General features: G+C 70.7%; 164 protein-coding genes, 1 tRNA gene and 4 pseudogenes (1 of these 169 cut by a window edge). 99 read left to right on the top strand and 70 right to left on the bottom strand.

Annotation, left to right across the window (positions count from 1 at the left end; all coding sequences use genetic code 11):
• Window positions 1-146 precede the first annotated feature (146 nt).
• On the bottom strand, window positions 147-548 hold the full coding sequence (locus tag ABKA17_RS40860) for a transposase (protein WP_353697469.1): 402 nt from the start codon (window positions 546-548) through the stop codon (window positions 147-149).
• Here ABKA17_RS40860 and ABKA17_RS40855 point away from each other — a divergent pair.
• Complete coding sequence (locus tag ABKA17_RS40855) at window positions 453-857, top strand: TerD family protein (protein ID WP_353697482.1); 405 nt, start codon at window positions 453-455, stop codon at window positions 855-857. The two genes, ABKA17_RS40860 and ABKA17_RS40855, sit on opposite strands and share 96 nt — an antisense overlap.
• 9 nt (window positions 858-866) lie before the next feature.
• Here the strand turns inward: ABKA17_RS40855 and ABKA17_RS40850 are convergent.
• Both ABKA17_RS40850 and ABKA17_RS40845 read right to left on the bottom strand, forming a co-directional pair.
• Window positions 867-999 (bottom strand): annotated as a pseudogene (locus ABKA17_RS40850) (IS110 family transposase); the annotation flags it as partial.
• Window positions 1,000-1,009: 10 nt separating this feature from the next.
• On the bottom strand, window positions 1,010-2,197 hold the full coding sequence (locus tag ABKA17_RS40845; protein ID WP_353697468.1) for a hypothetical protein: 1,188 nt from the start codon (window positions 2,195-2,197) through the stop codon (window positions 1,010-1,012).
• 1,747 nt (window positions 2,198-3,944) lie between these two features.
• Here ABKA17_RS40845 and ABKA17_RS40840 point away from each other — a divergent pair.
• Together ABKA17_RS40840 and ABKA17_RS40835 are read left to right on the top strand one after the other, a co-directional pair.
• Window positions 3,945-4,090 (top strand) — tRNA-Ile (locus tag ABKA17_RS40840).
• Between the two features lie 595 nt (window positions 4,091-4,685).
• Window positions 4,686-5,027 (top strand): transposase, encoded by a 342-nt coding sequence (locus ABKA17_RS40835; protein WP_353697467.1) that lies wholly within the window; start codon window positions 4,686-4,688, stop codon window positions 5,025-5,027.
• 132 nt (window positions 5,028-5,159) lie between these two features.
• Here ABKA17_RS40835 and ABKA17_RS40830 read toward each other — a convergent pair whose 3' ends face one another.
• Entirely contained in the window at window positions 5,160-6,920 is a 1,761-nt protein-coding gene (locus ABKA17_RS40830) for a PucR family transcriptional regulator (RefSeq protein ID WP_449348259.1), read from the bottom strand.
• 253 nt (window positions 6,921-7,173) lie between these two features.
• Between ABKA17_RS40830 and ABKA17_RS40825 the strand changes: the two genes are divergently transcribed.
• The 11 genes from ABKA17_RS40825 (at window position 7,174) to ABKA17_RS40775 (ending at window position 17,856) form a co-directional block, all read left to right on the top strand.
• The gene (locus ABKA17_RS40825) at window positions 7,174-7,701 is read left to right on the top strand and encodes a YflT domain-containing protein (RefSeq protein WP_353697465.1); all 528 of its coding nucleotides are present in this window, start codon (window positions 7,174-7,176) and stop codon (window positions 7,699-7,701) included.
• Between the two features lie 66 nt (window positions 7,702-7,767).
• Complete coding sequence (gene dnaK, locus ABKA17_RS40820; RefSeq protein ID WP_353697464.1) at window positions 7,768-9,684, top strand: molecular chaperone DnaK; 1,917 nt, start codon at window positions 7,768-7,770, stop codon at window positions 9,682-9,684.
• Between the two features lie 10 nt (window positions 9,685-9,694).
• Window positions 9,695-10,282 carry a nucleotide exchange factor GrpE gene (locus ABKA17_RS40815; protein ID WP_353697463.1) on the top strand — a complete coding sequence of 196 codons (588 nt, stop codon included), beginning with the start codon at window positions 9,695-9,697 and terminating at the stop codon, window positions 10,280-10,282.
• 6 nt (window positions 10,283-10,288) lie between these two features.
• Entirely contained in the window at window positions 10,289-11,218 is a 930-nt protein-coding gene (locus ABKA17_RS40810) for a DnaJ C-terminal domain-containing protein (protein WP_353697462.1), read from the top strand.
• Window positions 11,218-11,586, top strand: a complete 369-nt coding sequence (locus tag ABKA17_RS40805) for a chaperone modulator CbpM (protein ID WP_030323709.1) — start codon at window positions 11,218-11,220, stop codon at window positions 11,584-11,586. The genes ABKA17_RS40810 and ABKA17_RS40805 overlap by 1 nt, the downstream gene beginning before the upstream one ends.
• Entirely contained in the window at window positions 11,577-14,216 is a 2,640-nt protein-coding gene (gene clpB, locus ABKA17_RS40800; RefSeq protein WP_353697461.1) for an ATP-dependent chaperone ClpB, read from the top strand. Before ABKA17_RS40805 ends, clpB begins: the two co-directional genes overlap by 10 nt.
• Window positions 14,213-14,671, top strand: coding sequence for a thioredoxin (gene trxA / locus ABKA17_RS40795; protein ID WP_353697460.1), 459 nt, complete (start codon window positions 14,213-14,215; stop codon window positions 14,669-14,671). The genes clpB and trxA overlap by 4 nt, the downstream gene beginning before the upstream one ends.
• Window positions 14,672-14,677: 6 nt before the next feature.
• Complete coding sequence (locus ABKA17_RS40790) at window positions 14,678-14,941, top strand: UBP-type zinc finger domain-containing protein (protein ID WP_031036564.1); 264 nt, start codon at window positions 14,678-14,680, stop codon at window positions 14,939-14,941.
• Window positions 14,941-16,722 carry an FAD-dependent oxidoreductase gene (locus ABKA17_RS40785; protein WP_030323700.1) on the top strand — a complete coding sequence of 594 codons (1,782 nt, stop codon included), beginning with the start codon at window positions 14,941-14,943 and terminating at the stop codon, window positions 16,720-16,722. Before ABKA17_RS40790 ends, ABKA17_RS40785 begins: the two co-directional genes overlap by 1 nt.
• A gap of 46 nt (window positions 16,723-16,768) precedes the next feature.
• A complete protein-coding gene (locus tag ABKA17_RS40780) occupies window positions 16,769-17,266 on the top strand; it encodes an Hsp20/alpha crystallin family protein (protein WP_030323698.1) in 498 nt (165 codons plus the stop codon).
• A 197-nt stretch (window positions 17,267-17,463) separates the two neighbouring features.
• Window positions 17,464-17,856, top strand: a complete 393-nt coding sequence (locus tag ABKA17_RS40775; RefSeq protein WP_037722255.1) for a DUF2267 domain-containing protein — start codon at window positions 17,464-17,466, stop codon at window positions 17,854-17,856.
• Between the two features lie 40 nt (window positions 17,857-17,896).
• On the opposite strand, the gene ABKA17_RS40770 is transcribed toward ABKA17_RS40775, so the two are convergent.
• The gene (locus ABKA17_RS40770; RefSeq protein WP_353697459.1) at window positions 17,897-18,346 is read right to left on the bottom strand and encodes a DUF1931 family protein; all 450 of its coding nucleotides are present in this window, start codon (window positions 18,344-18,346) and stop codon (window positions 17,897-17,899) included.
• 491 nt (window positions 18,347-18,837) lie between these two features.
• Here ABKA17_RS40770 and ABKA17_RS40765 point away from each other — a divergent pair, with 491 nt between their 5' ends.
• The 3 genes from ABKA17_RS40765 to ABKA17_RS40755 all read left to right on the top strand — a co-directional run bounded on the left by ABKA17_RS40765 (window position 18,838) and on the right by ABKA17_RS40755 (window position 23,825).
• Window positions 18,838-19,968 (top strand): hypothetical protein, encoded by a 1,131-nt coding sequence (locus ABKA17_RS40765; RefSeq protein ID WP_353697458.1) that lies wholly within the window; start codon window positions 18,838-18,840, stop codon window positions 19,966-19,968.
• Between the two features lie 107 nt (window positions 19,969-20,075).
• Window positions 20,076-22,250: an FUSC family protein gene (locus ABKA17_RS40760; protein ID WP_353697457.1), complete on the top strand. Its 2,175-nt coding sequence runs from the start codon at window positions 20,076-20,078 to the stop codon at window positions 22,248-22,250.
• Between the two features lie 432 nt (window positions 22,251-22,682).
• On the top strand, window positions 22,683-23,825 hold the full coding sequence (locus ABKA17_RS40755) for an acetate/propionate family kinase (RefSeq protein WP_353697456.1): 1,143 nt from the start codon (window positions 22,683-22,685) through the stop codon (window positions 23,823-23,825).
• A 2,761-nt stretch (window positions 23,826-26,586) separates the two neighbouring features.
• Here the strand turns inward: ABKA17_RS40755 and cas3 are convergent.
• A complete protein-coding gene (gene cas3 / locus ABKA17_RS40750) occupies window positions 26,587-29,559 on the bottom strand; it encodes a CRISPR-associated helicase Cas3' (RefSeq protein ID WP_353697455.1) in 2,973 nt (990 codons plus the stop codon).
• A 102-nt stretch (window positions 29,560-29,661) separates the two neighbouring features.
• Between cas3 and ABKA17_RS40745 the strand changes: the two genes are divergently transcribed.
• The 5 genes from ABKA17_RS40745 to cas6e are packed head-to-tail and all read left to right on the top strand — an operon-like array spanning window position 29,662 to window position 34,741.
• Window positions 29,662-31,221 (top strand): type I-E CRISPR-associated protein Cse1/CasA, encoded by a 1,560-nt coding sequence (locus ABKA17_RS40745; RefSeq protein WP_353697454.1) that lies wholly within the window; start codon window positions 29,662-29,664, stop codon window positions 31,219-31,221.
• Window positions 31,214-31,771 carry a type I-E CRISPR-associated protein Cse2/CasB gene (gene casB, locus ABKA17_RS40740; protein ID WP_353697453.1) on the top strand — a complete coding sequence of 186 codons (558 nt, stop codon included), beginning with the start codon at window positions 31,214-31,216 and terminating at the stop codon, window positions 31,769-31,771. The genes ABKA17_RS40745 and casB overlap by 8 nt, the downstream gene beginning before the upstream one ends.
• Window positions 31,768-33,153: a type I-E CRISPR-associated protein Cas7/Cse4/CasC gene (locus ABKA17_RS40735; RefSeq protein ID WP_353697452.1), complete on the top strand. Its 1,386-nt coding sequence runs from the start codon at window positions 31,768-31,770 to the stop codon at window positions 33,151-33,153. Before casB ends, ABKA17_RS40735 begins: the two co-directional genes overlap by 4 nt.
• Window positions 33,150-33,986: a type I-E CRISPR-associated protein Cas5/CasD gene (gene cas5e / locus ABKA17_RS40730; protein WP_353697451.1), complete on the top strand. Its 837-nt coding sequence runs from the start codon at window positions 33,150-33,152 to the stop codon at window positions 33,984-33,986. The genes ABKA17_RS40735 and cas5e overlap by 4 nt, the downstream gene beginning before the upstream one ends.
• Window positions 33,983-34,741: a type I-E CRISPR-associated protein Cas6/Cse3/CasE gene (gene cas6e / locus ABKA17_RS40725; protein ID WP_353697450.1), complete on the top strand. Its 759-nt coding sequence runs from the start codon at window positions 33,983-33,985 to the stop codon at window positions 34,739-34,741. The genes cas5e and cas6e overlap by 4 nt, the downstream gene beginning before the upstream one ends.
• 3,098 nt (window positions 34,742-37,839) lie before the next feature.
• Here the strand turns inward: cas6e and ABKA17_RS40720 are convergent.
• The 5 genes from ABKA17_RS40720 to ABKA17_RS40700 all read right to left on the bottom strand — a co-directional run bounded on the left by ABKA17_RS40720 (window position 37,840) and on the right by ABKA17_RS40700 (window position 41,941).
• On the bottom strand, window positions 37,840-38,076 hold the full coding sequence (locus ABKA17_RS40720) for a hypothetical protein (protein WP_353697449.1): 237 nt from the start codon (window positions 38,074-38,076) through the stop codon (window positions 37,840-37,842).
• Window positions 38,077-38,114: 38 nt separating this feature from the next.
• Complete coding sequence (locus ABKA17_RS40715) at window positions 38,115-39,269, bottom strand: acyl-CoA dehydrogenase family protein (protein WP_353697448.1); 1,155 nt, start codon at window positions 39,267-39,269, stop codon at window positions 38,115-38,117.
• Between the two features lie 4 nt (window positions 39,270-39,273).
• The gene (locus ABKA17_RS40710) at window positions 39,274-40,428 is read right to left on the bottom strand and encodes an acetyl-CoA C-acetyltransferase (RefSeq protein WP_353697447.1); all 1,155 of its coding nucleotides are present in this window, start codon (window positions 40,426-40,428) and stop codon (window positions 39,274-39,276) included.
• Between the two features lie 61 nt (window positions 40,429-40,489).
• On the bottom strand, window positions 40,490-41,128 hold the full coding sequence (locus ABKA17_RS40705) for a TetR/AcrR family transcriptional regulator (RefSeq protein WP_353697446.1): 639 nt from the start codon (window positions 41,126-41,128) through the stop codon (window positions 40,490-40,492).
• A gap of 12 nt (window positions 41,129-41,140) precedes the next feature.
• The gene (locus ABKA17_RS40700; RefSeq protein ID WP_353697445.1) at window positions 41,141-41,941 is read right to left on the bottom strand and encodes an SDR family NAD(P)-dependent oxidoreductase; all 801 of its coding nucleotides are present in this window, start codon (window positions 41,939-41,941) and stop codon (window positions 41,141-41,143) included.
• Between the two features lie 122 nt (window positions 41,942-42,063).
• Here ABKA17_RS40700 and ABKA17_RS40695 point away from each other — a divergent pair, with 122 nt between their 5' ends.
• The 21 genes from ABKA17_RS40695 to ABKA17_RS40595 all read left to right on the top strand — a co-directional run bounded on the left by ABKA17_RS40695 (window position 42,064) and on the right by ABKA17_RS40595 (window position 63,496).
• Window positions 42,064-42,516, top strand: a complete 453-nt coding sequence (locus ABKA17_RS40695; protein ID WP_353697444.1) for a MaoC family dehydratase — start codon at window positions 42,064-42,066, stop codon at window positions 42,514-42,516.
• Entirely contained in the window at window positions 42,516-43,265 is a 750-nt protein-coding gene (gene fabG / locus ABKA17_RS40690; RefSeq protein ID WP_353697443.1) for a 3-oxoacyl-ACP reductase FabG, read from the top strand. Before ABKA17_RS40695 ends, fabG begins: the two co-directional genes overlap by 1 nt.
• Window positions 43,262-44,035: an enoyl-CoA hydratase/isomerase family protein gene (locus ABKA17_RS40685; RefSeq protein WP_353697442.1), complete on the top strand. Its 774-nt coding sequence runs from the start codon at window positions 43,262-43,264 to the stop codon at window positions 44,033-44,035. The genes fabG and ABKA17_RS40685 overlap by 4 nt, the downstream gene beginning before the upstream one ends.
• A gap of 1 nt (window position 44,036) precedes the next feature.
• Window positions 44,037-44,846 (top strand): enoyl-CoA hydratase/isomerase family protein, encoded by an 810-nt coding sequence (locus ABKA17_RS40680; RefSeq protein WP_353697441.1) that lies wholly within the window; start codon window positions 44,037-44,039, stop codon window positions 44,844-44,846.
• 15 nt (window positions 44,847-44,861) lie between these two features.
• On the top strand, window positions 44,862-45,653 hold the full coding sequence (locus tag ABKA17_RS40675) for an enoyl-CoA hydratase/isomerase family protein (RefSeq protein WP_353697440.1): 792 nt from the start codon (window positions 44,862-44,864) through the stop codon (window positions 45,651-45,653).
• Between the two features lie 2 nt (window positions 45,654-45,655).
• Complete coding sequence (locus ABKA17_RS40670; protein WP_353697439.1) at window positions 45,656-47,272, top strand: class I adenylate-forming enzyme family protein; 1,617 nt, start codon at window positions 45,656-45,658, stop codon at window positions 47,270-47,272.
• A gap of 75 nt (window positions 47,273-47,347) precedes the next feature.
• Complete coding sequence (locus ABKA17_RS40665) at window positions 47,348-49,051, top strand: class I adenylate-forming enzyme family protein (RefSeq protein WP_353697438.1); 1,704 nt, start codon at window positions 47,348-47,350, stop codon at window positions 49,049-49,051.
• Window positions 49,048-50,340 carry an aromatic ring-hydroxylating oxygenase subunit alpha gene (locus ABKA17_RS40660; protein WP_353697437.1) on the top strand — a complete coding sequence of 431 codons (1,293 nt, stop codon included), beginning with the start codon at window positions 49,048-49,050 and terminating at the stop codon, window positions 50,338-50,340. The genes ABKA17_RS40665 and ABKA17_RS40660 overlap by 4 nt, the downstream gene beginning before the upstream one ends.
• Window positions 50,337-50,864 (top strand): aromatic-ring-hydroxylating dioxygenase subunit beta, encoded by a 528-nt coding sequence (locus tag ABKA17_RS40655; RefSeq protein ID WP_353697436.1) that lies wholly within the window; start codon window positions 50,337-50,339, stop codon window positions 50,862-50,864. Before ABKA17_RS40660 ends, ABKA17_RS40655 begins: the two co-directional genes overlap by 4 nt.
• A gap of 11 nt (window positions 50,865-50,875) precedes the next feature.
• Window positions 50,876-51,097, top strand: coding sequence for a hypothetical protein (locus ABKA17_RS40650; RefSeq protein ID WP_177262142.1), 222 nt, complete (start codon window positions 50,876-50,878; stop codon window positions 51,095-51,097).
• Window positions 51,098-51,108: 11 nt separating this feature from the next.
• The gene (locus tag ABKA17_RS40645; RefSeq protein WP_353697435.1) at window positions 51,109-52,371 is read left to right on the top strand and encodes an acetyl-CoA hydrolase/transferase family protein; all 1,263 of its coding nucleotides are present in this window, start codon (window positions 51,109-51,111) and stop codon (window positions 52,369-52,371) included.
• Entirely contained in the window at window positions 52,368-53,585 is a 1,218-nt protein-coding gene (locus ABKA17_RS40640; protein WP_353697434.1) for an acetyl-CoA C-acetyltransferase, read from the top strand. Before ABKA17_RS40645 ends, ABKA17_RS40640 begins: the two co-directional genes overlap by 4 nt.
• 5 nt (window positions 53,586-53,590) lie before the next feature.
• Entirely contained in the window at window positions 53,591-55,033 is a 1,443-nt protein-coding gene (locus tag ABKA17_RS40635) for an OB-fold domain-containing protein (protein WP_353697481.1), read from the top strand.
• On the top strand, window positions 55,030-56,223 hold the full coding sequence (locus ABKA17_RS40630) for an acetyl-CoA acetyltransferase (protein WP_353697433.1): 1,194 nt from the start codon (window positions 55,030-55,032) through the stop codon (window positions 56,221-56,223). The genes ABKA17_RS40635 and ABKA17_RS40630 overlap by 4 nt, the downstream gene beginning before the upstream one ends.
• 79 nt (window positions 56,224-56,302) lie before the next feature.
• The gene (locus ABKA17_RS40625) at window positions 56,303-57,499 is read left to right on the top strand and encodes an enoyl-CoA hydratase-related protein (RefSeq protein WP_353697432.1); all 1,197 of its coding nucleotides are present in this window, start codon (window positions 56,303-56,305) and stop codon (window positions 57,497-57,499) included.
• A gap of 2 nt (window positions 57,500-57,501) precedes the next feature.
• Window positions 57,502-58,668, top strand: a complete 1,167-nt coding sequence (locus ABKA17_RS40620; protein WP_353697431.1) for an acyl-CoA dehydrogenase family protein — start codon at window positions 57,502-57,504, stop codon at window positions 58,666-58,668.
• A gap of 30 nt (window positions 58,669-58,698) precedes the next feature.
• A complete protein-coding gene (locus ABKA17_RS40615; protein ID WP_353697430.1) occupies window positions 58,699-59,562 on the top strand; it encodes an SDR family NAD(P)-dependent oxidoreductase in 864 nt (287 codons plus the stop codon).
• 22 nt (window positions 59,563-59,584) lie between these two features.
• Window positions 59,585-60,916 (top strand): phytoene desaturase family protein, encoded by a 1,332-nt coding sequence (locus ABKA17_RS40610; RefSeq protein WP_353697429.1) that lies wholly within the window; start codon window positions 59,585-59,587, stop codon window positions 60,914-60,916.
• Window positions 60,916-61,107, top strand: coding sequence for a ferredoxin (locus tag ABKA17_RS40605; protein ID WP_045557817.1), 192 nt, complete (start codon window positions 60,916-60,918; stop codon window positions 61,105-61,107). The genes ABKA17_RS40610 and ABKA17_RS40605 overlap by 1 nt, the downstream gene beginning before the upstream one ends.
• On the top strand, window positions 61,107-62,342 hold the full coding sequence (locus tag ABKA17_RS40600) for an NAD(P)/FAD-dependent oxidoreductase (RefSeq protein ID WP_353697428.1): 1,236 nt from the start codon (window positions 61,107-61,109) through the stop codon (window positions 62,340-62,342). Before ABKA17_RS40605 ends, ABKA17_RS40600 begins: the two co-directional genes overlap by 1 nt.
• 11 nt (window positions 62,343-62,353) lie before the next feature.
• Window positions 62,354-63,496 (top strand): CaiB/BaiF CoA transferase family protein, encoded by a 1,143-nt coding sequence (locus ABKA17_RS40595; protein ID WP_353697427.1) that lies wholly within the window; start codon window positions 62,354-62,356, stop codon window positions 63,494-63,496.
• Between the two features lie 81 nt (window positions 63,497-63,577).
• Here ABKA17_RS40595 and ABKA17_RS40590 read toward each other — a convergent pair whose 3' ends face one another.
• From ABKA17_RS40590 to ABKA17_RS40580, 3 genes are read right to left on the bottom strand one after another with little or no spacing between them, the layout of a single operon-like run.
• Window positions 63,578-64,288 carry a TetR/AcrR family transcriptional regulator gene (locus ABKA17_RS40590; protein WP_353697426.1) on the bottom strand — a complete coding sequence of 237 codons (711 nt, stop codon included), beginning with the start codon at window positions 64,286-64,288 and terminating at the stop codon, window positions 63,578-63,580.
• Between the two features lie 7 nt (window positions 64,289-64,295).
• The gene (locus ABKA17_RS40585; RefSeq protein ID WP_045557814.1) at window positions 64,296-65,345 is read right to left on the bottom strand and encodes an LLM class F420-dependent oxidoreductase; all 1,050 of its coding nucleotides are present in this window, start codon (window positions 65,343-65,345) and stop codon (window positions 64,296-64,298) included.
• Window positions 65,346-65,382: 37 nt separating this feature from the next.
• The gene (locus tag ABKA17_RS40580) at window positions 65,383-66,540 is read right to left on the bottom strand and encodes an acyl-CoA dehydrogenase family protein (protein WP_353697425.1); all 1,158 of its coding nucleotides are present in this window, start codon (window positions 66,538-66,540) and stop codon (window positions 65,383-65,385) included.
• 81 nt (window positions 66,541-66,621) lie between these two features.
• On the opposite strand from ABKA17_RS40580, the gene ABKA17_RS40575 reads away from it, so the two are divergent.
• The gene (locus ABKA17_RS40575; RefSeq protein ID WP_353697424.1) at window positions 66,622-67,509 is read left to right on the top strand and encodes an HpcH/HpaI aldolase/citrate lyase family protein; all 888 of its coding nucleotides are present in this window, start codon (window positions 66,622-66,624) and stop codon (window positions 67,507-67,509) included.
• A 53-nt stretch (window positions 67,510-67,562) separates the two neighbouring features.
• Window positions 67,563-68,585, top strand: coding sequence for a MaoC family dehydratase (locus ABKA17_RS40570; RefSeq protein ID WP_353697423.1), 1,023 nt, complete (start codon window positions 67,563-67,565; stop codon window positions 68,583-68,585).
• Between the two features lie 9 nt (window positions 68,586-68,594).
• Here ABKA17_RS40570 and ABKA17_RS40565 read toward each other — a convergent pair whose 3' ends face one another.
• Both ABKA17_RS40565 and ABKA17_RS40560 read right to left on the bottom strand, forming a co-directional pair.
• Window positions 68,595-69,632 (bottom strand): MBL fold metallo-hydrolase, encoded by a 1,038-nt coding sequence (locus ABKA17_RS40565; protein ID WP_353697422.1) that lies wholly within the window; start codon window positions 69,630-69,632, stop codon window positions 68,595-68,597.
• Between the two features lie 125 nt (window positions 69,633-69,757).
• Entirely contained in the window at window positions 69,758-70,318 is a 561-nt protein-coding gene (locus ABKA17_RS40560) for a TetR/AcrR family transcriptional regulator (RefSeq protein ID WP_353697421.1), read from the bottom strand.
• 243 nt (window positions 70,319-70,561) lie between these two features.
• Here ABKA17_RS40560 and ABKA17_RS40555 point away from each other — a divergent pair, with 243 nt between their 5' ends.
• The 7 genes from ABKA17_RS40555 (at window position 70,562) to ABKA17_RS40525 (ending at window position 79,657) form a co-directional block, all read left to right on the top strand.
• Window positions 70,562-70,963: an SCP2 sterol-binding domain-containing protein gene (locus ABKA17_RS40555; protein ID WP_353697420.1), complete on the top strand. Its 402-nt coding sequence runs from the start codon at window positions 70,562-70,564 to the stop codon at window positions 70,961-70,963.
• Between the two features lie 37 nt (window positions 70,964-71,000).
• Entirely contained in the window at window positions 71,001-72,260 is a 1,260-nt protein-coding gene (locus ABKA17_RS40550) for a cytochrome P450 (RefSeq protein WP_353697419.1), read from the top strand.
• 20 nt (window positions 72,261-72,280) lie between these two features.
• Window positions 72,281-73,072: a coniferyl-alcohol dehydrogenase gene (locus ABKA17_RS40545; RefSeq protein WP_353697418.1), complete on the top strand. Its 792-nt coding sequence runs from the start codon at window positions 72,281-72,283 to the stop codon at window positions 73,070-73,072.
• Window positions 73,073-73,085: 13 nt separating this feature from the next.
• Entirely contained in the window at window positions 73,086-74,486 is a 1,401-nt protein-coding gene (locus ABKA17_RS40540; RefSeq protein ID WP_353697417.1) for an aldehyde dehydrogenase family protein, read from the top strand.
• 61 nt (window positions 74,487-74,547) lie between these two features.
• A complete protein-coding gene (locus ABKA17_RS40535) occupies window positions 74,548-76,095 on the top strand; it encodes an acyl-CoA synthetase (RefSeq protein ID WP_353697416.1) in 1,548 nt (515 codons plus the stop codon).
• Between the two features lie 143 nt (window positions 76,096-76,238).
• Window positions 76,239-77,453, top strand: coding sequence for an acetyl-CoA C-acetyltransferase (locus tag ABKA17_RS40530; protein WP_353697415.1), 1,215 nt, complete (start codon window positions 76,239-76,241; stop codon window positions 77,451-77,453).
• 38 nt (window positions 77,454-77,491) lie between these two features.
• Window positions 77,492-79,657, top strand: coding sequence for a 3-hydroxyacyl-CoA dehydrogenase NAD-binding domain-containing protein (locus ABKA17_RS40525; protein ID WP_353697414.1), 2,166 nt, complete (start codon window positions 77,492-77,494; stop codon window positions 79,655-79,657).
• 124 nt (window positions 79,658-79,781) lie between these two features.
• Here the strand turns inward: ABKA17_RS40525 and ABKA17_RS40520 are convergent, their stop codons facing one another.
• On the bottom strand, window positions 79,782-80,027 hold the full coding sequence (locus ABKA17_RS40520; protein ID WP_353697413.1) for a hypothetical protein: 246 nt from the start codon (window positions 80,025-80,027) through the stop codon (window positions 79,782-79,784).
• A gap of 211 nt (window positions 80,028-80,238) precedes the next feature.
• On the opposite strand from ABKA17_RS40520, the pseudogene ABKA17_RS40515 reads away from it, so the two are divergent.
• Window positions 80,239-80,428, top strand: a pseudogene (locus tag ABKA17_RS40515) (IS5-like element IS4811 family transposase); the annotation flags it as partial.
• An 87-nt stretch (window positions 80,429-80,515) separates the two neighbouring features.
• Here the strand turns inward: ABKA17_RS40515 and ABKA17_RS40510 are convergent.
• Window positions 80,516-81,238 (bottom strand): methyltransferase domain-containing protein, encoded by a 723-nt coding sequence (locus tag ABKA17_RS40510; protein WP_353697480.1) that lies wholly within the window; start codon window positions 81,236-81,238, stop codon window positions 80,516-80,518.
• Between the two features lie 921 nt (window positions 81,239-82,159).
• Window positions 82,160-82,783: a TetR/AcrR family transcriptional regulator gene (locus tag ABKA17_RS40505; protein WP_353697412.1), complete on the bottom strand. Its 624-nt coding sequence runs from the start codon at window positions 82,781-82,783 to the stop codon at window positions 82,160-82,162.
• 205 nt (window positions 82,784-82,988) lie between these two features.
• On the opposite strand from ABKA17_RS40505, the gene ABKA17_RS40500 reads away from it, so the two are divergent.
• Window positions 82,989-83,804 (top strand): oxidoreductase, encoded by an 816-nt coding sequence (locus tag ABKA17_RS40500; protein ID WP_353697411.1) that lies wholly within the window; start codon window positions 82,989-82,991, stop codon window positions 83,802-83,804.
• Between the two features lie 162 nt (window positions 83,805-83,966).
• On the opposite strand, the pseudogene ABKA17_RS48000 reads toward ABKA17_RS40500, so the two are convergent.
• Window positions 83,967-84,286: pseudogene (locus ABKA17_RS48000) on the bottom strand (IS3-like element ISPfr13 family transposase); the annotation flags it as partial.
• A 324-nt stretch (window positions 84,287-84,610) separates the two neighbouring features.
• On the opposite strand from ABKA17_RS48000, the gene ABKA17_RS40495 reads away from it, so the two are divergent.
• The 6 genes from ABKA17_RS40495 to ABKA17_RS40470 all read left to right on the top strand — a co-directional run bounded on the left by ABKA17_RS40495 (window position 84,611) and on the right by ABKA17_RS40470 (window position 91,030).
• Window positions 84,611-85,627 (top strand): NAD(P)/FAD-dependent oxidoreductase, encoded by a 1,017-nt coding sequence (locus ABKA17_RS40495; protein WP_353697479.1) that lies wholly within the window; start codon window positions 84,611-84,613, stop codon window positions 85,625-85,627.
• A 247-nt stretch (window positions 85,628-85,874) separates the two neighbouring features.
• Window positions 85,875-87,113, top strand: a complete 1,239-nt coding sequence (locus ABKA17_RS40490; protein WP_353697410.1) for an FAD-dependent monooxygenase — start codon at window positions 85,875-85,877, stop codon at window positions 87,111-87,113.
• Between the two features lie 121 nt (window positions 87,114-87,234).
• Window positions 87,235-87,825 carry a Tn3 family transposase gene (locus ABKA17_RS40485; protein ID WP_502994526.1) on the top strand — a complete coding sequence of 197 codons (591 nt, stop codon included), beginning with the start codon at window positions 87,235-87,237 and terminating at the stop codon, window positions 87,823-87,825.
• Window positions 87,826-87,965: 140 nt separating this feature from the next.
• Window positions 87,966-88,910, top strand: coding sequence for an alpha/beta fold hydrolase (locus ABKA17_RS40480; protein ID WP_353697408.1), 945 nt, complete (start codon window positions 87,966-87,968; stop codon window positions 88,908-88,910).
• A gap of 320 nt (window positions 88,911-89,230) precedes the next feature.
• Complete coding sequence (locus ABKA17_RS40475) at window positions 89,231-90,238, top strand: NAD(P)H-binding protein (RefSeq protein WP_353697407.1); 1,008 nt, start codon at window positions 89,231-89,233, stop codon at window positions 90,236-90,238.
• A 141-nt stretch (window positions 90,239-90,379) separates the two neighbouring features.
• Window positions 90,380-91,030 (top strand): TetR/AcrR family transcriptional regulator, encoded by a 651-nt coding sequence (locus ABKA17_RS40470; protein WP_353697406.1) that lies wholly within the window; start codon window positions 90,380-90,382, stop codon window positions 91,028-91,030.
• Window positions 91,031-91,113: 83 nt separating this feature from the next.
• On the opposite strand, the gene ABKA17_RS40465 is transcribed toward ABKA17_RS40470, so the two are convergent.
• Together ABKA17_RS40465 and ABKA17_RS40460 are read right to left on the bottom strand one after the other, a co-directional pair.
• Window positions 91,114-91,323, bottom strand: a complete 210-nt coding sequence (locus ABKA17_RS40465; protein WP_353697405.1) for a hypothetical protein — start codon at window positions 91,321-91,323, stop codon at window positions 91,114-91,116.
• A gap of 149 nt (window positions 91,324-91,472) precedes the next feature.
• Window positions 91,473-92,210 (bottom strand): TetR/AcrR family transcriptional regulator, encoded by a 738-nt coding sequence (locus ABKA17_RS40460; protein WP_353697404.1) that lies wholly within the window; start codon window positions 92,208-92,210, stop codon window positions 91,473-91,475.
• Window positions 92,211-92,347: 137 nt separating this feature from the next.
• On the opposite strand from ABKA17_RS40460, the gene ABKA17_RS40455 reads away from it, so the two are divergent.
• The 3 genes from ABKA17_RS40455 to ABKA17_RS40445 all read left to right on the top strand — a co-directional run bounded on the left by ABKA17_RS40455 (window position 92,348) and on the right by ABKA17_RS40445 (window position 96,486).
• On the top strand, window positions 92,348-93,979 hold the full coding sequence (locus tag ABKA17_RS40455; RefSeq protein WP_353697403.1) for an MFS transporter: 1,632 nt from the start codon (window positions 92,348-92,350) through the stop codon (window positions 93,977-93,979).
• 452 nt (window positions 93,980-94,431) lie between these two features.
• A complete protein-coding gene (locus tag ABKA17_RS40450) occupies window positions 94,432-94,722 on the top strand; it encodes a hypothetical protein (protein ID WP_353697402.1) in 291 nt (96 codons plus the stop codon).
• Between the two features lie 228 nt (window positions 94,723-94,950).
• Window positions 94,951-96,486 carry an ISL3 family transposase gene (locus ABKA17_RS40445; protein ID WP_502994525.1) on the top strand — a complete coding sequence of 512 codons (1,536 nt, stop codon included), beginning with the start codon at window positions 94,951-94,953 and terminating at the stop codon, window positions 96,484-96,486.
• A 421-nt stretch (window positions 96,487-96,907) separates the two neighbouring features.
• Here ABKA17_RS40445 and exaC read toward each other — a convergent pair whose 3' ends face one another.
• The 6 genes from exaC to xylB all read right to left on the bottom strand — a co-directional run bounded on the left by exaC (window position 96,908) and on the right by xylB (window position 104,923).
• Entirely contained in the window at window positions 96,908-98,431 is a 1,524-nt protein-coding gene (gene exaC, locus ABKA17_RS40440) for an acetaldehyde dehydrogenase ExaC (protein ID WP_353697400.1), read from the bottom strand.
• A gap of 210 nt (window positions 98,432-98,641) precedes the next feature.
• Window positions 98,642-99,961, bottom strand: coding sequence for a GAF domain-containing protein (locus ABKA17_RS40435; RefSeq protein ID WP_353697399.1), 1,320 nt, complete (start codon window positions 99,959-99,961; stop codon window positions 98,642-98,644).
• Between the two features lie 83 nt (window positions 99,962-100,044).
• Window positions 100,045-100,650 carry an N-acetylmuramoyl-L-alanine amidase gene (locus tag ABKA17_RS40430; protein WP_353697398.1) on the bottom strand — a complete coding sequence of 202 codons (606 nt, stop codon included), beginning with the start codon at window positions 100,648-100,650 and terminating at the stop codon, window positions 100,045-100,047.
• Between the two features lie 43 nt (window positions 100,651-100,693).
• Entirely contained in the window at window positions 100,694-101,707 is a 1,014-nt protein-coding gene (locus ABKA17_RS40425) for an acetamidase/formamidase family protein (RefSeq protein ID WP_353697397.1), read from the bottom strand.
• A gap of 371 nt (window positions 101,708-102,078) precedes the next feature.
• Entirely contained in the window at window positions 102,079-103,287 is a 1,209-nt protein-coding gene (locus ABKA17_RS40420; protein ID WP_353697396.1) for an ROK family protein, read from the bottom strand.
• 187 nt (window positions 103,288-103,474) lie between these two features.
• Window positions 103,475-104,923, bottom strand: coding sequence for a xylulokinase (gene xylB / locus ABKA17_RS40415; RefSeq protein ID WP_353697395.1), 1,449 nt, complete (start codon window positions 104,921-104,923; stop codon window positions 103,475-103,477).
• A gap of 158 nt (window positions 104,924-105,081) precedes the next feature.
• On the opposite strand from xylB, the gene xylA reads away from it, so the two are divergent.
• Complete coding sequence (gene xylA / locus ABKA17_RS40410; protein ID WP_353697394.1) at window positions 105,082-106,248, top strand: xylose isomerase; 1,167 nt, start codon at window positions 105,082-105,084, stop codon at window positions 106,246-106,248.
• Between the two features lie 448 nt (window positions 106,249-106,696).
• Window positions 106,697-107,287 (top strand): hypothetical protein, encoded by a 591-nt coding sequence (locus ABKA17_RS40405; protein ID WP_353697393.1) that lies wholly within the window; start codon window positions 106,697-106,699, stop codon window positions 107,285-107,287.
• A 36-nt stretch (window positions 107,288-107,323) separates the two neighbouring features.
• Here ABKA17_RS40405 and ABKA17_RS40400 read toward each other — a convergent pair.
• A pseudogene (locus tag ABKA17_RS40400) lies at window positions 107,324-108,660 on the bottom strand (esterase-like activity of phytase family protein).
• A 125-nt stretch (window positions 108,661-108,785) separates the two neighbouring features.
• Here ABKA17_RS40400 and ABKA17_RS40395 point away from each other — a divergent pair.
• Window positions 108,786-109,187, top strand: coding sequence for an NUDIX hydrolase (locus ABKA17_RS40395; protein ID WP_353697392.1), 402 nt, complete (start codon window positions 108,786-108,788; stop codon window positions 109,185-109,187).
• Here the strand turns inward: ABKA17_RS40395 and ABKA17_RS40390 are convergent.
• The 3 genes from ABKA17_RS40390 to ABKA17_RS40380 are packed head-to-tail and all read right to left on the bottom strand — an operon-like array spanning window position 109,177 to window position 113,831.
• Complete coding sequence (locus ABKA17_RS40390; RefSeq protein WP_353697391.1) at window positions 109,177-109,737, bottom strand: GNAT family N-acetyltransferase; 561 nt, start codon at window positions 109,735-109,737, stop codon at window positions 109,177-109,179. The genes ABKA17_RS40395 and ABKA17_RS40390 overlap by 11 nt on opposite strands.
• A 6-nt stretch (window positions 109,738-109,743) precedes the next feature.
• On the bottom strand, window positions 109,744-110,979 hold the full coding sequence (locus ABKA17_RS40385) for an SWIM zinc finger family protein (RefSeq protein WP_353697390.1): 1,236 nt from the start codon (window positions 110,977-110,979) through the stop codon (window positions 109,744-109,746).
• Window positions 110,976-113,831 carry an SCO1167/SCO6262 family helicase gene (locus ABKA17_RS40380; RefSeq protein ID WP_353697389.1) on the bottom strand — a complete coding sequence of 952 codons (2,856 nt, stop codon included), beginning with the start codon at window positions 113,829-113,831 and terminating at the stop codon, window positions 110,976-110,978. Before ABKA17_RS40380 ends, ABKA17_RS40385 begins: the two co-directional genes overlap by 4 nt.
• Before the next feature lie 245 nt (window positions 113,832-114,076).
• Here ABKA17_RS40380 and ABKA17_RS40375 point away from each other — a divergent pair, with 245 nt between their 5' ends.
• Window positions 114,077-114,259 carry a tail-anchor membrane protein gene (locus ABKA17_RS40375; protein ID WP_353697388.1) on the top strand — a complete coding sequence of 61 codons (183 nt, stop codon included), beginning with the start codon at window positions 114,077-114,079 and terminating at the stop codon, window positions 114,257-114,259.
• Window positions 114,260-114,269: 10 nt separating this feature from the next.
• On the opposite strand, the gene ABKA17_RS40370 is transcribed toward ABKA17_RS40375, so the two are convergent.
• The gene (locus tag ABKA17_RS40370; RefSeq protein ID WP_353697387.1) at window positions 114,270-115,655 is read right to left on the bottom strand and encodes a tannase/feruloyl esterase family alpha/beta hydrolase; all 1,386 of its coding nucleotides are present in this window, start codon (window positions 115,653-115,655) and stop codon (window positions 114,270-114,272) included.
• Between the two features lie 269 nt (window positions 115,656-115,924).
• Between ABKA17_RS40370 and ABKA17_RS40365 the strand changes: the two genes are divergently transcribed.
• Both ABKA17_RS40365 and ABKA17_RS40360 read left to right on the top strand, forming a co-directional pair.
• Window positions 115,925-118,615 carry a thioesterase domain-containing protein gene (locus ABKA17_RS40365; RefSeq protein ID WP_353697386.1) on the top strand — a complete coding sequence of 897 codons (2,691 nt, stop codon included), beginning with the start codon at window positions 115,925-115,927 and terminating at the stop codon, window positions 118,613-118,615.
• Window positions 118,540-119,292: a hypothetical protein gene (locus tag ABKA17_RS40360; RefSeq protein ID WP_353697385.1), complete on the top strand. Its 753-nt coding sequence runs from the start codon at window positions 118,540-118,542 to the stop codon at window positions 119,290-119,292. The genes ABKA17_RS40365 and ABKA17_RS40360 overlap by 76 nt, the downstream gene beginning before the upstream one ends.
• A gap of 145 nt (window positions 119,293-119,437) precedes the next feature.
• Here the strand turns inward: ABKA17_RS40360 and ABKA17_RS40355 are convergent, their stop codons facing one another.
• Window positions 119,438-120,265 (bottom strand): hypothetical protein, encoded by an 828-nt coding sequence (locus ABKA17_RS40355; RefSeq protein ID WP_353697384.1) that lies wholly within the window; start codon window positions 120,263-120,265, stop codon window positions 119,438-119,440.
• 135 nt (window positions 120,266-120,400) lie between these two features.
• A complete protein-coding gene (locus ABKA17_RS40350) occupies window positions 120,401-120,697 on the bottom strand; it encodes a hypothetical protein (RefSeq protein ID WP_353697383.1) in 297 nt (98 codons plus the stop codon).
• Between the two features lie 98 nt (window positions 120,698-120,795).
• Between ABKA17_RS40350 and ABKA17_RS40345 the strand changes: the two genes are divergently transcribed.
• Window positions 120,796-121,692 (top strand): oxygenase MpaB family protein, encoded by an 897-nt coding sequence (locus tag ABKA17_RS40345; RefSeq protein WP_353697382.1) that lies wholly within the window; start codon window positions 120,796-120,798, stop codon window positions 121,690-121,692.
• Here ABKA17_RS40345 and ABKA17_RS40340 read toward each other — a convergent pair.
• The gene (locus tag ABKA17_RS40340; RefSeq protein ID WP_353697381.1) at window positions 121,678-122,202 is read right to left on the bottom strand and encodes a PadR family transcriptional regulator; all 525 of its coding nucleotides are present in this window, start codon (window positions 122,200-122,202) and stop codon (window positions 121,678-121,680) included. The genes ABKA17_RS40345 and ABKA17_RS40340 overlap by 15 nt on opposite strands.
• Window positions 122,203-122,324: 122 nt before the next feature.
• Between ABKA17_RS40340 and ABKA17_RS40335 the strand changes: the two genes are divergently transcribed.
• On the top strand, window positions 122,325-123,080 hold the full coding sequence (locus ABKA17_RS40335; protein ID WP_353697380.1) for an alpha/beta fold hydrolase: 756 nt from the start codon (window positions 122,325-122,327) through the stop codon (window positions 123,078-123,080).
• A 4-nt stretch (window positions 123,081-123,084) separates the two neighbouring features.
• On the opposite strand, the gene ABKA17_RS40330 is transcribed toward ABKA17_RS40335, so the two are convergent.
• Complete coding sequence (locus ABKA17_RS40330) at window positions 123,085-123,684, bottom strand: class I SAM-dependent methyltransferase (RefSeq protein WP_353697379.1); 600 nt, start codon at window positions 123,682-123,684, stop codon at window positions 123,085-123,087.
• A gap of 152 nt (window positions 123,685-123,836) precedes the next feature.
• Between ABKA17_RS40330 and ABKA17_RS40325 the strand changes: the two genes are divergently transcribed.
• From ABKA17_RS40325 to ABKA17_RS40295, 7 genes are all read left to right on the top strand, one after another.
• Window positions 123,837-124,610, top strand: coding sequence for an MHYT domain-containing protein (locus ABKA17_RS40325; RefSeq protein WP_353697378.1), 774 nt, complete (start codon window positions 123,837-123,839; stop codon window positions 124,608-124,610).
• A gap of 54 nt (window positions 124,611-124,664) precedes the next feature.
• A complete protein-coding gene (locus ABKA17_RS40320; protein ID WP_353697377.1) occupies window positions 124,665-127,199 on the top strand; it encodes a sensor histidine kinase in 2,535 nt (844 codons plus the stop codon).
• On the top strand, window positions 127,196-127,666 hold the full coding sequence (locus tag ABKA17_RS40315) for a roadblock/LC7 domain-containing protein (RefSeq protein WP_502994524.1): 471 nt from the start codon (window positions 127,196-127,198) through the stop codon (window positions 127,664-127,666). The genes ABKA17_RS40320 and ABKA17_RS40315 overlap by 4 nt, the downstream gene beginning before the upstream one ends.
• Before the next feature lie 22 nt (window positions 127,667-127,688).
• Window positions 127,689-128,102 carry a DUF742 domain-containing protein gene (locus ABKA17_RS40310; protein WP_353697376.1) on the top strand — a complete coding sequence of 138 codons (414 nt, stop codon included), beginning with the start codon at window positions 127,689-127,691 and terminating at the stop codon, window positions 128,100-128,102.
• A gap of 147 nt (window positions 128,103-128,249) precedes the next feature.
• Window positions 128,250-128,855 (top strand): GTP-binding protein, encoded by a 606-nt coding sequence (locus ABKA17_RS40305; protein ID WP_353697375.1) that lies wholly within the window; start codon window positions 128,250-128,252, stop codon window positions 128,853-128,855.
• 133 nt (window positions 128,856-128,988) lie between these two features.
• Window positions 128,989-129,402 carry a roadblock/LC7 domain-containing protein gene (locus ABKA17_RS40300; RefSeq protein ID WP_353697374.1) on the top strand — a complete coding sequence of 138 codons (414 nt, stop codon included), beginning with the start codon at window positions 128,989-128,991 and terminating at the stop codon, window positions 129,400-129,402.
• A gap of 156 nt (window positions 129,403-129,558) precedes the next feature.
• Window positions 129,559-130,446: a DUF6397 family protein gene (locus ABKA17_RS40295; protein WP_353697373.1), complete on the top strand. Its 888-nt coding sequence runs from the start codon at window positions 129,559-129,561 to the stop codon at window positions 130,444-130,446.
• Window positions 130,447-130,467: 21 nt separating this feature from the next.
• Here ABKA17_RS40295 and ABKA17_RS40290 read toward each other — a convergent pair whose 3' ends face one another.
• On the bottom strand, window positions 130,468-131,334 hold the full coding sequence (locus tag ABKA17_RS40290) for an acyl-CoA thioesterase (RefSeq protein ID WP_353697372.1): 867 nt from the start codon (window positions 131,332-131,334) through the stop codon (window positions 130,468-130,470).
• Window positions 131,335-131,353: 19 nt separating this feature from the next.
• Window positions 131,354-133,867 (bottom strand): DEAD/DEAH box helicase, encoded by a 2,514-nt coding sequence (locus ABKA17_RS40285; protein ID WP_353697371.1) that lies wholly within the window; start codon window positions 133,865-133,867, stop codon window positions 131,354-131,356.
• A 145-nt stretch (window positions 133,868-134,012) separates the two neighbouring features.
• Between ABKA17_RS40285 and ABKA17_RS40280 the strand changes: the two genes are divergently transcribed.
• A complete protein-coding gene (locus ABKA17_RS40280) occupies window positions 134,013-134,807 on the top strand; it encodes a metal-dependent hydrolase (protein WP_353697370.1) in 795 nt (264 codons plus the stop codon).
• A 56-nt stretch (window positions 134,808-134,863) separates the two neighbouring features.
• Here the strand turns inward: ABKA17_RS40280 and ABKA17_RS40275 are convergent, their stop codons facing one another.
• From ABKA17_RS40275 to ABKA17_RS40260, 4 genes are all read right to left on the bottom strand, one after another.
• On the bottom strand, window positions 134,864-135,130 hold the full coding sequence (locus ABKA17_RS40275) for a type B 50S ribosomal protein L31 (protein ID WP_353697369.1): 267 nt from the start codon (window positions 135,128-135,130) through the stop codon (window positions 134,864-134,866).
• Between the two features lie 54 nt (window positions 135,131-135,184).
• On the bottom strand, window positions 135,185-135,646 hold the full coding sequence (locus ABKA17_RS40270; protein WP_353697368.1) for a DUF5709 domain-containing protein: 462 nt from the start codon (window positions 135,644-135,646) through the stop codon (window positions 135,185-135,187).
• A 553-nt stretch (window positions 135,647-136,199) separates the two neighbouring features.
• On the bottom strand, window positions 136,200-137,981 hold the full coding sequence (locus ABKA17_RS40265; RefSeq protein WP_353697367.1) for an ABC transporter ATP-binding protein: 1,782 nt from the start codon (window positions 137,979-137,981) through the stop codon (window positions 136,200-136,202).
• The gene (locus ABKA17_RS40260; RefSeq protein WP_353697366.1) at window positions 137,978-139,909 is read right to left on the bottom strand and encodes an ABC transporter ATP-binding protein; all 1,932 of its coding nucleotides are present in this window, start codon (window positions 139,907-139,909) and stop codon (window positions 137,978-137,980) included. Before ABKA17_RS40260 ends, ABKA17_RS40265 begins: the two co-directional genes overlap by 4 nt.
• 135 nt (window positions 139,910-140,044) lie before the next feature.
• On the opposite strand from ABKA17_RS40260, the gene ABKA17_RS40255 reads away from it, so the two are divergent.
• The 3 genes from ABKA17_RS40255 to ABKA17_RS40245 all read left to right on the top strand — a co-directional run bounded on the left by ABKA17_RS40255 (window position 140,045) and on the right by ABKA17_RS40245 (window position 144,019).
• The gene (locus tag ABKA17_RS40255; protein ID WP_353697365.1) at window positions 140,045-140,806 is read left to right on the top strand and encodes a L,D-transpeptidase family protein; all 762 of its coding nucleotides are present in this window, start codon (window positions 140,045-140,047) and stop codon (window positions 140,804-140,806) included.
• 57 nt (window positions 140,807-140,863) lie between these two features.
• The gene (locus ABKA17_RS40250) at window positions 140,864-142,459 is read left to right on the top strand and encodes a peptide-N4-asparagine amidase (protein WP_353697364.1); all 1,596 of its coding nucleotides are present in this window, start codon (window positions 140,864-140,866) and stop codon (window positions 142,457-142,459) included.
• Window positions 142,460-142,636: 177 nt separating this feature from the next.
• Window positions 142,637-144,019, top strand: a complete 1,383-nt coding sequence (locus ABKA17_RS40245) for a cation:dicarboxylate symporter family transporter (RefSeq protein ID WP_353697363.1) — start codon at window positions 142,637-142,639, stop codon at window positions 144,017-144,019.
• Window positions 144,020-144,078: 59 nt separating this feature from the next.
• On the opposite strand, the gene ABKA17_RS40240 is transcribed toward ABKA17_RS40245, so the two are convergent.
• Window positions 144,079-144,537 carry a MarR family winged helix-turn-helix transcriptional regulator gene (locus ABKA17_RS40240; RefSeq protein ID WP_353697362.1) on the bottom strand — a complete coding sequence of 153 codons (459 nt, stop codon included), beginning with the start codon at window positions 144,535-144,537 and terminating at the stop codon, window positions 144,079-144,081.
• A 94-nt stretch (window positions 144,538-144,631) separates the two neighbouring features.
• On the opposite strand from ABKA17_RS40240, the gene ABKA17_RS40235 reads away from it, so the two are divergent.
• Complete coding sequence (locus ABKA17_RS40235) at window positions 144,632-146,443, top strand: ABC transporter ATP-binding protein (RefSeq protein ID WP_353697361.1); 1,812 nt, start codon at window positions 144,632-144,634, stop codon at window positions 146,441-146,443.
• 43 nt (window positions 146,444-146,486) lie between these two features.
• Complete coding sequence (mltG, locus tag ABKA17_RS40230) at window positions 146,487-147,359, top strand: endolytic transglycosylase MltG (protein WP_353697360.1); 873 nt, start codon at window positions 146,487-146,489, stop codon at window positions 147,357-147,359.
• A 12-nt stretch (window positions 147,360-147,371) separates the two neighbouring features.
• On the opposite strand, the gene ABKA17_RS40225 is transcribed toward mltG, so the two are convergent.
• From ABKA17_RS40225 to ABKA17_RS40205, 5 genes are all read right to left on the bottom strand, one after another.
• Window positions 147,372-148,427, bottom strand: a complete 1,056-nt coding sequence (locus tag ABKA17_RS40225) for an NAD(P)-binding domain-containing protein (protein ID WP_353697359.1) — start codon at window positions 148,425-148,427, stop codon at window positions 147,372-147,374.
• A 46-nt stretch (window positions 148,428-148,473) separates the two neighbouring features.
• Entirely contained in the window at window positions 148,474-149,496 is a 1,023-nt protein-coding gene (locus ABKA17_RS40220; RefSeq protein WP_353697358.1) for an ABC transporter substrate-binding protein, read from the bottom strand.
• Window positions 149,497-149,557: 61 nt separating this feature from the next.
• Window positions 149,558-150,331 carry an ABC transporter ATP-binding protein gene (locus ABKA17_RS40215; RefSeq protein ID WP_353697357.1) on the bottom strand — a complete coding sequence of 258 codons (774 nt, stop codon included), beginning with the start codon at window positions 150,329-150,331 and terminating at the stop codon, window positions 149,558-149,560.
• Entirely contained in the window at window positions 150,304-151,182 is an 879-nt protein-coding gene (locus ABKA17_RS40210) for an ABC transporter permease (protein WP_353697356.1), read from the bottom strand. Before ABKA17_RS40210 ends, ABKA17_RS40215 begins: the two co-directional genes overlap by 28 nt.
• Before the next feature lie 135 nt (window positions 151,183-151,317).
• On the bottom strand, window positions 151,318-151,401 hold the full coding sequence (locus tag ABKA17_RS40205; protein ID WP_349817350.1) for a putative leader peptide: 84 nt from the start codon (window positions 151,399-151,401) through the stop codon (window positions 151,318-151,320).
• Window positions 151,402-151,523: 122 nt separating this feature from the next.
• Between ABKA17_RS40205 and ABKA17_RS40200 the strand changes: the two genes are divergently transcribed.
• Complete coding sequence (locus ABKA17_RS40200) at window positions 151,524-151,952, top strand: YjbQ family protein (RefSeq protein ID WP_353697355.1); 429 nt, start codon at window positions 151,524-151,526, stop codon at window positions 151,950-151,952.
• Window positions 151,953-151,981: 29 nt separating this feature from the next.
• Here the strand turns inward: ABKA17_RS40200 and ABKA17_RS40195 are convergent, their stop codons facing one another.
• The 7 genes from ABKA17_RS40195 to ABKA17_RS40165 form a co-directional block, all read right to left on the bottom strand.
• Entirely contained in the window at window positions 151,982-152,884 is a 903-nt protein-coding gene (locus tag ABKA17_RS40195) for a S1 family peptidase (RefSeq protein WP_502994523.1), read from the bottom strand.
• Between the two features lie 244 nt (window positions 152,885-153,128).
• Entirely contained in the window at window positions 153,129-154,946 is a 1,818-nt protein-coding gene (locus ABKA17_RS40190; RefSeq protein ID WP_353697354.1) for an RICIN domain-containing protein, read from the bottom strand.
• On the bottom strand, window positions 154,946-157,078 hold the full coding sequence (locus ABKA17_RS40185) for a beta-galactosidase (protein WP_353697353.1): 2,133 nt from the start codon (window positions 157,076-157,078) through the stop codon (window positions 154,946-154,948). Before ABKA17_RS40185 ends, ABKA17_RS40190 begins: the two co-directional genes overlap by 1 nt.
• A 42-nt stretch (window positions 157,079-157,120) precedes the next feature.
• A complete protein-coding gene (locus ABKA17_RS40180) occupies window positions 157,121-158,047 on the bottom strand; it encodes a carbohydrate ABC transporter permease (protein ID WP_353697352.1) in 927 nt (308 codons plus the stop codon).
• Window positions 158,044-158,922: a carbohydrate ABC transporter permease gene (locus ABKA17_RS40175; RefSeq protein WP_353697351.1), complete on the bottom strand. Its 879-nt coding sequence runs from the start codon at window positions 158,920-158,922 to the stop codon at window positions 158,044-158,046. Before ABKA17_RS40175 ends, ABKA17_RS40180 begins: the two co-directional genes overlap by 4 nt.
• Window positions 158,923-158,925: 3 nt before the next feature.
• Window positions 158,926-160,296: an ABC transporter substrate-binding protein gene (locus ABKA17_RS40170; protein WP_353697350.1), complete on the bottom strand. Its 1,371-nt coding sequence runs from the start codon at window positions 160,294-160,296 to the stop codon at window positions 158,926-158,928.
• Between the two features lie 270 nt (window positions 160,297-160,566).
• On the bottom strand, window positions 160,567-161,640 hold the full coding sequence (locus tag ABKA17_RS40165; protein WP_353697349.1) for a LacI family DNA-binding transcriptional regulator: 1,074 nt from the start codon (window positions 161,638-161,640) through the stop codon (window positions 160,567-160,569).
• Between the two features lie 335 nt (window positions 161,641-161,975).
• Here ABKA17_RS40165 and ABKA17_RS40160 point away from each other — a divergent pair, with 335 nt between their 5' ends.
• The 5 genes from ABKA17_RS40160 to ABKA17_RS40140 all read left to right on the top strand — a co-directional run bounded on the left by ABKA17_RS40160 (window position 161,976) and on the right by ABKA17_RS40140 (window position 167,516).
• Window positions 161,976-164,243: an MMPL family transporter gene (locus tag ABKA17_RS40160; RefSeq protein WP_353697348.1), complete on the top strand. Its 2,268-nt coding sequence runs from the start codon at window positions 161,976-161,978 to the stop codon at window positions 164,241-164,243.
• A 118-nt stretch (window positions 164,244-164,361) separates the two neighbouring features.
• Entirely contained in the window at window positions 164,362-165,570 is a 1,209-nt protein-coding gene (locus ABKA17_RS40155; protein ID WP_353697347.1) for a sensor histidine kinase, read from the top strand.
• Window positions 165,567-166,256, top strand: a complete 690-nt coding sequence (locus ABKA17_RS40150; protein ID WP_353697346.1) for a response regulator transcription factor — start codon at window positions 165,567-165,569, stop codon at window positions 166,254-166,256. Before ABKA17_RS40155 ends, ABKA17_RS40150 begins: the two co-directional genes overlap by 4 nt.
• Before the next feature lie 117 nt (window positions 166,257-166,373).
• Complete coding sequence (locus tag ABKA17_RS40145; protein ID WP_353697345.1) at window positions 166,374-166,559, top strand: SRPBCC family protein; 186 nt, start codon at window positions 166,374-166,376, stop codon at window positions 166,557-166,559.
• A 72-nt stretch (window positions 166,560-166,631) separates the two neighbouring features.
• Window positions 166,632-167,516, top strand: coding sequence for an NAD(P)-dependent oxidoreductase (locus tag ABKA17_RS40140; protein WP_353697344.1), 885 nt, complete (start codon window positions 166,632-166,634; stop codon window positions 167,514-167,516).
• Window positions 167,517-167,565: 49 nt separating this feature from the next.
• Here ABKA17_RS40140 and ABKA17_RS40135 read toward each other — a convergent pair whose 3' ends face one another.
• Window positions 167,566-168,477: a glycoside hydrolase family 16 protein gene (locus ABKA17_RS40135; RefSeq protein ID WP_353697343.1), complete on the bottom strand. Its 912-nt coding sequence runs from the start codon at window positions 168,475-168,477 to the stop codon at window positions 167,566-167,568.
• Window positions 168,478-168,674: 197 nt separating this feature from the next.
• Here ABKA17_RS40135 and ABKA17_RS40130 point away from each other — a divergent pair, with 197 nt between their 5' ends.
• Window positions 168,675-170,090 carry a condensation domain-containing protein gene (locus ABKA17_RS40130; protein WP_353697342.1) on the top strand — a complete coding sequence of 472 codons (1,416 nt, stop codon included), beginning with the start codon at window positions 168,675-168,677 and terminating at the stop codon, window positions 170,088-170,090.
• Here ABKA17_RS40130 and ABKA17_RS40125 read toward each other — a convergent pair.
• Window positions 170,068-171,639 (bottom strand): FAD-dependent monooxygenase, encoded by a 1,572-nt coding sequence (locus ABKA17_RS40125; RefSeq protein WP_353697341.1) that lies wholly within the window; start codon window positions 171,637-171,639, stop codon window positions 170,068-170,070. The two genes, ABKA17_RS40130 and ABKA17_RS40125, sit on opposite strands and share 23 nt — an antisense overlap.
• A 111-nt stretch (window positions 171,640-171,750) precedes the next feature.
• On the opposite strand from ABKA17_RS40125, the gene ABKA17_RS40120 reads away from it, so the two are divergent.
• Window positions 171,751-172,602: an isocitrate lyase/PEP mutase family protein gene (locus ABKA17_RS40120; RefSeq protein WP_353697340.1), complete on the top strand. Its 852-nt coding sequence runs from the start codon at window positions 171,751-171,753 to the stop codon at window positions 172,600-172,602.
• Window positions 172,603-172,605: 3 nt separating this feature from the next.
• Here the strand turns inward: ABKA17_RS40120 and ABKA17_RS40115 are convergent, their stop codons facing one another.
• The 3 genes from ABKA17_RS40115 to ABKA17_RS40105 all read right to left on the bottom strand — a co-directional run bounded on the left by ABKA17_RS40115 (window position 172,606) and on the right by ABKA17_RS40105 (window position 176,361).
• Window positions 172,606-173,982 carry an alpha/beta hydrolase family protein gene (locus tag ABKA17_RS40115; RefSeq protein WP_353697339.1) on the bottom strand — a complete coding sequence of 459 codons (1,377 nt, stop codon included), beginning with the start codon at window positions 173,980-173,982 and terminating at the stop codon, window positions 172,606-172,608.
• On the bottom strand, window positions 173,979-175,331 hold the full coding sequence (locus ABKA17_RS40110) for an MFS transporter (RefSeq protein WP_353697338.1): 1,353 nt from the start codon (window positions 175,329-175,331) through the stop codon (window positions 173,979-173,981). Before ABKA17_RS40110 ends, ABKA17_RS40115 begins: the two co-directional genes overlap by 4 nt.
• A 127-nt stretch (window positions 175,332-175,458) precedes the next feature.
• The gene (locus ABKA17_RS40105) at window positions 175,459-176,361 is read right to left on the bottom strand and encodes an amidohydrolase family protein (protein ID WP_353697337.1); all 903 of its coding nucleotides are present in this window, start codon (window positions 176,359-176,361) and stop codon (window positions 175,459-175,461) included.
• 97 nt (window positions 176,362-176,458) lie between these two features.
• Here ABKA17_RS40105 and ABKA17_RS40100 point away from each other — a divergent pair, with 97 nt between their 5' ends.
• Window positions 176,459-176,881 carry a hypothetical protein gene (locus ABKA17_RS40100; RefSeq protein ID WP_353697336.1) on the top strand — a complete coding sequence of 141 codons (423 nt, stop codon included), beginning with the start codon at window positions 176,459-176,461 and terminating at the stop codon, window positions 176,879-176,881.
• 9 nt (window positions 176,882-176,890) lie between these two features.
• On the opposite strand, the gene ABKA17_RS40095 is transcribed toward ABKA17_RS40100, so the two are convergent.
• Together ABKA17_RS40095 and ABKA17_RS40090 are read right to left on the bottom strand one after the other, a co-directional pair.
• Window positions 176,891-177,334: a DUF6174 domain-containing protein gene (locus tag ABKA17_RS40095; protein WP_353697335.1), complete on the bottom strand. Its 444-nt coding sequence runs from the start codon at window positions 177,332-177,334 to the stop codon at window positions 176,891-176,893.
• An 89-nt stretch (window positions 177,335-177,423) separates the two neighbouring features.
• On the bottom strand, window positions 177,424-178,383 hold the full coding sequence (locus tag ABKA17_RS40090; protein WP_353697334.1) for a trypsin-like serine peptidase: 960 nt from the start codon (window positions 178,381-178,383) through the stop codon (window positions 177,424-177,426).
• 213 nt (window positions 178,384-178,596) lie between these two features.
• Here ABKA17_RS40090 and ABKA17_RS40085 point away from each other — a divergent pair, with 213 nt between their 5' ends.
• Window positions 178,597-179,796, top strand: a complete 1,200-nt coding sequence (locus tag ABKA17_RS40085; protein ID WP_353697333.1) for a cysteine desulfurase-like protein — start codon at window positions 178,597-178,599, stop codon at window positions 179,794-179,796.
• A 116-nt stretch (window positions 179,797-179,912) separates the two neighbouring features.
• A complete protein-coding gene (locus ABKA17_RS40080; protein WP_353697332.1) occupies window positions 179,913-183,287 on the top strand; it encodes a pyruvate carboxylase in 3,375 nt (1,124 codons plus the stop codon).
• Window positions 183,288-183,296: 9 nt separating this feature from the next.
• Here ABKA17_RS40080 and ABKA17_RS40075 read toward each other — a convergent pair whose 3' ends face one another.
• Entirely contained in the window at window positions 183,297-184,628 is a 1,332-nt protein-coding gene (locus ABKA17_RS40075; protein WP_353697331.1) for a HEAT repeat domain-containing protein, read from the bottom strand.
• Between the two features lie 110 nt (window positions 184,629-184,738).
• Between ABKA17_RS40075 and ABKA17_RS40070 the strand changes: the two genes are divergently transcribed.
• Both ABKA17_RS40070 and ABKA17_RS40065 read left to right on the top strand, forming a co-directional pair.
• Window positions 184,739-185,656 carry a TIGR01777 family oxidoreductase gene (locus ABKA17_RS40070; RefSeq protein WP_353697330.1) on the top strand — a complete coding sequence of 306 codons (918 nt, stop codon included), beginning with the start codon at window positions 184,739-184,741 and terminating at the stop codon, window positions 185,654-185,656.
• A gap of 73 nt (window positions 185,657-185,729) precedes the next feature.
• On the top strand, window positions 185,730-187,283 hold the full coding sequence (locus ABKA17_RS40065; protein WP_353697329.1) for an MFS transporter: 1,554 nt from the start codon (window positions 185,730-185,732) through the stop codon (window positions 187,281-187,283).
• An 11-nt stretch (window positions 187,284-187,294) separates the two neighbouring features.
• On the opposite strand, the gene ABKA17_RS40060 is transcribed toward ABKA17_RS40065, so the two are convergent.
• From ABKA17_RS40060 to ABKA17_RS40040, 5 genes are all read right to left on the bottom strand, one after another.
• A complete protein-coding gene (locus tag ABKA17_RS40060) occupies window positions 187,295-188,104 on the bottom strand; it encodes a helix-turn-helix transcriptional regulator (RefSeq protein ID WP_353697328.1) in 810 nt (269 codons plus the stop codon).
• 186 nt (window positions 188,105-188,290) lie between these two features.
• Window positions 188,291-189,043, bottom strand: a complete 753-nt coding sequence (locus ABKA17_RS40055) for an SDR family NAD(P)-dependent oxidoreductase (RefSeq protein WP_353697327.1) — start codon at window positions 189,041-189,043, stop codon at window positions 188,291-188,293.
• 10 nt (window positions 189,044-189,053) lie between these two features.
• Window positions 189,054-191,972: a glycosyl hydrolase 115 family protein gene (locus ABKA17_RS40050; protein ID WP_353697476.1), complete on the bottom strand. Its 2,919-nt coding sequence runs from the start codon at window positions 191,970-191,972 to the stop codon at window positions 189,054-189,056.
• Between the two features lie 351 nt (window positions 191,973-192,323).
• On the bottom strand, window positions 192,324-194,057 hold the full coding sequence (locus ABKA17_RS40045; protein ID WP_353697326.1) for an Ig-like domain repeat protein: 1,734 nt from the start codon (window positions 194,055-194,057) through the stop codon (window positions 192,324-192,326).
• A gap of 234 nt (window positions 194,058-194,291) precedes the next feature.
• Window positions 194,292-194,690, bottom strand: coding sequence for a DUF5997 family protein (locus ABKA17_RS40040; RefSeq protein ID WP_353697325.1), 399 nt, complete (start codon window positions 194,688-194,690; stop codon window positions 194,292-194,294).
• A 58-nt stretch (window positions 194,691-194,748) separates the two neighbouring features.
• Between ABKA17_RS40040 and ABKA17_RS40035 the strand changes: the two genes are divergently transcribed.
• On the top strand, window positions 194,749-195,501 hold the full coding sequence (locus ABKA17_RS40035; RefSeq protein WP_353697324.1) for a LysR substrate-binding domain-containing protein: 753 nt from the start codon (window positions 194,749-194,751) through the stop codon (window positions 195,499-195,501).
• A gap of 7 nt (window positions 195,502-195,508) precedes the next feature.
• Here the strand turns inward: ABKA17_RS40035 and ABKA17_RS40030 are convergent, their stop codons facing one another.
• Window positions 195,509-198,325, bottom strand: a complete 2,817-nt coding sequence (locus ABKA17_RS40030; RefSeq protein ID WP_353697323.1) for a beta-L-arabinofuranosidase domain-containing protein — start codon at window positions 198,323-198,325, stop codon at window positions 195,509-195,511.
• A 168-nt stretch (window positions 198,326-198,493) separates the two neighbouring features.
• Between ABKA17_RS40030 and ABKA17_RS40025 the strand changes: the two genes are divergently transcribed.
• Window positions 198,494-200,330 carry the 5' portion of an ATP-binding protein gene (locus ABKA17_RS40025; protein ID WP_353697322.1) on the top strand. It continues 791 nt past the right edge of the window, so the window shows 1,837 of its 2,628 coding nt (coding positions 1-1,837); the start codon lies at window positions 198,494-198,496; its stop codon lies beyond the right edge, outside the window.

Raw genomic sequence — 200,330 nt, 5'->3', positions numbered from 1 at the left:
GAGCCGGTCCTCGCGCTGCCGGGCCGCCCTCGCCTGTCGTCCGGCGTGCCACTTGTAGTAGCTGGACCGGTTCACGTCCAGGACCTGGCAGAGCCGCTTCACCTCGTAGGTGTCCCGGTGGTCATCGACGAACTGGAAGCGGCTCCTCACCAGTTCGTCTCTCCGGCGAAATACTTGGCCGCCTTGCGCAGGATGTCCCGCTCGGTGGCGAGCTTGCGCTCGCTCGCCTCAAGCTCGGCCACCCTCGCCTCGAGCTGCCTGATCCGCTCGTCCGGATCATCCGACGGCACCGCCGGCCCCGGTTGCACGGCCGGCTTCGCAGCCGCGGCGGTGACACCGCGGCGTTCGCGGTCCCGCAGCACCCACTCCCGCAGGGTGGCCCGGTTGATGCCCAGGTCGGCGGCGATGCTCTTGTAGGTCGCCCCGGGCGTGGACTCGTACAGGGCCACGGCATCGGCCTTGAACTCGTCCGAGTAGTCCTTCATCGCCATCGGCGGTCTTCTCGCTTCCTCCGGATCAAGCAGATCCAGTATCAGCGTGTCCACCACTCAGGGGGAGGCCCCCTGCCCGAGATTCCCGACGACATCCACACCGTGGCAGTCATCGCCAGCATCGACCTCGAATCCCAGCCCATGGCTGTCTTCGACCAGCACTCCACATGGCGCGCGGACATCACCCAACCCTCGGGTGAAAGATCGTCCTTCGGGCCAGCTCCCTTCGTTTCGCGCGAGACCGTCGCCATCGCTGTGGAGGTCTATCGACATGGTTCGGGCTGGAAGGTACGTGCTGTCGGCCAGGGCTACGACACCGGGCTGGCGGGCTTGGCCGCGGACTACGGCATCAACGTCGATTCCTAGTGCCGTTTGTCAAGCGGCTCGGGCCATCGGCGGTGTGAGTTCATAGCATCGTCTGTCGCGCAGGAGAGCCCAGAGAACGTTGCCCCTGGCGGCGGAAGAGCGCCATGACGGCCTGGGTGTGGCGTTTGCCTTCGGCACGTTGTGACCGATGGTTACCGAGTCGAGCCTTGGGAGCACGTGCCGCACGCGGTACGGCCTCTTCTGATGCTGGTCAGGGTGAGCGTGATATCCGTGTTGCATCCGCAGCGGCAGCGCCACCGGTCGGTGGTTTTCCCCGGATAGGGTTCCAACGGCTCGAACCCGGCGGAGCGCGCCTCCGCGGCGGCTGTCGCAGGATCGGTTCGACCACCGGATCGGGGGCACTTCTTGCAGCCGGTGGTTCCCGACCGGACGGAGGATAGGCGCGTCGCCACTTCGTTTCCACAGGAACAGCGGCAGCGCCAATGGTCCGTGGTGCGGCCGGGGTACGGCTCCAGCGGCTCGAAGCCGGCAGCTCGCACCTCTGCGGACGCCCGCTCATCGGTGGCCGAGCCGAGGGCACAGAACCGGCACCCCCTCGAACCGCTGTTGACGTTGGAGTAGGTGGGGCTGGTTTCCCGACCGCATGTGGTGCAGCGGCATCGCCACGGTGTATGGCCGCCTGGGTAGGGTTCCAGCGGTTCGAGTCCGGCCGCGCGCATGGTTTCGCCAGCCTTGGGCGCGTTCGTGGCGGCGCGTTTCGCCTGGGTCTCCCTCGCCCGGCAGATGCGACAGCGCTGGCCCGCGTTACGGACGGCGCTGAACGTCGGACGCCCCTCGTGCCCGCAGGTCATGCAGCGCGAGGGCCAAGTCGCGTTGGTGCGGCCGGGATACGGAACGAGTGGTTCGTATCCGCAGGCCCGCATTTCTGCGGCTGCGGCCTCCGCGTCGATGAGGACCGCGGCACGGGGTCGGTCGCCGACTCGGGGTGCATAGGGTTCCGTGGCGTTTCGGGTTTCCTCGTCGACCATGGCCCAGACCTCGGCCGCCGTGACGCGGGCTGCGGAGCAGGTCTCAGTCCAGCCGTTTGGCATGACGTCCCTCGTGAGGAAGGGAATGAGCCCGGCCTGGCGCAGGCGGCCCAGCACGGCCTGCTCGATGTTGTAGGCAGCCGCGCCGGTGGTGTATTCACGGGCCTGATGCAGCTGCCAGCCCTGGCGTTCGTGTTGGATGAGGCGAGAGGTGTAGCCGGTGCAGGCACCGATACCGACCTTGACGGCTTGCCACTCCCGGTGGGTGATCACGTAGACCTTCGACGGCCCTGCCAGATCGATGCCGTGGGTGGCACAGAACTTGCATCCTCCACCAGTACGGATCTTCATCAGGCTCGGGGAGACCTCGTTCCCGCATGTTGTGCAACGGCACCGCCACGCCGTCGTCGAGGAGGCATAGGACTCCAGCGGCTCCAGCCCGGCTGCGCGCATGGCAGCCACCGCGATGTCCGGGTCGATCCTTCTGCCCGTTGCCGACCTCACGTCGGCGCAGTGCCGACAGCCTCCCTGGCCCGCCAGAATGCCGCCCAGACTCGGTGACGTCTCACGCCCGCAGCCGTTGCATCGACACCGCCACGCCATGTCACGACGCCCTGCGTACGGTTCGAGCGGTTTCAGGCCGGCGGCACGCATGAGAGCCTCGGCTTTGTCCGCAGGCCAGCGGCGTCGGCCACCTGGTGAGGGAGGACAGTACGGGCAGGCCCGAAGGCCGCGCCTGAGGTTGCTCAACCTGATCTGGACGTCTCGGCCGCACGCGAGGTGGCGGCAGTGCCACAGGCCGCTCGGTCCCGGGTAGGACTCCAGAGGCTTCAGGCCGAAGTCCTTCGCCTCGACTGCGGCCAGGTCGCCGTCCGTGCGGGGCAGTTCGCGGCGACGCGACCATGCCTGGCTGATGCCCCGCCCGGCATTCTTGCGCCCGCATGGGCCGCAGCCTCCTTGTCCGCCCTTGACCGACCCATGAGTGGGCGTCCCGATCGTTCCGCAGGTTGTGCAGCGGCAACGCCAGGGGATGTCGGTGCCGGGATAGGGCTCCAATGGCTCCAGACCCGCCGACCTCATGAGCGCGGCGGCCTGGTCGGGGTCGACCGGAGCGTTCGGCGCGCACCATCGGCACGGTCCCCCTCCGCGCTTGATGTACGAGTAGCGGGGCTTGACCTCCCGACCGCAGGGCACGTGCCGGCAGCGCCAAGGCGGTGTCGCACCGGGATACGGCTCCAGTGGTTCCAAGCCTGCCGAACGCATCAACGCCACAGCTTCCTCTGGAGGAACCGGCGCCGTGCCTGAGCAGTATCGGCAGCCGCCCTGTCTGCCCGAAGCGATGTTGCCCAGCCGCGGTGTCACTTCTCTCCCGCACGCTTCATGGCGGCAATGCCAGGGCTTATCACTGCCTGGATAAGGCTCCAGCGGCTCGAGCCCGACTTCCCGCATGATCAACACCGGATCGCGCGGATCCTTCCGAGGACGTCCCGCCGCCACCCGGCCTCCCTTTGCATTGTTCACTTCCGAAGGAGGATCGCATGCGGCACTGACAACGGCCTTGTTCACGCCGGAAGCTGGGGGGCGGGCCGACTTCGCGGCGGCCTTCCTGCCCGGCCATTTCTGCTGTCCTCTCTCGGCGGTTCGGGTGCTGCCTCCGGGCATTGGACGGGTCGCTGCGCCTGAGGGCGGGCGGCTCGCGGGGGTAACGTGCTTCGGCATAAATTGGTCCGCGACTGGTCCGAGTAGAACTTCACTGGGCGCCAGAGAGTGACTGGAAGAAACCGACTGATTGCATTGGGTAGCTGTCGTGTCGGGCTGCCTGGAGCGCATCGGCACCTCCAGGCAACCGACTTGAGCCTCTAGAAGAACCCAAGTTTCTTCGGGCTGTATGAAACCAAAACGTTCTTCGTCTTTTGGTGGTACACGAGCCGCACCCTCGCTGACCTGCGGTGACGGTGCTGTGCTGGTGGACGGGTGAGAACGTGGTCCGCGGATGGTCAGGATCTTGGTCTCGGACGAGTGACCCGGGCCTACCCTTCGGCCTTCTCCATAGGCGTCGTTCACCGATGCACCTGCCGCTGGCCGTCAGGCTTCGACGGGGGCGTAGCAAAGGCATCGTTCGTTCCAGTAGTGGGCCTCCGGACATCGCCAGCGGCCGAAGAGCGTTGAGGAAGCGAACCCCGCCGTTAGACGAGCAGCGGACTCATAATCCGTCGGCCGTGGGTTCGAGTCCCACCCGCCCCACCGTGCAGGTCACTGACCTGCGGAAACGTTCGTTTTCGGGTGTCGGGGCGTCAACTTTGCCTGAACGGACTGAATCCGCTGCTCGTGAGTTTGACGCCTGAGGGGCGCTGCTTTGCATGATGGCCTTCTGACCTGCATGGACGCGTACCGATGTGTTGCCACGGAGGCGTGTTCCGCTCGGCTCCGTTGCGACAGGGTCATGTATTGAGGCCATCCTGAGGCCGGAGGTACGGGGGAGTGCCGCGGAGGCGTTGTTCGACGAGTCGTCTGCGTGTTGCGCGGGGCGTTTCACGTGGCGATCGTCCGGTGTTCTTAGCTCTGCGAGGAGTGCGTCCGGCTGAGGCCTCAAGGAGCCAAGGCCCCAACAGAAGACGGCCCCTGAAGGGCACTCGACCTCCGGTGTACCGCCGTGAGGCTGGTCTGGGACGTCATCGGACCTACTCATGGCTCGAGATCGCGAGGCGGCGAGGTCGAGCCAGGCCAGCCAGACCATCCGTCGTACAGTTCGGGGAGCCTCCGAGAACGACACCATCCCAGCTGCCGGTTGGCCACCGATCCTGGAGCCCAAATGGTGGGGCAGGTCAACTGAACTGGCTTGCCCTGTGGGGAGGGCGGGAAGGATGTCGCTGTACCCAAGCCTTATCCGGAAAAGTTCCGCGAGGATGTTGTACGGGTAGCGAGGAACCGCGGTCCGGGCGTGACGGTCGAGCAGGTGGCTGCCGACTTCGGAGTGCACGCGATGACGCTGTGGAAGTGGATGCGCCGGGCGGACATCGACGACGGAACCAAGCCCGGAACGTCCAGCCAGGAAAGTGCGGAACTACGCGAAGCACGTCGGCAGATCAAGCTGTTGGAGCAGGAGAACGAGGTCCTGCGTCGGGCCGCCGCCTACCTGTCGCAGGCGAATCTCCCGGGAAAAAGATCTACCCGCTCGTGAAAGAGCTGGCAGTTGTCGCAGCTCGGAGGGGCTGTGCCACAGGCGATCAGGTCGCAACATCGACTTTGCCTCACCGGCGACTTGTTCGAGTGCCGGGCTGACCCGCAGCGCCGGCTCTCCAGGCGCCCGCGGTCAGCGTCGTCCGCCCAGGATGATCTTCCAGACACGCGTTGCCACCTGCAGATTGAGCCGGGTGTCCACGTCCGCCAGGTCGCGGTCGCTGATCTCACGGATACGCTGCAGCCGGTAGCGCAGGGTGCTGCGGTGGACCGTCAGCGCGGCGGCCGCATCGTCGTAGTTGCCTCCGCAGTCGAAGTAGCGCGAGAGCGTCTCCACCAACTCGGTGTCGTGCTCCGCGTCGTAGTCGATCAGCTCGCCGAGCCACTCGCGCACGAAGTCTTCGAGCTCCCGGAGATCGTTTCCGGGCCCCAGGATCCGGTACAGCCCGAGGTCGTCGAAGAACGTCGTCCCACTGCGCTGGCGGGAGTTCTGCCGCACATCCAGGGCCCGCGATGCCTCCTGGTAACAGCGGGGAATGTCGTCCAGGGAGTCGCAGCGGGCGCTCACCCCGATCGCTCCGCCGGGCGTTCCCAGCTCATGGGCCAGCGCCGTGTACACGGCATCGTCGTCGGGCCTCACCTCGGTCAGCAGGACCATCCGGTCGCCGCGACGGGTGATCAGCGGACGGGTCGCCGTGACGGCTGTCGCCTGCTCGACTGCTCGGGTGAAGGAGTCGTCAGGGGCGTTGCCCGGCCAGTGCACCACGACCACGTAATGGGTGCGTTGCAGGTCGTGGCCGACGGCTTCGGCCCGGGCGTAGGCGCTCGTCTCGTCAGTGCCCTCCAACAGGTCGTCGATCAGCTGGCGGCGCAGTCGCAGTTCGACCTCGGCGAGTTCGCGTGTGTGCATGAGCTCCTGGGCGAGCGACCGCTGTGCGTGATCCAGGGCGAACCGGGTGTGCTCGTCGGCCGTCGCCTCGGGGTCCTCGAGGGCGAGTACGCCGAGGACGTCGCCGCGCGGGCGGACCAGGGCGATCAGCCGGTCCTTGACCCTGACCGGGCCCGGCTCGCGCGCGACCTGCCGCAGCATCCCTTCCTGGTGGGTCGAGGAGCGCACCGGATAGGGATCGGGGCGGTCGGGACCCGCCCAGGACCTCAGGTTGCCGAACCGGTCCTCGACGAGCGCCGACAGCCCGGTGAGTTCGTACAGCGCCTGGGTGATGGCGTCCTCGCCGCCGCCCCGGGCAGCGACACGGGCGAGGGTCTCGTGCACGGTCTTCTGCAGGTGCAGTTCGGAGCGCATGGCAGCCAGCTGCACGAGCGCGGTGTCCCGTTCGGTGCGGACTTGGCTGAGTTCACCGGCCTTGTCGTGCTGCGCGGCACGCGTGACCGTCAGTGACAGGGCCGCCGATGCGAGCCCCACGAGGGTCGAGAGGAGGAAGCGCCCCTGTTCGTCGGGCCCGGAGCGGGAGGAGACCAGGATGTAGCCGAGCAGACCGCCGGCCCCGCGCAGGCCGAACGCCCAGGTCCAGGACCGTTCCGGAAGGGATACGGAGCCGTCGGCCTCGCCCAGGTCCGTCATCCGTGCGTCGTCGGCCTTCGGCGCTCCCGCGTCGTGGCCTGGGACGCGGGCCAGACCGTCGCTCGTCACGAGATATCCGGCCTCGGCGTGGTAGGGACCAAGGGCACTGACGTGCCCCATGGCCAACCGCACGATCTCACTCTGCTCGGCGCAGGCGAACAGGGTGTGGGACAGCACCAGCAGCCCGTGCGGGTCCAGCGCCGCGAGCGGGCTCGGGTCGTGCCGTCCGGTGCCCGCGGTGTCGCTCGGTTGGCGGTTCCCTTGCTGGTCGGACACGTCAGGGGGCAGCCTCCGTGACGGATGGCAGGCCATAGATCACTCCCGTTCCCCTCCGGTCATCGGAGGCGATCGAGGGAGTCGTGGGATCCACGACTGGGCGAGCCCTGCGCGCCCAGCCTAGGCAACGTCATCCGACTTGTCTGGATTTTGGCCTTGCTCTCCTGGACCGACCGACTGCGTCGATTTCTGACCTGTCGGGTGCAGGCGGAGCGCGCTGCTCTCTTGCCACTCTGGACTTGTCGGGGAACGCCGGGCGCACCGGTGGCCTGGCAGGGAGGACTGGCTGATGAACGAGCAGGCCCGCAGGACCATCGCCTCGTACACGACCTACCAGGAGGCGGAACGCGCCGTCGATCACCTTTCCGATCGGGGTTTTCCCGTGGAGAGGGTGGCCATCATCGGGCAGGACGTGCGCCTGGTCGAGCAGGTGACGGGCCGCATGGGACCTGGCGGGGCCGCGCTGCACGGCGCGGCGAGCGGCGCCCTGGCCGGAGCACTGATCGGGTGGATCTTCGGCCTGCTGAACTGGCTGGACCCGGTCGTGTCGGGACTGCTGCTCGCCCTGTACGGGCTGGTTTTCGGAGCCCTCGTCGGTGCTCTGCTCGGCCTGGTGGTGCACGCGGCCCAGCGTGGCCGCCGGGACTTCGCCTCGGTGAGTTACATGCAGCCCAGCCAGTACGACGTCGTCGCCGACGAAGCGGTCGCCGAGGAGGCGGTGCGGCTGCTGGCCGAACTGCCCACCGGGACCGGCACCAGCACCGGCAGCGGGGCCTGGAAGAGCGGCCGCCCGCGGAGCGGCCCCGCCGTCACCTGAGCGAGTGCGGAAAGCCGGGCGCGTCTCCGAGGACGAGCGGGCCGCCCGTCGCGAAAGGAGTTCCTCATGGCCAAGGCAGTAGGCATCGACCTGGGCACCACGAACTCGGTGATCGCCGTCTGGGAGGGCGGCGAGTCGTCGGTCGTACCCAACAGCGAGGGCAACCGCACGACACCGTCCGTGGTGGCCTTCACCGACACCGGCGAGCGCCTGGTGGGCCAGCTGGCCCGCCGCCAGGCGATCCTCAACCCCAAGGGCACCATCTATTCGGCCAAACGGTTCATCGGCCGGCACTTCGACGAGATCTCCGAAGAGGCCAAGGCCGTCACGTACGACGTGGTCGAGGGAGACGGCGGCGCCGCCCGCTTCAAGGTGCGCGACAAGCTCTACGCTCCCGAGGAGATCAGCGCACAGGTGTTGCGCAAACTCGCCGACGACGCCTCCAAACAGCTGGGCGAGAAGGTCACCGAGGCGGTCATCACGGTGCCCGCCTACTTCAACGACGCCCAGCGCACCGCCACCAAGGACGCCGGACGGATCGCCGGCCTGGAAGTACTGCGGATCATCAACGAGCCGACCGCGGCCGCCCTCGCCTACGGCATGGACAAGAAGCAGCACGAGACGGTGCTCGTCTTCGACCTGGGCGGCGGCACCTTCGACGTCAGCATCCTCGACGTCGGCGACGGCGTGGTGGAGGTACGGTCCACGGCGGGCGACAGCCATCTGGGCGGCGACGACTTCGACCGCCGGCTGGTCGACCAGCTCGCCGACGGGTTCCAGAAGGAGAACGGCATCGACCTGCGCAAGGACCCGCAGGCGCTGCAACGGCTGTTCGAGGCCGCGGAGAAGGCCAAGACCGAGCTCAGCTCGGTGACCCAGACGCAGGTCAGCCTGCCGTTCATCACGGCCGACGCCTCCGGGCCCAAGCATCTGACCGAGACGATCATGCGATCCACGTTCGAACAGATCACCGGTGACCTGGTGGAGCGCTGTCTCGGCCCGGTGCGGCAGGCAATGGACGACGCCAAGGTCAGTGACAACGACATCGACGAGGTCATCCTCGTCGGCGGCTCCACCCGCATCCCCGCCGTCCAGACCCTGGTGCGCAGGCTGACCGGCGGCAAGGACCCCAACATGAGCGTCAACCCCGACGAGGTCGTGGCGAAGGGCGCCGCGATCCAGGCCGGGGTCCTCAAGGGCGAGGTCAAGGACGTCCTGCTGCTCGACGTCACCCCGCTGTCGCTGGGCGTCGAGACACGCGGCGGAGTGATGACGAAGATCATCGAACGGAACACCACCATCCCGGTGCGCCGCACCGAGACCTTCTCCACCGCCGAGGACAACCAGCCCGCCGTCGACGTCGTCGTCCTGCAGGGCGAGCGTGAGCTGGCTGCCGACAACCGGGTCCTGGGCCGCTTCCAGCTCACCGACATCCGCCCCGCGCCGCGCGGCGAGCCGCAGATCGAGGTCATCTTCGACGTCGACGCCAACGGCATCCTCAACGTCACCGCGCGGGACAAGGACACCGGAAAGGAACAGAGCATCACCATCAGCGAGAGCTCCAACCTCGACGGCAGCGAAGTCGAGCGGATGGTCCAGGAAGCCGAACGCAACCGGGGACAGGACCAGGCCCTGCGCGAGGCAGTCGACGCGCGCAACGAACTGGACGCCATCGCCTACCAGGTCGAAAAGCGCCTCGGTGAGCTCGGCGACGCCGCGCCCGCGCACGAGAAGGCCCGCGCCGAGATGCTGGTGGCCGAGGCCCGCGACGCGGTCAAGAACGAGGCCGGGGTGGACAAGGTCCGGCCGCTGGCCTCCGAACTCCAGCAGGTCTTCGCGGGCCTCGCGGCCCACCAGGCAGGAGCCGCCGCGGACGGTCCCGTGGGCACCGGCTCACCGGACGGAGCCGGCCCCGGCGGGGCCACGCCGGACGGAGCCGGGGGCGACGACGATGTGATCGACGCCGAGTTCGACAAGGGCTGAGGTGCCCGCCATGCCCATCCCACCCCGGGGCCAAGTGCCCGACCCGCCGCCGGAAGGCGCCGTACAGCCGCCGCGCGGGGACCTCCAGCAGCCTGGACCGCGGACCGAGGAGGCCGAGCCAGGGCCCGAGGCCGCAACCGGCACCGCCGCACCCGACGACGAGTACGCGGCAGCGTTGCGCGAGGCCGAGGACAACTGGCGGCGCGCCCTGGCCGACCTCGACAACCTGCGCAAACGCCATGCCAGGGAGCTGGAGCGGGTGGCCGCGGCCGAACGTGCCCGTACGGCTGCGGCCTTCCTGCCCGTCATCGACAACCTGGAACTCGCCCTCAGCCACGCGGGGGCCGCCGACCCCGGTGCGATCGTCGAGGGTGTCCGGGCCGTGCGTGACCAGGCCGTGAACGTCCTGGAGCGGCTGGGCTACCCGCGCCACGCGGAGAAAGGTGTGCAGTTCGACCCGGCCCGGCACGAGGTGGTCGGAGTGGTCCAGGATCCCGACGCCGATCCGAACACCGTGGTCCAAGTGCTGCGACCCGGTTACGGGGAGGCCGAGCGGCAGCTGCGGCCTGCCGCCGTGACCGTCGCCAAGCGGGAGTGACCGTCCATGGCACGCGACTTCTACGAGGTGCTCGGCGTTCCGCGCACCGCCGACCGGGACGAGATCCAGCGGGCCTACCGCACCCTGGCCCGCAGGTACCACCCCGACGTCAACAAGGACCCTCAGGCGGAGGAGCGGTTCAAGGAGATCAACGAGGCCTTCAGCGTCCTGTCCGATCCGGAGCAGCGAGCCCGCTACGACCGCTTCGGCGAGGACTTCCGGAAGGTCCCGGAGGACTGGGAGGAGCAGGTCGCCGCCGGCGCCGGCGGTGGTTCCCGGTGGAGCACCGGCGGCGGTCCCCGGGTGCGGTACTCCACGTCGGGCTTCGGGGGCGAGGGGGTCGACGTCGAGGATCTGTTCGGCTCGCTGTTCGGCGGTGCCGGACGGATGCGCGTGCCCGGCGCCGACCAGGAGGCCGAACTGCCGCTCACCGTCGAGGAGGCCTACCGGGGCGGCCGCCGTACGGTCACCCTCGCCGGACCGGCCGGGCAGCGGCGCTACCAGGTCGACGTACCGCCCGGCACCACCGACGGGCAGCGCATCCGGCTGGCCGGGGAGGGCGGGCGCGGGAGCGGCGACGACGCTCCCGCCGGGGACCTGTACCTGAGGGTGCGGATCCTGCCGCACCCCGAGTTCCGCCTCGACGGCCGGGACGTCCACGTGAAGCTTCCGGTCACCCCGTGGGAGGCCGCGCTGGGCGCGACCGTGCCGGTGCGCACGCCGGGCGGTGCCACGGCGAAGGTGACCGTGCCCGCTGGGTCCTCCAGCGGACGGCGCCTGCGGCTGCGCGGCGAGGGCATGCCGAGCCCGCGCGGCGCTGACGGAGACCTGTACGCGGAGCTGCGGATCATGGTGCCGCCCCGGCTGAGCGACCGGGAGCGCGAGCTGCTGGAGGAACTTGCCGCTGTCTCCTCGTTCGACCCCAGGAGGACCTGATGACCGACCGACCGGCCAAGGCCCGCCCACCCCACGCACGAACGGCCGAGGCGGGCGTGCAGTACGCGATCGTGCCCGTGCCCATGCTCTCCCTGGAGACCGTGGCCCGCCGCTCAGGCCTCCATCCCGACCTGATCCGTCGGTTCGTCGCCCTCGGACTGGTGGACGCCGGTCCTGACGCCTCCGGACGGCTGATGTTCGCCCCCACGGCCCCGGCGGCCCTGGCCCGCGTTCAGCGGCTGCGCACCGGGCTGTGCCTGAACTACGCATCCCTCGGTCTGGTGCTCGACCTGCTCGACCGCATCAGCCTGCTCGAAGCCGCGCTGCGGCGTGCAGGCATGAGGAGTGATCTACCACCATGGACATGAACCGACTGACCCAGAAGTCACAGGAAGCCCTGCAGGAGGCCCAGAGCGCCGCCGGCCGCCTGGGCCACACCGAGGTCGACGGCGAACATCTGCTGCTCGCCCTCCTGGACCAGGAGGAGGGGCTGATCCCGCGGCTGCTGCAGCAGTCGGGCACCGATCCGGAGGGGTTGCGCGCGGCCGTACGCGAGGAGCTCTCGCGCCGGCCCAAGGTGACCGGCCCGGGCGCGGCGCCGGGCCAGGTCTTCGTCACCCAGCGCCTGGCCCGGCTGCTGGACGAGGCGGAGCGGGAGGCCAAACGCCTCAAGGACGAGTACGTGTCCGTGGAGCACCTGCTGCTGGCGCTGACCGAGGAGGGCTCGGCGACAGGCGCCGGGCGCCTGCTGAAGGAGCACGGCGTGACCCGGGACTCCTTCCTCGGCGCGCTCACCCAGATCCGCGGCAACCAGCGCGTGACCTCCGCCAACCCCGAGGTGGCCTACGAGGCCCTGGAGAAGTACGGCCGTGACCTGGTTTCCGAGGCCAGGGCCGGGCGGCTCGACCCCGTCATCGGACGGGACGCCGAGATCCGCCGCGTCACCCAGATCCTCAGCCGCAAGAGCAAGAACAACCCCGTCCTGATCGGCGATCCCGGCGTCGGCAAGACCGCCATCGTGGAGGGTCTGGCCCAGCGCATCGTGCGCGGTGACGTGCCCGAAGGACTGCGCGACAGGACGGTGTTCGCCCTCGACATGGGCTCGCTCGTGGCGGGCGCCAAGTACCGCGGCGAGTTCGAGGAGCGCCTCAAGGCCGTGCTGAGCGAGGTCAAGGCCGCCGCCGGGCGGATCCTGCTCTTCGTCGACGAGTTGCACACGGTCGTCGGCGCGGGGGCCGCCGAAGGAGCCATGGACGCGGGCAACATGCTCAAGCCCATGCTGGCACGCGGCGAACTCCACATGATCGGCGCGACCACTCTGGACGAGTACCGCAAGCACATCGAGAAGGACGCCGCCCTCGAACGCCGCTTCCAGCAGGTCCTGGTCGAAGAACCCAGCGTGGAGGACACCATCTCCATCCTGCGCGGCCTGCGCGAACGCCTCGAGGTCTTCCACGGCGTCAAGATCCAGGACACCTCACTGGTCGCGGCCGCCACCCTCAGCCACCGCTACATCACCGACCGTTTCCTGCCCGACAAGGCCATCGACCTCGTCGACGAGGCATGCGCCCGCCTGCGCACCGAGATCGACTCCATGCCCGCCGAACTCGACGAGATCACCCGCCGGGTGACCCGCCTGGAGATCGAGGACGCCGCCCTCTCCAAGGAGACCGACCCCGCGAGCAAAGCCCGCCTGGAGGAACTGCGCAGGGAACTGGCCGACCTGCGCGGCGAGGCCGACGCCAAACACGCCCAGTGGGAGGCCGAACGGCAGGCGATCCGCCGCGTGCAGGAACTGCGCCAGGAACTGGAGCAGGTCCGCCACGAGGCGGAGGAGGCCGAACGCACCTACGACCTCAACCGCGCCGCCGAACTCCGCTACGGCCGCCTCCAGGAGCTGGAGCGCCGGCTCGCCGCGGAGGAGGAACAACTGGCCTCCAAGCAAGGGCAGAACCGGCTGCTGCGCGAGGTCGTCACCGAGGAGGAGATCGCCGAGATCGTCGCCGCCTGGACCGGCATCCCCGTCTCCCGTCTCCAGGAGGGCGAACGCGAGAAACTGCTGCGCCTCGACGACATCCTGCGCGAGCGCGTCATCGGCCAGGACGAGGCCGTCAAGCTCGTCGCGGACGCCATCATCCGTGCCCGCTCCGGCATCCGTGACCCCCGCCGCCCCATCGGCTCGTTCATCTTCCTCGGCCCCACCGGCGTCGGGAAGACAGAGCTGGCCAAGACCCTCGCCCGGGCCCTGTTCGACTCCGAGGAGAACATGGTCCGCCTCGACATGAGTGAGTACCAGGAGCGGCACACCGTCAGCCGGCTCGTGGGCGCACCGCCCGGATACGTCGGCTACGAGGAAGGCGGCCAGCTCACCGAGGCGGTACGCCGCAAGCCGTACTCGGTCGTGCTGTTCGACGAGGTCGAGAAGGCGCACACCGATGTCTTCAACACCCTGCTGCAGGTCCTCGACGACGGACGCATCACCGATGCTCAGGGCCGCACGGTCGACTTCCGCAACACCGTGATCATCATGACGTCCAACATCGGCTCCGAGCACCTTCTCGACGGCGCCACCGCCGAGGGTGAGATCAAGCCGGACGCCCGCGCCCTGGTGATGGGCGAACTGCGCGGGCACTTCCGCCCGGAGTTCCTCAACCGTGTCGACGACATCGTGCTGTTCAAGCCGCTCGGTGAGCGCCAGATCGAGCGGATCGTGGAGCTGCAGTTCGACGAACTGCGCCGCCGCCTCGCCGAACGCCGCATCGCCGTCGAACTCACCGACGTGGCACGGGAGTTGATCGCCCACCAGGGCTACGACCCGGTCTACGGGGCCCGGCCGCTGCGGCGCTACATCTCCCACGAGGTCGAGACGCTGGTCGGGCGCGCCCTGCTGCGCGGCGACGTACAGGACGGCGCGAAGGTCCGCGTCGACGCCCAGCACGGAGAGCTGGTGGTCACCTACGACCAGCCCGAGGACGTGAAGGGAGCGAGGGCGGCATGAGTACCGTGCAAGCCACCAACGTCACCTGCCCGCACTGCGGGCGCACCAACCGGGTACCCGTGGCCGCCGAGGGCCGCCCCACGTGCGGCAACTGCAAGCAGCCTCTGCCGTGGATGGCCGACGCGGGCGACGACGACTTCACCGAGGTCGTCGAGCAGGCCACCGTGCCCGTCGTCGTCGACCTGTGGGCCACCTGGTGCGGCCCCTGCCGCATGGTCAGCCCCGCACTGGAGAAGGTCGCCACCGACCTGGCAGGAACGATCAAGCTCGTCAAGGTCGACATCGACAAGAACCCGCGCCTGGCGCAGCGGTTCGAGGTCCAGGCGGTACCGACGCTGCTGGTCCTCGACAAGGGACAGACCATCGCCCGGCAGGCGGGTGCCGCACCTGCCCCTGTCCTGCGGCGGTGGGTGGAGCAGTCGATCGCGGGCCGCGAACCGGCCGGGAAAGGGTGATCAGCCATGACCCTACGAACCGACCCCCACCTCGCGCTCGTCCGGCCGGTCCGACCACTGACCCCCGAAGGGTGTCAGGAGTGTCTGCAGCTCGGCTCCCCGTGGGTCCACCTCAGGCTCTGCCTGACCTGCGGCCACGTCGGCTGCTGCGATTCCTCGCCGAACCGGCACGCCCGCCGCCACGCCGCCGCCGACGGCCACCCGATCGCGGCGTCGCTGGAGCCCGGCGAGGACTGGCGGTGGTGCTTCGTCCACGAGGCGTTCGTGTGATGTCCGGCGACGAGACGCGGCCGGGCGCGGCGCCGGTGCCGGACGAGGCGGAGGAGAGCGTCCCCTTCGAGACTCCCGACATCCACGGCGCCTATCCCCGCCTGTCGGACGACCAGACGGCGCGCCTGGCGCAGCATGGCCGGCGGCGCGCCGCCGAGGCAGGTGACGTGCTGATCCGGGAGGGCGAGCGGTGCGAGATGTTCTACGTCGTCCTCAGTGGCTCGATCGCCATCGTCGAGGGCTACGGCACACCCGGCGAACGTCTGCTGCGTGTGCACGGTCCTGGCCGCTTCATCGGCGAACTCGGCCTCCTGAACGGCCAGATGGCCTTCTACACCGCCGTGGTCAGGGACCCCGGCGAGATCCTCGCCCTGTCCATGGATCAGCTGCGTGACCTGGTGACCCGGGACTCCACGCTCGGTGACGTGGTGCTGCGCGCCTGCCTGGGCCGCCGCGCTCTGCTCGTCGGGCAGGGAGCCGGTTTCCGCATCATCGGTTCGCGCTATTCGCCCGACACCCGTCGGCTGCGCGAGTTCGCCGCCCGCAACCGGCTGCCGCACCGCTGGATCGATCTGGAGACGGACCAGGAGGCCGAGGCTCTGCTGCGCCGCTTCGGGGTCGGTCCGGATCAGACGCCGCTGGTGATCTGGCGGGACACCACCCTGCTGCGCAATCCGAGCAACGCCGAACTGGCCCGGCTGATCGGCCTGCCGTCCCTGGGATCGGGCAACGGCCGCGGCGATGTCCTGATCGTCGGCTCCGGTCCGGCCGGTCTCGCCGCCGCGGTGAACGCCGCCTCGGAGGGCCTCGGCACGACCGTGGTCGAGGCGATGGCCACCGGCGGCCAGGCCGGCACGTCGTCCCGCATCGAGAATCTGCTCGGCTTCCCCTCCGGCATCTCCGGCGCCGAACTCACCGAACGCGCCGTGCTCCAGGCGGACAAGTTCGGCGCCCGGATCAGCCTCCCTGCGGAGGCGGCCCGGCTCGAACGGCGGGACGGCCACTACGCCGTCGGGTTCGCAGACGGCAGCGAGATCACCGCCCGTACCGTCGTCCTGGCCACCGGCGCCCGCTACCGCCGCCTCCAAGTGCCCGGCATCGAGCCGTTGGAGGGCGCGAGCGTCCACTACTCGGCGACCGTCTACGAGGCCCAGCAGTGCCGTACCGACCCGGTGGCGGTGGTCGGCGGCGGCAACTCCGCGGGCCAGGCCGTGTTGTTCCTGGCCGGGTACACACCACAGGTGTATCTGCTCGTCCGTGGGCCGAGCCTCGAGGCTCACATGTCCCGGTACCTGATCGATCAGATCGAGCGCCACCCGCGGGTGCGCGTCCTGCTGCGCACCGAGGTGACCGAGGCACTCGGCGACAAGGAGCTGGAGGCGGTCACCGTGGTCGACCACCGTACGGGCGAGCACCGCCACCTCGAAGTGCGGGCCCTGTTCGTCTTCACCGGCGCGGACCCTCACACCGATTGGCTGTCCGGCGCGCTCGCCCTCGACGCGCGGGGCTACGTTCTCACCGGCGCGGAGGCGCAGGCCTGCTCCGTTCCCGAGCTGTGGCAGAGCCAGGGCCGCGACTGCCTGACGTTGGAGACCAGCCTGCCCGGCGTGTTCGCGGCCGGCGACGTCCGCAGCGGCTCGGTGAAGCGCGTGGCCTCCGCGGTCGGCGAAGGCGCGATGAGCATCCACTTCGTGCACCGCTACCTGGGCCAGACGGCCGCACCCGGCGGCACCGACAGCTCCCCGAACACCCGTCCCAAGGAGTCCGCTTGGCTCGCATGACACCCAGCGGGCGACGACATCACGAGAAGGAGAAGGAGGCAGGGGAATGGCCACACCCGTCCGACGCCACCGCGGTGGCGCCTTGCAGGACAGGCCCCTTGGCTGGGCACGCAATCCGCTGACAGAGTTCGACCAACTGCTCAGCGAGATGAGCGGACTGATCGAGTCCACGGTGGGAGGTGCCGCTCCCGCAGTCGTGTGGACACCCCTGGCGGATGTCACGGAGACGGACGACGCCTTCCACGTCGGGATCGAACTGCCCGGCGTCAAGAGCAAGGACATCAACGTCGAAGCGAACGGCCAGGAGCTGGTGGTCACCGGAGAGATCAAGGAGAAGGAACGCAAAGGCGTCCTGCGCCGGAGCACCCGCCGCACCGGAGCGTTCGAGTTCCGGCTGCGGCTGCCCGGAGAGGTCGACACCGAGAAGATCAATGCGCAGATCTCGGACGGGGTGCTCACCGTCACCGTCCCCAAGGCCGAGGTCGCGAAGCCCCGGCACATCGAGATCAGCGAGACGGGTGAAAGCACCGGGAGCAGCGGCTGAGAGGCGAGCGCCGCGGTTCCGGACGCCCGTCCGGCACCGCGGCCGGGCCGGCGAGGCTCGCCGTACGGCGGCGCGACGTCATCCCGTAGGGAGGGATTCCGGCTGCCCCGGCCGCTTCCGCCGTGGGCTCAGTGAGTTCGAGCGGTAGTCCCGGGTGACCCCCATGACAGCGGCGACCGGCACAGAAGGAGGCAGCGATGAAATACGACGGATTCCTCGCCCATGTACGCGAGCGAGGCGAATACAACGACCAGGACGAAGCCGCGAACGTCACCAACGCCGTACTGGAGGTGCTGGCCCAACGGATCAGCCCGGGAGAGGTCAAGGACCTCGCATCCCAGCTGCCCGGCCCGCTGGGACAGGTTCTGAACCAGGCAACGCCCCAGCAGGCGCAGAGCTTCGGGATCGAGGAGTTCTACCGCCGGGTCGCCGAGCGCACCCCTGCCCGGCCGCGCACGGCGCAGTGGGACGCCAGCGCGGTCCTGACCACCGTTGCCGACGCGGTGACCGGCGGTGAGCTGAACCAGGTCATCAGCCAACTCCCCTCCAGTTACGCGGCCCTGTTCGGCAAGGCCGACCTCGCGGACTGAGCCCCTGCCAAGGCCTTCGACGACAACAAACGCACGCCCCTCACAGCAGGAGGTCGAAGACGGCTCGAGCCTCGTCCCAGTGCTGGGTCTGAGGATTCTTCAGGTCGGGATGGAGGATCTTGAAGCTCTGGGCAAGGGCCAGGCTGAGTCCGCCGATGATGTCCGGATAGGCCGCCTCGGTCTCCTCATCGGGAGTGCGGTCCAGAGCGGGATGGGTGGCGAGCTGTTCCAGGATCGGCTTGAGTTCCACTTCCTGGTCGATCTTCCTGAAGTGGTGAATGCTCTCCTGCAGGCCTTTCGTGATCGGCAGGTCACAGGTCTGGACGATGTCGCGCCCGTTGGCCTTGGCGGTGGCCTGGGCGACGGTCAGCAGATCGTAGAGCTTGGCGTCGACGAAGTCGCTGTAGCGCTTGAGATCGTTCTTGTCGACGTTCAGACCTGCGGCCGCGCGAAAGAACTTCTCGAATCTGGCGATGGACATCACGGTCATGACGGCAACCTCCGGCTGCGGGAGCCGGGTGGCTCCCGGCCCCTGGGCTTCCCAGCCAGCCTGGCCGACGGGGGCGCGTGAACGCATGCGCATGTGGGGCCCAATTAGCCTCCCTGCATTGCCCTGCCAGGCCCATGCGTTCGACTGTCCGGGTGGTCGGACGGGCGTGCGGCCGACAGCGGGGCCGAGAGCGCTCTGGAGAGGCCGGTGAACGGCAGCCAGGGCCGGTTGACGCGGCCCATCCCACCCATTGGCGTCGCCGGTCTTTGCCGGACTCCGGCTCCCGGGCGGACACGGTGCCGGGGTGCTGCCCGATCGGGTTTTCGCCGTGGGGACGCGATCGTAGCCCGGTGGTGGGAGCAGGCCCTGTGATCTGGCCGTACGGCCTGCCCCTGCCGGCGGGGCCCGGCGTGTCACACGGCGTCGACGTTACCTGGGCGACGTCTGTGGGCACTTGGGATCGCGGGACAGCCGACGAGGAGGGTCCAGCCATGCGGGAGTCGTCGCAGGACGTTACGGTTGTGGCTCTCCTGGCGGATCCGGACGCGCCGACGGACATCGCGCAGCGCATGGCCCGGACTCTTGCTGCACGGCTCGCCGAGAAATCGGGCCAGAGCCGACGGTTCGACGTCGAGGTGGTCAGTGAGCCCTTCACCTCGGGGACGGAGGACCCGCCCGCCTTGATGCGCCGGATCATGGACCGTGGGAGTGCGGAGAACTGGGACATCGTCGTGGCCCTCACCGATCTTCCGCTGCACTCGCACGGGCGCAGGCTCGCTGTGAACCTGAATCACGAGCACGGCTTGGCGTTGCTCTCTCTTCCTTCGCTGGGAGGCCTGCGGCTGCAGGTGAGGGCCCGTCGGGCCGTCGAAGAAGCTGTGCTCCGCCTGGCGGGTCCGCGGACCACCGGGGCGGAAGGACCTCCGCGAAGTCAGCCGCGTCCGGGGCCCTTCGTCCATCGTTTCGCGCCTGTTCATCCGGGCCCACCCGGTGAGAAGGAGACCGACGATCTCCGGTACGTCGTCAGCGGGCCGCGCGGTTACCTGCGGGTGCTCGTCGGTATGGTCCGCGCCAACCGGCCGTGGCGGTTGGTGCCGGGCTTGTCGAAGGCCCTGGCGGCCGCACTCGCCACGGGAGCAGTGGCCACCGTGAACTCCACCGTCTGGAGCCTGGCCGCGTCCCTCAGCACGCCACGCCTCGTGATCGCCATGGTCGGATCTGTCGCGCTCATGATCGGCTGGCTGATCGTGGACGCGGAGCTGTGGCATCGATCACCGGAGAGCTCGCCGGAGGCGAGGCAGAGGGCGCGGCTGTACAACGCCTCGACGGTCGTGACCGTGGGGATCGGTGTGCTTGTCTGCTACGTGGGTCTGATGGTCATCAACTGGCTGTGGGCGCTGTTCATCCTCAACGACCAACTGTTCGCTTCCGTGACACGAACCCCCCTTCACGCCGACGAGTACGTGACGCTGTCCTGGTTCGTCGCTTCGGTCGCCACCGTGGGCGGCGCGCTGGGATCAGGCCTGGAGAGCGACGATGCGATCCGGGCAGCCGCCTACTCGAAGCGCGAACAGGAACGTCGTCGCATGCTCCAAGATCACGATGATCAGCCCTCGAAGTGAACCGACTACCGGCACCACGAGCAGCGAGGCGTCGGAGCGCGGTGCCGTCAGGAGGCGGCGGAGCGGCCGACGGGCCCCGTCAGGGCGTTCCGGCTAGGCTCACAGGGGTGAGGTGGCCGCGGACCTTCAGGGAGGTCGTGCGATCCGGGCTCACGATCGAGGAGACGCGGCTGGAGCCCCTGCTCGCGCTCCGCACGGCTGCGGGGGTGGCGATCGTCATCGGGGCGGCGCTGTGGCTGGTTTCCCCTGCGTACGCCGCGTCCGCCGCCCTCGGTGCCTACTCCGCGGGTGGGGCCACGTTCCAGCGCACCTGGCGTCCGCGCAAGGTGATCGCGCTCGGCGCGGGCGCGGGTCTGGCACTCAGCACCTTCGTGGGCTACCTGGCGGCGGGGCGCCTCGTGACGTTCCTCCCGCTGCTGGCCGTATGGGCCTTTGCCGCGGGGATGGCATGGGCCCTCGGGTCGACCGCCGGCATCGTCGCAGCGACGACGGTCGGCAGCATGCTGGTGACCATCACCCTGCCGACGAGCGTCGGACGAGCCCTGGAACACGCCGGGGTCATCGCGCTCGGAGGCGTGGTGCAGGCCGTGCTGATCCTGCTGTTCCCGATCCGCCGTTGGGGGGCGCATCGTGACGCGCTCGCCGACGCCCTGGCCGCCGTGGCGGACTACGCCCGCCGGCTGCGGCAGGACCCGTCCGCCCAGTTTGACCCCGTGCCTTTGATGACGGCCCGGGACGCGGCCGCCGTGACGCCGTCACAGGCCCGCACCCGTCCCCCGGTCCTCCACGGCCCCCGGGGCCTCGCCGAGCGCATTCTGCCGGTCGTCGCCGCGCTCGCCGACCCGGACGTCGGCGCCCCGGCGGAGGGACCCGAGCGGGACCGCGCGCGAGAGCTGCTCGGCACGGCCGCAGACGTACTGGACGCGGCAGCCCGTTCGATCCGCCGCGGCACTCCCGCCGAGGTGCCGCCCGGGAGCGCGGACGTCCTGCGCGTCGACGAGGAGCACGAAGTGCTGGAGGGGCCCGCCCGGCAGGCCGCCGAACGGCTCGTGGAACTGCTCGCCGAGGCGTTGGAGATCGCCGGGAGCGGCGGCGCGCGCGACAGGGCGCCTACGCCGTCCGGCACCGCGAGCGCCCACTTCCGGGTGCGCCCGACGATGTTCCGGTTGCTCCCGGTCGTCGTCCGGGCCGTCCGCCGTGAGCTCCGCCGGGACTCGCCCGTGTTCCGGCACGCCGTCCGCCTGGCGGCGGTGGCCACGCTCGGCTATCTCATCGCTTCCCGGCTGCCCGTGGGCCACGGCTACTGGGCGCCCATCGCCTCGGTGATGGTGATGCGGCCCGACTTCCACCGGACGTATGCGCGCGCGGTGGGCCGTTTCGCCGGGACCCTGGTGGGGGTGGCGCTCGCCACCGCGATGGTGCGGGCTCTGGGCCCGGACGCCCATGTGTTCGGCGCGCTGGCGGTCGTCTCGGTAGGCCTGTCGTACACGCTGAACCGTACCGGCTACGCCTACTCCCAGTGCTTCACTGCCGCGTACGTCGTCTTCCTGCTCGGCATGGGCGGCCAGGCATGGGAGCAGACGGTCCCGGAGCGGGTCGTGCTCACCCTGCTCGGCGGGGCCTTGGCCATGCTGGCGTACCTGGTGTTCCCCGCATGGGAGACCCCCCGGCTGCCGGGCCGGCTCGCGGACTGGCTCGCCGCCGACGGCCGCTACGCGGCCGCAGTGCTCCGCAGCCACGCCGAACCGACCCGGGAGCATCTCGCCGACATGCGCAGGGCCCTGCTGGCCAGCAGGGAGGCACGTGCCGCCTGGCAGGAGGCGTACGACCAGGCAAAGCAGGAACCGGTCCGCCCCAGAGGTCTGACATCGCGCGAGGCGGAGCAGGCGCAGGACGCACTCGAGGAACTCGACCGGGCGGCGATGCTCATGGAGAGCCATGTCCCACAGGCCGACAGCCGTTCCACCCCCGAGGCGGAGCGGGTCGCAGAGGCCTTGGAGGCGGACACAGCGCAGGCGGCAGTCGACGTGCGGGAGCACAGGAATCCGGACTGGGGGCGAGTGGAGGAAGCGCTCGATGCGTGGGACGGAGCCGCATCCGGGGAGCGGAACCCGGTGCTACGGCGCGGGGCGGAACTACAGAAGCGGGCCCTGGAGGACCTCACGACAGCCGTGAGCCGCACACCCCTGGAACGGGACATCGGCTCCGCTCGCGAGGAGCAACGGGTGCGGGCGGCCGTGGCTGAAGGTGACGGATCGGGACCCGCGCACCGCTGTGGGTGACGGTTCAGGCCACGGGGAGCGCCGCACCTCCTGGAGCGGCTAGTGGTCTCCCGACGGCGTCGAGCACCGCCATACGTACCGTGAGATGGGTTGCACTGGGGCGTCGAACTGCTCGGGCCTGGCAGGGCTGCTCTCCGGTTGGTGTGTGTCGGCATGCCAGGGGTGCCCCTGCCTGTCGCGCGGCGTGTGCGGGCGAACGGGGTGGACGAGCGGACCCCTCTTCGGGGTGGCAGCCTGAGGAAGCGGCGATGCGCGACATCACCGAGGCCTACCGGCGGCAGGACAGGCGTTATGAGGCAGCCCGACGCGATACGAACCGCAGGAACCTGCGGCCTTGCCGCAGCGGCGTGAAGGGATGGCGGGGCCCGTGCCGGGCCCGTTGCTGAGTGGCGGGCGCAGCGGGCCGGAGGACGTGAGCACTGGAGGTGTGCGATGAGTGCCGACCGCTCCCACGAGAGCTCTGGTGGTCATGTACTGGTCCTCGCAGCCGGCTCTTCGAGCCTGCACATCGCTCTGTTCGCGGCGGACGGTGAAATGGTGGCGGCTCGAGACGCCTCGGAGTCCCCGGGGCCTGCTTCGGTGGTTGAACTGCGGAACTTCCTCAGGGAAGCGCCCGCTCCTGCGTCGGTCGGTCACCGAATCGTCCACAGCGGCCCGCACCTGCCCCGACATACGCTGATCGACGCACGCGTACGGGCTCTGCTGGCGGATGTCGCCGACCTCGCACCGCTGCACGTGACCCCTGCCCTGCCTGTCGTTGATGCCGCACGAGAACTCCTGCCTGACGTTCCTCATGTCGCCTGCTTCGACACTGTCTTTCACAAGGACCTGCCAGCAGAGGCGCGCACGTACGCCGTGCCGGAGAGATGGCGAGCCGAATACGGGCTGCGCCGGTACGGCTTCCACGGGCTTTCCTACGCGTGGGCACTGCAGAGGACGGCGCAGGCCCTGGACCGACCCGTCGGCAACTTGCAGGTCGTGCTGGTGCACCTGGGCGGCGGCTGCTCGGCCTGCGCCGTCCGGAACGGACGCAGCGTGGACACCACCATGGGCCTTACGCCGCTGGAAGGCCTGGTGATGAGCCGGCGCAGCGGCAGCCTCGACCCCGGCGCCCTGCTGTGGCTGCAGCGGCGGCACGGTCTGAGCGCGGACGAATTGGATGCCGCACTCCACCGGCATTCCGGTCTGCTCGGCCTCTCCGGTACATCGGGAGACACCCGGGACCTGGTGCGTGCCCGCGCGGAGGGTGATGCCGCGGCCGCGTTGGCGCTGGCGACGTTCACACTCAGCTGCCGCAGGGGCATCGCCTCGATGGCCGCTTCGCTGGACCGGCTGGACGCGCTGGTCTTCACCGGGGAGATCGGCGAAGACCAACCCGAGGTACGCGAAGAGATCTGCTCGGGCATGACTGTTCTCGGTATACGAGGCGGGCTACTCGTCCCCGAACTGGAAGATTTGATGCGGGAAGGCCTCCGACGCATCGATCAGGTGGGGAGCGGTGTCCCGGTCCTCGTGGTCGCAACCGGCGAGACACAGCAGATCGCCGCCGAGACGCGACGTGTGCTCGGCATGTGACTGGCCAAGACAACTGCCGGCACATCTGCCTGGCCCGCGCAAAGAACCGGCCTCCTGTGCCAGGACAACACGCGGGGAAGTGGAGACGTCTGGTCCTGTATGTCATCCCCCGTCCGGTCACGGGGCTTTAGGGCCACTGGCCCGTCAGCAGAGCTCCGTACCTCCCCTTCGAACGCCCTTGGGGCGCCCTGCGCCACCGACTGGCTCGCCGCCCTCGGCATCCCGGTGCTGGTCACACGAGGCTTCAGTTCGCAGTCGACATCGTTCGGGCGCGTACCGCCCGTGATCCGCGCCCCGCAGTCCTGCTGAAGGTCCCGATGTCATCGCCAGCCACATGCGCACTCAGCAACGCCTTGAGGTGATCGGCGCACGCCTTCCTCTGTCTGGCCTTCAAGGACTGAAGCGGGCGGCCTAACGGTTGGCCGCAATGGAACTCGGCTAGGCTCGGCGTTGCCGTTTGACCTATGGTCACTGCCATAGAGGCTCCGCCCCGGCGCCCGGGGCGGAGCCTCTGCGCGTTGGAAGCGGAATCCGCTGCGCGCGGGTTCGATTCCCGTTTTTGAGCTGGCGCGATCGTCCTCTATGCCTTCGGCGCGACCCTGTCGGGCCTCATTGAGGCCAAGTTGAGGCCGCAAGGACAGGAACAGACTGACAAGGGCTGACTAGCCCAAACACGGATAACCGCATCTGAGCTGTGAAAACGTCAAGAATGAGCGTTGATCGGCAAGGACCGCCAAGATCCCCAAAGGACTCATAATCCGTCGGCCGTGGGGTCGAGTCCCACCCGCCCCACCTGTGCCCTCCTGTGATCTGCGGAAACGTCTCATCTGGGGTGTGGATTCAGGGCGTTGGTCCACGGGGCTGAATCCGCTGCTCGTGAGTTCGACTCCGTTGCCATCAGCGTTAGTTGAGGTCACGGTTGACCTGCGCAGACGTATCCGCCCACGACTGGAGAATGGCGTCGTCGGTGGGCTGTGCGAGGGTCTGGACGTCGAATTCTGGACGCTGGCTGGACGCGAGATCCGGAAGTGGTGTCGCCTGGTGACCCCTGGGTGTCGGGAGACGGTGGCGCACGATGATCAGGGTGCTGGGCGCCCCATACATCACGGCGTAGCCGCCGACCTCGGGGCGGCGAGAAACGGCCCGTACAGGACACGGTACGAAGGGACACTCGGGGTGCGCGGAGACGACTGTGGACGTTCACCCCGTTCCGTACGAGGTGCTCGTCCTTTGGCGCGGAGGGACGGGGACAAGCCCAGCCCGCGCGGAGCCGATGCGACGTCCGTGCCGTCCCAGATGTGGATGCCGGAGCTATCGCTGTGTGCCCCGAGCCGATCCGTCGCCCTCGGTCGACCTGTTGTCGTTCGTGGAGCTATTCCCGCGTGCGGGGGGCCGACGTTTGGATCCGGGATCCAAAGCCCGCCGACCAGGAGCTATCCTCGCTCGTGCGGGGCCGACCACCGCGTCGAGTCCTTCTGGAAGGGCTGGGTGGAGCTATCTCCGAAAGCGCAGAGCCGACCGCTGCGTCGACGCGATGGTACACAGCGCGTAGGAGCTATCCCCGCCTGCGCGGGGCCGGCAGCTCAGCGGCCTGCAGGTTGACCGTGGCTGGGGAGCTTTCTCCGCGTGCGCGGGACCGACGGCGCGTACCCAACGAGGGTGATCGCGAAGTAGGAGCCATCCCTGCGTGTTCAGGGCCGACTCTCAAGCGCCCACGGCCCTGAACACGGTGCAGGAGCTATCCCCGGTACGCGGGGCCCACGGTAGCCCGACGGCGGCACGTTCACACTGACGGAGCTATCCCCGCCGCCGCAGGGCCAATGTCGTGAATACCGGCTCGGGCCGCCCCGTCCCGGATCTATCCCTGCATGCGCGGGGGCGACCTCGCCATGGCGGCCCAGCCTGTCTCGCACCTTGAGCGATCCCCGCGTGCGCGGGGCCGACAACCCGGGCCTGGAGTACGTCCAGGCGACCATCGAGCTATCCCCGCTTGCGCGGGGCCAACAGCAGGGCGGCGAACGGGTTCAGCGTGCCGTAGGAGCTATCCCCGCATACTCGGGGCCAACTGGATCACCGTCGACTTCGGGTACACCAACCCCGAGCTATCTTCGCGTACGCAGGGCCAACTCGAGTTCGTCGTCGATCAGTCACTCGGTCTGGGAGATATCCCCGCATGCGCAGGGCCAACGTGCCGACCTTCAGGACCATAGTGTGTTCGATGGAGCTTTCCCCGTGGGCGGGGCCAACTCGTACAGTCACTCGAACAGGTCGACGGTCCCGGAGCTATCCCGCGTACGCGGGGCCGACCGGAAAAGCAACGCTGCGAGGAGGCCAGCGATAGAGCTATCCCCGCCTGCGCAGGGCCGACAGTCCGAAGGTTACGCCGCCGTAGGTCACGTAGGAGCTATCCCCACATGCGCGGGGCCGACGCCGAGTCGGGCTGCACCCACGTTTCCAGGTAGGAGCTATCCCCGCGTGCCAGGGACCGACTGCTCCCTCCACCCCGCCCATACACAATCGTGGAGCTATCCCCGAGCGAGGAGCCGACGCAACCGTCTTCCTGATGTGCGGCCAGAGATGGGGGCTATCCCCGCGTGCGCGGGGTCGGCATGAATCCGCTGCAGTCCCAGCTGGGATTGCCGGAGCTATCCCCGCTTGCGCGGGGCCAAAGGTCAGAATGGACGCGCTCTTGACCTATGCCCGAATGGGGCTAGGCAGCACCTTAGCTGTTGTGGTCGGCTGGCTGAATGCGTTGCCTAGTTCACCTGGTCAAGCCGGTGACGGGATCACAAGTGATACCGGTGGGGCCACTGATGCAAGCCCCGGTGCTGGGGTTCAGCAGGCCGACGTAGCGGTTTCGCAGGGCCGGGCGGGGGACGATCGGCCAGGTTTCGGGCAGAGGGAGGGCATTGATTCCGGTGAACCAGTGTGCGGGCAGGGACGCGGTATTGAGGAGGAGGTCTTTTTGTTGTCGGTGGCGGGCCGGGGAGCCGGTGCCATGACGGGAGAGGTCAGCGAGTCGCTGCCCGGACGGGTCGTAACTGAGGATGCCGTTTGGCTGCTTGTACAGGAGGATGGCGTCGATTGAAGGCTCACTAAGGCGGGAGATGGCGCGGATGCCGGCGATGCCGTCGCTGTCGCCGGAACCGTGGCTTTTGCCGGATGCGAGGTCGGTCACGGGAATTGATCTGCCGCGGCGGGTGAAGGGGCGGAACGCACGACTCAGGGACTGGCCTTCCTCGTTGCCGTGGTCGCTTTCCAGGCGGCGTGACGTGCGGTCGAGAAGCTCGCCGAGGGCGCCGACGGCGGTGGGTTTTGGGCCGTAGACCTCTTCGATCAATGGGGTGGTGTCTGCGGGCGTGATGAGATGCACGGTGCTGTCTTTGCGGGCGCGTTGGATGAGGGCGTACCAGGTGGCGGCCAAGAGGTAAGGGGGATACACGTGGCCGTCAGGGTTGCCCTGAGACTGTGCTTCGCCTGGGTTCGGGGGTTCGACCATGGGGAGTTCGTCGGCGCCGGGCCGGGTGAGGATCGTCATGCGGGGCCTGCGGAATGCTTCGGGCCGTGAGGAGTCGTTGACTTGGTGCCGGTGGACGCGGCCGCGACGTTGGATGAGGACGTCAATTGGCGCGAGGTCGGTGTAGATCCGGTCGAAGTCGATGTCGAGGGACTGCTCAGCAACTTGCGTGGCGATGACCAGAAGGCGGTGTGGCCGCTCGGGGTTGCGGTGGGTGTTGTCCCTGCCCGGGCCGAGGCGTCTGGTCAGTAGGTCTTCACCGGGTAGTCGGTAGCGGGGCAGGTTCTGGCCATGCAGGAGCACGATCTTTCTCGGTGACCATCCGCGCGTCTGGGCGCAGTGTGTGGCGGCTCTGTACAAGTCGACTGCTGTGGCCACGCGGTTGCGGATGACGAGGCTGACTCCGCCCTTTGCGGCCTCATCCATGAGTTGTGCGGCGAGGGCGGCGCTGCCGGGATCGGGCTGGAAATCGATGAGAGTGTGCAGCTCCGCGGGGGCGGTCCGGTTGCTTTGGCTGCTTCGGTCGGCGTTGTTAGTTCGGCCGGTGCGGGTGATGGTGCCGTGTTGGTCAACGACGGTGATGGGCCCGGTCTGGTCCGTGTGCGTCACGGGGACGCGGTGGCCATCGCACCACGCCCGGACGAGGGCGTTGCGTACGGTGGCGGGGAGGGTCGCGGAGAGGACGACGACGGAGGCGCCGGCGTCGGCGAGCCAGGCGATGGCGGCTTCGAGGAGTCCTTGCTGGAAGAGCTCGTATGCGTGGGCCTCGTCGATGATGAGTGTCTTGGCGGCGAGGCCGAACATGCGCAGCATCCAGTGATGGCTGGGCTGGGCCGCGAGGGCCACTTGGTCGACGGTGCCGATCGCGAAGGGGGCGATCAGGCCCATGCAGCGGCGCAGGTACCAGGGGCTGAGGACGGCCCGGCGCTGTAGGGGGTCGTCGGGCAAGGGAGTGGAGATGAAGTCTTCGAGTCCTTCGAGTGCCGCCTGCGTTCGGGTGCGCCCGGCATCGAGGAGTTGGTGGACGAAGTCGGTGGCTTCCGCCGTGGCGTGGACGACGGCGAGGTTGGCCGTGTTCTGCTCGCCGAGGGCCCGGTCCATGAAGGTGGCGATCTCGCGGGCCGTTTGGTTGGCGGCGGCCCGGGTCGGCATGGCCATGTACAGGCCCTGGTATCCGCAGGTGACGGCGAGGTGGTGGGCGCACCACAGAGCGAGACGGGTCTTTCCCGATCCGGTGTCGGATTCGACGATGACGAGCGCGGAACCGGTGGCGGGCAGGGCGGCCATGGCGGCGGACTGGAAGGGGCGCGGTGTGGTGTCGGGGAACAGGTCGGTCCAGTCGGCGGCGGGCTCGGGTTGCCAGGCGTCCAGCCGTAGTCGCGTGACCGCGGGGCGGGCCTGCATACCGGAGGCGTGCCACCACTGGGGCGGGCTGGTGGTGAGGGTGCGGTAGGTGAAGTGGGATTCGTCGGAGGCGATCCAGTCGGCGAGGATCACCAGCCCGGCGAACAGCACCAGTGTGCTGGGGCGTTCGGGCGTCACCAGCTGGGGGAGGGTGGTGAGATCGACTCCGATCAGGTCGGCCGCGTCCTGGATGAGTTCTGAGTAGATCGGTAGCCAGTCGGTGATGTCGGCCGCCATGGCCGCGCGGCCGATGGTGTCGGGGCTGGGGATGTCTCCGTGGTGTCCGCCGAGGAGGGCAGCGGCGGTGTGGAGTCCGGTTGACGGCGAGCCGGTCCCGCCGCAGTCCTGGCAGGTGCAACCGAGGAGACGCGGCAGGTGTACGGCGGTGATGTGCTCATGTCGCGCGCCGGGCTGGGTGTCGAGATCCTTTCCGAGGGGAAGACCGGCGGCGCGGGCCTGACGCTCCCATTCGGTACGGGCCTGCCGCAGATAGGGGCCGTCCCAGCGGCTGGTGCCGAACATATGTAGGAAGCACCCGGAGCCCTTGCCGAGGTCGTGCAGGGCGGCCAGGAACATCACCACTCGGCGCGCCGTGTCCTCACGGCCGCCGCCGAAGGCGTCGGCGAGCCGGGCCCATGCGGTGAGGGGGAGATAGCGGTCCCACAGCTGAGCGACGCAGGCGGCTGTGTCGAGAGCGTGAGCGAGCAGCGGATTCCATGCCGGGCCGCCCCCGCGACGACTGATTTTGTACCGGTCCGTCTTGGCCCAGATGTAGAAGTGCCGTCGTACTGACCAATTATGACTAGTCGTCATATCCCTCTCCGTATGGTGCTATCGTCCCCATCCTCAACGGTTCTGCTAACAGAGCACGTTCTTTTTGAAGTTCAACTCCGCCTGGAAGGAGGTGGAAGCACGATGCAGTGGGAACCGCGAGGCCAAGCATGCATCCCGGTACTGACAACCGGCCCTGACCTGCGGCGAGTCAAGGTGAACCTGGTCGATGTGTTCCGCCGGGCCGACGAACTGGCCGCTGTCTGCGGTGACACCCCGGGTGAAACGGCCGCGCTGATCGACTGGCTGATCGGCCTGATCTACGCGGCGGATCAGCATCCCGAGACCTCCGACGAGTGGCTGTCGTGGGTCACCGGTCGCACGCCCTTGGACGAGGTGGCCGACTGGATCGCAAGTCACTCCGGGTGCTGGGACCTCTTCGATCCCGAGTGGCCCCTCGGCCAGAACCCTGTCCTCCGCCCTCACCTCGACGCCTACGGTGTCGGGCCCGCTCAGCTCTTCCTGGAACGGGTCGGGGATTACAACCAGTTCTTCAACCTTCACCATCTCCACCACCCGGAGCCCGTACCGGCGGATGCCGCATGGCGTGCGCTGCTCACCCAGCACGTGTACGGGATCGGGATGCGCGGCAGGATCAAGGCCAAGGACATGGGGCTGCCGGGGACCTTCACCAATCTCGGCACCAACCGGCTGGCCACCCGCCTGAAGGTCATCGCCCGCCCGGCCTGGCCAGGAGCCACCCTCGGTGATCTACTGCGCGTCAACACCGCCCCGTGGCCGGACGAACCCGGGCCGCTGAACCTGACGTGGAACCAGGACGAGTCCTCGCGACGAGACTTCACACGGCCGGGACCACAGCAAACCCGCACCCCACAAGGCCCGGCCGATCTCCATACCGTGCTCGGCCGCTCGATCGCGCTGCGCCCAACTGTCCTTCCCGACGGGAGCGTCGGCGTCGACCGGGTCCTCATCGGTGCCGGTGAAACCCTTGCCGAGCTGCCCGCCACGTACCTGCAGGACGCCGTCACCTTCGATACCCCTGGCGAGAAGAAGAACCTGCTCAAGCCGTCCCCCACGCGGGAGCTATGGCGGGAATCCCACGCTCTGTACGCGGCCGTTGCCGAGCGAGACAAGGGCACCGATCTGTACGGCCGGATCGCAATGCTGCACGGTCGCCGGGTCCACCTGTGGGCCATCGGTCTGCTCGCCACCCAGGGCAAGCTGATTACGTGGGTGTGTGATGAGTTCCCGTACGTGCCCGGCCGGGAGACCCAGCTGCGTCACGCCGCCGAGCAGGGCTCGGCGATCTGCGAGTACACCGCGCGCGTCCTCTATCTGGTGGCCGCTGCCACACGCGAGATCGCCTACCCCAACCCCAAGCCGGACGACAAGGCTGCCCAACTCACCCGCTTCAACGGCGAACCTGAGATGTGGGCCGGTGCCGCCGACCTGTTCCACCACCTGCTGGACCAGGTTGCCGAAACCGGCGCCGCTATCGAGGCCCTGGCCACTTTCGGCTGCGACATCCGCGCCCTGGCCATCACGTCCCTCGACGGACGCCTGACCAGCCTGCCCCCAGGAGGCACCGGACTGCAGGCCCGCGTCACCGCGCGCGCCCGGCTCCGCGCCCTCCTCGGCCACAGCAAAGCGCCTGTCCAGTTGAAGGAACCCGCAGATGCCTGACCTCGCCCCGACCGCCGGCACAAAGCCACCCGGCACCCAGCTCTCGGATTGGCTGTGTGGCCTGGTCCGCACACACAATCTCGGAGCTCTCGCCGCCCTGCGCAGACCCAACCCGCCCCGCCGCACCGAGGCCCACCACCTTGCCGCGGCGTTTGCCCTGTCCGAAGAACAGCAGCAGGTCTACCAATTCACCGCGTTCCTCTTCGCCCGCTACCACGCCGGTGCCCTCCGCCCGCACTACGGATACGGCGACTTGGGCACAGCCATGCGGAAGATCGGCAGTGGCGCCGGCCGCGGCCCCGCCGACCCCGGGGCCAAACGGCTGCTGGACCGGATCACCGCATCCCGCGAGATCCCCTGGCGGCACCTGCAGCACGCCATCGAACGGGCCCGCGCCTGCGATACCGCCCCGCCGTCCTGGGCCCAGCTCCCCGAGGACCTGGCCCGCTGGAAGAGCCGCGAGCGGTTGAAGAGTCGAGACAGGTCCGTCGCCGATACCTGGGGTGCCTCCTTCTACACCCCCACCTACACGAAGAGGACAACCACGTGACCGCCCTGACCTCCCCGGCTGCGGAGCTTCTCATCGGTGATCAGTACCTCTCCCTGCACCTGCTGGAGACATTCACCGCGGCGCTTCCCGTACGCGACGAGAACGGCATGCCCAAGCAGTTCGTCTTCGGCGGCGACCCTCGCACGATGATCACTGCCCAAGCACGGCGACGTGCCGAGCGCACCCACAGCCGCGAGCGCGCCAATGCAGGCCAGGGCCCACTCGCCGGGTACACCATGGGCATCCGCACGCGCGAATGGGCCAAACTCACCGCCAAGGCGCTCGTCGACCGGTATGGATGGGAGCGGGCCGACGCGCTGGCCACCGCCAAGGCCCTCCTTGGAGGCGTCGGTCTTAAGTTCGGTTCCAGATCCACCACTCGCGACCTGACCCAGGTGCTCCTGTTCGCACCCGAGGACGCCGGGCAGGCCATCGCCGACTGGGTCCAGGAGCACCGTGCCGAAGTGACTCCTTGGACCAGCGACTACCTCAGGGCCAAGGAAGCAGCGGCCGCCACCGAGGCCGCGAAGAAAGCCGCGGCCGCAGCCGCCAGAAAGGCGAAGAAGAACGGTACAGACGTCCCCGCCCCAGCAGTCGACGACGACCCGTCCGCAAACGACGAGCAGCTTCCGGTCGTACCCCGCAAGATCCGCGAGGCGATCCTGTCGGCGCTCGCTCCCCGCGACGCCATCGACATTGCGCTGTACGGCCGGTTCCTCGCCGAGATCGCCGACTCGCCCAACGTGGACGGCGCCATCCAGACAGCCCACGCTTTCACCGTCCATGCCGCCGAACACATCGATGACTTCTACGCCGCCGCCGACGACGCCAAGCTCCACCGCAAAGCCCACGCCCTGGACTACATCGATGCCGCCGACGACTCCGGCGCAGGCATGACCGGCTACCAGTCGCTCATTTCCGGCACCTTTTACCGCCATGCGGTCCTCGACCGCTACAAGCTGCGGATCAACCTGCTCGCCTCCGGCATGAAGCCTGACCAGGTACAGGCCGCCGCCGACGGCGCCGAACTCGAATTCGTCGAGGCGTTCACCAACGCCATCCCCCAGGCCAAGAAAAACACCACGGCTGCGACCGGCATCCTGCCCAAGCTAGTCGTGGCCTTCACCGGGGCCCGGCCCTTCAACTACGCCGGGATTTTCGAGAAGCCGATCGCCGAAGAGACCGATGGCGTGGCATCCCTTGCAGCTGCCGACCGCCTCCTCAACCAGCATGCCCTCGTTCTGCGAAAGCGCACGGACATCTCACCTGCCCGAGTGCTCACCTACGACCTCGACGTACAGGAACTCATCGACTCCCGTACGGCCGCCGGCACCCTGCCCGGAGTGGAAGCCAACAGTATCGAGGAGCTGACCAGCAGGTGACCTCCGTGCTTCTGCTACGCCTAGCCGGCCCTCTCCAGTCGTGGGGAGCCCTGGCCCGGTTCGACCGTCGCGACACCCTCAACCGGCCGACGAAGTCCGGCGTGACCGGACTCATCGCCGCCGCCCTCGGCCTGGACCGAGCGGACGACCTCGGCGCGCTAACCGACCTGCGCTTCGCTGTAAGGGCCGACCGGCCCGGCACCGCCGTCCGAGACTTCCACATCGTCGGGAGCGGCACTTACCCGCTACGCCCCCGCGACTTGATCACCGACCACCGCCGGGCCGAGAAGGCCGCGGCCGCTCTCGAAACCAGCACCGGTCCCGTGTTCGGACAACTCGCCGCCCGCTCCGTCACCAAGTGGTACGGCGCCCCGAAAGAAATCGCCCCGGACTCGAAGACAGGCGTTCTCCTGGCAGGCAACACCACGCGCGACGCCATGATGACGACCCGCTGGTACCTGGCAGACGCCGCATTCGTCGCAGCTGTCGAACACCCGGACCAGGACCTCCTGCACCGCATCGGCCACGCCGTGGAGCACCCCCAACGCCTCCTCTGGCTCGGCCGCAAGTCCTGCCCCCCGAGCGGCACCATCTCCCGCGGAGTACATCCAGGAACCGCCGAGACGATTCTCACCACGACCGCGCTCCTGCCCAACGCCTCCAGCCCACGGCCATGGGCCTGGATCGAAGCCACCCCCGGCACCCCCGGCGCCGCACAGAGAACAGACCAGCCCGTCACCTACCACCCCGAACACCGCACCCACACGGCACGGTGGGAGACTCGCACCCGCATCAGCCCCGAGCCGACCATCGGATGGGACATCATCCCGTGAGCACCTCCCGACTGATCACCTGCCAGAGCATCATCCAACTCGACCTCAACCACACCTATGCCGCGCCCGCCCTCATGGACGCCCACCATATGCATCGCATCGTGATGGGCGGCTTCACCGGCTGGGTCCCGGACGGCGCCAACGCCCCCCGCGCCCAGGTCGGTGTTCTGTCCACCTGGTCCTCCAACTTGGCGACGCAAACCCTGCTGATCATCGTTCAGTCACGCGTACGCCCCGACTGGACTGCCATCCCGCGCACCGCCCTCTGCGCCCCAATCGACATCCGTACCGTCGACGAGCACATCAGCACCGGGGACCGATTCACGTTCCGCACCGTGGTCTCCCCGACCAAGACTCGGAAGGACCTCAAACAGAAGGGCCAAACGGTCATCAAGCGGCTCCCGCACTCCCTACCCGCACACGTGCGCACCTGGTTCGAGGACCGCCTCCAACCCGCCGGAGCACCCGAGACCGCACCAAACGGCATCCCCCGCATCGGTGCCGATGCTGACGGGACCACCCTCGCCATCCGGATGCTGCCACCGGTCAGCACCGACCACCACAAAGGACTGAAAATCACCCGTGCCGAAATCCGCGGCACCCTCACCGTCACCGACCCGGCCACGTTCACCAAGACCATCACTACCGGCTTCGGCCGCGCCCGCGCCTACTCCTGTGGCCTCATCCTGACCAGACCCGCCCAGGAACAATCCGAAGTTCACGCAGGCACACTACGGCTCGACGCAAGTGCATGAAATCGCACATGATCGCCGCGAACGTGCCACCTCAGGAAGGGGTCAGCCCCGCGCACGCGGGGATAGCTCCATGACTCGGTCGACAGCGAACTTCTTGAGGTCGTCAGCCCCCTGCCCGCGGGGATGGCTCCGACTACTTCGTCATGCGAAACGGCCGGTCGAAGTCAGCCCCGCACATGCGGGGATAGCTCCACCGGCAGCAGCTCGCGCGCGATGTTCACCTCGTCAGCCCCGCGCACGCGGGTATAGCTCCAAGACCCTGACGTCCCCGACCATCAACGGCGGGTCGGCCCACCCACGCCGTGGATAGCGCCATGGCCGCTTCGTCGAGGTAGCCGGTGGCGCAATCGGCCCCGTGTGTGGGGATAGCTCCACGGACGCGAACACCGGCTGCGCCGTACGGGGTCGGCCCCTTCTACATCGGGATAGCTCCGCGCTCGTGTGTCGGCGGGATGGGGCGCCGGAGTCAGCCCCGCGCGGGAATGGCGCCGACCTCGGCCTCGACGAGCTGTCGGCGCCAGGCACGCAAGAAGAGTTCCTGGACGTAGAACGGCGTCAGCGTCTTGGCAATCTCGGCCCCGCGCACGCGGGGATAGCTCGGGCGTGCCGCTCACGACCGGAACGGTGACAGAGTCGGCTCCGTGCACGGGGGGATAGCTCTGCAGGTGTGCGCTACACGGCTGGCACCCTCGCGTGGGCCACGCGCATGCGGGGATAGCACGGTGGCCTCGAACGGGACGAGTTTGACCCGCCTGTCGGCCCCGCATGCGGGGATGGCTCCATCGCCGAGGAGACACAGTCCGGGATCTACTAGTCGGCCCCGCGCACGTGGGGATAGCTCATACAACGGGTACGCGGGCGGCGGCACCCCAGTATCGGTCCCGCGCGCGGGGATAGCTCCACGGTGCGGATCTGCCGCGACGGTTACACCGGGTCGGCCCCACGCACGCGAGGATGGCTCCGACCCTCCTGTCTGGACGAGGCGGCGCAGGCGGTCAGCCCCGCGCACGCGGGGATAGCTCCGTGCAAAACGTCGTCCTCGACAACGTCACGATGTCGGCCCTGCGCACACTGGGATAGACCCGAGTCCGACCTGACGGCCTACTTTCTGGACCGGTCAGCCCCGCTGACGAGGGGATGGCTCCACCAACCTCACGCTGGAGGGCGTCTAAGCTATGTCGGTCCCGCGCGTGCGGGGATTGCTCCAGCTCGTTTGGGACCTCGCTGTAGGCGGTGAGGTTGGCCCCGTGTACGCGGGGATAGCTCCTGCACGGATACGTGCAGAATGAACTTGAAGAAGTCGGCCCAGCACACGTGGGTATAGCCCCACCTACGTGAACACTGCGTACACGGAAACGTAGTCAGCCCCGTGCAAGCGGGGGATAGCTCCTACGGCGAGCAGTACGAGTGCCGGTGCCCGCCGTCGGCCCCGCGCTGGGGATACCTCCGTGTTGAACTGGGCAGCGGTGAACACGCTGTCGTCGGCCCCGCGGACGCGGGGATAGCTCCGTCAGCGTGTAAGTACCGCCGGTCGGGCTGCCGTTGGCCCGGCGCGCGGGGACAGCTCTAACTCGGTCTACCACTTGGACCGAGTTCCGGAGTTGGCCCGGCGTGCACGGGGATAACTCCTACGAGAAGGGCCTGATCACCTTCCGTGCCGAGTCGGCCCCGCGCACGTGGGGATAGCTCAGGCGCTCGCATGTAGAGGAAGACCAGCCCGCCGTCGGCCCTGTGCACGCGGGGATAGCCCCGGCAAGGCCTACCGGCGGGGCGGCAACGGCAAGTTGGCCCCGCCTATTTGGGGATAGCTCCTACGTGCCGGGGTGTCCGGATGGCACCTGGAATCGACCCCACGCACGCGGGGATAGCTCCGTCGCCACACCCTGGTGTCTCGCGGAGTTCGGGTCGGCCTCGTGTATGCGGGGATACCCCCTGGCACGGGATCATGTTCTGCGTCCTCCAGGTCAGCCCCCGCGCACGCGGATAGCTCCCTGGGCGTCATCCACGACTCCACGAGGTTCTCGTCGGCCCCGCGCATGCGGGGATGCTCCCAGGCCGAGCGAATCCTTGTAGCCGTCGCCGGTGGACGACGAATCACGATCCTCGGGAGGACATGCCACGGGGGTGCCGTATGGCCCGTGACTGATCCGGGGCCAGTTCAGTCGGAGCTCGAACTGTGACGCGAAGTGACTTGTTGATCGCGTAAGGTGGTCACCGTATTGGGTTGCCTGGAGCGCAACGACGCTTCCAGGCAACCGACTTCAGACTCTAGAAGAACCCAAGTTTCTTTGGACTGTATGAAACTAGAACGTTCTTCGTCTGCTGGTGGTACATCGTTCCTATGGTGCTGACCTGCGCGAATGCGGAGTTTCTTGAGCGCTGGCGGGAGTTGGTCCGTGTATGGTCCGGATCTTGGCGCAGAGAGAGCGAAGATGTGCCAGGGCCTGATGGTGACGGCTGGTGGCTGTCTCGTCCGCCGGGCCGAGCCTGGTTCGCGGCCTCCGCGGCGCGCAGTAAAGGGGCCAGTCTCGGACTGAACCCGGCGTATAGCCTGACTCGTCTGCCACTCTCTATTTCCGCAGGTCAGAGGCTATATTCTATCGATAAACAAACTGTCTGGGTCGAATCCGGGGCGAATTCGGACTGCAAGTACTGCCGTCCTTGTCCACCGCGCATGCGACGTATTCGGCACTCCGGGCGGCAAGTGCGGTTCGATGCCGATCTGTGGCGGACATCTCGGCACCGGATGTGCTCGGAGGTGCATGTATGGGGTGCCTCCTCACTGACCCGCTCTGGTTGAACTCGATCGCCGAGATGGTGCGTCCGGTAGCGGAGCCTGTTAGTGGGCGTTCGCATAGCATTTTTGCGGTATATGAATTTTACCGATGCCCCGCTTTGGGCGTCTTCACCGGGTAGGAGCTATTCGTACCCTGCAGGGCCGAGCACTCGACTGTCCGTCTCGTTCGGATTCCCCTCCGCTGGGCCAGCGTCCCGAAGAGATCATCAAAGCGGACGGCGTACGCTTCCAGCGGACCGGGCGCGGGTGGACACGGCAGCCGTTTCGTCATCTCGGGCTCTCCAGACCGTAGTTGACGCCTTCACCTCACGGCCTGCTCCCCGACGAATCCGCCGTCAACAAACCACCGATAGCCGACTAAAACTGCGCGCTGGCGTACTTCGACGACCCTGACGTAGGGTCCGTGATCACCTTCCCGTCGGACTACGCCTGAGATGTCCGCGCCGTCCTGGCGGACACCGACCGACTGGACCGACTCCTCCGGGCGGATAACGACGAGCTGGCTCAACCCCGTCACCGTGAAGAGCCAGCCGTTCACCGCCGCAGAGGATGCCTGTTGCTCCCAGGGCCCCCACGTCACCCGCTGGATGCCAGATCGCGTCCGATGAGCTCCTTCATGATCTCGGTGGTGCCGCCGTAGATCGTCTGGACTCTTGTGTCGACGAACGCACGGGCGACCGGATACTCCGTCATGTAGCCGTAGCCGCCGTGCAGTTGCAGGCAACGGTCGATGACCCGCTTCTGCAGTTCGCTTACGTACCACTTGCCTTTCGCCGCGTCCACGGCGGTCAGTTCACCGGCGTTGTAGGCGTGTACCGAGCGGTCGACGTAGGCCTCGGCGACGTCGATCTCGGTGGCCATCTCGGCGAGTTCGAAGCGGATGTGCTGGAGGTTGCCGATGGGGTGGCCGAAAGCCCGGCGCTCGAAGCAGTAGGCACGGGTCAGATCGAAGACCGCCCGGCTGGTCGCGATGGCCGTGGCCGTCACACCGAGACGCTCCCGGGGCAGGTGGCTCATGAGCTCCTGGAGGCCCGATCCCACTGGGCCGAGGATGTTGGCGGCCGGTACCCGCACGTCCTCGAAGAACAGTTCGGCCGTGTCCTGGCCGGGCAGTCCGATCTTGTCCAGTTTGCGGCCGCGGGTGAAGCCGGGCATGTCCCGCTCGACCACCAGGAGAGTGAAGCCCCGCGAGCCGCCTTCGGGATCCGTACGCGCGGCGACGATCACCAGATCGGCCATGATGCCACTGGTGATGAAGGTCTTCTGTCCGTTCAGGACCCAGTCGTCGCCGTCGCGGCGGGCCGAGGTGCGGATGCCCCGCAGGTCGCTGCCGGTCCCGGGTTCGGTCATCGCCAGCGCGCCGATGATCTCGCCGGAGGCGAAGCCCGGCAGCCAGCGCCGCTTCTGGTCGTCCGTGGTCAGGTCCAGCAGATAGTGCAGCACCAGGTCGTCCTGGAGGGAGACGGTGAGTCCGAAGGAGAGCGCGTGGACGCGGGCGATCTCCTCGCAGACGACCATGCGATAGCGGTAGTCCCGCTCGCCGGAGCCGCCGTGTTCCTCGCCGATCTGCAGGCCGTAGACACCCTGTTGGGCAGCCGCGGCGAACACCTTGCGGTCGATCCACCGGTCGGCCTCCCACCGCTGGTGGTGGGGGACGACCTCACGCGCGAGGAACTCGCGGACGGTTTCCCGGTATTGCTCGTGATCGTCTGTGTACAGGTTCCGTCGCATCAGGTCAGCCGAGCCTCTCGATGATGGTGACGTTGGCCTGACCGCCGCCTTCGCACATGGTCTGGAGACCGTAGCGGCCGCCGGTGCGCTCCAGTTCGTGGAGCAGGGTGGTCATCAGCCGTGTCCCGGTGGCCCCGAGCGGGTGACCGAGGGCGATGGCACCGCCGTTGACGTTGACCCGGGCCGGATCGGCGCCGATGTCGGCCTGCCAGGCGAGCACCACGGAGGCGAACGCCTCGTTGATCTCGACGAGATCGATGTCGTCGATGGTGAGTCCGGACTTCTTGAGAGCGTGCTCCGTGGCAGGGATGGGAGCGGTGAGCATCATGACCGGGTCGGAGCCACGCACCGACATGTGGTGGATGCGGGCCCGGGGTGTGAGGGAGTGCGTGCGTACGGCGGCCTCCGAGGCGATCAGCATCGCCGAGGAGGCGTCGGAGATCTGGCTGGCCACCGCGGCGGTCAGCCGCCCGCCGGGCGTCAGTGTCGCGAGTTCGGCCATCTTCTCCAGTGTGGTGTCCGGCCGCGGACCCTCGTCCGCCATGACCCCTTCGAACGGAATGATCTCGGCGTCGAACCGGCCCTCTCGCTGGGCTGTCAGGGCCCGGCGGTGACTCTCCAGCGCGAACTCCTCCATGGTCGAGCGTTCCACGCCCCACTTCTCCGCGATCATCTCCGCGCCGCGGAACTGGGAGATCTCCTGGTCGCCGTAGCGGGCGTGCCAGCCCTTGCAGTCGGTCCACGGATCGGTCGACCCGTAGGGCTCGCCGGCGGTGAACCCGGACAGGATGGGGAACTGGCTCATCTTCTGCACACCGCCGGCCACGATGAGGTCGGCCGTGCCGGACATGACGGCCTGCGCGGCGAAGTGGACCGCCTGCTGGGACGAGCCGCACTGCCGGTCGATAGTCGTACCGGGCACCGACTCGGGCAGCCCGGCGGCCAGCGCACTGGTCCGCGCGATGTCGCCGGCCTGCGAGCCGATCTGGTCGAGGCAGCCGAGAATGACGTCGTCGACGGCGGCGGGGTCGAAGTCGTGGCGTGCGACCAGTGAGCGGATGACGTGGGCGGCGAGATCGGCCGGGTGCGTTCCGGCGAAGCCGCCGCCGCGTTTGCCGACCGGGGTGCGTACCGCGTCGACGATGTAGGCCTCGGGCATGACGGTCCTCCAGTGTGCTGTGCGAAGGGGTGATGGAAGGGGCATGAGGGCGGGCCCAGGGTCAGGGCACACCCAGGCCGTGGCGCACCAGGCTCTGCGCGGTGCGGATGACGCCGGTCAGCGAACCCTGCCGCGGGTTCCACCACTCCGGCGTCCAGTTGAGGGCTCCCATGACGAGCATGCGCGCCGCTCGCAGGTCGATGTCGTTCCTGATGGCTCCCGCGGCCCTGGCTCTCGCCAGCAGGTCCCGCCACAGGTCGAAGTAGGCGCCGCTGTCCGCCCGCAGGCGGGCGCGGATGTCCTCGGGCAGCTGTCCGCTGTTGCGGCTGACCGCGGTCGCGAAGTCCGACAGGTGCAGCTCGACCTGCAGATGCGCCTCGACGGCGGCACAGATCCGGTCCATCGGGGGAGTGCCGTCGGGCAGTGCGGCCAGCGCGGTCTCGACGTGCTCCCGAAGCCGCAGCTGGCCGACCGCCATCACCTCGGCGATCAGCTCCTCGCGGGAGGGGAAGTAGTAGTAGACGGCGGGCGGACGCACACCGGCCCGTTCGGCGATGTCGGCCAGCCTGGTCGCGGAGTAGCCCTTGAGACTCAGCGTCCGAGCGGCCGCGGCGAGAATGCGGTTCCGGGTCGCCGCCGCCTTGACGGCCGGGGTTCTCGTGCCGTGTGCGCTGGTGCCGTTTCTGTCGGTGGTGTTCACTGAGCGCGCCTCCTACGGCATCGAGTAGCCGCCGCTGACCGAGAAGACCTGTCCCGTCACCTGCCGGGCGCGGCGTGCCGAGGAGACCCAGACCACGGCGTCCGCGATGTCCTCCGGCGTGGTGAGCCGGCGCAGTGGGATGTTCTTGCGGACTGCCTCGATCTGCCGGTCGTCGAAGACGGCGGACTGGTCGCCCCGGGTCCACAGGCTGCCCGCCCCGATCGCGTCCGGGCTCTGCGGGACGACGAGTCCCGGGCAGACGACGTTCGACCGGATGCCGTCCCGGCCGTGCTCCCGGGCGACCGTGCGGGCGAAGGCGATCACCGCGGCCTTGGTCGCCCCGTACACCCCCTGCCGTATCTCCCCGAAGGCGGCGTCGCTGGAGATGAACACGATGGATCCGTGGCCCTCGCGCCGCATCGCGTCGAGGGCCGCACGGGTGCACTCGACGGAACCGAACAGATTGAGGTCCACCATCCGCCGCCAGCCGTCGCGGTCCGCGTCCTGGGCGACGAACCCCGGCAGGCTCAACCCCGCGTTGTTCACGAGCACGTCGATTCCGCCCCAGGCGGCGACGATTTGTTCTACGGCCTCGGCGCCCGCACCCCCGGCCGTCAGATCGATGACGGCGACCTCCGCCCCGGCCGCTCCCCGCTCCAGCGCTTCGGCACGTGTCTTGGCGGCCTGCTCCGCGTCGATGTCGCAGATCAGTACACGGGCGCCTTCCGCGGCGAAGCCGTGCACGATGCCCCGCCCGATGTTCGAGGCACCACCGGTGACCAACACCCGTGCCCCGCCGAGTTCCAGATCCATCCGCTCGCTCCCTCGTGGTGCGCGGCCCGCTGCCAACCGTCGACCCGTTGCACGACCGTTGACCCGTTGCGATTTATGAATCTAGATTAGATTCAAAATTCTGACCAGCCCCGGAGCGCGACATGAAGATCTTCAACGGACTAGCCGGACTCGCCGCCGCGGCAGGCGTGTCGCTCGGCACCACCGACTGGGTCGAGGTGGACCAGGAGCGCATCGACCGGTTCGCCGACGCCACGGGGGACCACCAGTGGATCCATGTGGACGCCGGGCGCGCGGCCCAGGGGCCCTTCGGTTCCACCATCGCGCACGGCCTGCTCACGCTGTCCCTGCTGCCGGTGTTCCTGCAGCGGCTCTACCAGGTCGAGGGGGTGAGCATGGCCGTGAACTACGGGCTCGACAAGGTGCGCTTCCCCGCCCCGGTGCCCGTCGGTGCCAAACTGCGGGCCACCTCGACGATCACCGAGGTCACACCGCTCGACGGCGCGGTCCAGCTGAAGCTGTCGACGGTCATCGAGATCGAGGGCGGCGCGAAGCCGGCCTGCGTCGTGGACTCCGTCGTACGGTATCTCGGCTGATGGGCGGGCTGGTGGCGGGCCGGTCCGTGATCGTCACGGGCGCCGGCCAGGGGATCGGCCTGGCAATCGCCCGGCTGCTGCACGAGCACGGCGCACGGGTGACCGTGGCGGACGTGGACGCCGGACGCGCGGAGCGGGCCGCAGCCGACATCGGCGGTGACGACCCGGCTTCCGTACTGGCTCTCGGCTGTGACGTCACGGACGAGACGGCGGTCGAGAACATGGTGGGGCGGGCCGTCGAGCGGTTCGGCGCGTTGGACGTACTGGTGAACAACGCGGGGATCACCCGTGACGCCTCGCTGAGGAAGATGACCGCGGAGGACTTCGACGCCGTGATCGGCGTGCACCTCAGGGGGACCTGGCTCGGCGTCCGGGCGGCTGCGGCGGTGATGCGCGAGGCCAGAAGCGGCTCGATCGTGAACATCTCCTCGCTGTCCGGGAAGTCCGGCAACCCCGGCCAGACCAACTACAGCGCGGCCAAGGCGGGGATCGTCGGCATGACGAAGGCGGCGGCCAAGGAACTCGCCCACCACGGGGTGCGGGTCAACGCGGTGCAGCCCGGCCTGATCCGCACCGCCATGACCGAGGCGATGCCGCCGGACGTCTTCGCGGCCCGCGAGGCCGACGTCCCCATGAGGCGGGCAGGACGGCCCGAGGAGGTCGCTGGGGCCGTCCTCTTTCTCGCGAGCGAGCTGTCCAGCTACACGACCGGCGCGGTTCTCGAGGTGGGGGGCGGGCGGTCGATGTGAGTACCCAGGTCACCCAGGTGGTGCGCACGCGCGTGGACGGTGCGGTCGGCCACGTTCTGCTCGATCGCCCCGAGGTGATGAACGCGATCACGGTCGAACTCGGCGCACAGCTGGAGCGCGCCCTGACGGAGGTGGCGTCGGCGGCACGGGTCGTCCTGATCCGGGGCGCGGGAGGCAACTTCTGCGCCGGCGGCGACTTCAAGGAGCTGCGGCGGCTGCGGGCCGGCGGACCGGGGGCGATGGCGCCGCTGTTCGACAACTTCGGGCGGGCCTGCGCCCTCATCGCGACCCTGCCGGTTCCCGTGGTGGCCGTTGTCGAGGGGTACGCCATGGCCGGCGGCTTCGAACTGATGCAGTCCTGCGACATCGCTCTGGTGCGCGAGGACGCCCGGATCTCCGACACGCATGCCAACTTCGGCCAGGTACCGGGCGGCGGCGGCACACAGCGGCTGCCCCGCCTCGTGGGCCGTCAGCGGGCCCTGGCCCACATCCTCACCGGGGACCGCCTGTCCGGCGCGGAGGCCGTGGCCTGGGGGCTGGCGTACCGGTGCCTGCCGGACGACGGGTTCGAGGAGGCGGTCGCCGCGTTCGCCGAACGGCTCGGCGCCATGGACCCCCGGGCGCTCGGCACCGCGAAGCGCCTGGTGTACGAGGGGCTGCGGCTGCCGCTGGCGGACGGCCTCGCCCTGGAGCGGGCCGCGGTGCTTGACCACCTGGGCGGGGCGGCGGCCGGTGCCGGAATCGAGGCCTTCACGGCGAGAGGTGAGTGAGATGACGGACAAACTGATCGACTCCGGGCCTGTGCTCCTGGACCTGGACACGGACGGAGTCGCACGGCTGCGGCTCAACCGTCCGGAGGCGTCCAACGGCATGGACGTGCCCTTCCTGCGCGCACTGCACGCGGCTGTCATGCGCTGCCACGCGGAGGACGGGGCGCGCGTGGTGCTGATCACCGGGGAGGGCCGCAACTTCTGCGCGGGCGGCGATGTCCACACCTTCGCCGGCCAGGGGGAGAAACTCCCGGAGTACCTGCGGGAGGCCACCTCCTGGCTGCAGATCACCACCTCGGCGCTGCTCCAGCTGCGTGCCCCGGTCGTCGCCGCGGTGCACGGCTTCGCGGCCGGAGGCGGTGGCTTCGGGCTGGTGTGCGCGGCGGACTTCGTCATCGCCGCGGAGTCGGCGCGGTTCATGTCGGGCGCGGTCCGGGTCGGAATGGCCCCGGACGCCGGGGTCTCGGTGACGTTGACCCGGCTGGTGGGTCTGCGCAAGGCCATGGAGATCCTGCTGACCAATCCCACCCTGACCGCCGCCGAGGCGCTGGACGCGGGGCTGCTCACCCGGGTCGTGCCGGACGACCGGCTGCTCGACGAGGCCCTCGAGTTCGCCGGCGGCCTCGCCGCGGGTGCGCCCCTGGCGCTGGCGGCGACCAAGCGGCTGGTGTGGGGCGGGTTGGGCGCGGGCGTCGAGGAGCGACTGGGTGAGGAGGCCCGTACGGTCGCCGAACTGTCGGGCACGGCGGATTCCAGGGAGGGGCTGGCGGCGGTCATCGAGCGCAGGCCCCCGGTCTTCACGGGACGGTGACAGGGGATGAGCGCCATGACTGACCACAGCGGCGAGGACATCGTGCTGGCCGAGGACCACGGCGCCGTCCGGGTCCTGACCCTGAACAGGCCCAAGAAGCGCAACGCGATCGACCTCGCGCTGCGGGTGGTGCTCGCGGAGATGCTGGAGTCCGCGATGGCCGACGACACCGTACGGGCGATCGTGCTGACCGGCAGCGGCGGCGCCTTCTGTTCGGGCGGGGACATCTCCACGATGCGTCGGCAGAGCCCCGAGGAGACGCGCCCCAGGGCCGAGGCGGCCCAGCGGGTGATCCGGGCCATCTGGGACGGGCCCACACCTGTGGTGGCAGCCGTCGAGGGTTTCGCGTACGGCGCGGGGGCGGCGCTCGCGCTGGCCTGCGACCGGGTGGTCGCCGCGACCGACGCGTCGTTCAGCACGGCGTTCACCGGCGTCGGCCTCGCCGGTGACATGGGGATCACCGTGTCCCTGCCGGCCAGGACCGGTCCGGCCGCTGCCCGGCAGCTGCTCCTGCTGCCCCGCCCGGTCCAGGGCCCGGAAACGCTCACCCTCGGCCTCGCCGACGTACTGACCGAGCCCGGGGCCGCGTTGGACCGGGCGCTCGCCGACGCCGAACGCATCGCCGAGGGCCCGCCCCTCGCGCTCTCCGCTCTGCGGGCGATGCTCGGCGTCCGTGCCGGGGGCGATCCGCGCGCGGCACTCGACCACGAGGTCGAGCACCAGATCCGGCTCTTCGACTCGGCGGACTTCGCCGAAGGCGTCGCCGCTTTCCGCGAACGGCGCCGCCCCGAGTTCAAGGGATGCTGAACATGACAGAACCACTGGTGTCCTCACTGTGGCCAAGGGACGACAGTGTGCCCCTGGTCGACCACACCGTCGGCTCCCTGCTGGCGGAGCGGGCCGTGACCCACGCCGACGCCCCGGCCCTGGCAGGTGTCGCGCACGGCGGTGGTGCGGAACGCCGGCTGACCTACGGGCAGCTGTACACCGAGGCCCGGCGGGTGGCCGCCGCCCTGCTGAGGCTGGCCGAACCGGGGGAGTTCGTCGCCCTGTGGGCGCCGAACGTCGTCGAGTGGCCGATCGTCCAGTACGGCGCCGCGCTGGCGGGAGTGACCCTGGTCGCCCTCAACCCCGTACTGCGGCCCGAGGAACTCGTCCATGCCCTCAACCACTCCGGAGCCGTCGCGCTGCTGCACGCGGACGTCAGCCGCGACTACGACCTCGCGGCCGTCGCCGCGGCCGTCCGGCTCCGGTGCCCCGGGCTGCGGCACGTGGTCTCCCTCGCCGAACACGACCGGTGGAACGCCGAGCCGCGGGATCTGCCGGACGCGGCTGTCCAGGACCCCGGTGCACCGGTGATGCTCCAGTACACCTCGGGCACCACCGGCCTGCCCAAGGGCGTGCTGCTGACCCATCGGTCTCTGGTCAACGTCGCGCGACTGAACCTGGAGACGGTTCAGGCCGAGCCGGGCGCGGTGCACGTCAGCCCGCTGCCGATGTTCCACACGGCCGGGTGTGTGGTCGCCACCCTCGGCACCCTGTGGTTGGGAGGCTGCCTCGTACTGGTCGAGCAGTTCCGGCCCGGCCCCGTACTGGAGTCGATGCGCGAGGAGCGGGCCTCCCTCCTGTTCTGCGTGCCCGCCATGCTGTCCGCCCTGAACGAGACCGCCCGGGAGACGGGTGGTCCGGCCCCCGCCCTGCGCAAGGTCCTCGTGGGCGGCGCCAATGTGCCCGCCCCCCTGATCGAGGCGACCCGGGAACTGTTCGGCGCCCGCGTGCACAACCTGTACGGCCAGACGGAACTGGGCCCCACCCTGACCGCCACCCGGGTCACGGACGACGACACGGACGTCAGGGACACCGTGGGGCGGCCGCTGCCACAGGTGGAGTGCAAGATCGTCCACCCGGTGACCGGCCAGGTGCAGCCGCTCGGCACGCCGGGTGAGATCTGCGCCCGCGGCTACCAGCAGATGATCGGGTACCTGCACGATCCGGAGGCGACCGCGCGCACGGTCGACGCCGAGGGCTGGGTGCACACCGGTGATCTCGGCGCCATGGACGCGCGCGGGGTGATCACCATCACCGGACGGCTGAAGGACCTGATCATCCGCGGTGGTGAGAACATCGCACCGGCCGAGATAGAGACCTGCCTGCTGGGACACGAGGCCGTGCTGGAGGCAGCCGTGGTGGCCCTGCCGGACGAGAGGTGGGGCGAGGCCGTGGCAGCGGTCGTACGTCTTCGTGGACAGGTGTACGACGGCCTGCACGATGCCCTGGTCGAGCACTGCGTCGGCCGCCTGGCCAAGTACAAGGTCCCGCAGCACTGGTACGTCGCCGACGAGATGCCGGTCACTCCGGCCGGCAAGGTGCGCAAGTTCAAGCTCCGTGAGGCCGCCGCCGCGGGGATCCTGCGCCGACTGGGGTGAGTCCCGTGAACGGGTGGTTGCCTACCTCTGCCCCGGTGATTTAATCTAACGTCAATTAGAAAAAGGAGGTGTTTCGTGACATCGGAAATCGAGCGGCGCCGCGAGCACCTGAGTGCCCGGTTCCAGCGCTGGACCCCACGCACCCTCGACGACTGGCTCGACCACTGCGCCGCGCGGTACGGAGACCGCCCCTTCGTCATCACGGACGAGCGGACCATCGGCTATGCCGAGACGGCCGAGTGGGCCGCCCGCCTCGCGGACGGTCTTGCCGCGCTCGGTGTGCGCCCCGGCCACCGGGTGGGGCTGCTGATGGCGAACTTCCTGGAGTTCGCCCCGCTGAAGTTCGCCGTCGCCCGGACCGGTGCCGTGGCGATCCCGTTCAACTACCTCTACCGCCAGGAGGAACTGGCCTACGTCCTGGCCCAGTCCGAGTGCTCCGTCCTGGTCTCCATGACCGCGTTCGGCGACCTCGACTACCAGACCATGCTCGACGCCGTCGCACCCGGCTGGGACACCGGCGAGGCGACCGCGCTGCCTCACCTGCGACAGGTCGTCCTGCTGCCCACCGAGGGCACCGAGCCGCGCGACGGCGTGCCGACCGTGGCCTCGCTCGCGGACTTGGGCGACCGCCACCGAGGGCAGTGCCCCGCCGGAGCGGCCCGGCCGGACGAGATCGGGGACCTGCTCTACACCTCCGGCACCACCGGCTCGCCCAAGGGTGTCCTCGTCACCCATGACTCCGTGCTGCGGACCGCCTACGCCTCGGCCTTGACCAGGGCGTTCCAGGACGGCCGGAGGATCCTGTTCTCGCTGCCCTGCTACCACATGTTCGGCTACGTCGAGGGGATGCTCGCCGCGATGACGGTGGGCGGCGCGATCGTCCCGCAGACCGCCTTCGACCCGGTCCGTTACCTCGCCGGGATCCAGCGGCACCGCGCCACCGACATCCTCTGCGTGCCCACGATGACCGTGGCCCTGCTGGAACACCCCGCACGCGAGGACCACGACCTCTCCTCGCTCACCGCGCTGCTGTCCGGCGCGGCCCCGGCCCCGGTCTGGCTCTGGGAGCGGGTGCGGGCGGAACTCGGCGTGGAGGAGATCACTACGGGATACGGCATGACCGAGTGCGGCGGAGCGATGACGCTCACTCTTCCCGATGATCCGCTGGAGCGGCACTCCGGCACCGTCGGCAGATCCAAGATGGCCGGCCCGGCCGGACTGCCCGACGGCACGCTCGCCACGTACAAGGCGATCGACCCGCTCACCGGCGAGGACCTTCCTCCCGGAGCCGAGGGCGAACTGGTCTCCCGGGGCCCGACGCACATGCGGGGCTTCTGGAAGAAACCCGAGGAGACCGAGAAGGCCCTGCGGGACGGCTGGGTGCACTCCGGCGACCTGGGCCGGGTCCGGGACGACGGATACCTCGAAGTCACCGGCCGCACGAAGGAGTTGTACAAGAGCGGCGGCGAACTGGTCATGCCCAAGGAGATCGAGGACCTGCTCACCGCCCACCCCGCGATCAGCCAGGTCTACCTGGTGGGCGTGCCCGACGAACGATGGGGCGACGCCGGCTGCGCCTGTGTGGTCCGTGCTCCCGGCGCGGACCTCTCCGCCGCGGATGTCGTCGCGCTGTGCAAGCGGCGGCTCGCGCGGTTCAAGGTCCCCAAGCACGTGCTGTTCCTGGACGCCGCCGAACTGCCCACCACACTCACCGGCAAGGTGCAGAAGTTCCGGCTGGCGCAGTACGCCCAGAAGCGAATCGAGGATGGCGAAGCATGACGGCCACGCTGCCGGAGACGGCACACAAGCAGACGGCACACGAACAGACGGACAAGTACGCACGGCTGATCCAGCCGACCAGGGTGCACGGATCGCTCTACACCGATCCGGAGATCTTCGCCGAGGAACTGGAGCGCATCTGGTACCGCACCTGGGTCTACGTCGGGCATGAGAGCGAGGTGCGCCGACCGGGCGACTACGTACGCAAGAACATCGGTCCGCAGGACGTCGTCATGACCCGGGACCGCGACGGCGAGGTGCACCTGCTGCTCAACCGCTGCGCCCACCGCGGCAACCTGGTGTGCGACGCGCCGAGCGGCAACTCCAACTCCTTCCGCTGCCCCTACCACGGCTGGACGTACCGCAACAACGGCGACCTGCTGGGCTACCCCTACAACAAGGGCTACGGCGGCAAGGGCAAGCTCGCCCTCGGCCTCGGCCGGCTCCCCAGGGTCGCCTCCCATCAGGGCTTCGTCTTCGGCAGCTTCGCATCCGACGGCCCGACGCTCACCGAACACCTCGGCGCCGCCGCCGGAGAACTGGACCGTCTCGCACGGCTCTCCCCGGAGGGCGAGGTCGAACTCACCGCCGGCTGGCTCAAGCACCGCACGCGCGCCAACTGGAAGCTCCTCGCGGAGAACGAGACGGACGGCTACCACCCGCAGTTCGTGCACGGCTCCATCTTCAGCGTCACCGGCAGCCCGATCGGCGCCCTGTACAGCGACAACTCCACGGCCGTGACCCGCGACCTGGGAGGCGGCCACAGCGAGAACGACCTGCGCCCGGAGTTCCGCCGCTTCGGCGAGCCGATGCGCTGGTTCGGCACCACCGAGGACCGGGTGCCCCAGTACGTGGCACGCATGAGGGAACTCCACGGCCCCGCCGCCGAGGAGATCCTCGTCGAGGGGTCCCCGCACGTGATGATCTTCCCCAACCTCTTCATCGCCGAGATCCAGCTCTTCGTCATCCAGCCGCTGACGGTCGGCGAGTGCGTCCAGCACTCCACCGCCATCCAGCTCAAGGGCGCCCCCGAACTCAACCGGCGCATGGTGTCGCAGTGCGTCGGCTCGGTCGGGCCGGCCGGGATGCTGCTCGCCGACGACACCGAGATGTACGAGCGTAACCAGCGCGGCGTCGCCCTGCGCGAGCCGGAATGGGTCGACATCCGGCGCGGAGTGGACCGGGAACGCACCGACGACAACGGCTTCCGTATCGGCACCGCGACCGACGAGACGGGCATGCGGGGCTTCTGGTCGCACTACCGGAACCTGATGGAGGCCAAGAAGTGACCGCACCGGCCACCACCGACGACACCGCCCTCGACCTGCGCCAGGTGGAGCAGTTCCTGTATCGCGAGGCCCGTTACGCGGACGAGCACGACTACGACGCGTGGGAGGCGCTGTGGACCGACGACGCCCTCTACTGGGTGCCCGCGGCCGCCCCGGACGGTGACCCCGTACAGCAGATGTCGGTGATCAGCGACAACCGCAGTCGTATCGCCACCCGGCTGGGGCAGCTCAGGACCGGCAAGCGGTACGCCCAGTCACCGCCCTCCCACCTGCGCCGGATCGTCTCCAACGTGGAGATCCTCGACGACGACGATGACGCCGCCGGTCCGGGCCGGGAGTCCGGAGACCTGACCGTCGGCGCCAACTTCGTGCTGGTCGAGTCCCGCGAGCGCGGCAAGGAGATATGGGCCGGGCGCACCACGTACCGGCTGCGTCTCGTCGACGGACGGCTGCGGCTGGCGTACAAGAAGGTCGTCCTGGTCGACCACGACCGTGCGCTGCCCACCCTGTCCTTCCTGATCTGAGGGCGGCACCGATGAACGGGAACGAGATCGTGGGCAGCGAGTTCGCCGAGGTCGCGGTGAGCGTGGACACCACCGCCAACGGTCCCCGGCTCCGGCTGGAGGACCGGCGCACCGGGCGGGTCAGACACCTGGACGCGCTCGAACTGGAAGCCCTGGTGTGGCTGCCTGACGGACACCTGTCCAGGCTGCTCGACCCCTCGGCGGACCGCTGGCGCGAAGACGCCGGCAGCTGACGGGCCGGCACATGGATGTCATCGCACCCGACGAACTCGACCTGTCCCGGTACGTCCGGGCGGGCGACACCGTTGCCTGGGGCCAGGCGTGCGCCGAGCCGCTGACCCTGACCGAGCGGCTGATGCGTCAGCGCGCCGGGATCGGGCCCTTCAGATGCTTCCTCGGGATCCCGGCCACCGACACCGTGCGGCCGGACCACGCGGACATGGTCTCCTTCGTCTCCTACACCGGCAGCGGCGGCAACCGGGCCCTGCACCGGGCGGGGAAGCTGGACGTGCTCCCCGCCCCCTATTCCAGCCTCCCCGGTCTGCTCACCACGGGCTCCGTCCGCGCCGACGTGGTGCTCATCCAGCTCCCTCCGGCGGACGAGCACGGCCGCCACAGCCTGGGGCTGGCCGACGACTACCTGAGCGCGGCCCTGCACACCGCGCGGGTGGTGATCGCCGAGGTCAACGACCAGGTCCCGCAGACCTGTGGCTCCCGCACGCTGGGTGCCTCCGACCTCGACGTCGTGATCCACACGTCCCGCCCGCCCGCCGAGGTCCGGCCCGCCGCGTCCGAGGGCGTCACCGCACGGGTGGCGGCCCGCGTGGCCGGCCTGGTGGAGGACGGGGTCACGCTCCAGTTCGGCGTCGGCGGGCTTCCGGAGGCCGTGCTCGGGCTGCTGACGGACCGCCGTGACCTGGGCATCCACTCCGGCCTGATCAACGACGCGGCCATGGACCTGATCGAGACGGGAGTGGTGACGGGCGCCCGTAAGACGCTCGACCGGGGCCGCTCGGTCGGCGGCCTGCTGATGGGCACCCGGCGGCTGTTCCGCTACGCCCACCGCAACCCCGCGATCCAGCTGCGCGACACCGCCTACACCCACGACCCGCGGACGCTGGCCGCCCAGCACCGGCTGGTCGCCATCAACTCGGCCATCGAGGTGGACCTCAGCGGCCAGGTCAACTCCGAGCTGGCCAGGGGGAGTTACGTCGGCGCGGTCGGCGGCGCCGGCGACTTCCTGCGCGGAGCCGCCCGGTCACCGGGCGGCCTGCCCGTCATCGCCCTGCCCTCCACCGCCGGTACCGCCAGCCGCATCGTGGCCCGGCTGTCCGGCCCGGTCAGCACCTCCCGCAGCGACGCGGGACTCTTCGTCACCGAGTACGGCGTCGCCGACCTGCGCGGACAGCCGCTGAGCGTACGCCGTGAACGCATGCTCGCCATCGCCCACCCCGACCACCGAGCGGCGCTCGAAGCCGCGCTCGAAGAGCAAGGAGCCCCGGCATGACAGCCCTGCGCCGCGCCGCGATCGTCACACCGCTGCGCACCCCCGTCGGCACCTTCGGCGGCACCCTGCGCCCCGTACCCGCGCACGACCTGGCCGCCACCGTCATCAAGGCCGTGGTCGAGCGCTCCGGTGTCGACCCGCACCGTATCGACGATGTCGTCTTCGCCCAGTCGTACGCCAACTCCGAGGCCCCGTGCATCGGCCGCTGGGCCGCCCTCCAAGCCGGTCTGCCGGTCGAGGTGCCCGGCTTCCAGCTCGACCGGCGCTGCGGCGGCGGACTCCAGGCCGTGGTCACCGCCGCGATGACGGTCCAGACCGGAGCCGCCGACGTGGTCCTGGCGGGCGGCGTGGAGAGCATGAGCAACATCGAGCACTACTCCCCGGACGTCCGCTGGGGCAGCCGCTCCGGCACCGTGCAGCTCTACGACCGCCTCGACCGGGGCCGGGAACGCTCGCAGCCGCAGGAGCGGTTCGGCCCCATCAGCGGAATGATCGAGACGGCCGAGAACCTCGCCGAGCGCTACGCCATCACCCGCGAGGAGGCCGACGCGTACGCGGCCCGCAGTCACCGGCGGGCCACCGAAGCGCAGGACGCCGGACGCTTCGCCGACGAGATCGTGCCGGTCGACCTCCCTCGCCGACGACCCGGTGACCCCCGCTCGTGCGAACGCGACGAGGGCATCCGCCCCGGCACCACCGAAGAGATCCTCGCCGGACTGCGTCCGTTGACGCCCGATGGCACCGTCACCGCGGGCAACTCCAGCCAGCAGAACGACGCCGCCGCGGCCTGTCTCGTGGTCGCCGAGGACAAGCTCGGCGAACTAGGCCTGGAACCCATGGGTTTCCTGCGCGGCTGGGCGGCCGCCGGCTGCGAGCCCTCGGTGATGGGCCTCGGCCCGGTGCCGGCGGTCGCCAAACTGTTCGCCCGGACCGGGCTGGGCTTCGACGATCTCGACCTCGTCGAGCTGAACGAGGCGTTCGCCTGTCAGGTGCTCGCCGTCGTGAAGGAGTGGGGATTCAAGTACGACGAGGACGACGACCGGCTCAACGTCAACGGCTCCGGCATCTCACTCGGCCACCCCGTCGCAGCCACGGGGGTACGCATCCTCGCCACCATGCTGCACGAACTGCGGCGCCGCGGCGGCCGGTACGCCCTCGAAACCATGTGCATCGGCGGCGGCCAGGGCATGGCCGCGATCTTCGAGGCGGCGTGACCACCATGACGACCACCATGCCCCGCAGCCCCTACGGCATCGTCTCCTACGCCACCTACCTTCCCCGGCACCGCGTCATGCGTGACGAACTGGGCACCGCCCTTGGTGTCCGCGCGGGCCGCGGCGCCCGTGTCGCCGCCTCCTTCGACGAGGACAGCACCACCATGGGCGTCGAAGCCGCCCGCCGTCTGCGCCCCGCCCCGCCCGCACCGTCGTCGCTGTACTTCGCGACCACCTCTCCCGCCTACCTCGACAAGACCAACGCCTGCGCCCTGCACGCCGCACTCGGCCTGCCGCGCGACACCTTCGCGGCGGACCTGGCAGGCTCCGCGCGCTCCGGGATCGCCGCGCTGCGCGCCGCCGGGCTCGACGGCGGTCTCGCCGTACTGTCCGACGTCCGCACCGGGCGCCCCGGCTCGGCCGACGAGCGGGACGGGGGAGACGGCGCGGCGGCCTTCCTCTTCGGCGCGGCGGACGCGGCGGTAGCCGAGATCCTCGCCCACACCTTCGCCACCGCCGAGTTCCTCGACCGCTGGCGCACCCCGGGGAGCCCGTCCGGCGAGCAGTGGGAGGAACGGTTCGGCCTGGAACGCTACCTGCCGCTGATCGAGGACACCGCACAGCGCGCTCTGAAAGCCGCCGGCACCGGGCAGCCCGACCATGTGCTGCTCGTCTCGCCGAACGCGGCCGTCCGCAAGCGCGCCCCCAAGGTCTTCCCCGCACGCCTGTCGGCGAGCGGCTCACCCCTCGGGCATTCCGGAGCGGCCGACGCCGGGCTCGCCCTGGCCGACGTCCTCGACCGCGCCGGCGCCGACGAGACCATCCTGCTGCTCTCCGCCGCCGACGGCTGCGACGCCCTCCTGCTGCGGACCACCGACCGTCTCCCCCCGGCCAGGCAGCACGATTCCCTCGCCCGGCAACTCGCCGAGGGCCGGCCCGTCCCGTACACGACGTACCTGACCTGGCGCGGGTGGCTGGAACGGGAGCCGCCGCGCAGGCCCGAGCCGGATCGGCCGGCAGGCCCGCCGTCGGCACGCGGGGAGGGGTGGAAGTTCGGGTTCACCGGCAGCCGCTGCGAGAACTGCGGCTTCGTCCACCTGCCGCCCGCCCGGGTGTGCAAGGACTGCGGCGCGGTGGACGCGATGGCGGCCGTGCCGCTGGCCGGGACGACCGGCACGGTGGCGACGTACACCGTCGACCGGCTCGCCCACTCGCCCTCGCCCCCGCTGATCGACGCGGTGGTCGACTTCGACGGCGGCGGGCGCTGCACGCTGGAGATCGCCGACACGGTGGCCGACGAACTCGACGTGGGTGTACGGGTCGAGCCGGTCTTCCGGCGGCTGCACACCGCGGGCGGCGTGCACAACTACTTCTGGAAGGCCCGTACGACGGCCGGTACGACGGCCTCCGCTGCGGCGGACACGAGTGAGCGGGAGGGCACGGCATGAGCAGCAACGGGATCCGCGACAAGGTCGCGGTGGTCGGCATGGGGTGCACCCCCTTCGGCGAGCACTGGGAGCGTTCGGCGGACGACCTCCTCATCGACGCGACCCAGGAGTGCTTCGCGGGGACCCCGGCCCTGGCGGCCGAGGACGTGGACGCCTACTGGCTGGGCACCCTCGGCTCCGGACAGTCCGGCCTCACGCTCAGCCGCCCGCTGGCCCTGGATCACAAGCCCGTCACCCGGGTCGAGAACTACTGCGCCACCGGATCGGAGGCCTTCCGCAACGCCTGCTACGCGGTCGCCTCCGGGGCGTACGACCGGGTGATGGCCGTCGGTGTGGAGAAGCTGAAGGACTCCGGCTTCTCCGGGCTGCTGCGCTCCGACCCGCCGGGCGACGGCACGGCGCCCGAGCTGTCACTGACCGCGCCGGCCGCCTTCTCCCTGCTCGATCCGGCGTACTGCGCGCGGTACGGGGTGGATCCGGCCGCGATGCGGGAGGCGATGACGCACGTCGCCTGGAAGAACCACGCCAACGGCGCCCGCAACCCCAAGGCCCAGTTCCGCTCCGTGGTCGCCAAGGAGACGATCGAGCGGGCGCCGCTGGTGGCCGGACGGCTCGGGGTCTTCGACTGCTCCGGGGTCTCCGACGGCGCCGCCTGCGCCCTGATCGTCCGGGCCGAGGACGCCCTGCGCTACACGGACCGGCCGATGTACGTGAAGGGGCTGTCCCTGGTCGCGGGGGCCGTCAGGGGAGCCATGGACCCCGGCTACGACTACACCACCTTCCCGGAGGTGGTCCACGCCGCCGCCGACGCCTACCGGCAGGCGGGCGTCACCGACCCGGGCACGCAGATATCGCTCGCCGAGGTGCACGACTGCTTCACCCCGACCGAGGTGGTGCTGATGGAGGACCTGGGGTTCGCCGAGCGCGGCCAGGCGTGGAAGGACGTCCTGGACGGGGCCTTCGAGCTGGACGGCCGGCTGCCCGTGAACCCCGACGGCGGGCTGAAGTCCTTCGGTCATCCCGTCGGGGCCAGCGGCCTGCGGATGCTGTACGAGTGCTGGCTGCAGTTCCGCGGTGAAGCGGGCGAGCGCCAGCTGACGGATCCGCGTCTCGGCCTCACCCACAACCTGGGCGGGCGGCCGGGCGGATGTGTCTCGTTCGTCTCGGTCGTGGGTCCCGACCCGGGGTGACCGGTCCCGCCCGGCGAAGGGGCGTTGACCCGGAGTCGGAATCTTATTTATATTAGATTCAAAACTGGAGGCTGTGAGCGTGCGACACGATGGGAAAGAGGCGGTGGCGGCCGAGCTCTACCAGGCATTGGCCCACGGAGACCGCGAGCGGCTCGACCGGATCCTGCATCCCGGGTTCGAGGGCCGGACCACCGAAGGACTCCCGCTGGGACTGGGCGGGACGTACACCGGGTCCGACGCCATGCGTCGCGGGTTCTGGGGCCGGATCGCCAGGAGCTACGACGCCCGGGCGGAACCCGCCGGTTTCCGCCACCTCGAAGACGGCGACCTGCTGGTCACCGGCCGGTACGTGGGCGAGGCGAGACAAGGCGGCGGCAAGCTCGACGCGGAGTTCTCCCACCTCCTGAGCTTCGAGGGTGAGCGGATCACCGGCCTCGTCCAACTGACGGACAGCGCACGCTGGTCCGAGGCCCTGGGGGCCGGCCGGGCCCTGTCGACCGTGGATTTCCGCGTCACCGACGGACTCGCCGAGCTCCGGCTCGACCGCCCGCACGCCCGCAACGCCCTCGACCAGGCCATGGCCGACGACCTGTACGAGGCCGCCCAGCGCCTGGCCGCCGATCCGGACGTGCGTGCGGTACTGATCACCGGCGACGGTCCTGCCTTCACCGTGGGCGGCGACATCGCCGTCTTCGCGGACAACGCCGGCGCCCAACTGCCCGGCGCGTTGCGCAGGATGATCTCGCCGTACCACGAGGCGCTTCGTCTGCTCAGCAGGCTCGACGCGCCGATCGTGTGCGCCGCGCACGGCGCGGTCGCGGGCGGCGGGCTGGGACTGCTGTACTGCGCCGACATCGTGCTGGCCGCCGAGGGCACCAAGTTCGCCTCCGGGTTCACGTCGCTCGGGCTGTCCGGTGACGGTGGCAACTCCTGGTTCCTGCCGAGGCTCGTGGGACCCCGCCGGGCAGCCGAGTTCTACTTCGAACAACGGGTGCTCGACGCTCACGAGGCCGTCGAATGGGGCTTGGCGACACGCGTGCTGCCGGCCGGTGAACTGGCCGACGAAGCCCTCGCGGTCGCCCGGCGACTGGCCGACGGCCCCACCCGCGCCCATGGCGAGATCCGCCGCCTGCTGCGCGAAACCTGGTCGGCCACGCTGGCCGAGCAGTTGGCGGCCGAGGCGGACGCGATCTCCCGCACCGCCCGGACATCGGACGCCTCGGCGGCCGTCGCCGCCTTCATCGACAAGCGCAAGCCCACGTTCCAGGGACGGTAGCGATGACAACACTGATCACGGACAGCGACGAGCATCGGCTGATCCGGGAGAGCACCGCCAAGATCGCCGCCCGCTACGGGCACGCGTACTACGGCGAACGTGCCCGGACGGGCGCGGGCGTGGAGGAGCTGTGGAGCGAACTGGGGGAGGCCGGGCTGCTGGGCGTCCACCTTCCCGAGGAGTACGGGGGCGGGGGCGCGGGTCTCGCCGAACTCGTCGTGGTCCTCGAGGAGTTGTCGGCCCATGGCATGCCGCTCCTCAGCAGCGTCATCTCGCCCGCCATCTGCGGCTCGATCCTCGCGGCCCACGCCTCGCCGGAGATGAAGCGGGCCTGGCTGCCGGACATCGCCACGGGTCGCCGGAGGATGGCGTTCGCCATCACCGAGCCGGACGCCGGATCCAACAGCCATGCCATCACCACCACCGCGCGCTCCGACGGCGAGGGGTGGCGCATCTCGGGCTCCAAGTACTTCATCTCCGCCCTGAACGAGGCGGACGCCGTGCTCGTCGTCACCCGGGACGGCGATCTCGCTCCCTCGGCGTCCGGACGCGGCCCGCTGTCCCTGTTCGTTGTTCCCCTCGACTCGCCCGGCCTGCAGTTCCAGCCCATCGAGACCGAACTGGTCTGCCCGGACAAACAGTTCACCCTGTTCTTCGACGACGTCCGGGTGACCGGCGACGCCCTGATCGGGGAGCGCGGCAAGGGCCTGCGGCAGGTCTTCGCCGGCCTCAACCCCGAGCGCATCACCGCTTCGGCGCTCAGCAACGGCATCGGCCGCTACGCGGTGGGCAAGGCCCGCGACTACGCCCGCGAACGCACGGTGTGGTCCGCTCCGATCGGAGCCCATCAGGGCATCTCCCACCCCCTCGCCGAAGCGCACATCGGGGTCGAGCTCGCCCGGCTCGCCACAGCACGCAGCGCGGAGCTGTTCGACGCCGGACAGGACGCCGCGGCAGCGGCCAACATCGCGAAGTTCACCGCCGCCGAAGCCTCTCTCAAGGCCCTCGACCAGGCGATCCAGACCCATGGCGGCAACGGCCTGTCCCGCGAGTACGGCCTGGCCGACCTGTGGTTCGTCGCCCGCATGCTGCGCACCGCCCCGGTCAGCCGGGAGATGGTGCTCAACTTCGTGGCCCAGCACAGCCTCGGCCTGCCGAACTCGTACTGATCCCCCATCCGAGCAACGAGGAGTACCCACATGGCAGGAGTACAGGACCGGGTCGTCGTGGTGACCGGCGCGGGCGGCGGGCTGGGGCGCGAGTACGCGCTGCTGTTGGCCCGGCACGGCGCCCGAGTCGTCGTCAACGACCTCGGTGGCGCGCGGGACGGCACCGGATCGGGCAACGCGATGGCCGACGCCGTCGTCGCCGAGATCCGGGCCGCGGGCGGCCAGGCGGTCGCCAGTTACGACAGCGTGGCCACCGAGGAGGGCGCCACCGGCGTGATCGGCACCGCCCTGCGGGAGTACGGGGCCGTGCACGGCGTGGTCAACAACGCGGGCATCCTGCGGGACGCCTCCTTCGTGAAGATGACGGTGGACCAGTGGGAGGCCGTGCAGCGCGTGCACCTCTTCGGCGGGTACCACGTCACCCGCGCCGCCTGGCCGCACTTCCGCGAGCAGGGACACGGCCGGGTGGTCATGGCGACCTCCACCTCCGGGCTGTACGGCAACTTCGGACAGGCCAACTACGGCGCCGCCAAGCTCGGCCTGGTCGGCCTGGTCAACACGCTCGCGGTCGAGGGGCGCAAGTACAACATCCTCGCCAACGCGGTCGCACCGCTGGCCAGGACCCGGATGAGTGAGGACGCCGCCCCCGCCGAGCTCCTGGAGCGGCTGCCGGCCGACTTCGTGGCACCCGTCGTCGCCCATCTGCTGACCGACGAATGCACCGACACCGGCACGGTGCTGATCGCCGGCGGCGACCGCGTCCAGCGGGTCGCGTACTTCGCCTCCAAGGGGGTGACCTTCGCCGGCACCCCGAGCCTCCAGGACGTCGCCGACCGCTGGTCCGACATCACCGACATGGACGGCGCCGCCGTCGGCACCAATCCGCTGGCCTGAGCCCGTAAAGGAGACAGCCTTCGTGAAATCCTTCGACGCCCTCGTCATCGGCGCCGGCGCGGGCGGCCTGTTCACCGCCGCCCGCCTGACCCACCACGGTTACCGCACCCTCGTGGTGGAACGCCTCGACCGTGTGGGCGGGCGGGCCTCCACCCACGACATCGACGGCTTCAAGGTCAACAACGGGGCCATCGTCATCGAGGTGGGCGGCATCACCGAGGAGACCTTCCAGGAGGTCGGCGCCAAGTTCGACGTCCGCCGGGCCAACCCGCCCATCCTGTACCGCATCGGCGGCAAGGACATCGATGTGACCGGTGGCGGCTGGGGCATGCTGCTGTCCAAGCTCACCCGCCAGGGCGCCAAGCTCCTCGGCGGCCTCGGTGCCGCCCGCGAGGACAGCGGCCTGCCCGACGCCGAACTGTCCACCGCCGACTGGATCCGCCGGTACACCAAGAACGAATCCGTGCACGGTGTCTTCCGCAACATGTGCGGATCGGTCTTCGCGGTGAGTTCCGAGGAACTGCCCGCCCGTGTCTTCCTCACCTACTTCACCCGCAAGAGCGCCTTCAAGAAGTTCGGGTTCTGTCCCGACGGCACCATCGGGATCTGGCGCGCGCTCGCCGACGTGGTCATCGCCGGCGGCGGTGAGGTCTGGCTGGACAGCGAGGTGCGCAGCCTGACGGTGGACGCCGGCCGGGTCACCGGCGCCGTCGTCGCCCGCGACGGCCAGGACACCGAGGTCGCCTGCCGGTTGGCGGTCAGCGACGTCGGGCCGGCCGCCACCGTGACACTCGCCGGCGAGGAGCACTTTTCCGAGGAGTACCTGACCTCGGTACGGCGCGGCGACCGGCCCTGCGCGATGATCTCGGTCAACTTTGCCAGCCAGGAGCGCCTGGTCGAGGCACCGGGCCTCCTCAGTTTCGCCAGCACCCGCCGCATGTGCTACGTCGCCAACTTCACCGCGACCTGCCCGGAGATGGCACCGGAGGGCTGGCACCTCTACGTGGGTACGGCCGTCCCGCAGCCGGCTGTCGGCGACTTCGACGAGGCGGCCGAGACCGAGCTGCTCATGGCCGATCTCCGCGACCAGATCCCGGGTTTCGATCGCGCCCGGATCCTGTCCACCGTCGTCACCCGCGACGGCTGGCCTCCGCAACGTGCTGTGGCGGGCTTCGACCTCCCGAACACCACTCCCGTCCCCAACCTCTGGAACGTCGGCGACGCGGTCAAGGAGTACGCCAACGGCGGCACCACGGCCTGCGCGGAGACCGCGAAGCTCGTCGTCGAACAGATCCTGCGACACCACCCGGTCGGCGTCGCGGCCGAGCCGACCGGAGCCCCGAAGGAGCACTGATGAAGATCACCGTTGACCGTTCCAAGTGCACAGGTCTGGGTATCTGCGAGTCCCTGGCACCCGACGTGTTCGAAGTGAACGACGAGGGCGAACTCGTGCTGATGACGGAGACCGTCCCCCCAGGGACTCTTTCCGACGTCGAGGAAGCCATCGCGGGCTGCCCGACCGAGGCCCTCCGGCTGGAGCCCTGATGGGAACCCGCCGGCTGGTCGTCGTCGGCGCGTCCCTGGCCGGGCTCCGGGCCGTCGAGGCCGCACGCAAAGGCGGTTTCGAGGGGCGGATCACCCTCGTCGGGGCCGAGCCGCACCTCCCGTACGACCGGCCCCCGCTCTCCAAGCAGTTCCTCGACGCGAACGGTGCGGACGTGCCACCGCCGACTTTCCGCACCAAGGAGGTGTTCCGCACCGAACTCGGCGCGGAACTCCTGCTGGGCGCCCCCGCCACGTGCCTGGACACCGCGGCCCGCACGGTCGTCGTCGGTGAGCGGCCCATCGGCTACGACGCCCTGGTCATCGCCACCGGCGCGACCGCGCGCCGGCTGCCCGGCACCGAGGGCCTGACAGGCGTACACACGCTGCGCACCCTGGACGACGCGGCCGCTGTCCGACGTGCCCTCGACGCCGGGGCGCGGACCGTGGTGATCGGCGCCGGTTTCATCGGCGCCGAGACCGCTGCCGCCGCCAGGAAACGCGGGCTGGACGTCGTCGTGGTCGAGGCACAGGCGACGCCGCTGGTACGTGCTGTCGGCGAGACCATGGGAGGCGCTCTCGCCTCCCTGCACCGGCGCCACGGCACCGATCTGCGGTGCGGGCTGAGCGTCACCGCGCTGGAGGGGGAGGGCCGGGTCGAAAGGGTCCGGCTCTCCGACGGGAGCGTGCTCGACGCCGACCTGGTCGTCGTCGGCACCGGTGCGGTACCCGCCACCGACTGGCTGGTGGGTTCCGGCCTGACCCTGGACGACGGCGTGGTCTGCGACGAGACACTCCGCACCGGAGCCGAGAACGTGTATGCGGCGGGCGATGTCGCCCGCTGGCACAACCCCGTCTTCGACCGGCCCATGCGCCTGGAGCACTGGACCAGCGCGGCCGAACAGGGGGCCCTCGCCGCCCGCAACGCCCTGAACCCCGGGGCGGCGAAGGGCTACGCGACAGTGCCGTACTTCTGGTCCGACCAGTACGACACCCGTATCCAGTTCGTCGGCGTCCCCGACGCGGAGGAGATCGCCGTGGTCGACGGCGACATCGAGCGCGACCACCAGGGCGTCGCCCTGTACCGCGCGGGTGACCGGCTGGTGGGGGCCCTGGCCGTCAACAGGCCCACCGAGATCATGAAATACCGGCGACTCGTCGCCCGGGGCGCCTCGTGGGAGGAAGGGCTCGCGTTCGCCCGGTCACGGAGCGAATCCCGGCAGACCGCCGACGTATGAGAGGGAAGAAGATGGCAGACGGCCCGCTCGCGGGATGCAGGGTGCTGGAACTCGCGGGCATCGGCCCGGGCCCGTTCGCGGGCATGACCCTGGCGGACCTGGGCGCCGAGGTGGTCCGGGTCGACCGCCCCGGCGGCAGCGGGCTGTTCCCGGGCTTCGAGCACGTGGACGTCCTCAACCGGGGGAAGAAGTCGGTCCTGCTCGACCTGAAGCGACCGGACGCCGTGCGGGCCGTACTGGACATGGCGGCCCGGGCTGACATCCTCATCGAGGGTTACCGCCCGGGAGTCGCCGAGCGGCTCGGTCTCGGCCCCGACGACTGCCTCGCCAGGAACCCGCGCCTGGTCTACGGCCGTATGACCGGCTGGGGCCAGGACGGGCCGCTGGCCCGACTGGCCGGGCACGACATCGGGTACATCGCCCTGACGGGCGCCCTGCACGCCGTCGGTCGCGCCGGCGGCCCGCCGCAGATCCCGCTCAATCTCGTCGGCGACTTCGGTGGCGGCGGGACGTACCTCGTCATCGGAGTCCTGGCCGCCCTGCGTGAGGCCGAGCGCACCGGCCGGGGGCAGGTCGTGGACGCCGCCATCGTGGACGGCACGGCCCATCTGCTAGCCGGCACCCACATGATGCTGGCGACCGGAACGTGGCAGGACGAGCGCGGCGTGAACCTCCTGGACGGCGGAGCGCCGTTCTACGCGGTGTACGAGACCTCCGACGGCCGTCACATGGCGGTCGGCGCCCTGGAACCGAAGTTCTACGCGGAACTGCTCGCCGTTCTCGGACTCGACGAGGACCCCGCCGCCCAGCACGACCGCACCGGTTGGCCGCGGCTGCGCGAGCGCCTCGCGGCGGCGTTCGCGAGCCGTACCCAGGACGAATGGGCCAAGGCGTTCTCCACGTCGGACGCGTGCGTGGCGCCGGTACTGAGCCTGCGCGAAGCGTCGAACCACCCGCACATCAGGGCCCGCGGCACCCTGGTGGAACGCGACGGCGTCCTCCAACCGGCTCCCGCACCCCGCTTCTCGGCCACGCCCACCGCTCTCGGATCGCCCCCGCCGGTGCCGGGCCGGCACACCGCCGACGTCCTCACGTCGTGGGACGTCGAGGACGCCGAGGGCTTGCTGTCGTCGGGCGCCGCCGTGCAGGCCTGACTTTTTGTCACGCTAATTCTCTAATTTACATTAGATTACGCTCTGAAGCGGGGAAGCTCCTGAGGCCCCTGTATGCGTCTCTCAGGCCGTTCGGCTCGCCGACGTGGCCGTCCGCCGGCCCCGGGAACCTCCTGACGGCCGCGCGCCGCCCTGTTCCTGCGTGGTAGGCACTTCCAGGCCGTGCCGCACCAGGGATTTCGCGGTGCGTACCACGACGTCCAGCGAGCCCTGGCGGGGATTCCACCACTCGGTCGCCCAGTTCAGGGCGCCCAGGACCAGCATCCGGGCGACCCGGGGTTCGAGGTCGGCGCGGAGTTCACCGGCCTTCTGGGCGTCGTGGACGAGCGTGCGCCAGATGTCTCCGTACTTGCCCTCCTCGGCGAGCTGCCGGGTGCGGATGTCCTCGGGGACCTGGCCCGCGTTGCGGATCGCGGCGGTGGCGAAGTCGGAGATGGCCAGCTGAAAGCGCAGGTGTTCCTCCACGGCGGTGTCGATGCGGTCCATGGGGGTGGTGTCCGGCGGGAGCGCTTCGAGCGCCTCCGCCACATGCTCCCGCAGGCGGGCCACACCGACCCACATGACCTCTTCGATCAGTACTTCCCGGGAGGAGAAGTAGTAGTAGATGGCGGGAGCCTGGATCTCCGCCTGCTCCGCCACGTCACTCAGCCGTGTTCCGGCGTAGCCCTTGCGGCTGAGGACGTGGGCCGCCGCGTCCAGGATGCGTTCGCGTGTGCGCGCCGACTTGGAGTCGGACGGATCGGCCGGCGGCTTACCCGCGGATTTTCTAGGCACGGGTCAACTATAGGTCGTCGACCAGCCGCCGGACGGCCTCCACTGTGCCGGCCGGGTCCGGCCCCACCGGGTCCAGGTTGAGGGTCGTCACGCCGGCCTCCCGGTACGCGTGGATCCGTTCCGCCACCAGACCCGGCGGACCGATCAGCGTGGTCCGGGCCAGCCACTCCCGGGGGACCGCGGCCTCGGCCTCCTTCTTCTTGCCGTCCAGATAGAGGTCCTGGATGAGCTCGGCCTCGGCCTCGAAGCCGTATCGGCGGGCCAGGTCGTTGTAGAAGTTCTTGTCGCGGGAGCCCATACCGCCGATGTACCGGGCGGCCGTGGGCCGTTCCAGGTCGAGCAGGTCGTCGACCGGGAGGTTCTCCCCGACGGCGACCGGGCCGCCGGCGACGATGTCGAGCGGCGGCAGTTCGGGGGAGCGGCGTGCGGTTCCCGCGGCGAGCGCGGGCCCGAAGACCTCCGCCGCCTTGTCCGGCATGAAGAACAACGGAAGCCAGCCGTCCGCCACTTCGGCCGTCGCGGTCACCGAGCGTTCCATCAGTGAGGCCCAGTAGACGGGGATGTCGGCGCGGTACGGATGGTTGATCAGCCGCAGCGGCTTGCCGAGCCCGGTTCCGCGGTCCGCGGGCAGGGGCAGTTGGTAGACCCTGCCGTCATGGGTGAGGGGTTCCTGGCGCCGCCACGTCTTCCGGCAGATCTCGATCGTCTCGGTGATCCGCCGCATCGGCCGGTCGAACGGCACACCATGGAAGCCTTCGACGACCTGCGGCCCGGAAGCGCCGAGACCGAGGGCGAAACGGCCCCGGGAGAGGCTGTCCGCGGCGGCGGCACTCATGGCCAGGAGGGTGGGGGTGCGACTGAAGACGTTGACGATGCCGGTGCCGATCCGGATCCGTTCGGTCGTCGCGGCGAGATAGCCGACGAGGGTCATGGCGTCGAAACCGTAGGCCTCGGGGACCCACACCAGGTCCAGGCCCGCGGACTCCAGGTCGCGCACGAGGCCGGCGGTGGCCACCGGATCGCCGGTGTACTTGGACAGCAGCATCGAGAGTTTCACGTGGTCCTCCGGTCGGTCGTGGACTGCGGTGGCCGGTTCACGCCAGACCGCCCCTGTCGACCAGCTGGGCGGCGATGACGTTGCGCTGGATCTCGTTGGTGCCCTCGCCGACGATCATCAGGGGGGCGTCGCGGAAGTAGCGCTCGACGTCGTACTCGGTGGAGTAGCCGTACCCCCCGTGGATCCGGACCGCGTCGAGCGCGATCTCCATGGCGGTCTCGGAGGCGAACAGCTTGGCCATGCCCGCCTCCATGTCGCACCGGTCCCCGGAGTCGTGGCGGTCCGCGGCGTACAGCACCAGCTGTCGTGCCGCGACGAGCTTCGTGGCCATGTCGGCGAGACGGTGGCCGACCGCCTGGTGCCGCCAGATCGGCTTGCCGAAGCTCTCGCGCTCTTGGGCGTACCGCAGGGCGTCGTCCAGGGCCGCCTGACCGACGCCGAGTGCCCGCGCCGCGACTTGGATACGGCCCGTCTCCAGGCCCTTCATCATCTGTGCGAACCCGTGTCCTTCGACGCCGCCCAGGAGCGCGTCGCCCGGCGCCCGGTAGCCGTCGAAGGAGAGTTCGCAGCTCTCGACGCCCTTGTAGCCCAGCTTGGGCAGGTCGCGGGAGACGGTGAGGCCGGGGCCGTGCTCGACGAGCAGGATGCTGATGCCCTTGTGGCGGGGCGAGGCGTCGGGGTCCGTCTTGCACAGCAGCGCGATGAGTCCGGAGCGGCGGGCGTTGCTGATCCAGGTCTTGGCGCCGGAGACGACGTAGTCGCCGTCCGGCCGCCGACGGGCGACGGTGCCCATCGCCTGGAGATCGGAGCCGCCGCCCGGCTCGGTGAGGGCCATCGTGGCCCGTACTTCCCCCGTCGCCATCTTCGGCAGGTAGCGGTTCTTCTGTTCCTCGGTGCCGAAGGCGAGGAGGAGCTTGGCGACGACCGTGTGGCCGCCCATCGCCCCGGCCAGGCTCATCCAGCCGCGGGCCAGCTGCTCGGTCACGCCGACATAGCAGGACGTGGACACCGGCGCCCCGCCGTAGGACTCCGGGACGGCCAGGCCGTAGATCCCGAGCGCCTTCATCTGCTCGATCAGCTTCTCGGGGTACTCGTTGGCGTGCTCCAGTTCCCTCACCACGGGCCGCACATCCCGGTCGACGAACTCCCGGACGACATCGACGACGTCCTGTTCCTCCTCGGACAGGGTGGGCATACAGGTCTCCTCACTCGACTACCGGACTCGCGTCGATCGATTATAGTCTAATTTAGATTAGATAATGAGAGGGGAGACGAGGTGACCGCGAACATTTCGGCGGGTGCGCTCAGGGCACGTCTGTCGGTACCCGGCTCGGACGAGCACAAAATGGCGAAGGCTGTCGCGTCGGAAGCGGACGAGATCGTGCTCGACCTCGAGGACGCGGTCGCGGCCACGGCCAAGGCGGACGCACGGGAACGCGTCGCCGCCTGGCTGGGCCGTGCGCCGGAGGCCGGTCCGCGGATCGCGGTCCGGGTGAACGCGCCCCGGACGCCGTGGTGTCACGAGGACGTCGTCGCGTGTGCGCGGCAGGGCGCGCGGGTGTCCGTGGTCCTGCCCAAGGTCGAGTCGGCCGGTGACCTCGCCTTCGTGGACCGGCTGCTGGCGGGCGCGGAGGCAGCCGTCGGGCGCGTCGATCCGGTCCCCGTACAGGCGCTGATCGAGACGGCGGCGGGACTGGCCAACCTGCGCGAGATCGTGACGGCGACGCCTCGACTGACCACCCTGATCATCGGCTACGCCGACCTGGCCGCGTCGCTCGGGCGGGCCGCCGACGCGCCGGCGGAGACCTGGCTGCGCACACAGGACGAGATCCTGACGGCGGCTCGCGGCGCGGGCCTCGCCGCTGTGGACGGTCCGTATCTCGGGGTGGCCGCCGACGAGGAGTTCGCCGGCCAGGTGCGCCGTGCGGCACGCCTCGGCTTCGATGGCAAATGGGTCATCCATCCACGCCAGATCGCGCAGGTCAACGAGGCGTTCACACCGTCGGCCGAGGAGGCCGCGAGGGCCCGGACGGTGCTGGCCGCCCTGGAGCGGGGGCACGCGCGCGCCGAGGGAGCCGTCGTCCTGGACGGACGGATGGTCGACGAGGCCGTAGCGGTCGCGGCACGCCGGGTGCTCGCCCGGGCGGGAGGGGCAACAGCGTGAGCGCCGTTTTTGAAGGCGAGGCATCGACGGCCGAGGAAGAGAGGGGCACGGGCATGAGTGCGGTGGTCCCGGAGGAGACGGCACGTATGGCTGAGGGGCCGTACTTCGACGAACTGGCGGTGGGGCAGGTGTTCGGCGGGGCGCCCGGGGTGACCCTGACCTCCGGTCACGCCGCCACCCACCAGTCGATCGTGGGGGACCGGCTCGCGCTCCCGCTGGACGAGGAACTGAGCCGCGCCGTGACGGGCCAGGCACCTCTCGCCCACCCCGCACTGGTCTGGGACATGGCGATCGGGCAGTCCACGCTGGCCACCCATCATGTGAAAGCCAACCTCTTCTACCGCGGCCTGGTCCTGCGCCGCACCCCGCTCATCGGCGACACGCTGCGCACCTCCACAGAGGTCGTCGCCCTGCGTCGCAACAAGGACCGTCCCGGGCGCCGTCCCACTGGTCTGGCCGCCCTGCGGATCACCACCACCGACCAGCATGATCGCCCGGTGCTGGATTTCTGGCGGTGCGCCATGTTGCCCCTGCGGGACCCGGACGCCGGTACCGGCCACGCGGCCGACTTCGACACCGTGGGTGCGGAACCCGACCACGCGTCGCTCGCCGCGGTGGTGCGGGGATGGCGACTAGACCGGTTCGCTCGGCGCGTGGCATGGCCTCGGTTCGCCGATCTGGCCGCGGGCATGGTCTGGGAGGTCGGCGGCGGGGACGTCGTGTCGGGCGCTCCCGAGTTGGCCCGGCTCACCCTCAACGTGGCCATGGTGCACCACGACCGCCATGCCGCGGGCGGGCGGCGGCTCGTCTACGGCGGCCACACGATCGGAGTGGCCCTCGCGCAGGCCACCCGAGCCCTGCCTTCCATCGTCACCGTGGTGGGCTGGCAGGGCTGCGACCACCTGGGTCCCGTCCATGAGGGGGACACCCTGTACAGCACGGTGGCAGTGGAGCGCCTGCGGCCGCTGGGCGAACACGGCGGGCTGGCGCACCTGCGCTCGCGGGTCCGCGCGGTCGGCGACGACGAGCCCGCCCGCTCCGTCCTGGACTGGCGCTATGCGGTCGTGCTCGCATGAGGAGCACCGTCAAGCGGACGACGTGAACCGCCGGACCCCGTCGACGCGTTGCGGGCTGACCGCTCCCAGCTGGGCCAGGACATCCAGGTGGGCGTCGATCTCCAGCACCGCAGTCATCGCGTGCACCGGCGGGAGTTCGTCGAGCCCTTTCCGGCGACGGGTCCACGGCAGGGCGCGGGCCACCGCGTAGGCCGTGTCGGCGCCGGCCGCGACCTGCCGGAGGACCTCGTCCAGCCGCTCCTCGTGATGCGCGATCAGCTGGTCCACCCGGGTGTGGACGCTCCTGGTCACGGGGCCGTGGGCGGGCAGGAGCAGCGCGTCCGGCAGCTGTCGGGTCAAGCGCAGGGAGGCGAGATAGGACCGTAGCGGGTAGCGCTCGGGCGAGCGTTCGAAGCCCAGCGACGGAGTGATGTGCGGCAGCACGTGGTCACCGGAGAACAGCAGGCCGTCGGTCGGGTCCCCGACCACGACATGCCCCCGTGTGTGGCCGGGGGTGGCCCGTATGTCCAGGCGGCGGCGTGCGAGATCGATCCGCTCACCGTCCCTCAGCCACTCGTCCGGAGGCCCGAACGGCATGTCCCGGTCGCTCTGTTCGACCGGTACGGCGGCGATCAGGGCCGCTAGGTCGGGGGCGCCGCACTCGCGCAGCAGCTCGACCTGGCGGGGCCACACCCCGTCCTCCAGATCGAAGCCCTCGATCGTGTGGCGCTCTTCCCAGCCGACCCGGACCCGGCTGCCGATCGACTCACGCAATGCCAGGGCCTGGGTGTAGTGGTCCCAGTGGGCGTGGGTCACGATGATCTGGCCGATGTCGTCCAGGCGGTGTCCGAGGCTCTGCACCGCCTCGATCAGTGCCTTCTCGGTGTCGGGCCCGGCCCAGCCCGAGTCGATCAGCACCAGGCCGTCGTCGTCCTCGATCAGGTAGACGTTGACCGCCGCCAGCCCGTCCAACGGCAGCGTCAGAGGGATGCGGTACACGTGGTCCACCACGGGGTGGGCACCGGGTTCGGTCCAGTCGTCGGATTGTTCGAGCAGCGGTGGCGCCACGGTGTGCTCCTGCAAGCTGACGGCGAGGGATTTTATCTATCGTATATTAAAATTTGCAGGTGGGTGAGAGAGCCTCTGGCCGGCCGGGTCGGGAGCAGTGCAAGTGGCGGGTGTGGCAGGACGGGTCATCGTGGCGCGGAGCGCAGTGCCGCTCCCCGAGTTGCCGTCCTCTTGAGCTCGTGCAGTGCCCACGAGAGCACTTCCGGGTCGCGGAGTGACTCGGCCTGCTCGAACCCGATCAGAAGGTACATGCCGAGCGTGGCGAGTCGGTCGGCCTCTTCCGCGTCGACCAGGGCGGCGAACGCCTTCCGGACGAAGCTGTGCCGCTCCAGGTCGACGCTCTCCTGGATCCGGTGGACCGCAGGGTCGATCGTGCTCCACGCCCGGATCGCGGCTTCCGCGCCGTGCGGGAGTTCCATGGCCGCATCGAGGAGGACCTGGAGCCGGTTGAGCGGGTCCGGTTCGAGTCGGGCCAGCTCGACGAGCCGGTGGGTGCGCTCCTGGTGCCAGTGGTCCAGCAGTGCCTCCGTGAAGGCGCCCCAGTTCGTGAAGTGGTGATAGAAGGCGCCTGTCGTCACGCCCATCCGTTCGCACAGGGGGGCGAGTTTGAGTCCGCCGTAGCCCTGCGCGGCGAGGATGGCGAACGCGCAGTCGAAGTAGCGGGCGGCATCCTTGCGTGCGGGCATGCGCGGACTCCTGGTCGGGGTGTGGGAAGTCATGGTAGGCGCCCCGCGGGCATGAGTTCGGTGCCGGGCTCTAGTCGCCATAAGAAGACTTATGTTACGTTCCCGAAACGCGCCCCCCTTCGAGACCGCGGCACGTGAGGTGCTGCCCGTCGGGGACCCGTTTGGGTATGGAATCTAATCAAACTTATATTTGAATCGCTCGTCGGATTCGGGCGATCTTCCTCGCGGACGTCAGGAGGAACCGTGGGATTCAGAGACGCGGACGAGGTCAGGAAGTACATCGGCGGCATCTTCGAGGCGGCGTTCGCCGACGCGGAGATCGGGCCCAAGCTCCGGGACACCGCAATGGTGCTGCAGTTCGCCTTCACCGAGCCGGACACGGTCGTGGAAGTGGACACGACGGCGGGCACCGTCGGGGACGGCACCGGCGGTGCACCCCCGCAGGCCGTCATGAGAATGGCGGCCGACGTCGGCAACGCCTACTGGCAGGGCAAGGTCAACCTCCCGCTGGCGATGGCCAAGAGCAGGATCAAGGTCGAGGGCAACGTGGCGAGCCTGCTCAAGCTGGCACCGCTGGGCAAGAAGCTCTTCCCCCTCTACGTCGAAAGCCTGCGCGGCGACGGCCGGGACGACCTCGTCCTCTGAGCCCGCCCGGGCCCGCCACCCCACCCACGGAGGAAACATGGCCATCCAGTCCACCGAAACCGCGCCACGGGCGTACGACCCGGTCAGCATCTCCCCGTTGTCCTTCTGGGCCGGCACCTGGGAGGAACGGGAGAAGGCGTTCCGCACACTGCGCGACGAGCGCCCGGTCAGCTGGCACCCGCCCCTCGAAGGCGCCCTGATGCCCCCGGAGAACGACGGCGTGTGGGCCGTCACCCGGCACGAGCACATCGCCGAGGTCAGCAAGAACCCGGAGATCTACTGCTCGGCACGCGGAGTGATGGTCGAGGAGATCCCCGAGGACATCCTTGAGGCGGCGTCGTCGTTCCTCGCCATGGACGCTCCACGCCACTTCCAGCTCAGGCGCCTGGTGAGCTCGGCGTTCACACCCAAGCAGGTCGCGAGGATCCACGACCAGATCCGGCGGCAGGCCACGACGATCGTCGACGACCTCCTGACCACGCGGGAGGGCGACTTCGTCAGCCAGGTCTCCAAGCGGCTGCCCATGTGGACCGTCTACGAGATGATGGGCCTCCCCGAGGACCAGCGCGAACTGGCCGCCCATCACGCCGACGGCATGGTCTCCTGGGCGGACGAGGACGTCGCCGCGGGGCGCGAACCGGGCGAGGTGCTCAACGAGGCCCTGGTCACCCTGTTGCAGATCGGCCTGGAACACGCCGAACGCCGCAGGGCGGAGCCGAAGGACGACCTGTGGACCAGCCTGGTCCAGGCCGAGGTGGACGGCCGGCGGCTGACCGACGACGAGATCGCCGCCTACTTCGTGCTGCTGTCCGTGGCCGGCAACGACACCACCCGCAACACGATCAGCGTGACCGCCCGCGCCCTCCAGGACTTCCCCGACCAGAAGGCACTGCTGCTGGAGGACTTCGGGGGCCGGATCGCCCCGGCCGTCGAGGAGTTCGTCCGGTACGTCACCCCCGTCCAGACCTTCCGCCGTACCGCCACCCGCGACACGGTGCTGGGTGGGCAGGAGATCAGGGAGGGCGACTGGGTCCTGATGATGTACGCGTCCGGGAACCGGGACGAGCGCGTCTTCAAGGACCCGCACCTCCTCGACATCCAGAGGCCGGCCAACAACCACCTGGCCTTCGGTGGCGGCGGTCCGCACTACTGCATGGGCAACTTCCTGGCGAAGATGCAGCTCACCGAGATCTTCGACCAGCTGCTGCACCGTGCGCCGACCCTTCGGGTGGGCGAGCCCGTGTATCTCGCCGGCAACTTCGTGCGTGCCGTCAAGAGCATGCCGTACACCCTCTGAGCGCGTTGAGAGGCAGTCAGATGTCGCAGTTCGCGGGAAAGCGTTACCTCGTCACCGGAGCCGCCTCCGGCATCGGTCACGAGGTCGCGGAGAAGCTGGTCGCCGCCGGCGCGGAGGTGTACAGCCTCGACCGTAACCAGCCCACGGCGAAGGTCCATGCCCACATCAAGGTCGATCTCTCCGGCCCCGCCTCCATCGACGAGGCGGTCGGCCGGCTCGACGGCACCTTCGACGGGCTGCTCAACATCGCCGGCATCCCCGGCACGGCTCCGGGCGACACCGTGTTCGCCGTGAACTTCCTGGCCGTACGGCACCTGACGGAGTCGCTGCTGGAGCGGCTGAAGCCGGGCGGCTGTGTCGTGATCGTGTCGTCGACCGCCGGCTTCGGCTGGCAGGAGCGACTCGGGGCCATCAGGGAACTGCTGGCCACCGACACCTTCGAAGAAGGCGCGCGATGGTTCGCCGACCATCCCCAGCAGGGCAACGCCTACAACTTCTCCAAGGAGGCGACGACCGTCTACACGATGGCGATGGCGCTCGCCCTGGGAGAGATGGGCCTGCGTATCAACGCCGTACTGCCGGGGCCGGTCGAGACACCCATCCTGGCCGACTTCGAGCAGTCGATGGGCAAGGACCAGCTCGACGGTGTGAAGGGGCTGCTCGGCCGGCACGCCACACCGGACGACATCGCCGGCGCCGTGCTGTTCCTGCTGACGGACCAGGCCCGCTGGATCAACGGTCACGCGCTGACCGTCGACGGCGGCATCACCGCCGCGGTCCTCTCCGGCAACGTCCCGGCGCCCCAGGTCTGAGGGGCGGACGGACATGGCCACCTCACCGAGCACCCGGGCCGCCCAGGAGGCGGCCGGACTCGACGCACTGATGGCGACCCTGCGGTCGGTTCACGCCGACGGCCGCACCCGGAGCCTGGAATGGCGCAAGCGGCAGCTCGACGGCATCGCACGGCTCGTGGAGGAACGCGAGACGGAGATCGCCGAAGCCCTGGCCATGGACCTCGGGCGCGGCGCCGCGGAGTCCTGGCTGGGCGACATCACCTCCACCCGGGGAGAGGCGCTCTACGCACGCCGGCATCTGCGCTCGTGGATGAAGAGGCAGCGACAGCGCATGCCGCTGAGCCAGCAGCCGGCGTCGGGCTGGGTGCAGTACGAGCCGCTCGGGGTCGTGCTGATCATCGGGCCCTGGAACTACCCGGTGTACCTCAGCCTGGGCCCGCTGGTCGCGGCGGTGGCCGCGGGCAACTGCGCCGTACTCAAGCCGTCCGAGCTGGCCCCGGCCACCTCCGCGCTGCTGGCACGGCTGGTCCCGCGGTACCTGGACCCCGAGGCGGTCAAGGTGGTCGAGGGCGACGCCATGGTGACCCAGGACCTCCTCGCCCTGGGCTTCGACCACGTACTGTTCACCGGCGGAACCGAGATCGGCAAGAAGATCATGGCCGGAGCGGCTCCGACGCTGACCCCGGTGACCCTCGAACTCGGCGGGAAAAGCCCGGCGATCGTCCTGGCCGACGCCGACCTCGACGTCGCCGCGCGCCGCATAGCGTGGGTCAAGCTGATGAACTCGGGACAGACCTGCGTCGCACCGGACTACGTGCTCGTGGAACGTACGGTCCGGGATGCACTGGTCGACAGGATCGTCGCGTCCATGAAAGCTTTCCGAGCCGACCAGGACGGCGGGATGCGCATCGTCAACGAGCGTCAGTTCGACCGGATCGCCGGTTACCTCGGCGCCACCGAAGGCTCGGTCGTGACCGGCGGTGGCACCGACCGCGCCGCGCTGACCGTCGAGCCGACAGTCGTCGTGGACCCGGCCCCCGACGAACCCCTCATGACCGAGGAGATCTTCGGACCCGTCCTGCCCGTGCTGACCGTCGACTCGGCCGACGAGGCCATACGCTTCGTCACCCGACGCCCGAAGCCGCTGGCCCTGTACGTCTTCACCAGAGGCAGGGCGGCACGCACCCGGCTCGTGGACGAGATCCCCGCCGGCGGCGCCGTCGTCAACCACGCCGCGATGCACTGCCTCGTCCCCTCCCTCCCGTTCGGCGGGGTCGGCGCCAGCGGGATCGGCGCCTACCACGGGGAGTGGGGCTTCCAGCGGCTCAGCCACCGCAAGGCCGTACTGGCCAAGACCTTCAGACCCGACCCCCGCGCCATGTACCCGCCGTACACCGAGAAGGCGCTGAGCATGATGCGCCGGATCCTCTGACCCGCAGCCGGACCGACACCCCAGCGAGGACGCCATGCCCAACCCAGCGCCAGACTCACCCATGTGGTACCCCGGAGCGCACCGGGGGGACAAGGAGACCAAACCGGCGGTCGTCATGGCGGACACCGGCGAGGTCCTCACCTACGGCGAGCTCGACGACGCCGCCAACAGGATCGCGGGCGTGTTCGGGAGCCGCGGGCTCGCCCCGGGCGACCACGTGGCGATCTGCGCGGAGAACCGTGTCGACTACCTGGAGGTGGTGTGGGGCGCGCACTACGCGGGCCTCTACTACACGCTGATCAGCACCCACCTCGCCCCGGACGAGGTGGCGCACATCGTCAGGGACTGCGAGGCCGGCGCCGTGGTCCTCTCCGCGACGACCGCGGCAGTCCACCTCGATGCGGTACGGGCGGCGGTCCCCGGCGTAGCCGTTCTGACCCTCGACGCAACGCCTTACGACGGGGCCGAGGAACTGTCCGTCCTCAAGAGCGGCCAGCCCGCCGAACCGCTCCCGGGCGCGGTCGAGGGCTCCGAGATGCTGTACTCCTCCGGTACGACGGGCAGGCCCAAGGGCATCAGGCCGACCTCGGTCGGCGCTCCGCTCGGCACCACGCCCCCGATCCCCGCACCGGCCCTGGCCATGTTCCAGGTCGACGAGGACACCGTGTACCTCTCCCCGGCCCCGCTCTACCACGCGGCGCCGGCCAAATGGACCCGCAGCGTCACGGCTGTCGGCGGGACCGTGGTCGTGCTGCGGAAGTTCGACGCCGCCCTGGCCCTGGAGGCGATCGCGAAGCACCATGTCACGCACAGCCAGTGGGTGCCCACCATGTTCACCCGCCTGCTCCGGCTGCCCGAGGAGGTACGGCGCGGGTACGACCCGTCCTCCCACCGCTTCGCCATCCACGCGGCGGCGCCGTGCCCGCCGCAGGTGAAACAAGCCATGATCGACTGGTGGGGGCCGATCCTCGTCGAGTACTACGGGGGCTCCGAAGGGCATGGCATGACCGTGTGCACCACCGCGGAGTGGCTGGAGCACCCAGGCGCCGTCGGCCGGGCGGTGGTCGGCCGGGTGCACATCGTCGGCGCGGATGGAGAGGAACTCGCCCCCGGCCAGGAGGGTGTCGTCTACTTCTCCGGCGGGCCGCCGTTCGAGTACTACAAGGACCCGGACAAGACCAGGTCGGCACAGCTGCCCGGCGGTCTGGCCACCATGGGCGACATCGGCAGGCTGGATGAGGACGGCTACCTCCATCTCACCGACCGGCTCAGCAACATGATCATCAGCGGCGGGGTGAACATCTACCCCCAGGAGATCGAGAGCCTGCTGGCGAGCCACCCGGACGTCGAGGACGTCGCGGTGATCGGCGTGCCGGACGAGGAGTTCGGCGAACAGGTCAAGGCCGTCGTCACACGGGTGCCGGGCCCCGACTCCGACGAGGCCGTAGCCGCACGGCTCATCGCGTACTGCCGCGACCGCGCGGGGCACGTGAAGTGCCCGCGCTCGGTGGACTTCCGCGCGGAACTGCCCCGGCACCCCAACGGCAAGCTCCTGAAGCGCCTGCTGAAGGACGAGTACTGGGCGGGTCAGGCCACCCGACTGGTCTGACCCGCGCGCAGCCGTCTTTTACCGAGGGGCCCACCCGCCGGAGCCTCCTACAGCATGGGCCGGAAGCCGCCTGCGGTCACCTGCATCCATGTTTTCTAATCTACCCAAGATTCAAATCTACTGCCGGGAAAGGCCCGCCGCCTGTGACCACCGAAGCCTTTGTCTACGATGCGATCCGCACGCCGCGAGGCCGCGGCAAGAACACCGGCGCACTGCACGGCACCAAACCGGTCTCCCTGGTCGTCGGGCTGATCGACGCCCTGCGCAAGCGCAACCCGACTCTGGACCTCGACCGTCTCAGCGACCTCGTCCTCGGCGTCGTCACGCCGGTGGGGGACCAGGGCGCCGACATCGCGCGCACCGCCGCCCTCGTGGCCGGACTGCCGGACACCGTGACCGGCGTCCAGCTCAACCGCTTCTGCGGCTCCGGCCTGGAGGCGGTCAACACCGCGGCGCAGAAGATCCGCTCCGGATGGGACGACCTGTTCCTCGCGGGCGGCGTGGAGTCCATGTCGCGGGTACCGATGGGCTCGGACGGCGGAGCCCTCGCGGCCGACCCGGCCACCGCCTACGACCTGGGATTCGTGCCGCAGGGCGTCGCCGCCGACCTCCTCGCCACCATGGAGGGCTTCACCCGCGCGGATCTCGACCGGTACGCGGCGGGCTCGCACGAGCGAGCGGCACGGGCCTGGCAGGAGGGCCGGTTCACGGGCTCCGTGATCCCGGTGACCGACCAGAACGGCCTGGTCGTCCTCGACCGCGACGAACACCTGCGGCCCGAAACCACCACGGAGAGCCTGGGCCTGCTGCCGCCCGCCTTCGCCAAAGCCGGCGAGGCGGGCGGGTTCGACGCGGTCGCCCTGCAGAAGTACCACCACGTCGAGTCCGTCGACCACCGGCACACGGCCGGCAACTCCTCCGGCGTCGTGGACGGAGCGGCCCTGCTGCTCCTCGGCTCCGCGCAGGCTGGACACGACCTCGGGCTCACGCCCCGGGCCCGGATCACCGGCGCCGCGACCTCCGGGGCGGATCCCACGATCATGCTGACCGGCCCGATCCCGGCCACTCGCAGGCTGCTCGCCCGCGCCGGGCTGACGGTCGACGACATCGACCTGTTCGAGATGAACGAGGCCTTCGCCTCCGCGGTCCTGAAGTACGCGAGGGACCTGGGCGTGCCACTGGAGAAGCTCAACGTCAACGGCGGTGCCATCGCCCTCGGACATCCCCTCGGCGCGACCGGCGCCATGCTCGTGGGCACCGCCCTCGACGAGCTGGAACGCCGTGGCGCCCGGCGGGCCGTGGTCACCCTGTGCGTCGCGGGCGGCATGGGCGTGGCGACCCTCGTCGAACGCATCTGACGCCGTCCAACACGTCGTAGGGAAGAGGAAGACGAGACATGAGCGAGCAGGACACCATTCACTGGTCCCGTGACGAGGACGGCGTCGTCGTACTGACTCTGGACGCCCCGGGCCAGTCTGCCAACACCATGAACGCCGCCTACGTCGCGTCCATGGGCCGGGCCGTCGACCGGCTGGAAGCGGAGCGCGACACCGTCACCGGAGTCGTGATCACCTCCGGCAAGAAGACTTTCTTCGCCGGCGGCGACCTGCACGACATCATGGCGGCGCGCCCCGAGGACGCGCAGTCGGTCCTCGACACCGCCACCCGGGTCAAGGACCAGCTGCGCAGGCTGGAACGGCTGGGCAGGCCCGTGGTCGCCGCCATCAACGGCAGCGCCCTCGGCGGCGGCCTCGAGATCGCCCTGGCCTGTCACCACCGGATTGCCGCGGACACTCCGGGCTGCCGGATCGGGCTGCCCGAGGTCACTCTCGGCCTGCTGCCCGGCGGTGGTGGCATCGTCCGCACGGTCCGCATGCTCGGCGTTCAGGACGCGCTGCTCAAAGTGCTGCTCCAGGGGCAGAAGCACCGACCGCAGGCGGCAGTGGCCATCGGCCTGGTGGACGAGGTCGTCGACACGGCTGCGGAACTCCTGCCCCGGGCCAAGGCGTGGCTCCGGGCGAACCCGGAGCCGGTGCAGCCCTGGGACACCAAGGGACACCGCATCCCGGGCGGCACCCCGTCCACCCCCTCCTTCGCCGCCGTCCTGCCCGCCCTCCCCGCGAATCTGCGCAAGCAGCTCAAGGGCGCACCGGTCCCCGCACCGCGGGCCATCCTGTCGGCGGCGGTCGAGGGCGCGCAGGTGGACTTCGACACCGCGCTGCGTATCGAGTCGCGCTACTTCGTGGAGCTGGCGACCGGACAGACCGCCAAGAACATGATCCAGGCGTTCTTCTACGACCTTCAGCACATCCAGTCCGGCGGCTCCCGTCCCGAAGGCCACGAGAAGTCGGTCGCACACAAGGTCGGTGTCCTCGGCGCGGGCATGATGGGGGCGGGCATCGCCCACGTCTGCGCCCTGGCCGGACTGGAGGTCGTCCTCAAAGACGTGTCGGCCGAGGCCGCGGGGAAGGGCAGGGACCATTCGGCCGGGCTCCTCGCCAAGGCGGTACAGCGGGGCCGGATGACCCGGGCCGACGCCGACACCGTCCTGGCAAGGATCACGGCCACCGCACTCCCCTCGGACCTGACCGGCTGCGACGTCGTGATCGAGGCGGTGTTCGAGAGCCAGGAACTCAAGCACAAGGTCTTCGCCGAGATCGAGGAGATCGTGGCCCCCGCCGCGCTGCTCGGCTCCAACACCTCCACCCTGCCGATCACCGGGCTGGCCGAAGGCGTCGAACGCCAGGCGGACTTCATCGGGCTGCACTTCTTCTCGCCGGTCGAGCGGATGCCGTTGCTGGAGATCATCCGGGGCGAGCGGACCAGCGACGCCACGCTGGCCCGGGCGATCGACCTCGCGGGACAGATCGGCAAGACCCCGATCGTGGTCAACGACAGCCGGGGATTCTTCACCAGCCGGGTGATCGGGGCGTTCGTCAACGAGGCCGTGACCATGGTGGGGGAGGGGCTGCCGCCCGCCTCCATCGAGCAGGCGGGAGCCCAGGCCGGGTATCCCGCGCCGCCTCTGCAACTGGTGGACGAACTCTCGTTGACCCTCTGGCTCAAGGTCCGGGAGGAGACGATCGAGGCCCTGGAGAAGGAGGGGCGGGACGCGCCCGTCTTCGGCGCGGACGACGTCGTGCGCCGCATGGTGAGGGACTTCCACCGCGGAGGCAGGACAGCGGGGGCCGGCTTCTACGAGTACGCCGAGGGCAGGCGCCTTCGGCTGTGGCCCGACCTGGCGGAGCACTTCGGCTCGGGCCGGCACCGCATCCCTTTCGAGGACATGCGGGAACGGATGCTGTTCGCCGAGGCGTTGGAGGCTGTGCGGTGCTTCGACGAAGGGGTGATCCTGTCCGAGGCGGACGCCAACATCGGGTCTCTTCTGGGGATCGGTTTTCCGGCATGGACCGGGGGCGTCGTGCAGTACGTCAAGGGCTACCCGGGAGGTGTGGCGGGCTTCGTGACGCGTGCCAGGGATCTGGCCGACCGCTACGGTGAGCGCTTCCTTCCGACGCCGTCCCTGGTGGCCAGGGCCGACGCGTCCGGCGACCGCGTGTGAAACGACAGCGGAACGGGTTGACTTGAGGCTGCCTGACCCGGCCGCCGTCCCGCGGTCGGCCGGACCGGCCGTAGCGAGGTCGTGAGCCGCGGCTACGTGCTCAGCGGGCGGAGGAGGACGGCGATCAGCCGCAGGCGTCGGCGTCGAAGACCGATGCCCGCGGGGCGTCGATCACGCCTGGAGGAGTGCCGGATACGCGTGTGCCGCGTGCCCGGAGACGGTGCCGAGGGGCAGCCGACGGGTTCGGTGGTCTGCGGCCCGCCGTGAGGCCGGAGGCGGCGGAGCGGGACAGCGGGATCTTCTGCGTGAGCTTGTCGCCCTCGACGTCCAGGTCGGGCAGCAGACACGGCCCAGCCAGGCGGGGATCCACCAGGACAGCGCCGCACGCCCCCTCGCGCGAGCACCTCGGTACTTGTGGCCGACCTCAATGATCACGCGGTACTCGTCGTCGGCGGCCGGCGCGGACGACGAGTCGTGTCACTGCTCGTGCGGATCGGGATCGTCGCCGTCGTACTCGACGACCAGGCGGAGGTCCGCTGTGAGCTCGCCGAGCTGACGGGCCGTTCGGCCGGGCCGGTGACAACCTGACCGTCAAGCCGGTCAGCCGCCCCAGGACGCCTCTGGCTTCGTCGTGCTGCCCCGAGCTAGGTCGTCGAGGTCGCTCGCGTGGATGATGCACGCACGCCGCCATGCCCGGGACTACGAACGGCTCATCCAGTACTCAGGCCCTGATCGTCTGGGCCGTCATCACCCTCATGACCAGGGCCAGGGAAACCCACATCGGCCACGAGTGCCTGGCGGGCGTGGTCACCGTTCCGCGGTCAAGCGGATCCGCGCAGCCCGTGCTCCATCTGCTCTCTAGGCGGAGGCGGCAGCCACGAAGAACGGAATGGCGATGAGGAAGCGGTCGGCCTCGGCGCGTCGGTGCTGTTCGGCGAGCCACTCATCGGCCTGGTCACGGCTGACGGCACCGCTCATGCAGGCCGACTCGGCGAGCCCGGTGAGGAGCGGCAGCATCGCGGGATCGGTGAACACGCTGGTGTGCACCTCGACGGTGACGTCGTTGAAGCCGCCGTCCAGGAGCAGGTCGCGGTACTGGCGGGCGGCGCGGGGTGTGCTCAGGAGGTCGGCGCGGGCGTGCACGATCGTGCGGGTGAGCGCCGCATCATCAGAGTCGACCATGATGGCGTCCCAGTCCTGCCCGACCAGGACGATCCTGCCGCCCGGGCAGAGGACGCGCCGCGCTTCCGCCACCGCGCGCCATGGCTCCTGAAGTGCGTGGAAGACCTTGTCGGCCCGGTAGCCGCGCACACTTCCGTCGGCGAACGGCAGATCCTCCGCCCCCGCTTCCCGGAACTCGGCCGCCGGCCACCGTTTCCGGGCCTCGGCCAGCATCCACGGATCGGGATCCACGCCTACCGCGTGGACGCCACGCTCGGCCAGCTCGGCGACGGCCCGCCCGGCACCGCAGCCGATGTCCACGACAGACGAGCCCGGGACAGGAGACAGCAGTTCGTAGGAGCGGGCCCGCAGCAGGATGGCGCTCGGCATCTGGTCCATCGCGTCGAGGAGGGCCAGCATGGCCTCGGTGCCGCGGTGCTTTTCCACGAAAGGAGTCGTCACAGCCATGGCCTCCTGCCTGTCCTTGTCAGTCATGGTTCGGTCAACCCTTCGAGTTCTGGGAGATTGGCGGGGGATCGGCCGTTCAGGAGCCCAGGATGTGGTTGGCGACCGGTGCCCTGTGCCGGGTATGACGATGCGTTCGAAGCCGTTCGTGAACAGGTCGTCCGTGCCGTCGCTCACCTCCACGGAAAAGCAGTTGTCGTCCGCCCCGTGGAGGTAGAGCGACGGGACGGTGATGGCGCCGGGCGGGCACGCAGCCTGTCCGGTGAGCTCAGGACAGTTATGGACTGAACAGTCAGAAACCTAGGCGGTTCTGTGCTGGATTGTCAAGTGTGTCGGACGGTGACCACGGCGGGCGCGGTCACCGGGCCGGGGCCGGCCTTCACCGGGCCCGGCGCCGAGAACCCTCGCGAACAGGCGGGGAAGCCCATTGCCGTCAGCTCGGACGGACGATGTGGTCCTGCGCGGTCATGCAGCCCGTCGTCTTGGTCTCGACGTCGAACACGGGCGTGATGTCCAGCAGCGGGTCGGGGGTGAATCTCGCAGACCTGTGGCCGGTGCGGCTGGAATGGGAACCCCTGGGCGGTGACGAGCGGCCGGGTGCGCGGTGGTGGCCGTGAGCCTGGGTGATCCTGAGCGTCAGCGGGGTGGTCGCCTGTGCCGGTTGTGGTCCCGGTGGTACGGGGGCGTCCGCCACGCGGGGAGCAGGACGTCAGGCTGACGCTCGCGCGGGATGGCGACCGTCGGACCGGTCGCCGATCGTCGACGCCCGGCGGGAATCCGTACCGCCGCCCGCATCCGCGGGGACGGCACCCAGCTCTACGAGGGCACCGCGGCGGAGCGCTGGCACGAATTCCGGCGAGGCCGGCCGTGTCCTTGTCAGTGGTGGCGTGGGCGGGGCAGGAGTGCGAACGCGCTCTCCGCGATCGAGGTGAGGCGGTCGGGGCTGTGGCCGTAGGCGCCCACGACGTCGCTGCCGCGGATGACGGTCAGCAGGAGGTAGGCGAGGTCGTCGGGGTCCGCGTCGGGGTCGATGTCGCCGTTGCGCTGGGCTGCTCGCACGCACTCGGTCACGGCCGTGCGGACCACGGAGAAGCAGTCGTGGGCCAGGCGTTGCACCTCGGGGTCGGAGGCGCCGATCTCCAGGGCCATCTTGGCGGCGAAGCAGGCCGCCCCCGTCCGGTCGGAGGCGGGGGGTACGTCGGGGGCGAGCGGCACCCCGTGGACGGCGCGGAGCAGGTAGGCGTGCAGTCGTTCCAGGGCACCCTCGTCCGGTCCGGCGAGCATCTTGGGCGGACCCTGCCCCATCCGGGCGAAGTAGCTGGTCATCGCCTGCATCAGCACGCCGTGCTTGTCGTCGAACGCGCCGTAGAGGCTGCCGCGGCCCAGGCCGGTCGCGGCGCTGATGTCGTCGACGCTGGTGCCGTTGTAGCCCGAGGTGCGGAACTGCCGCTCGGCGGCATGCAGGACGTGGTCGCGGTCGAAACTTCGTGGTCTGGCCATGCATCGAAGGTACGACCGACCCACCCTTCTTGACAACCCAGTACAGAACCATCTAGGTTTCTTACCGTTCAGTCCACAACGGTCCTGAGCTCACCGGACAGGCGTTTGGTCCGGGCTTGCAGGATCGTGGGGACCGTGTCGACCTGAGCCCAGGCGACCCCGCGCAGGGCACGACGAAGTCGTTCCCGCAACCGAAGGAACCACCATGCAGACAGCTTCCCCAGTGGCCCTTGTGACGGGTGCCTCTTCCGGGATCGGGCGGGCGGCGGCGCTCGCCCTCGTGGGCGCCGGCTTCGCGGTGGTCGGCACGAGCCGCAACGCGGCGAAGGCCAAGCCGATCGCCGGGGTGACGTTCCTCGATCTCGACGTGGCCAGCGACAAGTCGGTCCGTTCCCTGGTCAGGGAGGTGATCGAGCGGTTCGGCCGGATCGATGTCCTGGTCAACAACGCAGGCGTGGGCGCGGTCGGCGCGGGCGAGGAGAGCTCGATCGACCAGGCCAAGGAGGTCTTCGACGTCAATGTCTTCGGCCTGATGCGGATGACGAACGCGGTGCTGCCCCACATGCGCGCCCAGCGCCGTGGCCGCGTGATCAACGTCTCCTCGATGCTCGGTCGGATCCCAGCCCCCTTCATGGCCGTCTACGCCGCCACCAAGCATGCGGTCGAGGGCTACGCCGAGTCCGTCGACCACGAGCTTCGTGAGCACGGCGTGCGGATGCTGCTGGTCGAGCCGACCTACACGCGCACGGGTTTCGAGGCGAGCAGCATGGCACCCGACTCGCCCGTGCCGGTCTACGCCGCGCAGCGGGAGGTCGCCCGTGATGTGCTGGCCACGGCCGTGCGCAGCGCCGATGACCCGGACGTTGTCGCGAAGGTGATCGTCGCGGCCGCCACCGATGCCAAGCCCAAGCTCCGCTACCCCGCCGGCCCGATGGCCAAACGCGTGAGCCTCCTGCGCCGGATCGTGCCCTCGCGCGCCTTCGACAAAGAAATCCGCAAGCTCAACCGACTGGCCGGCTGACCCCGCAGTCGACCCTCACGGCGAGATCACCGGGATGGGCGGAGCGGGGCGGACTCTGACATGGCGTTGTTGCGGACTGCGGACTGCGGACTGCGGGATGGGGCGGATCTCCGCCCGGTGACCAGCGTGCAACCTTCAACTCGGTCGGTCAGAACCGTCAGGTGAACGCTGCTCGTCGATGAAGGTGACCATCAGCCGTTGCGGGGGTCGAGCTCCCCGACGAAGAAAGTTGTAGCCGCCTTCAGAATCGCCGCGTCCTCACGCAGTCGGCGGATCTCCTCGTTCTCTTCGATCGTGACCCCGGGCGCCTCGCCACCGTCGATCTCGGCTTGAGCGCCCCAGCGTCACAACTACTTCTGCCTACCCCGACCTGCTTGGACACCGTCAGCGCTGCTGCGGTATTTGGTCGGGTACTCGGCACGGTGCTACAGCACCAGCCGGACGGCTCGGGCCCTCGGCTTGGGATCCACCTTCTTCGGTATGACATGCATCCTTCCAACTCAGAAAGATGCGGCATCAAGCCGACCGCACTTGACAACTCAGTACAGAACCGCCTAGGTTTCTGACTGTTCAGTACACAACCGTCCTGAGCGCACCGGACAGGCTGCGTGCACGCCTGGCGCCTCTCGGTCCCGTCGCTCTACCTGTACGGGGCCGTAACCCGGCGCAGGGCACTTCCTGCACCTCGAACAGCCCAAGACGGTCGCCGACCACATCCTCGGCTTCCTGAACAGCTGACCCCCCTCCCATCACCCGGAACTCGAAGGGCTGACCGAACCATGACTGACAAGGAAGGGCAGGAGGCCATGGCTGTGGCGACTTCTGCGTACGTGAGTGACGCGCTGGCTGAGGGGACCGTCGACGCGGTGGTGATCGGCGGGGGTGCCGCGGGGCTGAACGGCGCACTGATCCTCGCCCGCTCCCGCCGCTCGGTCGTCGTGATCGACAGCGGCTCCCCGCGCAACGCCCCCGCTCAGGCCGTGCACGGCCTCCTCGCCCTGGACGGCACCCCGCCGTCCGAGATCCTTCGCCGGGGCCGGGAACAGGTGCGCCAGTACGGCGGACGCGTCGTGTCCGGCGAGGTGGTCTCGGCCGAGCCTGCCGCCCCGTCGGCGGACGGGGACCTGCGGTTCACCGTCACCCTGGCCGACGGCCGCCGCATCACCGCCCGCCGCATCCTGGTCGCCACCGGCCTGACGGATGTGCTCCCGGAGGTGCCCGGGCTCGCCGAGCACTGGGGACACAGTGTCGTGCACTGCCCCTACTGCCACGGCTGGGAGGTACGCGACGAGCCCATCGGCATCCTCGCCACCGGCCCCGCCTCCATCAACCACGCGTATCTGTTCCGCCAGCTGACCGCGGACCTGACCTACTTCACCCACGGCACCGACCTGGACGAGGACAGCCGCGCCCGCTTCGCTGCCCGCGGCATCCGCGTCATCGACACCCCGGTCACCGAGGTCGTCAACGACACCGGCGGTGCCCTCGCCGGGGTGCGCCTGGCCGACGGCCAGGTCGTGGCCCGCCGCGTCGTCGCGGTCGCCGCGCCGATGCAGGCCCGCACAAAGGGCCTGGAAGGTCTGGGCCTGGAAGTGCAGGACCTGCCCAAGGGCCGCGGTTTCCCCTCCGGCCCGGCCGGCACCACCGAGGTGCCGGGTGTGTGGGTGGCCGGCAACGCCACCGATCTGGTCGCCCAGGTCGGGGCCTCCGCAGCGGCCGGCGCCCTGGCCGGCGCCGACATCAACAGCACGCTCGCCACCGCGGACACCGACGCGGCCCTCCAGAAGATCACCGAGGCAAGCCCCCAAGCGGCCACACGATGACCTCGAAGCCCTGAGATCACAGCCCGTCACCCACTCGCCTCACCTTTGTCGGCGAGGAGAGTGACCTGTTCCCCCACTTGGAAACTGATCAGTTTCCAGACGGTTTTCGGTCATGCCCAGCGAGCAGGCAGCAGGAGCGTCCCGCCGAGGTCAACGCCACCCTCCTCGACGTCCTCGCCCGCCTCGACGACTCCACATCCTCGGCTTCCTGAGCGGCCGCCCCCCCCACAAGATGAAGGACACGGCAATGTCGGAGCGCAATCCCATGGACAAGAACACGACATCGCGACAGCGGGCTCTGGTGGTCGGCCTCGGGATAAGCGGGATCACCTCCGCGCTGCGACTGCATCGCGCGGGCTGGGACGTGGTGGTGCTGGAGAAGGCCCCCGAGCGGCGCCGCGGCGGATACTTCCTCGCCCTGTTCGGGGCCGGGCTCGCCGCCGCCGAACGGCTGGGCTTCGCCGATGCGGTGTCGAATCGCGTCGCTCCGGAAAGCGTGAGCTACGACATCGACCGCACGGGCCGGCGCCGCCGCGGTGTGGGCTACGCCGATGTGTTCCCCGGGTCTCGACTGACGGTGCGGGGCGACATCGAAGACGCGGCCTTCACCGCCCTGCCCGACGAGGTCGAGATCCGGTACTCGACCGTGCCGATCGCGCTGGACCAGGACCCCGACGGGGTGGACGTCGAGATCCGCGACCTGACGACGGAGACGACGACCGTCGAACGGTTCGACCTGGTGGTCGGGGCGGACGGATTGCGCTCGACGGTGCGCCGGCTTGCGTTCGAGCCCGAGCCGAGCCCGATCCGTCGGCTGAACTACATGATCGCCGTGTACGGCCTGCCCGAGCAGATACCTGGCTACCGCCCACAGGACGGGCTGACCATGGCCGAGGCGGGCCGATCGGTGTGGGTGTTCCCGTTCGCCGACCGTCCGCCGTCGGTGCTGTTCTCCTACCGCACCGACGACGTGGACGCCGAGTTCACCCGGCCGGCCATCGACTCGCTGCGCGCCGCCTACGGCCCCGAGCCCACCGGCTCCACGCTCGGTTGGCTGCTCGACCAGTTCGAGAAGGCCCCGGACCACCTGTTCGACTCCACCGAGCAGGTGCACCTCGACCACTGGTACCGCGGCCGAGTCGTGCTCGTCGGCGACGCCGCGTGGTGCCTGACCCTTTACTCCGGCATGGGGGCATCCGCCGGCCTGGCCGGGGCGGACCTGCTCGGCACCATGCTGGAACGCCACCCGCACGACGTGCCACGAGCGCTGCAGGACTGGGAGGACCACCTGCGCCCGTTCATCGACTACCACCTCGGCAGCGGTGTGAGCCAGCGCGGTTTCCTCACCCCGGGCAACCGCGCCGAGTTGCTGCTTCGGTCCGTGATGATCCGCCTCGGCCGGCTGCCGATCGCCGGCCGGCTGCTCGCCAAGACGAGGGCCAAGAGTACGCGGATGAAAAGTCTGGATATCGCCGCCGCGGCGTGAGTGGAGTTCCTCGTATACGAGCGGGAGAACGAGGCCGTCTGGGCCCGAAACTTCGTCGAACGAATGCTCGGGCGCAGGTCGCGGGGATGGCCGGGAGGGTCATGTACCGGAGAACAGGCTGTTGTCCGGTGCATGGGGGTTCACCCGCGCTGCTTGCTCCACGCGTCGTAGCAGCCGCGGTCGACGAGCCTGGTCCGGTCTGCGTCGAGGGTGGCGACTACCGTGGTCTGGCTGCGGGTGCCGCACCGGCTGCACGCGATCCCGGTCTTGCGGTCGAGACGTCAAGTTCTCCACCCTGTTGACCGACGCCGTCATCTTCCACACCACCTTGGGCAAGATGAGCGTGCTGCGCCAGCTCGCCGCCGAGGGCTGGGAGATCAAACCGGAGGATCTGGCCGCGCCGGCGCCGTACCAGACGATGCGGATCAACCGGTTCGGCGTCTACGCCACCGACAAGATCACCATCACCCCGGACAGGAACGGGTCGCCGTTGACCGGCGGCGCCCGGCGGACCGCGCCGTGGACCACCTCGGGCAGTGGGTCGCGCCGGTCGTCCGGGCTGATTGCCACTGCCGCGGCGACCCTTCTTGACAACCCAGTACAGAACCATCTAGGTTTCTTACTGTTCAGTCCACAACGGTCCTGCGGTCACCGGACAGGCTTGGTCCGGGCTTGCAGGCCCGCGACGCCGCGAAGGCGGCTTGGACGTTGAACTCATGACGTTCAGGGCGTCGTACGCGGCTCGGCGCAAGAACGAGCCAGCCGATGAAGGCTGCTTCAGAACCAATGCTTCGCAGGACCGCATGGCCGCGGTCAGTACGGACAACACCGCACCGGAAGGCACGAGATCCCATGATTGCTGCTGACGAGACGTTCGACGGCACGTGGCCGTACCCTGCCCGTTTCAACGAGGCGGCCGGCTTCCGCCAGCACTACGTCGACGAGGGCCCCGAACAGCCCGGTCAGGCGATCGTCATGCTGCATGGCGAGCCCACCTGGGGCTACGAGTGGCGCCACCTGATCGGGCCGCTGTCACGCCACCACCGCGTGATCGTCCCCGACCACATGGGCTTCGGCAAGAGCGAGACCCCGCAGGACCGCACGTACGACGCGAGCGAACACATCCTCAATCTCGAATCGTTGCTCGTCGACACGCTCGACCTCACGGACATCACCCTGGTGGTCCGTGACTGGGGCGGCCCCATCGGCACCGGGTTCGCATTGCGTAATCCCGGCCGGATCTCCCGGATCTTCGCGGTGAACACCGTGCTGCCGCTCGCCGAGGGCATCGAGGATCTGATGAAGGCCAACGGCGCCGAGAGCCGGTGGTTCCAGTGGGCCCACTCGGCGCTCGCGGACGGTTCGTTCGAGCAGATCCTCGGAAACGCGGGTCACACCATCGCCCAGCTGATGATCGACCTACAGCATGTCGCCCGACCGGAGATCGCCACGCCGACCTGGATCCGCGCCTACTCCAGCCCCTTCCCCACCCCCGCCGAGTCCCGCGGTGTCATCGCCTTCCCCCGGCAGGTCCTGGAGGGCCCGCAGGGCCCCCCGCCCGGCCCGCCGCCCATGGAAGCCGTCGCCGCGCTGCGAGCCGTACCGGCGATGCTGGCCGTCGGGATGCGCGACACCGCACTGCTGCCCCAGTACGTGATCCCGTCGTTCAAGCTCAGCTACCCCGACGCACCCGTGGTCGAGATCCCCGGTGCCGGCCACTTCCCGACCGAGGACGCTCCAGAGACGCTGCTGGCACTGCTCGAACTGTTCCTGCAGACGACGCCCGCGCGCACCTGAACCCTCCACGTCGAACGGGCGGCTGCGCGCGTGCGGAATCGGCCGTTCACCGTGCGGCAGGTTGTGGCTACGAAGCCACGCCGCCGCCGGGACGACGGTGCCCGGCCACGACTCTCCGTCGTCGACGGCGTTCCCCCGTCCTCCGGCTACACCTCACCCCAACACCTCCGGTTTTCAGTCATGCCCGGCAAGCAGGCAGCAGGAGCGTCGCGTAGAGGTCAACGCCACCCCCCTCGACGTCCTCGCCCGCCTCGACGACTCCACATCCTCGGCTTCCTGAACGGCCGACCCACCCCCCCCACAAGATGAAGGACACAACAATGACGGAACGCAATCCCATTCTGATCACCGGCGCCGGCGGCCAAGTCGGTGGCGTGAGCAGGCTGATGATCGACATGCTGCTCGAACAGGGCCACCCGGTGCGCGCGTTCGTGCGACGGGACGACGAACGCGCGCAGTCGCTGCGCGAGGCCGGGGCCGAGGTCTTCGTCGGCGACCTGCTCAAACTCGCGGACGCGGCCGCCGCGCTGAAGGGTGTCAAGCGCATCTACTTCAGCATGACCCCGCAGCCGTACTACGTCGATGCCCTCACCGTGATGGCCGCGGCGGCGCGAGCCCAGGGCGACATCGAGGCCTTCGTGCACCTGTCCAACTACGAGCAGTCGTACATGACGCTCGAGAAGATGACCGCACCGGATGAGGAGCGGCATTCCTGGCTCGGCGGAGTGGTCACGGACTGGTCACCGCAGCAGCGGGCGCACTGGGTCTGCGAGCGAGTGCTGGACTGGTCCGGCCTGCCGACCATCAACGTGCGTCCGACCCTGTTCGCCGAGAACCCCCACCTGACCTGGATGCAACAGGGCCCGCTGAGCAACGGTGAACTGCGCCTGCCCTTCGGCAAGCAGCGGCTCGCGCCCATCGCCGTTCACGACGTGGCAGAGGTGTGCGTGAAGGTGCTGGTCGACCCCGCACCGCACATCTCGAAGTCCTACGCGCTCACCGGCCCGGAGCTGAAGGACATGTACGGGTTCGCCGAGGACTACGCAGCCGTGCTGGGACGCGAGGTCACCTACATCCCCGAGGAAGTGGAGGCCTGGAACGAGGCCTTCCTTGACGAGACCGTCCTGCAGGAGGCCCTGGGCGATCCGGGTGCGGCCCGGCACGTGGCGGCGCACCTGAGGATCCAGACCAGGCTGATCGCCAGCGGGCGGTACGACGCCCTCTCCGACCAACTGGAAACCCTGCTCGGGCACCCGCCGCGGACCGTGCGGTGGGCGCTGGAGAACAATACGCGCCTGCGCGAACTGGCGGGTGCTCCGAACGACTGAGCGCTCCGGAGCAGAACACGAGGTGGGGCGGGCCCCCGTATCACGCCCCAGCGGCCGCTCGGGCGTGATACGGGGGCGCCTCGGCTCGGCCTGATAAAATGAGAGGTCATCCGTCCGTCCTTTGTTGCTGCGAGGTTCTCCGTGAGCAAGCCCGTGGCCCGCGAGCCGCTGCGCCGTAATTCGCGGTCCAACCGGGCGCGCATCCTGGCCACGGCCAGGGAGGAGCTGGGGCGGAACCCCGATGTCACGCTGGAGGAGCTGGCGCGGGCCGCCGGGGTCGTCCGGCGCACCCTCTTCGGGCACTTCCCGGGGCGGGCGGCGCTGCTGGAGGCGCTCGCCGAGGAAGCCGCCGAGACGTTTCGGAACGCGATGGAGGCCGGGCCGGAGCCGGGGGAGTCGGCCGAGCGGGCGTTGGCGTGGTTCGTACTCCGGCTGTGGCGGGTGGGCGACCGCTACCGCATGCTGGTGGCGCTCACCCGGCGGGACCTCGGCTCCGAGCGCTTCGCCGAGGTGCTCGCGCCGGCCCGGGAGGCCGTCATCGGGATCCTGGAGCGCGGGCAGCGGGACGGCGTCTTCCACTCCCATCTGTCGCCGCCCGTGCAGAGCGCAGGTCTGATGGCGTTGATCGTGGCTCTGGTGGAGTCCGTCAACACCGGCGCGCTGGAAGACGACGGGCACCGGATCGCCACGGCCACCCTCATCGCGGCCGGCGTGCCGGAGGATCGGGCGAGCGCGGTGGTCGAGGAGGTTGCGTCGGCGATGGCTACGGCTCCTCCGGCCGACGGCACCTGATTTCTCTCCGGCCGACCCGTTCGACGAGGTGTCCCGGGCGTCGTCGGAGGCCGTCGGGGATGTTCCGCGGCGCGATCGGCTTCTCACCGGCCTCGGGCAGGGCGACGCGGCCCGCGACCTTGAAGTCCTTGAGGGGTCCGGTCGGAACCGTAGCCCCGGGTCAGTTCCAGGCCCAGGGCGTCGGGCAGGTCCGCGTACGACGGGAAGACGGTCGCCTCCGCCGAGCGGGCCCAGGCCTCGCTGCCGTCGTCCGACTTCGTCAACCCGTCGATCCGCAGGGCGAGTTCCGTCACCGGCAGCGGGTTCGTGCGCGTACGAGAACTCGCACCCCTGGTCACGGTCGTGGTCGGGGCGGTACCTCGGCCCTCCTCCAAAGGGCTTCAGGGAACGGGGAGTTGGGGGCGGACATGTGTGAGTGCGAGTGGGGTACGGGCACGGGGTTTCAGGCGGGACTCGGGGGCGACCCGGACTTCCGTACCTGATCGACCTTCGCGGCGGCGGTGTCCGGGGCGACTCCGGCGGCGATGAGGGCGGCGGTGGCGGCGCCGGTGCCGTCGTCGGACCACGGGCCGCAGTCTGCGCAGTCGAGCAGGGCCAGCAGTTGGGCCTCGATGGCTCGGCCGAGCGGGTCGGGCGGGACGGTGGTCTGGAAGACGCCCTGTCGGCGGCCGTGGGCGAAGACCCTGGCGGCCATGTCGCGGGCGGGGGTCAGCAGTTCGTCGACGCGTGCGTGTGCGAGGTCATGGCCGCGGGCCAGCCGGATGAGGGCGCGGTAGCGGTCGCCGACGGGCCACACCATGAGGACGAATCGCGCCAGGTCCGCGACGGCGTCGGGGGTCGGGGCCGGGGCACCCGCGACGGCGCGCCGGATCGCCTCCGCGGCCTCGGCGGCCAGGCCCTCGACGAGCGCGGCCCGGCCGGCGAAGTGGACGTACACGGTGCGCCGGGCCACACCGGCGGCACCGGCGATGTCCTCCAGGCTGGTGTCGGGGTCGCGGGTCAGTTCCCGCCGAGCCGCGTCGAGGATCCGGGCACGGGTGGCCCGCGCGTCCCGACGCTGCGCCGAAGTCGGCGAGGGGGAGGAAGTCGAAGTCGGAGCAGGAGGGGGCGGCGTCTCGTGGGGCCGGGCCGGAGACCGTCTGGGCCTAGTCGTCGGTGTTCGTGCTGGTCGGCTGGTCACATCGGTACCTCGAGGGCGGGTGCTAGGAGGGAGTCATCGCGATAGTTGCACATCTAGGGGCAATAAACTAGTGTGCACATCGATGGGCAATTAAGAGCTTCCGCTCGTCCGCCCCGTCCCCCTCTCAGGAGCTACTGATGCCCTTCCTTGCAAATACCCCCGTGGAGAAGATGCCCGGTCCGTACGCGCGGCGCTGGTGGGCGCTGCTGGTGCTGTGTCTGAGCCTGCTGATCACGGTGATGGCGAACACGTCGCTGATCGTCGCCGCCCCCGACATGACCACCGACCTGGGCCTGAGCAGCAGTGATCTGCAGTGGGTCGTCGACTCCTACACCGTTCCGTACGCGGCGCTGATGCTGGTGCTGGGCGCGATCGGCGACAAGTACAGCCGGCGTGGCGCGCTGGTCACCGGTCTGCTGATCTTCGCCGCCGGTTCGGTGATGGGGAGCATGGTCGACGAGACCTCGCTGGTCATCGTGGCCCGCGCGATCATGGGTATCGGTGCCGCGGTCGTGATGCCGGCCACGCTGTCCCTCGTGGTCGCGACCTTCCCCCGGAGCGAGCGGGCCAAGGCCATCACCGCCTGGGCCGCGACCTCCGGGGTGGCGGTGGCCGTCGGCCCGCTCGTCTCCGGCTGGCTGCTCGAGGACCACGCCTGGGGCTCGACCTTCCTGATCAACGTGCCGATCGCCCTCCTCGGCGTGTTCGGCGCGCTCGCCCTGGTACCGCCGTCCAAGGCGCAGGGCATGGGCCGGATCGACTACGTCGGTGGTCTGCTGTCGATCGTCACCGTCGGCTCCCTGATCTACGCCGCCATCGAGGGCCCGCACTCCGGCTGGGGCATCGGCCCCGTCACCGGCGCCGTGGTCGCCGGTGTCGGTCTGGTCGCTTTCGTCGCCTGGGAGCTGCGGCACCCGCAACCGATGCTGGACGTCCGCAAGTTCGCGCTGCGGCCCTTCAGCGGCTCGATGCTCGCGGTGCTGTTCTTCTTCTTCGGCATGTTCGCCGTGATCTACTACGTGACGCAGTTCCTGCAGTTCGTCCTCGGCTACGGCTCCCTGGACACGGGTGTACGGCTGCTGCCGCTGGCCGGTGCGGTGTTCCTCGGGTCCGCGCTGACCGGGATGCTCACCCCGAAGCTGGGCGTGAAGCCGATGGTGGTGACCGGCTTGGCCATCGGCACGGCGGGCATGTTCCTGCTCACCCAGATCGACAAGGGCTCGACGTACGGGGACCTCCTCCCCCCGATGATGATGCTGGGCCTCGCCCTCGGACTGGCCATCTCCCCGGCGACCGACACGATCATGGGCTCCTTCCCCGAGTCCGAGCTGGGCGTCGGCGGCGGTGCCAACGACACCGCGCTGGAGCTGGGCGGGGCGCTGGGCATCGCGGTGCTGGGCTCGCTGCTGGGCACGGCCTACCGGGACGAGCTGACCGACCTGGTGGGCAACCGGCTCCCGGCGGAGGCGATGGAGACCGCCAAGGACTCGGTCGGCGCCGGCCTGGCCGTCGCCGAGCGGGTCGGGCAGGATCCCTCCGCCGGGCCCCAGCAGGCCCAGGCCGCCGTGGACGCCGTCCACCAGGCCTTCGCCCACGGCGTCGCCCAGACCAGCCTCATCGGCGGGATCATCATGGCCGCCGGAACACTGATCGTCCTCGCCATCCTGCCGGGCCGACGCGGCTTCGCCAAGCACAACGCCGAGCCGGGGGCCGGGACGACAGCGAACGAGACGGCGACTGTGCGGGAGCACACCGGGGCCACCCGCTAGATCACCGGCGGCGGCCGGGAGCCCGGCGGCGCAAGACGCGCAGGGCACGGGCGCGGTCCACGGCCAGCGGGTCTCCTGCCGGAACACCTCACCGTCCTCGGCCTCCGGGCCGCCCCGGAGGAGAGCCCGGGGCGGCCCGGAGTTGCATGACTTCTGCTGCTGGTGCGTCAGTTCCTCGTCGGGGCCCGAAGCTGGAACCGCTGCTGCTGTCTGTTGACGAGCAGGCGGTGTTGGAGTGGGGGACGCGGTGGGCGTCGTCGGCTCAGGCGTTGGCCGTCACGTTCGAAGATGAAGCTGGAGCCGCTGATGTAGACGAAGAGCGGCGCCGGGGAGAAGCCGAGCATCAGGGTGTTGCTAAGAAAGGCCCGGTGGCGCGCGACGCGGCCCACGCGCGGAACATTCCGTGCGGCCCGCCGGGGTGCCGGGGCTCCGGCGGCAGCGTCTCCGGCGCTATGACGATCACCCCGGCGGCGAGCAGCATGCCGATCACGCCCAGTGACCCTCGTCTTCTCGCCCTGCTCGTCATGGGCGTGGCAGCCAACGCCGAGCGCCTCGTCGCGGCGGCGGAGGCACACGCGCCGGCCCGGACAGCCGCAGAGCGGCTCTCGTCGACCGACTCTGCCGCGACCGGCTCCCAACGCCCCGGCGTGAGCGACCTGGCCGAGCTGATCCAGCAGTCGGCCTCGGCGCTCGGGCGAGACGTGCCGCTCAAGACCGGGGCGGAGATCGGTGGAAAAGACTGACAAGGGCCGAGAAGGACCGAGGCGCATAACCGCATCTGACCTGGTGAAACGGTCAGAATTAGCATTGACCGACAAGGGTCGCCAAGATCCTCAAAAGGACTCATAATCCGTCGGCCGTGGGTTCGCGTCCCCACTCCCTTTAGTGGCTCCACCGCCGGGAGTGTCTTTTTTCTTGGGTCTGTCCCGTAGTCGGTGGTGACGGTAGGTGACCGTGATTGTTGGCGCCTCGTGCGAGACGTCAACTCTCTTGTAGCCACAGTGTTTTCGGGTCTGTCCGCAGTGACGATCGAGGATGTGGCCGACGATGTCGATGGCCTGCTGGTTACTGCTCGGACGCGGAGCGATCCGGTGCCGTGGCCGATGTGCGGGACGCCGACGGCGAGGGTTCACGGCTATCACCGTCTGACGGTGGCGGATTTGCCAGTGGACGGCCGCCGGGTCGTCGTCCGACTGCGGGTACGGCGCCTGCTCTGCCCATTACTGGGATGTCCGAGGCAGACCTTCCGCGAGCAGATCCCCGGACTGCTGGAACGCCATCAGCGTCGAACGATGCGGCTGACACACCAAATATCCCAGGTGGCACGGGAGTTATGCGGTCGCGCCACCGCTCGTCTCACTCGGACCCTGGCCGCTCCGGTGTCCCGGAGCACAGCTCTGCGTCTGCTCCGGCGTCTTCCGGTTCCACGTCAGACGGTCCCCGGAGTGATCGGTGTCTACGACTTTGCGCTGCGTCGCCGGCACCGTTACGCCACGATCGTCATCGATGCCGAGTCCGGCAGACGCGTCGCCGTGCTGCCCGACCGTGAGGCCGCGACGCTGGAAACGTGGCTACGCGAGCGTCCGGGCATCGAGGTCGTCTGTCGGGATGGATCCGCCGCCTACGCCGAGGCCATCCGCCGCGCTCTGCCCGACGCGGTGCAGATCAGCGACCGCTGGCATCTATGGCGCAACCTCTGCGACAAAGTCCTGCTCGAGGTTCGCGCGCATACCGCCTGCTGGGCCACCATCAACCCGCCCCGCCCCGGCGGAGTACGCGAGCAGACCACTCGTGAACGCTGGAACAAGATCCACGCCCTGCTCGGCCAGGGTGTCGGCCTGCTCGACCGCGCCCGCCGCCTGAACCTGGCCCTGAACACCGTCAAACGCTACGCCCGCATACCCGAACCCACCACACTGCGCATCGCCCCGATCTACCGGCCCACCCTCGTCGACCCCTATCGCGAACACCTACGCGCCCGCCGTGCCGCCGATCCGACTGTCCCGCTCACCCACCTCCTGCAAGAGATCCGCGAGCAGGGCTACCGAGGCAGCGCCAATCTGTTGATCCGCTACCTCAACCAGGGCCGCGCCGACGGCGATCGTCCTGTCACCACCGCACGCCACGCCACCCGCCTCATCCTCACCAATCCCAAGCATCTGCGGCCCAAGGACACCGCGCTCCTGGAGAAAGTCACCGCGGCCTGCCCGGAAATGACAGAACTCGCCACACTCGTGGGCCGCTTCGCAGCCCTGCTCAAGCCCGCAGCAGGCAACGATCGCCTCCTCACCGAGTGGATCACTGCCACCCGGGCCGCCGCCCTACCTCACCTGCGCGGATTCGCCCACGGCCTTGAACTCGACCGAGCTGCAGTGAACGCCGGCCTGACCCTTCCGTTTCACAACGGCCGCACTGAAGGCGTCAACACCCACACCAAACGGATCATGCGGCAGATGCACGGACGCGCCGGCTTCGGCCTCCTCCGCCACCGCATCCTGCTCGCATAACACGCAATGTCACCACCGACTACGGGACAGACCCAGCTTTAGGACAGTCCCCCCTATGACCTGCGCCACGCGGGGATCTCATTCTGGATGGCCTCTGGAGTTGACCCGGCCGATTGCGCACGAAGGGCAGGACAGAGCATCCAGGTGCTCTTCCGGTACTACGCCAAGTTCCTCGCTGAAGCACGTCATCACGCGAACCGACTGATTGAAGACTCCATGCGGCGGTGGGACGAGCATGCGGGCGCGGCGGAGGGGGCGTAGCCCAAGTTTGGCCCGGACATGCCCCGGAACAGGTGGTCAGGCGTGGGACACGGGTGGGATGAATCGGGAGTAAAGGAGAATTTCGCCAAGTCCCCTAGACCTTCAGGGGGAAGGGCGCCTGCTGGGCATCTGCCCTGGTCAGGCGCCCTTTCTCGTGCTTCTAGAAGAAGCCCAGCTTCTTGGGCGAGTACGAGACGAGGAGGTTCTTCGTCTGCTGGTAGTGCTCCAGCATCATCTTGTGCGTCTCCCGGCCGATGCCCGACTGCTTGTAACCGCCGAACGCCGCGTGGGCGGGGTACGCGTGGTAGCAGTTCGTCCAGACGCGGCCCGCCTGGATCGCGCGGCCCGCGCGGTACGCGGTGTTCATGTCGCGGGTCCAGACTCCCGCGCCCAGGCCGTACAGCGTGTCGTTCGCGATTTTGATGGCGTCGTCGAAGTCGTCGAAGGACGCCACCGAGACGACGGGACCGAAGATCTCCTCCTGGAAGATCCGCATACGGTTGTCGCCCTCGAAGATGGTGGGCTGGACGTAGTAACCGCCCTTCAAGTCGCCGTCGTACTCGATGCGTTGGCCACCGGTGAGGATCTTCGCGCCTTCCTGCCGGCCGATGTCGAGGTAGGAGAGGATCTTCTCCAGCTGGTCGTTGGAGGCCTGGGCGCCGATCATCGTGTCGGTGTCCAGGGGGTGGCCCGGCTTGATGAGTTCGGTGCGGGCGACGGCCGCCGCCAGGAACTCCGCGTAGTTGCCGCGCTGGACGAGCGCCCGCGACGGGCAGGTGCACACCTCGCCCTGGTTGAGCGCGAACATGGTGAAGCCTTCGAGGGCCTTGTCGCGGAAGTCGTCGTCCTTCGCCCATACGTCGTCGAAGAAGATGTTGGGCGACTTGCCGCCGAGCTCCAGCGTGACCGGCTTGATGTTCTCCGAGGCGTACTGCATGATCAGCCGCCCCGTCGTGGTCTCACCCGTGAACGCCACCTTCGCCACCCGCGGTGACGACGCGAGCGGCTTGCCCGCCTCCACGCCGAAGCCGTTGACGATGTTCACCACGCCCGGCGGCAGCAGGTCGGCGATCAGGCTCATCCAGTAGTGGATGGACGCCGGGGTCTGCTCGGCCGGCTTGATGACGACCGCGTTGCCCGCGGCGAGCGCGGGGGCGAGCTTCCACACCGCCATCAGGATCGGGAAGTTCCACGGGATGATCTGCGCGACCACGCCCAGCGGCTCGTGGAAGTGGTACGCCACCGTGTCGTCGTCCAGCTCGCCGAGCGAACCCTCCTGCGCCCGGATCGCCCCCGCGAAGTAGCGGAAGTGGTCGATGGCGAGCGGGATGTCGGCGGCCAGCGTCTCGCGCACCGGCTTGCCGTTCTCCCAGCTCTCCGCCACCGCGAGCGGCTCCAGATACGCCTCCATACGGTCGGCGATCTTCAGCAGGATGTCGGAGCGCTCGGTCACCGAGGTGCGGCCCCAGGCCGGAGCGGCCGCGTGCGCCGCGTCGAGCGCCCGCTCCACGTCCTCCGCCGTGCCGCGCGCGACCTCGGTGAACGGCTGCCCGTTCACCGGCGACGGGTTCTCGAAGTACTGCCCGCGGGCGGGCGGCACGTACTCGCCGCCGATGAAGTGGTCGTAGCGCGCCTGGTAGGAGACGATCGCGCCCTCGGTGCCGGGCGCCGCGTAACGGGTCATGCTGGTCTGCCTCCCTGGAGCAGCGCTGCCCGCCGTTGGGCAGCTCTCTGCGCGAGGCTAGGGAGGGGGACGTTGCAACTACGTTGCCGCTCGCCCCCGGTGGCAGGTGGCAGGTGGCAGGTGGCAGGTGGCAGGTGGCGGGTGGCATGTGGTCGGTGGCGTCCACGTCGGGTGCGGGGCGGGCAGGTGTGAGGCCGCGGTGAGCGGCGGTTACTGCGCGGTCGTTCCGCGGCGCCGCCCGCCGCCCGGTGCCGCCAGTTCCGTCTCCAGGGCCGCGAGCCGGGAGCGGACCGCCGCCGTCGGACGCACCACCGCCAGTGCCCGCCAGACGTCGAAGTCGTCCTCGCCCCACGGCGCGTGCGCCCAGTCCGCCAGCAGGTCGGGGTCGCGGCGCGCGATCAGTGCCGTACGGAGGCCGTCGGCGAGGCGGTGCCTGAGCCGCACGACCGCCGGTGCCTGGGAGGCCGGCAGCAGCGGACCGCTGTACGCCGTTGCCGCCGAGGTGACCGCACCCGTCTCCAGCCGCCGCTCCACCACAGAGACGTCGGACTCGACCGGCACGGTGAGCCGGTACGGGCGCGAGTCCAGCAGCCCGGGGCCGAGGACCCTGCGCAGCCGGGCCAGTTCGGCGCGCAACGTCACCGGCGTCACCGACTCGTCCTCGTACAGCGCGCACAGCAGTTCGTCGCCGGTCAGCCCCTCCGGATGGCGGGACAGCAGTACGAGGATCTCGCTGTGCCGGCGGCTGAGCCTGATCGTGCGTCCGCCGGTGCGCAGGTGGGCCTCGTCGCGACCGAGCGCGGTCAGCTCGGGCAGGTCCGCGGCGGGCAACTCGGGGGCGAGCAGCGCCAGATGGGACTCCGCGGCCCGCGCGACCGCCTGCACGAACCCCAGGCTGTGCGGATGCGCGAGCCCGTCCCCGCCGGTGATGTCCACGGCACCGAGCACCCGACCGGTGCGCGGATCGTGCACCGGAGCCGCCGCGCAGGTCCACGGCTGCACCCGCCGGATGAAGTGCTCGGCCGCGAACACCTGCACCGGCCGGTCCAGGGCGACCGCGGTGCCCGGCGCGTTCGTCCCCACCGCGGTCTCCGCCCACCGCGCGCCCGGCACGAAGTTCATCAGCCCCGCCTGCCGCCGCGTCGACGCATGCCCCTCGACCCACAACAGCCTGCCGTGCGCGTCGCACACCGCCAGCAGATGCTCCCCGTCGGCCGCGAACGTGCCCAGCAGCTCACGGAACAGGGGCATCACCCGGGCCAGCGGATGCTCGGCCCGATAGGCGCCGAGGTCGCCGTCCATCAGCTCGACGCTCGCGGTCCCGTCGGGCCCGACCCCGGCCCGCGCGGAACGCCGCCACGAGTCCGCCACCACCGGTCGCACCGGCCGCGGCACGGTGCCCGCCGCGGTGAACGTCTCGTGCGCGCGGCGCAGCATCCGCGTCCGCTCGGCGGGATCGGCCCCCGGCTCCAGGGCCACCCACGGATCGGTCAACTCGGCCTCCCCGAAAGGTGATGCGACTGGGGACATCGTCACTCCCGGTACGCGCGCGGACAACCTTTTCGACCGGCGCGACCCGAACGACGTCACCGTCCGGCGTCACCCGAACGACGTCACCGCCCGGCGCGCTCGACGAGCCCCATGTAGCGCTCCCAGTCCCAGTGCGGTCCGGGGTCGGTGTGGTCCGTACCCGGCACCTCGTAGTGGGCGATGATGTGCGCCCGGTCCCTCGGTATCGCGTACTTGGCGCAGATGTCGGCCGTCAGCCGCGCCGACTGTTCGTACAGAACGTCGGTGAAATAGGCGGGTCGGTCCACCCACCCCTCGTGCTCGATGCCGATGCTGCGCGTGTTGTAGTCCCAGTTCCCCGCGTGCCAGGCGATGTCGGTCTCACGGACGCACTGCGCGACGTTGCCGTCCCGGGACCGGACCACATAGTGGGCGGAGACCTGCTTCTCGGGGCTTCGGAAGACACCGAGGGTCTTGCGGTAGCTGGTCTGCGTGACGTGGATGATCACGAGGTCGAGGGGATGGCTCCTGGGGCGGTCGGCCGGTGTGTAGTTGGCGGTTGTCGCGGGCTGCCACTCGGCGAGCGGGTGGTCGACGGGGTGGGTGTCCGCTCCGGCGCGCGCGTCGGGCAGCAGCGCGTACGGGACGACGGTCAGCGCGGCGCCCTTGAGGAGCCGACGTCTGCTCGGCAGCGGTCCTGCCCGATCCATGGACGATCGCCTTTCGGTGGTGCGGTGTTGATCGAGACGCGCGTCAGGCTCGGACGGTTGCCGCGGTCTCCCTCAGCCGCGCGTGCACGCCGCGGTGCGTCTCCCGTGCGGGCAGCCACTGCTTGCGGATCTTCGCCACGCAGGTGTAGTTGGTGTCGCACACGTTGGCCAGCGGTGACTCGACGGCCTGGGTCGCGAACTGGTACGCGTCCAGTTCGCTGAACCCGTAGTCGCGCACCAGCCACTGCACCAGGTCGAGTTGGGATATCCGGAACGCGTCCTCCAGCGGGCGCGCGGACCCTGTCGAGATGATGTGGGTGTCCGACTCGATGCGCGGCCAGGGCGTGGCGAGCCCCTTCAGCAGCTCCACGATCACCACCGTGTTCATCGCACACTCGACGGCGACCCCGCAGGTCTCGCCCTCGCCCTGGCGGGCGTGTCCGTCGCCGAGGCTGAGCAGCGCGCCCTCGACGTTCACCCCGAGGTAGCAGGTGACGCCGGCTCGCATCTCCGGTGTGTCCATGTTCCCGCCGTGTGCGTCCGGCACCAGTGCGGAGCGGACCTCCAGGTTGGCGGGGGCCACGCCGACCGTCCCGTGCATCGGGTCCATCGGGAGCTCGATCTCGATGTCGCTGTCGTGCGCCCGGAACAGGGCCGTGCGGCGGGCTCGGTCCAGCTGCCAGATCCAGACGGTCTCCGGGAGCGGCGGCTGGAGGGTGGCCGTGCTGTGCGTCGAGGTGAGCGCTCCGAAGAGGGGGACCGTGGTCGAGGCGGCCCAGTCCCGGGCCGGCTCGATCGACACGAAGTGCACGGCGACGGTGTCGCCCGGTTCGGCACCCTCCACATGGAAGGGGCCGGTCTGCGGGTTCAGGAACGGGAACTCGCACACCTCGGACACCAGGTCCTTCTCGGACCGCACCCGCCCGGCGAAGCAGTCCTCGGTGTACAGATCGAGAACCGTGCCGGGCACGATGCGCGCGACGGGCGGCGCGCCGCCGAACGTCCAGGCGTACTCGCCCGGTTCGGGCCGCACGGTCAGGATCCGCGGGTCGCTCATGGCTGCACTGCTCCGTTCTGCGGTGGGGCGGTGGGGAGGGGCGCGGGGCACGTCGGCCGGTGTCACGGCAGTCGTGCCTGGCGTGGATCACGGTACGGCGCCGGTGGGGTGGGCAGAAGGGCGCGGAGTGTTTCGGTGGACAGCCTCGGGCCTGTGGACAAGTCGCTCACTCGTCTGAGTGAAGTCGCCTCGGGGGAGGGGTGGTTGGGTTGCGGAGCCGCTGTGGAATCGGGCTCGCTCGGTCCCGATCCCCGATCCCCGATCCCCGATCCCCGACCCGGTCTCCGGACCCCGTTCCCGGCCCCCGCTTCCGACGCGGGACGATCCCCGAACTCCAGACCCGGAACCCCAGACCCCGACCCGCCCCGGAATCAGCCCCGTCCCGCCACAGCCGCCGGATCGTCCAGGACCGCGCGGACCACAGAGTGCGCCGCTCCGAGCAACGGCCCCTCGGGACCCAGCCGGGACACGGACACCGGACACGCCGGACCCGCCGTGCGTCGGGACAGTTCGGCCTCCAGCGAGGGCAGCAGCCACGGTGCGAGCCCGGACAGCTCGCCGCCCAGCACCACGCTCTCGGGGTCCAGCAGATTGACCGCCCCGGTCAGCGCGACGCCGAGCGCCCGTCCCGCGTCGCTCAGCGCGCGCCGTACGTCCTCGTCGCCGTCGGCGGCCCGCGTCGCGAGCAGCCCCACCCGGTCGTCCCCGGGTTCCAGACCGGCCGCGCGCAGTACCGCCTCCTCACCGGCGTACTGCTCCAGGCAGCCGCGCCCGCCGCACGGGCACGGAGGTCCTTCCGGCTCCACCGGCACGTGTCCCAGTTCGCCCGCGAATCCGCGCGTCCCGCGCAGCAGTCCGCCGGCCACGACGACCGCCGCGCCGATACCGATCTCCGCCGACACGTGCAGGAAGTCCGGCGGGGTGGTGTCGCCGAGCCAGAGTTCGGCGAGAGCGCCGAAGTTGGCCTCGTTGTCCACGGTGAGTGGGTACGCCGTGGGCAGCAGGGCACCGAGGTCGGTGTCGTGCCAGTCGAGGTTGGGGGCGCGGACGACGGTACGGGCGTCGCGCGCCACCAGGCCCGGTACGGCGACCGCCAGCCCCGCCGGCCACAGGCCCAGCCCTTCGGCCTCGGCGACGACCTGGTCCAGCAACCCGGTGAGTTCCCGCAGCACCGGCTCGGGGGAGCGGCCGCGGTTCGCTCCGTGTCGTACGGCCCGGGCGCGCACCTGGCCTCGCAGGTCGACCGCGCAGACCGCGAGGTGGTCGACGCCGACCTCGGCGCCGATCCCCGCGGGGCCGTGCGCGCTGACGGCGAGCGCCGAGCCGGGCCGGCCCACCCGGCCCGGACGTTCGGGGCCGAGTTCCTCGAGCAGGCCCGCGCGTATGAGCTCGTCGACGAGGGTCGACACGGCCGCGCGGGTGAGTCCGATCCGGGCGGCGACGGCGGCGCGGGAGAGCGTTCCCTCGGCGCTGACGGTGTGCATCACCCGGGCCAGGTTGCGGCGGCGCATGCCCTGCTGGGTGTTGGGCAGCGCGCGCCCCGGCCCGGCCGGGTGGGCGTCGTGCAGCGGTGCGCTCATGCCTCCGTCAGTCCTCCGGTGATCGATGTCGGGCCTGTGGTGATCGATCCGTCTCTCCGCGGTCCTGGCAGCGGGCGGAAACCTCCGCGGTCGCCGCCAGTCTCCCTGATCGCCGGGACCCGGCGTCCGCCGCCCTCACGGCGGAGGCCGCACCGGACCTCCGCCCACCTTTCCGGCGGCCGAGGGCTCAGCCCGCCGGCCTGTCCAGCAGCGGAGCCGCGTCGGAGAGTACCCCGGAGATCCTCGCCATCGTCGCCTCGTCCCGCTCCACGGCGTCCAGCACCGGCCCCGCGGTCGTGTTCCAGCGCCGGGCGACCGCGGCCGGATCCTCACCGGTCAGCAGGCCCGCCGCCTGGGCCGCCGCGCCCAGCGCGACCAGCTCCTTGGCCTCGGGGATCTGCACGGGGCGGCCCGAGAGCCGCCGAACGGTGTCCTGCCAGGCCTTGCCCCGGGCTCCACCGCCGATCAGCAGAAGCGGTGTGGAGCGGTCCGCGTCCTCGTCGAGGACCAGGTCGAGCGCGCCGAGCAGCGCGTGGACGGCACCGTCGTAGGCGGCCTGGAGGAGCTGGCCGCCGGTGGTGTCGTGGCGCAGGCCGTGGAGCAGGCCCGAGGCGCCCGGCAGGGCGGGCGTGCGCTCGCCGTCCAGGTAGGGCAGGAGCGTGACGCCGGAGGCGGGGTCCACCGGCTCCACGGCCTCGCGGTCGAGGCCCAGCAGGGCGGCGACCCGGTCGACGGCGAGCGTGCAGTTCAGGGTGCAGGCGAGCGGCAGCCAGTCGCCGTGCGCGTCGGCGAACCCGGCCACGGTGCCGGTCGGGTCGGCGGGGCGCCGCTTGGAGACCGCGTACACCGTCCCCGAGGTGCCCAGGCTGAGCACCGGTGTGCCCGGACGCAGCCCGAGGCCCAGTGCGGCGGCCGCGTTGTCGCCGGTGCCGGGGGCGACCAGGGTGCCCTTGGAGAACGGCAGGTCGTGGCCGTCCCGTACGGTCCCCGCCACCTCGCCGGGCCGGACCACGCGGGGGAGCAGGGCGGGGTCGAGCCCCACGTGCGCGAGGGTCTCGGCGTCGTACGCCTCGGTCGCCGACGCCCACCAGCCGGTGCCGGAGGCGTCGCCCCGGTCGGTCGTGCCCTGGCCGGTGAGGCGCTCGGTCAGGTAGTCGTGCGGGAGGCGCACCGCCTTGGTCGCGCGGATCGCGTCCGGCTCGTTCTCGGCCAGCCAGGCCCACTTCGTGACCGTGAAGGAGGGCCCCGGCACGCTGCCGGTGCGCTCCGCCCAGGCCTTGGGGCCGCCCAGCTCCTCGACGAGCCGGGCCGCCTGCGGCGCCGAGCGCACGTCGTTCCACAGCAGTGCGGGGCGTACCGGCTCACCGCGCGCGTCCAGCGTGACCAGGCCGTGCTGCTGCCCGCCGATCGACACGGCGGCGGCCTCGCGAGCCGCGTCGCCGCACTGGTGCAGCGCCTCGCACAGCGCGTCCCACCACTGGCGCGGGTCGCTCTCGCGGCCGGCCCCGGCGGAGACGGTGTGCGGCGCCTGTCCGCTCGCCACCACCCGTCCGGTCGACGCGTCGACGACCAGGGCCTTGGTGGACTGCGTGGACGTGTCCACGCCGACGACGAGCGGACCCTCGGCAGCTGACATCGGGCTCTCCCTTTTGCGTGCTCAAGCGGCTCGTGTCTCCGGCCGAAGACCGTCGGAGACATCTTGTCTCTTCCCAGAGACGCGATCGCATACTAATTTGTAAACGGCCATGACGAAATAGTCGTGCGAAGTCGTCGTCAGCGAGCAAGGAGCCCGTCATGAACTACCAGCCCACCCCCGATGACAGGTTCACCTTCGGCCTGTGGACCGTCGGCTGGCAGGGGAGGGACCCGTTCGGCGACGCCACGCGGAGTGCCCTCGACCCCGTCGAGACGGTGCGGCGCCTGGCCGAGCTCGGCGCCCACGGTGTGACCTTCCACGACGACGACCTGATCCCCTTCGGGTCCTCGGACACCGAGCGCGAGGGCCACATCAAGCGCTTCCGCGAGGCCCTCGACGCGACCGGCATGAAGGTGCCGATGGCCACCACCAACCTCTTCACGCACCCGGTCTTCAAGGACGGCGGGTTCACCGCGAACGACCGTGACGTGCGCCGGTACGCCCTGCGCAAGGTGATCCGCAACATCGACCTGGCGGTCGAGCTCGGCGCCGAGACCTACGTCGCCTGGGGCGGCCGCGAGGGCGCCGAGTCCGGCGCCGCCAAGGACGTACGCGTCGCCCTGGACCGCATGAAGGAGGCCTTCGACCTCCTCGGCGAGTACGTGACCGAGCAGGGTTACGACCTGAAGTTCGCGATCGAGCCCAAGCCGAACGAGCCGCGCGGCGACATCCTGCTGCCCACCGTCGGCCACGCCCTGGCGTTCATCGAGCGCCTGGAGCGCCCGGAGCTGTACGGCGTCAACCCCGAGGTCGGCCACGAGCAGATGGCCGGGCTGAACTTCCCGCACGGCATCGCGCAGGCCCTGTGGGCGGGCAAGCTCTTCCACATCGACCTCAACGGCCAGTCCGGCATCAAGTACGACCAGGACCTGCGCTTCGGCGCCGGCGACCTGCGGTCCGCCTTCTGGCTGGTCGACCTGCTGGAGAGCGCCGGTTACGCGGGCCCGAAGCACTTCGACTTCAAGCCGCCGCGGACCGAGGACTTCGACGGCGTCTGGGCGTCGGCCGCCGGCTGCATGCGCAACTACCTCATCCTCAAGGAGCGCGCCGCCGCCTTCCGCGCCGACCCGCAGGTCCAGGAGGCGCTGCGCGCCGCCCGTCTGGACGAGCTGGCGCAGCCCACGGCCGCGGACGGCCTCAAGTCGCTGCTCGCGGACCGTACGGCCTTCGAGGAGTTCGACGTCGAGGCGGCCGCCGCGCGCGGGATGGCCTTCGAGCAGCTCGACCAGCTGGCGATGGACCACCTGCTGGGGGCACGCGGCTGAACACCGCCCCATGAGCGCACGCGCGCGTGAACCCCTAGTGGTTTTGTCAGGCACGCGCGCGTGCACGGCATGACCGACCCCTGCACGGAATGCTCCGGAACGATGCCATCCGTGGCATGAGTCCGTATCAACTTCCGTGTGGGGGTCGCGTCCTGCCCGGTGCGCGGCGACCCTGGACGGTATGGCCATGCCGCCCGTACCGCCCCAGCCGCCCGGGCCGCCGGACGACACACCGCCCTACGGGGGCGGTTTCGGACCTCCTGCTGAAGGCTTCGGCCAGGGAGGGGGTCATGGACCTCCCGGAGGATATGGCCCGCCGCCCGGTGGGTACGGCCCGCCTCCCGGCGGCAACGGCCCGCCCTCGTACGGGGGATGGGAACCGCCTCCGCCGCCGGAACCGCCCGATGGCCCGCGCCGGGGCCGCAACCCGCTGTTCATCCTGCTCGCCGTGCTCGTGGCCGGTGCCGCCGTGGCCGCGATCGTCCTGATGGCCGTGGGCAACAGCGACGACTCGCCCGGCGACAGGCCCAGCGCGAGCAGTTCGCCCCGACCGACCTTCAGCCTGCCGACCGAACTGCCCAGCAAGCTGCCGACCGAGTTGCCGACCCGACTGCCCTCGCAGTTCCCCACCGACCTGCCGAGCGAGTTCCCGAGCGGTCTCGAATCGCTGATCCCGTCGCTGGCGGCCGACGAGATGCCCTACTACCTGCTGCGGGCCGGTGACTGCTTCGACACCGACGACAACCGCCCCGGGCAGGCGGCCAAGCGCTCCTGCGCGAAGCCGCACGACGCCGAGGTCGTGAAGGTGACGGAACTCGAAGGCGACTACACCTCCGACGCCGCCCTCAAGAAGGCCGCGTCCGACCTCTGCGAGCGAACCCTGGACAGCAAGGCGGCGGACCAGCCCGACGGGACCGTGCGCGGCATCCTGGTGCAGTACCCGGATCCCGCCGGCTACCGGCTCGGCATCGACAACGTCGCGTGCAGCCTCGCGGCCGACACCGGCGGCACCCGCAAGCTCACCGCCCCACTGACGTGAACCGATCCACTGGCATGAACTCCAGCGCTGCCGCGATCAGATGCCGCGCGGCAGCCGCACGTACGTCACCGTCGTCTCCACCCCGCTGTCGACCAGCCGGCCCTGCGCGTCGAACGCTCCCGCGCCGTCATCCCGAAGTCGTTGTCGTTGATCAGGGCGAGCGTGTCGCGGTCCACGCGCGCGACGCCCTCGATCTTCCCCGGTACCCCCTCGACGGTGCCCAGGTCGACGACCAGCCGCTTGGCGAGCACTGGCACACCGGAGGCGGCCGGATCGTCGAGCTGCTCCAGTGACGGGGAGGTCGTGGCGTCGTCGTAGGGGCCACCGAGGATGTTCGCCGTACGCGCCAGGCGGACGAGCTGGAGCCGCGCGGCCTTGTCGGTGCGCTCCTCGACCAGCAGCCGGTCGCCGCCCACGGCGACCACCGAGGAGATCTTCAGTTCGGAGGTGTCGTCCTCGCCGGGGTCGACGACGTCCACCGGGTCGAAGCGGTACGCATACTCGGCGGTGACCGCCTTCTTCTTGGGCGAGAACCGCAGCAGCCGAGTCGTCCGCGACGCCTCTCCCGCATCGGTGTCCGGCAGGGAGAGCGGACTCTGCACCGCCAGCACCAGGTCGCCGCCCGGCAGTTGGGTGAGCCCCTCGAAGCCGCGGTTGATCTTCCGGTGCAGCAGAACGGCGGGCAGCGCCTCCACCACCGGGTAGTCGGCGCCGGTGAGGTCCAGTCCCTCGGGGACGTAGCGGGTGAGCACCCTCCCGCGCGCGGAGACATGGACGAGGGACGGCCCGTACTCGTCGACCAGCCAGAAACTCCCGTCCGCGGCCCGCACGATGCCCTCGGTGTCCAGCCCGTTCGGGACGTACGACAGCGGAGCCTTCGCGTCATAGGTGTACGGCGCCTCGTCGCGTCCGTGCTGGTTCGACAGCCCCGTGACGGGCCTGCCGGAGGAGGTGGTGATCGCGATCGCGTCCCGCACCTTCACCTGGTCGCCGGAGACCTTGATCCTCACGATCGCCGGGTCGAAGCCGGGCACGGGAAACGTGCGGCGCTTCGTGCCGTCCACCTTGATCTGGCCGTTCGGCCCGCGATCGGTGACGGTCCAGAACTCGCCCCGGCCGCCCGCCGGGTAGATGTCGCTGCCGATGCCGCCGAGGTCCACGCCCCGGTCGTCGGCCACCGTGCCGGGCAGCAGCGCGTCGCTGAACGCGCCCAACGGGATGTCCCCGAGCGTCGCCACGCGCGTGACATGCGGCTCGCCGGACGGCACGCCCGAGGCCGGCGAGGCCACCACGAGCGCGGCCAGCACGGCGAACGGCACGCCCGCCGCGACGGAACGGTGGACGCGGCGCCGGCCGCCGGCAGACGAGGACATCGGGCCTCCAGGGATGACAAGTCAGCTGACAGCGGCCAGATTTGGGCCCCGCCTCGAACACCGTGCGACCGGTGGGTGAACGAGGCATGGCGGGCGCTCGTCGAGCATGGGTGAGGATGGGTCCCATGACACAAGAGGTACTGGAAGTCGTGGCGGCCGCGATCGTCCAGGAGGGGCGCCTGCTGGTCGTGAGCAAGAAAGCGGCTCCCGATGTCTTCTATGTGCCCGGCGGCAAGCCCGACCCGGGTGAGGCGCCGCTTGAGACCCTGTATCGCGAACTGGACGAGGAGTTGGGGGTACGGCCGCTGGAGCCGCGCTTCCTGATCGACGTGGAGGCCGTAGCGGCCCTCGAGGGTGTGCCCATGCGGATGTCTCTCTACGCCGCGCGCCTGGTCCAGGTGCCCCGCGTCGCCGCCGAACTGGCGGGCCTGCGCTGGATCACCGGGCACGAGGACGACATCCGTATCGCACCGGCGGTCCGGGACCATGTGCTGCCGATGCTGTGGCAGGGCCGCCTCACGGCATGACAGGGGCGGGCGCGGTCCGGGCGGGCGACAGGAACACCACCACGTCCGTCTCCTGACCGGGCAGCGGTGTCGGCTCCGTCCAGCCGGTACGCCGGTAGAACGCGAGCGTGTCGTGCGCCTGGTCCCAGGTCAGCAGCCACGCCCGGCCGTCGGGCACGGTGGCGGTCAGGGCCGTCAGCAGCCGACGGCCGAGACCGGTGCCGCGCGCGTGGGACCGTACGCCCAACTCGTCGACCTCGAAGGCGCCGACCAGCAACTCGTCGACGCGGTCGGCGCCGAGTCGCCGGGTGACCTTGCCGTACGCGCGGTCAGCGCGGAAGGGGGACCGCGTCGTCCAGCCCGTGACGAAGCCGTCCACCGCACCGCTGTCCGACAGCGCCAGCACGGCACGGAAGCCGGGCCGCCGCGCGTCGGTCTCCAGCCGCTCCCGGAACGCCGAGCGGGTCTCCTCGGCGTTCCGGTCGTCCCAGGGCGGAGCGGTGAAGATCTCGACGTACGCCTCGGTGAGCTCGTCCGCGACGGTGAGGATGTTCTGGCCGAAGTGCCTCATGGCACGTCAACCTATCTCCAGGACCTCCTGCGCCGCCGCCAGCGCGGTCGCGGGATCATGGGCGGCGCCGCCCGCCGGGGTCCAGTGGCCCTCTACCTTCCGGTACGGCCACCAGCGGCCGTCCCGTCCGAGGCGCAGCTGGCTCGAAGAGCCCACCACCGTCCACCGGTTGCCCCGCGCCCGCCACGACGGCCGCTCGTCCTCGTCCCACGCCGTGTCGAGCGCGGCACGCGCGCGTGCGAGCGTTTCGCCCTCCACGGGCCATTCCTCCTCGAGCACCTCCAGCGCGGCAGCACCTCCGTCCCGCCACGCGCGCACGGCCAGTGCCAGCTCCTCCGCGGTGCGCCCGGTGCCCATCGCCAGCCGGTCCAGTACGGCCTCTCCGGGGGCGCCCGTGGCGAGTCGGACCGCGTCCTGGGCGAGCGTCAACTCGTCCTCGAAGACGTCCTGTCCGGCCAGCAACCGGTGTGCCTGCTCCGCTGCCCGGGCGGCCAGGAACTCCAGGGCGGCCGGCTCCAGACCGGGCGGGGCGGGCGTCTCGGTGTCCAGGGACGGAGGCACGCCCGGCTCCTCGGGGAGCTCCGGCAGGGCGGGCAGCGGGGGAAGGATGTCGCCGGCCGCGAACGCCTCGTCGGCGTCGACTCCCTCGGGTTCGTCGGCAGGCGCCTCGGTGGCGCCGGTGGTGCGGTCCTGGAGGGCGTCCAGCAGAGCCTGTTCACCGCGTCCTCGCATCAGCAGCAGGACGAAGGGATCCTCGTCCAACAGCCGCGCCACCTGGTAGCAGAGCGCCGCCGTGTGCCCGCAGTGGTCCCAGGCGCCGCAGTCGCACTCCGGCTCCAGATCGCCCATGCCCGGCAGGAGCTCGACCCCGGCGGCCGCCGCGTCCTCGACCAGGTGCGGCGGCATGTCACGGTCCAGGAGCGCCGCGACATGCCCGGCGCGTTCGACGGTCATGTCCAGGAAGCGGTCCCACTGTTCGGTGGAGAGTTCCGCCAGCAGGACGTCGGCCCGGTGTGCGGTGCGGTCGCGGTCCTGGACGACGGCCGTGATGCGGCCCGGCCGTACCGACACCGCGCCGACGGCTCCGGCGCGTGCCAGCCGGCGGCCGACCTTGAGCTGCTGCGAGTCGAGGGCGGCGTCCTCCAGCGACTTCAACCAGGCCTGGCCCCACCAGGTCTGCGCGAAACCCCGCCCGCGCGCGGGCGGGAAGGCCGCGAAGGTGCGCTCGTTCTCGTCACTCATCGGGTGCCCCCTCGCAGTTCGACCAGATCCGCCAGTTCCGCGTCCGTCAGTTCCGTGAGTGCGGCCTCCCCGCCGCCGAGCACCGCGTCGGCCAACTCCCGTTTGCGGTTCAGCATGTCGGCGATGCGATCCTCGATGGTGCCCTCGGCGATCAGCCGGTGCACCTGGACGGGCCGGTGCTGCCCGATGCGGTACGCGCGGTCGGTGGCCTGCGCCTCCACGGCCGGGTTCCACCAGCGGTCGTAGTGCACGACGTGCTCGGCCCGGGTGAGGTTCAGCCCGGTGCCGGCGGCCTTCAACGACAGCAGGAACACCGGGACCTCACCGTCCTGGAAACGCCGCACCATGGCCTCGCGTCCGGCGATGGTCGTGCCGCCGTGCAGGAACTGCGAGGCCACCCCGCGGTCGCCCAGGTGCCGCTCGATGAGGCGTGCCATCTGCACGTACTGCGTGAAGACCAGCACGCTCGCCCCCTCGGAGAGGATGGTGTCGAGCAACTCGTCCAGGAGCTCCAGCTTTCCGGACCGTCCGACGATCCGCGGCCGCTCCTCCTTGAGGTACTGCGCCGGGTGGTTGCAGATCTGCTTCAGCCCGGTCAGCAGCTTCACGATCAGCCCGCGCCGCGCCATGCTGTCGGCGCCGGAGATCTCCGCGAGCGTCTCGCGCACCACGGCCTCGTACAGGCCCGCTTGTTCCTTGGTGAGCGACACCGCGCGGTCGGTCTCCGTCTTGGGCGGCAGTTCCGGGGCGATACCCGGATCCGACTTGCGGCGGCGCAGCAGGAACGGTCCCACCAGCCGCGAGAGCCGCTCGGCGGCGCGTGGGTCCCGGCCGCCCTCGACGGCCTGCGCGTACCGCGCGCGGAACGTGCCGAGCCGGCCCAGCAGGCCGGGCGTCGTCCAGTCGAGGATGGCCCACAGCTCCGAGAGGTTGTTCTCCACCGGGGTGCCGGTGAGCGCCACGCGTGCGCGTGCGCCGATGGAACGCAGCTGCCGTGCCGTCGCGGAGTACGGGTTCTTCACATGCTGCGCCTCGTCCGCCACGACCATGCCCCACGGGACGTCGGCCAGCCGGCCGACGTCGAGCCGCATCGTGCCGTACGTGGTGAGCACGAACTCCCCGTCGGCCAGGGCGTCCAGGTCGCGTCGCGGCCCGTGGAAGCGGCGCACGGGGGTGCCCGGGGCGAACTTCTCGATCTCGCGCTGCCAGTTGCCCATGAGCGAGGTCGGGCACACGACCAGGGTGGGACCGGCGGTCGCCGGATCCGTCTGCCGGTGCAGATGCAGGGCGATGAGCGTGATCGTCTTGCCGAGCCCCATGTCGTCGGCGAGACAGCAGCCCAGCCCCAGAGAGGTCATCCGCGCGAGCCAGTTGAGGCCTCGCCGCTGGTAGTCCCGCAGCGTGGCCGCGAGCGCAGCGGGCTGCCCGACCGGCTCCTGCGCCTCGGGGTCCGAGAGCCGTTCCCGCAGGGTCGTGAGCCACCCCGTGGGGTGTACGTCGACCCGGTGGCCGTCGATCTCTGTGGAGCCCGTGAGAGCGGCACCGAGCGCGTCGATGGGGGTGACCTTGCGATCCTGCTGGGCGTGGGCCCGGCGCACCTCCTGCGGGTCGATCAGGACCCACTGGTCGCGCAGCCGTACGACCGGGCGGGTCGCCTCGGCCAGCCGGTCGAGTTCCTCGCGGGTGAGCTGCTGATCGCCCAGTGCGAACCGCCAGTTGAAGGCCAGCAGCGCGTCCGCGGACAGGAACGACGGGGTGTCCGACACGAGTCTGCCGGGCGGTGTCTCGTCGTCCGGTGGGCCGACCACTGCGCGGGCGGTCAGCTTGCGGGCCAGCTCCCTGGGCCAGTGCACGTCGACGCCGGCCAGGGCCAGGGTCCGGGCGCCCGTGGAGAGGAGATCGGTGACCTCCTCGTCGGCGAGTTCGACGGCGTCCGGCACGGCGGCGGAGAGCAGCGGCGCGAGCGGAGACCAGGCACGGACCGCGCGGCGCAGCGCGAGCAGGACGTCCATCCGCGCGCGCGGGCCGAACACCCCGTCGGCCCCGGCCCACACCTCGGCGGCGTCGGCGACCAGCGCCGGATCGCTCACACCGTGCACCTGGAGCACGGCCCGGAACACCAAGGCGGTGTCGTCGCGCACCGCGGCCGCCAGACCGGGCAGCTCGATCCGCAGCGACAGCCGTACGCCCGCGTCGTGGCCCGCGGCCACGTCGGCCGCCCAGGCCCGGTGCTCGGGCACGTGTCGTGGTTCCCGCGCCGCGTAGGCGGGGCCGCCGGTCACGAGCGCCGCCGCGGGGGAGCGGGGCAGCGTGTCGGCGACCGCGTCGAGGAAGGCGCGCAGCAGTCGCTCGGGGTCGGGCAGACGGAGCGGTTCGCCGGTGTCCAGCGGTACGGCGTGTGCCTCGGGCGGCATCGAGGCGGCGAGCGCCCGGACGCGTTCGACGTCCTCGGGGCGCAGCGGACCCGCGCGCCAGGCGTCGTAGTCGTCCTTGGACAGACCGGGCAGCAGCAGCCCGCGGGCCGCGAGCTGGAGGGCGTGCACGGCGGCCGTGCCCCAGAACACGGTCGCCCGGTGTCCGTGCGCGACGGCACGCGCACGCGTGAGGACGGGCAGGGCGGCCCGTACCGGCATGAGCACGGCCGACACGGTCACCGCCTCGACGCCCTCCTCGCCGGGCCGGACGACGGTCAGGTCCTCGACGGATCCCGATGTGACGACCGGTGGTGCGTCGCCCTCGGGATGCCAGAAGGCGACACAGCCGGTGCGGGCCGGGTCACCGGGCACGAACACGGCACTGCAGCGGGCCAGTTGCGAGATCTCGGATGGTGTTGCCGCGGGAATCCTCGGCACAGGAATGGAACACTCCTCAAACTTGACTACTCGGCGCGGAGTGGCCGAGGCTACAGCACTTCCGTGGCTCACCTGCAATCATCGGACCGTGACCTGGGTCACTTCGGGGTGGGCTGGGTATCCCGGACTCAGGGACGCGTCGGGGTCGCGCCTCAGGGACGTCTCAGGGTCGCGGTACGGAACCGCGGGGAGCGTGGGCCCGTTCTCAGGACAGAGAGCGGCAGTGGCCGCGAAGGAGGCGACACATGTCGAAGAACGCGAAGATCGCCGCAGGAGGTGTGGCGGCCGGCATCCTTTTGTTGTTCTGGCTGCCGTGGTGGGCCGCGCTCCTGATCGTCCTGGGAGTACCGGCCGCCGCGTACCTCACGCTCGACCCCTCGCAACGGCGCAGGCTGCGCCGTGTCACACGCAAGGAGCTCGGTCGCTGAGACCCTCGGGCTACCGGGCCGCCTCGGTCCGGTCGGCCAGGGTGCAGGAGTCGACCACCTCGCCGCTCGCGGGCCTGCTCACGACATGGTCCGCGGGCGGCGGGGTGCCCCGCTCCACCCAGGACACCATGGCGTCGAAGGCCGACCGGTAGCAGGGCAGGATCGGCCGCAACCGGTCCGGATAGGTGTCGTACAGGCCGTCGACATGCGTACCGCCCTCGACCGTGTAGTGGCGGTGCAGGCGGCCCCGTCCACTCGCGTCGATCATGCGCGCGTACACGTCCGAGTCGACGGCCTTGGGCAGGAGCGCGTCCAGATCGCCGTGCAACGTGATCAGCGGCCGGCCGATCCGCCCGGTCAGCGCCACCCGGGTCACGGCCCGACGGACCGACTCGGGACGGGAGGCGTAGTCGTAGGCGGCGTCGGTGGCACATGGGGCCAGGACCTGCTCGGGGGTGGCCCCGGCGGTCGGACCGGGGCAGCCGGGATCGTAGGACGGGTCGAACTCGGCCCGGTAGATCTTCTGCGTGACACCCCAGTAGGCCTTCTCGTGGTACGGCCACAGGAACTCCGAGCCGCGCGCGAAGCCTGCCGCGTACAGGTCCTCGTCGCGCGCCGAGCCGGTCATGCGGGCCACGGCCGTGGGCAGCGAGGTGAGCAGGTTCGGGCCGTCCTCGGTCCACAGCGCGCCCTCCCAGTCCACGCCGCCGTCGTACAGCTCGGGGTGGTTCTCCAGCTGCCAGCGCGTCAGATAGCCGCCGTTGGAGATGCCCGTCATGTAGGTGCGCCGCGGGGTGTGCCCGTAACGCTGGGCGATGGCTCGCTCGGCCGCCCGCGTGAGCTGGGTGGTGCGCGCGTTCCACTCGGCCACCGCGTCACCGGGGCGGCTGCCGTCGCGGTAGAAGTCGGCACCGTTGTTGCCCTTGTCGGTCGCGGCGTAGGCATATCCCTGCGCCAGCACGCGGTCGGAGATCGCCGTGTCCGTGGCGTACTGCCTGCGCGTACCCGGTGCGCCCGTGACGACGAGTCCACCGTTCCATCGGTCGGGCAGCCGGATCACGAACTGCGCGTCGTGCTGCCAGCCATGCGTGGCGTTGAAGCGGGAGGAGTCCGGGAAGTAGCCGTCGATCTGCACCCCCGGCACCCCCGACGGCGTACGGGTCGCCTTGGCCGTCAGCCCCGCCTGATCGGCCATGTCGGTGTACGGGGTACCGGCCAGCCCGGTGGTCGTCAGGTCCGTGAGACAGGCGCTCCGCTGGAAGGCCGCCCCCGGCACGTGGACGCGGCCCTGGCGTGCGCAGTGGGCATCCGCCGTGCCTGCGGCGGGAGTCGGCCAGGTCAGGGCCGTCGCCATCATGGTGACGGCGAGGAACGGGACAGCGCGGGACACACGCATGAGGGCCTCCGGGAAGGGGCGAAGGGTCGCGGGCTGCCTCATGGTGCGAGTGCTGCGCGGCGCCATCCATGGGGCGGGGCCACATGGAATGAGGTCGCCGTATGGGTGCCGCATGTGACGCCGCCTGTGACTCCGTATGTCGAAGTGGCGTAGGGAGGACGGAGATCGCGGAGCCTCGGAAAAACCGCTTGCGCAGTTGATCAACGGGATCCCACCATGGGCCCCATGACGTATGGAAAGGAGGCCCAGCGCTTCCACGGTGAGCGCTGATGGCCACACACGAGGCGTCCTCGACGCCGTCCCCACAGCCCCAGAACCCGCCGGCGCCCCTGACGCCCGCCTGGTTGAGGGCCCACTTCGACTCCTTGCCGTTCCCGGCCCGCAGCGGCGCCCTTGCGCGCTACGCCCGCACCCTCGCGCCCGGCGCCTACGAGACGCTCCACCGCACCCTCGACCACGGCGATGCCGCCGACCGGCACACCGCGTTGTTCCTGGCCGTCGTCCGCCGCGACCTGGAACGGGTGGCGGCGGCCCTCGCGGACCCGCTGCTGGGACGCCGGGCCCGCGCGGCGGCCATCCGGCTGCCCGTACCCGAACCGGCCCTGGAACGCCTGGCCCTGAGTGACATCAGGGCCGTACGCCACGACACCTATCGACTGCTCAGACTGAGCCGCCGTACGGCACTGGCGGCCAGGCTGCTGCCGCAGGTCCACGAACGCCACGGCGGCCGGGAAGCGGCCGCGCTGCTACCCGCCTGCCCTCCCGAGACCGTGACCGACTGGCTGCCCCGCGTCGAACCGGCACCCGGCATCCTCAACTCCCTGGCCCGCACCGCCCCCTACGCCGTCGCCACCTACCTGACCGCCCAATACGCGCACTGGCCGCAGCAGTTCGCCCGCCGCCACCGTGCCGTCGCGTCGCTGGCCGCCCGGCGTGACCCTCGCGCCGCGCTGCTGCTGCTGGACCGCACTCCACTGCTGCTCACTCCGGCGGCCGTCCTCTCCGCCCTCTCCCGACCGGCCGAAGCGCTGGCCGTACTGCGCACACCGCACCCCGGTCCCGGCGGCCGCGGTCGGGCACGCCTCGTTCCCGCCGGGCCGCTGCCGCCCTCACTGCGCCGCACACTCCTCGCCCTGCCCCCGCGGGACCTGTTGGAACTCGCCGAACACTGCACCTGTGCCGGACGTCGCTCCCCTGCCGAGGGCCGCACCGAGATCATCCCGGACACCCTGCTCGCTCTCCTTCCACCCGCCGAGCGGCGACGTGTCGTGGAGAAGCACACCAGCGGCATGCCACGGCCCGTCCCGGCGCTGCTGAGCGAGTTGGCCGCCCTCGAAGCCGCCGACCGGGCGGATCTCGTCCGCCCCCTGGCGGCGGGCAGCGAACGCCGCCCGTGGGGCCTGGCCCGATCGGCCCGAGCCCTGCCGCTCGCCGAGGGCGAGCCGCTGCTGAGGACGCTCGCGGACAACCACCGGGTACAGCACCGGTCCCTGGCCTGGCCCGCCCTGCTGGTCTGCGCCGAACTCGAGGGCGACCCCGAACAGTTCGCCCGCATCGCCACCGACTGCGAACGAGCCTGGCACGACCAGGACGCCGTGCGCCGCCCCGCCCTGGAACAACTCGCGGGCACCTCCAAGCAGTTGCTCGACGCCATACCCGAACGCGTTCTGCGCGACGCCGTCCTGACCACCGTCCAGTCACGCGACTCCACGGCCGGCACCGTCCGGGCCGCGCGACGGCTGCTGTTCCGCGTCGTCGAGCGTGCGGCGGCATCCGGGGCGACGGGCCGTGCGGCCAATGCGGCCGGACTGCTCGGCGAACTCGCCACGGCACCGGGACAGACCGAGGCGCTGCCTCCGTTGTACGTCGACGAGCCGACCGCCCGCGCCATCTGGACGGCGACCGCACCGACGGCACTGCGCCGACCCGAGGTGGGCACCGCCGTCGCCGAACTCCTCGCACGGCACCTCACCACGCTGCCCGAACTCGACGCAGAGACCCGCAGGCTCGCCGTCGAGTGCGACGACCCGCACCTCGCGGCACGTGCCGCGGCGGTCTGGGTCGCGCCGCCACGGCTGCGCGAGCGACGCTGCGCCGAACTGGTCGCCCTGGACCCGACCTTCGCCACCGTCCCCGTCGTCCTGCGCACCCTCGCCACCCGCCGCACCGATCTCCTCGACCTCGTCCGGGCCGCCGCGCGAGAGGCGTTCACCGGCCGGCTGCGGGCCGGCCGCACCCCTTGGGCACCGCGGCTCGCCCCCGGCGTCACCGGACGATGGCTGCCCGCCCAACGGGACGCCTGGGAGGAGCACCACGCGCGCGTGGCCCTCGACGAGTCGGCTCCACTGCGCGTACGAGCCGATGCCGCGCAGGCGTTGAGGGACCCCGAACGGCTGACGGCGCTGGCGGAGCACGCACCGCAGCCGGTCGCGGCGGCGGCCCTCAGGGCCCTCGGTGAGGCCCCGGACCGCGATGCCGTAGCCCTCCTGCTGCGGCACGCGGGCACCGGCGGCGTGCGCGGCCGCGCCGCGATGGCTTCCGTACGGCGACTGATCGCGCGCCGGCCGGACGACGACGCGGTACCTCTGCTGGCGCCCGTGGTGTGTGCCGCCGACAGCCCCGTGGGCGCCCGCAAGGAGGCCGTAAGGGCCCTGGCCGACCTCGACCGGCGGACGCCTTCCAAGCCCTCCTCGCGGCCTGGGACACGCCACTCCAGCACCAGGACGTCCGCGCCGTCCTCGCGCGTGCCCTGCTGCCCGCGATCGACCACCCGGAAGTCGCCGACCGTCTGCGGGAGGCGGCCCACGAGAGTGCCGCGCGCGTCGGCATCGTCCAGGCGCGCGGCCGCCTCGGGGACACGATTCCGAGGGAGCCGTACATCGCCTTGCTGGTACGGCTGCTACGGACGGGCGACGACGACACCGCGGCCGCCGTGTGCGAGGTGCTGCCGACCTGGCTGACCCCGGGCGAGACCCACGGGGTCCAGGCGCTCGCCGACGCCCTCGTCGCCCCGGCCCGCCCGACCAAGGTGTGGGACGCGGCGGCACGCCGGCTCGTCCAACTGCTGCCCGGGTCCGTGACCGGGCCGGTGCTCCGCGGCGCCTTCGACACCCTGGCCGACCGGACCCGCGATCCACGCACGCGTGGCGACGCGCTGCGGCGGCTGCACATGTGCGCCGAGTACTCCGATCAGGGCGCCGGCGAAGGGCCGTCGACCGCCCTGGACGCACTGGCCGACACGCTGGAGACCGTACGGCTCCACGCCGACGCCGCGCGCGTGAGCTGGCACACCGCCATGGCGGCCGTACGCGACGGCGAACACGACGCGCCCCGGTGGGAGCGAGTCGCGCGGCAGTGCGAGGCGGGGGCGGGGCGGCCGCCGACGCGGCACTCGGTGCCGAGCGATCTGCACCGGCCCGAGGTGCGCGCCGCCCTGCTCGCCGCCGCCCGGATGCTCCGCGCCCGAGGCGGCGCGGTGACCGGCCGGCTCGCACTGGACCTGGTCCGCGCGGGCGGCCGGGCGACGTCCTGGGACGAACCCTGGCGCGCCGAACTCGACGCGCTGCGAGCCCACCAGGACGCGGACACCGCCGTGAACGCCCTCATGGTGGACCCGGACGGCGACGGCCGGAGATGACCGGACCCAGGTGACGACCAGTCACGGACATGACCTGGCCCGGGCGACGACCTGTTTGAGGTGATGCCCCGGTTCACGTGACTCCCCGGTTCACGTGATGCCTGCCCCGGTTCACGTGATGCCCCGGTTCAGGCGATGCCCGGTTTCAGCTGGGGCGCACGGCCATCTTGTCGAGCGCTTCCAGCAACCCCGGCAGCTCCGGGCCGCGGCCGACCGGCAGCACCTCACCGGGCTCGTCGTCGAGCAGCACGAAGGCGATGTCGTCGGTCCTGGCCACCAGCGACCAACCGGGCCCGTCGGCGCGCAGGGTGCGGGCGTCGCCCGGTGCGAAGGACGAGCGGACCCGGCCCAGCGGCGGCGGTGTCTCCACGTACCCGCGGGCCTCCGCGAGGACGCGCCGGATGCCGTTGTGGCCCCGAGGAGTGCCCTCGACGGCCTTCTCGGCGGTCTCGTCCGGGTCCGGCACCGGGAAGTCGGCGTCGTCGATCTGCTCGCGCCACACCGCCCACTGCAGGGCGATCTCGTCGGCCCCCAGCCGTCGTTGAGCCGGCCCCCAGACGCTGGTGTCGGGCGGCGTCAGCGCCGGACCGTCCGCCTCCTGCGGATCGGGGTCGTGCGGCGCGGGCACGCCCGGAGCCGCCACGGCGACGGCGAGGGGCCAGCCCGGCAGGCCGGCGACGACCGAACGCTCGTCGGGCGACAGGTCGTACTCCATGCCGCAGTCCCAGGACGCGATCGCGACGGCCACCAGCGAGACGTCGTCGACGACGACCGTCCAGCGGGAGCCGTCGCCGTCCTGACCGAGCACCAGACCGTATCCGTCGGCGAGCGGCGCGAGACCGAGCGCCGCACAGGCCTCCGGATAGTCGTCGCCCAGCACGCTCGGGAACTTCGCCGGCGTCAGCAGTACCGCCGTGAGCACATAGAGCGCGTCGTCCACGGCGGCGACGGTGTCCTCGTCCGTCCCGGCCATCCCAGCCTCCCCATCGGTATGTCCAACGGCGCGCACCCTAGTGTGCGCGGAAGGCGCTTGTCACGGCTCCCAAGCACACCCGGAGCAGCGGTTTTCCGGCCGGACGGGGCGAAACGACCACGGATGAGGCGTCGGTCAGGCGGCCGGCAGCCCCAGGAGGGCACGGGCCACGGTCTGCGGCGACTCGTCGCGCTCCCGCGCGAGCGCGATGACCGCCCGGCACGCCAGCTCGCTCACCCCGAACGACAGCGCCTCGGGCGACACCCAGCCCACCGCCTCGTCGATCTGGTCCTGGTCGTCCTCCGCACACGCCGAGACGTAGACCGCGGCGGCCTCGAACAGGTTGTGCGTGCGCTTGTCGCGGCCGTCGTCCCCGTCCGCGCGCGCCGTGCTGAAGAGTCTCGCGAAGGACTTGCGGATCCTGTCCCACATGCTGACCACCTTCCCCCTGCGTGGTTGGCTGACCGACCGTTCATCTACCCCTGTTCAACGTAGAGTTGGAGCTTCGGCGGCAGAAGGGGGAGAGCGCGGTGAAGCGCTTCGAGCGGCTCGAACAGATACGGCGGATGGACCCGTACGAGAACGCCTCGGAGATCTACCGGCTCTCGGCGGCCTACGAGTTCCCCTGGGACTTCACCCGAGCCCTGGAGCTGGCCCTTTACCGAACCTACGCGGTGCCCGCCATCGGAGGGCTGCTCGCCGAGACCGCCGAGCTCACGGACCGCGCGCAGAAACGATACGACGACACCTCGTTGCTCCTCGACGCCATCGTGGAGCACGGCTTCGGCAGCGACCAGGGCCGCACCGCGATCCGCCGCATCAACCAGATGCACGGCAGCTACGACATCGGCAACGACGACATGCGCTACGTCCTGTGCACGTTCGTGGTGATGCCCAGGCGGTGGATAGACGCCTACGCGTGGCGCAGGATGTCGCGCCACGAGATCGTGGCCTCCGCCGTCCACTACCGCACTCTGGGGCGCCACATGGGCATCCAGGGCATTCCCGCCACCTACGAGGAGTTCGAGGCCTGCCTCGACGCCTACGAGGAGGAGAACTTCGCCTGGGACGAGGGTGCGCGGCGGGTCTCGGACGCCACGCTCGATCTGATGGCGTTCTGGTATCCGCGCCCGCTGGCCCCCCTCCTGCGCGCCTCGACACTCGCCCTGCTCGACGAATCGTTGCTGCGCGCCTTCCGCTACCCGCCTCCGGGTCCCGCCACGCGCGCGTGGGTGCGTCGTGCCGTACGGATGCGCGGACGCGCGGTCCGGCTGCTGCCGCCGCGCCGCGCGCCGCACTTCGCCCGGCAGAACTGGGAGATCAAGGGCTATCCGAACGGCTACCGGCTGGACGAGCTGGGCACCCGGCCGGTGCCGGGGGTGCGCGGGTGCCCCATGCGGCACCTGGACGGATCAGCCGTCGAGTGACGCGAGGGTGTCCCGCAGCCAGGTGAGTTCGGCCCGGGAGGTGGCGCGCGCGATCGTCAGGATCCCGCGCCGGAACGGATCGTGGAGCTCCTCGGCGCGCAACGGCCGGTCGCCCTCGTAGAAGAAGCTCGCCGGTTCCTCCAGGAACGCCAGCCTGCGTCGCAGCACGGCCGCCTGCGCGGGGGCGTCGTCCAGGTGCCTCAGGAACGCGAGCAGCGTGAACCAGCGGTTCTCGTCGGTGATGTCGCGCGGTACGGGTTCGGCGAGCCGGCGGCGCAGATCGCGTCGCCCGTCCTCGGTGAGGGTCAGGACGTGGCGGGGCGCGGCGACGGCGCCCGGCTCCGTCGCGCGCTCCAGCAGGCCTGACTTCTCCAGGCGCTTGATCGCCGGATAGAGGGTGCTCTCGGCGACGGGCTTCACGTGCCCGGTGAGCGCCGTGATGCGTTTGCGCAGCTCGTAGCCGTGCAGGGGGGCGTCGTACAGGAAACCGAGGATGGCGAGCTCCAGCATGCCCGCATTCTGCCGTACGCACGGTGGTACATCGCCCGATCTATACATCGGCTTCTCTATACCTCGTAACCGATGTATCTTCTGTGGCGACGGCAGGGCGACGACGTTCGAAGGAGTGCGCGATGAGGCAGGCCGAGTTCGACGGCAAGGGGAGCTGCATCCGCTGGACGGAGGTGCCCGGCGAGGAGCCCGCGCGCGTGTATGTGCACGGGCTCGGATCGGTCTCGTCCGTGTACCACGCCCACATCGCGGCCCGGCCCGAACTCGCGGGCCGGCGGAGTCTGTTCGTGGACCTGCCAGGACACGGCATCAGTGACCGGCCCGAGCACTTCGGTTACACACTGGAGGACCATGCGGGCGCCCTGGCGGCGGCGCTGGACGCGGCCGGTGTCACGGGCGCCGAGCTGATCGCGCACAGCATGGGCGGCGCCGTCGCGCTGGTCCTCGCCCACCGGCGGCCCGATCTCGTCTCCCGCCTGGTGCTCACGGAGGCCAACCTGGACGCGTTCCCGCCGCCCGCCGCGGGCAGCAGCGGCATCGCCTCCCACAGTGAGGACGCCTTCGTCGACGGTGGCCACGCGCGCGTGCTGGAGCAGGTCGGGCCCCTGTGGGCGGCGACGATGCGACTGGCCGATCCGCGCGCCCTGCACCGCTCGGCCGTCGGGCTGCGGCGTGGCTCCGATCCCGTCATGCGCACGATCCTCGAAGGCCTCGCCGTCGAGCGGGTGTACCTCCAGGGCGAGTCGAGCGGTGAACTCGCGGGCAGGGGCGCCCTGGAGGCCGCGGGCGTGCGCGTGGTGATCGTGCCCGGCGCCGGTCACAACGTCATGTTCGACAACCCCGACGCCTTCGTGGCGGCGGTCGCCGGACAGGGCTGAGGGGTCAGGCCTCCCGTACGGCCAGCGCCAGGAACCGGGCGTCCTCGTCGACGTACGACGTCATACGCCACCCCGAACCGGCCAGCAGGGGCCGGAGGTTGGGCTCCGCTCGCAGGTCGTCCGGGGTGATCCGGCGGCCCTGACGGGCCGCGAGCGCCGCCCTGCCGATCGGGTGGAACAGGGCCAGCGTGCCGCCCGGGCGCACCACGCGCGCCAACTCCCGCAGATTCTCGGCCGGATCGGGCAGATGGGAGATCAGCCCCGCCCCGAACACGGCGTCCAGCGACCGCGCGCGCAGCGGCAGCGCCGACACGTCGGCCAGCAGCAACTGCCCGTCCCGGTCCCGTCCGGCCCGTACGGCGGCCTGGAGCATGGCGGGGGTCAGATCGGCACCGAGGACCACTCCCGAGGCTCCCACGGCGGCCCGCAGGGGCGGCAGGGCCCGTCCGGTGCCGCAGCCGGCGTCGAGCACACGGTCGCCCTCACGCAGCCCGAGGTCGGCCACCGCGGCGGCGTAGGCGGGACCGTCGTCGGGGAAACGGGCGTCCCAGCCGGCGGCCCGGGCGCCGAAGAACTCCTGGACATGTGTGTGGTCGTCGCTCATGTTCCGCATGATCCCTCACCGACAAGGATGATGCTCCTGCGCACACGTTCGAGCGGGATGCGATCGTTCAGCTGCACCTCTGCGTCATATTCCAACACCTTTCGAAATGCGCCCCCTTTGTGCGCCCATGCCCCGACTAGCGTCCCGGAGCCATGGGACACCTGGACCACGCAGCCCTCGGCTGGCTGACCCCCGTGCTGTCGTACGTGATGGCCTGCATCGGCGCCGCACTCGGGCTGCGCTGCACCGTCCGCGCGCTCGGCGCCACGGGACGTTCGCGCCGCAACTGGCTCATCACCGCCGCCTCCGCGATCGGAACCGGCATCTGGACCATGCACTTCGTGGCCATGCTCGGCTTCAGCGTCAGCGGCACCGACATCCGCTACGACGTGCCGCTCACCATCGTGAGCCTGCTCGTCGCCATGCTCGTCGTCTGCGCCGGCGTCTTCGCCGTCGGCTACAGCAAGGACCGGGCCCGAGCGCTCTTCCTCGGCGGACTCACCACCGGACTCGGCGTGGCGAGCATGCACTACCTGGGCATGGCCGCCGTACGGCTGCACGGCGAGGTCGACTACGACCCGGTCCTCGTCGGACTGTCCGTACTGATCGCCGTCGTCGCCGCGACGGCCGCGCTGTGGGCCGCGCTCAACATCAAGTCGCCCGTCGCCGTCACCGTCGCCTCGCTCATCATGGGCGCCGCGGTGAGCAGCATGCACTACACCGGGATGTTCTCGGTGAGCGTGCGCGTCAGCCCCTCCGGCGCGGCCCTGCCCGGGGCCACGGCGATGCAGTTCATCTTCCCCCTCGCCGTCGGCCTCGGGTCCTATCTGTTCCTGACCTCCGCCTTCGTCGCCCTGTCGCCGACGACGGGGGAGCGCGCGGCGTCCGCCTCGGCCCAGCGGCCGGTCGAGAGCGTCACCCATTGAGGGATCCGCCGGCCCGCCGGGCCCGCCCACCGACCACTTCCGAGGCAGGAGGCCATGCGTACACTCCGTAGGACCCCCACGAACGGCGCCGAGGCGTCGGCTCCGCCCCTCGCCCGCGGCCGCCGCGCGCACGCCGGACCACCGGCCGACGAACGCCCGGACGAGCCGGTGGGCGCCGTACCGGACGAGACGCCCACGCGCGCGGGACGGTGGCTGATACGCCCGCGCACCGTACGCGCCAAGATCGTCTGCCTGCTGATGGTGCCGGTCGTCTCGCTGCTGGCCCTGTGGGCGTACGCCACCGTCAGCACCGCCCAGGACGTCTCCCGGCTACGGCAGTTGCAGCGGGTGGACTCCGAGATCCGCTCGCCGGTCGCGGCCGCCGTCGCGGCACTCCAGGCCGAACGCGCGGCCGCGGTGCGCTACGCGACCGACCCGGCCGGCAGTCGTGGCGGCGATCTCAGGACGCTCGCGGAGCGCACGGACAAGGCACTGGAGAAGCTGCGGCTCGGCGACGACAACACCGTCGCCGACGGCGAGGAACTGCCCGCCGGAGTGGCCCGGCGCCTGGAGACCTTCGTCGTCGGCGCCGAACAACTGCGCTCCCTGCGGACCGCGGTACTAGACCGCCGCGCTGGCTGGGACGAGACGTACGGGCGCTACACCCGCACCATCGCGACCGCCTTCGGCGTGGGCGGCGCGCTCACCGGCATCCAGGACGCCGAACTCGGCTCCGACGCACGCGTGCTGCTCGAGTTCTCCCGCGCGGGCGAGGCGTTGGCCCAGGAGGACGTCCTGCTGGCGGGTGCCCGCCTCGCCGGCCGTCTGGAGGGCGAGCGACTGCGGCTGTTCACCGGTGCCGTCGACACCCGCCGCGCGCTCACCGACTCGGCCGTCGCGGATCTGCGCGGCCCCGAACGCGCCGCCTGGCAGGACCTCGCCGCCGGCGGCGACTACAGCGCGCTCGGCACCGTCGAGGACAAGGTCCTCTCCAGCCGTGCGGGCGCGTCGGCGATCGCCGCGGCCCCCGAGGCGACCTGGAGCAAGGCGCACACGCGCGTGCAGAACGGCATGCGGACCATCGAGGAGGACGCGGGACGCGGAGTCGGCGACCGGGCGGACCCGTTCACGCGCGGGCTGCTCACCCCGGCCGGTGCCGCCGTCCTGCTCGGCCTCGCCGCCGTCGCCGCCTCGCTCGTCATCTCCGTACGTATCGGACGCGGCCTGGTCATCGAGCTGGAGGGGCTGCGCAACAGCGCTCTGGAGATCGCCCGGCGCAAACTCCCCGAGGCCATGCGGAAACTGCGGGCTGGCGAGGAGATCGACGTCCAGGCGGAGGCGCCCCCCGGACCGCCCTCCGAGGACGAGACCGGGCAGGTCGCCGAGGCCCTCGGCACCGTGCACCGCGCCGCGCTGCGCGCCGCCGTGGAACGCGCCGAGCTCGCCAGCGGCATCTCCGGCGTCTTCGTCAACCTGGCCCGCCGCAGCCAGGTCCTCGTCCACCGCCAACTGAGCCTCCTGGACAGCATGGAACGCCGCTCCGAGGACCCGGGCGAACTGAGCGACCTCTTCCGGCTCGACCACCTCACCACCCGCATGCGGCGCCACGCGGAGAGCCTGATCATCCTCTCCGGAGCCGCGCCCGGACGGGCCTGGCGCATGCCGGTCTCCCTGACCAACGTGGTCCGCGCCGCCGTCTCCGAAGTCGAGGACTACGCGCGCGTGGAGGTACGCCAGCTGCCCGAGGCGGCCGTGGTCGGCGGAGCCGTCGCCGACCTCACCCACCTCCTGGCCGAGATCGTCGAGAACGCCGCGCAGTTCTCACCCCCGCACACACGCGTGCGTGTCACCGGCGAACCCGTCGGCAACGGCTACGCGATCGAGGTCGAGGACCGGGGACTGGGCATGGGCAAGGAAACCCTCGCCGAGGCCAACCACCGCATCGAACAGTCCGAGGCACTCGACCTGTTCGACAGCGACCGGCTCGGACTGTTCGTGGTGAGCAGGCTCGCGGCCCGGCACGGCATCAAGGTCAATCTGCGCACCTCGCCCTACGGCGGCACCACCGCCGTCGTCCTGCTGCCCACCGCGCTGCTGCACAGCGGATCGGAGGAACGTTCCCCTCGCAGGACGGCGGAGCACGAACGCGAGTACGCGCGCGTGCCCGGCCCCGCCCGGGCGCAGGAGTCCGTGCACGCGCCGGCGGACCGGCCCGCGCTGGTGGCACCCGCGCCCGCCCCCGCACCGGTCGCCGCGGAGAGCCGGGCGGAGGCGGCCGCCGACACCCCACCCCCCGGAGTCACCACCTTGCGACTGCACCGGCCCCCGGACGACTCCGAGGAATCGGACGACCTCCCGCGCCGCGTCCGGCAGGCGAACCTCGCCCCCCAGCTGCGCGAGTCGCGCGCCGAGGAACCGCAACCGCAGCCCGACCCGCGGCGCGAGGACCGGCGCACCCCCGAGCTCGTTCGGGACCGGATGGCGGCCTACCGCGACGGCTGGGCACGCGGCGGCGGCCGTCGGCCCGGCCGCGGTGCCGGCCCGGATTCCCCCGCGGTCAGCGACAGCAGCGAAGGAGACCTCGCATGATCCAGGACCCCGGCATGAGGGACGGCGTGGGGGTCCCCCCGCGCGAGCGGAACCGAGAGTGGGGAAGGTCCGGCGAACTCGACTGGCTGCTGGACGACCTGGTGCTGCGCGTCAGCGAGGTACGGCACGCCGTGGTGCTGTCCAACGACGGCCTCGCCGTGGGCTCGTCGAGCGACCTGCGCCGTGAGGACGCGGAGCACCTGGCCGCGGTGGCCTCCGGCTTTCACAGCCTGGCCAAGGGCGCCGGCCGTCACTTCGGAGCGGGCGGTGTGCGCCAGACCATGGTCGAGATGGACGACGGCTTCCTCTTCGTGGCCGCCGCCGGCGACGGATCCTGCCTCGCCCTCCTCACCGCCGTGACCGCCGACATCGGCCTGGTGGCCTACGAGATGGCGCGGCTGGTCAAACGCGTCGGCGAGCACCTGTACACGGCGCCGCGCGTCGCCGCGCGGCCTCCCGCCGGATGAGACGAGAGGGCGGTCCACGCTCATGACGGAGGACATGACGGGCGCCCCGCGAGAGCCGGGCAGCCAGTGGTACGACGGTGAGGCCGGGCCCCTCGTCCGCCCGTACGCCATGACGGGCGGACGCACCAAACCCGGGCCCACCGGGGTGCGGTTCGACCTCATCGCCCTCGTCACCCTGGCCGCGGCCGCGCCCGGCGTCGACGACGACACCGCGCTCGGTCCGGAACACCGGACCCTGATCGAACTGTGCCGCATCGAGACACAGTCGGTGGCCGAACTCGCCGCGGACGCCGATCTCCCGGTCGGCGTCGTCAGGGTGCTCCTCGGCGACCTCCTGGAACTCGGCTGCGTCACCGTCAGCCGCCCGGTACCACCCGCGCAGCTTCCTGATGAACGGATTCTGCGTGAGGTGATCGAAGGACTGCGAGCGCTGTAGATGAAACTTCGTAATCGAACGCACGCGAATCGGTCACATTGGGCAGATAGTGGTCCAACCCCTCGAAGGGGTGCCGCAGTTGTCATCATGCTGACTTCGCACACTTGCGTCGCCGACCGTGGTCGGTACTCCCGAGAGAAGTGATCGATGGTCTCCGAGCACTCCGATGCCGAAGGCGGCGAGCAGGCCGCGCTGGCGTTGAAGATCCTGGTCGCCGGCGGGTTCGGCGTGGGCAAGACCACCCTGGTGGGCGCGGTCAGTGAGATCAGGCCGCTGCGCACCGAGGAACTCCTCAGCGAGGCAGGTCAGTTGGTGGACGACACCGACGGCGTGGACCAGAAGGTCACGACCACGGTCGCCATGGACTTCGGCCGCATCACCATCCGTTCCGGCCTCTCCCTCTACCTCTTCGGTACCCCCGGCCAGGACCGCTTCTGGTTCCTGTGGGACGAGCTGTCCCAGGGTGCCCTCGGGGCCGTGGTCCTGGCGGACACCCGGCGGCTGGAGGACTGCTTCCCCGCGGTCGACTACTTCGAGCACCGGCACATCCCGTTCGTCGTGGCCGTCAACTGCTTCACCGGCGCCCGCACCTACGGCTCCGCCGATGTCTCCCGCGCCCTCGACCTCGACCGCGGCACCCCGGTGGTGCTCTGCGACGCCCGCGACCGCGACTCGGGCAAGGAGGTGCTGATCCGGCTCGTGGAGTACGCGGGGCGGATGCACACCGCCCGGCTGCTGGACTCGGTGGGCTGACCGGGCCTCTCGAGCAAAGGTTCGGCCATCTTCCACGGCATGGCCCGTCCTCCTTGCCCGGGCCCCGGCCGTCGGGAAGGGTGGCCGGGAGATCCTCCGGCCAGGGGGAGACGTCACACGGGGAGACGGAAACATGGCGCAGAACCAGGGACTTGGCTGGCTGCTGGACGATCTGACAGAGCGTGTCGACCATGTGCGACACGCGCTGGTCCTGTCCAACGACGGGCTGGTGGCGGGCGCGAGCACGGGACTGCGCCGCGAGGACGCGGAGCACCTCGCCGCCGTCTCGTCCGGACTGCACAGCCTGGCCAAGGGATCCGGACGCCACTTCGGAGCCGGCCAAGTGCGCCAGACGATGGTCGAGTTCGACGACGCGGTGCTGTTCGTCACTGCGGCCGGCACCGGCAGCTGTCTGTGCGTGCTCAGCGGCGCGGAGGCCGACATCGGGCAGATCGCCTACGAGATGACGCTCCTCGTCAATCGTGTGGGCGAGCACCTCACCGTGGACGCCCGGCAGCCCGAGCGCAGTTCGTCCCGGGACCTCTGACCTCTGCCTGTTGACCGCAACCGCCCCTGACCTGCCGATTCCCATCCCCCCGCGGAGTTATCCACAGGCTCATCGCGAGATCCGCCGGACCGGCTACGGTTTTTTCACGGCGAACGCACACAGCGTGAGCGACCGACTCCACGGGGGAGTACACCCATGTCAGGCAGCACCATCACCAAGCCCCGACCCCTCGCCTACGCGCCGAGCCGCGCCACCCGGGAACTGGGGCTCAAGCGAAGCGAGTTCGACCTGGCCGTTCATCTCGGCCTGATCCGGACCGTCCCCGACGAAGGAGGCGGGGGCCGTCGGGTCACCCGCAGCGAGCTCGACCGGCTGCACGCGGAGGACGGCTTCCCCGACTCCCTCCAACGGCGCGTACGGGTCGTGGGGACCGCCGAGGGCGCGGCCGTCATGGACGTGCCGGTCAGCAGGTTCACCCGCCTGGCACGACTGGGCGTGGTGGCGCCGGCCCGCTTTTACCTGAACCGCTACCGGGCCGTGGTCTGGCTGTATCTGGCCGAGGAACTGGAGCGGTTCGCGGCCGACGAGGCGAACGCCGCCCTCTTGAATGCCCGTCGTACACCGGAGGGGATGCGTGGCCTGCTGGACGCGGGGGTGGACCTGCGGGCCCGCAACTGGCGCGCCCGGCACCGGGAGTTCCTGCTGCGAACCGCCGACGGACCGTGGGAGAGCGCCGGGGCCCTGGCGGCCTTCCTCGATCCCATGCAGATCTCCGAGGTCGTCCCCGACCCCTATGAGCGCTCACATGTGATGCGCTTCCGGCCGGGACCGCCGTCGCAGGGCGCCCAGGGTTCGCCGGCCGCCTACCTCGCCGAGCGCATCATGACTGCGGACGACCCGGACGAGATCGACCGGCTGCGGGCCGACCTGACCCGGGTCCTGGCGGACGCCCGCAGGCTACGGCCGGCACCGCGACCCACGGCGGAGCGGACGCCTCCCGCGCCCGCGCCGGAGCCACGCCCGACCGCGCCGGAGGCACCGTCCCGCGGGCTGCTCGGCTGGCTGCGCCGCAAAAGCGCCTGACCGGCCGAGGCCGCACGTGACTCAGAGCGCCCGGAACAGCCCTTCCTGGACGACGGACACCAACAGGCGTCCCTCCACGTCGTAGATCCGTCCCCGGGCCAGCCCCCGCCCACCCGTCGCGATCGGCGACTCCTGGTCGTACAGGAACCACTCGTCCGCGCGGAACGGCCGGTGGAACCACATGGCGTGGTCCAGCGAAGCGATGTCGAAGCTCCGTGGCCCCCACAGGGGCTCGACCGGGATGCGTACGGCGTCCAGGAGGGTCATGTCGCTGGCGTACGTCAGCGCGCAGGTGTGCACGACCGGGTCGTCACCGAGCGGCCCGACCGCGCGCATCCACACCGCGCTGCGCGGCTCGGCGCCCTTGACCTCCTCGGGCGTCCAGCGCAACCGGTCCACGTAACGGATGTCGAAGGGCTGGCGGCGCGCCATCCGCTCCAACTGCTCGGGCAGCGCGCCCAGATGCTCCCGGATCTCGTCCGTCACCGACGGCAGCGACTCCGGGTCCGGGACCTCGCGGGCCGGCGGCAGCTGATGCTCGAAGGAACCTTCCTCAGGCTTGTGAAAGGAGGCGGTGAGATTGAAGATCGTGCGGCCCTGCTGCACGGCGGTGACCCGGCGGGTCGTGAAGGACCTGCCGTCCCGTACCCGCTCGACCTGGTACACGATCGGCACGCCCGGCCGCCCCGGGCGCAGGAAGTACGCGTGCAGCGAGTGCACCGGGCGGTCGCCCTCGGTGGTGCGGTTGGCGGCGACCAGCGCCTGTCCCGCCACCTGGCCGCCGAAGACCCGCTGGAGGGACTCGTGCGGGCTGCGGCCGCGGAAGATGTTGACCTCGATCTGCTCCAGGTCGAGCAGGTCGACCAGTCTCTCGGCCGGGTTCGTCATGGGTGGGTCTCTCCTGTGCTCACAGCTGGCCGACGTCGGTGACACGGACGATCGCGCGCCCTTCCGCGTCGGAGGCCGTCAGGTCGACCTCCGCGCTGATGCCCCAGTCGTGGTCGTCGTTCGGGTCGTCGAAGATCTGGCGGACGCGCCACAGGCGGTTCTCCGGCTCCTCCTCGATCAGGAGCAGCTTGGGGCCGCGGGCGTCGGGACCGGTGCCGAGGTCCTCGTACTCGTCCCAGTACTTGTCCATCGCCTCGCCCCAGGCGTCCGCGTCCCAGCCGGACTCGGCGTCCATCTCGCCGAGCTCCTCGACCTGGTCCAGCGCGGCGAGCTCGACCCGGCGGAACATGGCGTTGCGGACGAGGACCCGGAAGGCGCGCGCGTTGGTGGTGACCGGCTTGACCTCGTCGGCCTTCTCCTGGGCCTCCTCGGCGGTCATCTCCTCCGGGTTGGCGAGCTGCTCCCACTCGTCCAGCAGACTGGAGTCGACCTGGCGCACCATCTCGCCGAGCCACTCGATGAGGTCCTGGAGGTCCTCGGACTTGAGGTCGTCCGGGATGTTGTGGTCGAGCGTCTTGTAGGCGCTGGCGAGGTAGCGCAGCACGATGCCCTCGGTGCGGGCGAGCTCGTAGAACGACACCAACTCCGTGAAGGACATCGCCCGTTCGTACATGTCACGGATGACGGACTTCGGGGACAGCGGATGGTCGCCGACCCAGGGGTGGCTCTTGCGGTACGTGTTGTACGCGTGGAAGAGCAGCTCCTCCAGGGGCTTGGGGTAGCTGATGTCCTGGAGCCGCTCCATGCGCTCCTCGTACTCGACGCCGTCCGCCTTCATCGCGGCCACGGCCTCGCCCTTCGCCTTGTTCAGCTGGGCGACGAGGATCTGCCGCGGATCGTCCAGCGTCGACTCGACGACGGAGACCATGTCCAGGGCGTAGGACGGCGATTCGGGGTCGAGGAGTTCGAACGCGGCCAGCGCGAAGGTGGACAGCGGCTGGTTGAGCGCGAAGTCCTGCTGGAGGTCCACGGTGAGGCGGACGATGCGACCACTGGCGTCGGGCTCGTCGAGCTTCTCGACGATGCCGCCGTCCAGCAGCGAGCGGTAGATGGCGATCGCCCGTCGAATGTGCTTGAGCTGCTGCTTGCGCGGCTCGTGGTTGTCCTCCAGCAGGTGCCGCATCGCGTCGAAGGCGTTGCCGGGACGGGCGATCACCGACAGCAGCATCGTGTGCGTGACCCGGAAGCGGGACGTCAGCGGCTCGGGGTCGGAGGCGATGAGCTTGTCGAAGGTGTTCTCCGTCCAGGCGACGAAGCCCTCCGGAGCCTTCTTGCGGACCACCTTGCGGCGCTTCTTCGGGTCGTCGCCCGCCTTGGCGAGGGCCTTCTCGTTCTCGACCACATGCTCGGGCGCCTGCGCCACGACGAAGCCGGCCGTGTCGAAGCCGGCCCGCCCGGCGCGACCGGCGATCTGGTGGAACTCACGGTTGCGCAGCGTGCGGACCCGGTTGCCGTCGTACTTGGTGAGCGCCGTGAACAGCACTGTGCGGATGGGGACGTTGACACCCACACCGAGCGTGTCCGTGCCGCAGATCACCTTCAGCAGACCGGCCTGCGCGAGCTTCTCCACCAGCCGGCGGTACTTGGGCAGCATGCCGGCGTGGTGGACGCCGATGCCGTGCCGTACGTAACGGGACAGGTTCCGGCCGAACTTGGTGGTGAAGCGGAAGTTGCCGATCAGCTCGGCGATCTGCTCCTTCTCCTCCTTCGAGCACATGTTGATGCTCATCAGCGCCTGCGCCCGCTCCACGGCCTGCGCCTGGGTGAAGTGCACGATGTAGACCGGGGCCTGCCGGGTGTCCAGCAGCTCGGTGAGCGTCTCGGTGAGCGGGGTGAACTTGTACTCGTAGGAGAGCGGCACCGGGCGGGTCGCAGAGCGGACCACCGCCGTCGGGCGGCCGGTGCGCCGGGTGAGGTCGGTCTCGAACATCGAGACGTCGCCCAGCGTGGCCGACATCAGGATGAACTGCGCCTGCGGCAGCTCCAGGATCGGGATCTGCCAGGCCCAGCCGCGGTCGCCCTCCGCGTAGAAGTGGAACTCGTCCATCACGACCTGGCCGACGTCCGCCTGTTTGCCGTCGCGCAGCGCGATCGACGCGAGCACCTCGGCGGTGCAGCAGATGACGGGGGCGTCGGAGTTGACGGAGGCGTCGCCGGTCAGCATGCCGACGTTCTCGGTGCCGAAGATCTTGCACAGCTCGAAGAACTTCTCCGAGACCAGGGCCTTGATCGGAGCGGTGTAGAAGGTGACCTCGTCGCGGGCCAGCGCGGCGAAGTGCGCGGCCGCCGCGATCATGCTCTTGCCCGAGCCGGTGGGCGTCGACACGATCACGTTCGCGCCGGAGACCACCTCGATCAGCGCCTCCTCCTGGTGGGGGTAGAGCGTGAGCCCACGCTCCCCGGCCCACGACTCGAAGGCTTCGTAGAGGGCGTCGGGGTCTGCGGTCTGCGGCAGCTGATCGATGAGGGTCACCACCCCATCTTGCCTGCCCATCGGCCCCACAGGGGAATCGGATGCGGCAGCGAAGATCACGAGCAGTACGCTGTGTCGCCGACGATGCGTCAGCACGACCGGTCAACTGGACAGCGGCACACGAGGAATGGGGCGGGCAACGGCGATGATGGGACCAGCACACTCACTGTCGGGGGCCGCCGCCTGGCTCGGCGTCGGAGCGGCGGCGGCCGCCGCCGGGCACACCATGCCCTGGCCCGTTCTGCTGGCCGGCGCCCTGATCTGCGCCGGTGCCGCGCTCGCCCCCGACCTCGACCACAAGGCGGCCACGATCTCGCGGGCCTTCGGCCCCATCTCACGGGGCCTGTGCGAGATCGTCGACAAGCTCTCGTACGCCGTCTACAAGGCCACCAAGAAGCAGGGCGACCCGCGCCGCTCCGGCGGCCACCGCACACTCACCCACACCTGGCTGTGGGCGGTGATGATCGGCGCCGGTGCCTCGGTCATGGCGATCACCGGTGGGCGGTGGGCGGTCCTGGCGCTCCTCTTCGTGCACATGGTGCTGGCCATCGAGGGACTGCTGTGGCGGGCCACCCGTGGCTCCAGCGCCGACGTCCTGGTCTGGCTGCTGGCCGCGACCAGCGCGTGGATCATCGCCGGGGTCCTGGACAAGCCGGGCAACGGCTCGGACTGGCTGTTCACCGCGCCGGGCCAGGAGTACCTGTGGCTGGGCCTGCCGATCGTGCTGGGCGCGCTGGTCCACGACATCGGGGACGCGCTGACGGTCTCCGGCTGCCCGATCCTGTGGCCCATCCCGGTGGGCCGCAAGCGCTGGTACCCGATCGGGCCGCCCAAGCCCATGCGGTTCCGGGCGGGCAGCTGGGTCGAGCTCAAGGTGCTGATGCCGGCGTTCATGCTGCTGGGCGGGGTGGGCTGCGCGGCGGCGCTCAACTTCATCTGAGGTCGGGGCCGGGCGAGCGTGACCGGAGTGGCACCCCGGCCCGGCTCAGCCGACGCTCACCCCTCGGCGCCCTGCCCCGCGCCGCCTCCGTACCGGCGCTCGAACTGCGCGACGCGTCCCTCCGCGTCCACCGTGCGGGCCTTGCCGGTGTAGAAGGGGTGGCTCTCCGAGGAGATCTCCACGTCCACGACGGGGTAGGTCTCCCCGTCGTCCCACTCGATGGTCTGGTCGCTCGTGGCGGTGGACCGGGTGAGGAAGGCGTAACCGGCGGCGCGGTCCCGGAAGACGACCTCGCGGTAGTCGGGGTGCTTGTCCTGCTGCATACGTGCTCCTTGTACGGCGTCGGCGACGGGGCCGACGGCACCGGGACGGTCGGGTCAGCCGGACAGGGCGTCCTCGTCGACGATGTGCATCGCGGCCTCCTCGGCCGACGCCGCCGCACCGTCGATGCCCACGTCCGTGGCGATCAGCGCGCTCTCCTCGTCCTCGTGGGCGCCCTCGTCGGGGGCGACGAGCCGGCCGGAGCGGACGGCGCCGACCTCGTTGTCCAGGAGTTCGCCGTCGGTGCCGTCGCAGTCGCCGAGGCCGTCACCGTCGGGTACGGGGGCGTCCGGCAGCTCCTCGGCGAGCCGCTCGTCCAGGGTCTCGCGGTCGGTCGCCGTCACACCGGTGTGCTCGACCGCCCAGGGCCGCTCGGGAGGAGACCAGCCCCGGTCGAGGGGGTCACCGACACCGTCGTTGTCCAGGGTGTCCTCCGCGTCGAGCAGGCCCGCGTCGTCCTGTACCTCCGACCCGTCGGGCTGGTAGACGTCGTCTCCCCATCCGTCGGCGCTGTTCACGGATACCTCCAGGTGGTGGGGCCGGGCCCGTGGCCACCGCGGCCGCCCGCGGTGCGAGCACAGGCTGCGTCCGGCGCGAAGCACGTGGCTTCCGGACGCTCCCCGAACCGGTGCCGTTCTCCAGCCTTCCACCCCCTTTCGGCACCGCGCAACGGCACGGAGCGGGAACGGGGCCCACAGTGGTGGGCCGGAGGCACGACATGCCTGGTCGGCGGACGGCACCGGGCGGCCAGGACGGCAGGGCCGACCGGGACCGAGGGGCTCATCGTGGCGCCGGGCAGCCAGGACGGCCCGGATGGAGAGGGGCGCGCCTCGCCGCACCGGCGGCCGGACCCGGCGCCACGAGGAAGCCACGGTGCCCGAACCACCCCGGCCCGTCGGGCGGGCGGGCGGACGACGACTACGGCATACCTACGCACCGGGCGGACGGGTGCCGCCGTGCCCGTACATCGACATCAGGTCCGGACCGCGACATCCACGCACGGCCCACATCCCGAACGACCGGAAGCCGCCGTACCGAGGCACGTGCGGCTCCCGATCGGACAGGGTGGCGTCACCCGTGCCATGACCTCCACAGCGCCGCGTACGCCCCGTCCGCCGCCACCAGCTCGTCATGGCTGCCCAGCTCGCTGATGCGGCCGTTCTCCACGACGGCGATGACGTCCGCGTCGTGGGCGGTGTGCAGACGGTGGGCGATGGCGACGACCGTGCGGCCGTCGAGGACGCGGGCCAGGGACCGCTCCAGGTGCCGGGCCGCGCGCGGGTCGAGCAGGGACGTCGCCTCGTCGAGGACCAGCGTGTGCGGGTCGGCCAGCACCAGGCGGGCCAGCGCGATCTGCTGGGCCTGCGCCGGGGTGAGCGCGAACCCGCCCGAGCCGACCTCCGTCTCCAGACCCTCGTCGAGCGCCCGGGCCCAGCCGTCCGCGTCGACCGCGCCCAGCGCCGCCCACAGCTCCGCGTCGACGGCATCGGTGCGGGCGAGGAGCAGGTTGTCGCGGAGCGAACCCACGAAGACGTGGTGCTCCTGGTTCACCAGTGCCACGTGGGAGCGGACCCGCTCGGCCGGCATCCGGGACAGTTCCGCGCCGCCCAGGGTGATCCGGCCGTCCCGGGGCGCGTAGATCCCGGCGAGCAGCCTGCCCAGGGTGGACTTGCCCGCCCCGGACGGGCCGACCAGCGCCAGCCGGGTGCCGGGGGCGACCTCCAGGGACACCTTGCGCAGTACGTCCACGCCCTCGAGATAGCCGAAGTGCACCCGGTCCGCGTGCACATGGCGTCCGTCGGGGTCGACCGAGGCGTCCCCGGCGTCCGGTTCGACGTCCCGGACGCCCACCAGACGGGCCAGCGACACCTGGGCGACCTGAAGCTCGTCGTACCAGCGCAGGATCAGCCCGACCGGGTCGACGAGCATCTGCGCGATCAGCGCACCGGTCGTCAGCTGACCGACGTCGATCCAGCCCTGGAGGACGAACACACCGCCGACCATCAGCACCGAGGAGAGGATCAGCACGTGGGTGACGTTGATGAACGGGAAGAGCACCGACCGCAGATAGAGCGTGTAGTTCTCCCAGGCGGTCCACTCCTTGATCCGCCGTTCCGACAGCTCGACCCGGCGCCGGCCGAGGCGCTGGGCCTCGACGGTGCGCCCGGCGTCCACGGTCTCGGCGAGCGCGGCGGCGACGGCCGCGTAGCCGGCGGCCTCCGAGCGGTAGGCGGAGGGAGCGCGCTTGAAGTACCAGCGGCACCCGATCACCAGCACCGGGAGGGCGAGCAGTACGGCGGCGGCCAGCGGGGGAGCGGTGACGACGAGTCCGCCCAGCAGCAGGACCACCCACACCACGCCGATCGACAGCTGGGGCACGGCCTCGCGCATCGCGTTGGCCAGCCGGTCGATGTCGGTCGTGATGCGGGACAGCAGGTCACCCGTGCCGGCCCGCTCCAGGACGCCCGGCGGCAGACCGACCGACCGCACGAGGAAGTCCTCGCGCAGGTCGGCCAGCATCCGCTCGCCGAGCATCGCGCCGCGCAGCCGCACCTGCCGTACGAACACGGCCTGTACGGCGAGTGCGAGCACGAACAGCCCGGCGGTCAGCTCCAGATGAAGCTCGCGTGCTTCCTCCGAGACCCGCTCCACCAGTCCGCCGAGCAGCCACGGGCCCACCATCGACGCCAGCACGGAGACCGTGTTGACGGCGACGAGGAGCAGGAAGGCACGGCGGTGCCGACGGAACAGCTCCGCCACATAGGTGCGTACGGTCGAGGCGCTCCCGACGGGCAGGGTGTTCGCCGTCGTCGGGGCCGCCGGGTCGTACGCCGGTGGCGCCACGCCGATCATGCCGTCTCCTCGATCTCTTCCAGTGCGTTGAGTGAGTCCAGTGGGTCCACTGAGCCCGGTGCGCCCTTCGGGGCGGCTTCGTCCTCGGTCTCGCGGGTCACGACCGCGCGGTACCGGGGTTCCTTGTGCACGAGCTCGCGGTGCACGCCGACCGCCACGACCTCGTCCTCGTGGACCAGCAGCACCCGGTCCGCGCGGTCCAGGAGCAGCGGTGACGAGGTGAAGACCACGGTCGTGCGGCCGGACCGCAGATTCCGTACGCCCTCGGCGATCCGGGCCTCGGTGTGCGAGTCGACGGCCGAGGTCGGCTCGTCCAGGACCAGCACCTCCGGGTCCGTGATCAGGGACCGGGCCAGCGCGAGCCGTTGGCGCTGGCCGCCCGACAGGGAGCGCCCGCGTTCGGTGATCCGGGCGTCCATCGGGTCCTCGACGTCGAGCGAGCCCTGCACGAGCGCGGCCAGGACGTCCGCGCACTGCGCGGCGTCGAGCGCGTCCGCCGGGTCGACCTCGCCCGAGGCGGGCACGTCGAGGAGTTCGCGCAGCGTGCCGGAGAGCAGGACCGGGTCCTTGTCCTGGACGAGGACGACGGTCCGTGCGACGGAGAGCGGCAGGTCGTCCAGCCGCACCCCGCCCAGCAGCACGGACGAGCCTTCGTCGGCCGGGTGGCCGCCCAGCCGCTCGGCCAGCTGCCCCGCCGCGTCCGGGTCGCCGCACACCACGGCGGTGAGCCGGCCGGAGGGGGCGAGCAGCCCGGTCGCGGGGTCGTACAGGTCACCGGACGGCAGACCATCGGACGGTAGGTCGCCGGAAGTCAGGTCACCCGACAGTGGCCCGTCGGCACCGATCGCCGACACCCGGGTACCGGTGGCGGCCGGTTCCCCGGCATCGGTGGCCGACCCCTTGGTGTCACCGGCCGGCCCCTGGGGGTCGGCGTTGCGCTCCAGAGACAGCACCCGCGCCGCCCGGCGGGCCGACGGCCGTGAGAAGGAGTACGCCATGGCGATCTCCTCGAAGTGCCGCAGCGGATAGGTGAGGATCATGACCGAGCTGTAGGTGGCGACGAGCTCGCCGACGGTGATCCGGCCCTCGCGAGCCAGGTTCACGCCGTGCCACACGACCGCGATCAGCAGCAGCCCCGGCAGCAGCACCTGGATCGCGGAGATCAGGGACCACATCCGGGCACTGCGCACGGCCGCGTGACGTACCTCCTGCGAGGCGCGGCGGTAGCGGTCGAGGAAGAGCTCCTCGCCGCCGATGCCGCGCAGCACGCGCAGTCCGGCGACCGTGTCCGAGGCCAGCTCGGTGGCCCGGCCCGCCTTCTCGCGCTGGAAGTCGGCGCGCCGGGTGGCGCGGGGCAGCAGCGGCAGCACGGCGATCGCCAGCACGGGCAGGCCGACCGCGACGACGACCCCGAGGGCCGGCTGGTAGACGAGGAGGCCCACGGCGACGATCACGATGGTGAGCGCGGCGGCGGTGAACCGGGAGATCGCCTCGACGAACCAGCCGATCTTCTCGATGTCGCCGGTGGAGACGGCCACGACCTCACCGGCCGAGACCCGCCGGGTCAGCGCCGAGCCCAGCGCGGCCGTCTTGCGGGCCAGCAACTGCTGGACGCGGGCGGCGGCGGTGATCCAGTTGGTGATGGCGGTGCGGTGCAGGAAGGTGTCGCCGAGAGCGCTGCCCGCGCAGCAGAGGGCCAGCAGCCCGCCCGCTTGGGCGAGCCGGGCACCGGAGCGGTCGACGACGGCCTGCACGGCGAGGCCCACACAGAACGGCAGGGCGGAGATGGAGACGAAGTGCAGCAGTCCCCAGGACAGGGACTTGAGCTGTCCGCCCAGTTGATTCCGGAAGAGCCACCACAGGAATCTGGGACCCGAGCGCGCGTCCGGCACACCCGGGTCGGGATAGGGAAGGTCTTGAATCTGCATGACGGATGACGTCCCAGTGGCTCGTGTCAGGGGGGTGGAGGGACCGCGGACGGCGGTAGCAAACCGTGAAAGGTTCGCGTCATTGAGTGGTCGGAGGCAAACGGTTTTACGGGCTGCGGATGCGACCATGGCGAGGTGCGGAGAGATGTACGACGTGTGGTGATCTGCGGAGTCCTGCTGGCAGTCCTGTCCGCCTGCGCAGGCCCCCAGAACTCCCAGAACCGTCCGGTGAGCCGGGCACCGAGAGCCACGACGAGCGCCTCCGCCCCAGTCCCGGAAACCCCCGCCCCGGACGCCGCCGACCGCGCGCCGCACCGGATCCCCGACGTCGGCGACCGCCTGCAACGCCGAATCCCCGCCGACTCCCGCCAGGTCGTCGCGGTCTACGGCCACGGCAAGGACGCGCCCGACTCCACGGTCGTCCTCTACTCCAGGTCCCAGTACGGCTCCACCTGGAACCGCGTCCGCGCCTGGCCCGCCCACAACGGCAAGCGGGGCTGGACCACGGACCACCACGAGGGCGACAAACGCAGCCCGGTCGGTGTGTTCACGCTCACCGACGCGGGCGGGGTCCTCGCCGACCCCGGCGCCGAGCTCCCCTACACGCGATCCGCCTCCTTCGCGGCCCCGCGCTGGTGGCCCAGGTCCCACTGGCACGACTTCGACCACGTCATCGCCATCGACTACAACCGCGTCAAGGGCACCCCGCCGAACGACCCCACCCGTCCCGAGGGCGCGGCCAAGGGCGGGAGCATCTGGCTGCACATGGACCACGGAAGCGGTACGTCCGCCTGCGTCAGTCTGTCCAGAACGGCGATGGAGTACCTGCTGCGCACGCTCGACCCGGACCGCCATCCTGTGGTGGTGATGGGGGACAGGGCCGACCTGGCGAGCTAGCACTCACGGGGGAGGCCTCATTGCGGAGAGCGCCCAACTCGCCGTAGAACACCGGCCATGAAGAGACGGATCATCATGTCCATGCTCGCCGGAGCGACCCTCTTGGCGAGCACCCTCCTCGGGGCGACCCCCGCGCAATCGGCCGACGTGCCCGCCGAGTTCGGCTCCGACTGGCACGACCCCGTCACCGCGGCCCCGCCTGTCGCCAGACCGTCCGGCAAGTCCTGCGAAGTCACCGTCGCCGAGGCGAAGTTCCGTGACTTCACGCCGTACCGGGGCACGTACACACCCCCCGAGGGCTGTGGCGACAGCTGGAGCAAGGTGGTGCTGCGGATGGACGGGAAAGTGAAGGGCCGCCAGTACGACCGGCTCGGCTATCTGCACGTCGGCGGGGTCGAGATCTTCCGTACGTCGACCCCGCAGCCGTCGCCCGACGGGATCGAGTGGTCGGTGGAGAAGGACGTCACGCGCTACAGCGACACCCTCCGCGACGGCCACGACGTCGAGATGCTCATCGGCAATGTCGTCGACGACACCTACACCGGCATCATCGACGTCAAGGTCACGCTGACGTTCTACGCGGGCCGACCCGACGCCCACAAGACCCCCGACCAGGTCCTCACCCCCACCGACGGCACCCTCACCACCCCGCGCAACAGCGAACGCATCGTCGCCGAGGTGTACGCCACCGGCTCGGGCGGCGGCTGCGAGGAGTACTGGTACCTGACGGTCCCCGACGAGGCGCCGTACTCCTGCAAGGCGGCCGGCGGCCCCTACCGGGAAGTGCAGATCAAGGTCGACGGTCAACTCGCCGGAATCGCCGCGCCGTTCCCGCACGTGTGGACCGGCGGCTGGTCGAACCCCTTCCTCTGGTACGTCGTTCCCGGACCGCGCGCCTTCGACGTCAAGCCGATCGAATACGACCTGACGCCGTTCGCCGGGCTCCTCAACGACGGTCGCCCGCACCGGCTCGAAGTCTCCGTGGTCGGCGTCCCCGAGGGGCAGAGCGGCTGGAGCGCCCCCGTGAACGTCCTCGTCTGGCAGGACGCGCAGCGCGCGCACGTCGCCGGCAAGCTCACCGCGCACACCGTCGGGGACCTCGCCAACTCCTCGACGTACACGCCCGGTTCGGAACACCGTCTGGACACGGAGGGTGCGCACCGGCTCACCGTCGCCGGATACGTCGACACCTCGCACGGCCGGGTCACCACCACCGTCCGGCGGTCCCTGACCAACACCTCCACGCACCGCTGGACCGACGGCGAGAACTTCGACGCGCTCGAAGCGACCTGGACGGACGGCGAGTCGGTCACCGTCGACGGACGGGGACCTGCCCGCACGACGCGTACGCACCGGACGTACACGATGGACGGCACCACCACGCTCGGCGCGGACGACCGGCTGCGTACCGTGCTGACCCTCGGTGACCGGGCCGCCGTCGTCGCCACCCGCGACGGACACCGGACCGCGTGGTCGCGGCTCGACGACACCTACACCGGCGACGCCACCTGGACCGTGAACGTCCCGCGCGACCAGCGGCACGCGGTCGGCACGACGAGCGAGCGCTACCGGCTGTACGGCTCGGACGGTTGCCACGACCGGACCCTGACCAGCGTCCAGGGGGTGCTGACGGAGGATCGCGAAGGCTGCTGAAGCAGTTGTGTGCGATGCGTCACTCGGGGAGTGATTTACGCGGCTGAAACACAGTGGTCTTGCGGGAGATCGACGGCGCCTTCAAAGTGATCGCCACGGAAGCCGCTTTCCGTATCGCAGAAGTCTCCGACGTCCCCTTGAGGCCTCTGTGTACCGACGTCCCCCCAAGGAGTGCCCGTGCCGCCGTCCGTCCCGTCCCTGCCGCGACGCGTCGCACGCATACTGCGTACCTCACTCTTCGCCCAGGTCGCCGTAGCGCTGGTCCTCGGCATCGTGGTCGGAAAGCTCTGGCCCGACTTCGCCTCCGATCTCCAGCCGCTCGGCGACGGCTTCACCCGCCTCATCAAGACGATCATCTCGCCGCTCGTGTTCTGTGTGGTCGTCGTCGGTATCGCCAAGGCCGGTGACCTCAAGGCCTTCGGGCGGATCGGGCTGAAGGCCCTGATCTGGTTCGAGGTCGCCAGCACGCTGGCGCTGATCATCGGCCTCCTCGCCGCCAACGTCGTCCAGCCCGGCTCGGGGATGAACGTCGACCCGTCGACGCTGAACAGCGCGGCGGTCGACGCGAAGACCGGCGGCGGCTCGCTGCCCTCGACGACCGAGTTCATCGTCAACGCGATCCCCACCAGTTTCATCGGCGCCTTCGCCGAGAACGAGCTCCTCCAGGTGCTCATCCTGGCCTGTCTGGTGGGTGCCGCGCTGCTCCACCTCGGCCACACCAAGGTGCCGAAGGTGCTGCCCGCCATCGAGCAGGCCCAGGAGATCATCTTCGCGGTCGTCGGCTTCATCATGCGCCTCGCCCCGCTCGCGGTGTTCGGCGCGATGGCGGTCCTGATCGGCCAGTACGGCCTCGGCGTCATCGAGACCTACGCCAAGCTGATCATCCTGTGCTACGCGGCCGCGGCGCTCTTCATCGGCCTCCTCGCCGTCGCCCTGAAGACGGTCACCGGGCTCAGCCTCTGGAAGTTCCTGCGCTACATCCGCGAGGAGATGCTGCTCGCCCTCGGCACCGCGTCCACCGAGTCCGTCATGCCGCGCGTCATGCAGAAGCTGCGCAGGGCCGGCGCCCGCGACGACGCCGTGGGCCTGGTGCTGCCGACCGGGTACTCCTTCAACCTCGACGGCGCCTCGCTCTACCTGTCCATCGGCACGCTGTTCATCGCCCAGGCCGTGGGCGTCGACCTCAGCCTCGGCCAGCAGATCACCGTCGTCCTGGTGCTGATGCTGACCAGCAAGGGTATGGCGGGCATCCCCGGCTCGGCGTTCCTCGCCCTGTCCGCGACCGCCTCCTCGCTGGGCGCGATCCCCGCCGGCGCCGTCGCCCTGCTGCTCGGCGTGGACCGCATCATGGACTCGATGCGCGTGGTCACCAACCTGCTCGGCAACTGTGTCGCCGTGTTCGCGGTGTCCCGCTGGGAAGGTGCGCTGGACCTGGACAAGGCGAAGAGGGTGCTGGCCGCGGGGAAGGCCGACCCCGAGCCCGAGCAGGAAGAGGTCGGGGAGCCGATCGGCGCCGTACCGGCCCAGAAGGCCAAGGAGACGGCTTCCGAAGCCAGTTGACGGCGACTGCACCAAAAAAGAGGGCCGCGGCGACCAGCCGCGGCCCTTCTTTCATGCCCTCAGCAGCGCTTCCCCGGCTCCGGCACCGCCCCGTCCACCAGCGTGTCCAGCAACCCGCCCAGCACTTCGCGCTGCTCCTCGGTCAGCGGCGCCAGGATCTCCGCCGCGGCCGAGCGCCGAGCGCCCCGCAGCTCGCGCAGCGCCTTGTGCCCGTCGTCCGTGAGCTCTATCCGGATCACCCGCCGGTTCGTCGGATCCGGCACCCGTCGCACCTTGCCGCTCGCCTCGAGACCGTCGACGAGCGAGGTCACCGCGCGCGGCACCACTTCCAGCCGCTCGGCGAGGTCCGCCATGCGCGGCGGCGAGCCGTAGTGCGCGAGGGTGCGCAGCAGCCGGGACTGGGCCGGAGTGACGCCCAGTCCGCTCTGCTCGATGTGCCGCTTCTGGATGCGGTGCACACGCCGCGTGAACCGGAGCAGCTGCTCGGCGAGCGGGCCGTCGGGATCGGGGGTGGTCATGCGGGAACAATATCAGGACCATGTGCATTGTGAGCATAGGTAACAATGAGCTAAGGTCCCCGAGTCCGCATCGACGAACCTCCCGAAGGAGCCCATGCACCCCGACAACGACACCAGATGGACACCGTCCGGCGACTCCGAGGAGCAGCCGCGGCAGGTGCGACGCATCCTGAAGCTCTTCCGCCCGTACCGCAGCCGGCTCGCCGTGGTCGGCCTCCTGGTCGGCGCCGCCTCGCTGGTCTCGGTCGCCACGCCCTTCCTGCTGAAGGAGACGCTGGACGTCGCGATCCCCGAGGGCCGCACCGGTCTGCTCAGCCTGCTGGCGCTCGGCATGATCCTCAGCGCCGTACTGACCAGCGTCTTCGGCGTTCTCCAGACCCTCATCTCCACGACGGTCGGCCAGCGCGTCATGCACGATCTGCGCACCGCCGTCTACGACCGCCTCCAGCGGATGTCGCTCGCGTTCTTCACGCGCACCCGCACCGGCGAGGTCCAGTCCCGTATCGCCAACGACATCGGCGGCATGCAGGCCACCGTCACCTCCACCGCCACCTCGCTGGTCTCCAACGCCACCAGTGTCGTCGCCACGATCGTCGCGATGATCGCTCTCGACTGGCGTCTGACGGTCGTCTCCCTGCTTCTGCTGCCGGTGTTCGTGTGGATCAGCCGCCGCGTCGGCAACGAACGCAAGAAGATCACCACCCAGCGCCAGAAGCAGATGGCCGCGATGGCCGCCACGGTCACCGAGTCGCTCTCGGTCAGCGGCATCCTGCTCGGCCGCACGATGGGCCGCTCCGACTCCCTCACCCAGTCCTTCTCGGACGAGTCCGAGCGTCTGGTGGACCTCGAGGTGCGCTCGAACATGGTCGGGCGCTGGCGCATGGCCGTGATCACGATCGTCATGGCCGCCATGCCCGCCGTCATCTACTGGACCGCCGGCCTCGCCCTCCAGACGGGCGGCCCGGAGGTCTCCATCGGCACGATCGTCGCCTTCGTCTCGCTCCAGCAGGGCCTGTTCCGCCCGGCCGTCAGCCTCCTCGGCACCGGCGTCCAGATCCAGGCCTCGCTCGCGCTGTTCCAGCGCATCTTCGAGTACCTCGACCTGCCGATAGACATCACCGAGCGCGAGCACCCGGTCCACCTCGACCACATCAAGGGTGAACTCCGCTTCGAGGACGTCGAGTTCGGATACGACGGCGACGACGGCAAGGGCGGCCTCATCCTCGACGGCATCGACCTCACCGTCCCCGCGGGCGGCAGCCTCGCGGTCGTCGGCCCGACCGGAGCCGGCAAGTCGACGCTCGGCCACCTGGTCCCGCGGCTGTACGACGTGACCGGCGGCCGCGTCACCCTCGACGGCGTCGACGTGCGCGACCTGGACTTCGACACGCTCGCCCGCGCGGTGGGCGTCGTCTCCCAGGAGACGTACCTCTTCCACGCCTCGGTCGCCGAGAACCTGCGCTTCGCCAAGCCCGACGCCACCGACGAGGAACTCCACGCGGCGGCGCGCGCGGCCCAGATCCACGAGCACATCGCCGGTCTGCCCGACGGGTACGACACGGTCGTCGGCGAGCGCGGCCACCGCTTCTCCGGCGGCGAGAAACAGCGCCTGGCCATCGCCCGTACGATCCTGCGTGACCCGCCGGTCCTCATCCTCGACGAGGCCACCAGCGCCCTGGACACCCGTACCGAGGCGGCCGTCCAGGAAGCCATCGACTCCCTGTCCGCGAACCGCACCACGGTGACCATCGCGCACCGTCTCTCCACCGTCCGCGGCGCCGACCAGATCGTGGTCCTGGACTCCGGGAGCGTGGCCGAGCGCGGTACGCACGAGGAGCTGCTGGAGAAGGACGGACGGTACGCGGCCCTCGTACGCCGGGATGCTCAACTGGAACCGACAAGCTGAAAATATGCCGGGTTTGTAATGATATGAGGGTTACCGTGCCCGCATGTACCAGAACACTCCGTCACGGAGAACGACTCGACTGACGCGCCGGGGCCGTCTCGTCCTCATCGCGACCGGGGCCGTCGTGGCCGGCACCGCCGTGGCGGTGCCGCTGCTGAGCCTGGAGAGCGACGAGGACGCCAAGCCCACCTCGCTGGTGATCCCCGAGGGCTGGCGCGCGAGCCAGATCTACGACGCCGTCGACAAGGTCCTCGCCCGCCCGGCCGGTACCACCAAGAAGGCTCTCGTCAAGGCCAACCTCAAGCTGCCGAACGACGCCGAGGGCAACCCGGAGGGCTACCTCTTCCCGGCGACGTATCCGCTGGACGAGAAGACCACCCCGGAGTCGCTGCTGTCGTTCATGGCCGACACGGCGAACCAGAAGTTCAACGGCGCCCCGATCGCCGCCGGCGCCCAGCGCAACGCGATGAACGTCTACCAGGCCGTCACCATCGCCAGCATCGTCCAGGCCGAGGCCGCCACGAAGGCCGACATGGGCAAGGTGGCCCGGGTCATCTTCAACCGCCTGGAGCGCGGCATGCCGCTCCAGATGGACTCCACCATCAACTACGCGCTGGGCCGCTCCACGCTGCGGACGACCGAGGCCGACACCCGGATCGACAGCCCCTACAACTCGTACCAGCGCATGGGGCTGCCGCCCACGCCCATCGACAGCCCGGGCGAGGAGGCCGTGCGCGCGGCGATCACCCCGACGCCGGGTGACTGGCTGTACTTCGTCACGGTCAAGCCCGGCGACACCCGCTTCACGGCGAACTACGAGGAGCACCTGCGGAACGTGGCCGAGTTCAACTCCCACCAGAAGGGCGGGAGTTCACCGGCGGCGCAGTCCTCACAGCCCGCGCAGCCGGCCAAGTGACCCGGCGGGACGTCAGGCGGGAACCGCGTCTCCCGCGAGCAGCCGCCTGATGTCCCGTACCGCGGCCCGGCCCGCCCGGTTGGCGCCGATGGTGCTGGCCGACGGGCCGTAGCCGACGAGATGGACCCGGGGGTCGGCGACCGCGCGGGTCCCCTCGACGCGGATACCGCCACCCGGCTCGCGCAGCTTCAGCGGTGCCAGATGGTCGACGGAAGGCCGGAACCCGGTCGCCCACAGGATGACGTCGGCGGCCACACGCCGCCCGTCGTTCCACTCCACGCCGTCCGGAGTGATCCGGTCGAACATGGGCTGCCGGTCGAGTACACCGTCCGCGAGGCCCTGCCGGATCGCGTCGTTCAGCGGCAGTCCGGTCACCGAGACCACGCTCTTCGGCGGCAGCCCCTGCCGGACCCGCTCCTCGACCAGGGCGACCGCGGCCCGGCCGACCTCTTCGGTGAACTGCCCCTCGCGGAACACCGGCGGCCGCCGTGTGACCCACGTGGTGGCGGCCGCGTACGGGGCGATCTCCAGCAGATGCTGGGTGCCCGACGCGCCCCCGCCCACCACGACCACCCGCTGCCCGGCGAACTCCTCGGGCCCGGGGTACTGCGCGGTGTGCAACTGCCGCCCGCGAAAGGTCTCCTGGCCGCGATAGCGCGGCCAGAACGGCCGGTCCCAGGTGCCGGTGGCGTTGATCAGCGCCCGGGTCGCCCAGGTCTCGACGAGCAGCCGGCCGTCCGCGCCCTCCCGTACCGCGTGCACGTCGACGGGCCGCCGCACCCGCAGATCGAAGGTGCGCTCGTACGTCTCGAAGTACTCGGAGATCACCTCGGAGGACGGCCGCGCGGGATCGGCGTCCGTCAGCTCCATGCCCGGCAGCGCGTGCATCCCGTGCACCTTGCCGTACGTCAGCGAGGGCCACCGGAACTGCCAGGCGCCGCCCGGACCGGGGGAGTGGTCCAGCACGACGAAGTCGCGCTCGGGCTCGAAACCGGTCCGGCGCAGGTGATAGGCGCTGGACAGACCGGCCTGACCAGCGCCTATGACGACGACCTCGATGTTGTTCACGCTTCTACCAACTGTGCCGGGGTCGCAGATCTTCCCGGCGGCGGGGCTACGACTTCTCGCCCCGGGCGGGGGTCGTGGACGCCGGGAGGCCGGCGTTGAAGCGTGTGTCCACGAAGTCCGCGAAATCGACCTTGTTCGGGATGAGCTTCAGCTCGGTGAAGGCGTCCGCGATCTCCTGCTCGGACGCGATGAGCGGCTTGTCGACCGCGACCGAGATCCGGCTGGCGTTGGTGCGCCGCACCGACGCCAGCGCCACCTCGTACGGCAGACCGGTCTCCTTCGCCCACACCTCGGCCCACTCCTCCTGATGGTCGTGGACCCATGCGGTGGCCCGGCGCAGCCGCTCCAGGTAGTCCTTGATCGCGGCGGCCTTCTTCTTGTCCTGGAGCGCGCTCGGCGCCGCCACCTGGAAGGTCAGACCGTTGGTGATGCCGTCACCCGTGGTGAGGACCCGGCCCTGCTTCCCCTGGAGGATCTGCGAGGTGTACGGGTCCCAGACCGCCCAGGCGTCGACCTTGCCGGAGGTGAACGCGGCCAGCGCGTCGGCCGGCTGGAGGTACTTGACCTTGACGTCGCTCAGACTCAGACCGGCCTCCTTGAGAGAGGCGACCAGCTGGTAGTTGGCGGAGGAACCCTGGGCCACGGCGACCGACCGGCCCTTGAGCTGCTCGGGCGCGGTCAGCTTCGAGTCATTGGGTACGAGGATGGCGTCGCCCTTGGACGTGCCGTGGAAGGCGGCCACGACCTTGATCTTCGAGCCCGCGCCGGCGGCGAACACCGGCGGGGTGTTGCCGACGCCGCCGATGTCGACGGCCTTGGCGTTGACGGCTTCCAGCAGCGGCGGACCGGACGTGAACGTCGACCACTTGATCTTGTAGTCGAGGTTCTTGAGTTCACCCGCGGCACGCAGGATCGCCTCCGAACCGCCTTTCTGGTCACCGACGTTGAGCGTGAGGGAGCCCTGGCCGTCGGTGTCGCCCCCGGTGCCGGCGGACGCGTTCCCGCCGCACGCGGTGAGCAGGAGGGCGAGGGGGAGGAGCAGTGCGGCGGGGGCGAGGCGTCGTCGCATGGGGGTTCGGTTCCGTTCTGTGTGTCGCTGTTGCTGTGGGGGGTTCAAGTGCTGTGGGGGTTCAGGCGGCTTCGGCGGCGGTGTCGACGCCGAGGCGTTCGAGGAGTCCGGCGCGCAGCTCCGCGAATCGGGGGTCGGTGATGTCGCGGGGGCGTTCGAGGTCGATCCGCTGCTCGTGGGCGATGACTCCGTCGTCCATCACGAGGACGCGGTCGGCGAGCAGGACGGCCTCCTCGACGTCGTGCGTGACGAGCAGCACCGCGCAGCCGCGGCGCTGCCACAGCTCGCCCACCAGACGCTGGGCCTTGATCCGGGTGAGCGCGTCGAGCGCGCCGAACGGCTCGTCGAGCAGCAGGAGATCGGGCTCGCGCACCAACGCCCTTGCCAGTGAGGCGCGTTGGGCCTCGCCGCCGGAGAGCGTCTTGGGCCAGGCGTCCGAGCGGTGGCTCAGCCCGACCTCCTCCAGGGCCTGGTCGGCGACGCCGCGTGCGGGCTTGCCCGGCAGGCCCAGCAGGACGTTGCGCCACACCTTCTTCCACGGCATCAGCCGGGGTGCCTGGAAGGCGACGGCCTTGCGGCGCGGTACCAGGACGGTGCCCTCGATGTCCCGGTCGAGGCCGGCGAGGATGCGCAGCAGGGTGGACTTGCCGCAGCCGCTGCGGCCGAGGAGGGCCACGAACTCCCCGGGCCGGACGTCGAGTCGGAGGTCGTCGATGACGGCGCGGCCGTCGAAGGAGCGGCTCAGGCCCTCCACGCGCACCGCGTGCGAGACGCGGGGTGCCGCGGAAGTCTCCGCCCCCGGGGAGGTCACCGGCCGGTGAACGTCGGTCGCCATTGCAGCAGCAGCCTTTCGAGGGAGCGGACGATGAAGTCGGCGAGCAGGCCGAGGAAGGCGTAGACGATCAGGCAGACCACGATCACGTCGGTGCGCAGGAAGTCCCGTGCCTGCACCATCAGGAACCCGATCCCGGCGTCCGCGTTGACCTGCTCGGCGAAGACGAGCGCGAGCCAGGCGATGCCGAGTGAGTAGCGCAGCCCGGTCAGGGCGCCGGGCAGCGCCCCCGGCAGTACGACGTGCCGCACCAGTCCCCACCGGGAGAGCCCTAGGGACTCGCCGGCCTCGATCAACTGGGCGTCGACGCCGCGGATTCCGGCGTAGACGTTGAGGTAGAGCGGGAAGGTCACACCGAGCGTGATGATGGCGATCTTGGGCGCCTCGCCGATGCCGAACCAGATGATGAACAGCGGGATGAGACCGACGAACGGCACGGTCCGCAGCATCTGGACGGGGGCGTCCACGAGATCCTCACCGATCCTGAACAGGCCCGAGACCAGGGCGAGTCCGGTGCCGATAAGGGTGCCGAGGAGCAGACCGGCCGCGACGCGCTGGAGCGAGGTGGCCATCGCGGAGCCGAGCGAGCCGTCGGAGAGCAGATCGCCGGCGACCTGCGCGATACGGCCCGGTGAGGCGAGTACGTCGGCGGTCAACACGCCGGTGGCGCTGAGGAGTTGCCACAGTGCCAGCAGCAGGAGCGGTCCACTGGTGCGGCGCAGCCAGCGGGGGACGCGGGTGCGGCGGGAGGAGGTGGGGACGATGGGTTCGAGGGCGAGTGATGCCTCGGAGGATTGGCCGATACCCGAAATATCGGATTCGAGTGGACCTGGCGGGGCATGGCTGATGCTCATGAGTGCTCCACGGGGAGGAGAGCGGCCGGTGGGGGAGGCGCGCCTCGGCACCGTCACGTCAGGACGCGCGGGTAGGCGTACGAGCGTGGAGCGGTGCCGATGAAGCGAGGGGGGAAGACGAGAGGGAGAAAGGCGTCAGCAGCCGCGGCGACACGCGGCGGAGGCCACCCGCAGCAGGTCGATGTGACCGCGCGTGGTGAGCAGGGCTGAACGCAACATGTCGCCGAAAGTAGCCAGATGGCGTGGCCATGGTCAATGGCGTCTCGCGGAATGGACCGTCCGTATCAACGGCCGGTCGGCCGGTCCCCCGTGACGCCGTCCGCATGGGCGAGGATGGACGCATGTCAGATGCGTTCACCACCCGAGTTCTGAACGTCACCTCCGGCTCGGCGGAGCGGGTCGTCGACCTCACCGCCGACTGCGAGGCCTTCCTGCGCGACGCGGCCGCCGGCCGCGACGGCCTCCTCAACCTCTTCGTCCCGCATGCCACCGCCGGCATCGCCATCATCGAGACGGGCGCCGGCAGCGACAACGACCTCCTCACCGCCCTCCACACCCTCCTCCCCGCCGACGACCGCTGGCAGCACCGCCACGGCAGCCCCGGCCACGGCCGCGACCACGTCCTCCCCGCGCTCGTACCCCCGCACGCGACGCTTCCGGTGCTGGGCGGACGACTGGAGCTGGGGACCTGGCAGTCGGTGTGTCTGGTGGACACCAACCGCGACAACCCGCAGCGAAAGGTCCGGCTCACCTTCCTCTCGGGGGAGTGATCTCCGGCACGAGAACCTGTGTGTTGTCGTCAGTAGACGGACAGGCCGAAGGCGTTGAGCGCTTCCTGGATCGGCTGGTAGAAGGTCGTCCCGCCCGAGGCGCAGTTCCCGGAGCCGCCGGAGAGGATGCCGACGACCTTGTCGCCGGCGTAGAGCGGGCCGCCGCTGTCGCCGGGCTCGGCGCAGATGTTGGACTGGATCAGGCCGTAGACGATGGTGCCGCTCGCGTAGGCGACGGTGACGTTGAGTGCGGTGACGCGGCCGCAACGGACGCCGGTGGTGGCGCCCCGGCGGCACACGGACTGGCCGACGTAGGCGGTCGTCGTCCCGGTGACGTCGACGGTGCCGATCGTGCCGGGACGCGGTACGGCCGGGTTGGCGTACCGGACGACGCCGAAGTCGTCGCCGGGGAAGCTGGTGGCGGTGGTGGGGCCGATCGACGTGGTCATGGCGGAGCTGGTGTACCAGGTGGGCGCGCCCTCGGTGCAGTGGCCCGCGGTGACGAAGTAGTACGTGGAGCCGCTGCGTACGTTGACCCCGGCCGAGCAGCGCCAGCCGCCGGTGTAGATGCCGTCGCCGCCGGACACGAGGGTGCGCAGCCGGCCGTCGAGCCGTTCGAGGGTCGCGGCGCCCCCGAACCGCTCGGTGGCTCGCCGGAGGTCGGCCAGGTCCGCGTCCGTGACCGTGGCGTCGGCGAGGATTCGGAGCTTCCCGGTGCGCTCGTCGACGGCCCAGCTCGTCCCGGCGATTGCCAGGGACTCCACGGCCGAGGCCGCGGCGGACACCGAGGCGGTGGAGGGTGCGGTGGGCGCCGCGGTCGCGCCGGCGTCGGACACCGTCAGGGCGCCCACCACCAGCAGGCTCAACAGCGTGGCGATCAGCCGTGGATGTCTGATGCCGGCTCTGACGTCGGTACGGCGTGCTCTGATCACGGAAGGCTCCCGAGGACGGTGGGTCGGGTCCGGAGCACGCCCAGGTGGTCGCCGGGCGTGCTGTGCGTCTGTTCCGTGGTGCCGTGGTGATGTGATGCCGTGCTGCGAACGCCTCAGTGTGCCTGGCCGCGGCCGGTGGGGGTAGGCGGGCTTCAGCCGAAGGAGCCGCACGAGAGGTGTGGTGAACGTGGCGTGAGCCGACGGGCCCTCACCGCACGTTCACCACACCCCAGGGCATCTCACCTCACCGCCGGCCCGCGCTTCCCGTCTGCCGCACGAGCCGCCATTCCTGCGAGCCGTCCGCGACGGCGTTCTGCAAGGTCAGGGCTGCCCCGGAGGACGCGCCCGTCAGATACAGATCGGTGTTTCCGGCGGCCTGGAACTTGTAGTAGCCGTCGGCGGTCCTGATCAGGTTCCAGCTGCCCGTGGCGCTGTTGTCGACCCACTGGCCGATCCGCTGGCCGACGGTGGCACGGCCCGTCCAGATCGCCGCCGCGCGGCCGCCGGACTTGTTGAGCAGGGTCGTCCCGCCGCCCGGCTCGGTCACCACGTGCCAGTACTGGGTGTCCTTGTCGGTCGCCGAACCAGCCTTCTCCAGGACCACGTCGGGCACGTCGCCGTTGCCGATGTTGGCGTCGTTGGTCCTGCTCCCCGTGCCGATGACCTGCCCGGTTTTACGGTTCACCAACTGGTAGTAGGCGCCCGCCGAACGGCCCAGGTCGACCTCGGCGAAGGCGATCGTCGACGTGCCCTGGTTGTTGAGGATCGAGACCCGTCCGGTGCCCCGCACGTACTGGAGGTTGCGGCTGTAGCCGGCCGGCGAGGTCGTCTGGTACTCGGTCCAGGCACCGTCGCTGCGCCCACTGGCGTTGACCCACACGTTGCCGCTGCCGGCCGCGTTGTAGACGAGGCGCCCGTCGGGCAGGCGGATGATCACCGGGCTGCCGTTCACCGCGAGAGGACGTGAACCGGCCGTCACCGGAAGCGAGGTGACGGGATGGCCCGACGAACCGGCGTAGAACTTCAGGGGGTTGTCGGCGACGGCGTAGCGCGTGTTGACTCCGCCGCCCCAGTACTCGTACGTCAGCAGCCACTTGCCGTCCGTCGTCGGTACGACGTTCGTCATGCCGGGCCGTCCGCCGCCGATCTCGGTCTTTCCGCCGCCCATGTCCTGGGTCTGGCCGGCGACGTCGACGACGGCTCCGCTCCATCGCGCACTGCGGCCGTCCCAGGTCTTGTGGACGAGGATCTGGCCGTGCGAGTCGGTGGCGGTGTCGTTCGCGGGGTCCAGGACCGGGGCGCCGGTGGCCGGGTCGAAGCCGGTGTAGTCGTTCTCGTCGGAGTAGTAGCAGACGAGCTTGCCGCCGTGGACCATCAGGTACGGCTCCCACAGGGGGTCCACCTGCCGGTGCGTGTTGGCGTCCGCGATGTTCTGGCCGACCGCGCCCGCGCTGCCGCCCTGCCAGCCGCCGGTCGCGACGACGTTGAGGATCTTCCAGGTGGCGCCCTGGTCGGTGCTGGAGTAGAGGGCGATGGCCAGGTTCTCGCGGTCACCGTCGTTGGACGGCGTCCAGCCAGGATCGGCCGCCTTGTGCTCCTTGTAGTACTGGTCGTCGCCCGACACGACACTGGCCAGCAGCAGCGTGCCCCGCTTCAGGTTTCCGACGTCCTGCGGGAGGGCGTACAGATACGGGTTGGTCCAATTGCTGGTGTACTTGGCGTACTTGGGGTCCTTGGAGAGGTACGCCGGGGCCTTCACCTCGGACAGCGGCTGCCAGGACGTGCCGTGGTCGTCGCTCTTGTAGACCGGCAGGGTCTCCCCGTCGGCGCTGCCCGACGCGGGTACGACGGTCGCCTTCTCGAACGACGCGACCAGCCGACCGCTCGGCAACTGGGCCGACTTGGGGTACACCGCGCAGTTGAACCGGCCCTTCAGGCAGGGCTCGTCGCCGAGTTGGTAGAGGATGCCGCCGGTCGGGTTGTAGGCCTGCGCACTGACCATGGGCACCGCGGCCATCAGGAAGGCCGCGGCGATGGTGCCCAGTCGTCTTCTGTTCGGCATCAGTTCTCTCCCTCGGTGACGAAGACCCGCACATCCCAGGCGCCGAGCCGCACCGCGTCGCCCGCGGGGACACGGCCGCCGTCCAGCACGTCGGTCAGATCCGCCGGGGCCTCGACACTCTTCGGCTCCCAGCCCCAGTTGTGGACCACGTGGACACGGCGCCCGTCGGGGGCGGTACCGGTCGTCGCGGTGACGGACTCCGGCAGGTCCCGCCAGCGCGTCTCCGGGGCCAGCCAGGTGGCCAGGGCCCTGCCGAGATCACGGCCGGGCACCGTGCCGACGCAGGTGATACGCCCCTCCCCGTGACGGCGGGTGGTGACGGCGGGCCAGCGGCCGAAGTGCGGGTGGTCGTACTCGACGAGCACGTCGGCGTCCATGACGGTCAGACCGTCGGCCCAGCGCGTGGCGGCGGCGTGCTCCGGCAGCCGCAGCGGGCCCTCGGACACGGCCCGTACGGGGACGTCCTGCGACAGGTTGCTGAACTCGTCGTAGCTCACCCCCGCGGCCTCGGCCAGCCGTCCGGGCGCCGCCTCGGCGCGGGCCCGCGCCTCGTGGTCGGCGTAGCCGGTGCGCGGGCCCAGCACCAGATGGCCGCCCGCCTCGGCGTACGCGGCGAACCAGTCGAGGGTCGAGTCGGCGGCGACGTACAGCGCCGGGACGACGAGGACCGGGTGCCGGGAGACGGCCTCCTGCGGGGAGAGCCCGTCCCGTTCGCCCTTCGGGTCGTGCAGCTGCCGCGCGTGGACGAGGCGCACCTGGCGGCCGGCGTCGAAGGCGCCCCGGTAGAAGGGGTCGAGGATACGGTGGTAGGCGGCCGGGTCCGGTCCGCCGTCCGGCTTGGCCAGCGGCGGGTACTTCTGCATCAGCCACTTGCTCGGCGTCGAGTACACCAGCGTGATGTCGGCGTCCGGTTCGAGTCCGGCGACGAGCGGGCCCGCCGTCTCGAACTCGGCACCCAGCCGGGCCAGTTCGGCGTAGGTACGGCCCGGTCGACCGGTGTGCGGAAGGATGCCGCCCCAGTAGGTCTCGGCGCCGAAGTGCAGCGTGTGCCAGTGCCAGTACTCGATCATCCGGGCACCGCGTGCCACCAGCGCCCAGGCGGCCTGGCGCCACTGGCCGTCGTAGGCGGGGCGGTTGTGCCACGGTTCCCCGATGGAGCCCGCGTTGGTCTCGGTGACCAGGAAGGGCTCCTGGCGGGAGGAGAACATCCAGTCGGCCGTCTGGTACAGGGCCCACACGCCCGTGGTCTTCCAGATCTGCTCGTGGCCGTCGGGCGTGGGGTCGGGCAGCAGCAGGCCGTCCTGCATCTCGTAGTACGGGTTGCCCGAGGCGATGTCGAGGCGGTCGCTCAGCTCGTCGTCCTCCACCGCCGGCCGGGTGTAGGAGATACAGGTGGTGACGAACTGCTCGGGGCTCGCGTACTCACGGACGATGTCCGCCTGCCAGCCGATGAACTCGGTGACCTGGCGGGCCTGGAACTCCCGCCAGGCGACGTCGTACTGGGGCTGCACGTTGCCGTCCGGGGTCCACAGGTCGGCCCAGGTGGACAGCCGGTGGGACCAGTAGACGAGGCCCCACTCGCGGTTGAGGGTCTCGACGTCGCCGTACTTCTCCCGGAGATGGTCCACGAACCGCTGGAACACTCCGTGGTTGTGCAGGAGTTCGTTGCCCGGCTCGTTGTCGACCTGGAAGCCGATGACGGCCGGATGGTCCGCGTACCGGGCGACGATCCGACGGATCACCCGCTCGGCGTGGAAGCGGAACGCCGGGTGGGTGAAGTCGACCTCCTGCCGGGCGCCCCAGCCGATGCGTTCGCCGGTGCGCCGCTCGCCCGTGATCTCGGGGTACTGGCGGGCGAGCCACGGCGGGACGGCGTACGTCGGTGTGCCGAGGACGACGGAGATGCCGCGCTCGTGGGCACCGTCCAACACCGGTCGCAGCCAGTCGAGTTCGAAACGACCGTTGTCCGGCTCCCAGGTCGACCAGACCGACTCGCCGACCCGGATGACACTCACATGGGCGTCGGCCATGAGGTCGAGGTCGGTCTTGAGGCGTTCGTCCGGGTGCTCGTGCGGCTGGTACTCGTGGTAGTACGCGGCACCGAACAGGACGCGGGCAGGCAGAGCCGCCATGAAGAAGTCCTCCGAAGTGTTCTAGTGGAAAGGGGAGTTGGGCTACTGCTTGACGCCACCGGCGGCCAGGCCGCTCTGCCAGTACCGCTGGAGCAGCAGGAAGGCGGCGACGAGCGGGACGATCGAGATCAGCGAGCCGGTGACGACGAGCGCCACCATGTCGCTGCTGGCCCCCGCCCCGCCGTTCTGCGCCTGCGCCGCCCAGGAGGAGAGGCCGACCGTGATCGGGTACAGGTTGGTGTCGTTGAGCATGATCAGCGGCAGGAAGTAGTTGTTCCAGGTCGCCACCAGCGTGAACAGCAGCACCGTCACCAGGCCCGGCGCCAGCAGCCGCAGCCCGATCCGGAAGAAGATCCGCGCCTCGCCCGCGCCGTCGATACGGGCGGCCTCCAGGAGGCTGTCCGGGATGGCGTCGGCCGCGTAGATGCGCATCAGGTACAGGCCGAAGGGGTTGACCAGCGACGGGAGGATGATCGCCCACGGGGTGTTGACCAGGCCCGCCTTGGCGAAGAGCAGATAGGTCGGGATCGCCAGCGCGGTGGTCGGCACCATGACCGCGCCGAGCACCAGGTTGAAGGCCAACCGGTCGCCGCGGAAACGGAACTTGGCGAAACCGTAGCCGCCGGCGGCCGCGAGCAGGGCGGCGCCGACCGCGCTGACACCGGCGTACAGCACTGTGTTGAGCAGCCAGCGCAGGAAGACGCCGTCGTCCTGGGTGAAGGTCTCCTTGATGTTCGTCAGCAGCCGTGGGGTGTCGGAGAACCACAGGCCGAAGCTGTCGAACAGGTCCTGGGCGCTCTTGGTGGAGGCGATCAGCAGCCAGAACAGGGGGAGGAGGAAGTAGGCCAGGGCGGCCAGCATGGCGATGGTGAGGGGTGTGCTGCGGCGGGGTGCGCGGGTGCGGGCCGGTGTGGCGCGCATCGGCTTCGCGGCCTTGGGCGCGGTCGCCTCGGGTGCGGTGGTCGTCATGGTGTCCTCCTGCGGTTCGCGGTGAGCAGGACGCCGTAGGAGACGATCACGATGAGGAGACCGAGCAGGAAGGACACCGTCGCCGCGTAGTTGACCTGGTTGCCGGTGAAGGCGAGGGAGTAGGCGTAGAGGTTGGCGGTGTAGGAGCTGCTGATGACGTCCGGGGCGATCTTCATCAGCAGGTTCGGCTCGTTGAAGAGCTGGAAGCTGCCGATCACGGAGAACAGCAGGGTGAGCATCAACGCCGGGCGGAGCGCGGGCAGTTTGATCGACCAGGCGATCCGCCAGGCGCCGGCGCCGTCCACGGCGGCCGCCTCGTACAGCTCGTGCGGGATCGTGCGCAGGGCGGCGTACAGGATGATCATGTTGTAGCCGACGAACTCCCACGTCACGATGTTCGCGAGGCTGCCGAGCATCCAGCCCTCGCTGAGGAACTGCGGGACGGGCAGATCGAGTTTCCGGCTCAGCTGGGCGAACGGGCCGAAGTCGGGGCCGTAGAGATAGCCCCACATGAGGGCCGCGACCACGCTGGGCACGGCGTACGGCACGAAGATGCCCAACCGGATCACCCGGGCCAGCCGCAGCAGTCCGCTGTCGAGGGCGAGGGCGAACAGCAGCGCGAGAAGCAGCATCACGGGGACCTGGACGACGAAGAACAGGGCCACGCGCCCGACTCCGTGCAGGAGTTGGGAGTCGCCGAGGGCCTGGGCGTAGTTGTCGAGGCCCACGAAGACGGTGCCGCCGATGAGGCGTTCCTGGAAGAGGCTGAGGTAGGCGGCGTAGCCGAGCGGCGCGAGGAAGAGCAGCAGGAACAGCACCAGGAACGGGGCGACGAACAGCGGTCCCGCCGACCGGTGCCGGCGTGTGGCGGCCATGGCTCAGCTCCCCTTGACCGTGAAGCCCTGGTTCTTGGCGTACGTCGTCAGGCGCGACTGCCAGCTGCCGAGGGCGGCGACGGTGTCGGACCGGTCGGCGAGCGACTTGCCGACCGTCTCCGTCCAGTCGGTGGCCGCCTGGTCGAGGAACGGGGGCCACTGGAAAGAGGAGTTGACGGTGTTGCCGACGTCGGCGAAGACCTGGTTGACCTTCTGGCCGCCGTAGAAGGTGGGGGCGTCGGCGGTGAACTCGGCGTCCGTGAGCAGGGCCTTGGTGGCGGGGAAGAAGAACTGTTCGGTGGCGAACATCTTCGCGCTGGCCGGGTCGCTGTTCAGGAACTGCGCGAACATGGCCGCCGCGATGGGGTTCTTGGTGGAGCGCAGCACCGAGGTGGTCGAGCCGCCCCAGTTGCCCGAGCTGGGCTTGGCGGCGTCCCACTGCGGCAGCGGGGCCGCCCGCCACTTGCCCGCGGTGGGCTTGGCCGAGCCGGAGAGGAAGACCGGGCCCCAGGCCGCGGTGAGCCAGGTGGCGTACTTGCCCCTGTTGAAGCCGGTGTACCAGGCGTCGGTGAAGTCGGGGTCGGTGCTGATGACGCCCTCCTTGGCGAGCCCGCCCCAGTAGGCGCCGAGCTTCTTCGACACCGCGTCGTCGACACTGATGGTGATGTCACTGCCGGAGGTGGCGTAGGGCTGGGCGCCCGCCTGCCACAGCAGTCCGTGCCAGGCGGCGGGCTGGTTGGCCGCGAGGTTGGTGAGATAGACGTCGGGGTCGGCCCGGTGCAGCTTGCGGGCCGCCGCGGCGAACTCGTCCCAGGTGCCCGGCACTTCGATGCCGTGCTTGTCGAAGATGTCCTTGCGGTACAGCATGCCCATCGGCCCGGTGTCCTGCGGGATCGCCCAGACCTCGCCCTTGGGACCGCTGACCTGACCCCAGGTCCAGTCCACGAAACGGCTCTTGAGGGCGTCGGCGCCGTAGGGCCGTAGATCCAGCAGGCTGTCGGTGATGGTGAAGGTGGGGATGGCCTGGTACTCCAGCTGCACCATGTCCGGGGCGCCGGTGCCGGCCTTCAGCGCGGTGCGCAACTTCGTGTACTGGGGCGTGCCTTGACCGGCGTTGACGATCTTCACCTTGATCGCCGGGTACTTCTTCTCGAAGAGCGCGACCTCCTTGGCGACGTTCGGGACCCAGGTCCAGAACGTCAGCTGGGTCGGCGTCTTCATCGCCTTGTCGATGTCGGCCTGGCCGACCGGCTTCGCGGAGCCGGACGAGCCGCCGGAGTCACCGCCGCCGCACGCGGTGAGTGCGGCGCCGAGAGAGAGGGCGCCGGTGGTGGTGAGGAAGAGCCGACGGCTCATGGACGTGTTCGTGGGCATGGTGAACTCCCGCCGGAGACGAAGAGGAGGGCACGCCTGGCGAGGGCGTACGAGGGTGGGGAGGGGACGGGGCGATCGGGGTCGCGTGCTCGTCCCAGGGGCCGACGAACCTGTGCGGTCGCGGCCGAGAGATGCGGTGAGGAAATGCGGTGAGGAGACGCGGTGTAGCGGTGGGGTGCGGTGAAGCGGTGCGGTGAGGAGACGTGGTGGCGAGGCGGGCGCGGCGGCCCGGCTCCGCTGCCGTGGATCCTTACGGCTGACCGGCGCGGGTCAGCGGCGGGTGGCGGAACCTCCGTTCTGGGGCGGCGGCGCCGTCGAGTCGCGGAGGATGAGGTCGACCGGTGGGCCGCTCTCCGGCAGGGGATCGGCGTCCGGGTTCTCGATGGCGTGCACCAGACGCTTGAGTCCTTCCTGGGCCACGGCGTCGAAGGGTTGCCGCACCGTGGTCAGGGGAGGGGTGACATAGGCGGCGACGGGGATGTCGTCGAAGCCGACCACGCTGACGTCGTCGGGCACGCGTCGCCCGGCCTCCGTCAGCGCGCGGACCAGGCCGATCGCCATGTCGTCGTTGGCGGCGAACACGGCGGTGACCGCGGGATCGCGGGCGAACGCGCGGCCCGCCGTGTACCCGGACGCGGCCGACCAGTCGCCCTCGACGGCCGGGGGTACGTCCCTGCCGTGTGCCGTGAGCGTGGTGCGCCACCCCTCCAGCCGGTCCCGGGCGGCGAACCACCGCTGTGGACCGGCCAGGTGATGGACCGTCACATGCCCGAGCTCCAGCAGGTGTTCGGTGGCGGCGCGGGCCATCAGATCGGCACCCCGGCCCGCGGTCAGCACCGCCGGTGAGGTGAGGGGCGGCGGCGGTGCGCCGATGACCAGGATCGGGACGTCCACGCGGTGCGGCTCCGCCCCGCCGTCGCCCGACTCGTCGATCGGCTCGGAGACGACGATGCCGTCCACGCCCTGGTCGAGCAGCGAGTCCACGGCACCGGCGAGGCCCGCGGGGTCGCCCTCCATCGTGTTGACCACGCGGAGCGCGTACTCCGTGTCCCGCAGGACCCGTTCGACGCCCATCAGCAGTGTGGCGGGACCGTACAGGGCGGTGCCCAGGGTGATCACGCCGATCGAGCGGGTCCGCCCCGAGGCCAGTGCCCGGGCGGCGTTGTTGCGCCGGTAACCGAGCTGTTCCGCGGCGTCGAGGACGCGTTTGCGTGCTTCGGCGGAGACGTAGGGCTCTTCGTTGAAGACTCTCGACACCGTCTTCTGGGAGACCCCGGCAAGACGCGCCACATCGACGCTGTTCGGCGCCGCGGAGCTGCCGCTCCGTCCTGTGCCTCGCTTCATGGTGTCTCCCGGTGACCGCGCGATCGAACCCCGATGATGAACGATCGAGCCCCAATGATGTCAGACACCGACGGCCTGACTGCGCTGTCATGTCTGCGTAGTCATGTCTACGCAGTCATAAGAGTGCCGTCAAGAGTCCGGACGGTATCGATGAGCGGCCGGCGCCATGACGTCGTGCCGGGGCAGGAGCCGGCGGCCCGGGCGCGTACTGCGGTTTCAGTAGAGGGTCGTCCGATTGCGGTAGGCGGCAGTGCCAGTAGCCGCACGACGACGGGAGGGGGTCCGCCAGGACAGCCTGATCGAGGTAGACGAGAACAGATGCGGAGTTCCTTGACGTGGCTACTTTTCTGTACCGACTGGGCCGACTGGCCTTCCGGCGGCGAGGTTACGTCGCCCTGATCTGGCTGGCCGTCCTGGCCGCGGTGGGACTGGGCGCCCTCCAGGCGCCGGGCGCCGCCGACGAGGAGTTCTCCATGCCGGGCATCGAGTCGCAGAAGGCGTACGACCTGATGCAGGAGCGCTTCCCCGGTGCCGCCGCCGACGGCGCCACCGCCCAGGTGGTGTTCGTCGCCCCCGACGGGCACAAGGTCACCGCGACCGACAACCGGCGGGCGATCGAGGACGCGGTGGACTCCCTGGGCGACGGCTCGCAGGTGGCCGGCGTCGCGGATCCCTTCGAGGCGAAGACGGTCAGCCAGGACGGCACGACCGCCTACGCGACCGTCACCTACAAGGTGAAGTCGTCCGAGGTCACCGACGCCAGCCGAACGGCGGTCGACAACGCCGCCGACCAGGCCCGGGACGCCGGTCTGACCGTCGAGACGGGCGGCTCCGCCATGGACAGCGGCGGCGGACCCGGCGGCGTCGCCGAGGTCGTCGGCATCGCGGTCGCGGCCGTCGTCCTGCTGATCACCTTCGGCTCGCTGGCCGCCGCCGGGCTGCCACTGCTGACGGCCATCCTCGGCGTCGGCGTCAGCATGTTCACCATCACGCTGCTGTCCGACGCCCTCGGCCTGTCCACCAGCACCGGCACGCTGGCCTTGATGCTGGGACTGGCGGTCGGCATCGACTACGCGCTGTTCGTGGTCTCCCGCTACCGCGAGGAACGCGACAAGGGCCACGCCCCGGAGGAAGCCGCCGGACTCGCGGTCGGTACGGCCGGTTCGGCGGTCGTCTTCGCGGGCCTGACCGTCGTCATCGCGCTGGCCGGCCTGACGGTCGTCGGCATCCCGATGCTCACCAAGATGGGCCTGACCGCCGCCGGTGCCGTGATCGTCGCCGTGGTCATCGCCCTGACCGTGGTGCCCGCCCTCCTCGGCTTCTGGCCGAACGCCGTACGGTCGGGCGCCACCCGCAAGCAGGGGAAGAGCGGGCGGCTGCCCCTGGGTCGCCTCCTGCGATTCCGGCTGCTCAAGTCCCGGAAGCCGGACGGGGTCGACAACCACGGAACCCGCTGGGCCCGTTTCGTGCTGCGCCGCCCGATCCCCGTCCTGCTGCTCGGCGTCGTGGGCCTCGGCACCCTCGCGATCCCGATGACCCAGTTGCAGCTCGGCATGCCCGGCGACGAGGCCAAGTCCACCGCCACCACCGAGCGCCGCGCCTACGACGCCCTCGCCGACGGCTTCGGCCCGGGCTTCAACGGGCCGCTCACCATCGTCGTGGACGCCGAGGGCGCCGCCGACCCCAAGGCCGCGGTCACCACCGTCAACGAGCGGATCGCCGGCACGAAGGGCGTCGTCTCGGTCACCCCGCCCCACTTCAACGAGGCCGGGAACACGGCCGTGTTCGCCGCGACCCCGTCCACCAGCCCGACCGACGAGAAGACCAAGACCCTCGTCAAGACCATCCGCGGCGAACGTCCCGGCATCGAGTCGACGGCCGGCGTGTCCTTCGAGGTCACCGGAACCACCGCGCTGAACATCGACATCGCCTCCAAGGTCCAGGCCGCGCTGGTGCCCTACCTCGTCACCGTCGTAGGCCTGGCCGTCGTCCTCCTGCTGATCGTCTTCCGGTCCCTGCTCGTCCCCCTCAAGGCGGCCCTCGGCTTCCTGCTCTCGGTCCTCGCGGCCCTCGGCGCGGTCGTCCTGGTCTTCCAGCAGGGCCACGGAGCAGGCCTGTTCGGGGTGGAGCAGACCGGCCCGATCATGAGCCTGATGCCGATCTTCCTCGTCGGTATCGTCTTCGGCCTGGCCATGGACTACGAGGTCTTCCTCGTCTCCCGGATGCGGGAGGCCTACGTCCACGGGGAGCCCGCCCACCAGTCGATCGTCTCGGGGTTCCGGCACAGCGCCCGGGTCGTGGTGGCCGCCGCGCTGATCATGATCGCCGTCTTCGCGGGCTTCATCGGCGAGAGCGACTCCATGATCAAGATGATCGGTTTCGGCATGGCCACCGCCGTGCTCCTCGACGCCTTCGTCGTCCGGATGGCGATCGTGCCCGCCGTCCTCGCCCTGCTGGGCGACCGGGCCTGGTGGCTGCCGAAGCGGCTGGACCGGCTGCTGCCCCGGGTCGACGTGGAGGGCGAGGCCCTCACCCGGACCCCGGCCGCAGCGGCCCACGACCGGGAACCGACCCCGGACGAGCCGGTCGAGGCACGCGTCTGACCAGGCCCGTCCCGGCCGTCCCAGGGCCGCCCGTGGCAAGCGCCGCGGGCGGCTCGCGCGGCACCCGGCCACCTACGTCGTCCACCATGGGCTCAGGCCCTACCCCGCGGAGAGACAGATGACCACCAGCCTGGACCGCCCGACCGGGCGCCGGCACATCGCCACGGACGTCCTCCTGGTCCTGGGACTGGTCGGCTGCGTGACACTGGGCGCCACGATCACCATCCCCGGCCTGAGCCAGCCCGAGGAGGACTGGCCCGCCGTGGTCCTCGCGGCCGTCTCCTGCCTGGTCCAGCTGAAGGCGCGCAATCACCCGCGCGCCGCCCTCGTGGTCTGCGCGGGCTGCACCGTGGCCACCGTGGCCCTGGGCTACGTGCTCACCCCGCTGCTGCTCGCCCCGCTGATGATCTCCCTGTTCTGGCTGGCCACCGGCACCGACCCGAGGACCTCCAGCGTGTGGGGCGGCGCGACCATCGCCGTGGTGGTCACCACCGCCGTCGCCGACCAGCCCACGACCGAGATGCTCGTACTGCGCACCGTCGGCCCCGTGCTGTGGCTGCTGCTGCCCCTGGTCGGCGGCAGCCGCAACCGGCTGCGCCGCGCCTACGTGGACTCCGTGCACGCCCGCGCTTCGTACGCCGAACGCACCCGCGAGGAGGAGGCCAGGCTGCGGGTCGCCGAGGAACGGATGCGGATCGCCCGCGAACTCCACGACGTCGTGGCCCACCACATGGCCGTCGCCAACGCGCAGGCCGGCACCGCCCGCCACCTCGCCCGCACCCACCCGGATCAGGCGCAGCAACTCCTCGACGAACTGACCGCCACCACGTCCTCCGCGCTGCTCGAACTCCGCGCCACGGTAGGGGTGTTGCGCAGCCACGGCGACGACCCCGACGCCGACTCCCTGGAACCCGCGCCCGGCCTGGACCGCCTCCCCGAGCTGATCGCGACCTGCGAGAGCGCCGGCGTCCAGGTCACCGTCACCACCGCGGGCGAACCCCGGCCGCTGTCACCGGGCGTGGACCTGACGGCGTACCGGATCATCCAGGAAGCCCTCACCAACGTCACCAAGCACGGCGCGGGGAAAGGCGCGACCGTCCGGCTGACCTACTCCGACTCCCGGCTGCTCATCTCGGTCACCAACGAAGGGGGTGCCCTCGCCGCGGCGGTCCCGGGCGGGGGTTACGGTCTGATGGGCATGCGCGAGCGTGCCCACTCCGTCGGCGGCGACCTGCACGCCGGACCCCGCCCCGAGGGCGGTTTCGAGGTCGCCACCGCACTGCCGCTGCACCCGCTCGCCCCGGACGAAGACGAGGCACTCCTGTGACCATCCGTGTCCTGCTCGCCGACGACCAGGCCCTGCTGCGCGGCACGTTCCGGCTGCTGATCGACTCCTGCGAGGACATGGAGGTGGTCGGCCAGGCCTCCAACGGCCAGGAGGCGATCGACCTCGCCCGCGTCCACCGTCCCGACATCGTCCTGATGGACATCCGGATGCCCGGCACGGACGGCCTCGCCGCCACCTCCGCCATCTGCGAGGACCCCGCACTGACCGGCACCCGGGTCCTCGTCCTGACCATGTTCGAGACCGACGAGTACGTCGCCAGGGCACTGCGCGTCGGTGCCAGCGGCTTCCTCGGCAAGCACGTCACCACCGACGCCCTGCTGGCCGGCATCCGCACGGTCGCCGCGGGCGAGGCCCTCCTCTCGCCCGGCGCCACCCGCGCCCTCATCACCCGCTTCCTCGCCGCCCCGGCCCCCGGCTCCCTCCTCGCACCCCCCGAGCGGCTCAGCGACCTCACCCCCCGGGAACGCGAGGTCACCGCACTCGCCGCCCGAGGCAGGTCCAACGACGAGATCGCCGAGGAACTCGTCCTCAGCGTCCTGACCGTCCGCAGCCACATCCAGCGCTCCCTGACCAAACTCGGCGCCCGCGACCGCGCCCAACTCGTCGTCATCGCCTACCAGACGGGGCTGGTACGGCCCGCGTCCCCCTCGGGGCCGGGACGGTAGGGGGGCACGCCGGCCGAACCGGGGCGTGTCTGCGAGTTCCAGGCCCCCGCCGAGGGCACCCCGGGCCGGCTGTCCTGGACCGCGGAGCAGGACGGCACGCCCGAGGAACGGCTCGACGTGCTGCACGCCTGGCTGGTGGGGGACCTGCCCGGGGGCCGGGTGCGGATCCTCACCCAGGAGACCCAGATCGGCAGGCCCGCCGCAGCCCTGGCCGCCGAGCGCCCCAACCCCATGCTCAACGGCCACCAGGCCTGGCTGGACGGCCTCGTCGGCGCCGCCACCGCCCCCGCCACCGTCGCCTAGTAGCCTCCGCACGCCGGATGCGCCCTACGCTCGGGTGCACCCAAGTCGCCACCCCCCAGGGAAGTTGACGTCATGACCGACCAGCTCACCGTGAGTGTCCTCGGCACCGGGATCATGGGCGCCGCGATGGCCCGTAATCTCGCTCGCGCCGGGCTCACCGTCCGCGCCTGGAACCGCAGCCGCGCCAAGGCCGAACCGCTCGCCGCCGACGGCATCACCGTGGCCGACACCCCCGCCGAGGCGGTCGAGGGCGCCGACGCCGTCCTGACCGTCCTGTACGACGGCCCCGCCGCCCTCGACGTCATGCGGCAGGCCGCCACCGCGCTGCGCCCCGGCACGGCGTGGGTGCAGTCCACCACCGCGGGCATCGAGGGCCTCGCCGACCTGGCGGCCTTCGCCGAGGCGCAGGGGCTCGTCCTCTACGACGCCCCCGTGCTCGGCACCCGCCAGCCCGCCGAGGCCGGACAGCTCCTCGTCCTCGCGGCCGGGCCGGTGGACGGACGGCACAAGGTGACGCCCGTGCTCGACGCGGTCGGTGCCCGCACGGTGTGGACCGGCGAGGACGGCGCCGAAGGCACCGCCACCCGCCTGAAGCTCGTCGCCAACAGCTGGGTCCTCGCCACCACCAGCGCCGTCGGCGAGGTCCTGGCCCTGTCGAAGGCGCTCGACGTCGACCCGCAGAACTTCTTCGACGCCATCGCGGGCGGCCCGCTGGACATGGGCTATCTGCGCGCCAAGGCCGGGCTGATCCTGGAGGACCGGCTGTCCCCGGCCCAGTTCGCCGTGACGACCGCCGCCAAGGACGCCCGGCTCATCGTCGAGGCCGGCGAGCGGGGCGGCGTCCGTCTGGACGTGGCCGCCGCGAGCGCCGCGCGTCTGGAACGGGCCGCCGCGCAGGGCCACGGCGACGAGGACATGGCCGCCGCGTACTTCGCCAGCTTCGACGAGAAGGCCTGAGGAGACCTGGTAGGTCCAGGTCGCCGGCCCGGCCGCACGTCCTCGCGGATCACTTCCAGTCGTAGGCGTACGCCGCGACCCAGGTGATGTCCAGCTGGGCGCTGCTGCCGGGTGCGGCGCCGGGGCCTTCGAGGGCGCTCTCGTTCTGGAGCACCCAGGACAGGGGCTGCTTCGGGACGGCGCGGGTGTCGTGTCCGGTCTGGCGGCCGTCCACGAAGAACCGCACATGGCCGGGCGTCCACTCCGTCGACACCGTGTGCCATTCGGTCCAGTCGTCGCCGCCCGGGAAGTAGCCCTGCTCGCCGCCGCCGCACGGATGGTGGAAGGCGGTCAGGTCGCCGGTCCACTCACCCTCGGGATGGTCCATCTCGCAGCCCCCGCCGTAGTGCAGCCAGGCCGACTTGTAGCCCGGAGCCAGCTTGGTCACCTTGATACGGGCGCTGTACTTGCCGTACTTCATCTGCATGACCGCACGGGGTACCACCGCCGCAGCGTGCACGGGACCCCCGTCGGCGGGTCGCCACATGCGGATGAACATCCGTCCGTCGCCGTTCTGCGCGGGCCCCACGCTCACGGTGTCCTCCGGGTGGTAGACGCCCACGACCTCGCGCCCTCGGTCGTTGGCCGTGTCGCGCCAACCGGTCGGATACGCCCACCAGTTGTCGCGGTAGGCGCCCCGCAGCCCACCGCAGTACGCGGCGGAGGTGTCGGCATGGTGGTCGCAGTCGCTGAACGAACCCACCGGCACCCGGTCGCCGTTGAAGTCCTCCGCGAGGACCTGCCAGAAGGGCCCGCAGTCACCGCGCGGGAGTTCGGTGCCGGTGTCGCGGCAGGCGTCGGCCGCGCCGGGGGCCCCGTCGGCCCTCGGGATGCCGAGGACGGCGGCGAGGAGGACGAGGCCCATGGACACCAGCAGAGCGCGTCGACCACCACGGCCGTGCGGTGCCGCGTGTGTTCCCATCTGTAGGCCCTCCGCTCCTCGGCGCGCGGGCGTCGTACGACGGGAAGCCCGCGCGAGGGAGCATCCTCACCGCAGCGCCGCCGGGAAAGCCACCCCCGCAACGGCCCGAGTACCGGACGCTCGTCCTCCGTTCGCGTTGCCTCGGGACCGTCCGATCGTTGATCTCTCCACGCGGTGAGCGATGATCGGAGAGCCCTGTGCGCATTACCGACCTCCAGCGGTGCGAGATCCGGCCCGGACGGCTCGTGGAGTGGACGCTGCATCCGGCGTCCGTGGGCGCGGCCCGGGCACTGCCGGACGACGCGCGACCACCGGCGTACGTCCAGGAGTCCCACATCCGTACGGCGCGCACGGTGCGGGAGGACGGACTGTTCGTGCCGACCTGGCTCGGCACCGCCTTCGACATCCCCGGCCGGATCGAACTCGACGTGCTCCAGGGCGCGTTGGAGGCCTGGATGCTCCGGCACGAGACCCTGCGCAGCGGGTTCCGGTGGGCCGGTGACGAGATGCGGCGGTTCACCCTGGACGCGGACGCGGTCGCCCTGCACCGCGAGGACGTCGGCGAGTTCGCGGACCCGGTGACCCTGACCCGGTATCTGGAGGACCGCTTCGACGTCACCGCCGACGCGCTCACCTGGCCGAACTTCCTGTTCACCGCGGTGGTCAGGGACGACGGCGCGAGTGTGTACATGGCGTTCGACCACAGCAACGTCGACGCCTACTCCCTGCACCGCATCGCCGCCGAGATCCACGAGCTCTACGCGGCCGGTCTGGACGGCCGGGTCGTCGTGCCCCAACCCGTCGCCAGCTACGTCGACTTCTGCGCGAGCGAGCGCTCGGACGCCGACCGCATCGACGACACGCACACGGTCGTCGCCCGCTGGCGCGAATTCATCTCCCGCTGCGACGGCAGACTGCCCAACTTCCCCGTCGACCTCGGCCTTGACCCCGAAGGCCCGCTGCCCGAGCAGAAGTTCATGCAGGAGATGCTCGTGGACGCGGCGGACGCGGCGGCCTTCGAGGCGTACTGCCGTCCGTACGGCGGCAGCCTGGTCGGTGTCGTCGCCGCCGTCGCGCTCGCCGCCCACGAGATCAGCGGGCTGAGCGTGTACCGCACGGTCGTGCCGTTCCACACCCGCGTCAAGTCCCGGTGGGCCGAGTCGGTCGGCTGGTACGTGGGCGGCGCGCCCGTCGAGATCCCGTTGGCGCGGGCCACGGACTTCGACGGCGTCCTGGAACTCGTCCGCACCGCCCTGCGCGACACCCGGGCCCTGTCCCGACTGCCCCTGGCCCGCGTCCTGCGCCTGCTGGGCACGGACTTCCGCCCCACCTCGCCCGACCTGTACTCGATCGTCTCCTACGTCGACTCCCGCGGCATCCCCGGCGCCGACCGCTGGCAGGAACTCAAGGCCTACGGCCTGATCCGGGTCTCGTACGGCGACCAGGTGTGCGCCTGGGTCACCAGGGTCCCCGAAGGCCTCCAGCTGGCCTGCCGGCTCCCCGACACACCCGCCGCCGACAAGAACATGCGGCGGTGCGCGGAGCTCGTGCGGGAGCGGATCGTGGCGGTGGCGCGCCAGGCCGCGGCTCTCAGCGCGGTGGCCTGCCCGTGACGGTGCCGAGGGCGTGATGCAGCGCCGAGTCGCCGGGTGAGCCGTCGGGCCAGCGGGCGGCGATGTGGCCGTCCGGGCGGATGAGCAGTGCTCCATGGAGGCCGAGGGAGCACTGCTCGGTGAGTTCCTTGGGGAGTGGCTCGACGCGCAGCGGCCAGGGACCGTCGGTGTGCGGCTCCCAGTGGGCGGGGTCCGCGGTGAGCAGGGTGAACCATTCGCCGACGGCGTCGAGTGTGGAGCGCTCCGGGGTGAGCCAGAGGTGGGGCATGCGGTGGCCGGGCTGCGGGGTGGGTGTGTAGTCGGTGCCCGGGGCGGAGTCGTCCGGCCCGGCGCCGTTCTCGCCGAGGACCGCGGTGGAGTCGTAGACGACGCCGAGCACCAGGCCGAGTTGGGCGAAGTAGCGGTCCGACCAGGGAAGTTCGACCGCGTCCGAGGCTGCCTTCCCGGCCCGTAGCTGGTCCTGGCGCCGGGACTGCGCCTGGAACATCAGCCGGGTGTTGGCCACCGCCTGGTCAAGGGTCCGGGAGGCGACGGGTCTGCGTTCGGGCTCGTAGGTGTCGAGCAGGCTCGGTGCCGCCCAGCCGTGGAGGACGCCCGCCAGCTTCCAGCACAGGTTGTGCACGTCGCCGAGGCCGGCGTTCATGCCCATGCCGCCCGCGGGCGGGACCGTGTGCGCGGCGTCGCCGGCCAGCAGGATCCGGCCGTGGCGGAAGCGGTCGGCGACGAAGGCCCGCACCGTCCAGTGCTGGACCCGCAGCACCTCGGGGCGTACGCCGGCGGTGGGGCCGAGGGCGCGGGAGACGAGGTCGGCCCAGTCGGCGGACCCGGTGTCCTCGGGGGTGGGATCGGTCCAGGCCCAGCCGCCTTCCGGGTAGAGCGGGAGGAACCCGCCGTGCGCGGTGAAGTAGAACCCGGCGGGCTGGTCGACGCACCAGTCGCCGAGATCGGCGTCGAACACGACCGTCGAGACCTCCGCGATCGCCCCGGGGCCGGTGGTGCCGATGCCGAGCAGCTCCCGGACGGTGGAGTTCGCGCCGTCGGCGGCGAGGACGTGCCTGGCGCGGACCCGGGATCGCGTACCGTGCCGGTGGTCGACGAGCGAGGCCACCACGGCATCGGCCTCCTCGGCGAGGCCGACGAGTTCGACCCCGAACCGCGTCTGCGCGTCCGACGCGGCGAGCAGGACGGGTTCCAGCCGGTCCTGCGAGGTGAGCGCGCCGAACACGGGGCTCTCCGGGATGGGCGCGTCGACCCCGACCATCGCCGCCGTGGCGAAGTCCGGCCCGAACAGGGTGTCGCGGAAGCGGATGCGGCCGAACCTCGGCGCGAAGGCGCTGGCCGTGATCCGGTCCGCCAGTCCGAGCCCGCGGAAGATCTCCATCGAGCGTGTGTTGACCAGCCGGGAGCGCGGGAAGGGCGACAGCTCGCCGTGTCTCTCGACGAGCAGGGTCCGCACCCCCCAGCGGTCCAGCAGCGCCCGGGCGGTGAGCCCGACCGGCCCGCCACCGACGATCAGCACGTCCACCTCGGCGTCGCCTCGAAGCGTCATGGATCCATCTTCCGTGCCCGCCGACGGGCCGCAAAAGGAAGCGCGGCAGGCGCACGGAAGGACGATCTGCGCCGCTGGCCGGGAACGGTGCCACGTCGTACGTTCGGTCGCGTGAACATCGACAGTCGAGAACGAGCAGAGCGTTTCGCCGAGTTGCATCGAGAGGGGTGCTTCCTGCTCCCCAACGCCTGGGACGTGGGCAGTGCCCGGGTCCTGGAGTCGGCCGGTTTCCCCGCCGTGGCCACCACGAGCGCGGGTGTGGCGTTCTCACTCGGACGCCCGGACCACGACTTCCACGAGGAGAAGGATCAGGACGCCCGGGTCGACCGCGACACCATGATCCGCCGGGTGGGTGAGATCGCCGGTGAGCTGGGGGTGCCGCTGAGCGCGGACCTCGAGGACGGGTACGGCGAAGCACCGGGGACCGTGGCGGAGACCGTCGCGATGGCCCTCGCGGCCGGTGCCGCCGGGGGCAACATCGAGGACTTCACCGGGGACCGTGCCCGGCCGCTGTACGACGAGTCGCTCGCGGTGGACCGTATCCGCGCCGCCCGGGCCGCCGTGGACGCCGCCGGCGAGCCGTTCGTCCTGGTCGGCCGGACCGATGTGCTGCTGGTCGGCGGCTCGCTGGAGGAGTGCGTGCGGCGGGCCAACGCGTATCTCGCGGCCGGCGCGGACTGCGCTTTCGTGCCGGGCGCCGCCGACGCCGAGACCATCGGCACCCTGGTGCGCGAACTCGACGGCCCGCTCAACGTCGTCATGGGCCTCACCGGCAATGCCCTCGCCCTCGACGACCTGCGCGCACTCGGCGTGCGCAGGGTCACCGTGGGCGGCAGCATCGCGCGTGCGATGTACCGTCAGCTGCTCGACGTGGCACGGGAGTTGAAGGAACAGGGCACCTTCTCCTACGCCGCCGGCCAGATCGCCCAGGCGGACCTGAACGACCTGTTCCGGCAGAGCTGAGGCCTACCGCGCGTCGCCGGGGTGGGCGAGGTCGTACGGCCTGAGGTACGGGGTCGGGCGGTAGGCGACGTAGCGGGCGGGTGTCGTGGAATCGGCCGCCGCGGCACGGGAGTTGAGGGAACCGGCGTCGGTTCCCCGCCACTTCCCGGTGCCGAGGCGGTCCTCCAGGGTGTGCAGGGCGGCGAGCTGCTCGGCGGGGCTGAAGGTGCAGTGGCCGGCGTTGTCGACGTAGGCCTGGCGTAGTAGTGCGCCCGAACCGGCCGCCGTGACCGCCCGCTTGAGGGCGCTCTCGGTCTGGACGGGCACCAGGGCGTCGCCGATGGTGTGGATGCTGAACTGCGGCTTGGTGAGTTTGCCGGTGAAGGAGCTGGTGGCGCCCATCCAGGCGACGGCGTCCGGGTCGGCGCTGATACGCGGGGCCCGGTTGAGGGTGGCGAGGTCCTTGCCGAGGGACAGCCCGGCCTTCTTGTACAGCTCGGTGACCTCCTTGCGGACGGAGGACTGGCCGAGCAGCCTCGCGTAGTCCACGCCGGTGTTCCAGGTCATGTTGCCGCCCGCGCGGGTCTCGGCTTCCTGGCGCCGGTTCATGGCGGCGTTCAGCAGGCCTTTGACGGCGGCGTACTGGTTGGCCTGCTGGGCGTCCCAGTCGGTGGGGGCGGGCCTGGTCTGGGTGGGCTGGTTCCAGCCCGGGATGTTGTGGAGGGCGGCGGCGAGGGCGATACGGGCGCGTCCGGCGGCGGTCGACTGGGCCGAATCCACCACCGAGCCAAGGGTTTTGGCGGCCTCGGTGGCGGCCGTCTGGTCGGCGAGATTCACCAACGGGACGCCGGAATCGGGCGCGAGGAGCGTCTTGACGGCGAAGACCGGGTCGAGGGTGTTGTTCCAGTTGGCCACGCCGCCGTGTACCAGGCCGCACATCGAGAGGGAGCCGTCGATGCGTTCGGGATGGCGCTCGGCTATGGCGGTGGTGACGAGTCCGCCGTAGGAGCGCCCCCAGGCGATGGTGCGACTCGCCGCCCCGAAACGGTCGTTGAAGGCGGACAGCGTGGCGACCTGGTCGGGCACCGCGTCCGTGACCGCCCAGCCGGTGCTGGCGTAGGAGGAGCCGATGAGGGCGTAGCCCTTCGCCAGCAGCAGGGCCTTCGTCGTGTCGTCCGGGGCGTTCTGCGCGGCGTTGGCCGGTCCGGCGTTGTAGCCGTGGCTGAAGAGCAGGACGGTGCCGTTCCAGTCGGCGGGCACGTCCATCAGGTACGTGGCGCCGGAGGGGAGCCGGCCGTCGACGTGGGTGGTGTCCGCGGCGACCGCCGTGCCCGAGGTGGGCAGGGCGGCGACGGCGAGCAGAAGGGTGAGGGCGGAGGCGGTGCGGGTGCCGGTCCTCATGCGTGGATCTCCTCCGGGTGGGGGGTGGCGGAGCGGTCGGTGGGGTCGCCGAGGGTGGTGCGGTGGGTCTCGCGGACGAAGCAGACGGTCAGCGCGGTGATGGCGGCGCCGCCGCAGAGCAGCAGGGCGACGGGGGTGCTGCTGCCGCTGCCGGCCACCAGGCTGGTGGCGATCATGGGGGAGAAGCCGGCGCCGACGAGGGTGGCGCCCTGGTAGCCGAGGGAGGCGCCGGTGTAGCGGACCTTGGTGCCGAACATCTCGGTGAGCAGCGCGCCGAGCGGGCCGTACATCGTGGACTGGGCGATGCCGTGCCCGAGGACGACGGCGAGGATCAGCAGCCCGGGCGACTTGGAGTCGACCAGCGCCAGCACGGGGAAGGCGAGGGCGGCCGAGGCGACGGCGCCGGCGAGGACGACCGGGCGGCGGCCGACCTTGTCCGACAGGGCGGAGGCGCAGGGCAGTACGACGAGGGCGACGCACGCGGAGACCGTGAGGGCGTTGAGCACCTGTGGGCGGGCGTACCCGATGCCGGTGGCGTACGCGATCATGTAGCTGGTCAGCAGCGACTGCGCGGTGAAGGCGCCGATACCGACACCGCAGGCCAGCAGTACGGGGCGCGGGTTGCGCAGGACGTCGAGGATGGGCAGCCGGGACTCGGCGCGGTCCTTCTTCACCTCGGTGAAGAGCGGGCTCTCGACCACCTTCAGCCGGACGAACAGGCCGACGCCGAGCAGGACGACGCTCAGCAGGAACGGCACCCGCCAGCCCCAGGCCGCGAAGTCGTCCTTGGGGAGGGTGACGACGTACGCGACGACGGCGGTGGAGAGCAGGGAGCCGAGCGGGGCTCCCATCTGCGTGAAGCTGGACCACAGGCCGCGGCGCTTGGCACCGGCGTGCTCGACGACCATCAGGGTCGCGCCGCCCCACTCACCGCCGATGGCGAGACCCTGCACGACCCGCAGGGCGATCAGCAGGACCGGCGCCCACACCCCGATGGTGTCGTACGTGGGCAGCAGGCCGATGAGGAAGCTGGCGCCGCCCATCAGGCCCATGGTGAGCAGCAGCATCGACTTGCGGCCGAGCCGGTCGCCGAAGTGGCCGAAGAGGATGCCGCCGAGCGGACGGGCGACATAGCCGGCGGCGAAGGTGCCGAACGCGGCGATGGTGCCGACGGCCGGGTCGGCGCCGGGGAAGAACAGGTCGCCGAAGACGAGCGCGGCGACCGTGCCGTAGACGAGGAAGTCGTAGAACTCCACGGCGGTGCCGAGCAGCCCGGAGGCTGCGACCAGGCGCAGCTGCCGGAGTCGTTCGGGGGCCGTGGAGGGGGATGCGACGGGGGACGTGGGCATCGCGGGGTCTCCCTTGAGCGGGGGAAGGACACCGCGAAACTAGGCTCTGTTGTGACTGCCGTCAAGAAAGTGCACAACATTGACAGCTTGGTCTGTTCCTCGGTCAGTTGCCCGGGCGGTTCCTCGGTCAGCGGCCCTCCCCGCCGAGCAGCCGCCGCGGGTTCGCGATCCGGAAGGCGTACGCGGCCGCCCCGCCCAGGCCGAACCCCGGGTGCTGCGGCGGCTCCGCGTACGGCCGGTCCGAGCCCTGGACGACGGCGTCCACGCCGAGGGCACGGACCACGGCCTCGACCGAGCGCGGACCGTAGGAGGAGGTCTCGACGAAGACCTCCGGATCCACCGCCCCCGAGCCGTCGCCGCGGGCGGCGAAACGCTCCCCGTGCAGCGGGGCCAGCCCGGCGAGCAGCGCGAAGCACACCCGCAGCCGCGGATGGCGGGGCCGGCCGAAGGCGCGGAAGGCGAACCAGGCGGAGTGCATCTGCTGGACGTACGGCACCATCGCGGGCCACCAGCCGGGGCCCTCGGACCCGCCGGGCGCCGGACCCGGGTGGACGAAGAGCGGGAGATCGCGTTCCTCCAGCAGATCGAGCAACGGGGCGCAGCGCGCGTAACCGGCCGCGTCCACGAGGGCGTTGGCCGGCAGCTGGAGACCGGCGAAGCCGCGGTCGAGGTCGCGCGCCGTCGCCTTCGCGTCGACGTCCCGTACGCACGCGGCGGCCCAGGCCCCGAACGGCTCGGGGAGCGCGGCCGCGTCCTCGTGGTAGGCGTCCAGCAGCGGGCGCGCCTCGGCCGACGGCAGCCACTCCACGCCGATGGGCGCCGACATCGACACCAGCGCCCGCCCCAGACCGTCGGCGACGGCGAGTTCCGCGCGCCGGGCCACGTCATGGGCGTCCGGCGGGACGTCGTAGGGCGGCTCACCGTCCAGGTGCAGGGTCCAGCCGTCCAGGTACGGCGGCTCGCGGCGCGACCGGAGGGCCGCCAGCAGCGACGGGGTCCACAGATGCTGGTGCACGTCGACGTTGGTCATGACACACATCGTCGGGCCTCACCAGGGTGAACAGCCACCGGCATTCGCCCGTACCTCAGGGCGTACGTCCGGCCGACGTCCCGAAACGGAGAGGTACGTGTCCCCTCAGCCACGCCGACTGACCCTCGCCTGCCTGGCACTGACCCCGCTCCTGCTGGCCACCGGATGTGGCGGCGGCGGGTCGGACGAGTCCAAGGTGAGCAGCGACACCGCGGTGACCGCCGCGCCCTCCGCCGGTGTCGTGGCGCCCGCGAAGGTCGAGGTCATCGCGGGCCTGGTCGGCTGCAAGGTCAAGATCCGTACGGACGCCGACGAGTTGAGGGAAGGCGTCTGCAAGGGGAAGGACGGCGACTTCCTGATCACCACGTTCCCCGAGGAGCGGTTCAAGCTCACCTGGCTGGACGCCGCCTCCATCTACGGCGGCAAGTACCTGGTCGGGACGCGCTGGGTGGTCAGTGCCCCGGAGGCGCTGCTGAAGAAGTTCCGGCCCGAACTCGGCGGGAAGATCCAGCAGTTGTAGGTCTGGCGGTCAGTCGTCGACCGCGCCGCCGTCCGGTTCGTAGTCGGTGATCTCGTAACTCGCCTCGTCGTCCAGGGCGTTCGCCTCCCAGTCCAACTCGATGCGGGTCGGATGCCCGTCCGCCGCGTACTCGGCCTCCGCGGTGTCCGCGTCGTCTCCCCGCGCCTGCTCCAGCTCCTCCAACAGCGCGCCCAGCGTGGGCACTTGGTGGGGGAGCTGCCGTACGACACGGCGCCCGCTGTCGTCGAGACCGACGGCCGCCGCGACCTCGCCGTCGCGGACCGTGATGCGGAAGGTGCCGATGAGGGGCCGTTCACCCGCGCTCGACGTCAGCGTGTACGCGTACGAGGCCGGCTCCTCCCAGGCGGGAGCGCTCGGCTCCGCCCCGTCACCACAGGCGGACAGGCCGCCCACCAGCACGGCCAGGGCGAAGAGCGAGCGTACGACGGTCATGGCGGGCCCCTTCGAGACGGTTACCGCTATGACGCCGGCCGGCCCCGGGACGTTCGGGACCGGCCGGCATCCGTACCGTCGGTGGGGGCTCAGGACGACTGGGCCGCCTGGTACAGGTTCTGCGCGTCCGCGCCGAAGTACGGCCCGTACATCGCGTTCGGCAGGAAGTTGTACTTGAAGCTGTTCACCGAGGACTGGAGCCCGGTCCCGGTGGACTCGTTGAACTGCGTGAACCAGGGGCCGCCACTGGAGCCGCCGGTCATGTCGCAGGTCAGCCCGTGGTCGCTGGAGAGCAGGAAGTCCCGGTAGGTGGTGCCGGAGCAGTAGATGAACTTCTGGCCGTCGTACGGGGCGGCGGCGGGGAAGCCGAAGGCGTACATGGCCTTGCTGTAGCCGGTGTTGAAGGCCACGCCCTGGCCGCCGACGACATCGGTGAGCGCCTTGCCGTCCAGCGGGGCCACGACGGCCGCGCCGACGTCGTAGTTGATGTCCTCGCTCGCCGTCCACTGCGGGGTGGACAGCGTCTTGGACGCCGCCCAGGTGCCGTACGGGGTCTGTCCGTCGTGATAGCCGGGTGCGAACACCCAGTTGGTGTGCCAGGCCCCTTCCAGCTTCACGCAGTGCCCGGCGGTCAGGACGGTGGACTTGTTGGCGCTGGTGACGGCGTTGCCGGAGCAGGAGGCGGTGCGGCCCTGGTAGGTGAAGAACACCCGGCCGGCGGTCCGGACGACGGCCCCGCCGCCGGTCCACTCACCACCGCCCTCGGGAAACGCCAGGGTCCCGACGGACGAGCCGGGCGCACTCGGCGCGACGATCGTCTTCGTGCCCTTGCGGATCTCGGCCGCCCGCACCTCGGAGCGGTCGACGGACAGGACGTCGAGAGGGGTCGCCGCACGCATCCGCTCCGGGGTCCAGAACGCGTGCGCGCGTTCCTGCGCGGTGAGTGACACCGCTCCGGGATCGGGGGCGGCGCCGGCCGGGGTGACGAGGGCGCCGCCGGCCAGCAGTGCGGCGACGCCGACCAGAGCGGTACGCAGTCTGCCTATCACGCGGTCTCCTTCTGCGGTGGGGGTCGGAGGGTGTGACCGTTCTGCGCGCAGAGTGCCACCGATGGCCCCATTTGGGCAGGTGCACGTCAGGATGATGACCGAAAAGGCACACCCCGACCACGCCGACACCACCGGGGGCGATCTCGCCCGAGTTCGGGAGATGAGGTTGACTCGGGGCCCCGGCCCGGAACGGCACCCGCATAGGAGCCCCTCGTGACGTACGACATCGCCGCCCTCCGCTCCCAGTTCCCCGCCCTCGACGCCAAAACGGCACACTTCGACGGCCCCGGCGGCACCCAGACGCCCAGGCCCGTCATCGACGCCATCGCCGACGCCATGGCACACCCGCTGTCGAACCGGGGTCACGGCGTGCCGGGGGAGCGCAACGCCGACGCCATCGTCACCGAGGCCCGCCGGGCCATGGCCGACCTGCTGGCGGCGGACCCGGCCGGGATCGTCTTCGGCCGCAGCGCCACCCAGCTCGCCTACGATTTCTCCCGCACCCTCGCCAAGACGTGGTCGCCCGGCGACGAGATCGTCGTCACCCGCCTCGACCACGACGCCAACATCCGCCCCTGGGTCCAGGCCGCCGAACGGGCCGGCGCCACCGTGCGCTGGGCCGACTTCGACCCCGCCACCGGGGAGTTGACCCCCGACGACATACGCGCCGTACTGTCCGACCGCACCCGCCTGGTCGCCGTCACCGCCGCCTCCAACCTGATCGGCACCCGCCCCGCGATCCCCGAGATCTCCCGACTGGCCCACGAGGTGGGGGCGCTCGTCTACGCCGACGGCGTCCACCACGCCGCCCACGCGCTCGTCGACCTGGAACGGCTCGGCGCCGACTTCTACGTCTGCTCCCCGTACAAGTTCCTCGGCCCCCACCACGGAGTCCTCGCGGCCCGCCCGGAACTCCTCGAGACCCTGCGCCCGGACAAGCTGCTGCCCTCCACCGACGCCGTCCCCGAGCGCTTCGAACTCGGCACCCTGCCCTACGAGTTCCTCGCCGGCACCCGGGCGGCCGTGGACTTCCTCGCGGGCCTCGACACGAGCGCCACCGGCACCCGCCGCGAGCGACTGGTCGCCGCCTTCACAGCACTCGAGGCCCACGAGCAGACCCTGCGCACCCAGCTCGACAAGGGGCTCACCGCGCTCGACGGCATCACCGTCCACTCCCGGGCGGCCGACCGCACCCCCACCCTGCTGCTCACCTTCGACCACCACGACACCGTGGCGGCCTACCGCTTCCTCGCCGAGCGCGGCGTCCACGCGCCCTCCGGCTCCTTCTACGCCATCGAGGCCTCCCGGCACCTCGGCCTCGGCGACACCGGCGGCCTCCGGGTCGGCCTCGCGCCCTACAACGACGCGGAGGACGTGGACCGGCTCCTCACCGGGCTGGCCGACTTCCTGTGAGGCCGATCGGGCCAAAGGGGCAAAGCGCCGCCTTGGCGTGACCCGGGTCTCATGGCACCTCGCCGCCATAGCCGCGACCATGGTGTCCGTCACCAGCAGGCCGAAGGGATCCCGGAATGCTTCGCAAGGTACTGGTCGCCAACCGTGGTGAGATCGCGATTCGCGCGTTCCGAGCCGGTTATGAGCTGGGCGCGAGGACGGTCGCCGTCTTCCCCCACGAGGACCGCAACTCACTGCATCGGCTCAAGGCCGACGAAGCGTACGAGATCGGCGAACCCGGGCATCCCGTGCGCGCCTATCTCTCCGTCGAGGAGATCATCCGGGCCGCCCGGCAGGCCGGCGCCGACGCCGTGTACCCGGGATACGGGTTCCTGTCGGAGAACCCCGAGCTGGCCCGGGCCTGCGAGGAGGCCGGGATCACCTTCGTCGGCCCGAGCGCCGAGATCCTGGAGCTGACCGGCAACAAGGCCCGCGCCGTGGCCGCCGCCCGCGCGGCCGGCGTTCCGGTGCTGGGCTCCTCCGAGCCCTCCAGCGACGTGGACGAGCTGGTCCGGGCCGCCGAGGACATCGGCTTCCCGGTGTTCGTCAAGGCCGTCGCCGGCGGTGGCGGGCGCGGTATGCGCCGGGTCGAGGACCGCGCCCAGCTGCGCGAGTCCATCGAGGCGGCGGCCCGTGAGGCGGCCTCCGCGTTCGGCGACCCGACCGTCTTCCTGGAGAAGGCCGTCGTCGACCCCCGCCACATCGAGGTGCAGATCCTCGCCGACGGCGAGGGCAACGTCATCCACCTCTTCGAGCGCGACTGTTCCGTGCAGCGCCGCCACCAGAAGGTCATCGAACTCGCCCCGGCGCCCAACCTGGACCCGGAGCTGCGCGACCGGATCTGCGCCGACGCCGTGCGCTTCGCCCGCGAGATCGGCTACCGCAACGCCGGCACCGTGGAGTTCCTGCTCGACCCGGCCGGCAACCACGTCTTCATCGAGATGAACCCGCGCATCCAGGTCGAGCACACGGTCACCGAGGAGGTCACCGACGTCGACCTCGTCCAGTCCCAGCTCCGTATCGCCGCCGGCGAGACCCTCGCCGACCTCGGCCTCTCGCAGGAGACAGTCACCCTGCACGGTGCCGCCCTCCAGTGCCGTATCACCACCGAGGACCCCGCCAACGGCTTCCGCCCCGACACCGGCCGCATCAGCGCCTACCGCTCGCCCGGCGGCTCGGGCATCCGCCTCGACGGCGGCACCACCCACGCCGGTACGGAGATCAGCGCCCATTTCGACTCGATGCTGGTCAAGCTCTCCTGCCGGGGCCGGGACTTCGGCACCGCGGTGAAGCGGGCCCGGCGTGCCGTCGCCGAGTTCCGGATCCGCGGCGTGGCCACCAACATCCCGTTCCTCCAGGCCGTCCTCGACGACCCGGACTTCCAGGCGGGCCGGGTCACCACCTCGTTCATCGAGCAGCGCCCGCACCTGCTGACCTCCCGCACCTCCGCCGACCGCGGCACCAAGCTGCTCACCTACCTCGCCGACGTCACGGTGAACAAGCCGCACGGCGAGCGCCCCCAGCTGATCGACCCCACGAGCAAGCTGCCGCAGCTCACCTCCGAGGTGCCCCCGGCCGGCTCCAAGCAGAAGCTCACCGACCTCGGTCCCGAGGGCTTCGCCCGCTGGCTGCGCGAGTCACCGACGATCGGCGTCACCGACACCACGTTCCGCGACGCCCACCAGTCGCTGCTCGCCACCCGGGTCCGCTCCAAGGACCTCCTCGCCGTCGCCCCGGTCGTCGCCCGCACCCTGCCCGAGCTGCTGTCCCTGGAGTGCTGGGGCGGCGCCACCTACGACGTCGCCCTGCGCTTCCTCGCCGAGGACCCCTGGGAGCGGCTCGCCGCGCTGCGCGAGGCCGTCCCCAACATCTGCCTCCAGATGCTGCTGCGCGGCCGCAACACCGTCGGCTACACGCCGTACCCGACCGAGGTGACCGACGCCTTCGTGCAGGAGGCCGCCGCCACCGGCATCGACATCTTCCGCATCTTCGACGCGCTGAACGACGTCGGCCAGATGCGCCCGGCGATCGAGGCCGTACGCGAGACGGGCACGGCGATCGCCGAGGTCGCCCTCTGCTACACCTCCGACCTGTCGAACCCTGACGAGCGGCTTTACACCCTCGACTACTACCTCCGCCTGGCCGAGCAGATCGTCGAGGCGGGCGCCCACGTCCTGGCCGTCAAGGACATGGCCGGCCTGCTCAGGGCCCCCGCCGCGGCGACGCTCGTCTCCGCCCTGCGCCGCGAGTTCGACCTCCCCGTCCACATCCACACCCACGACACGGCGGGCGGCCAGCTCGCCACCTACCTGGCCGCGATCCAGGCCGGAGCGGACGCGGTCGACGGGGCCGTGGCCTCCATGGCGGGCACCACCTCGCAGCCCTCCCTGTCGGCGATCGTGGCCGCGACCGATCACTCCGCCCGCCCGACCGGCCTCGACCTGCGGGCCGTCGGCGACCTGGAGCCCTACTGGGAGAGCGTCCGCCGCATCTACGCCCCCTTCGAGGCGGGCCTAGCCTCTCCGACCGGGCGCGTCTACGACCACGAGATCCCCGGCGGCCAGCTCTCCAACCTGCGCACCCAGGCCGTCGCCCTCGGCCTCGGCGACCGGTTCGAGGACATCGAGGAGATGTACGCGGCCGCCGACCGGATCCTCGGCCACCTCGTCAAGGTCACGCCGTCCTCCAAGGTGGTCGGCGACCTCGCCCTGCATCTCGTCGGCGCCGGGGTCTCGCCGCAGGACTTCGAGGCGACGCCGGACCGGTTCGACATCCCCGACTCCGTCATCGGCTTCCTCCGCGGCGAGTTGGGCACCCCGCCCGGCGGCTGGCCGGAGCCCTTCCGCAGCAAGGCCCTCCAAGGCCGTGCCGAAGCCAAGCCCGCACCGCAGCTGACCCCGGAGGACCGCGACGGCCTGGACAAGGACCGCCGCGCCACCCTCAACCGCCTGCTGTTCCCCGGCCCGACCCGCGACTTCGAGACCCACCGTCAGACCTTCGGCGACACCAGCGTCCTGGACAGCAAGGACTTCTTCTACGGTCTGCGCCCGGGCCAGGAGTACGCCGTCGACCTCGAACCGGGCGTCCGGCTCCTGCTGGGCCTGGAGGCCGTCGGTGAGGCCGACGAGCGCGGCATGCGGACCGTGATGTCCACCCTGAACGGCCAGTTGAGGCCCATCCAGGTGCGCGACGCCGCGGCCGCCTCCGACATCCCGGTCACCGAGAAGGCCGACCGCTCCAACGCCGGCCATGTCGCCGCCCCGTTCGCCGGAGTGGTGACGCTCGCGGTCGCCGAGGGCGACGAGGTCGCGGCCGGCGGGACGGTCGCCACCATCGAGGCGATGAAGATGGAGGCCGCGATCACCGCGCCCAAGGCGGGCAAGGTGTCCCGGCTCGCCATCAACCGGATCCAGCAGGTGGAGGGTGGCGATCTGCTGTTCGTGATCGGCTAGCGCCGACGGTCACATGCTGAGCGCTCCGGTGGGATGGCCGTACCGACGGCCGCACGCGGTGAGGGCGAGGACTCCGGAACCCGTGATCCGGGTCCTCGCCCCGAGCGCCGAGGGGTTGATGGAGAGACGGGCCGCGATGTCGATGGCGTAGCAGGTGTCGGGTATGCCGAGGTCTCTTCTCGCCTGTGCGTAGCGGCGGTAGAAGGCCTCGACGTCCAGCTGGTTCCCCGCGCTATGGAGCTCTTCGGTGAACGAGTCGAGGGCATCGCCGGTGTCGACCGTCTCGTGGGGCAGGAGAAAGCCCGACTCCGCGGGATGCCGGACGCCCACGATCCCCTTCTCGTCGGCCTCGAACGCGTCGTAGAAGCGCACCACTTCGCCGCCTTCGGCGATGCACCACGCCGTCCAGCCGTCCCCGCAGCTCATGCCGTACCAGTGCGCGGCCCCGAACCGGCGGCTCAGATCGGCGCACCGCTCGCGTACCACCTCCGAGCGGGCCGCCTCCTGGTCCTCCGCGTCCTCGATGCGGTGCCTGTCCTGTGAGGAGCGGCCGAAGACCAGCGTCCAGCCGTCCAGCGCCGGGCTGACGAAGACACGGGCACAGCGCTCGTGCGGGCGCTTGCCGCCCCAGTTGTGACTGTCGTGGTTCCATGCCGACGCCCCGGTGCGCAGCGTGACCGGCTCCGGGTCGCTCAGGTCGAACGCCGCGAGCACCGCTGCCTGGTCGTCGCTCGGGACCGCGTACCAGGAACCGCACAGATGAAAGCGCTCGGGTGCCGTCTCGGTGAGCCGCTTGATTCTCGTCAGCCGACGCCACGCGGCCAGGTCCCGCTCGCCGAGCGCTCCCGGTCCGCCGATCGTCGCCAACGCCTCCAGTGCCGTGGCCCGGATCCTGGGTCCGGTCGCGGGCTGCTGCCGCAGGCGCCGCAGCACGGGGACCGCCGCGTCGCCCATCGCCTTGAACGCCCAGACCGCTCGCTGCCGGACGTCCGCCTCCGGGTCTCCCAGCGACGGGATCAACTGGTCCGCGTACCCGATCACGGCCTCGCCCATGAATCTGAAGGGGGACAGCGCGGTGCTCCTGACCTCCGCGTGCGGATGCCGCAACAACGGCACATAGCTGCTGGGATCAACGCCTTCGAGGCGGGTCAGTGCCCACATGGCCCGCCGCGCCACCTCGGGCGAGCCCGCCGACGCGAGCACGTCGGCCAGCGGGAGCAGTGCCGGCTCGCCGATCTCGATCAGCACGTCCGCCGGCACGGTCCAGTCCACGGGCGATCCCTCGTCGCTCAACATGTCCAGCGCAGAGGAGAGTTCGGTGGTCGGCAGCGTCTTGTCCATGGTGGGAACCCTAGATCGAGGCACTGACATCGGGCTCCGGCGCGGAGCGTATGATGATTGAAGTCTCAATCAAAGTCTCGACCAGGTGAGCGCCAGGAACGAGGTACCCCATGCACGTCGTCATCAGTGGCTCTTCGGGATTGATCGGTGGGGCCCTGGCGGCGTCGCTGCTGGACGACGGGCACCGGGTGACCCGCCTGGTCCGCAGGGAGCCGCGACCCCGGCAGGACGGCAGCGAGGAGGCGCGGTGGGATCCGCAGGCGGGACTGCTGGATCCCGCGGTGCTCGAAGGCGCTGACGCGGTGGTCGGGCTGGCCGGTGCCGGGGTGGGGGACCGGCGGTGGACGCGCGCGTACAAGCAGCGGATCCGCGACAGCCGCGTCCTCGGCACCACTGCCCTGGCCACGGCGGTCACGGCCTGCGAGAAGCCGCCGCCGGTGTTCGTGTCGGGCTCGGCCGTCGGCTACTACGGCGAGACCGGCACGGCCGAGGTCGACGAGTCGGGCGCGCCCGGCCGGGACTTCCTGGCCGGGGTGTGCGAGGAGTGGGAGACGGCCGCCCAGGCCGCCCGCGCGGTGGAGACCCGGGTGGTCAACACCCGCTTCGGGATCGTCGTCTCGCCCCGCGGCGGCGCCATGGGACGGCTGCTGCCGCTCGCCCGCGCGGGCCTCGGCGGACGTCTGGGCAGCGGCGACCAGTACTGGAGCCACATCTCCCTCAACGACACGGTCCGCGCCCTGCGCCACCTCATCGACACGGACACCGTCACGGGACCCGTCAACATGACGTCCCCGCACCCCGCGACCAACCGCGAGGTCACCGCCGCCGTCGGCAACGCCCTGCACCGGCCGACGGTGTTCGCCGTCCCGGGCTTCGCCCTGCGGCTGGTCCTCGGCGAGTTCGCCGACGGCATCCTGATGAGCCAGCGCGTGCTGCCGGCCGCCCTCCTCGCCTCCGGCTTCACCTTCGAGTACCCGACCATCGAGGCGGCCCTCGCCGCGGCGGTCGGTCGAGGTTCGGTCGGCTGATCGACTGGTGAGGGTCCCGACCCAGGCGTACGGTCGAACAGTGGACGCCACCGTTCACCGAGAGCGATACGCCATGAGCACCAGCCCGCAACCGACTTCCGCAGCTCAGGCCACAACCGGGAACACCGGCGGTGGCGGAAACGGCATGGCGCTGCTGGTCATCGCGTCATGTCAGCTGATGGTGGTGCTCGACATCACCATCGTGAACATCGCGCTGCCGGACATCCAGCGCTCCCTGGACTTCTCCACCACCAGCCTCGCCTGGGTGGTCAACGCCTACACCCTCACCTTCGGCGGTCTGCTGCTGCTCGGCGGCCGCGCCGGCGACATCCTCGGCAGACGGCGGGTGTTCATCTGCGGCGTGCTGCTCTTCGTGCTCGCCTCCCTGCTGGGCGGGCTCGCCCAGAACGAGACCCAACTCCTGGCCGCCCGTGCCCTCCAGGGCGTCGGCGGCGCCATCGCCTCCCCGACCTCCCTCGCGCTGATCAGCACGACCTTCCGCGAAGGCCCCGAACGCAACCGGGCGTTCGGGGTGTTCGCCGCGGTCTCGGCGGGCGGCGGAGCGATCGGACTGCTCGCCGGCGGCATCCTCGTCGAGTATCTGAACTGGCGGTGGGTGCTGTTCGTCAACGTCCCCATCGGCCTGCTCATCGCCCTCGCCACGCCCCGCTGGATCAGGGAGTCCGAACGGCATCCGGGCCACTTCGACATCACGGGCGCCCTCACCTCTACCGTCGGCATGGTCCTGCTGGTCTACGGATTCATCAGAGCCGCCCAGGAAGGCTGGCGCGACGCGTTGACGCTGGCCTCGTTCGGCGCGGCCGTCGTCTTCCTCGTGGCGTTCATCCTGATCGAGAGGCGTTCCAGGCAGCCGATCACCCCGCTGCACATGTTCGCCGACCGCAACCGCGCGGGCACCTACGGCATCATGCTGTGCCTCGCCGCCGCGATCTTCGGCATGTTCTTCTTCCTCACGCTCTTCGTGCAGAACGTGCTGAACTTCAGCCCGTTGGCCACCGGCTTCGCCTTCCTGCCGGTCAGCGCGGTCATCGCGGTCGGCGCCGGGCTGGCCTCACGGTTCCTGCCCGTCTACGGGCCCAAGCCGTTCATGGTGGTGGGCGCGATACTGGCGGCGGTCGGGCTGGCCTGGCTGACGCTGACCGACGTCCACTCCACCTACGCGGGCAGCGTCCTCGGCCCGATCCTCGTGTTCAGCCTGGGCATGGGCATGGAGTTCGTGTCGCTGACCCTCATGGCCCTCTCCGACGTGCCCGTCCAGGAGACCGGCGCGGCCTCCGGACTCCTCAACGCCACCCAGCAGGTGGGCGGTTCGCTCGGGCTGTCCATCCTGGTCACGATGTTCGGCACGGCCAGCACCAACGAGGCGGACAAGCAGGTCCCGCGCTTCCTGGACCAGGCCACCCCGGCCGAGCTCCTCCAGTTCAAGCGCACCGGCCAACTCCCCGGCCACTGGGGCGACGAGGTCCTCACCGCGGGAGTCTCCGCCGCGTTCGTCGTCGCGGCGATCTTCACCGCTGTCGCCGCGCTGATCGCCGTCCTCGCCATCCAGGTCCGCCCCTCCGACCTGGAGCGCCTCAAGGGCGACGGGGTGCCCTCAGCCCCGTGAGGCCAGTGCCCTCAGCCCCGTGAGGCCGGCCCGGGAACCAGCCCCAACTGCTGGGCGCGCAGCACCGTCCCGAGCCGGTCGTGGGTGCCGAGCTTGCGGTAGATGTTCGCGACGTGCTTGTGCACCGTCCGTTCGGAGATGCCGAGCCGTCGGCCCATCGCGGCGGCCGTCAGGGCCTCGCCCAGCAGGAGCAGCACGGTCGACTCCCGAGGGGTGAGGCCCGCGTCACCGCCGCTCGGCACCGCCACCCGCTCCAAAAGCTGCCGTTGCTGCTCTATCCCGGCGAGCAGCGGCTGGAGCCGCCCGGCGACCAGGACCTCCTCGTCGTTGAAGTCCCGGCCGGAGCGGTAGACGAGACAGCCGGTGATCGGAGTCCTCGACTGCGGCAGCGGTATCCCGAGCGCGTGGTCCATGTCCATGACGTCGTCGATCAGCCGCGCTGTGGGGCTCGCCGACCAGTGCCGTCCCGCCGCCTGGCGCGCGGTCACCGGTGTCCTGTCCCGGGTCGCCTCGTAGTGCCCGGCGAAGGGGTACCCGGCTCGCAGCAGCCCCGCGTCCTCCTCCCCGAGCCCGGCGAACTCCGGGGCCACCCCCGGCGACAGACCGAGCGTGCCCCCGCTCTCGCTCCAGTCGTCCAGCTTGTAGATCAGGACCTCGCCGCCGATCAGGTCCGGCAGCGCGCTCGCCACCAGCGGCCACAACTGCCCGGGATCACGCTCGTGGAGTGCGCCGACGGCCACCGTCAGCATGCGTTCGTAGGCTCCGCCCAGCCCCTGTGCCACGTTCGTGCTCCACTCGTCCGCGTACGCAGTTGTACCCATACCTGCGCCACCTGCTGCCACTCCAGAATGCAACAGAGCAACAGCGACGTTCTCATGTACTCCAGCACATCGGCGCTCCGGCGACCGCAGGCGGGAGAGAGCAGGCTCGGAGGGGATGCCTGGTTCTCTCCTTCTCTCCGTGCGGACCGCCGGCGCGGGGGACCGGCGGTCCGTGCGGAGTCTCTTCTACGGTCCGTCGGGCCGCATGGCGTCCGAGATGGACTTGACGCCGCCGTGGGCCGTCAGGCCGCCGTCCACCGGGATGTCGGCCCCGGTGATGAACGCGGACGCGTCGGAGATCAGGAAGACCACGAGCGGGACGATGTCGTCGACGGTGCCGCTGCGTCCGAGCGGCGTCTCACGGATCGTGGTCGTACGGAACGCCTCGGTGGCCGCCGCGGTCATCTCCGTCTCGATGTAACCGGGATGGATCATGTTGACCCGGATGCCCTTCGGGCCCAGCTCCGTCGCGGCGATCCTCGACACCCCGCGCAGGGCCCATTTGCTGGCCGTGTACGCGACCGGGTAGTAGCCGGTCAGCGCCGCGGACGAACCGACGTTGACGATCGACGACCCCGGTGGCATCAGCGGGGCGAGATGCTGGATGCCGAGCAGCGGACCGGTCGTGTTGACCGCCTGCACCCGCGCCATGTCCTCGGCGCCGACCTCGCCGATCCGACCGCGCTGGATGACGCCCGCGTTGTTGACCAGGCCGTGGACCTGGCCGTACGTCTCCCGCAGCTCGGCGGCCAGCTCCGCCCAGCCGCGCTCGTCGCTGACGTCGAGACGACGGCAGCCCTCGTCCTCGGGCCGTACGTCGGTCGCGACCACCTCGGCCCCGGCCCGGGCCAGGGCGGCCGCCTCCGCGGCGCCCTGACCACGGGCGGCGCCCGTGACGACCACTACTTTCCCGGCCAGCGGGGATGTGCTCTCACTCATGCCGGAGAACCTACTGTTCCGGCACGTCCAGACCCGGCCCGTAGGCGGGCTCGGGGTTGAACACCGGGTGATAACTCTCGGGTGCGGCCAGGTAGCTCGCGGGCAGACCGCCGGTGTCCACGACGATCTGGTCCACGGCGATCGCCGCGTCCACCATGAAGATCCGCAGCACATGCTCACCGGCCTCGGCGACGGTCACGGTGGCGGTGAGCTTCTCGACCCCGTCCTCCACGTTCCGGGCCCAGGCGTCCCCCCGGTTGCCGGTGGCGACGGCCTGTCCGGTCAGTACGACGGGTGCCTGGTCGTCCAGCGCGACAGCCACCCGGCGATACCCGCGCTCGTCGAGCGAGGGCAGCCGGAACACGGTGACCGGGAAGGCGCCGGTGCTGCCGAACCGCACCCGGTACCTCAACTCCGGTGCCCGGTGGGCGAAGTCCGCGGTGACCGAGGCGGCCGTCGACGGCACCGCCTCCACCGCGCCGCTACGACGACCAAGTCCGCGCACGACCCGCCAGCGCGCCCCGCCCCGCGCGACCCGCTGCTCGAAGTGCGCGGCGTCGATCGACACGAACCCGTTGGCCTCGACGAACCCGCGGGCCCGCCGCCGCGCCCGCTCCCCGTCGTTGACCACCCGCACCGGCACCTCGACGCTCTGCCCGCCCCCGGTGAAGGTGACCGTCGTGTCGAGCGCGCCCTCGGGCGCCCGCGCCCAGTCGACCTCGATCCACACCCGGGTCTGCTCGGTGAGGGAACCGCCCGCCGCACTCAGCCGCAGCCAGGAGGCACCGGCCTCCGCGGTCCAGTCCAGCGACAGGAAACCGGTGTTGAAGACGTCCACGAAGCGCCGGTCGCGGGTGTACGAGGAGAAGGCCAGCGGACGGGCCGCCCCGGTCTCGTTCCCCTCGGCCGCGATGCCCAGCCCCGACGTCTCCCGCCGGGCGACCCGCGTGACGCCCGGTCGCCCCGGCGCCTTGGGGATCTGCGACGGGTACGGGTTGACGATCCCGTCCCACTTCCCGCCCGCCACCTCGGTGTTGTACCGCTTGGTGAGCGCCGCCTCCAGGGAGTGCGCCGCCTCCGCCAGATCCGCGAAGCGGTTCGCCCCGGCCCCGCGACCCTGCGTCACCGCGAGCCCGTTGCGGTCGGCCCAGTAGTACTTGAGGTTCATCAAGTACGCCCCGTGCACGGGGTATTCGACCAGCTCGTAGTAGGCGTCCCGGTAGGCGTCCGGCAACTCGGCGCCCACGGCCCGCACCCGCTCCAGCAGCCGCTCGTACGCCGCCAGCCGGCGGCCCGCCTCGTCCCCGTGGTGGATCACGGACAGGATGCCGCGGGCGATGAACTCGGGCCGCAGCTCCGCCGCCAGCCGGTAGTACTCGGTACGGATCGCCGCGATCTCCCGCCGGTGCAGACGTCCGAACTGCCGCCCGGCCCACTCGGCGAGGAAGTCCGCCACGTCGTCGGCGCCCCACCGGTCCACGTCCCAGGCCATGTCCATGGAGAAGGACAGCCCGGTCTCGATCGACTTGACGTCGCCCACGTTGAAGATCCACATACGGTCGACGCCGTGCTCGTGGACCCGGCGCAACTCCTGCCACACCTTGGCCAGTTGGGTGGTGTCCAGCCACAGATAGCTCTTCGGGCGGCCCCAGTAGGAGAGGTGGTAGTAGATGCCGTTGCCGCCCGGGCGGGCGCGCTCGGCGTCGTTCGGCAGCTGGCGCATGTTGCCGTGGTTGTCGTCCGGCCAGATCAGGGTCACGTCCTCGGGGACCTGGACACCCGCGTTGTACAGCTCCAGGACCTCCTTGTACGGGATGAAGATCTGCGGCTCGGCCGCCGTACCGACCTCCTCGGCCAGGATCCGGCGCTGGTCGGCGATGATGTCGTTCATCACGACGACCTTCTCGGGGATCGTCGTCGCGTGCTTCGTCTCCAGCGCGCTGTCGTGCAGCCCGCGCATCCCGAGGGTCCAGCTGCTCTCGTAGGACGCGTTCTGTCTGGCGCGGGCTCTCCAGTAGTCGGAGATCACGGCGGGGTTCACCGTGTAGTCGTAGACGGGCGGCGTGCCGTCGGCGTTCGGGTGCTCCGCGGCCCACGGCTCCCACTCGTGGACGCCGTTTCGCAGCAGTGCCTCGGGGTGGCTGGAGCCGACGACGATGCCGTAGTGCTCGGCCAGTTCGGGGTTGGCGCGGTGCTTGTTGAAGAAGTCGGAGTACGGGTGCATGGCCGGCCACAGGTAGTTGGCCTTCAGACGGAGCAGCAGCTCGAAGACGCGCTTGTACGTCTCGGGGCCGATGTTCTTGTCGGGCTCCTGGGTGCGGTGCGACCAAGTGGTCAGGTTCTGCTCGTCGTTGATGAAGATGCCCCGGTAACGGACGGACGGTTCACGGCGCTTGCAGGTGCCCGCCGGGACCGTCACCGTGTCGCGGTGTTCGACCGGTACGTCGGCCCACCAGTACCAGGGCGAGACCCCGATGCGCTCCGAGGTGTCGTAGATCCCGTAGACCGTGCCGCGCCGGTCGCTGCCCGCGATCACCAGGGCGCGCTCGACGCCGGGCAGCGGACGCTCCACCACCTGGGTCACGGAGGCTTCCCAGCGGCCGCGTATCCCGGAGACGTCGAGCCGGCCGTCCGCGACGAGGCGGTCGAGGACCGGACTGGTTCCGAGGGTGCCCACCAGGACCAACCGGGTTGCCTTGGTGGGCAGTTCGTGGACGAGCCCGGGCCGTACGCCGCCGACCCGCTCGACGTCCGCCTGGAGATCGCCGGCCGCGCGGATCACGGCGGGGTCGTCGCCGGCGTCCACGAACACGTCGGTGGCGACGCCGTCGGCCACCAGGGGGAAGTCGGGCCGGCCGGTCTCCGCGGCCCGGGCGGTGGCGGCGGGCAGCAGCCCGGGGAGCAGGGGAGTCACCCCTGCCGCGGCCATGCCCCGCAGGAAGGACTTGCGGGTCCAGGACGGAGACTGGCCGTTCGGTTCGTGGTGGGGCACGGGACGCTGCCTTTCCGCGCCGGTCCGCGTCGGCTCGCGCACGAACGGTCGGCGGAGCTCGGCGCATGACGGACTGGTTTAGAAAGCGCTTGCTGCGCAGCCTAGGTCAGCGGTTGCCGGGGCGTCCAGAGTGGTGCACGGGGTGACTTGGCCGGGTGGGCGCGCGGTGGCGCGTGTGGCGGTCGGACCTGGCGGCGGTCCTCGGGGGTGCGGGGGACCGCCGCCAGGGGACTAGCGCCCGCGCGGGCCGCGCGGGTCGGCGCAGCGGGCGCGTGGGTGGGCGTCGGGTCAGCGCGTGACGTAGACCGTCGCCGAGGCCGTCGAGCCCGTGTGCAGCTCGTCGCCCGGCCAGCTCACCTTGTACGTGGTCTCCCGCCGGGTGCGCGGGATGTCGTTGATGGTGAAGGTGCCGTCCGCGGCGACCGTCACCGACGACAGCGTGCCGGTGCCGAGCCGGTCGGTGCGCTCGACCTTCAGCACCGCCCGGTCCGGCAGCGCCCTGCCCTGGGCGGTGAAGGTGCCGGTGATCTCGACGCCCGTGCTGAGCGAGGCCTCGGCCGGCGCGGTGAGGGCGATCGAGGTGGGCGCCTTGCCGACGGACACCGTGTGGGTGACGTCGGTCGCCGGGCGGTGGGTGAGGTCGCCGAGGTAGGAGACGGTGTACGTGGCGTCCCCGATCCGCTCGGGCTCGTCCAGGACCGTGTAGGTGCCGTCCGCCTTGACCGTGAAGATGCCCAGGTCGTGGCTGCCGTCGGCGTCCGTGCGGGTCGCCCGCACCTTCAGCGGTTCGGCGGGGGCAGGCCCGTCGTACTCCAGCCGCCCGCGCACCGACAGCGGCTCGCCCACGACCGCCTGGGCGGGGCTGTGCGTGAGCGTGGCGGCGAGGCGTACGTCGTACTGGACCGCCGGGGGCTGGATGACGTGCAGCCAGTACTGGTTGCCGGCCGCGTTGGTCGTGACCGTGAAGAGCCGGGAGCCGTCGGCCGACCACTCCATGCCGCGCGGCACCACGCGGTCGCCGTCGAGGCTGCCCTCGAAGGCGAACTCCAGCGGGGCGGTGGAGTCGGTCGGGTCGGCGGGCTGCACCAGCAGGTCCGGAATCGCCCCGGTGGCCGACGCGCCGCGGGCGAGGTACTTGCCGTCACCGCTGAACGCGACCGAGGTGGCGGTGGCCCCGGTGGGGAGGGCGGGATAGCCGCTCTCCGCGTCGGACAGGTCGGTGGTGTTCAGCAGCCGGGTGCCGTGGGCGGCGTCGGCGACCGCGACCTTGGTGCCGTCGGCGGAGAACGCCATGTCCTTCAGGTTCAGGGCGCCCTGGCCGTCGGCGTCGGCGAAGCGCCGGGCCGCGCCCCGGACCAGGGTGCCGCCGCTGGTGTCGTACACCGTCAAAAACGGGTTGGCCGCCTGCGAGTTGAGCGGCTGGCCCATCAGCATCCGGTCGCCGGGGCCGGCCTCCAGCTGGAGCTTGCCGTAGTCCTGCCAGTTGGTGCGCGGCGAGGTGTTGTTCGCGGGGACGTAGGAGTCCAGGAAGGTCAGCGTCGCGTCGCACCCCGACATGGAGGGCGCGTACGGGGTCGTGAAGTACGTCGTGCCACCGGAGAAGGCGAGGCTGCGGCCGCAGGTGTCGGTCGAGACGTACACGCCGTTCGACTGGTAGGTGCCGGTGTCGTAGCGCCAGATCACCTCGCGCCCGCCGACGTAGAGCGTGGAGCCGTCCGCGTTCAACGCCAGTCCGGAGATGTGCTGTTGGGTGCTGATCGTGGTGACCCGCTCGCCCTGGAAGTTGTAGACGGCGATGAGGCCGGAGTTGGTGTAGCTGCCCAGGTTGCTGTCGGCGACGTAGACCCGCTCGTGCGCGGAGTCCACCGCCAGTGCCGAGTACGAGGTGATCGGCAGCTTCGCCACCGCGTCGGAGGCGGCCGCGTGGGCCGCGGGCGCGGCGGCGACCGTCAGTCCGGTGGCGGCGAGTGCGGCGGTGACGACGGCGGCCGCGAGACGTCTGGGACGGTGTGCGGTGTTCAACTGTGCCCCCCACAGGCTTGGTTGAGCCTCACCGGGACCGGTAAGGCCCGTGTGTCCCCCATGTAACAGGGGTGAAGATCCTGTGATCAAGGCGGCGCGTGGGGGCATCGGCGATCAGTCACGACCGACGCGGACGCCGCCGACGGTGGTGTCGGCGACCGTCACGAGGTGCGGGGCGCGGGTGGGGGGCGGCTCGGGTGTGACGAGAGTCGCAGAGGCAGGGCCGGCCGTGCGTCAGTCGCGCTCGGTGTTCTCGGCCTTCTCGGCGTTCTTCTTCTTGATCCGCACCGTCTCCTTGCGGACCTCGGCCTGCGTGGCGCGCTCCTTGATCAGCCACTCGGGCTGCTCCTGCTTGAGGGCCTCGATCTGCTCGGTGGTGAGCGCCTCGGTGACGCCGCCGCGCGCCAGGCCCGCGATGGACACGCCGAGCTTGGCCGCGACCACCGGACGGGGGTGCGGGCCGTTGGCGCGCAGGTCCTGGAGCCACTGGGGCGGCTCGGCCTGGAGCTGGTTGAGCTCGGCCCGCGAGACGGCGCCCTCCCGGAAGTCGGCGGGGGTGGCCTCGAGGTACACACCCAGCTTCTTCGCCGCGGTCGCGGGCTTCATCGTCTGGGGGCTCTGGTGCTGCGTCATGGTGTCAAGGGTATCGACTGGGTGAACCTCCGCCGACCACGGCCGGTAACCTGGCCAGGTGACAGGCTCGGAAGAACCCCCGCAGTTCCGGCTCGCCTACGTCCCGGGCGTGACCCCCGCCAAGTGGGTGCGGATCTGGAACGAGCGGCTGCCCGACATCCCGCTGACCCTCCTCCAGCTCCCCGCCGCCGAGGCGCGCGACGCGCTGCGGGACGGGGCCGCGGACGCGGGTCTCGTACGGCTGCCGGTGGACCGTACGGTGTTCAGCGCCATCCCGCTCTACGAGGAGACCACGGTCGTGGTCGTCCCGAAGGACCACGTCGTCGCCGCGGTCGAGGAAGTGACCGCTGAGGACCTGGCCGACGAGATCGTGCTGCACCCCCTCGACGACGTCCTGGACTGGGAGCGGCCGCCCGGACAGCCCGCCTTCGAGCGCCCGGCGACCACCGAGGACGCCGTCGAGCTGGTCGCGGCCGGTATCGGCGTCCTCGTCGTCCCGCAGTCGCTGGCCCGGCTGCACCACCGCAAGGACCTCACCTACCGGCCGGTGACCGACGCCCCCGTGTCCGCCGTCGCCCTGTCGTGGCGGGAGGACGCGACCACGGACCTGGTCGAGGACTTCATCGGCATCGTCCGTGGCCGCACCGTGAACAGCACCCGGGGCCGCCCCGCCACCCAGGACAAGGCCAAGGCGAAGGCCGAGCCGAAGAAGCAGCCCAGGCGGCCCGACGCGGCCGGCGGGCGACGCAAGCCGCCCGCCGCCAAGAAGACCCAGGGCGGCAAGCGGGGCAAGCCCCGGCGCCGCTCCTAGCCGGGACTCAGGACACGTAGGTCGCCTGTCCCGCCGTGTTGATCACCACCTGACCGCTGGCCTGGGAGAGCAGCCCGGCCGACACCCACGTGTTCACGGTGCTCGTCACCTTGGTCACGAGCGCGCTCTTGCTCGCGAAGGGCGCCGCAGCCCAGATCTCGTCGAGCAGTGTCGTGCCGTCGGACTTCGCGGGGTTGGCGACCCCGGAGTCGAGCGTGCCGAAGACGACCTTGGGTTCCGCACGCCGGAAGTAGGCGTGTGTCGGGTTCTCCGTGCCCTCCAGGAAGGGCGCGAACTCCGTGCCGTTCAGGGTGTAGTGCAGCGGCTTGCCGCTCACCGGCGTGAGGGTGGGCAGCAGGCTGCCGGAGAGGGCCGCGTTGGCGTACAGCCCGAACGACAGGTAGCTGGTGGCCGAGTTGCGACCGACCAGGTTGACCGGCCCGTAGAAGAGGGTCTGCAACGACGGGTCGTCCAGGGCCTTCTCGACGCGCAGCCGGAACGGCACGGTGATCCGTACGACGTCCCCCGCCTGCCAGGTCCGGGACACCGTGAAGTAGCTCCCGGCGGCCGGAGTCCCGCTCACCGCACCGCCGTTGACGGTCACCTGGAACCCCGCCGTGGCCCACGACGGCACCCGCAGCTTCAGGGCGAAGGCCGCGCTGCTCCCGCCGAAGGTGAGCGTGGTGCCCTGTTCGCGCGGGTAGTCGGTGGTCTGAGTGACCGTCACCCCCTTCTCGGCCCAGGTGAGTTGGGAGGCGCTGTAGAGGTTGACGTACAGCGCGCTGCCGTCGGCGGCCTTGAAGTACACCGAGTCCTGGTACTTGGTGGCGCTCTCCATGCCGGTGCCCTCGCAGCAGGTGGTGCCCTGCTTGGGCGTGTAGTCCCGGACATGACCGGGCGTCAGCCCGATGAAGTAGGTGACGAGCGGCTTCTCCGCGTCGGCCTTGTCCTGCTTGGAGCCGAGCACCTGGTTGAGCAGCGCCCGCTCGTAGTAGTCCATGTACTTCGGGGTCTGCTCGTGGAAGAACAGCGTCCGGCTGAGCTTCAGCAGGTTGTACGCGCAGCACGTCTCGGCGTTCGTGTCGCTGATCGTGCCCGCGATCAGCCCGGAGGCCTTCCAGAACTCGCCGGTGCTGGTGCCGCCGATGCCGTACATGCGGTTCGGCACGACCATGCCCCAGAAGTTCCTGGCAGCGGTGAGGTAGCGCGTCTCGCCCGTCGCGTCGTAGAGCCGCAGCAGACCGGTGAAGATCGGTATGTGCTGGTTGGCGTGCAGCCCGTTGAGCGTGTCGTTGTTCGCGGCGCAGGCGTCGATGAGGGAGTCGAGGTCGAACAGCTTGGCCAGCGCGAGGTGTTCGGCCTTCCCGGTGTAGGAGTGCAGGTCGACGATCGCCTCGACGATCCCGCCGAACTCGCCGCTGGAGAACAGCCCCCACATCCGCTGGAGCGTCGCCTCGGGCAGGACCGACAGCCGGGAGTACATCCAGTCGCCCATGCCGGACGCGAGATCGAGGGCGCGGGCGTCGTCGGTGGCGGCGTACGCGTCGAGCAGGCCGCGCAGGATCTTGTGGGCGGTGTAGTAGGGCGCCCACACCTTGGTGTAGTCGCTGGCGGTCCTCGTCTCCAGGTCGATGAACTGTGTCTCCGGGTACGCCGCCAGGAACCCGGGGTGGCTCGGGCCGCCCCAGGTGCGGCGCAGGGTGGCGGTCAGACCACGGCCGGAGCCGTCCGAGACCGTGCCGCCGCCGGTGGCCTGGAACCAGTACGAGACGAGGTTGCCGAGGCCCGCCGTGGAGAGCTTGGCCTCGTTGGTCTGGAGCGAGGTGATCTCGGCCTGTGTCAGCGCGCGCGACCAGATGTTGAGCTCGTCGTAGCCGCCCGCGTAGACCGGGTCGCCCGAGTAGTTGGAGCGGCCGAGCCAGTTGTTGGTGAGGGTGCCGAGCGTCGCCGGGTTGAGGGTCATCGCGGTGTTGGTGGCGACGGCGGTGCCGTTGACGTACAGCGTGCCGGTGCTGCCGGAGATCGTGACCGCCAGATGGCTCCACTGGTTCAGCGGCAGCGCGGCCGTGCCGTTGAGGGCCTGCTCGCCGCCGGCGCCGCTGGTGGTGATGGCGAACCGGGGCACGCCACTGCCGTTGCGGGTGGCCAGGTACATGTACCGGGTGGTGTTGTTGCCGAAGTCGAAGGCGCGCTGCCAGTTGGCGTCGTGGGTGGGCTTCACCCACACCGACAGGGTGATCGCGGAGGCGCCCCCGAGCACGGCGGCGGGCAGTTCGAGGTACTGGTAGGAGCCGCGTACGTTCTCCAGCGCGCTGCCCCACTTCCCGGTGACGGCGAGCGTCTTCGGGTCGGTGCGCAGGGCGGCGCGGGCGGCGGTCAGCGCGGTGATCATGGTCGCGATCCTGTCCGCGAACACCTGCTCGCCGGTGCTCGCGTACGCCTGCGCCAGCATGGTCAGGAAGTGCCCGGTGTAGTGGCCGCGCAGATTGCCGTTGGCCTCGCCGTCCAGGCCCTCCCAGCCGCCGGGCGCGACCGCGCCGCCGGTGGCGAGGCCGGCGTTGGCGCGGAACACCTGGAGCAGCCGGTTCACGTCGTAGCCGCGCGCGTGGTCGAGCATCAACTGCCGTTTGTCGGCGAAGATGCCGGGCTTGAGTGCCACCTCGTCGAGGGCGAAGGGCTGCACGGTCCAGGCGGTCGGCGCGGCGGCCACGGCGGCGGTCCCGGCCGCCGCGGCCCGGCCGCTCGCCGCGTACGTGACCGCGGGCGCGGCGGCGGCGAGGGCGGCTGCCTGGAGGAGGTTTCGTCTGGAGAGGGGCGGTGCCATGTGTGCTCCTCATCGGTGTTCGTTATCTCGAACGCCATTCGAATGATCGACCAGACGATAGGGAGGGGACGGGTGAGCGTCAACGGGTCTGGAGGGCCGAATTCCGGCCGTTGGCGGCGCGTTCCCGACCCGGCTCTCCCAGCGGAACGCTCTGGCAGAATCGGGCCCGTGGACCGCTGGCTCCTCGAACGTGAGCCCGAGCTGACGCGACTGGCCGCGGCCGCCCGGGACGCGGCGGACGGCGCCGGTTCGGTGGCGCTCGTCTTCGGTGAGGCGGGCATCGGCAAGTCGAGCCTGGTCAAAGCGATGCCGGAGCGGCTGCCCGAGCGGGCCCGCGTCCTCGTCGGACAGTGCGACGACCTCGCCACCCGGCGCCCCCTCGGCCCGTTCCGTGACCTCGTCGGCAGCGTCGGCGCCGACCTGGCCCGAGCCGTCATGGAGGGCGGCGACCGCCACCGCGTCTACGAGGCCCTGCACGGCGAACTCGCCGGCGCCCCGCACCCGGCGGTCCTCGTCGTGGAGGACGTGCACTGGGCCGACGAGGCCTCCCTCGACGCCCTGCGGTTCCTGGTCCGGCGGATGGAACGGCTGCCCGCCCTGCTCGTCCTCACCTATCGCGACGACGAGTTGAGCCGCGAGCACCCCCTGCGCCACCTCCTCGGCCAGGTCTCGCGCACATCCCGAGTGCACCGACTGCCCCTCGCCCGACTGTCGTTGGAAGCGGTACGCACCCTCAGCGCCGCACGCCGACTGGACGCCGCCCAGGTGTACGAGGTGACGTCCGGCAACCCGTTCTTCGTCGCCGAGATCGTGGCCGCGGGCGGCACCGGGGGAGTGCCCCCGACCGTCGTCGACGCCGTCCTCGCCCGGCTGCGCGGACTGGACGCCACCACGGTCGACGCGCTGGAGCAGCTCGCCGTCATGCCCTCGGCCGTCGAACGCCCGCTGGTCGACACGCTGTTGGCGGACGGCGTGGCCGTGCTCGCGGAGGCCGAGCAGCGCGGACTGCTCGCCGTGGCACCGGAACGGGTGGCGTTCCGGCACGAGCTGATCCGCCGCGCCGTCGCCGACTCCCTGCCGGCGGCCCGCCGTATCGCACTCAACCGCAACGTCCTCGCCGCGCTCGTCGCCCGGCCCGGCTCCGACGCCGCCCGGATCGTCCACCACGCCGACCAGGCCGGCGACCAGGACGCCGTGGCCCGCTACGGTCCCGACGCGGCCAAGGACGCCGCGGGCGCCGGCGCCCATCGCGAGGCCGCCGCCCAGCTCCGGCTCGTCCTGCGCGGGCGGCACCGCTACGCCCCGGCCGAACTCGCCGACCTGCTCGAACGCTACGCGGTGGAGAGCTACACCATCGCCGACTCCGCCGCCGCCGTGACCGCCCAGCGCGAGGCCGTGGCCCTGCGCCGCTCGCTCGGCGACACCCTCGCCCTCGGCGCCGACCTGCGCTGGCTCTCCCGCATCCACTGGTGGGCCGGCGACGCGGACCAGGCCCAGGAGGCCGCACGGGAGGCCGTGGCGGTCCTGGAACACGCCGGCGACGACCGGCTCCTCGCCCTCGCCGTCAGCAACACCGCCCAACTGCGCATGCTCTCCGACCGCTACGCCGAGGCCGTCGAACACGGCGAACGGGCCATCGCCCTGGCCCGCAAGGCCGGTGACGCGGCGATCCTCTCGCACGCCCTCAACAACGTCGGCAGCGCCCGCTGGCGGGCCGGCGACCCCGACGGGCGATGGCAACTGGAGGAGAGCCTCGACGTCGCACTCGCCGCGGGCGAGGTCGAACACGCCTGCCGGTCCTACGCCAACCTCATCTGGACCCTCCTCGACAACCTCCACTACGACGAGGCCGACACCTTCCTGGCCCCGGCCATGGACCTCGCCGACCGCGCCGAACACCTCGGCTTCCTCAACTACCTCCACGTCGAACTCGCCATCCGCCGCCTCGCCGCCGCCGACTGGGACGACGCCGAGAAGCACGCCGAGTACGGCATGCACGACTTCG

The organism is Streptomyces sp. RG80, assembly GCF_040446465.1.
Taxonomy (GTDB): domain Bacteria; phylum Actinomycetota; class Actinomycetes; order Streptomycetales; family Streptomycetaceae; genus Streptomyces.
The sequence above is the reverse complement of the archived record's forward strand: the minus strand, read 5'-3'. Positions and strand labels throughout refer to the sequence as shown.

Excerpts from the sequence above, each read along its gene's own strand:
- ABKA17_RS40845 (WP_353697468.1), bottom strand. The coding sequence starts at position 2,197 with ATGAAGATCCGTACTGGTGGAGGATGCAAGTTCTGTGCCACCCACGGC.
- ABKA17_RS40830 (WP_449348259.1), bottom strand. The coding sequence starts at position 6,920 with ATGGCCTGCCATCCGTCACGGAGGCTGCCCCCTGACGTGTCCGACCAG.
- ABKA17_RS40825 (WP_353697465.1), top strand. The coding sequence starts at position 7,174 with ATGAACGAGCAGGCCCGCAGGACCATCGCCTCGTACACGACCTACCAG.
- dnaK (WP_353697464.1), top strand. The coding sequence starts at position 7,768 with ATGGCCAAGGCAGTAGGCATCGACCTGGGCACCACGAACTCGGTGATC.
- ABKA17_RS40815 (WP_353697463.1), top strand. The coding sequence starts at position 9,695 with ATGCCCATCCCACCCCGGGGCCAAGTGCCCGACCCGCCGCCGGAAGGC.
- ABKA17_RS40810 (WP_353697462.1), top strand. The coding sequence starts at position 10,289 with ATGGCACGCGACTTCTACGAGGTGCTCGGCGTTCCGCGCACCGCCGAC.
- ABKA17_RS40805 (WP_030323709.1), top strand. The coding sequence starts at position 11,218 with ATGACCGACCGACCGGCCAAGGCCCGCCCACCCCACGCACGAACGGCC.
- clpB (WP_353697461.1), top strand. The coding sequence starts at position 11,577 with ATGGACATGAACCGACTGACCCAGAAGTCACAGGAAGCCCTGCAGGAG.
- trxA (WP_353697460.1), top strand. The coding sequence starts at position 14,213 with ATGAGTACCGTGCAAGCCACCAACGTCACCTGCCCGCACTGCGGGCGC.
- ABKA17_RS40790 (WP_031036564.1), top strand. The coding sequence starts at position 14,678 with ATGACCCTACGAACCGACCCCCACCTCGCGCTCGTCCGGCCGGTCCGA.
- ABKA17_RS40785 (WP_030323700.1), top strand. The coding sequence starts at position 14,941 with ATGTCCGGCGACGAGACGCGGCCGGGCGCGGCGCCGGTGCCGGACGAG.
- ABKA17_RS40780 (WP_030323698.1), top strand. The coding sequence starts at position 16,769 with ATGGCCACACCCGTCCGACGCCACCGCGGTGGCGCCTTGCAGGACAGG.
- ABKA17_RS40775 (WP_037722255.1), top strand. The coding sequence starts at position 17,464 with ATGAAATACGACGGATTCCTCGCCCATGTACGCGAGCGAGGCGAATAC.
- ABKA17_RS40770 (WP_353697459.1), bottom strand. The coding sequence starts at position 18,346 with ATGACCGTGATGTCCATCGCCAGATTCGAGAAGTTCTTTCGCGCGGCC.
- ABKA17_RS40765 (WP_353697458.1), top strand. The coding sequence starts at position 18,838 with ATGCGGGAGTCGTCGCAGGACGTTACGGTTGTGGCTCTCCTGGCGGAT.
- ABKA17_RS40755 (WP_353697456.1), top strand. The coding sequence starts at position 22,683 with ATGAGTGCCGACCGCTCCCACGAGAGCTCTGGTGGTCATGTACTGGTC.
- cas3 (WP_353697455.1), bottom strand. The coding sequence starts at position 29,559 with ATGACGACTAGTCATAATTGGTCAGTACGACGGCACTTCTACATCTGG.
- ABKA17_RS40745 (WP_353697454.1), top strand. The coding sequence starts at position 29,662 with ATGCAGTGGGAACCGCGAGGCCAAGCATGCATCCCGGTACTGACAACC.
- casB (WP_353697453.1), top strand. The coding sequence starts at position 31,214 with ATGCCTGACCTCGCCCCGACCGCCGGCACAAAGCCACCCGGCACCCAG.
- ABKA17_RS40715 (WP_353697448.1), bottom strand. The coding sequence starts at position 39,269 with ATGCGACGGAACCTGTACACAGACGATCACGAGCAATACCGGGAAACC.
- ABKA17_RS40710 (WP_353697447.1), bottom strand. The coding sequence starts at position 40,428 with ATGCCCGAGGCCTACATCGTCGACGCGGTACGCACCCCGGTCGGCAAA.
- ABKA17_RS40700 (WP_353697445.1), bottom strand. The coding sequence starts at position 41,941 with ATGGATCTGGAACTCGGCGGGGCACGGGTGTTGGTCACCGGTGGTGCC.
- ABKA17_RS40695 (WP_353697444.1), top strand. The coding sequence starts at position 42,064 with ATGAAGATCTTCAACGGACTAGCCGGACTCGCCGCCGCGGCAGGCGTG.
- fabG (WP_353697443.1), top strand. The coding sequence starts at position 42,516 with ATGGGCGGGCTGGTGGCGGGCCGGTCCGTGATCGTCACGGGCGCCGGC.
- ABKA17_RS40680 (WP_353697441.1), top strand. The coding sequence starts at position 44,037 with ATGACGGACAAACTGATCGACTCCGGGCCTGTGCTCCTGGACCTGGAC.
- ABKA17_RS40675 (WP_353697440.1), top strand. The coding sequence starts at position 44,862 with ATGACTGACCACAGCGGCGAGGACATCGTGCTGGCCGAGGACCACGGC.
- ABKA17_RS40670 (WP_353697439.1), top strand. The coding sequence starts at position 45,656 with ATGACAGAACCACTGGTGTCCTCACTGTGGCCAAGGGACGACAGTGTG.
- ABKA17_RS40660 (WP_353697437.1), top strand. The coding sequence starts at position 49,048 with ATGACGGCCACGCTGCCGGAGACGGCACACAAGCAGACGGCACACGAA.
- ABKA17_RS40650 (WP_177262142.1), top strand. The coding sequence starts at position 50,876 with ATGAACGGGAACGAGATCGTGGGCAGCGAGTTCGCCGAGGTCGCGGTG.
- ABKA17_RS40645 (WP_353697435.1), top strand. The coding sequence starts at position 51,109 with ATGGATGTCATCGCACCCGACGAACTCGACCTGTCCCGGTACGTCCGG.
- ABKA17_RS40640 (WP_353697434.1), top strand. The coding sequence starts at position 52,368 with ATGACAGCCCTGCGCCGCGCCGCGATCGTCACACCGCTGCGCACCCCC.
- ABKA17_RS40635 (WP_353697481.1), top strand. The coding sequence starts at position 53,591 with ATGACGACCACCATGCCCCGCAGCCCCTACGGCATCGTCTCCTACGCC.
- ABKA17_RS40630 (WP_353697433.1), top strand. The coding sequence starts at position 55,030 with ATGAGCAGCAACGGGATCCGCGACAAGGTCGCGGTGGTCGGCATGGGG.
- ABKA17_RS40620 (WP_353697431.1), top strand. The coding sequence starts at position 57,502 with ATGACAACACTGATCACGGACAGCGACGAGCATCGGCTGATCCGGGAG.
- ABKA17_RS40615 (WP_353697430.1), top strand. The coding sequence starts at position 58,699 with ATGGCAGGAGTACAGGACCGGGTCGTCGTGGTGACCGGCGCGGGCGGC.
- ABKA17_RS40605 (WP_045557817.1), top strand. The coding sequence starts at position 60,916 with ATGAAGATCACCGTTGACCGTTCCAAGTGCACAGGTCTGGGTATCTGC.
- ABKA17_RS40600 (WP_353697428.1), top strand. The coding sequence starts at position 61,107 with ATGGGAACCCGCCGGCTGGTCGTCGTCGGCGCGTCCCTGGCCGGGCTC.
- ABKA17_RS40595 (WP_353697427.1), top strand. The coding sequence starts at position 62,354 with ATGGCAGACGGCCCGCTCGCGGGATGCAGGGTGCTGGAACTCGCGGGC.
- ABKA17_RS40580 (WP_353697425.1), bottom strand. The coding sequence starts at position 66,540 with ATGCCCACCCTGTCCGAGGAGGAACAGGACGTCGTCGATGTCGTCCGG.
- ABKA17_RS40570 (WP_353697423.1), top strand. The coding sequence starts at position 67,563 with ATGAGTGCGGTGGTCCCGGAGGAGACGGCACGTATGGCTGAGGGGCCG.
- ABKA17_RS40560 (WP_353697421.1), bottom strand. The coding sequence starts at position 70,318 with ATGCCCGCACGCAAGGATGCCGCCCGCTACTTCGACTGCGCGTTCGCC.
- ABKA17_RS40550 (WP_353697419.1), top strand. The coding sequence starts at position 71,001 with ATGGCCATCCAGTCCACCGAAACCGCGCCACGGGCGTACGACCCGGTC.
- ABKA17_RS40545 (WP_353697418.1), top strand. The coding sequence starts at position 72,281 with ATGTCGCAGTTCGCGGGAAAGCGTTACCTCGTCACCGGAGCCGCCTCC.
- ABKA17_RS40540 (WP_353697417.1), top strand. The coding sequence starts at position 73,086 with ATGGCCACCTCACCGAGCACCCGGGCCGCCCAGGAGGCGGCCGGACTC.
- ABKA17_RS40535 (WP_353697416.1), top strand. The coding sequence starts at position 74,548 with ATGTGGTACCCCGGAGCGCACCGGGGGGACAAGGAGACCAAACCGGCG.
- ABKA17_RS40525 (WP_353697414.1), top strand. The coding sequence starts at position 77,492 with ATGAGCGAGCAGGACACCATTCACTGGTCCCGTGACGAGGACGGCGTC.
- ABKA17_RS40510 (WP_353697480.1), bottom strand. The coding sequence starts at position 81,238 with ATGCTGGCCCTCCTCGACGCGATGGACCAGATGCCGAGCGCCATCCTG.
- ABKA17_RS40505 (WP_353697412.1), bottom strand. The coding sequence starts at position 82,783 with ATGGCCAGACCACGAAGTTTCGACCGCGACCACGTCCTGCATGCCGCC.
- ABKA17_RS40500 (WP_353697411.1), top strand. The coding sequence starts at position 82,989 with ATGCAGACAGCTTCCCCAGTGGCCCTTGTGACGGGTGCCTCTTCCGGG.
- ABKA17_RS40495 (WP_353697479.1), top strand. The coding sequence starts at position 84,611 with ATGGCTGTGGCGACTTCTGCGTACGTGAGTGACGCGCTGGCTGAGGGG.
- ABKA17_RS40490 (WP_353697410.1), top strand. The coding sequence starts at position 85,875 with ATGTCGGAGCGCAATCCCATGGACAAGAACACGACATCGCGACAGCGG.
- ABKA17_RS40480 (WP_353697408.1), top strand. The coding sequence starts at position 87,966 with ATGATTGCTGCTGACGAGACGTTCGACGGCACGTGGCCGTACCCTGCC.
- ABKA17_RS40475 (WP_353697407.1), top strand. The coding sequence starts at position 89,231 with ATGACGGAACGCAATCCCATTCTGATCACCGGCGCCGGCGGCCAAGTC.
- ABKA17_RS40455 (WP_353697403.1), top strand. The coding sequence starts at position 92,348 with ATGCCCTTCCTTGCAAATACCCCCGTGGAGAAGATGCCCGGTCCGTAC.
- ABKA17_RS40450 (WP_353697402.1), top strand. The coding sequence starts at position 94,432 with ATGACGATCACCCCGGCGGCGAGCAGCATGCCGATCACGCCCAGTGAC.
- exaC (WP_353697400.1), bottom strand. The coding sequence starts at position 98,431 with ATGACCCGTTACGCGGCGCCCGGCACCGAGGGCGCGATCGTCTCCTAC.
- ABKA17_RS40435 (WP_353697399.1), bottom strand. The coding sequence starts at position 99,961 with ATGTCCCCAGTCGCATCACCTTTCGGGGAGGCCGAGTTGACCGATCCG.
- ABKA17_RS40430 (WP_353697398.1), bottom strand. The coding sequence starts at position 100,650 with ATGGATCGGGCAGGACCGCTGCCGAGCAGACGTCGGCTCCTCAAGGGC.
- ABKA17_RS40425 (WP_353697397.1), bottom strand. The coding sequence starts at position 101,707 with ATGAGCGACCCGCGGATCCTGACCGTGCGGCCCGAACCGGGCGAGTAC.
- ABKA17_RS40420 (WP_353697396.1), bottom strand. The coding sequence starts at position 103,287 with ATGAGCGCACCGCTGCACGACGCCCACCCGGCCGGGCCGGGGCGCGCG.
- xylB (WP_353697395.1), bottom strand. The coding sequence starts at position 104,923 with ATGTCAGCTGCCGAGGGTCCGCTCGTCGTCGGCGTGGACACGTCCACG.
- xylA (WP_353697394.1), top strand. The coding sequence starts at position 105,082 with ATGAACTACCAGCCCACCCCCGATGACAGGTTCACCTTCGGCCTGTGG.
- ABKA17_RS40395 (WP_353697392.1), top strand. The coding sequence starts at position 108,786 with ATGACACAAGAGGTACTGGAAGTCGTGGCGGCCGCGATCGTCCAGGAG.
- ABKA17_RS40390 (WP_353697391.1), bottom strand. The coding sequence starts at position 109,737 with ATGAGGCACTTCGGCCAGAACATCCTCACCGTCGCGGACGAGCTCACC.
- ABKA17_RS40385 (WP_353697390.1), bottom strand. The coding sequence starts at position 110,979 with ATGAGTGACGAGAACGAGCGCACCTTCGCGGCCTTCCCGCCCGCGCGC.
- ABKA17_RS40375 (WP_353697388.1), top strand. The coding sequence starts at position 114,077 with ATGTCGAAGAACGCGAAGATCGCCGCAGGAGGTGTGGCGGCCGGCATC.
- ABKA17_RS40370 (WP_353697387.1), bottom strand. The coding sequence starts at position 115,655 with ATGCGTGTGTCCCGCGCTGTCCCGTTCCTCGCCGTCACCATGATGGCG.
- ABKA17_RS40365 (WP_353697386.1), top strand. The coding sequence starts at position 115,925 with ATGGCCACACACGAGGCGTCCTCGACGCCGTCCCCACAGCCCCAGAAC.
- ABKA17_RS40355 (WP_353697384.1), bottom strand. The coding sequence starts at position 120,265 with ATGGCCGGGACGGACGAGGACACCGTCGCCGCCGTGGACGACGCGCTC.
- ABKA17_RS40350 (WP_353697383.1), bottom strand. The coding sequence starts at position 120,697 with ATGTGGGACAGGATCCGCAAGTCCTTCGCGAGACTCTTCAGCACGGCG.
- ABKA17_RS40340 (WP_353697381.1), bottom strand. The coding sequence starts at position 122,202 with ATGCTGGAGCTCGCCATCCTCGGTTTCCTGTACGACGCCCCCCTGCAC.
- ABKA17_RS40335 (WP_353697380.1), top strand. The coding sequence starts at position 122,325 with ATGAGGCAGGCCGAGTTCGACGGCAAGGGGAGCTGCATCCGCTGGACG.
- ABKA17_RS40330 (WP_353697379.1), bottom strand. The coding sequence starts at position 123,684 with ATGAGCGACGACCACACACATGTCCAGGAGTTCTTCGGCGCCCGGGCC.
- ABKA17_RS40325 (WP_353697378.1), top strand. The coding sequence starts at position 123,837 with ATGGGACACCTGGACCACGCAGCCCTCGGCTGGCTGACCCCCGTGCTG.
- ABKA17_RS40320 (WP_353697377.1), top strand. The coding sequence starts at position 124,665 with ATGCGTACACTCCGTAGGACCCCCACGAACGGCGCCGAGGCGTCGGCT.
- ABKA17_RS40315 (WP_502994524.1), top strand. The coding sequence starts at position 127,196 with ATGATCCAGGACCCCGGCATGAGGGACGGCGTGGGGGTCCCCCCGCGC.
- ABKA17_RS40310 (WP_353697376.1), top strand. The coding sequence starts at position 127,689 with ATGACGGAGGACATGACGGGCGCCCCGCGAGAGCCGGGCAGCCAGTGG.
- ABKA17_RS40305 (WP_353697375.1), top strand. The coding sequence starts at position 128,250 with ATGGTCTCCGAGCACTCCGATGCCGAAGGCGGCGAGCAGGCCGCGCTG.
- ABKA17_RS40300 (WP_353697374.1), top strand. The coding sequence starts at position 128,989 with ATGGCGCAGAACCAGGGACTTGGCTGGCTGCTGGACGATCTGACAGAG.
- ABKA17_RS40295 (WP_353697373.1), top strand. The coding sequence starts at position 129,559 with ATGTCAGGCAGCACCATCACCAAGCCCCGACCCCTCGCCTACGCGCCG.
- ABKA17_RS40290 (WP_353697372.1), bottom strand. The coding sequence starts at position 131,334 with ATGACGAACCCGGCCGAGAGACTGGTCGACCTGCTCGACCTGGAGCAG.
- ABKA17_RS40280 (WP_353697370.1), top strand. The coding sequence starts at position 134,013 with ATGATGGGACCAGCACACTCACTGTCGGGGGCCGCCGCCTGGCTCGGC.
- ABKA17_RS40275 (WP_353697369.1), bottom strand. The coding sequence starts at position 135,130 with ATGCAGCAGGACAAGCACCCCGACTACCGCGAGGTCGTCTTCCGGGAC.
- ABKA17_RS40265 (WP_353697367.1), bottom strand. The coding sequence starts at position 137,981 with ATGATCGGCGTGGCGCCACCGGCGTACGACCCGGCGGCCCCGACGACG.
- ABKA17_RS40260 (WP_353697366.1), bottom strand. The coding sequence starts at position 139,909 with ATGCAGATTCAAGACCTTCCCTATCCCGACCCGGGTGTGCCGGACGCG.
- ABKA17_RS40250 (WP_353697364.1), top strand. The coding sequence starts at position 140,864 with ATGAAGAGACGGATCATCATGTCCATGCTCGCCGGAGCGACCCTCTTG.
- ABKA17_RS40240 (WP_353697362.1), bottom strand. The coding sequence starts at position 144,537 with ATGACCACCCCCGATCCCGACGGCCCGCTCGCCGAGCAGCTGCTCCGG.
- ABKA17_RS40235 (WP_353697361.1), top strand. The coding sequence starts at position 144,632 with ATGCACCCCGACAACGACACCAGATGGACACCGTCCGGCGACTCCGAG.
- mltG (WP_353697360.1), top strand. The coding sequence starts at position 146,487 with ATGTACCAGAACACTCCGTCACGGAGAACGACTCGACTGACGCGCCGG.
- ABKA17_RS40220 (WP_353697358.1), bottom strand. The coding sequence starts at position 149,496 with ATGCGACGACGCCTCGCCCCCGCCGCACTGCTCCTCCCCCTCGCCCTC.
- ABKA17_RS40215 (WP_353697357.1), bottom strand. The coding sequence starts at position 150,331 with ATGGCGACCGACGTTCACCGGCCGGTGACCTCCCCGGGGGCGGAGACT.
- ABKA17_RS40210 (WP_353697356.1), bottom strand. The coding sequence starts at position 151,182 with ATGAGCATCAGCCATGCCCCGCCAGGTCCACTCGAATCCGATATTTCG.
- ABKA17_RS40205 (WP_349817350.1), bottom strand. The coding sequence starts at position 151,401 with ATGTTGCGTTCAGCCCTGCTCACCACGCGCGGTCACATCGACCTGCTG.
- ABKA17_RS40200 (WP_353697355.1), top strand. The coding sequence starts at position 151,524 with ATGTCAGATGCGTTCACCACCCGAGTTCTGAACGTCACCTCCGGCTCG.
- ABKA17_RS40190 (WP_353697354.1), bottom strand. The coding sequence starts at position 154,946 with ATGCCGAACAGAAGACGACTGGGCACCATCGCCGCGGCCTTCCTGATG.
- ABKA17_RS40185 (WP_353697353.1), bottom strand. The coding sequence starts at position 157,078 with ATGGCGGCTCTGCCTGCCCGCGTCCTGTTCGGTGCCGCGTACTACCAC.
- ABKA17_RS40180 (WP_353697352.1), bottom strand. The coding sequence starts at position 158,047 with ATGACGACCACCGCACCCGAGGCGACCGCGCCCAAGGCCGCGAAGCCG.
- ABKA17_RS40175 (WP_353697351.1), bottom strand. The coding sequence starts at position 158,922 with ATGGCCGCCACACGCCGGCACCGGTCGGCGGGACCGCTGTTCGTCGCC.
- ABKA17_RS40170 (WP_353697350.1), bottom strand. The coding sequence starts at position 160,296 with ATGCCCACGAACACGTCCATGAGCCGTCGGCTCTTCCTCACCACCACC.
- ABKA17_RS40165 (WP_353697349.1), bottom strand. The coding sequence starts at position 161,640 with ATGAAGCGAGGCACAGGACGGAGCGGCAGCTCCGCGGCGCCGAACAGC.
- ABKA17_RS40155 (WP_353697347.1), top strand. The coding sequence starts at position 164,362 with ATGACCACCAGCCTGGACCGCCCGACCGGGCGCCGGCACATCGCCACG.
- ABKA17_RS40140 (WP_353697344.1), top strand. The coding sequence starts at position 166,632 with ATGACCGACCAGCTCACCGTGAGTGTCCTCGGCACCGGGATCATGGGC.
- ABKA17_RS40135 (WP_353697343.1), bottom strand. The coding sequence starts at position 168,477 with ATGGGAACACACGCGGCACCGCACGGCCGTGGTGGTCGACGCGCTCTG.
- ABKA17_RS40125 (WP_353697341.1), bottom strand. The coding sequence starts at position 171,639 with ATGACGCTTCGAGGCGACGCCGAGGTGGACGTGCTGATCGTCGGTGGC.
- ABKA17_RS40115 (WP_353697339.1), bottom strand. The coding sequence starts at position 173,982 with ATGAGGACCGGCACCCGCACCGCCTCCGCCCTCACCCTTCTGCTCGCC.
- ABKA17_RS40110 (WP_353697338.1), bottom strand. The coding sequence starts at position 175,331 with ATGCCCACGTCCCCCGTCGCATCCCCCTCCACGGCCCCCGAACGACTC.
- ABKA17_RS40105 (WP_353697337.1), bottom strand. The coding sequence starts at position 176,361 with ATGACCAACGTCGACGTGCACCAGCATCTGTGGACCCCGTCGCTGCTG.
- ABKA17_RS40095 (WP_353697335.1), bottom strand. The coding sequence starts at position 177,334 with ATGACCGTCGTACGCTCGCTCTTCGCCCTGGCCGTGCTGGTGGGCGGC.
- ABKA17_RS40080 (WP_353697332.1), top strand. The coding sequence starts at position 179,913 with ATGCTTCGCAAGGTACTGGTCGCCAACCGTGGTGAGATCGCGATTCGC.
- ABKA17_RS40075 (WP_353697331.1), bottom strand. The coding sequence starts at position 184,628 with ATGGACAAGACGCTGCCGACCACCGAACTCTCCTCTGCGCTGGACATG.
- ABKA17_RS40070 (WP_353697330.1), top strand. The coding sequence starts at position 184,739 with ATGCACGTCGTCATCAGTGGCTCTTCGGGATTGATCGGTGGGGCCCTG.
- ABKA17_RS40065 (WP_353697329.1), top strand. The coding sequence starts at position 185,730 with ATGAGCACCAGCCCGCAACCGACTTCCGCAGCTCAGGCCACAACCGGG.
- ABKA17_RS40060 (WP_353697328.1), bottom strand. The coding sequence starts at position 188,104 with ATGGGTACAACTGCGTACGCGGACGAGTGGAGCACGAACGTGGCACAG.
- ABKA17_RS40055 (WP_353697327.1), bottom strand. The coding sequence starts at position 189,043 with ATGAGTGAGAGCACATCCCCGCTGGCCGGGAAAGTAGTGGTCGTCACG.
- ABKA17_RS40050 (WP_353697476.1), bottom strand. The coding sequence starts at position 191,972 with ATGGCCGCGGCAGGGGTGACTCCCCTGCTCCCCGGGCTGCTGCCCGCC.
- ABKA17_RS40040 (WP_353697325.1), bottom strand. The coding sequence starts at position 194,690 with ATGACGCAGCACCAGAGCCCCCAGACGATGAAGCCCGCGACCGCGGCG.
- ABKA17_RS40030 (WP_353697323.1), bottom strand. The coding sequence starts at position 198,325 with ATGGCACCGCCCCTCTCCAGACGAAACCTCCTCCAGGCAGCCGCCCTC.